This is a genomic window from Rhodanobacter glycinis (assembly GCF_006438785.1).
GTDB lineage: Bacteria > Pseudomonadota > Gammaproteobacteria > Xanthomonadales > Rhodanobacteraceae > Rhodanobacter > Rhodanobacter glycinis_A.
This window is the reverse complement of sequence record NZ_RCZB01000004.1, coordinates 227366-422917: the sequence shown is the minus strand read 5'-3', so window position 1 is coordinate 422917 and position 195552 is coordinate 227366. Positions and strand designations below refer to the sequence as shown.

Annotated in this window: 145 protein-coding genes, 1 tRNA gene, 1 pseudogene and 1 riboswitch (1 of these 148 running past the window's edge); of the genes and pseudogenes, 69 read left to right on the top strand and 78 right to left on the bottom strand. The window is 65.8% G+C overall.

Annotated elements, in window-relative coordinates; translation table 11 throughout:
- The 10 genes from EAH75_RS15730 to EAH75_RS15675 all read right to left on the bottom strand — a co-directional run.
- The coding region (locus tag EAH75_RS15730) for a DUF1153 domain-containing protein (protein ID WP_140651931.1) at positions 1–243 on the bottom strand (243 nt) is incomplete at its 3' end.
- A gap of 1164 nt (positions 244–1407) precedes the next feature.
- Positions 1408–2079 carry an FRG domain-containing protein gene (locus tag EAH75_RS15725; protein ID WP_140806123.1) on the bottom strand — a complete coding sequence of 224 codons (672 nt, stop codon included), beginning with the start codon at positions 2077–2079 and terminating at the stop codon, positions 1408–1410.
- Positions 2080–2602: 523 nt separating this feature from the next.
- On the bottom strand, positions 2603–3007 hold the full coding sequence (locus tag EAH75_RS15720; RefSeq protein WP_140806122.1) for a hypothetical protein: 405 nt from the start codon (positions 3005–3007) through the stop codon (positions 2603–2605).
- Positions 3008–3427: 420 nt separating this feature from the next.
- Complete coding sequence (locus tag EAH75_RS15710; protein ID WP_140806120.1) at positions 3428–4099, bottom strand: XAC0095 family protein; 672 nt, start codon at positions 4097–4099, stop codon at positions 3428–3430.
- Positions 4100–4739: 640 nt separating this feature from the next.
- A complete protein-coding gene (locus tag EAH75_RS15700) occupies positions 4740–5585 on the bottom strand; it encodes a sulfotransferase family protein (RefSeq protein WP_140806118.1) in 846 nt (281 codons plus the stop codon).
- A gap of 81 nt (positions 5586–5666) precedes the next feature.
- The gene (locus EAH75_RS15695; RefSeq protein WP_140806116.1) at positions 5667–6674 is read right to left on the bottom strand and encodes a LacI family DNA-binding transcriptional regulator; all 1008 of its coding nucleotides are present in this window, start codon (positions 6672–6674) and stop codon (positions 5667–5669) included.
- A gap of 16 nt (positions 6675–6690) precedes the next feature.
- Positions 6691–9429, bottom strand: coding sequence for a glycosyl hydrolase 2 galactose-binding domain-containing protein (locus EAH75_RS15690; RefSeq protein ID WP_140806114.1), 2739 nt, complete (start codon positions 9427–9429; stop codon positions 6691–6693).
- A gap of 4 nt (positions 9430–9433) precedes the next feature.
- Entirely contained in the window at positions 9434–10819 is a 1386-nt protein-coding gene (locus EAH75_RS15685; RefSeq protein ID WP_140806112.1) for an APC family permease, read from the bottom strand.
- Between the two features lie 197 nt (positions 10820–11016).
- Complete coding sequence (locus EAH75_RS15680) at positions 11017–14232, bottom strand: TonB-dependent receptor (RefSeq protein WP_140806110.1); 3216 nt, start codon at positions 14230–14232, stop codon at positions 11017–11019.
- A gap of 5 nt (positions 14233–14237) precedes the next feature.
- Positions 14238–15383 (bottom strand): glucokinase, encoded by a 1146-nt coding sequence (locus EAH75_RS15675; RefSeq protein ID WP_240046128.1) that lies wholly within the window; start codon positions 15381–15383, stop codon positions 14238–14240.
- A gap of 434 nt (positions 15384–15817) precedes the next feature.
- On the opposite strand from EAH75_RS15675, the gene EAH75_RS15670 reads away from it, so the two are divergent.
- Positions 15818–16843, top strand: coding sequence for an NAD-dependent epimerase/dehydratase family protein (locus EAH75_RS15670; protein ID WP_140648661.1), 1026 nt, complete (start codon positions 15818–15820; stop codon positions 16841–16843).
- Positions 16844–16873: 30 nt separating this feature from the next.
- Here the strand turns inward: EAH75_RS15670 and EAH75_RS15665 are convergent.
- Both EAH75_RS15665 and EAH75_RS15660 read right to left on the bottom strand, forming a co-directional pair.
- Positions 16874–17332 (bottom strand): annotated as a pseudogene (locus EAH75_RS15665) (NADP-dependent oxidoreductase); the annotation flags it as partial.
- 84 nt (positions 17333–17416) lie between these two features.
- A complete protein-coding gene (locus EAH75_RS15660) occupies positions 17417–18004 on the bottom strand; it encodes a DNA-3-methyladenine glycosylase I (RefSeq protein WP_140648660.1) in 588 nt (195 codons plus the stop codon).
- A 78-nt stretch (positions 18005–18082) separates the two neighbouring features.
- Between EAH75_RS15660 and EAH75_RS15655 the strand changes: the two genes are divergently transcribed.
- Complete coding sequence (locus EAH75_RS15655; protein WP_140806108.1) at positions 18083–18970, top strand: DMT family transporter; 888 nt, start codon at positions 18083–18085, stop codon at positions 18968–18970.
- A gap of 6 nt (positions 18971–18976) precedes the next feature.
- Here EAH75_RS15655 and EAH75_RS15650 read toward each other — a convergent pair whose 3' ends face one another.
- Together EAH75_RS15650 and EAH75_RS15645 are read right to left on the bottom strand one after the other, a co-directional pair.
- The gene (locus EAH75_RS15650; protein WP_140649620.1) at positions 18977–19924 is read right to left on the bottom strand and encodes a pyridoxal-phosphate dependent enzyme; all 948 of its coding nucleotides are present in this window, start codon (positions 19922–19924) and stop codon (positions 18977–18979) included.
- 38 nt (positions 19925–19962) lie between these two features.
- The gene (locus EAH75_RS15645) at positions 19963–20976 is read right to left on the bottom strand and encodes an aldose 1-epimerase (protein WP_140648658.1); all 1014 of its coding nucleotides are present in this window, start codon (positions 20974–20976) and stop codon (positions 19963–19965) included.
- Between the two features lie 65 nt (positions 20977–21041).
- Here EAH75_RS15645 and pepN point away from each other — a divergent pair, with 65 nt between their 5' ends.
- Positions 21042–23693: an aminopeptidase N gene (pepN, locus tag EAH75_RS15640; RefSeq protein ID WP_140648657.1), complete on the top strand. Its 2652-nt coding sequence runs from the start codon at positions 21042–21044 to the stop codon at positions 23691–23693.
- Between the two features lie 92 nt (positions 23694–23785).
- On the opposite strand, the gene EAH75_RS15635 is transcribed toward pepN, so the two are convergent.
- Positions 23786–23965 carry a hypothetical protein gene (locus tag EAH75_RS15635; RefSeq protein ID WP_241668965.1) on the bottom strand — a complete coding sequence of 60 codons (180 nt, stop codon included), beginning with the start codon at positions 23963–23965 and terminating at the stop codon, positions 23786–23788.
- A 605-nt stretch (positions 23966–24570) separates the two neighbouring features.
- Between EAH75_RS15635 and mnmG the strand changes: the two genes are divergently transcribed.
- From mnmG to EAH75_RS15615, 4 genes are all read left to right on the top strand, one after another.
- Entirely contained in the window at positions 24571–26448 is a 1878-nt protein-coding gene (mnmG, locus tag EAH75_RS15630; protein WP_140806106.1) for a tRNA uridine-5-carboxymethylaminomethyl(34) synthesis enzyme MnmG, read from the top strand.
- A gap of 85 nt (positions 26449–26533) precedes the next feature.
- Positions 26534–27301 (top strand): RDD family protein, encoded by a 768-nt coding sequence (locus EAH75_RS15625; RefSeq protein WP_140806104.1) that lies wholly within the window; start codon positions 26534–26536, stop codon positions 27299–27301.
- A 153-nt stretch (positions 27302–27454) separates the two neighbouring features.
- Positions 27455–29797, top strand: coding sequence for a Tex family protein (locus EAH75_RS15620; protein ID WP_140648653.1), 2343 nt, complete (start codon positions 27455–27457; stop codon positions 29795–29797).
- Positions 29798–29891: 94 nt separating this feature from the next.
- Positions 29892–31748, top strand: a complete 1857-nt coding sequence (locus tag EAH75_RS15615) for an autotransporter outer membrane beta-barrel domain-containing protein (protein WP_140648652.1) — start codon at positions 29892–29894, stop codon at positions 31746–31748.
- 71 nt (positions 31749–31819) lie between these two features.
- On the opposite strand, the gene EAH75_RS15610 is transcribed toward EAH75_RS15615, so the two are convergent.
- Positions 31820–32695, bottom strand: a complete 876-nt coding sequence (locus tag EAH75_RS15610) for a YbaY family lipoprotein (protein WP_140648651.1) — start codon at positions 32693–32695, stop codon at positions 31820–31822.
- A gap of 205 nt (positions 32696–32900) precedes the next feature.
- The gene (gene purD / locus EAH75_RS15605) at positions 32901–34184 is read right to left on the bottom strand and encodes a phosphoribosylamine--glycine ligase (protein ID WP_140648650.1); all 1284 of its coding nucleotides are present in this window, start codon (positions 34182–34184) and stop codon (positions 32901–32903) included.
- A 155-nt stretch (positions 34185–34339) separates the two neighbouring features.
- Between purD and blaOXA the strand changes: the two genes are divergently transcribed.
- Positions 34340–35176, top strand: a complete 837-nt coding sequence (gene blaOXA, locus EAH75_RS15600) for a class D beta-lactamase (RefSeq protein ID WP_140648649.1) — start codon at positions 34340–34342, stop codon at positions 35174–35176.
- Between the two features lie 37 nt (positions 35177–35213).
- Here the strand turns inward: blaOXA and EAH75_RS15595 are convergent, their stop codons facing one another.
- The 5 genes from EAH75_RS15595 to EAH75_RS15575 form a co-directional block, all read right to left on the bottom strand.
- On the bottom strand, positions 35214–36590 hold the full coding sequence (locus tag EAH75_RS15595) for an AMP-binding protein (protein ID WP_140648648.1): 1377 nt from the start codon (positions 36588–36590) through the stop codon (positions 35214–35216).
- A gap of 149 nt (positions 36591–36739) precedes the next feature.
- The gene (locus tag EAH75_RS15590; protein ID WP_140648647.1) at positions 36740–37312 is read right to left on the bottom strand and encodes an L-threonylcarbamoyladenylate synthase; all 573 of its coding nucleotides are present in this window, start codon (positions 37310–37312) and stop codon (positions 36740–36742) included.
- Entirely contained in the window at positions 37313–39808 is a 2496-nt protein-coding gene (locus EAH75_RS15585) for a DNA topoisomerase I (protein ID WP_140806102.1), read from the bottom strand.
- A 129-nt stretch (positions 39809–39937) separates the two neighbouring features.
- Positions 39938–41119 carry a DNA-processing protein DprA gene (dprA, locus tag EAH75_RS15580; RefSeq protein ID WP_140806100.1) on the bottom strand — a complete coding sequence of 394 codons (1182 nt, stop codon included), beginning with the start codon at positions 41117–41119 and terminating at the stop codon, positions 39938–39940.
- 92 nt (positions 41120–41211) lie between these two features.
- Positions 41212–42339: a LysM peptidoglycan-binding domain-containing protein gene (locus EAH75_RS15575; RefSeq protein ID WP_140648644.1), complete on the bottom strand. Its 1128-nt coding sequence runs from the start codon at positions 42337–42339 to the stop codon at positions 41212–41214.
- A 189-nt stretch (positions 42340–42528) separates the two neighbouring features.
- On the opposite strand from EAH75_RS15575, the gene def reads away from it, so the two are divergent.
- The 6 genes from def to EAH75_RS15545 all read left to right on the top strand — a co-directional run bounded on the left by def (position 42529) and on the right by EAH75_RS15545 (position 49552).
- Entirely contained in the window at positions 42529–43038 is a 510-nt protein-coding gene (def, locus tag EAH75_RS15570; RefSeq protein WP_140648643.1) for a peptide deformylase, read from the top strand.
- Positions 43035–43976: a methionyl-tRNA formyltransferase gene (gene fmt, locus EAH75_RS15565; RefSeq protein ID WP_140648642.1), complete on the top strand. Its 942-nt coding sequence runs from the start codon at positions 43035–43037 to the stop codon at positions 43974–43976. Before def ends, fmt begins: the two co-directional genes overlap by 4 nt.
- Before the next feature lie 11 nt (positions 43977–43987).
- Positions 43988–45304 carry a 16S rRNA (cytosine(967)-C(5))-methyltransferase RsmB gene (gene rsmB / locus EAH75_RS15560; RefSeq protein ID WP_140648641.1) on the top strand — a complete coding sequence of 439 codons (1317 nt, stop codon included), beginning with the start codon at positions 43988–43990 and terminating at the stop codon, positions 45302–45304.
- Between the two features lie 109 nt (positions 45305–45413).
- Complete coding sequence (locus EAH75_RS15555; RefSeq protein ID WP_140648640.1) at positions 45414–47135, top strand: ArnT family glycosyltransferase; 1722 nt, start codon at positions 45414–45416, stop codon at positions 47133–47135.
- 134 nt (positions 47136–47269) lie between these two features.
- The gene (locus EAH75_RS15550; RefSeq protein ID WP_240046127.1) at positions 47270–48538 is read left to right on the top strand and encodes an O-antigen ligase family protein; all 1269 of its coding nucleotides are present in this window, start codon (positions 47270–47272) and stop codon (positions 48536–48538) included.
- Positions 48539–48550: 12 nt separating this feature from the next.
- Positions 48551–49552, top strand: coding sequence for a glycosyltransferase family 4 protein (locus tag EAH75_RS15545; RefSeq protein WP_140648639.1), 1002 nt, complete (start codon positions 48551–48553; stop codon positions 49550–49552).
- Here the strand turns inward: EAH75_RS15545 and EAH75_RS15540 are convergent.
- A complete protein-coding gene (locus tag EAH75_RS15540; RefSeq protein ID WP_140806143.1) occupies positions 49540–50394 on the bottom strand; it encodes a glycosyltransferase family 2 protein in 855 nt (284 codons plus the stop codon). The two genes, EAH75_RS15545 and EAH75_RS15540, sit on opposite strands and share 13 nt — an antisense overlap.
- Positions 50395–50423: 29 nt before the next feature.
- Positions 50424–51437, bottom strand: a complete 1014-nt coding sequence (locus tag EAH75_RS15535) for a glycosyltransferase family 2 protein (RefSeq protein ID WP_240046126.1) — start codon at positions 51435–51437, stop codon at positions 50424–50426.
- A 164-nt stretch (positions 51438–51601) separates the two neighbouring features.
- Here EAH75_RS15535 and EAH75_RS15530 point away from each other — a divergent pair, with 164 nt between their 5' ends.
- From EAH75_RS15530 to EAH75_RS15515, 4 genes are all read left to right on the top strand, one after another.
- Complete coding sequence (locus EAH75_RS15530) at positions 51602–52417, top strand: glycosyltransferase family 2 protein (RefSeq protein ID WP_140648637.1); 816 nt, start codon at positions 51602–51604, stop codon at positions 52415–52417.
- Entirely contained in the window at positions 52417–53448 is a 1032-nt protein-coding gene (locus EAH75_RS15525; protein WP_140648636.1) for a CDP-glycerol glycerophosphotransferase family protein, read from the top strand. Before EAH75_RS15530 ends, EAH75_RS15525 begins: the two co-directional genes overlap by 1 nt.
- 84 nt (positions 53449–53532) lie before the next feature.
- Positions 53533–55260, top strand: coding sequence for an ArnT family glycosyltransferase (locus EAH75_RS15520; protein ID WP_140806098.1), 1728 nt, complete (start codon positions 53533–53535; stop codon positions 55258–55260).
- Positions 55257–55583, top strand: a complete 327-nt coding sequence (locus tag EAH75_RS15515; protein ID WP_140648634.1) for a tetratricopeptide repeat protein — start codon at positions 55257–55259, stop codon at positions 55581–55583. Before EAH75_RS15520 ends, EAH75_RS15515 begins: the two co-directional genes overlap by 4 nt.
- A gap of 12 nt (positions 55584–55595) precedes the next feature.
- On the opposite strand, the gene EAH75_RS15510 is transcribed toward EAH75_RS15515, so the two are convergent.
- Entirely contained in the window at positions 55596–56489 is an 894-nt protein-coding gene (locus EAH75_RS15510; RefSeq protein ID WP_140648633.1) for a lipid A biosynthesis acyltransferase, read from the bottom strand.
- 94 nt (positions 56490–56583) lie between these two features.
- On the opposite strand from EAH75_RS15510, the gene dtd reads away from it, so the two are divergent.
- Positions 56584–57024: a D-aminoacyl-tRNA deacylase gene (dtd, locus tag EAH75_RS15505; RefSeq protein WP_140648632.1), complete on the top strand. Its 441-nt coding sequence runs from the start codon at positions 56584–56586 to the stop codon at positions 57022–57024.
- Between the two features lie 168 nt (positions 57025–57192).
- On the top strand, positions 57193–59073 hold the full coding sequence (gene rpoD, locus EAH75_RS15500) for an RNA polymerase sigma factor RpoD (RefSeq protein ID WP_140806096.1): 1881 nt from the start codon (positions 57193–57195) through the stop codon (positions 59071–59073).
- 65 nt (positions 59074–59138) lie between these two features.
- On the opposite strand, the gene EAH75_RS15495 is transcribed toward rpoD, so the two are convergent.
- Positions 59139–59510: a SnoaL-like domain-containing protein gene (locus EAH75_RS15495; RefSeq protein WP_140648630.1), complete on the bottom strand. Its 372-nt coding sequence runs from the start codon at positions 59508–59510 to the stop codon at positions 59139–59141.
- Positions 59511–59632: 122 nt separating this feature from the next.
- Here EAH75_RS15495 and EAH75_RS15490 point away from each other — a divergent pair.
- A tRNA-Ile gene (locus EAH75_RS15490) sits at positions 59633–59708 on the top strand.
- Positions 59709–59769: 61 nt separating this feature from the next.
- Here EAH75_RS15490 and EAH75_RS15485 read toward each other — a convergent pair.
- Positions 59770–61503, bottom strand: coding sequence for an ATP-binding cassette domain-containing protein (locus EAH75_RS15485; RefSeq protein WP_140648629.1), 1734 nt, complete (start codon positions 61501–61503; stop codon positions 59770–59772).
- A 127-nt stretch (positions 61504–61630) separates the two neighbouring features.
- A complete protein-coding gene (locus EAH75_RS15480; protein ID WP_343182733.1) occupies positions 61631–62575 on the bottom strand; it encodes a serine kinase in 945 nt (314 codons plus the stop codon).
- A 365-nt stretch (positions 62576–62940) separates the two neighbouring features.
- Here EAH75_RS15480 and EAH75_RS15475 point away from each other — a divergent pair, with 365 nt between their 5' ends.
- The 6 genes from EAH75_RS15475 to EAH75_RS15450 all read left to right on the top strand — a co-directional run bounded on the left by EAH75_RS15475 (position 62941) and on the right by EAH75_RS15450 (position 69550).
- Positions 62941–64416, top strand: a complete 1476-nt coding sequence (locus EAH75_RS15475) for a B12-binding domain-containing radical SAM protein (RefSeq protein ID WP_140806094.1) — start codon at positions 62941–62943, stop codon at positions 64414–64416.
- Positions 64417–64423: 7 nt separating this feature from the next.
- A complete protein-coding gene (locus EAH75_RS15470) occupies positions 64424–65671 on the top strand; it encodes a nucleotidyltransferase family protein (protein WP_140648626.1) in 1248 nt (415 codons plus the stop codon).
- Between the two features lie 3 nt (positions 65672–65674).
- Positions 65675–66625 carry a class I SAM-dependent methyltransferase gene (locus EAH75_RS15465; RefSeq protein ID WP_140806092.1) on the top strand — a complete coding sequence of 317 codons (951 nt, stop codon included), beginning with the start codon at positions 65675–65677 and terminating at the stop codon, positions 66623–66625.
- Positions 66626–66668: 43 nt separating this feature from the next.
- Positions 66669–67298 (top strand): class I SAM-dependent methyltransferase, encoded by a 630-nt coding sequence (locus tag EAH75_RS15460; RefSeq protein ID WP_140649614.1) that lies wholly within the window; start codon positions 66669–66671, stop codon positions 67296–67298.
- A 1-nt stretch (position 67299) separates the two neighbouring features.
- On the top strand, positions 67300–68223 hold the full coding sequence (locus tag EAH75_RS15455; protein WP_140806090.1) for a flavin reductase: 924 nt from the start codon (positions 67300–67302) through the stop codon (positions 68221–68223).
- Positions 68224–68341: 118 nt separating this feature from the next.
- Positions 68342–69550, top strand: a complete 1209-nt coding sequence (locus EAH75_RS15450) for a sulfotransferase family protein (protein ID WP_161596309.1) — start codon at positions 68342–68344, stop codon at positions 69548–69550.
- A 20-nt stretch (positions 69551–69570) separates the two neighbouring features.
- Here EAH75_RS15450 and EAH75_RS15445 read toward each other — a convergent pair whose 3' ends face one another.
- The 15 genes from EAH75_RS15445 to EAH75_RS15375 all read right to left on the bottom strand — a co-directional run bounded on the left by EAH75_RS15445 (position 69571) and on the right by EAH75_RS15375 (position 84691).
- Positions 69571–70668, bottom strand: a complete 1098-nt coding sequence (locus EAH75_RS15445) for a glycosyltransferase family 4 protein (protein WP_140806086.1) — start codon at positions 70666–70668, stop codon at positions 69571–69573.
- Positions 70665–71801 carry a glycosyltransferase family 4 protein gene (locus tag EAH75_RS15440; RefSeq protein WP_140806084.1) on the bottom strand — a complete coding sequence of 379 codons (1137 nt, stop codon included), beginning with the start codon at positions 71799–71801 and terminating at the stop codon, positions 70665–70667. The genes EAH75_RS15445 and EAH75_RS15440 overlap by 4 nt, the downstream gene beginning before the upstream one ends.
- Positions 71802–71803: 2 nt before the next feature.
- Positions 71804–73330: a B12-binding domain-containing radical SAM protein gene (locus EAH75_RS15435; protein WP_241668964.1), complete on the bottom strand. Its 1527-nt coding sequence runs from the start codon at positions 73328–73330 to the stop codon at positions 71804–71806.
- 24 nt (positions 73331–73354) lie between these two features.
- Positions 73355–74053: a class I SAM-dependent methyltransferase gene (locus EAH75_RS15430; protein ID WP_140806082.1), complete on the bottom strand. Its 699-nt coding sequence runs from the start codon at positions 74051–74053 to the stop codon at positions 73355–73357.
- A complete protein-coding gene (locus EAH75_RS15425) occupies positions 74053–75261 on the bottom strand; it encodes an amidohydrolase family protein (protein ID WP_194150627.1) in 1209 nt (402 codons plus the stop codon). Before EAH75_RS15425 ends, EAH75_RS15430 begins: the two co-directional genes overlap by 1 nt.
- 25 nt (positions 75262–75286) lie before the next feature.
- The gene (locus EAH75_RS15420) at positions 75287–76165 is read right to left on the bottom strand and encodes a class I SAM-dependent methyltransferase (protein WP_140806078.1); all 879 of its coding nucleotides are present in this window, start codon (positions 76163–76165) and stop codon (positions 75287–75289) included.
- A 197-nt stretch (positions 76166–76362) separates the two neighbouring features.
- A complete protein-coding gene (locus EAH75_RS15415) occupies positions 76363–77202 on the bottom strand; it encodes a Wzz/FepE/Etk N-terminal domain-containing protein (protein WP_140806077.1) in 840 nt (279 codons plus the stop codon).
- A 10-nt stretch (positions 77203–77212) separates the two neighbouring features.
- Entirely contained in the window at positions 77213–78403 is a 1191-nt protein-coding gene (locus EAH75_RS15410; RefSeq protein WP_241668963.1) for a hypothetical protein, read from the bottom strand.
- Positions 78400–79335 carry a glycosyltransferase family 2 protein gene (locus EAH75_RS15405; RefSeq protein ID WP_140806075.1) on the bottom strand — a complete coding sequence of 312 codons (936 nt, stop codon included), beginning with the start codon at positions 79333–79335 and terminating at the stop codon, positions 78400–78402. The genes EAH75_RS15410 and EAH75_RS15405 overlap by 4 nt, the downstream gene beginning before the upstream one ends.
- 14 nt (positions 79336–79349) lie before the next feature.
- Positions 79350–80600, bottom strand: a complete 1251-nt coding sequence (locus EAH75_RS15400) for an O-antigen translocase (RefSeq protein ID WP_140648614.1) — start codon at positions 80598–80600, stop codon at positions 79350–79352.
- Positions 80597–81709 carry a DegT/DnrJ/EryC1/StrS family aminotransferase gene (locus tag EAH75_RS15395; RefSeq protein ID WP_140806139.1) on the bottom strand — a complete coding sequence of 371 codons (1113 nt, stop codon included), beginning with the start codon at positions 81707–81709 and terminating at the stop codon, positions 80597–80599. Before EAH75_RS15395 ends, EAH75_RS15400 begins: the two co-directional genes overlap by 4 nt.
- Before the next feature lie 14 nt (positions 81710–81723).
- Entirely contained in the window at positions 81724–82656 is a 933-nt protein-coding gene (locus EAH75_RS15390) for a GNAT family N-acetyltransferase (RefSeq protein WP_140649610.1), read from the bottom strand.
- On the bottom strand, positions 82643–83596 hold the full coding sequence (locus EAH75_RS15385) for a hypothetical protein (protein ID WP_140648613.1): 954 nt from the start codon (positions 83594–83596) through the stop codon (positions 82643–82645). The genes EAH75_RS15390 and EAH75_RS15385 overlap by 14 nt, the downstream gene beginning before the upstream one ends.
- Positions 83597–83603: 7 nt before the next feature.
- Positions 83604–84269 carry an acetyltransferase gene (locus EAH75_RS15380; protein WP_140806073.1) on the bottom strand — a complete coding sequence of 222 codons (666 nt, stop codon included), beginning with the start codon at positions 84267–84269 and terminating at the stop codon, positions 83604–83606.
- The gene (locus EAH75_RS15375; RefSeq protein ID WP_140648611.1) at positions 84254–84691 is read right to left on the bottom strand and encodes a sugar 3,4-ketoisomerase; all 438 of its coding nucleotides are present in this window, start codon (positions 84689–84691) and stop codon (positions 84254–84256) included. Before EAH75_RS15375 ends, EAH75_RS15380 begins: the two co-directional genes overlap by 16 nt.
- Before the next feature lie 431 nt (positions 84692–85122).
- On the opposite strand from EAH75_RS15375, the gene EAH75_RS15370 reads away from it, so the two are divergent.
- The 18 genes from EAH75_RS15370 to EAH75_RS15285 all read left to right on the top strand — a co-directional run bounded on the left by EAH75_RS15370 (position 85123) and on the right by EAH75_RS15285 (position 107792).
- Positions 85123–85632 (top strand): cytochrome b, encoded by a 510-nt coding sequence (locus EAH75_RS15370; protein WP_140806071.1) that lies wholly within the window; start codon positions 85123–85125, stop codon positions 85630–85632.
- A 53-nt stretch (positions 85633–85685) separates the two neighbouring features.
- A complete protein-coding gene (locus tag EAH75_RS15365; protein WP_140648609.1) occupies positions 85686–87059 on the top strand; it encodes a cytochrome C in 1374 nt (457 codons plus the stop codon).
- Between the two features lie 2 nt (positions 87060–87061).
- Positions 87062–87451: a c-type cytochrome gene (locus EAH75_RS15360; RefSeq protein WP_140648608.1), complete on the top strand. Its 390-nt coding sequence runs from the start codon at positions 87062–87064 to the stop codon at positions 87449–87451.
- Positions 87452–87546: 95 nt separating this feature from the next.
- Complete coding sequence (locus tag EAH75_RS15355; RefSeq protein WP_240046123.1) at positions 87547–88383, top strand: hypothetical protein; 837 nt, start codon at positions 87547–87549, stop codon at positions 88381–88383.
- A gap of 76 nt (positions 88384–88459) precedes the next feature.
- Positions 88460–89044 (top strand): RNA polymerase sigma factor, encoded by a 585-nt coding sequence (locus EAH75_RS15350; protein ID WP_140648607.1) that lies wholly within the window; start codon positions 88460–88462, stop codon positions 89042–89044.
- A complete protein-coding gene (locus tag EAH75_RS15345; protein ID WP_140648606.1) occupies positions 89041–89676 on the top strand; it encodes a zf-HC2 domain-containing protein in 636 nt (211 codons plus the stop codon). The genes EAH75_RS15350 and EAH75_RS15345 overlap by 4 nt, the downstream gene beginning before the upstream one ends.
- The gene (locus EAH75_RS15340) at positions 89673–90971 is read left to right on the top strand and encodes a S8 family serine peptidase (protein ID WP_140648605.1); all 1299 of its coding nucleotides are present in this window, start codon (positions 89673–89675) and stop codon (positions 90969–90971) included. Before EAH75_RS15345 ends, EAH75_RS15340 begins: the two co-directional genes overlap by 4 nt.
- Before the next feature lie 131 nt (positions 90972–91102).
- Positions 91103–91960: an HpcH/HpaI aldolase/citrate lyase family protein gene (locus EAH75_RS15335; RefSeq protein WP_140648604.1), complete on the top strand. Its 858-nt coding sequence runs from the start codon at positions 91103–91105 to the stop codon at positions 91958–91960.
- 53 nt (positions 91961–92013) lie between these two features.
- Entirely contained in the window at positions 92014–94419 is a 2406-nt protein-coding gene (locus tag EAH75_RS15330; RefSeq protein WP_241668962.1) for a sodium:solute symporter, read from the top strand.
- Positions 94420–94663: 244 nt separating this feature from the next.
- Complete coding sequence (locus EAH75_RS15325) at positions 94664–95545, top strand: LysR substrate-binding domain-containing protein (protein WP_140806067.1); 882 nt, start codon at positions 94664–94666, stop codon at positions 95543–95545.
- Positions 95546–95829: 284 nt separating this feature from the next.
- Positions 95830–98091 (top strand): TonB-dependent receptor, encoded by a 2262-nt coding sequence (locus EAH75_RS15320; RefSeq protein ID WP_140806066.1) that lies wholly within the window; start codon positions 95830–95832, stop codon positions 98089–98091.
- 71 nt (positions 98092–98162) lie between these two features.
- Positions 98163–99479, top strand: a complete 1317-nt coding sequence (locus EAH75_RS15315) for a serine hydrolase domain-containing protein (protein WP_161596308.1) — start codon at positions 98163–98165, stop codon at positions 99477–99479.
- A 31-nt stretch (positions 99480–99510) separates the two neighbouring features.
- Positions 99511–101688: a formylglycine-generating enzyme family protein gene (locus EAH75_RS15310; protein WP_140806062.1), complete on the top strand. Its 2178-nt coding sequence runs from the start codon at positions 99511–99513 to the stop codon at positions 101686–101688.
- Complete coding sequence (locus EAH75_RS15305) at positions 101688–103523, top strand: glycoside hydrolase family 127 protein (RefSeq protein ID WP_140806060.1); 1836 nt, start codon at positions 101688–101690, stop codon at positions 103521–103523. Before EAH75_RS15310 ends, EAH75_RS15305 begins: the two co-directional genes overlap by 1 nt.
- Before the next feature lie 138 nt (positions 103524–103661).
- Complete coding sequence (locus EAH75_RS15300) at positions 103662–104864, top strand: CaiB/BaiF CoA transferase family protein (protein ID WP_140806058.1); 1203 nt, start codon at positions 103662–103664, stop codon at positions 104862–104864.
- Between the two features lie 186 nt (positions 104865–105050).
- Complete coding sequence (locus EAH75_RS15295; RefSeq protein ID WP_140806056.1) at positions 105051–105686, top strand: sigma-70 family RNA polymerase sigma factor; 636 nt, start codon at positions 105051–105053, stop codon at positions 105684–105686.
- Entirely contained in the window at positions 105683–106345 is a 663-nt protein-coding gene (locus EAH75_RS15290; RefSeq protein ID WP_140806054.1) for a ChrR family anti-sigma-E factor, read from the top strand. The genes EAH75_RS15295 and EAH75_RS15290 overlap by 4 nt, the downstream gene beginning before the upstream one ends.
- Before the next feature lie 34 nt (positions 106346–106379).
- The gene (locus tag EAH75_RS15285) at positions 106380–107792 is read left to right on the top strand and encodes a cryptochrome/photolyase family protein (RefSeq protein WP_140649605.1); all 1413 of its coding nucleotides are present in this window, start codon (positions 106380–106382) and stop codon (positions 107790–107792) included.
- Positions 107793–108949: 1157 nt separating this feature from the next.
- Here the strand turns inward: EAH75_RS15285 and EAH75_RS15280 are convergent.
- The 4 genes from EAH75_RS15280 to EAH75_RS15265 form a co-directional block, all read right to left on the bottom strand.
- On the bottom strand, positions 108950–109906 hold the full coding sequence (locus tag EAH75_RS15280; RefSeq protein ID WP_140806052.1) for a GGDEF domain-containing protein: 957 nt from the start codon (positions 109904–109906) through the stop codon (positions 108950–108952).
- 332 nt (positions 109907–110238) lie between these two features.
- Complete coding sequence (locus tag EAH75_RS15275) at positions 110239–110796, bottom strand: c-type cytochrome (protein WP_140806050.1); 558 nt, start codon at positions 110794–110796, stop codon at positions 110239–110241.
- Between the two features lie 355 nt (positions 110797–111151).
- On the bottom strand, positions 111152–111673 hold the full coding sequence (locus tag EAH75_RS15270; RefSeq protein ID WP_140806048.1) for a GNAT family N-acetyltransferase: 522 nt from the start codon (positions 111671–111673) through the stop codon (positions 111152–111154).
- A 140-nt stretch (positions 111674–111813) separates the two neighbouring features.
- Entirely contained in the window at positions 111814–112302 is a 489-nt protein-coding gene (locus EAH75_RS15265; protein ID WP_140651925.1) for a TspO/MBR family protein, read from the bottom strand.
- A 167-nt stretch (positions 112303–112469) separates the two neighbouring features.
- Here EAH75_RS15265 and EAH75_RS15260 point away from each other — a divergent pair, with 167 nt between their 5' ends.
- Genes EAH75_RS15260 through EAH75_RS15225 form a run of 8 tightly spaced genes read left to right on the top strand, consistent with a single transcriptional unit; the run spans position 112470 to position 119879 of the window.
- A complete protein-coding gene (locus EAH75_RS15260) occupies positions 112470–113477 on the top strand; it encodes an acyl-CoA desaturase (protein WP_241668960.1) in 1008 nt (335 codons plus the stop codon).
- Positions 113478–113480: 3 nt separating this feature from the next.
- Positions 113481–114779, top strand: a complete 1299-nt coding sequence (locus EAH75_RS15255) for an NAD(P)/FAD-dependent oxidoreductase (RefSeq protein ID WP_140806046.1) — start codon at positions 113481–113483, stop codon at positions 114777–114779.
- Positions 114776–115576, top strand: a complete 801-nt coding sequence (locus EAH75_RS15250; protein WP_140806044.1) for a DUF1365 domain-containing protein — start codon at positions 114776–114778, stop codon at positions 115574–115576. The genes EAH75_RS15255 and EAH75_RS15250 overlap by 4 nt, the downstream gene beginning before the upstream one ends.
- Positions 115577–115596: 20 nt before the next feature.
- Positions 115597–116892 (top strand): SAM-dependent methyltransferase, encoded by a 1296-nt coding sequence (locus EAH75_RS15245; protein WP_140806042.1) that lies wholly within the window; start codon positions 115597–115599, stop codon positions 116890–116892.
- Complete coding sequence (locus tag EAH75_RS15240; protein WP_140651916.1) at positions 116889–117449, top strand: DUF2878 domain-containing protein; 561 nt, start codon at positions 116889–116891, stop codon at positions 117447–117449. The genes EAH75_RS15245 and EAH75_RS15240 overlap by 4 nt, the downstream gene beginning before the upstream one ends.
- A complete protein-coding gene (locus EAH75_RS15235) occupies positions 117446–118228 on the top strand; it encodes a DUF1295 domain-containing protein (protein ID WP_140651914.1) in 783 nt (260 codons plus the stop codon). The genes EAH75_RS15240 and EAH75_RS15235 overlap by 4 nt, the downstream gene beginning before the upstream one ends.
- Positions 118225–119301: an SAM-dependent methyltransferase gene (locus EAH75_RS15230; protein WP_140651911.1), complete on the top strand. Its 1077-nt coding sequence runs from the start codon at positions 118225–118227 to the stop codon at positions 119299–119301. The genes EAH75_RS15235 and EAH75_RS15230 overlap by 4 nt, the downstream gene beginning before the upstream one ends.
- A 35-nt stretch (positions 119302–119336) precedes the next feature.
- The gene (locus EAH75_RS15225; RefSeq protein WP_140651909.1) at positions 119337–119879 is read left to right on the top strand and encodes a lipocalin family protein; all 543 of its coding nucleotides are present in this window, start codon (positions 119337–119339) and stop codon (positions 119877–119879) included.
- 23 nt (positions 119880–119902) lie between these two features.
- Here the strand turns inward: EAH75_RS15225 and mnhG are convergent, their stop codons facing one another.
- The 6 genes from mnhG to EAH75_RS15195 are packed head-to-tail and all read right to left on the bottom strand — an operon-like array spanning position 119903 to position 125864.
- Positions 119903–120256: a monovalent cation/H(+) antiporter subunit G gene (gene mnhG / locus EAH75_RS15220; RefSeq protein ID WP_140651907.1), complete on the bottom strand. Its 354-nt coding sequence runs from the start codon at positions 120254–120256 to the stop codon at positions 119903–119905.
- The gene (locus EAH75_RS15215) at positions 120253–120531 is read right to left on the bottom strand and encodes a K+/H+ antiporter subunit F (protein WP_140806040.1); all 279 of its coding nucleotides are present in this window, start codon (positions 120529–120531) and stop codon (positions 120253–120255) included. The genes mnhG and EAH75_RS15215 overlap by 4 nt, the downstream gene beginning before the upstream one ends.
- On the bottom strand, positions 120528–121016 hold the full coding sequence (locus EAH75_RS15210; RefSeq protein ID WP_140651903.1) for a Na+/H+ antiporter subunit E: 489 nt from the start codon (positions 121014–121016) through the stop codon (positions 120528–120530). Before EAH75_RS15210 ends, EAH75_RS15215 begins: the two co-directional genes overlap by 4 nt.
- Positions 121013–122614 carry a monovalent cation/H+ antiporter subunit D gene (locus EAH75_RS15205; RefSeq protein ID WP_140806038.1) on the bottom strand — a complete coding sequence of 534 codons (1602 nt, stop codon included), beginning with the start codon at positions 122612–122614 and terminating at the stop codon, positions 121013–121015. Before EAH75_RS15205 ends, EAH75_RS15210 begins: the two co-directional genes overlap by 4 nt.
- Entirely contained in the window at positions 122611–122952 is a 342-nt protein-coding gene (locus tag EAH75_RS15200) for a Na+/H+ antiporter subunit C (protein WP_140651899.1), read from the bottom strand. Before EAH75_RS15200 ends, EAH75_RS15205 begins: the two co-directional genes overlap by 4 nt.
- Positions 122952–125864, bottom strand: coding sequence for a monovalent cation/H+ antiporter subunit A (locus tag EAH75_RS15195; protein WP_140651897.1), 2913 nt, complete (start codon positions 125862–125864; stop codon positions 122952–122954). The genes EAH75_RS15200 and EAH75_RS15195 overlap by 1 nt, the downstream gene beginning before the upstream one ends.
- A gap of 378 nt (positions 125865–126242) precedes the next feature.
- Between EAH75_RS15195 and EAH75_RS15190 the strand changes: the two genes are divergently transcribed.
- Both EAH75_RS15190 and EAH75_RS15185 read left to right on the top strand, forming a co-directional pair.
- Complete coding sequence (locus tag EAH75_RS15190; RefSeq protein ID WP_140651895.1) at positions 126243–126908, top strand: response regulator; 666 nt, start codon at positions 126243–126245, stop codon at positions 126906–126908.
- On the top strand, positions 126905–128296 hold the full coding sequence (locus EAH75_RS15185) for a sensor histidine kinase (RefSeq protein ID WP_140651893.1): 1392 nt from the start codon (positions 126905–126907) through the stop codon (positions 128294–128296). The genes EAH75_RS15190 and EAH75_RS15185 overlap by 4 nt, the downstream gene beginning before the upstream one ends.
- 15 nt (positions 128297–128311) lie before the next feature.
- Here the strand turns inward: EAH75_RS15185 and EAH75_RS15180 are convergent, their stop codons facing one another.
- From EAH75_RS15180 to EAH75_RS15145, 8 genes are all read right to left on the bottom strand, one after another.
- Positions 128312–129346: a YncE family protein gene (locus tag EAH75_RS15180; RefSeq protein WP_140651890.1), complete on the bottom strand. Its 1035-nt coding sequence runs from the start codon at positions 129344–129346 to the stop codon at positions 128312–128314.
- A 73-nt stretch (positions 129347–129419) separates the two neighbouring features.
- Positions 129420–132476, bottom strand: a complete 3057-nt coding sequence (locus EAH75_RS15175) for an efflux RND transporter permease subunit (RefSeq protein WP_140651888.1) — start codon at positions 132474–132476, stop codon at positions 129420–129422.
- Positions 132473–133588 (bottom strand): efflux RND transporter periplasmic adaptor subunit, encoded by a 1116-nt coding sequence (locus EAH75_RS15170; protein WP_140651886.1) that lies wholly within the window; start codon positions 133586–133588, stop codon positions 132473–132475. Before EAH75_RS15170 ends, EAH75_RS15175 begins: the two co-directional genes overlap by 4 nt.
- Positions 133585–135027 carry a TolC family protein gene (locus tag EAH75_RS15165; RefSeq protein ID WP_140651884.1) on the bottom strand — a complete coding sequence of 481 codons (1443 nt, stop codon included), beginning with the start codon at positions 135025–135027 and terminating at the stop codon, positions 133585–133587. The genes EAH75_RS15170 and EAH75_RS15165 overlap by 4 nt, the downstream gene beginning before the upstream one ends.
- A 104-nt stretch (positions 135028–135131) precedes the next feature.
- Positions 135132–137537: a penicillin-binding protein 1C gene (gene pbpC / locus EAH75_RS15160; protein WP_140651882.1), complete on the bottom strand. Its 2406-nt coding sequence runs from the start codon at positions 137535–137537 to the stop codon at positions 135132–135134.
- 82 nt (positions 137538–137619) lie between these two features.
- Positions 137620–142641 carry an alpha-2-macroglobulin family protein gene (locus tag EAH75_RS15155; RefSeq protein WP_140806036.1) on the bottom strand — a complete coding sequence of 1674 codons (5022 nt, stop codon included), beginning with the start codon at positions 142639–142641 and terminating at the stop codon, positions 137620–137622.
- A 129-nt stretch (positions 142642–142770) separates the two neighbouring features.
- Positions 142771–143580, bottom strand: a complete 810-nt coding sequence (locus EAH75_RS15150) for an alpha/beta hydrolase (RefSeq protein ID WP_140651988.1) — start codon at positions 143578–143580, stop codon at positions 142771–142773.
- A 120-nt stretch (positions 143581–143700) separates the two neighbouring features.
- A complete protein-coding gene (locus tag EAH75_RS15145; RefSeq protein ID WP_140651877.1) occupies positions 143701–145953 on the bottom strand; it encodes a TonB-dependent receptor in 2253 nt (750 codons plus the stop codon).
- Positions 145954–146106: 153 nt separating this feature from the next.
- On the opposite strand from EAH75_RS15145, the gene EAH75_RS15140 reads away from it, so the two are divergent.
- Positions 146107–150636 (top strand): DEAD/DEAH box helicase, encoded by a 4530-nt coding sequence (locus EAH75_RS15140; protein ID WP_140806034.1) that lies wholly within the window; start codon positions 146107–146109, stop codon positions 150634–150636.
- Between the two features lie 233 nt (positions 150637–150869).
- Here EAH75_RS15140 and EAH75_RS15130 read toward each other — a convergent pair whose 3' ends face one another.
- The 3 genes from EAH75_RS15130 to glk form a co-directional block, all read right to left on the bottom strand.
- Positions 150870–153161, bottom strand: a complete 2292-nt coding sequence (locus tag EAH75_RS15130) for a beta-N-acetylhexosaminidase (RefSeq protein ID WP_140806032.1) — start codon at positions 153159–153161, stop codon at positions 150870–150872.
- A gap of 146 nt (positions 153162–153307) precedes the next feature.
- The gene (locus EAH75_RS15125) at positions 153308–156046 is read right to left on the bottom strand and encodes a TonB-dependent receptor (protein WP_140651819.1); all 2739 of its coding nucleotides are present in this window, start codon (positions 156044–156046) and stop codon (positions 153308–153310) included.
- 104 nt (positions 156047–156150) lie between these two features.
- Complete coding sequence (gene glk / locus EAH75_RS15120; protein WP_140651817.1) at positions 156151–157239, bottom strand: glucokinase; 1089 nt, start codon at positions 157237–157239, stop codon at positions 156151–156153.
- A gap of 432 nt (positions 157240–157671) precedes the next feature.
- On the opposite strand from glk, the gene EAH75_RS15115 reads away from it, so the two are divergent.
- Together EAH75_RS15115 and EAH75_RS15110 are read left to right on the top strand one after the other, a co-directional pair.
- On the top strand, positions 157672–158964 hold the full coding sequence (locus EAH75_RS15115; protein WP_140651815.1) for a sugar MFS transporter: 1293 nt from the start codon (positions 157672–157674) through the stop codon (positions 158962–158964).
- Between the two features lie 124 nt (positions 158965–159088).
- Positions 159089–160138: a LacI family DNA-binding transcriptional regulator gene (locus EAH75_RS15110; protein WP_140651986.1), complete on the top strand. Its 1050-nt coding sequence runs from the start codon at positions 159089–159091 to the stop codon at positions 160136–160138.
- Between the two features lie 349 nt (positions 160139–160487).
- Here EAH75_RS15110 and EAH75_RS15105 read toward each other — a convergent pair whose 3' ends face one another.
- The 5 genes from EAH75_RS15105 to EAH75_RS15085 all read right to left on the bottom strand — a co-directional run bounded on the left by EAH75_RS15105 (position 160488) and on the right by EAH75_RS15085 (position 164238).
- Entirely contained in the window at positions 160488–160751 is a 264-nt protein-coding gene (locus tag EAH75_RS15105) for a YciI family protein (protein ID WP_140651812.1), read from the bottom strand.
- A 91-nt stretch (positions 160752–160842) separates the two neighbouring features.
- Positions 160843–161130, bottom strand: coding sequence for a hypothetical protein (locus EAH75_RS15100; RefSeq protein WP_205043204.1), 288 nt, complete (start codon positions 161128–161130; stop codon positions 160843–160845).
- Between the two features lie 325 nt (positions 161131–161455).
- Positions 161456–162313: an EamA/RhaT family transporter gene (locus EAH75_RS15095; protein ID WP_140651810.1), complete on the bottom strand. Its 858-nt coding sequence runs from the start codon at positions 162311–162313 to the stop codon at positions 161456–161458.
- Positions 162314–162365: 52 nt separating this feature from the next.
- Positions 162366–163232 carry an MBL fold metallo-hydrolase gene (locus EAH75_RS15090; RefSeq protein WP_140651982.1) on the bottom strand — a complete coding sequence of 289 codons (867 nt, stop codon included), beginning with the start codon at positions 163230–163232 and terminating at the stop codon, positions 162366–162368.
- 157 nt (positions 163233–163389) lie between these two features.
- Positions 163390–164238, bottom strand: coding sequence for a helix-turn-helix transcriptional regulator (locus EAH75_RS15085; RefSeq protein ID WP_140651808.1), 849 nt, complete (start codon positions 164236–164238; stop codon positions 163390–163392).
- A 251-nt stretch (positions 164239–164489) separates the two neighbouring features.
- Between EAH75_RS15085 and EAH75_RS15080 the strand changes: the two genes are divergently transcribed.
- The 5 genes from EAH75_RS15080 (at position 164490) to EAH75_RS15060 (ending at position 169612) form a co-directional block, all read left to right on the top strand.
- Positions 164490–164738 (top strand): hypothetical protein, encoded by a 249-nt coding sequence (locus EAH75_RS15080; protein ID WP_140651806.1) that lies wholly within the window; start codon positions 164490–164492, stop codon positions 164736–164738.
- Positions 164739–164813: 75 nt separating this feature from the next.
- Positions 164814–165272 (top strand): MarR family winged helix-turn-helix transcriptional regulator, encoded by a 459-nt coding sequence (locus EAH75_RS15075; protein WP_140651804.1) that lies wholly within the window; start codon positions 164814–164816, stop codon positions 165270–165272.
- A 22-nt stretch (positions 165273–165294) separates the two neighbouring features.
- Positions 165295–166746 (top strand): efflux transporter outer membrane subunit, encoded by a 1452-nt coding sequence (locus EAH75_RS15070; RefSeq protein WP_140806030.1) that lies wholly within the window; start codon positions 165295–165297, stop codon positions 166744–166746.
- 9 nt (positions 166747–166755) lie between these two features.
- Positions 166756–167961, top strand: coding sequence for an HlyD family efflux transporter periplasmic adaptor subunit (locus EAH75_RS15065; RefSeq protein WP_140806028.1), 1206 nt, complete (start codon positions 166756–166758; stop codon positions 167959–167961).
- 124 nt (positions 167962–168085) lie between these two features.
- Positions 168086–169612 (top strand): DHA2 family efflux MFS transporter permease subunit, encoded by a 1527-nt coding sequence (locus tag EAH75_RS15060; RefSeq protein ID WP_140806026.1) that lies wholly within the window; start codon positions 168086–168088, stop codon positions 169610–169612.
- A gap of 48 nt (positions 169613–169660) precedes the next feature.
- On the opposite strand, the gene EAH75_RS15055 is transcribed toward EAH75_RS15060, so the two are convergent.
- The 6 genes from EAH75_RS15055 to btuB form a co-directional block, all read right to left on the bottom strand.
- On the bottom strand, positions 169661–170080 hold the full coding sequence (locus EAH75_RS15055) for an acyloxyacyl hydrolase (RefSeq protein WP_140806024.1): 420 nt from the start codon (positions 170078–170080) through the stop codon (positions 169661–169663).
- Between the two features lie 286 nt (positions 170081–170366).
- Positions 170367–171866, bottom strand: coding sequence for a M16 family metallopeptidase (locus EAH75_RS15050; RefSeq protein ID WP_140806022.1), 1500 nt, complete (start codon positions 171864–171866; stop codon positions 170367–170369).
- Entirely contained in the window at positions 171863–173257 is a 1395-nt protein-coding gene (locus tag EAH75_RS15045; RefSeq protein ID WP_240046213.1) for a M16 family metallopeptidase, read from the bottom strand. The genes EAH75_RS15050 and EAH75_RS15045 overlap by 4 nt, the downstream gene beginning before the upstream one ends.
- A 104-nt stretch (positions 173258–173361) precedes the next feature.
- Positions 173362–176532 carry an efflux RND transporter permease subunit gene (locus tag EAH75_RS15040; RefSeq protein ID WP_140806020.1) on the bottom strand — a complete coding sequence of 1057 codons (3171 nt, stop codon included), beginning with the start codon at positions 176530–176532 and terminating at the stop codon, positions 173362–173364.
- A 204-nt stretch (positions 176533–176736) separates the two neighbouring features.
- Complete coding sequence (locus EAH75_RS15035) at positions 176737–179907, bottom strand: efflux RND transporter permease subunit (RefSeq protein ID WP_140806018.1); 3171 nt, start codon at positions 179905–179907, stop codon at positions 176737–176739.
- Positions 179908–180136: 229 nt separating this feature from the next.
- The gene (gene btuB / locus EAH75_RS15030; protein WP_140806016.1) at positions 180137–181987 is read right to left on the bottom strand and encodes a TonB-dependent vitamin B12 receptor; all 1851 of its coding nucleotides are present in this window, start codon (positions 181985–181987) and stop codon (positions 180137–180139) included.
- A 126-nt stretch (positions 181988–182113) separates the two neighbouring features.
- A riboswitch (cobalamin riboswitch) is annotated at positions 182114–182345 on the bottom strand.
- A gap of 488 nt (positions 182346–182833) precedes the next feature.
- On the opposite strand from btuB, the gene EAH75_RS15025 reads away from it, so the two are divergent.
- The 3 genes from EAH75_RS15025 to EAH75_RS15015 all read left to right on the top strand — a co-directional run bounded on the left by EAH75_RS15025 (position 182834) and on the right by EAH75_RS15015 (position 189275).
- Positions 182834–185842: a TonB-dependent receptor gene (locus EAH75_RS15025; RefSeq protein ID WP_428993516.1), complete on the top strand. Its 3009-nt coding sequence runs from the start codon at positions 182834–182836 to the stop codon at positions 185840–185842.
- Between the two features lie 183 nt (positions 185843–186025).
- Positions 186026–187606 carry a tetratricopeptide repeat-containing sulfotransferase family protein gene (locus EAH75_RS15020; protein ID WP_241668959.1) on the top strand — a complete coding sequence of 527 codons (1581 nt, stop codon included), beginning with the start codon at positions 186026–186028 and terminating at the stop codon, positions 187604–187606.
- Between the two features lie 49 nt (positions 187607–187655).
- Positions 187656–189275, top strand: coding sequence for a tetratricopeptide repeat-containing sulfotransferase family protein (locus EAH75_RS15015; RefSeq protein WP_140806011.1), 1620 nt, complete (start codon positions 187656–187658; stop codon positions 189273–189275).
- 107 nt (positions 189276–189382) lie between these two features.
- Here EAH75_RS15015 and nagA read toward each other — a convergent pair whose 3' ends face one another.
- Genes nagA through EAH75_RS15000 form a run of 3 tightly spaced genes read right to left on the bottom strand, consistent with a single transcriptional unit; the run spans position 189383 to position 192359 of the window.
- On the bottom strand, positions 189383–190525 hold the full coding sequence (nagA, locus tag EAH75_RS15010; protein WP_140806009.1) for an N-acetylglucosamine-6-phosphate deacetylase: 1143 nt from the start codon (positions 190523–190525) through the stop codon (positions 189383–189385).
- 40 nt (positions 190526–190565) lie between these two features.
- Positions 190566–191597, bottom strand: a complete 1032-nt coding sequence (locus tag EAH75_RS15005; RefSeq protein ID WP_140651777.1) for an SIS domain-containing protein — start codon at positions 191595–191597, stop codon at positions 190566–190568.
- Between the two features lie 9 nt (positions 191598–191606).
- Positions 191607–192359: a GntR family transcriptional regulator gene (locus EAH75_RS15000; protein ID WP_140651775.1), complete on the bottom strand. Its 753-nt coding sequence runs from the start codon at positions 192357–192359 to the stop codon at positions 191607–191609.
- A gap of 317 nt (positions 192360–192676) precedes the next feature.
- Here EAH75_RS15000 and zwf point away from each other — a divergent pair, with 317 nt between their 5' ends.
- The 3 genes from zwf to edd all read left to right on the top strand — a co-directional run.
- Positions 192677–194140, top strand: a complete 1464-nt coding sequence (zwf, locus tag EAH75_RS14995) for a glucose-6-phosphate dehydrogenase (RefSeq protein ID WP_140651773.1) — start codon at positions 192677–192679, stop codon at positions 194138–194140.
- 113 nt (positions 194141–194253) lie between these two features.
- Positions 194254–194967 (top strand): 6-phosphogluconolactonase, encoded by a 714-nt coding sequence (gene pgl, locus EAH75_RS14990; RefSeq protein ID WP_140651770.1) that lies wholly within the window; start codon positions 194254–194256, stop codon positions 194965–194967.
- Positions 194968–195040: 73 nt separating this feature from the next.
- Positions 195041–195552 carry the beginning of a phosphogluconate dehydratase gene (gene edd, locus EAH75_RS14985; RefSeq protein ID WP_140651768.1) on the top strand. 1306 nt of this gene lie beyond the right edge of the window, so only the first 512 of its 1818 coding nucleotides appear in the window; it begins with the start codon at positions 195041–195043; its stop codon lies beyond the right edge, outside the window.

Sequence of the window (195552 nt, the reverse complement as noted above, 5' to 3'; positions counted from 1 at the left end):
GGCTTCTTGCAGATCCTTCAGCTGCCGCTCGTACTGCTCGCGCACGTCCTCGGGCTTGGCACGAAGGGCGTTTTCCATGCCCCGCTTGCCATCCTCGACCCAGCTCTCGATCTCCGACGGCGGCAGGTCGAACTGACGACTCGCCTCCGATAGCGTGGTCTTGCCCTGGATAATTTCCAGCACCAGCGCCGACTTCCGTCGCGCTGTCCAGCGTTTGATCTCTTCGTCCATTACTGCGCTCATCTGTGTCTCCTCGGAAAGGTAACACCTGAGCAGGAATTCACTGGGTCATTACATTGATAGGTAAGAAATGTAGTCGGCAGCGGCTGGGTTTGCGGGGTCTTTGAATCCGTCCGCGACCTTGGCCCGGAATCCTGTCGAACGGGACTGAAAGAGCCGAGCGCGGCACGCCGCGAGCCAGACGCCACACTAAAAGAGCCGGCATTGGCACTCGGAGAGCCAAGCGCCTCAGGAAAAGAGCCAAGCCTGCCACTCGCGGCAGCCATGTTCCGCCGAAAAAGAGCCGCGCTCGGCTGGGAAATACCTGGCGTCGAGACTCGGCGAACCAGGCGCCGGTGGCAAAGAGTCGGGTTTGGTACTCGGAGAGTCGCGGGCGGGTCTTTTTTCCGGTGCGAAGAGCACCTCCAACTATCGGGCTAGGTTCACTTACTGCCGTGAGAAGGTGAACCTAGCCCCGATCTTGTCAAGCAAGCTCACAGCTTCAAGCGCCGACCGATGAACATCCCAATCAAGGCGCCGGCCGCGCAAAGGGCAAATGCAAAGTCACCCAGCCCCCATGCAGGCGCCACCTTCATCGAGAACTGGGAGGCGAGCAACCAAGGCAGAAAAAATACCAGCACTCCGGAGACCAGAAGGCCGACGTATGCACTCGCCCTGAGCACTCGCGGTCTCAGAGCCGATGCCCTTCTCGGTGTAGCTTCGTAAGCCATAAGCCCCGCGGAACGGTTGGAAACTATAGAGGCGGATCTTACGCCGTCGCGCGGCATTAGTTGTCCCATGTCCCGCTTTCGGCCAGGAGGGTCGCTCGAAAGTCCACTCTGACCCTAGCTTTGGACGTCCAAATGGTGCTTCGGCTGATCCCCGGGCACCGGACAGTCCGATGAACGAACGAGGTCTTCGGGTGCGGTTTATACACAGGTCCGAGCCAGTGGCATCGGTTCAACAAGACCGATTACGGAAATGCAGTCTGACATTCGTTGCAGCACGCATAGCACTGACGCGCACGACGCAGCAAAGAGGACAACACGATGACCAACAGTGGCCCGAAAGCTCAGGGCAAAAGACTCATGCGTCTGGGCTTGATCGGAAGTCTCTTACGGAATAGTTAGGCATTTGCATAGTAAATGTTCGACTAAAGTTTACGATCGAAAAACCAATTATTGCATGCTACCGTTCGGTGCTATAGCGCCACGCAATTTCTCCCGCTAGTCCGTCTAGTCCTGGGAAAAGCGAACCTAACGAGACACCGTAGCGGTACAGCTGCTCCCTCAATGCGTGGCGTTTGCTCGACGGGATGATTGCTTTCCGAATATTTTTCGAGACAAGTACAGAAGCGGGGTCAGGATGAACAGTAAACAGACCTTTTTGGACAACAATTCGTTGCGTAATGTGCGAAGGGCGGTAGCGTGATACACAATCCACGGTAAAAGGGTTTGGCGATTTTTTCTCGTCTACGGTTTGCGATGTCGTAAATGAGTAAATCGCGCTGTCATCATCAAAGTCACGTGCCACGGCAAAATAGGCGGCAACTAAAGGATTATGTGTCCAATCGAGCAGGCGCGTTGGGAGTCCGTGATGCTGCGCTAAAGCTAGCCATTCCCAATTGCTCTGTGGTAGCGAGCTCAGATAGGGTACTGCAGCTTCCTTGAAAACCTTGAACACTCGTTGTTCATAGCTTGAGATTGATACGCCTTTTCGTAACTGAACACGTCCTAGGGTGGGCATAAGAGTGTGATTCGTCGCATCACGAACCCCTCGAAAAATTGGATATACATTCTTCACGGGTCTCGAAAATTCATGTAGATCTTCGAAGGATTCAATGATGACGTCGCTGGACATTCGTCGTGGGTCCGTTGTTGTGAAGCCTAACGCTGGAGTTAAGCGGCGGCGTAGCCGTCCGCCTTGAACGAAATGTTAGGCCTTACGCCGGCGTGACTTGATTAGCAAGTAGCCGATGAGTAGCGCTGGAACAGCGGCAACGCCCATCGCGATGGTACGTTGCGCCCAAACAATGGGGAAGGTTGGAATGTACAGTGCCGCAAAGATGACGGCTGTTGCCAACGCTGGAACCATCTTTCGCTTGTGCACGAGCCACGCAGAGACGAGTGCTACACAGCCGGAAAGAAGGAACACAATGCGCCACGGCATTGCCGAATTGGCGAAGTAGACAAGTGCAGGCCAGCGGGTAGGGATCGCTCCCAGGAAGGTCAATGCGGAGCCAATGACTGGCCATAACGATAGCCACACGAGCAAGGTGATGACTACGGTCCCGAGGGATGAGGTTGGCGAGTTTCTATCCATGAGGCCTAACGCTAGAGTTAAGCGGCGGCGTAGCCGTCCGCCTTGAACGAAATGTTAGGCATCATGGCACTTCGACTGGGCATACAGCTGGGCTTGCAACATATATTTTTGAGTTAACGCGCATAACGCCGTCTCGGTAGGCTTGAATGTTGTCGACAGCACCAGCTTCGACAACGGTGAGCAAATTTGTCTCTTTGCAAAGCTCCAACTCTACGTAAGAACCAGCTGAACCGCTGCTACCTGCAAAAGTGACAAAGACCAGATGCCGGTCGTGAGCAGCGATAGCAGATGAGACCAGCCCATGAGCAGCGTCCGTGTAGCCACTTTGAGTTGGATGTTGCCGATTGAAAGCGCTTAAGTACGCACGAGAAAGATCGATTGCCAAGCGCTGATCGTAGTGAAATGCATCAGCTGCGTAAGCGCTGATACTGATGAAAACCATAAGGGCTGCAAGGAGTCTCTTCATGAGGCCTAACGCTAATTAGACCCCAAAAGTGGGGTGTTGCGCAGAGTATGCGGACGTCGATCAAGGCTGCACAAGGGAAACTTCCTATAGACCTTCAGGCCCTTGCGACGCTGCGTGGCGCGATGAGGGGAGGCAAGCTGCTGGTGTTATCCGACGATTCTTAGGGTGTATGAGTTACGCAGGCGAAAGTGTGGGTGTAACGGAGGCGAAAACGCCGCGACTGCTGGATCAGGTACGTGCCCGGTTGCAGCTGAAGCATTACAGCGTACGAACCGACCGGGCAACAAAGGGAACGGAAGTAATCAATCCAATTTAGCTACCTCCGTTCTCTTTGATCCCCTTTTATTCTTTCATTGCTTTCAGGGGACGGGATCCGCGCCAGCGAGCACGGCTGGTTCGCTGGCGCACGGTGCTGCGCCGCTACTGGTAGGTGGGCAACTGCCGCACGATGGGCGACACGCTGCCCATGGGTAAGCACGTCGGGAGTACGCCGTAAGTGGCCCACTCCTCGCGCACACCGGGTTTCGTAGCGTGCAGTGGCCCCAGCTTCTGCCCCTGCACGGCGCTCATGATGTCGCGCAGCTTCTCCACGTCGCGGACGATGGCATCGCCCATGATCGACAGCGTGACGTCGGATAACTCGGCGTGATCGCTGCAGGTCACCACATTGCCAAGGGCCCGCAGGCTGCTCAGCAGCAGGTTGATCTCGTCGATTTGATCCAGGGTGACGCCGACGAGGAGGCGGTTACCGGCCTCATCCATCACCGGCTCGGCGACCTCCGGTTGCGGGGCTTGAGTGCAAGCCTTCGCGTCTGCGTCGGCCTCGCCTGCTGCCGCCGTTTCACCACGCCTTGCCGGCCAGGAAAGTTCGCCCAGCACCTGAGCGACCTGCTCCTCCAGCAGCTCCATGCAGATCGCCACTTCGCCCGGGCGAATCTCCGCGAAACACTCCATTCCCTCGTCCGGCCTACGCGGTCGCGCCAGGTTGGCGAGAAACTCCACATACTCGCGCAGCTGCTTCAGCCGCAGCTGGCTGTCCTCCGGCAGGAAATACCCCATCGTTGCCAGATCATCCGATTCGATCGTCGACATGCTCGCCTCCTCGCACCATGAAGTACCCGTGCACGCCGCGACGGCGGACGGGAAGTCGGGAGGTTAGAAACCGCGAACAGACGGCGGGCGTATTCCCCTTGCGGGTGTTGTATTAGCCGCCCTCCCGACGCAGGCATCGCGTCGGTCTGTGCTCGCGATACACGAGCACAAAAAACCCACCGGTTTGACGGAGGTGGGGACCGCTGTTCGAGGAGTTTCTACGCTCCTTGTATTCGAGTCTGCTACCGCCGTGGAGGGGTGTCAAGACAGGTCTGTGGCTATCCGCGTCGTCCATGACACGGTCGAGAACCTCACCCGTTTTTGATTGCCGTTGCCGTTGCTGTTGCCTTTGATCTTCAATCCCTTGTGAGGCGGTGAGTCGTGGACGACAGGCCCGCAGGGGAGTCGACACGATGTCGACTCCTTTTCGCCAGCACAGGGATGTGCTGTCGAAAAGCCCGGCCGCGGCTCACGGACTTGCCGGGCGCAGCCCGGCAAGCGCCGAGGAGGGTGGCCTCTCTTTTGGTGACTTTTCTCTGGCCACGCAGAGAAAAGTTACTCGCCCTCCGCAGGAGGACGAAACGCTCTTGCTCCACATGGTTTTATCAATATCGGAAACCGCAAAACGGCAGCGCCCGTCCTACACGATCGGCACCTGACTAACATTGTTCTTCGGATCCATCCAGAACGACTCGTTGACGAAGCGGGCGAAGATTTCGCGCGGCAGGATCGAGGTGCGTTCGATAGGTTCCACCTTCGGGCGCACGGTATGCAGCCCGGGCATGCCGACGCGGGCGTCGAACTCGTCGGCCTGGAAGGCGATGTTGTCGAAGTCGTGTTCGAACCAGGGCTCGCCGATGAACTGGTAGACCGCGCGCATCGCCGCCGAGGGATTGCGCACCAGGCTTTCGTAGGTCAGCAGCAGCAGGTGGCCCGGGGCGTACTGGCCGTAGAACGCGTCCTTGGTCGCCTGGAAGGCAAACCCCACCATGCCGCGCGGATCGGTCAGCGCCTCGACGCGCGAGTACACCGTGGTGTTGGTGTCGAAGCGGAACACCTTGCTGACGTTGACCGGTTGCTTGCGCACCAGCCGCTCCATGCTGTCGAGCACCCAGGACAGCTGGCGCACGCACGCGATCACCTTCGCCCCCGGGAACAGCGTGTCGAGCAGCGGCATCCGGCTGCACCACAGGCGGCTGGTGTCGAACACCACGCCGGCGTCCGCCTGTTCGGCGTAGAAGTTTTCGACCAGGCCGCGCAGCATCGCGGCGCGCTGGTCGTCGGAAACGTCGAAGGAGAAATCGTTCTTGCTGCTCGCCTCGGCGATCACCACGCCCATGATGTCGGCCAGCGGGCTGGTCATGCCGGCACGGAAGCGCGGGTTCTGGTTGAGGATGGCGGCCAGCAGGGTGCTGCCCGAGCGTGGCAGCCCGGAAATGAAGTGGAATTTCCGGGCCGGCGTGGTGGCGTCGTGGGCGGCGGGCATGCGGGCACTCTCCTGTGGATCAGTGACGGATAGGGCAGCAGCATACCCGGGCGGAACCTCACGGATGCCAGGGCAAGCGGGCTACGGGGTGCGAGCCGTCGAGGCGCGGATGCGCATCTGGTAATCGACCTCGACCATCGTGGCCTCGCCCTTGTTCAGTACGCGCCGCAGCAGTTCCTCGGTCGCGCGACGACCCATCTCGCGCACCGGTTGATGGACGGTGGTGAGCGGCGGCCACACCTGGGTCGCGATCGTCGTGTCGTCGAAGCCGCAGATGGAGATGTCGCGCGGGATCGACACGCCCGCCTCCGCGGCCGCCCAGATCGCACCGACGGCCATGTCGTCGTCGCCGGCGAAGACGGCGGTCGGCCGCAGCGGCAAGGCCAGCAGCTGGTGCATGGCCGCCACGCCGGACTCGAAGGAGAACCGCCCCTGCACCATGTACGCCGGGTCTTCTTTCAGTCCGGCGCACGCGAGGCCGTCGCGGTAGCCGGCCAGGCGCCAGATGCCGGCGCCGTGTTCGGGGTCGCCAAGAATGTGCGCGATGCGCCGATGGCCCAGTGCCACCAGGTGATCCACCATCGCCGCGGCGGCTTCGCGCTCGCGCAGCATCACGCCGATGCAACCCTCGGGGTGACGCGGCGCGATCGAGGCGAACGGCACGCCGTTCCGGTGCAGGCAATCGAGCAGCTGCGGGTGATCGGTGAGCGGCGGGGTGAGGATCAGCCCGTCGGGCCGCTGGCGCGACAGGATGTCCTCGACCCGCTCGACGAAGTCCGCCGCGGTGGACACCAGCGGCTGCACCATCATGCTGTAGTGCTGCGCCTCGCACGCCTCCAGCACGCCGGCCTGCACTTCCATGATGTAGCTGGGCGAGCGGTTGTCGTACAGCAGGCCGATCATGAAGGAGCGATTGGTGGCCAGGCTGCGCGCCGAGGTGAGCGGCCGGTAGTTGAGCTCCGCGATCGCGGCCAGCACGCTCTGGCGCATGACGGCGCTCACGTTCGGATCGTTGTTTAGCACCCGCGAGATGGTCTTCTTCGAGGTGCCGACGGCACGGGCGACGTCGGTGATGGTCACGCGCGCCATGCGGGTCTGTCCTTGTTCAATGGCTCATTCCCTGCGAAACATCCCGGTCCGGCGAAGCCTGCTGGAGGGTCAGCGGAACGCTGCGGGCGGGCGCGTTCCATCCGCTCACTTCGATGACCGGCGTTGCGTTCGCCTGCCCCGCGTAGCGCGCGGTCAGGGTAATCGATTCGCCGGGCCACAGCGTCACGTCGTTGTCGCTCCACAGAATCGGCAGCACCGGCTTGCCATCGGTGGATTGCCTGATCGACACGTGCTGGAACAGCGCCACGGCCTTCGACGACGCGGGCACCGTCAGCGTCACGCTGACCGTGTCCTGCGCCCCCGCGTGCTGCAGCGTGGCGCGCACCTCGCTGGTCGCGGTCGGCAGGGACTGCAACGCGGTGAGGTCCGCGTAGTGCGTCACCGGCGTGAGGTACCAGTTCGAATGCGCCCAATCGAGCGTGTCCGCTTGGGTGGAGAGCCAGTACACGTTGCGGCTGAGCGGGCGGGCATCGGCGGAGGCAAGCTCCAGTTCGACGAAGTATGTCGGCGACAGGCCGGCCGGCGCCGGCAGTGTCGCCACTTGGCGCGTGCCGTTGCCGGCCAGGTCGATGTGCTGCACGCGCTGCTCGTAACGCACGCTGCCGTCCAGGTTGCGCACGCGGATGCGCGCCTGCAGGCCATGCTGGTCGGTGAGCGTCTGGTTGACCAGCACCACCGCGCGCGTGTCGTATGAGTACTGGATGTGCACCGGCTCGTTGGCCTTCTTCGCGCCGAAGTAGGCGCCGGCCGGATTCATGTAGTAGTCGTACAGATGCCAGTGCAGCGACGGCCAGGCGTTGTTGAGCATCCAGTAGATCACGCCGGTCGAGGGGTTGGCTGCATCCCGGTGCGCGTTGAACGCCTCGAACTGGGCGCGGGTGTTGTCGTAGTTGTCGAGCTGCGCCTTGGCCACGTAGTCGGCGAGGCTCTTCGGTGCGCCATAGCGCTTGGCCAGCGCCGTGGCGAATGGCGCGATGCTGGCGAAGGTCGACCAGTCCGCGGCGGCGTGGTACTGGCGCAGCTCGGGGTGCTTCCACAGCGCTTCCTGTTCCTGCGGCGACAGCATGCGGGTGAGGTCTTCCAGCCGCGGGATGTCGGCGCCCGCGCTGGTTTCGGAATTGAAGCCGAACGCACCGCCCAGCTGGTCGGCGTACCAGTAGGAAGGCGGCACCCAGGCGTAGGGCCCGGTCATCTTCATGCCGGAAAGACCGGTCTCGGCCGTGCCCTTGTCGGTGGCCACCGCGATGATCGGCGCCGGCCAGTCCTCGACGTGCAAGGTATCGACGTACATCTTGGCGATGGGCGGCGGCGGTGGGTTGTCGCTGCCGATCAGGAAGCCGATCACGGACGGATGGTTGCGCAGCAGGCGCGCTTCGCTGGCCATCGAAGCCTGCGCCACCTTCAGGTCATTGGCGTCCCACGGCGCGCCACCGGTCTTCGCCGCCGACTCCCATTTGTCGCAGCATTCCCAGCCGGCCAGGATCATGATGCCGTCGCGGTCGGCGAGCTCGTAGAAGCGTGCGTTCTCCAGCTTGCCTTCGCTGCGGATGGTGTTGAGCCCGAGGTTGCGGACGTAGCTGAACTCGGCCTCCATCCGTGCGGGATCGTCGCGCAGGAACATGTCCGGCGCCCAGCCGCCGCCGCGGATCAGGATCGGCATGCCGTTGACGAGGAACTGGCGATAGCCCTGCTTCGTCAGCTTCGAGCTGACGCTGCGGATGCCGAACGTGGCGCCGGCTTTGTCGGAGGTCGCGCCATCGACGCTGGCGGCCAGTTGCAGCGAGTACAGCGGGTGGGCGCCCATGCCGATGGGCCACCAGACGTTCGGATGGCTGAGCTCGAGAGCCGGATCGGTCTTCGGCGTGAACGCGACGGTCTGCGCTTTGCCGGCGGCGAGATGGATCGTCCGCTGCAACGAAACGCCGGCGACCTCGCCGGTGATGGTCGCCTCGTGCGCCACCGCATCGAGGTTGCGTGCCTCCACCTTCACGGTCAGCGCGGCGTGCGCGAGATCGGGCAACGACAGCGTCGGCGTCACGTGCGCAAAGCGCAGCTGCACCGGCCCGCTCTGCACGATGTCGACGCCACGCCACGGGCCCATGTTGTTGTCCGGCGGCGTGGGGTTCCAGTCGACCCAGCCGATCGACAGGCTGCGTCGCGGGTCGGCCGGGTGCACGCGCAGCGCGAGGATGTTGCTGCCCGCGTGCACCCACGGCGTCACGTCGAGCTCGTGCACGGGATAGGCGCCGGCAACCGTGGCGTGGTCGGCGACCAGGTGCCCGTTCACCCACACGTCGGCGCTGGCGATCATGCCGTTGGTGCGCAGCAAGGTGTGCAGTCCGTGCGCACTTTCGGCGAGGATGAACTCGGTTCGATACCACCAGGGGTTCACGAACAGGCTGCCGCTGGCATCGGGCGCCTGCACAGCGCGCAGGTTGTCGCTGTAGAACACGTCTTTGTACGCGCCGTTTTCCAGCAAGCCCGCCATCACCGTGGCGCGGCCGCTGACCGGGTACCAGCCTTGGGTGGAATAGCCGGAGCTGGAAATCTTGGCGCCGCTTTCCTGCGCCTTGTCGCTGGCCTGGATCTGCCAGCCGGCCACGGCGGTGGTGGCGCCGGCGCCACCGTCCACCCGCGTGGGCGCGAAGGCGGTGGCGGCGCGAGCGGGCGCAGCGACCGTCGCGGCCGCCAGCGCCGTCATGGTCACGAACAATGTTTTGGCCAGGATGCGCATGGCGTCAGTCCTTCTCAAGATAGGCTTCACGGATTTCCAGTGGCGCGAACGGCCAGGAGCGGTTGACCTTCGCCCAGATCGCGAACACCACCAGGCCGGCCACGATCCAGATGCCGGACAGGATCAGCGACAAGGTGGACGCCGAAACATAGACGTAGATCCAGCCCACCAGCGCGATCACGCACGGCACCGGATACAGCCATTGCCGGTACGGTCGATGCAGCCCGGGCTGGCGTTGGCGCAGCACCACCAGCGCGGCGATCTGCGCGATGAACTGCACGATGATGGTCGCGGCCAGCAGCATGTTGATGACTTCGGTCAGGTCGAAGAACGTGCCGACAGCCGTCAGCACGCCCATCGTGAGCAGCGCCACGTGCGGAAAGCCGTGCTTCGCATGCAGCTTGCCGAACACGGACAGGAACACCTTTTCGTGCGCCGCCTGGAACGGCACGCGCGAGCCGCCGAGCAGGCCGGCGAACACCGAGGCGAACGCGGTCACGATGATCAGGAGGGTCATCACCGCGGCCGCCGTGTGGCCCCAGCTGTGCTCCACCACCAGCGACGCCACCGAGGTGGAGTGGGCGATCTCCTGCCACGGCGCCACGCCGAGCACGCTGATGTTGAGGATGAGGTAGACGAACATCATCGCGACCACCGAGATGATGATCGAGCCGGGCATGGTGCGACCCGGGTCGCGCAGCTCGTCACCCATGTAGGCGGTGGTGAAGTAGCCGAGGTAGTCGTAGATGCCGATGATCAGGCCCGCGCCGAGGCCCACGAAGAAGTGACCGCCGAACACGCCGGCCGGATAGCTGAAGGCGTAGCTGGAATGGAAGTCCGAGAAGCCCGCCGCCGACACGCCGACGACCGAGAGCAGCATGATCACCCACAGCGCGATGGTGATCACGCGGATCGATTCGATCCGCCGGTACAGCAGCAAGGTGACGAGGGCCGTCGCCAGCAGGCTGATCAGATGCACCGGCCACCAGCCCAGGTGCGGGAAGAAGAAGCCCAGGTACTCGACCATGCCGATGATGCCGGTGGACATCAGCAAGGGGATCGTCAGCAGCACCGTCCAGATGAACAGGAACGGCATCAGCTTGCCGGTGCGGTATTGGAAGGCTTCGCGCAGGTAGACGTAGGTTCCGCCGGAGCCGGGCATGGCCGCGCCCAGTTCCGCCCAGACCATGCCGTCGGCGATCGCCAGGATGGCGCCCACGATCCAGCCGATCACCGCCTGCGGCCCGCCCATGGTGGCGACCATGATCGGGATGGTGATGAACGGCCCGATGCCGCACATCTGGGTCATGTTGATCGCGGTGCCGGTGAACAGGCCGATCGAGCGATGGAAGCTGCTGCCGCGCGTGGATGGTCGGGTTTGATCCTGCATGTCAGCCTTCGTCGTAGGACGCGGTCGGAACGAATGGGAGAAGTGCGTGGAGGCTAGTCTGCCTGCAGGCCGCTTGGCGTACGCGGCACGCATCAGCCTCGACCCGTGGCGGACTCGAAGCAACTGCGGAAGCGAAGGCGATCATCTGGAAGCCTGTCGCGCGTGTCGCACGCGACAGGCTTCCAAGCCCCTTTCCGTCACCACTGACCGCGGATGCCGACCATGAACATGCGTTCGGAGAAGTTCGAATGCGCCGGCTGGTCGGGCCACACCAGGTAATACCTCTGGTACTCGTTGGTGAGGTTGGTGCCGTCCACGAACACTTCGGCCCACTTGGCGATCTTGTACGAGACCGACGCGTCCAGGTACTTCTGCGGCGCCTCGTACATTTCCATGCCGCTGATCCCGCCCACGTCCTCCGACACGGCGCGCCGCGAGCGGTAGTTGTAGGCGACGCGGGCCTGGAAGCGGTCGTCCTGGTACCACAGGATGAAGTTGCCGGACTTGGTCGAATTGTCCTGGAACGGGATGTTGTGCCCGGCCAGATCGGTGGCTCCGGAGTCGCTCGGCGCGTAGGTGGCGTTGATCTCCATGCCGGTCTTGGACAGGATGCCGGGCAGGAAGGTGAAGCCCTGGCGGTAGTCGAACTCCATGCCGTGGATGCTGTTGCCGGTGCCCTGGATCGGCTCGCTGATGGTGACGCAATGATTGCGTACGACGCCATCCTCGTCCGGCAGCGTGCAGTCGATGACGCTGCCGCTCTTGATGAAGCTCTGCACGTTGATGCGGAACAGCGCGAGGCTGAGCATGCTGGTGGGGTTGATGTAGTACTCGAGCGAGGCGTTGTAGTTCTTGGAGCGCCACGGGTCGAGGCTGGGGTTGCCGCTGGAACTGCCGGCCGCCACGCGGAACAACGGGCCCTGCGGGGTCTCCACCAGCGAATAGTTCAGCTGCAGCCCGCCGCCCCAGGTGCTGAGGTCAAGCGGCATCATGTTCTTGGAGAAGCCGAGGCGAAACTTCAGGCTGTCGGTGAGATCCAGCGCGAAGTTGGCCGCCGGCAGATAGTCCTTGTAGCTGCGCTGGGTGACCTGGGCGCCGATATCGGCAGGCTCGGTGCCGTAGGCGCCCGGATCGCCGCTGAGGCGCTGGGTGACGCCAAGGTTGGTGCGGATCACGCGCAAGCCGACGTTGGCGCTGTACGGCATGCTGCCGAGGTTGCCGTCGAAGTTGGCCTGCACGTAGGCCGACGTCTCCTTGATGCCCACCGCCCAGGTGGTGCCTGGCTCGCCCTGCCGCTGGGTCTGGGGATAGAGCGATTTCCAGTAGGCTTCGGGGTTGTCCATGGCATGCGGATCGATCGCCCAGAAGGTGATCCCCGAGCCGAGCAGGTTGCTGTACTTCTTCCAGTTGTCGGCCAGCGGCCCCGGCGTGTTCGGAATCTGCAAGGCCGAGATCGGGCCGGCACGAAAATAGCCCTGATCGTTGCCTGCCGTACACGAACCGCTGTTGAGCACCACATCGGCACCGACGTAGCGAACCAGGCAACCGTTCGGGTCGCTGGCGCCCATGCCGGCGTACACCGGCGTGACCAGCGTGTAGCCGATGTTGTCGGCATGGCGGATGCTGTTGCGCGCGCCGAAATCCAGCTTGATGCCATTGCCGAAGTCGTAGTGCCCATCGAGCCGAAGCACGTTGAGGGCGACCTTGCGATCGTAGTCACCGGACGACTCCAGCGTCTTCATCGTCCAGCCGTTGGGGTCGGCGAACTGGTTGGCCAGCGACGAGGGCAAGCCGACCGTCAGGTAGCGGCCACGCAGGTCGGCGGTGACCGGAACCGTGTTCTGGGGCATGCCGTTGGCGTTGAAGACGCGGTTGCCGCCGAGCTGGTCGGGAAAGACGTAGGTGCCGGGCGGCACGGTGGAGTCGGGTACGCCGTCCATCAGCACGTTGGACCACAGGCCGCCATCGGAATTGGAGATGTTGATGTCGGTCTCCGCGTTCGACTGGCGCGCGGTGTCGTGAATGCCGCGAATGCTTGCCGTGAAGGGCCCGCCGTCGTCGAAATCCAGCTGGGCGTTGAAGTTCTTCGCGGTGGAATCCTTGCGGGTGATCTGCGAGAACGATTCCACGTCGCCCGGCCACTTTTGGTAGACCTGGGTGGTGTACAGGTGGCTGCCGTCCCAGCCCGGCTCGGGCGTGCCGTAGGAGCCGGCCACGGGACGGCCGGTATCGCGCGACTGCAGCGGCACGTAAGTCGCGCCCTGCCAGTTGGTGGAGTTGATCTGGATGCCGACGTTGCGGTCGAACTGCTTCTGTTGCGCGTAGAAGTAGTCGCTGGTGAAGGTGAATCCGCTGCCCAGGTCCATCTGGAACGAGGCGCTGCCCGACTTGCGTTTGCGCTGGGTGGTGATGTCGTACAGGCCGATGTTCTGGCTGCCCATGAACACGCCGTTGGATTTGCCGTCGCCATTGACGTCGACGCTGCCGTCGGGGTTCTGCACGATCTGCGAAGGAATCGGCGCACCGTTCCACGGCGTCAGGAAGCCGTTGTAGCCGCCCGCGCTGGCCGCGTTCTCACCGTTCAGCACCACGCCGTACTGGTCGAGGCCCTCGTTCGAGTTGGATCGCGTGGTGTCGGAGTAGTCGGCGGAAACCAGCAGCCCCCAGTGACCGTCGTCGTTGAACGAGATGAGGCCGTTTGCTTCGGGCCCCCATTTGCTGCTGGTCCGCCCGCGCTCTCCATTGGCGGAGTAGCTGTAGGTGAATCCGCTGGGCAGGTCCCACGGGCGATACGTATGCAGGTCGAGCGCACCACTGATGCCGCCGTCGGTAGTGCTGGCGGTGGGCGACTTGATCACGTCCACGCCGTGGAACAGCGTGGCTGGCAGCATGGTGAAGTCGGGCTGTTGCGAGTCGATCTGGTCCGCGGTGATGAACGCTTCGCCGTTCAGCATGGTGCCGACCTCGGGCAGGCCGCGCACGTCGACCGTGGTGCCCACGCCTGCGTCGCGGTTGATCTGCACGCCGGTGACGCGTTGCAACGCATCGGTGATGGTCACGTCGGGCAACTGGCCGATGCTCTCGGCGGTGATGCTGTCCTGGATGTTCGGCGCCTGGCGCTTCAGTTCGATCGCGCGCATCTGCGAGGCGCGCACGCCGACGACGTTGACGGCAGACAACGCAACCGCATTCTTCGCGTCCTTGTCTGCCGTGCCGCTCTTTTTCTTGGGCTCGACTTTGCTTGCATCGGGCGAGGACGTTGCCGACGCGTCTTGCGGCGCGGCGGTCTGCGGACCGGCGGCATCCACCGGCGTGCCCGTGCGCGGGGATGCCGCCGCCGATGTCGCCACCGCCGCCAACAAGGACATCGATACGGCCAATGACAAGGGGTGCCTGCGATGTAGGGTGGACATGTGCCTTACCTCTTGGTTGATGCCTGCCGCGCCCCCTGGGGCACGCCATGCCTGAGATACCACTGGGCCGCGCCGAGCACGCCGTGGCGCCCGTGTTCGGTGACCCACACCGGAACCTGCGAAAGGAATGCGCGCACGCTGCGTCCGTGCAGGAACCGCTCTTCGAACGCGCTGTGTTCGAGCAACGCGAACATGGAATGCAGGAAGCCACCGGCCAGATACACACCGCCGGTGGTCATGAAGGTCATCGCCAGGCTCCCGGCGAAACTTCCGAGCGACGCGCAAAAGATCTGCACGGCTTCCACGGCCTGCGCGTCACTGCATGCCGCGGCCGCGGCGGTGACTTCCTCGGGCGTTGCAAGCCTCGGCGTTTCCCCTCGCAAGGCGCACAGGGCCGCATACGAAGTCAGCAGGCCGGGACCTGAGACGATGCGTTCATACGCCACGTAGCCGCCGTGTGGCGCCAGGTAGGCGAGAAGCTCGCGTTCGCGGACCGAACCGGGTGCGAAATCCATCTGGCCGGCTTCGGTCGCCAGCACGTGGCCGCCTGCCGAGGCGGGCAAGCGCACGGCCGCGCCCAGGCCTGTTCCGGGGCCGATCACCAGCACCGAACCCTGGGTTCGCGCAGCCGGTCCGCACAGCAGCCGGGAGCCACTGGCCGGCCCGTTGCCGAGTGCGTATCCCAATGCCTCGAAGTCATTGAGGACGGCAACGTGGTCCAACGCCATCGACTGGCGCAGCTGCGACAGATGGATTGGCCAGGGCGAGTTGTCGTTCAACACCTCGTCGTCCTTTACGTGGCCGGCGCAGGCAAGCACGCAGTGCCGCACGCCGGTCTCCGCGTCGCTGTCCACGAACGATTGCAACAGCGCCGCCAGCCCGTCGAACTGCGCGCAGGCGAGCTTGCGATAGGCAAGCACTTCGGGCTCGCGTCCCTCGTCATGGGGCGCCTGCATCAACGCGACGCGGGCAAACGTGCCGCCCACGTCGGCCGCCAGAAATGGCAACGCCGCGACGCGCGCTGGTGGATCAGGATGGGTGATTGCCAAGTCCACTGTGCCTCCCCGCACCGGAACGGCATCAGATTGCGAGTCATTGTCACCGGTGTCAACTTGCAGAGCCGCATACAGAAAGTCGTCGGCCATATCCATGCAAGTTGCTGATAAAGAGCGTTATCTGCCTATTCCACGCAGCCATATCGGAGCCGACATGGTTGCGGCGCAGCATTTCGGTGTTCGAGGCCTGTGGACAGCGCGAGGATCGGAACAGCCGCCCCGCCCTCCTGCATGCCGCCAGCGGCCCATGACGCTCGAGGTCGGAAGTGGCGGTGGAGGCGGAGGCCGCGCTTGCCCTCGCCCATGGCGATGCATCGCCGTGTCGCCACGCCTCCGGCAAGATGCACGCGTCGGCCCGGCGCTTGCTGTTCCGGCACGGCGCGACGACGGCCGGATGACATGCCCGAGGTCGGCGGCGACTGCCATTTGCCGGTGCGATTGCGCGATGATTCAGCGGGCGCAGCAGGCCGGTGGCGGACGGCAGCGGCTCACCGTGATGGCGCTAACTTGCCTGGCTAACTGGAGAATCCATGTCTCGAATCATCGTCATCGGAGGCAGCGGACACATTGGCGCCTATCTGATCCCTGCACTGGTGGAACACGGACACGACGTGGTCAATATCAGCCGCGACCAATCCAGAAAATACCGCCCTCACCCGGCCTGGCGATCCGTGGAACAGGTCACGCTGGACCGGATGGCCGAAGAACGATCGGGAAGATTCGCCTCCTGCGTGGTCGAGCTCCGCCCCGACATCGTCGTCGACCTGATCTCGTTCGACCTGCCCAGCACGCAGAGCCTGGTGCATGCCCTGCGCGGGAAGGTCGAACATTTCCTGCATTGCGGAACCATCTGGGTGTACGGCCATAACGCGGCCATCCCGGCGGATGAAGACGACCCACCCAATCCGTTTGGCGAATACGGCATCAACAAGGCGGCCATCGAGGCGTGGTTGCTGCACGAGTCTCGCCGCACCGGTTTCCCGGCCACGGTGTTCCGGCCAGGTCACATCGTCGGGCCGGGCTGGACCCCGATTGGTCCCTGCGGCAACGTCGACATCGAGGTGTTCTCGCGCATGGCACGCGGCGAGGAAATCTCGCTGCCGAACTACGGGCTGGAAACCCTCCACCACGTGCACGCGGATGACATCGCGCAATTTGTCATGCGGGCGATTGCCAACCAGTCTGCGTCCGTCGGGGAGGCGTTCAATGTCGTCGCGGAGAAAGCATTGAACCTGCGTGGTTACGCCGAGGCCATGTTCCGCTGGTTCGGAGTGGAGCCGAAGATCCGCTTCCAGCCTTTCGACGAATGGAAGACCGGGCAGACCCCCGAGCAGGCGGATCAAGCCTGGGAACACATCGCGCGAAGCTCGTGCATGTCCATGGAGAAGGCGCGCCGTCGCCTCGGTTACCAGCCACGCTACACGAGCTTGGCCGCCATACAGGAAGCGGTCTTGGCATTGATTGCCGCCGGCGATGTTCAAGTTGGACCGATAACCGACGCGCACCTGTCGTTGACCATGCTTCCAGGAAGCAGACCGCTGCCACCGGCCGGTTAGGGTGGAGACGAACGCCTCTCTGACCCCATCCACCTCGCCGCCCACGTTCTCGAAGTTCACGTGCATGCCATCGGGCGTGGCCGCCCTGAGCTGGTGCTTGAAGTCCGCAGCCTTGTAATCGACGGCAGCATCGAAACCCAGTTCGTCGATCAGGTAACGGCACTTTCGGCGCCGCCGACCACCAGGGTTTCGCCGGCCTGCAGCGGGGCGATGTCGGTGAGGCCGTAGTGGACCGCGTTGAGCGCGACTGCACCAAGCGGCCCAGGCCGAGCGCACGCATCACCTCACCGATCGCCAGCGGTGGCAGGTATTGCGGGATGTCGCGCATCCACACGCGATTGGTCGGTCCATCGACATGTGCAGCACGCGCAGCAGTACTTCGCCGTCCTTAAGCTCGGACACGACCTCTTCCACCAGATCGAAATTCTCGCGCTGCACCAGGCCTTCGGGGCGGGTTTTCAGGCAGAGCTGGCGGTTGATGATGGACATGGGGAATCTCCGGGAACGGTGCATGGAGTAGCAACAATCACGCTCAGCAGCTGGGCCGACTCTTCGCGCGACGTTGACGGCACCCTATTTGCCCACGCAGACCTTGTGCCGGAAACATCCCACCAGATGATCATTGATCATCCCGGTCGCCTGCAGCAGCGAATAGCAGATCGTGGTGCCGACGAAGCGAAAGCCACGCTTCTTCAGCGTCTTGCTCATGCGGTCGGACAGCTCGGTGCTGGCCGGCACCTCGCTCTTGTCGCGCCAGCGATTGACCAGCGGGTTACCGTCGACAAATGACCACAGATAGACGTCCAGACTGCCAAACTCCTTGATCACATCGAGCGCGGCAATCGCGTTGTCGCGCGTGGCCGTCACCTTCAGCCGGTTGCGGATGATGCCGGGATCGAGCAGCAGCTTTTCCAGTTCGCGATCCTTCATCGCGGCGACGCGGGCGATCTCGAAGCGGTGGAAGGCCTTGCGATAGTTCTCGCGCTTGGCCAGCACGGTGCGCCACGACAGGCCCGCCTGCGCGCCTTCGAGGCAGAGGAATTCGAACAGCGCGCGGTCGTCGTGCAGCGGCGTGCCCCATTCGGTGTCGTGGTAGTCGCACATCAGGGCATCGCTGCCGGTGGCCCAGTGGCAGCGTTGCAGGTTGGTGGTCTTGGTCATCGCAGGGTCCGGTCATGCGGTGCCGCACACCGTAGCGGACACCGCTAGACTTGTCGCCTCACTCTCGTCCGGCCCGCCATGTCGCCTTCTTCCCAGCCATCGCGCGGCGCGCTGTTTGCGCTGCTCGCCACCATCCTGATCTGGGCCTACAGCTGGATCGTGATGAAGCAGGTGCTGGCGCATGCCGGGCCGTTCGATTTCGCCGCGCTGCGTTACCTGATCGGTGCGGCCGTGCTGTTTGCGGCGCTGCTGCTGTCGCGACAGTCGCTGCGGCCACCGCCGCTGCTGCCGACGATCCTGATCGGCCTGTGCCAGACCGCCGCGTTCCAGGGACTGGAGCAGTGGGCACTGCTCGATGGTGGGGCCGGCCATGTCGCATTGCTGGCGTACACCATGCCGTTCTGGGCGGTGCTGCTGGCGTGGCTGCTGCTGGGCGACCGGCCCACTGTGCAGCACTGGCTCGGGCTGGCGCTGGCCGCGATCGGACTGCTGTGCATCATCGAACCATGGCATGCCATGGGCAGCATGCTGAGCACCACGCTGGCGCTGGCCGGCGGTGTCGCGTGGGCGGCCGGCACCGTGCTCAGCAAGCGCATGTTTCGCCGGCATGCGCCGTCGGTGCTCAACCTCACCGCGTGGCAGATGCTGGCCGGTGGGATCGCGCTTGGCCTCGTCACGCTGGCGGTGCCGCAGCGTTCGATCGAGTGGGACTGGCCGTTCATCGGTGCACTGGCCTACAGCGCGGTGCTGGCGTCGAGCCTGGCGTGGTGGCTGTGGTCGATCGTGCTGCAGCGGCTGTCGACCACGGTGGCCAGCGTGTCCAGCCTCGGCGTGCCGATCGTCAGCGTGCTGCTGGCGTGGCTGATCCTGCATGAGCAGCCATCGATGATGGAGCTGCTCGGCATCGTGTTCGTGCTGCTGGGCCTGGCCGCGGTCAGCGGCGTCGGCGCGCGCCGCCGCGGCTGAATTTGTTCACCACGGCAGTGCCCGAAGATCCACGTTGCCGCCGGTCAGTACCACGCCGATGCGGCGGCCGGCGAAGCGTTCAGGTTGCTTGAGGATCGTCGCCAGCACGGTGGCGCTGGACACTTCGACTACCTGCTTCAGTTCCGACCAGAGCAGCTGCATCGCGGCAATGGTTTCTGCGTCGGTGACCGTGATCACTTCGACCCGATGCGTGCGCAGCGCGTCGAGATTGCGTTCGCCGACCAAGGCGCGCAGGCCGTCGCATACCGTGTCGGGCACCACCGTGGTGACTCGCACAGCCTGCGCCAGTGACCGCGCGGCATCGTCGGCGCCCTGCGGCTCGGCGCCGAACAGCGACAGCGCCGGATCGATCGCATGCGCGGCAATCGCCACGCCGCTGGCCAGGCCGCCGCCACCGACCGGGGTGATCAACGCTGTCAGGCCACTCACCTGCTGCAACAGTTCCAGTGCCAGCGTGCCCTGCCCGGCCATCACCCGGGTATCGGCGTACGGATGCACCATCACCGCACCGGTAGCGCGCTGCACCTCGGCGGCCATTGCCTCGCGGGCGGCCTGGGTCGGTGCGCAGCGGTGCAGGATCGCGCCGGCACGTTCGATCGCCTCGACCTTGGCGCGCACTGCGCCTTCGGGCACCACCACGTGCGCAGCGATACCGCGTGTCGCTGCAGCGAGTGCCAGCGCGTTGCCGTGGTTGCCGGAGGAATGTGTGACCACGCCGTGTGCGGCCTGTTCGTCAGTCAATGCCCACACTGCATTGCAGGCACCGCGAAACTTGAACGCGCCGCCGCGTTGCAGGTGTTCGCATTTGAAATACAGCTCGGCGCCGCTGAGCGTATCCAGTGCCGCACTGCGCAGCACCGGCGTCACCCGTGCATGCGGCGCGATGCGTGCGGCAGCATCGCGGATCTGTTCGAAATCCGGCAGGACATCCATCACGGCATTCATAGGTTGCGTACTCACAGGTTGTGTACTCATGACAACTCGACCTCCACACCACAACGGAAACGGCGTTCGGCACCCGGCTCCAGCCGGACCGCCTGGGCGCAATCGGGGCGGTTGAAGGCGTTCGCCATGCACTCCATCGGTTCCAGCGCGATCGCCCGGCGTGCGTTGCGACTCACCGTGTCGGCGGTGAACGCGTGCATCACGCCACGCTCCTGCCACACCGCGATGCCAAGACCGCTGGACGGATCGCGCAGGCGGGTGCGGATGCGGCCGTCCGCATCCGCCTCCAGGTCGGTGTAGCCCTGATCGAGGATGCTGTCGCCGAGCCGTCGCGATTCGCGAAAATCGAGTGCCGGCGCATCGTCCAGCGCCACATATGCAGCCGCGCCGGGTAGCGCGATCAGGTCGGCGCCGGTACGGATCAGCGTCTGCGCGGGAATCTGCAGTTGCCAGCCATCGACCAGACCGTCGGCCAGTCGGAAGTACGGATGCCAGCCGAAGAAGCACGGCGCGGCGCGGTCGCCGACATTGCGCATGCATGCTTCAAGGGTGAGGCCGGCGGCATCGAGGGTGAACGTCGCCTCGAGATCGATCGCATGCGGATAGCCCGCCTGCGGACGGATTTCCGTGGTGCCCAGCGTCACCTGCGCACGCCCCTCGTCGGCCACCAATGCGATGACGTCGAAATCCACGTCACGCACGAAGCCATGCCGGCTGGCGCGTTCGGCACCAGTGACGCCCGGTTGCAGATCCTGCACGTGACCATCGAAGTCATAGCGCGCGTCGGCGATGCGCCCGGCAAATGGCGCCATGATCGCGAAGCGTGAGCCCGCGCGACTGGTCACCTCGGCCGCATCGCGATAGCCGTCGGCAAGATCCTGCGTGGCCGCGCCCAGTGGCACCTCGAAACCGAGCAGGGCCGCGCCGTGCTGTGCAATGCGGACGCGCCGTTGGCCGGTGTGGTCGGTCAGCACCACGATGGCCTGATCGCCCAACCGGGCCCGTTCGGCGCCGTAGCGCGGAGCGCTCGATGTCGCCATGGGATTCTCCTGCCGTTGAATCGGCCCATGTTAACCTCATCAGTTCCCACCCCAATGCCGTCCCCATGCACGTCCTCCCAGAGCAAACCCCTGCGCTGATCCGTCTGCGTGATTACCGCGCACCCGCCTGGCGGGTCGAGACGGTCGAGCTCGATTTCGACCTCGGCATCGAGGCCACCGAACTATCCGCGCGCTTGCTGCTGCGGCGCGACGCTTCACAGAACCTGCCGCTGCGGCTGGACGGCGAAAACCTGCAGTTGCTGTCGATCGCGCTCGATGGCGTGCCACTGCCGGCCACCGCGTACCGCTACACCGGCAATGTGCTGGAGGTCGATGGCGCCCGCGATGGCAGCGTGCTGGAAACCCGCGTGCGGTTGCGCCCGGCGGCGAATACCGCGCTGGAAGGCTTGTACCTCTCCGGATCGCACGAGACGGGTTTTCTGCTGACCCAGTGCGAAGCCGAAGGTTTTCGCCACATCACGTTCTTTCCCGACCGGCCCGACGTGCAGTCGCGCTACAGCGTGACCCTGCGAGCCGATCGCGCGCGCTTTCCGGTGCTGCTGGCCGGCGGCAATCCCGATGGCAGCGGTGAACTGGAGGGCGGCCGGCACTGGGCGCGCTTCGTCGATCCACACCCGAAACCCAGCTATCTGTTCGCGCTGGTCGCCGGTCGGCTGGAAAAGATCGAGCGCGACTACGTCACCGCCGACGGCCGCGCCGTGCAACTGAAGATCTGGGCCGAAGCGGACGCCATCGGGCGCTGCGGCTACGCGATGGACGCACTGGAACGCTCGATGCGCTGGGACGAGCAGGCGTATGGCCGCAACTACGACCTAGACGTGTTCCACGTTGTTGCCACGCATGATTTCAACATGGGCGCAATGGAGAACAAGGGCCTCAACATCTTCAACGCGAAGTGTCTGCTGGCCGACCCGGACTCGACCACGGACGACGAATATCGTCATGTCGAGGCAGTGGTCGCGCACGAGTACTTCCACAACTGGAGCGGCAACCGGGTGACCTGCCGCGACTGGTTCCAGCTGTCACTGAAGGAAGGGCTCACGGTGTTCCGCGAGCAGAGCTTCTCGGCCGATATGAACTCTGCGCCGCTGAAACGCATCGAGGATGTTTCGCTGCTGCGCCGCGCGCAGTTCCCGGAAGACGCCGGCCCGCTGGCGCATCCGGTACGCCCGGCGCAGTACAGCGAGATCAACAACTTCTATACCGCTACGGTGTACGAGAAGGGTTCCGAGCTGGTGCGCATGCTGGCCGGCGCCCTGGGCCGGGCCGGCTTTCGCCGCGGCATGGATCTCTACTTCGAGCGCAACGACGGGCACGCCGCCACGCTGGAGGATTTTCTGGGGGCGCTGGGCGATGCCAATGGCACTGACCTGATGCCGTACCTGGCCTGGTACGGTCAGGCCGGCACGCCGCGGCTGAAGGCGCATGGCCGCTACGATGCGGTCCGGCAGGAATACACGCTGACGCTCGCGCAGCACGCGCCGGGCACAGCCGGAGCCGAGCCCCGGCCGGCACTGCCGATACCGGTCAAGCTGGCGTTGTTTGATCGCGATGGCGGCATGCTGCCGCTGCATCTGGATGGCCAGACGTCCGAAGGCATCACCGAACTCGTGGTGGTGCTGGCCCAGGTGGAGCAGCGATTCGTATTCGGCAACGTCGCATCGTCGCCGGTGCCGTCCCTGTTGCGAGGATTCTCCGCGCCGGTGATTCTGGAGTGCGATTACACGCCGGGCGAACTGGCGCTGCTGCTGGGTCACGATGTCGACGGCTTCAATCGCTGGGAAGCCGGCCAGCAACTGGCCGCTCGCGCCTACGAAGATCTGCGTGACGGTGCGTCCGCTGACGCCCTGCAGGCCTGGTGTGCTGCGCTGGCGCTGCTGTTCGATAGTCATGGCATCGACGACGCGCTGCTGGCCGATCTGCTGACCCCACCGGGCGAGGTCGAGCTGGCCGAGCGCGAAACGGCGATCGATCCGCAGCACATCCACCATTTGCGCCAGCGCCTGCAATTGCGGCTGGCCGAGCGCCTCGGCGCCGAGGCGCTGCACCAGCGCTATCTGGCGCTGGCCGCGCACACCACCATCGACATGGATGCCACCAGCCAGGCGCGCCGACGGCTCAAGCGCCGCGTGCTGGAGCTGCTGAATCTGCTCGACCGCGCCCGTGCAGGCGAACTGGCTGCCGCCCAGTACCACGACGCACCCGGCATGACCGACCGGCTCGCTGCACTGACCGTGCTGCTGCGCGGCCAGGCCCCGCAGGCCGCATCGGCACTGCTCGATTACCGCACGCGTTACGCGGATAACGCACTGGCGCTGGACAAGTGGTTTGCCGTGCAGGCGCAGATACCGGACGAGGATGCGCCGGAGCGCGTCCTGATGCTGGAGCGCGACCCCGGGTTCACGCTGAAGAATCCGAATCGGGTGCAGGCGCTGCTGGGTGCGTTCGTGCGCGGCAACCCGAGTGGGTTCCATCGGATCGATGGCGCCGGCTACCGGCTACTGGCCGAGCGGTTGATCGCCCTTGATGCGTTGAATCCACAAGTCGCGGCGCGACTGGCGACGGCGTTCAACGGCTGGCAGCGGCTGGAGTCGCAACGTCGTGGTGCCGCGCGTGCGGCTATTGCGGAACTGGCCGGGCATCACGGGCTTTCCCGCAACCTGGCCGAAATCATCGGCGGCGTACTCAATCACTGATCAGCGATGCAGCCGCTGACAGGGCGCGCGCGATGTCAAGCATCGTCCTTGCATGCGCGGGGTACCCCGCGCATGCAGACAGGATGTTTCATTCAGACGGCCAGATGATCGAGCGCTTCGAGCAGGCTCTGCATGCGCGACTCGAGACCCGGCTGCAGCGCGCCACGCTCGTTGTCTTCACGCTCGCTCAGGCCGTCGATGGCCATCTCGACCTGACCAAGTTCGATCAGCAGATCGTGGTGCGGATAAACCGGTTGGAAATCGAAGCTCATGTCCATGACGTACCCCATCGTGGTTGGTGATGAGGTAGATGCAACCGCCATGCCAATGTGTGATCCACATCACAGTGATTTTGGGGCCGACAGCACGCGACTGACGCAGCACGTCATCTGCTGCCGCGGCTCGACACAAAATCACCTTTCAGTCACCCCGTGTTCACGCAATTGCGGTGAATATCGATCCACGTCTACGGCAGCGGAAACGCTGTCTGCGTCAGGAGCTACCGGTTTCTGGCGCTCGGCAACACGGTCATCCTGGATTCCCCCTGTTCCTGAGACCGCCGAGCGCCAGATCTATACAACACAAGGCCCCGCGGCCGGAACGCCGCGGGGCCTTGTGTTTGCTGGCTTCCGAAGAATTGCGTAGCGCACAAAAGGCGACGGCACCCCGAGGGGTGCCGTCTTGCTTCCTTTCCTGGTACACGATCGAACCCCTGTCCGTCCGATCTCGGCGCGCGATGACCGCGCAGCGTCTGCCCCTGAAAGTGCCCGATAATTCAAGCAGGAAACATGCCAGTTTGCCGAATCGGCTCGCAAGGTATTGATGGCGCTACCATAGCGCCCTGTTTCGTCACTTTTTGCACGCTCAGGGCAGTTCCATGCGCCACCCGACCCACTACGACGTCATCGTGATCGGTGGTGGCCACGCCGGCACCGAAGCCGCGCTGGCTGCCGCGCGCGCCGGTGCGCGGACGTTGCTGCTCAGCCACAACATCGAGACGATCGGGCAAATGAGCTGCAACCCGGCCATCGGCGGCATCGGCAAGGGTCATCTGGTGAAGGAAATCGACGCGCTGGGGGGCGCGATGGCGCACGCGGCCGACCGCGCCGGTATCCAGTGGCGCACGTTGAACGCGTCGAAGGGTCCGGCCGTGCGTGCCACCCGCTGCCAGGCCGACCGCGCGCTGTACAAGGCGGCGATCCGCCACATCGTCGAGAACGAGCCGAACCTGCAGTTGTTCCAGCAGGCGGTGGATGACTTGATCGTCGAGAACGGTCGCGTCCGCGGCGTCGTAACCCAGATGGGTCTGTCGTTCGCAGCGAGCACCGTGGTGCTCACCGCCGGCACCTTCCTGGCCGGCAAGATCCACATTGGCCAGGCGCAATATGCCGGTGGCCGTGCCGGTGATCCGCCGGCCAGCACGCTTGCCGCAAAGCTGCGTGAACTGCCCGTCGCGGCTGACCGCCTGAAGACCGGCACGCCACCACGCATCGACCTGCGCAGCATTGATTTCAGCGGCCTGCAGGAGCAGCCCGGAGACTCGCCGGCGCCGGTGTTTTCCTATCTCGGCACGCGTGACGAACATCCGCGCCAGGTGAGCTGCTGGATCACGCATACGTCTGAACACACGCATGAGCTGATCCGCGGCGCACTGGACCGCTCGCCGCTGTACACCGGCCAGATCGAGGGTGTCGGGCCGCGCTACTGCCCGTCGATCGAGGACAAGGTGGTGCGCTTCGCCGAGAAGAGCTCGCACCAGATCTTCATCGAGCCGGAAGGGCTCGACACCTTCGAGATCTACCCGAACGGCATCTCCACCTCGCTGCCGTACGACGTACAGCTGGCGCTGGTACATTCGATCAAGGGTTTCGAGCATGCCCACATCACCCGCCCGGGCTACGCGATCGAGTACGACTACTTCGATCCGCGCGGACTCAATCCGTGGCTGGAGACCAAGGCCATCCCCGGCCTGTATTTCGCTGGCCAGATCAACGGCACCACCGGCTACGAGGAAGCCGCCGCACAGGGCCTCATCGCCGGCCTCAACGCCGCGCTCGCGGCGCAGGGCAAGCCGCCGTGGTTCCCGCGTCGCGACGAGGCCTACATCGGCGTGCTGATCGACGACCTCACCAGCAACGGCACGATCGAGCCGTATCGCATGTTCACCTCGCGCGCCGAATACCGGCTGCACCTGCGCGAGGACAATGCCGACCTGCGCCTCAGCGAAACCGGCCACGCGCTCGGCGTGGTGCCACAGGCGCGCTACGACGCGTTGCGCGCCAAGCGCGAGGCGGTCGAACGCGAGCTGCAGCGGCTGGCCGGCTTGTGGGCGACGCCAGCCAATGCGCTCGGAGCCGCGGTCGAGCGCCAGCTCGGCATCGCCGTCAGCCGCGAGACCAATGCGATGGACCTGCTGCGTCGCCCCGAACTCGATTACGCCCAGCTTGCCGCGGTGCCCGGATTCGGACCGGCAGTGGCGCGCGACGATGTCGCGGCTCAAGTCGAAGTGCAGGTCAAATACGCCGGCTATCTGCAACGCCAGCGCGAGGAGATCGAGCGTCAGCGCCGGCACGAGCACACTGCGATTCCCGCCAGCTTCGATTACGACAAGGTACGCGGGTTGTCCACCGAGGTGCTGCTGAAGCTCAAACGAACGCTGCCGGCCACGGTCGGTCAGGCGGCGCGCGTCAGCGGCGTCACCCCGGCGGCGATCTCGCTGCTGCTGGTGCATCTGAAGCGCCGCGACGCCGCCTGATACCGGCGCGGGCACGCCGGGACCTGCCCGCGCCAAAGTCCACTCATGGCATCATGCGCACTTTCACCGGCTAGGGAAGTGCGCAATGGAAATCTGGATCGGCCGCGATGGCGAACGGCATGGCCCGTACAAGGAAGACGACGTCCGCCAGTGGCTGCGCAGCGGCCAGGTCAGCCCGAAAGACCTGGCATGGTACGAGGGGCTCGCCGACTGGCGGCCGCTGTCCGTGCTGTTTCCCGATGAGGTGGTGCATGCGCCGGCGCCGGCCAACCCGTATGCCGCACCCACTGCGCCGCTGCTGCCGCAGGTCACTGCGGTCGTGCTGGAAGATCATGCGGGTTTCTGGAAGCGCGTGGCCGCCTATATCCTGGATGCGATCATCCTGTATATCCCGCAGCTGATCATCCAGAAGGTGTTCGGCGTGGATGTGGCGCAGGCCGCGCTGCAGCAGGCGGCCATCGACGCCGCCGGCAACATGCAACTGGTGATCGCGGCGCAGGAACGGTTCTATGCCGCAATGTGGCCGGCCATCCTGCTCAGCTTCGTGATCGGCTGGCTGTACTTTGCGGTGTGCGAGAGCTCGGCCTGGCAGGGCACGCTCGGCAAACTGGCGCTGGGTATCCGGGTTACCGACATGCAGGGCAAGCGGATCAGCTTTCCGCGGGCGCTGGGGCGTTATGCCGCCAAGCTGCTCAGCTTCATCATCCTTGGCGTCGGTTTCCTGATGGTTGCCTGGACCCAGCGCAAGCAGGGACTGCACGACATCATCGCCGGCACCCTGGTGCTGAACGGCCGTGCCAGTGAGTTCAAACCGAACCAGGCATCGTCTGACAACCACTCGTTCAGCGCCTGACCTCGCATTGTTCTTCAACGGCGCCGCGGTGCAACCGCGGCGCCGTTCTTGTTTGCGCAACTGCGCTGCCGGCGCCATCGAACCGCTTGTTATCATCAGCAGCTTGACCCCCTTCATGCGGCGCAGCGCGTCGCCAGGAACCGATTGCCACTCATGCTCAGCATCGAACAACGCATTGCCAACGATATCGCCGCCAAGACCGACCAGGTGCGGGCCGCCGTGGACCTGCTCGATGGCGGCGCCACCGTGCCGTTCATCGCGCGCTACCGCAAGGAAGTCACCGGCGGTCTCGACGATACCCAGTTGCGCCTGCTGGAGGAGCGCCTGCGTTATCTGCGCGAGCTGGAGGAGCGGCGCGCAGCGATCCTCGCCAGCGTCGAGGAACAGGGCAAGCTCAGCGATGCATTGAAGGCCGACTTGCTCGGCGCCGACACCAAGGCGCGGCTGGAGGATCTGTACCTGCCGTTCAAACCGAAGCGTCGGACCAAGGCGCAGATCGCCCGTGAGGCCGGACTGGAGCCGCTGGCGCTGGGTCTGCGCGAGGACCCCACGCGGTCGCCGGAAACCTTCGCCGAGGCGTTCGTCGATGCGGACAAGGGCATTGCCGACGTGCGCGCCGCGCTCGATGGCGCGCGCGCGATCCTGATGGAAACGATCGCCGAGGACGCGCATCTGGTTGGCGAGTTGCGCGACTGGCTGTGGGCGCAGGGACAGATCCGCGCCAAGGTGGTCGAGGGCAAGGAAAACGAGGGCGCGAAGTTCCGCGACTACTTCGACCACGTCGAGCCGATCGGCAAGATTCCGTCGCACCGTCTGCTCGCGTTGATGCGCGCGCGCAACGAAGGCGTGATCGAGCTGGAGCTCTGCCCCGCTGCCGATAGCGAGCAGGGTCATGCCGAAGGTGAGGGCCGCGTCGCCGCCCGCGCGGATATCCACCACCGTGGCCGCGCCGCCGATGCGTGGTTGCGCGAGACCGTGCGGCTGACATGGCGTGTGAAACTGCATCTGCACCTCACGCTCGACCTGTTCGGCCGCGTGCGCGAAGGCGCCGAGGACGAGGCGATCCGCGTGTTCGGCGACAACCTCAAGGACCTGATGCTGGCCGCACCGGCCGGCGCCAAGACCGTGATGGGACTGGACCCCGGCATCCGCACCGGCTGCAAGGTCGCGGTGGTCGACGCCACCGGCAAAGTGTTGGCCACGGACGTCATCTATCCGTTGGAACCCAAGCGGCAGTGGAACGAGTCGCTGGCGTCACTGGCGCGGCTGTGCAAGCAGCACCATGTCGACCTGATCTCGATCGGCAACGGCACCGGCTCGCGCGAAACCGACAAGCTGGCCGGCGAACTGATCAAGGGTCTGGCCAAGGCGGATGCTGCGCATATGATCGCCAAAGTCGTGGTGAGCGAAGCGGGCGCCTCGGTCTATTCGGCCTCCGAAACCGCCGCGAAGGAGTTCCCGAATCTGGACGTAACCCTGCGCGGCGCCGTCTCGATTGCGCGGCGCCTGCAGGATCCATTGGCCGAACTGGTGAAGATCGAGCCGAAGGCGATCGGCGTCGGCCAATACCAGCACGACGTCAACCAGATCAAGCTGGCGCGCGCACTCGACGCCCGCGTCGAGGATTGCGTCAACGCCGTCGGTGTGGACGTGAACACGGCCTCTGCCGCATTGCTGGCACGCGTGGCCGGCCTCAGCACCAGCGTGGCCGAAAACGTGGTGAAGCACCGCGACGCCAACGGCCCGTTCGCCAACCGCAAGGCACTGCTGAAAGTGCCGCGACTGGGCGACAAGGCGTTCGAGCAATGCGCCGGCTTCCTGCGTGTGTCCAGCGGCGACAACCCGCTGGATGCCAGCTCGGTGCATCCGGAAGCGTATCCGGTGGTCGAACGGATCATTGCGCAATGCGGTCGCGAGGTGCGCAACATCATCGGCGACAGCGGCTTCCTGCGTGGCCTGAAGCCCGAGCAGTTCACCGATGAAAAGTTCGGCGTGCCCACCGTGCGCGACATCCTGAAAGAGCTGGAGAAACCCGGCCGCGATCCGCGCCCGGAATTTGTGGCACCCAGCTTCGCCGAGGGTGTCGAGGACGTGAAGGATCTCAAGCCCGGCATGATCCTCGAGGGTCGCGTCACGAATGTGGCTGCGTTCGGCGCGTTCGTCGACATCGGCGTGCACCAGGATGGGCTGGTGCATGTCTCGGCGTTGTCGCACACCTTCGTCAAGGATCCGCGCGACGCGGTGAAGGCCGGCGACATCGTCAAGGTCAAGGTGATGGAGATCGACCTGCCGCGCCAGCGCATCGGCCTCAGCATGCGACTCGACGACGAGCCGGGGCAGGCGCGTGCGGGACGCCCTGCCGGCGGTGGTGGCGGCGACGGCGGCAAGCGCGATGGCCGACCCGGCGCACGCCCCGCTGGCAACACTCCGAAGGCGGCGTCGGCACCGGCCAACAGCGCTTTTGCCGATGCGCTGGCGCGGGCTGCCAAACGCTGAACCGCTGGCGCTGCGGCGCAGCATGCGGTTCCGTATGGAGTGCAATACCCTAACGATCAGTTAACACGGCCATTTCGGCCCAGGAGTAATTCCCATGCTTCGTACCCGCCAGCTCGCCAGCGCCATTGCTGCCACGTTGCTGTTCAGCAGTGCCGCCATTGCCACCGATTTCAGCAAGGTCGTTGTATTCGGCGACAGCCTCAGCGACAGCGGGAATCTCTCGCAGGTACTCCCCGGCCCGAGCATCCAGCCGCCGCTGCGTTTCACCACCAATCCAGGCACCGTGGCGATCGAGAATGTTGCCCATACCCTGGGCAACACGCTCAGCCCCTCGCTCAATGGGGGAACCGATTACGCGTGGGGCGGCGCAGGCGTGAACAACAATTCGCCGGGTACACCAGGGGCCGTGCCCACACTGACCGCGCAGGTGAATGCTTATCTGGGCGCAGGCAGCGCCGATCAGCATGCGCTGTATTCGATCTGGGGTGGCGCCAACGACATCTTCTACCATGCCACGCTGGCCGGCGGCGGGCTCGAAACCTCGGCGCAGGCACAGGGTGGCATCGCAGCGGCCGCGCAGCAGGAGGTCAAGCTGATCGGTCAGCTGCAGGCCGCCGGCGTCAAGAACATCCTGGTGTTCAACCTGCCCGACATCGGGTTGACTCCGTCAGCGGCTGCGCAGGGACCGGCCGCGGCTGCCTCGCTGACCGGGCTCAGCCTGATCTTCAACAATCAGCTCAATAGCGGCCTGGGCCAGCTCGGCACCGGCATCATCCCGATCAATGCCTATGGCTTGCTCTCCGAAGTGATTGCCAGCCCGCAGGCTTATGGTTTCAGCAATGCCACCACGGCAGCTTGCGGCATCACTTCCAGTTCGGTGCGCTGCGGCCCGCAGGGCTCCGGTCTGCCGTACACGTACGCCGCCGGCACCGACCAGAGCTACGTGTTTGCCGATGGCGCGCATCCCACCACCGGCGCACATGCCATGCTCGGTCAGTACGTGGTTTCGGTGATCCGCGCCCCGGAGCAGATCTCCCTGCTCGGAGAGGCACCGTTGGCAGCCAACGCCGCGCAGACCCGCGCCATCCGCAGCCAGATGCTGGTCGATGGAGCGAGTGGCGAGACCCGCACCTTCGTCAACATCGACTATGGCCGTCAGCGATTCGATGCCAGCAACGGCTCGCCGAAAACCAACAGCAACAACTTCAACCTCACGCTGGGTGCGGCCGTGCAGGCCACCGATCATCTGTCGGCGGGCGTCGCGCTGGGCGTGGGTCAGGCCAACGCCAGCTTCTCCGGCGGCGGCGGCTACAAGCTGCAGGACATCAGCGGGCTCGGCTACGTCACGTATCACGCCGGCGGTGGCTATATCGGCGGCTACGCCAATTTCGGCCAGTCCAACTTCAAGGACATCGAGCGCCGCATCGACCTCGGCGCCATGCAGCGCACCGAGAGCGGCAAGACCGACGGTTCGCACCTGGGCACCGGCTTCACCGGTGGCTGGTGGTTCGACTTCGACAACCTGCGCACCGGCCCGTTTGCTAATCTGGAATGGCAGACCGTCAAGATCAACGGTTACAGCGAGAGCGGCAACGACAGCACCGCGATGTGGTTCGGCAAGCAGCAGCGCGATGCACTGGTGGCCACACTTGGCTGGCGTCTGCAGGGCCACTGGGACGTCGGCAACACGGTGCTTTCGCCCTACGCCGAACTGGCGTGGAACCACGACGACAAGGCCGATCCGCGCACGGTCAGCGCCGGCCTCAACAGCATGAATGGAACGTTCGCGCTGACCGGCTTCACCCCGGACAAGAACTGGGGCACGGCCGAACTGGGCGTGTCCGCGAAGCTCACCCCGAGCATGACCAGCTGGTTCGGTTACAGCGGCCGCTTCAGCGACACCAGCCAGAAGTACAACAGCCTCAACATGGGCTTCAAAGTGATGTTCTGATCCAGGCAACCGGCAACAAAAAAGCCGCCGGTCACCCCGGCGGCTTTTTCGTGTGCGGACGTCTGGACGGCTTACTTGTTCTTGCCGCCGGTCGCCACGCTGAGGATTTCAACGGCCTGCTTCTTCAGCTTCTCCGCGGCGCCCGGATCGAGCGCCTGTACATCGCCACCGACCTGATGCTGTTTCAGCACCAGCGCGCCATCATCGGTCCAGCCGGCACGATCGATCGCACTCGGCTTCGCATCACGGCTGGACTTGGTCTCCTGCACGACGGCCCAAGGCTTGCCGCCCTTGTAGGCATAGTCGGTGCTGGTGTAGCCCTTGTCGCCGTAATCGACTTCCTCGCGAATGAACTTCACTTCACCCGCCTCGCGGAACAGCTGCCAGCCGCGCGAGTCATCCTTTTCGAGCTTGGTGCCATGGCTGATCTTCATGCCGCCAAGAAGCTTCTGCTCGGCGCCGAAATCGGCCAGCACCTTCTCGCCCGGGGTCTGCTCGGCCACCAGTTCGATCATCACGCCATCATTCTTGCTGCCCTTGGCCAGCACCGGTGCCTGCATCGGCATCGAATAGTGACGCTCGCCGTCGGTCAGGATCGCCTGCACGACGTACAGGTCATCCGGCTTCACCTCGGCCGGATTGAAAGTCAGCTTGAACGACTGCGGGAACGTGCCCGCCGGCGCCGTCTTGCTTGCCAGCGGCGCGGAGCCCACGGCATTGGCCGACACGTCGACCAGGTTCAGCACCAGCGTGGCATCAGCCGACGGCTGGACCGCCCCGCGCACGGAGATGGTGCCGCTCACTTCGTTGGCGACCTTGTTGGCCACAGCTGCCGTATCCGCAGATGCCGGCGCCTCGGTGCCCGCCTGCTGCGACGGATGGGGAGCATTGCAACCAGCCAGGCCCAGGGCCGCGACCGACATCAGCGACAAAACCGTCTTGCGCATGGGAAAACCTCATCAACGTGAAAACAAGCACGAAAGCTGTCGGGCGCCTGTGCGCCGCTGCTTTAACGCGGGGGAAGTTCCAAGCATAGCCCAAAAGTACCAGCGCGGAAAAGTCAAGCGAACCAGCGGCCCGACATGCGCACGCGTACGCAACTTCGACGATGCGACCGTTCACATGGCGCAGGTCCGTTGACGATCGAACAGCTCAGCACCGCCGCAACGCCCGATGCGCAATGTCACGCCGGCAGAAAGCGCCGTCGTAGCGGATGTGACTTGCTGCGGCATAGGCATGCTCTCGTGCCGCGGCGATGTCCTTGCCCAGCGCACACACGGTCAACACGCGGCCACCCGCGGTAACGGCACGACCCTCGGTGTCCAGTCGTGTGCCGGCGTGGAAAATCTTCACGTCGACATCGGCCGGCGCGTCGAGACCTTCGATCACGTCGCCACTGCGCACCCTGCCCGGATAGCCGCCGGCCGCCATCACCACGCCGATCGCCGGACGCGCATCCCAGCGTGCCCTGGCAAGTTCCAGCCGACCGTCCAGCGCGGCATCGATCAGTTCGACCAGATCGGATTTCAATCGCAGCATGATCGGCTGAGTTTCCGGATCGCCGAAGCGCACATTGAATTCGATCACCTTCGGCGCGCCGCCCTTGTCGATCATCAAGCCAGCGTAGAGAAACCCGATGAACGGCGCACCCTCGGCCGCCATCCCGCGCAGGGTCGGCTCGATCACTTCCCTGAGGATGCGCTGCTCGACTTCCGGGGTGACCACCGGCGCCGGCGAATACGCACCCATGCCGCCGGTGTTCGGGCCGAGATCGCCCTCGTCACGCCGCTTGTGGTCCTGGCTCGAGGCCATCGGCAACGCGTAACTGCCATCGCTCATCACGATGTAGCTGGCTTCCTCGCCGTCGAGGAACTCCTCGATCACCACCCGCGCCGAAGCATCGCCGAAGCTGTGGGCGCCGAGCATGTCGTGCAGCGCCAGCTCCGCGTCTGCCAGGGTCAAGGCGACCACCACGCCCTTGCCGGCGGCGAGGCCATCGGCCTTGATCACGATCGGTGCGCCGTGCTGACGCACATACGCCAGCGCCGGATTCAGCTCGCTGAACACCGCGTAGTACGCGGTGGGAATGTTGTGCCGCTGCAGGAAATCCTTGGCGAAGGCCTTGGAGCCTTCCAGCTGCGCGGCGACCGCGCGCGGCCCGAAGATGCGCAGGCCGGCGGCGCGAAACCGGTCGACCACGCCGGCCACCAGCGGCACTTCGGGGCCGACCACAGTCAGGCCGATCTTCTCGCGCTTCGCCAGCGCGAGCAGGCCATCGAGGTCATTCATCGCGACGTCGACATTGCGCACGCCCGGCTCGCGCGCCGTACCCGCATTGCCGGGTGCCACGATCACTTCGTCGACCTGCGACGACTGCCTGAGCTTCCACGCCAGCGCGTGTTCGCGACCGCCGCCGCCGATGACGAGAACCTTCATTTGGCTGCTCCGTGTGAGGCGCGCCGTCCGGCGCAGCGCGGCATTGTACCGGCTACGCTGCCCGCAGGCGGCCAGATTCGCGCCCTTCCGCCATCGGAGTGGGCATCTATCTTCATCCCACACCCGTGGCAGCCCGGCCGCGCAAGGAGATTCCGATGATCCGTCGTTCGCCATCCTGGCTGTTTTTCGCCCTCATCGCGTTCAGCTCGCTGGGGCATTCCACGTCCTGGCGCGACCACCCGCAATGGCAGTCGAGCTTTGCCCGGGCCGGGGTGAAGGGCACGCTGCTGGTGTATGACGAGAAGGCTGATGTCTGGCATGTATCCGATGCCGCGCGCTCGCGCCAGGCCTTTCTTCCGGCATCCACCTTCAAGCTGTTCAACGCACTGGTTGCGCTGGATAGCGGCGCGGTCAAGGACGAGTTCGAGGTGATCCGCTGGGATGGCAAGGTGCGTGGATTGAAAGACTCACCCGTCGCCGAATGGAATCGCGACAACAGTCTGGCCAGTGGCATGCGCTATTCGACCGTCTGGTTCTACCAGGAAGTCGCACGCCGTGCAGGCGAGCAGCGCATGCAGCAGTGGATCGACAAGGCCGGCTACGGCAACCGCGATATCAGCGGCGGCATCGACACGTTCTGGCTGAACGGCGCACTGCGCATCTCGGCCGAGCAGCAGATCGATTTCCTGCGCCGGCTGGCCGACGACAAGCTGCCGTTCTCGCCCCGTGCGCAGGAGATCGTGCGCCGCATCAGCATCACCGAGTCGGCGCCTGCCTATGTGCTGCATGCGAAGACCGGCTGGGGCACGCAGGCCGCGCAGAACAAGACGAACGACGATCTGGGCTGGTATGTCGGCTGGGTGGAGCACGCCGGCCGCCGCTGGTTCTTCGCGATGAATATCGACCTGCCTGCTCCGGACGACGCAGCCAAGCGGATGCCGCTGACGAAGCAGCTATTGACGCAGCTGGGCGCCTTGCCGCAGGGCAACTGAACAAACGCCGCCGCACCGAAAACGGCACGGCGGCGACTCACTCGTCATGCTGGTCGAGCAGAGCCAGCAGTGCCGCGCGTGGCAGCTTGCCCGTCTCGTTGCGCGGCAATGCCGTCACCAGCCGCAGCGGACGCGGCAGGAACAGCGGATCGATGGCGCGGCGCAGTGCGTCGAGAATCGTGTGTCCATCCAGCCCCGGGGCCACCGCCAGGGCGGCAATGCGATGCACACCGAGCGCATCGCCGTCATCGAGCTGGAACACCACGCCGTCATGCACGCCGGGTATCGCCAGCAGACGCCGACTCAGATCCGCGAGCGAGGCCCGCTTGCCCGCAATTTCCAGCATGTCCGCGTGCCGGCCGCGCAGACGAAAACGACGGCCACCATCGGACAGGCTGACGATATCTGCCAGAGTGATCGATGCGTCCAGTTGCGGCGCCTCGACCGCGGTGCCGTCCGGCTGCGGATGCAAGATCACGTCGTCATACAGCGACCAGTCCGCGTCCACGGCAGGGCGGCGGCTGGCGAACACGCAGGTTTCGGTGGAACCGAATACTTCCAGCAACGGCGCAGCGAAACGCTGTTCGGCCGCCTGCGCCAGCTCGACCGGAAGCGGCGCCGTCGCCGACAGCATCGCCGCGATCGGCGGCAACTCGATGCCCGATTCGACGAGCGCGCGCAGGTGCACCGGCGTGGTCACCAACAGCCGAGGCGCTGGCACCTCGGCCAGTGCGGCAGCCACATCGGCCGGAAAGAACGGCCGCCCGGCATGCACGCCGATTTCGCCCAGCAACGGCAGCAACACCGACATCTCCATGCCGTACATGTGTTGCGGCGGTACCGTGGCGACGATCTCGAACTGCGGTCCGATGGCCGCCTGCAGCATCGCCAGATTGCCGGCGTTGCTGGCGTGGAAACTGCCCCAGGTTTTCTTGTTGGCGCTCGGCGTGCCAGTGGAGCCGGAGGTATAGCCGATCGCCACCACCTGATCGGCCGGGATCAGGGGCCAGCCCGCGTCCGTGCCGATCGGCAGCGTGGCATCCAGCGATGGCAGCTGCCGGTAGCCATGCGGCGCCGGATCGAGCGCCTGCTCGCCCAGCGCATAACAGCCAGGATGCGCTGCCATCACCTCATCCACCGCCTGCGGCGCGCGCGATGACGGCAACAGGTTGGTCTGGCCGCGCAGCACGATCGCGCAGAATGCCACCAGGAATGCGTAACGATCCTCGCACAGGTTCACCGCGGCCGTGACGGCGGGCAGGCCAGCAGCCACCGCCTGCACATGTGCCAGGAACTGGGCTGCGGTCACCGCCTTGCCGTTGCGTCGGGCAAGCACCCGCGAAGGATCCGCTGAACCGAGCAGCGGCAATCGTTGCGGCGCTTCACGCTGGTAGGTGTCGTAGACGATGGCCAAGCCGCAATCTCCTGGATGCCTCAATTCGCCGCATTGTGAGAACAGCATCGCTCCGGCCGATTCACGCTGGCGTGAATGGCAAAGGCTGCTGCCCGCAGTACGTCACGGAGCCCGTGGGGAGCAACGTCCCGACGCGTCCCCGCTGCCGCTCAGGCGCGGATGATAGCGCCCGACAACGCATCGCGAATCACCGTGGGGTGGCTCTGGCCACCCAGTGGGGCATCCAGCAGGCCATCCAGCGCGTCGCCGAAATAATCCGCAACGATCTGTGCCTCGCGCGCCGGCGGCTGGCCGTGCGGGTTCGCACTCGTCGACACCAGCGCACCGCCGAACGCGCGACACAGGGCAGCGGCGGGTTCGTGGGCGGTAACCCGCAGCGCGATGCCGGCATGCGCGCCGGCGATCCACGCCGGCACCTCCGCCGAGCGCGGAAAAATCCAGGTGTACGGGCCAGGCCAGCTGGCGCGCACCTGCTGCAGGACTTCGCCGGGCACATCGGCAAGCTCGATATAACGCTCGACCTGGGCGAACTCGGCGGCGATCAACAGCACCCCCTGTGCCGGCGGACGCTGCTTGAGTGCGAACAGGCGCTCGAACGCTGCGTGGTCATGCGGATCACAACCCAGGCCGAACACGGCCTCGGTCGGATAGGCGAGTACACCGCCCGCGTGCATCAGCGCGGCGGCGGCGTCAGCCTCAGCGAGGGCAAAGCGTCGAAGCATTCAAGCCTCGACGTTCCTGCTTGCCGTTTTCTTCACCACCGGCTTTTTCGCGGCGGCCTTCTTCGTGGTTTTCTTCGCTGCAGTCTTCTTGACGGCACTCTTCTTGGTGGCGGTTTTCTTCACGGCCGCTTTCTTGGCCGGCGCCGCTTTCTTCGTGGCGGCCTTCTTGGTCGCTCCCTTCTTGCCGAAGCGACCCTTGCGCACCGGCGCCGCCGCAAGCAGTTCGAGGCACTGCTTTTCGGTCAGCTCCTTCGGCTCCTGCTCCTTCGGGATCCGCGCGTTCTTTTCGCCGTCGGTGATGTAGGCCCCGTAGCGGCCGTTGAGTACCTGCACGCCGTTGCCGAAATCGAGGATCAGCCGGTTCGCCAGCATCTCCAGTTTTTCGGCCACGATCTGCAGCGCGCGCGGCAGCTCGATCGTGTACGGGTCGTCCTCCGGTTTCAGCGAGGCATAGGTGCTGCCCTGCTTCACGAACGGCCCGAAGCGGCCGACACCGACGCTGACCTCATCGCCGTTCTCCGCCTGTCCGAGCTTGCGCGGCAGCTTGAACAGCTCCAGCGCGTCGGCCAGCGAGATCGTGTGCATGCTCTGGCCGGTGCGCAGACTGGCAAAGGCAGGCTTGTCCTCGTCTTCCTTGGTGCCTATCTGCGCGAACGGCCCGTAGCGGCCCAGTCGCACCGACACCGGCTTGCCGGTCTTCGGATCGATGCCCAGGTCGCGCGCGCCGGTGGCCTCGTTGCGATCGACCGATTCGGTCTTCTCGTCCACCTGCTGCTTGAACGGCAGCCAGAAGCGCTCCATCAACGGCACCCAGGCTTCCTCGCCACGGCTGACGGCATCGAGTTCGTCCTCCATCTTGGCGGTGAAGTCGTAGTCGACATAGCGGGTGAAATGCGCGGTGAGAAACTTGCTGACCGCGCGGCCGACATCGCTGGGCTTGAAGCGCCGGCTGTCGAGGAAGACGTACTCGCGGTTCTGCAGCACCTGGATGATGCTGGCGTAGGTCGACGGGCGGCCGATGCCGTGCTCTTCCAGCGCCTTGACCAGGCTCGCCTCGGAATAGCGCGGCGGTGGCTCGGTGAAGTGCTGGTCGGCGGCGATCTCGTGCAGCGGGATCTGCTCGCCCACGGCCATCCGCGGCAGGCGACGACCCTCGTCGTCATCGTCCGCCTTTTTCTGGTCGCTGCCTTCCTCATAGACGGCGAGGAAGCCCGGATCGATCACGGTGGTGCCGCTGGCACGGAACGAGGCGTCGCCACCGGCGACATCGCGCAGCGCGAATTCCACCGAGACGGTGTTCAGCGTGGCGTGGACCATCTGACAGGCGACCGTGCGCTTCCAGATCAGCTCGTAGAGTTTGCGCTGGTCGTCGTTGAGGTAGGCAGCGACCGATTTCGGCGTATACATCGCCGAGGTCGGGCGGACCGCCTCATGCGCTTCCTGCGCGTTCTTCGATTTGGTCTTGTAGACCTGCGGCGCGTCCGGCAGTGCATGGCCACCGAAGTCGCGGGCGATCAGCTGGCGCAACTCGGCCACGGCATCGTCGCCGAGCATGGTGGAATCGGTACGCATGTAGGTGATCAGGCCGACGTTGCCCTCGTCGCCGAGTGCCACGCCTTCGTACAAGCCCTGCGCCACCTTCATCGTGCGGCTGGTGGTGAAGCCCAGCTTGCGCGCGGCCTCCTGCTGCAAGGTGGAGGTGGTGAACGGCGCGGCCGGACGGCGCTTGCGCTCCTTCGAGCCGACGTCGCTGACAGTCAGGCGTCCGCGCGCAGCCTGTTTCAACGCCTCACGGGCGGCCTGCGCATCGGTCTCGTTGACGAGGTCGAACTGCTCGAATTTCTTGCCGTTGAGCTTGGAGAGACGCGCCGTGAAATCGCCATCGGCGTGCTTCATCTGGGCCTCGATGGTCCAGTATTCACGCGCCTTGAATGCCTCGATCTCGTCCTCGCGCTCGACGATCATGCGCAGTGCCGGCGATTGCACGCGGCCGGCGGACAGCCCGCGTTGCACCTTGCGCCACAGCACCGGCGACAGGTTGAAACCGACCAGATAATCCAGCGCACGGCGCGCCTGCTGCGCGTCGACCAGATCGTGCGACAGCTGGCGCGGGGCCGCCACTGCGGCCTTGATCGCCTTTGGCGTGATCTCGGAAAACACCACCCGATGCATGCGCTTGCCCTCGGTGAGGCCGCGCTCCTTCAGGATCTCGCTGATGTGCCAGCTGATCGCCTCGCCTTCGCGATCCAAATCGGTCGCGAGATAGATGTCGTCGGCCAACTTGGCGGCCTTGGCGATCGCGTCGACGTGCTTCTCGTTGCGCTCGATCACCTCGTAGGCCATGGTGAAACCGTGCTCGGTGTCGACCGCGCCCTCCTTCGGCTTCAGGTCACGCACGTGACCGTAGGAGGCGAGAACATGGAAGTCCTTGCCGAGGTATTTGTTGATCGTCTTGGCCTTGGCCGGTGATTCGACGATAAGCAGGTTTTTTGCCATGAAACTGGATTTCCGCGAGTGAACCACCGGCGCTTCCGTGCCGGACATATATATAGTTGAAACCATGCCACGCCAGCGGCTGTCAAGCCCGGGCCGGCAAATGGCGCGCGCCGATGGCAGCGCATCGGATCAGCGAGCGTCGGGCAATCGCTGATAGCGGTTGCCCGGCAAGCTCTCGATCCTGGCGTCCAGCTCCAGCATCAGCAGCGTCGAAGACAGCACGGCGGTCGACTGCCCGGTACGTCGCACAAGTTCGTCCAACGTCGCCGGCTCATGGCCAAGTTCGCTCAAAACCCGATCCTGTCTGGAATCTTCACGCCCGTCTGAATGAGCGAACGAACTGTCCGCGGCGCCGTCAGCAGGCGGCTGTCGAGTCGCCTCGATGCCGACCTCCCCGCGCAATCGGGCAGCCAGCTCACCACCAAGCATGCGCGCTGCCGGCGCCAATGTCTCGATAATCTCCGCCGCGCTCTCCACCAGTCGCGCACCATCACGGATCAGGCGATGGCAGCCGTGGGCCAACGGATTGTGGATGGAGCCGGGCAACGCGAATACTTCGCGGCCCTGTTCGCCAGCCAGCCGGGCAGTGATCAGTGAACCCGAGCGCAGGCCCGCCTCGATCACCAACGTGCCGAGCGCAAGGCCGGCGATGATCCGGTTGCGCCGCGGGAAATGGTCGGCGCGCGCGGCGGTGCCGGGCGGAAATTCGCTCACCAGCACGCCATGCGCGGCGATTCGCTGGGCCAACGCATGATGTTTGCGCGGATAGACCCGATCCGGACCGGTGCCGATCACCGCCAGGGTCGCAGCGCCGACATCCAGCGCCGCTGCATGGGCGGCACCGTCGATGCCATCGGCCAGGCCGCTGGTGATCGCGAAGCCTGCCTGCGCCAGTGCCCGCGCAAACGCGCGGGCATGCGCCAGCCCGCTCGCACTCGCGCCGCGCGCACCAACAATCGCCACCTGCGGGTACAGCAGCAGGCTGGGGTCGCCCACGGCAAACAGCACGGCGGGCGGCTGCGGGATGTGTTCCAGCTGCGGCGGAAAATCCGCCTCCGTACAACGCAGCAATCGGTGGTTCGGCTCGGCCAGCCATGCCAGGTCGGCGTCCAATTGCGCCTCGTCGGGCCGGGCCAGCCAGGCCTGCGCTGGCTCGCCCAGCGGCGCCGCATGTCGCTGCAATCGCCCCAGCACCCTTGCGATGTCGCCATTGGCCGCATCCAGCCGCTCGCGCAAGCCGCCGGGACCGAGGCCCGGCGTGCGCAGTGCGATCAACCATGCGCGCAGTTCATCGATGTCGTCCATGTGCATGGGTTGCAGTTTACGGAGCTAGCGCAAACAGAAACGGCGCGGTGATGGCCGCGCCGTACTGTAGGCAGATGCCGATATCGGCGGTGCCTGGTTTATTCCGGCATGCGCAGACGGCCGCCGATGTGTACCGGGCGCAAGCCATCCATGATCAGGCCGTAGCTGACCCGGTCGAAGGTACGGAACACCATCACGTGGCCGACGTATTCGTCCGGCAAGGTGACTGTCTTGCCCACGCCGCGCCGCCAGCTGTTGCTGGCCACGTCGTCATGAATGGTCTCGCCCGGCTCGTAGATCGTGAACGTCTGGCCGTTGTCGACCCCGTCCTTGGCGCCGATCGACAGCATCACCACCTGGCGCGAACCAGCCGCATCCATCGCATCGGCAAACCCGTTCACATGGGCATTGGCCGGCACCGCCTTCGGTGCATGCGGGTAATAGAACGCGTCGTACGGCGAGTCATCGACCGGCATGATGCGGTCGCCGCTGCGGATTTCCTGCGTCGAGTTGAGCAACAGCAACGTGGACGGATCGCCCATGCGCAGCGTCTCGGCAGTGCCAATCACGCTGACTTCGACACCCAGGTCGTCGCCCTTGCCGTAATGACCGTCGTTGCGGGAATTCTCGCTCCATGGCGCGTTGACCATGGCGGCATTGCTGTCCAGGTCGTGGGCGGCGATGTCGTTCTCAGCGTCGTTCGGATCCTGCTGTTCGAAGCCGCGAAACACGTGACTGGGCCGCACGATCGCCCAGCGCTGGCCTGGCGCGCCTTGCAGGCCGCGCACATAGATGTTCTGGCCGACCGCGCCGCGCAGACGCGCCTCTTCGAGGCCAACCACGTATGGCGCGGACCTCACCGCGTTCGAATCCATCACCCGCATGTCCTTGAGGAACATCTTCAGCTCGGACAACGGAATCGCAGTCACCGCATCGCCTTCGGGATGCACTTGCGGCTGCAGACGCAGGCGCGGGCCATTGATGAAGGACAGGTTGAGCACGTCGCCGGGGTAGATCAGGTGCGGGTTGCGTACCTGGGGATTGGCCTGCCAGATCTCCGGCCACAGCCACGGCTTGGACAGGAACTTGGCGGAGATGTCCCACAGGGTGTCACCCCGCCGCACGGTGTAGCTGTCGGGGTGATCGGCCCGCAGTTGTGCGCCGGCTGCATAGACAGCCACGGTGACCAGCATGCCGGCCAGCAACACGATAATTTTCTTGATCATTGGTGGGAATCCCCCTTCCCCAGATGCTCGGTCGAGTGTAACCGAATGGTTAATGCACGCAACAGGTGCGAGTTGGCAAAAATCGTCTGCGCTCGCGTGCTTGGCGACGTACAATGATGCACATTCTAGATCGCACCGGGGGTGGCTTTTTACCAAACCGCCCGCAGTTCCGGCGCCAAGGTGAACTTCATGTCCCTACTGCCCATCCTCGAATTTCCCGACCCCCGGCTGCGCACTCGCGCCGAGCCGGTTCGCACGTTTGACGCGCAGCTCAAGCAGTTCGTCGCCGACCTGTTCGAGACCATGTACGCCGCCAACGGCGTCGGTCTGGCCGCGACCCAGGTCAACGTGCACCAGCGCGTGCTGGTCGCCGACATGAGCGATGACCGCAAGCAGCCGCTGGCATTGATCAATGCGCAGATCCTCGAGAAGGAGGGCTCGCAGGTCTATCAGGAAGGCTGTCTGTCGTTCCCCGGTCTGTATGCCGACGTTACCCGGGCGCTGAGCGTGAAAGTGAGGGCGCAGGACGTCGACGGCAACGAGATCATCGTCGAGGCCGAAGGCCCGCTGGCCGTCTGCATCCAGCACGAGATGGATCATCTGGAAGGCAAGGTATTCGTCGACTACCTGTCGTCTCTGAAACGCGCGCTGCTGCTGAAGCGACTCGACAAGCAACGCAAGCAGGCGGCGAGTGCTTGAATAGCCCAGGCCTGCGGCTGGTTTTCGCCGGTACCCCGGAATTTGCCGTGCCCTGCCTGGAGGCCTGCCGTACCAGCGGCGCCGAGGTGGTGGCCGTCTACACCCAACCCGATCGCCCCGCCGGTCGCGGTCGCAAGCTCACGCCCAGCCCGGTCAAGCAGGCGGCGCTGGCGGCCGGCATCGCGGTCGAGCAACCCGAATCGCTGAAATCCGCCGAGGCTCAGCAGGCGCTCGCCGCGTACCGGCCGGACCTGCTGGTGGTGGTTGCCTACGGCTTGATCCTGCCGCGCAAGGTGCTCGCCGTTCCGCGGCTTGGCTGCTGGAACGTGCACGCCAGTCTGCTGCCGCGCTGGCGCGGCGCGGCGCCGATCCAGCGGGCCATTTTCGCAGGCGACAGTGAGAGCGGTGTCGACCTGATGCAGATGGAAGCGGGCCTGGACACCGGTCCGGTACTACTGCAGCGGCGCACGCCGATTGCCCGCGAAGACACCGGCGGCTCACTGCACGATCGCCTTGCCGCACTGGGCGCCGAGGTGCTGACCGAGGGCCTGCGCCGCACGCTGTCCGGCGAGCAGCTCGCCGCCACGCCTCAGCCGGAAGATGGCGTTACTTACGCGCACAAGCTGGACAAGGCCGAGGCGAAGCTCGATTTCAGCCGCCCCGCGTCAGAACTGGAACGCCAGGTGCGTGCGTTCGACCCGTGGCCGGTGGCCGAAGGCGAGATCGCCGGCGAACTCTTGCGGATCTGGGCGGCGCACGCCATCGCGATTGATCACCGCGCTGCACCCGGCAGCGTGCTGGCCACCGGCCGCGATGGCATCGACCTGGCCTGTGGCGACGGCGCACTGCGCGTTACTGCCTTGCAGCGGGCCGGCGGCAAGCGCATCGGTGCGGTCGATTACCTCAACGCCCGGCCCGAGCTGCGCCAGCTTCGATGAAGGCCGCTCCAATGAAGTCCGGTCCGACGAAAGCCGATGCCCGCGCACTCGCCGCCAAGGGACTCGCCGAAATCGCCCTGCGAGGCGCCTCGCTGCGCGATGTGATGGAGCGTTACGCGCCGCGCCTGTCCGATCCGCGCGACCGCGCCTTGCTGATGGCCCTGCTCAGCGAGGGTGCGCGCTGGTGGCTTCGCTTCGATGCCGCCATCGACGGGTTGCTGGAGAAATCCCTGCGGCACAAGGATCCAGCGATCCATGCATTGCTGGTGCTGGGGCTGGTGCAACTGGAAATTCTCGAGCTGCAGGACTACGCGGCCGTGGCCGCCACGGTCGAGGCGGTACGCGCTTTGCAGCGACCGCAGCTGGCCGGGCTGGTCAATGCCGTGCTGCGCCGCTGGCAGCGCGAACGCGAGACCCTGACCGCTCAACTCGATGCCAAGCCGCAGACCCGCCATGCGCATCCGGCATGGCTGGCCGCGGCGCTGCAGCGCGACTGGCCGGCACAAGCCGAGGGGGTGATGGCCGCCGACAATCACGAGCCGCCGTTGATGCTGCGCGTCAATCGCCAGCGCAGCGAACGTGCGGCGTTGACCGAACAACTGCAGGCCGCCGGCTATGCGGCGACGGCGCATCCGTGGCTGCGCGACGCCCTGGTGCTGCCGCACAGCAACGACATCACCCGCATGCCCGGCTTCGAAGACGGCTGGTTCGCCGTGCAGGATGGCTCCGCGCAGGTGGCCGCCGATCTGGCCGATCTCCACGATGGCCTGCGCGTGCTCGATGCCTGCGCCGCGCCCGGCGGCAAGGCCTGTCACCTGCTTGAACGCGCCGACATCGACCTGACTGCACTCGAGGTGGATGCCCCGCGTGCCGAACGCATCCGGCAGAACCTGATGCGCTTGCGACTGAACGCCAAGCTGGTGATCGGCGACGCCGGCGCGCCGGCCGGCTGGTGGAAGGGACAATCGTTCGACCGCATCCTGATCGACGCGCCCTGCTCGGCCACAGGCGTGCTGCGCCGACGGCCTGATGTGCGACTGCACCGGCGCGAAAGCGACATTGCCACCATGCAGCAGCAGCAACGACGCATCCTGTCCGCGCTGTGGCCGCTGCTGGCACCGGGCGGGCGACTGGTCTACATCACCTGCTCGGTGCTGCGCGCGGAGAATGAAGCCATCGTTGCGGAGCTGCTCGCGGCGCATGCCGACGCGCACGCCGTGGCCTTCACGCTGCCGGTCGGACAGGCTGCCGCGATCGGCTGGCAGATCCTGCCCGGCGACGGCGACCTTGACGGCATGTACTACGCGGTGGTGCAGAAGCAAACGTGATCTGTCCATCGCACGCGGCACCCGGTTCGCGGCGCCGACGCGCGGACCACGCTCACCCGTCGGGCTATGCTTGACCTCATCGACCACCGCTGACGGAAGTCCCCTGACCGTGAAGCCCTGCGCACCACTTTCCCACGCGCGCCCGTTGTGGCTGCGCAGCGCCCGCGCGGAACTGCTCCTGTTTGGCGTGTTTGCCTTGCTGCTGCTCGGGCTCGGCATCGGCCTGCGCGATCCGTGGCCGTCCGATGAACCGCGCTTCGCCCTGGTCGCGCGATGGATGGTCGAACACGGCCAGTGGTTGTTCCCGCATCGCGGCCACGAGTTGTACCCGGACAAACCGCCGGTGTTCATGTGGCTGCAGGCGCTGGCTTACCTGGTCACTGGCAGCTGGCGAGTGGCGTTCCTGCTGCCCTCGCTGGCCGCGGCGCTGACCGCACTGGCACTGGTCTACGACCTGGCGCGCCGGTTGTGGAACCACCGCAGCGCGCTGCTGGCCGCGGCCACTCTGCTGCTGACCATCCATTTCACCTACCAAATGCGCAACGCGCAGATCGATCCGTTGCTGCTGGGCTGGATCACGCTGGCCAACTACGGCCTGCTGCGCCATCTGCTGCAGGGCCCGTCGTGGCGCTGGTTCGCCGCGGGTTGCTTCTTTGCCGGCGTCGGCGTGGCGACCAAGGGCGTCGGCGTGCTGGCGCTGCTGATGCTGGTGCCTTACTTCGTGGCGCGCCGTGGCCACTGGCGCCAGCTGGCGCTGCCCAGCGGCGGCTGGCGCTGGGCCGGCGGACTGGCGCTGTTCTTCGTGCCGATCCTGGGCTGGCTGCTGCCGATGCTGCTGGTCGCCCATGCCGACGGTGACCCGCAGCACGCCGAATACGTGCAGAACATCCTGTTCGGGCAGACCGTGCACCGCTATGCCACACCGACCGGACACATCCACTCGCCGTTCTACTTCCTCGGCATCATCGTGGTCGACTGGCTGCCTTTGTCGCTGCTGTTGCCATGGGTCCTGCCGGCATGGTGGCGCCGCCTGAAAAGACATGACGCGCGGTTCCTGCTGCCGCTGGGCTGGATCGTGCTGGTGTTGCTGTTCTTCTCGTTCAGCCCGGGCAAGCGCGACGTCTACATCCTGCCGGCACTGCCGATGGCCGCGCTGGCACTGGCGCCGCTGCTGCCCGGTCTGCTGCGTCGGCGCGGCGTACGCATCGCGGTGTTTGCGTTGACCTTGCTGCTGGCTGGCACGCTGACCGTCACTGCCGCGCTGGCGCTGCATCGGCATCCGGCCTGGGCCATCCGCATCGAGCAAAGCCTGGACCCGCAGATCTGGTGGATACTGCTGAGCATCGGCGTGGCCGGCCTCATCGTCATCGCGTTGACCCGGGTACGTCGCGCACCGCTCGGCTGGCTGCTATTCGCCAGCGTGCTGTGGGGTCTGTATGGCCTGTGGGGCTATCCGATGCTCAACGGCGATCGCTCGGCGCGCGACGTGATGCTGCAGGCACGCGCCGTCGCCGGGCCGGACGCGACGATCGGCCTGCTTGCCTGGAAGGAGCAGAACCTGCTGATGGCGCAGGGACCGGTCGCCGAGTTCGGCTTCCTCAAGCCATGGCCGCAGCAATATGCCGATGCCGTCGCGTGGCAGCAGCAGGCCCCGGCGCAGCGCTGGATCTTCAGCCTCGACGAAGCGATGGGCCGCTGCGTGGATCGACATCACGCGACCTATGTCGGTCACGCCAATCGCCGGGAGTGGTGGATGTTCAAGGCCGATGCCGTGGTGCCCGGGTGTGTCCCCGACGGCAACGCGGACGAAACGGCCGACGACGCCTTATAGTCCAGTTGCGGCGAACGCGGAAGGCTTATATTCACACCGCCAATATGCGAACGAAATGAACGTCCACGTTACAATTGCGCCGCACGCAAGCCATGTCGACCATGATGGCCCGGTAGCATTCAAGAAGGGATTCCATGCCAGCTCGACAGGTACATGACGTGCGCGCACATCCGGTTTCATGGCAAGTCTGGGTTGTTTCGCTGCTGCTGGCGATCATGCCGCTGTGTTTTGCGGTGTCCTCCCGGCTCAAGGCTGCGCCGATGGCGGTGCTGTTCGTGATTGGCATCGTGATACTGGTCACCCGGGCGGAATCCAGGCTCAGCTATCGCCTGGCCTGGTCGGTGGCGGCGGCATGCGTGTTGCGGTTGGTGTACGACCTCGGCAACTTCCTGGGTCACCGGCTCGATGTTTCCACGCTCGACCTGCCCGTGCAGACCCTGCTGTTTCTGGCGATCGCCGCGGTATCCAGCCTGCCGCTGAAGCAGCGCGCCATCGCGACCGGGTTCAGCCTGACCACGATCGTGCTTGGCGCAACCAGTCTGTTCCAGCGCTACGTGCAGGGTGTCGATCGTCCCTACGGGCTCAATGGCGGCGACTGGGCCGCGGTCGAATTCGCGATGTATCTACTGGTGCTGGTGTTGCTGTCGATGCTGCAGGCGCTGCGCGCGGACACCGCCCGCAGCGACCGATGGTTGCACGTTGCGGCGGTGGTGATCGGCTTGTATGGTGCGGTGCTGACCCAGAGCCGCGGGCCGCTGCTGGCATTCGCCCCGGTCTATCTGGGCCTGATGCTGTGGTACGCCGTGCGCTCCCGTCAGTGGCGCCGCATGCTTTTGCTGTTCGCCATCACCGTCGTCGGCATGCTGGCGATCACCACCACCTTGCACCGGGAAATGGTCGATCGACTGACCGATGTATCCCACGAGATCGCCACCTACGGCCCGAATGACGCAACCGGCGCCGTGCGTGAGCGGCTGGAAATGTGGCACACGGCATGGAATGCCTTTGTCGAGCATCCGCTGGCCGGCATCGGTCTGGATCAGTTCGGCGTCTATGCGCGCGCCCAGGTCGCCGCCGGCCACGCCAGTCCGGCGATCGCCAGCTACGTGCATCCGCACAGCGAATACCTCGAATCATTGGCCGCCGGTGGGCTGCCGGCCCTGTTCGTGCTGCTGCTGTTCTTCGCTGCGCCGACGTACTTTTTCGCACGTCACCTCAACCACGCCAGCGAACCGGTGGCGACGGCCGCGATCGCCGGTTTGATGGTGATCAGCATGTACGGTCTATGCGCGTTCAGCGACAATGTGTTTTATCGAGCCATGCCACAATCGCTCTATCTCTTTCTCGTGCTGGGCCTGGCCGTAAGTATCGGTCGTCAGCTGCACAACGCCTCAACTCGCTGACGTCGATCTGCCATGGCTCGTATCAACCTCCTCGCGTGGGACAACCAACGCGGACTCACCCATGACATCCGGCTGCTGTCCAATGCGCTGGTCGTGCTTGGCCACGAGGTGCATGTGACCCGGCTCGGTCCACATCGGCAGGATGGCCGCTGGAAAGGCCACCTGTTGCGATTGCGCATGTGGTGGCTGCGGCTGCGGCGCGGCAATCGCCGGGCCACGCTGTACGACGCGAACATCGCGCTGGAACACGTGCGTCCCGCCTGGTTCGGGCTGGCCCGGCTGAACTTGCTGGTGCCCAATCCGGAGTGGCTGTCACCGCGCAGCCAGCAATACCTGAAGCGCTTCGACGCGATCCTGTGCAAGACGCAGTACGCCGGCGAAGTGTTCAGGGCACACGGTTGCCGCGCACTGTATATCGGTTTTCGCGGCACCGATTGTCTCGATCAGGACATCCCGCGCCAGCCGGCCTTCCTGCACCTGGCCGGCGCCAGCAAGATGAAGGGAACGCAGCGGCTGCTTGCGCTGTGGCGGCGCCATCCGGAGTGGCCGAAGCTGGTGGTGCTGCAGTCGCCCCGTACCGCAACTTCCCTGGCCGAACCGATCCCCGGCAATATCGAGCACCGGGTGGGCTATCTGAACGATATCCGCGAAATCCGGCGGCTGCAGAATTCGCATGTGTTCCATTTGTGCCTGTCCGAAACCGAAGGCTGGGGCCATTACCTGGCCGAGGGAATGAGCTGCAAGGCCGTCGTGGTCACCTGCGATGCGCCACCGATGAATGAGCTGGTCAGCCCGACGCGCGGCATGCTGGTCAAGGCCAGCGAGACCGGCCCGTTCAATCTGGCTACCCGGTATCGTTTCGACGATGCCGCGCTCGAAGCGACCATCGAGCGCCTGATGACGATGCCCGAAAACGAACGCACCTTGCTGGGCGAACAGGCGCGGGCATGGTTTGTATCCAACGAAGCGGCCTTCGCCAGCCGGCTGGACGCAGCATTGCGTCAGTTGCTGTAAGGCGGGCGCGGTTCGGGCGCGGCGAAGCGCAAATCGGCCGGGGCTGCCGCGAATTCGGGCAGATGCTGGTCGAGGCCAAGCTCGCAGCGGATCAACTGGCGTGCCCGCGTATCCTCGACGATCCGGTCGTTCGGATTGTCGACGACGTGCTTGCGGGTGCGATGGTAGAGATGCGTCGCCAGCGCGCTGAAGCGCAGGTCGCGCCGCAGCAGGCCCGCATGAAACGCCCGCGCCGCCAGCTCGGTATCCTCGCGGCCCCAGCCGGTCATCGCCTCATTGAAACCATTGACGCGTAGCAGGTCGTCGCGCCAGAACGCCATGTTGCAACTCTTGATGCCACGGCGGCGGACGTGCGGCCTGGCGTAGAGATTCGCCAGCAACGGCATGCGCAGCGTATGCCGGCGGCGCTCGATGCCGCGGCTGAAAAAACCCGGCACGAACGCCGCCTGTTCCAGCATGTGACGGGTCAGCCTGGCATCGGTCAGCACGCGTGAACCCTGCACGAAACAGCCGCGGCGCGCAAAGGCGCGATGGTCGGCGATGAAATGCCGTTCGGCCACCATGTCGCCATCGAGCAGGATGACGTAATCGCCTTGCGCGGCGGCGATCGCGCGATTGCGCGCCCGGCTCATGCGCGCACCATCGTCCGGCTGCCATAGATGCACCAGACGCACCGGATAGTCGGGCGCGATACGCTCAAGCAGCTCGCGTGTGGCCGCACCGGAGCCATCGTCAGTGACGATCACCTCGTGCGGCAGCTCGCTCTGCGCCGCCAGCGCCGCGAGCACGCGCTCCAGCGCCTCGGGCCAGTTGTAGGTGATCACGGCAACGCTGATGCGTATCGCCAATGCCGGGTCAGGCACGCCGGAACTCATCCACGCAGTTTCCAGCCGCGGCGGAAAACGGTCAGCGCGCGCTCCCAGTTCCGCCATGGCGACACTTTCCGCATCATCACCAGTCGCACGTAACGCTTGGTTTCCCTCCACGGCGGACGCGGTTTGGTCATAAATTCCAATTTGCTGAATTCGATGCACTCCGGTCCCAGTCCGATCCGTTGGGCGTAATGTCGGATCAACGCGCTGGACATCATCTTGTTGGTGTATTCGATCTTCGCCGACTGGTTTGACCACCAGCCGTTCTTGCCATGGATGCGATAGCCGACGCAGCCGGTCGGCAGATAGTATTTGTGCGCACCGAGCACGCTGCAGCCGAAAACCAGGCAATTGTCGGCTGACAGCCGCCAGATACGCTGGAACGATTCGGGCAGGTCCAGCGCCTGTTGCGCCCACGCCGCACGCATCGACAACGCGGAAGTAGGTGCGCCATACCATTGGGTCAGCACGTAGGTGCTGATCGCGGTGTAGCCGAGATCGACCGCATTGTGATGAAAACGCATCACCCGATCCTGCTGATCGAACAACTGCAGGTCGGAAAACACGAAGTCGACATCCGCCCGCGCGTCATACAGCGCGCCAAGTTGCGCCAGGTACTCCGGCTCCCAGCGGTCGTCGGAATCAAGGAAGCAGATCACCTCCGCATCAGCCGCGTTCACCCCTCGCTGGAACGCGCTGAGCTGACCGCCATTGACGCCGGTGATCAGAGTAATCCGCTCGTCCCCGCCGTAACGCTCATGCAGCAAGCGATCCGAGCCGTCAGTGGAACCGTCGTCGACCACGATGACCTGGGCCGGCCGACGACTCTGCGCCAGCGCGCTCTCCACCGCCTCGACCACGAAATCTCGATAGTTGTAGCTGGTGATGACGACCGCGAAGGCAGTGGTGTGGGCTTTGGCCGCACGTTTTTCGCCGACCGTGGTGCGACACACGGTTGTCGGCGGCGGCCGTTCGAGGACAGCCTCGCTGCCAATGTCGTTGCCTGTGCGCACGATCAACTCCCCCGACCTTTGCCGGATGCCAGCAGTATTTGCCATCAAGATGTTGAAGCTCCGCTGGCGAGAGCCCTGCATGCATCATACCCACGCGGCGAAACCACGGCGACCTTGGCTACGCGCGACCGCGGACGTGGGGAGGCTTCGGCTAGAATCCGCGCATGCCCACGCTCCCGCTGACCCTCGCCGTCATCACCCACAACGAGGCCGACAACATCGCGCGCTGCCTCGACAGCGTGCCATTCGCGGCCGAGAAGCTGGTGATCGACAGCGGCAGCGATGACGACACCGTGGCAATCGCGCAGGCGCATGGCGCCCGGGTGATGCGGCAAACATGGCTCGGCTTCGGCCCGCAGCGCAACTTCGCCACCACCCAGTGCAGCCATGACTGGATCCTGGTGCTGGATGCGGACGAATATCTCACCCCGGAGCTCGCCACGGAATTGCAGCAACGGTTGCCGGCCTTGATGGCCAGCAACACGCCGGCTGCCTACTTGCGCCGCAGCACGATCTACATGGGCGCGCCGATGCGCTGGTATCGCCCCGCCGTCGGCGAGCAGATGGCTCGGCTGTATCACCGCGGCCGCGCGAGGTGGAGCGATGCACGGGTGCACGAATCGCTGCACTTCGACGGCACCGCGCCGACGCTGGGCGCGCCGTTCAACCACACCAACAATCCCACGCTGGCGCACAAGCAGTTGAAGGTATTGCGCTATGCCGAGCTGAAATGCCGCGACTGGCTGGACAAGGGCAAGCCGGTGCGGATGTGGCAGGCGCCATTCGTGTTCGCGCTGGCCTTCCTCAAGGATTACCTGTTCCGGCTGGCGTTCATGGACGGCTGGCGCGGTTTCATGATTGCGCATACCGCCGCCAGCTACGCGATCTACAAGCGCATGCGCTATTACGAAATGGTCAAGAATCCGGAATCGGTAGCGCGCGCGGCACACATCCTGAGCCACCACGGCATCGATCGCTGATGAACAGCAAAAAGCACTACCTCCTGTACGGCTCCGAACGTTATGCGCTGGCCATCCTGCGCCCGCTGCAGGAAGCGATCCGTGCCCGTGGCGACGAGGCGGCGTGGTTTTTCGACGGCCCCGGCGCCGAGGACCTGGTCGAAGGCGAGCGCCTGCTCAGCGTGGCCGAGGTACGCGCCTGGAAGCCGATCGCGGTCATCACCTCCAGCAACGCGGTGCCGCATTTCTTCCCCGGCGTGAAGGTGGAAACCTTCCACGGCTTCGATGCCGGCAAGCCGCGGCACATCTACGTCCGCGGTTTCTTCGATCTGTACTGCACGACCGGGCCACGCGACACCACCAAGTTCAGGGAAATCGCGGACCGCGTCGGCCACTTCGCCGTGATCGAGACCGGCTTTCCCAAGCTCGATCCCTTCATGAAGGAAATCATCGGCCCGTTGCCGCCGGTGCACCGGCCACCGGTGATCCTCTATCACTCCACCTTCTCGCCCTCGTGGAGCGCCGCGGAGACGCTGTACGACGAGGTGAAGCGCCTCTCGCGCGACGGCCGCTGGCGCTGGATCGTGACGTTCCATCCGAAGATGCATCCGGACACGATCGCAAAGTTCAAGGCGCTGCAGAACGAACACCTCACGTTCGCCGAGAACGACAACATCCTCGAACTGTTCCCGCAGGTCGACCTGATGTGTTCGGACACGTCGTCCGCATTGAATGAGTTCCTGCTCACCGGCAAGCCCGTGGTGACGTTCAAGAACCGCCGACCGGGACCGCAGCTGATCGATATCGATGACCCGGCGCAGTTCGAGCCGGCGATCGAACGCGCACTGGCACGCCCGCCGGAGCTGCTCCAGGCGATCCGCGACTACGCCGAGGCCATCCATCCCTATCGCGACGGCCGTTCCAGCGAACGTGTGCTCGATGCGATCGACACCTTCATCGCTGCCGGCGCCCGCAATCGGCGCCGCAAACCACTGAACCTGTGGCGCAAGCTGAAGATCCGCCGCCGCATCGGTTACTGGGGCCCGGCCTGAGCATGCGGCGGATCATTCACCCAGTCGCCTTGCGCGCACATTGGGCAGGCTAGAATCACTCGTCTATCCGCCAAGAGTCCGCCCGTGTCATCGAGCCCCTATAGCCGTACCGAACAACTGCGCGCCGTGTGGCCGTGGCTGCCACTGTGGACGGTGGTGGCGTTGCTGGCGATCTTTTCGCACGGGCCGATGCCGCTGTATTCCACACGTACCCTGGCGGTAGCGTGGGAAATGTGGAACCAGGGCCACTGGCTGGTGCCGCACATCAACGGCCAGCCGTACAGTGAGAAGGCACCACTGCTGTTCTGGCTGATCCAGGCCGGCTGGTTCGCATTCGGCGTCAACGACATCTGGCCGCGCGTGCTCGAGGTGTTGATCGGTGGCACCCAGCTGGTGCTGGTGTCGATGTTGGCGCGGCGGCTGTTTCCGAGCCGGCCGTGGATGGCCAAGGCGGCGCCGTGGATGCTGCTGGCCTTCGGCTATGCGTTCCTGTTCGGCCTGCAGATCATGTACGACGTGTTGCTGGCCCTGTGGACGCTGGCCGCCCTGCTGTGCCTGACCCCGAAGACGCAACGGGCCGAACCGCGCTGGCTGCTGTTCGGGCTGTGCATCGGCCTGGGCCTGTTGACCAAGGGGCCGGTGATGCTGTTGCACGTGATCTTTCCGTGGCTGCTCGGCCCGCTGTGGAGTGACTGGGCACGCCAGCATCGTGCGCGCTGGTACGGTCGCGGCGTGCTGTCGCTGCTGCTCGGTGGCGCGATGCTGCTGGCCTGGGCATTGCCCGCCGGCTTCTCCGGCGGCGAGGCGTACCGGCAACGGCTGTTCTTCACCCAGACTGCCGGTCGCGTGCTCGACAAGCTGTCCCAAGGCAAGGATCTGCAGAACCATGCCGAGCCGATCTGGTTCTATCTGCAGTGGTTGCCGTTGCTGCTGTTTCCGTTCAGCGGCTGGCCGCGTGTATGGGTAGCCGTGGCCGGTTTGCGGCGCCCGCTGGAGCCGGGCCTGCGCTTTGCTCTGTGCTGGCTGGTGCCGGGCTTCATCGTGTTTTCGCTGATCAGCGGCAAGCAGCTGTATTACCCGCTGCCGGAAATGGGCGGCATCGCGCTGCTGATGGCCGGCGCCATCGCCGTGCTGCGCGAGCGCCGACCCGCGCTGGCCGGCAACGGCTGGCTCGGTACCTGGCCGCTGGGCGTGGGCGGCATCGCGTTTGCCATGGTGCTGTTCGCGTTGCCGCTGCTGGTCGCCGGCAATCATCTGCATGGCGAATGGCCGGATGCCGCCGCACCGTACAGCCGTTATTTCAGCGTGGTGTTCCTGCTGCTGGGCGGCTTGTTGCTGTTGCGTGGCCGTGGCGAGCTGCGCCGCCTGGCGGTGGCCGGACTGGTCGGCGCCCTCGCCCTCAATACACTGTTCACGCTGACCCTGTGGACACGCTGGGACCTGCGCCCGACCGCCCACCTGCTCGGCGCCGTCGAACAGGCCAATCGCCCGATCGCCTACCTGGGCAATTACGAAGGCCAGTTCCATTTCGAGGGCCGGCTGACTCACCCGATCGACGAGCTGTCCGGTGAGCAGGCCCTGCAGGACTATGCCCGCAGCCACCCCGATGGGGTGATCGTGACGCACCCGGAAAAGCTGGACGCCAACGACATGCGTTATGCGCTGCTGGTGCAGCCGTTTCGCTCCTCGTGGCTGGTGGTCTGGCCGGCCGTTTCGCTGGCCGACCTGCACGCCGGCCACACGCCGCCGGAGCCGGCCCAGCCCACCCGGGTCTACCCGACCAGCGACGGACGCTATCGCCCGCAGCCATGAATGCCGGACTGATCGCCAGCCTGCGCAAGCAGTGCGACGGGCCACGCGATGGTGCGCTGCTGCGCTTTTCGCTCGGCAATGCGCTGCTTGCCGATGGCGAATTTCAGGCAGCGGTCGACGAACTGCGCCGCGCGGTCGGTTTCGATCCGGCCTATTCGGCCGCCTGGAAACTGCTGGGCAAGGCCTGCCTCGACGCTGGCCAACCGCAGGCTGCCGCCGAAGCCTGGCAAAGCGGTATCGCCGCCGCCGCGCGACGCGGCGACAAGCAGGCCGAGAAGGAAATGACCGTATTCCTGCGTCGGCTGGAAAAGATCTCGCCGTAGCGGGATGCGTCGCTAACCCTGTTCGCGATCGTACGGGCTGACCAGACCATCGGCCGAATACCGTTTGTACTGCCACTGATATTGCGCAAAGGCCAGTTCCACGCAGTCCTGTACGCCGCGGTTGAGCGCAGCGCAGGCAAGCTCCAGATTGGCGTCGTCAATACCTTGCGGTGCCGACAACAGCTGGATCCGGTAACCGGCGCCGCGTGGCAGACGTTCGGCGAACGCAAACAGCACGGTCGCACCCGTGCGCGCAGCCAGCCGCGGCAGCAACACCATGGTCAGCGCCTCGCGGCCGAAGAACGGCGCGACCTGGCCCTCGCCCGCACGCGGCTTCTGATCCGGCAGGATGCCCACGGTGCCACCCGCGGCCAACCGTTTGTACAGCGTGCGCACGCCGGCGCCATCGGCACGCACCTGTGCCGGCGCCAGCGCGCCGCGCACCTTGCGCAGCAGCCCCTCGATCGCGGCGATCCGCGGCGGTCGGTACAGGATCGCCATCGGCGTCCTGCGGCACAGCCAGTAATTCAGCAATTCCCAGCAACCCAGGTGCGGTGCGGCGATGATCACGCCCTTGCCCGCCGCCAGCGCGGCATCGAGCAACGACTCGCCGCGCACCTCGCGCACCAGCTCCAGCGCGCGTTCGGCACCGGCGCCCCAGACCTTGACGATTTCGCTGGCCGACTTGCCGCTTTCCACCAGCACCTCACGCAGCAGCACCGACTGCGCCGCGTCGTCCAGCTCGGGACGCGCGATCCGCAGGTTCACCGCCGTGTTGCGCACCATGCGGCCGCGTCGCCACAGCAACAGATGGCCCAACCCGCCGCCGATACCGTGCAATGCACGCAGAGGCAGCAACGCCAGCAGGCGCAGCAGGAGATAGATGAGGTACATGTCGGCACGCATCCGCGCAGTTTACGGGAGCCGGTCGAAGCACGGTTCGAACGCCTCTCGGCGCGACGTGCTTCCGTCAGCCACGCGGCGGTTTTAAGCTGCGTCCATGATTGCCCTGATTCAGCGTGTCCTGTCCGCCAACGTCACCGTGGATGATGAAACCGTCGGTGCGATCGGCCCCGGCCTGCTGGCACTGGTGGCGGTGCAGCCGCGCGATGGCGAGGCACAGGCGCAGCGGATGCTGCAACGCCTGCTCGGTTATCGCGTGTTCGCCGACGACAACGGCAAGATGAACCGCTCGCTCACCGATACCGGTGGTGGCCTGCTGCTGGTCAGCCAGTTCACCCTGGCCGCCGACACCCGCTCCGGCATGCGGCCAAGTTTCACCAGTGCAGCGGAACCCGCGCACGGCCGACACTGGTTCGAGCGGCTGCTCGAACTCGCACGCACCGCGCATCCGGGGGTGGAAACCGGGCGCTTCGGCGCCCATATGGTGATCCAGCTGGTGAACGACGGCCCGGTGACTTTCTGGCTGGATACCGGTTGAATCGCGGCGCGACGCTCCACGCGCGGGCCGATATCGGCAAGGCGCGGCAACACCGCAATCTGGCTCGATTTTTGCGTACCACACAGCAAACCTTTCCACTTGAAAACTGGTTAAAAAAGCAGCACATCGCTATAATGTCCGGTTCTTGAACCCCGCGGCGGTCGGTTAATGAATAGCAAAGCTCCCCACGAGCAACAGTCTGAAATCAAGGCGCTCATCTCCAAAGGTCTGGAGCAGGGCTATTTGACGTACGCCGAAATCAACGATCACCTACCCGACGACGTCGTCGACCCGGAGCAGATCGAAGACATCATGGCGGTGCTCAAGGGCGTCGGCATCGAAGTGCATGACGCCGCTCCGGACACCGACACCATCGCCGACGGTGCCGCCCCCGGCAACACCTCCGGTGACGACGAAGCGGCGGCGGAAGAAGCCGTTGCCCTGCTGTCCGCGGTCGACGCCGAAGTGGGCCGCACCACCGACCCGGTGCGCATGTACATGCGCGAGATGGGCACGGTCGAGCTGCTCACTCGCGAGGGCGAGATCGCCATCGCCAAGCGCATCGAGGAAGGCCTCGGCCAGGTGCAGACCGCGCTGGCCAGCTTCCCGCTGACGATCGAGCTGCTGCTGGAAGAATACGACCAGCACCTGGACGGCAAGCGCCGCCTCAGCGAAATCCTGGCCGGCTTCCTCGATCTGGAAGAAGCCGCCGACCTCGCCCGCAAGGAGAAGGAAGCCGCGGCGCTGCTGCTGCCGGAGCCGGATCCGAACGACGAAACCGAAGCCGACGACGACGATGCCACCGAGGACGAGGAAGAGGCCGGCCCGACCGGTCCCGATCCCGAAGAGGTCAAGCGCCGCATGGAACTGCTGCGCGACTACTACGGCAAGTTCCAGAAGGCTGCGCCGAAAGCCGCCAGCATTCTCGACAAGAAGATCGTCAAGCTGCGCGACCAGATGGCCGAGGAATTCCTCAAGCTCAAGCTGCCGTCCGCGCTGATCGACGGCTTCGTGCGCAAGCTGCGCGAAGTGGTCAACGACATCCGTCACCACGAGCGTGTGCTGATGGACATCTTCGTCAAGCAGGTGAAGATGCCCAAGGCCGAGTTCATCAAGGCGTTCCCAAGCAACGAGGGCAACCTTGAGTGGGTGGCCGAGCTCAGCCGCAAGCGCCAGAAGTGGTCGCCGAACATCAAGACCCACCGCGAGGCGATCGACGCCGAGCAGGAGAAGCTCGCCACCATCGAGCGCAAGCTGTTCCTGCCGCTGATCGACATCAAGGACATCAACCGCGCCATGGCCAGTGGCGAGGCGAAAGCCCGTCGCGCCAAGAAGGAAATGGTCGAGGCCAACCTGCGCCTGGTGATCTCGATCGCCAAGAAGTACACCAACCGCGGCCTGCAGTTCCTCGACCTTATTCAAGAGGGCAACATCGGCCTGATGAAGGCGGTCGACAAGTTCGAATACCGCCGCGGCTACAAGTTCTCGACCTACGCCACCTGGTGGATCCGCCAGGCGATCACCCGCTCGATCGCCGACCAGGCACGCACCATCCGCATCCCGGTGCACATGATCGAGACGATCAACAAGTTGAACCGCATTTCCCGCCAGATGCTGCAGCAGTTCGGCCGCGAAGCGACGCCGGAAGAACTGGCCAAGGAAATGGAGATGCCCGAGGACAAGATCCGCAAGGTGCTGAAGATCGCCAAGGAACCGATCTCGATGGAAACCCCGATCGGCGACGACGAGGACTCCCACCTGGGCGACTTCATCGAGGACGGCAACGCCAGCTCGCCAGTCGATTCGGCCACCGAGACCGGCCTGATGGAAACCGTGCGCGATGTGCTGGCCGGCCTGACCCCGCGCGAGGCGAAAGTGCTGCGCATGCGCTTCGGCATCGACATGAACACCGATCACACGCTGGAAGAAGTCGGCAAGCAGTTCGATGTTACCCGCGAACGGATCCGCCAGATCGAAGCCAAGGCACTGCGCAAGCTGCGTCACCCGAGCCGCTCGGAACAGCTGCGCTCGTTCCTCGACGTCGAGTAACTCCGACGCCAGCGAAACGAAAAAGCCCCGCCGATGCGGGGCTTTTTCGTTTCGCGAGGACGGATTCAGCCCACGTCGTAGAAGAACTGCTCGTGCACGATCTTGCCATCGCGCACGCGGTACACGCAGATCTCGCTCATGTTCATCCGGCCGCGCCCTTTCATGGTCACGTCCATCGCCAGCGCGATGCTGAACCAGTTGTCCGCGATCACCGGCTCGCTCACGCTGCCGCCATGCACGGCCTCGACCATCGCGCTGAACTGCCGACCCTTCTCGTAGATCGCCGCCAGCCCCTGCGCATTGCCCAGCGCGCCCGGCGGCAGACCGTCCGGCTCGATGCTCACCGCATCGTCCGCATACAGCTCGCGCTGCGCATCCTCGTACTTGCCTTCACGGCACAGTTCAACCAACCGTTTCGCGATCGTTTCGGTGTTCATGCGCATGCTCCGGTTTGGGGGAGCGACCATCCTACGCCCCGGGCAATCGCGTCACTACGCGACTTACGGCACACCATCCTCGTGCGCAGACTGCGCGCTACGGTAAACTTCCACGCTTGCGCGGGCCTATAGCTCAATGGTTAGAGCAGAGGACTCATAATCCTTTGGTTCCAGGTTCGAGTCCTGGTGGGCCCACCAACCGCATCCACGTTTTTGCACTGATTGCGCATCAAGACATGGCTAGGCCAGAACCGGCCCTTCATGGCTGAAGCGCCGTGCGTCGCAGCACTGCTCTCCCGGCCACCGTTGTCACCAGGTCGTTGCCGATGGTCAGGCATTGGTCCGCGATCGCCGCCACGCCGGGCCGATGCGATACGACGATCAGGATCGTCTGCGGCAGACGACGCTTCAGCGTGGAAAGAACCACGATCTCGGACGCGGCATCGAGCGCGCTGGTGGCCTCGTCCAGCAAGGCCAGAAACGGTTGACGCAGGATGACCTGGGCGAGCAGCAGTCGCTGCAGCTCGCCGCCGGAAAGGCGGCTCGACGAGCTGTGCAGCGCGGTGTCGAGTCCGGCATGCGAGCCCGTCAGCCGCTTGTCGAGGCCGACATCGATCAGCGCACTGCGCAACATCTCGTCGGTGGCTTCGGGTGCGGCCCACAGCAGGCACTCGCGTACGGAATGCTGCCAGGGCCGGACGTTCTGGCTGACATAGGCGCCGTGCCGCACGAGTTCGCGGTACTCGTCGAAAGCAATGGATCGTTCGCCGGCGCGCGCGATGAAAATCTCGGGCCTCGTCATGCCGGCCAGCACGTCGACCAGGCTGCTCTTGCCGATGCCGGAGTCGCCGGAAATCAGCGTCAGTTCGCCGGGCGCCAGCGTCAGGCCTGCGACATCCAGACCGGTCGACGGCGGCGTCCACCGCATCCGCTCGACCTGCAGCGCAGCGCTGGAATACGGCGGCGTGCGCAACGGCGCAACCGGCGGGCGATCCGGACCGAGATGCATGTATCGCTGCCACAGTTCGAATGCCGGCGCGGCCGAGCGCAGCTGCTGGAAACTTTGCCGCGTCGTTACCAGATAAGGCAGCAGGCGTCCGAGCAGCAGACACACCGCGATGAGCGACGACTGGTCGATCCCGCGCCAGCGATGGGCGAGCACGAACAGCGCCGCAATACCGATCGCCGCCAGCAGTTCGAGCAGCAGCCGCCCGGACGCCGTCAGTTCCAGCTGACGCCGGTAGCCGTGGCACAGTCGCGCGGAAATCGCGCCGTAACTCGCTTTCTCCGTGTCCTCCCGCTCGAACGAGCGGACGTGACGCAGGCGCCGCGGAAAATCCTCGCTGTGCCAGAACAGTCGCGTCATGTCCGCGACGTATTGGCGGCTGACCAGCGATTGCTCGCGGCCATAGGCACGCGACGCCAGCAGGCCGAGACCCGCCAGCAGCGGCGCAGCCAGCATCAGCGGCGGCGATACCCAGAACGCGAAACCGAGACTGACGGCGGCGGTGACACCGGCGATCAACAATTGCTGCAGGGCGCTGAAAGCCTGCACGATGGCTTCGACGTTGTGGGTGAGCACATGGGCGATCTCCGCGGACGTCGAATCCGCCAGCGACGTCAACGGCGCATCGATCAGGCGCGCGTGCACTCGGCGCCGCAGGCTCATGCCGTAACGGCCCACCAGGCGCGCTCCCAGCCGCGCCGCCTGCCAACGCAACAGGGCGAAAACAACCATCGCGGCGGCAAAGATGGCCGCCTGCATGTCGACGCTGCGGCCTGCGGCGAACAGCGCACCGCCGAACGGCAGCGTGTGTCCCGGCTGGACCAGCGGCACCAGCAGCACCGCCGCGAGGCTGCCTGCGAATGCAGCGCCCAGCGACAACACGACATACGCCGCCGTTTCCACCAGCTCGATGCCGGTGAGCGTGCGCACCAGCGAACGCAGCAGATCGTGCGCCCGATCAGGTGCCGGCGACGGCGCGCCTGACATCTCTACGAGCTCGCGCTGGTGGACGGCAGCATCGGCCGCGGCTTCGATGACACGTCATTTCCCATGCCAGTAAGTGCGGCCCCCGCGAGAAAAGGTTGCGCCCGCACCGTCGCAGGCGATCCGGAAATCAGCCGAGAAGTTGCCGCAGTGCGTCGACGGAGTCGCGCGGGTGACGCCCGCGGCGCAGCTGATGGACACCCGCCTGCATCAGCCGCTGTCCGAAACGATGCCAGCCCGGCTGCGTCGCCGCATATGGCTGATCGGCGCACAGCCGTGCAGCGATTTCGTGCTCGGGGATCGGGCTCAACAGGACATCGGGATCCTCGGCCGATTGACTGGAAACGAATACCGCGCCAATCAGCTCCAGCGGCGCCGCCGCGAGCCGGCCATGGCCCTGGCGCAAATCGGCCTCGAACTTTTCGACGCCACTGCGGCGGCGGATGATGGGCGCCTGCCCGATCCAGCGCCGGACCTCACCGTCGTCGACGAAGCGCAGCGCATCGGCCTGCACGTGCAGGTAGTTGGCGACGCCAGCGGCGAGCAGGCTTTCCGGCTGCACGAAAACCGCGTCCTCGGCGAGAAAGTCCACTCCCTGCAGCAGACTGTGCAGGGCCAGCGTGGATTTGCCCGAACCGCTGGCACCCAGCAACAGGACGCCGCGCCCCCGCTTGCCGACACAGGCACCGTGCAACGGGATCAGACCCATGCCGCGCGCCGCCAGGGTGAAGACGGCGAATTCGATGAGCTCATAACGCAGATGGTAGGGGCGACTCAGCATGTCTTCCGAAGCCACCACCAGGCCCCGGCGCTGCCCGGGCGACAGCACCACGTAATTCGACGCATCCATCACGCCACAGAGCAGGCCCGCACCCGACTGCACCTGCACCGGCGGAGGGTCGGCATCGCCCGGCGGAGCTTGCCGCGGCAGGAGGCGCAACTCGATACGGAACTCCGGTCCGGCCATCGGCAGCTGGTGCGGCGGCAGGCCACCATAGGCGGATTCGACCAGATGCAGCAGCGCTTGGCTGGTGCTCTCGAATCGGAAACGTCCGCCCAATATCTGCTTGTGCACCGAGAAGTGGCGGCCGGACCGCTCGCAAAAAGGGTCGACGGCGGCATCTCGAACACTGTGGCCTGGCGTCAACACCATCGTCGCGGGCCAGAGGTGTCAGCCGTCTTGATGGCGTAGCGCAGCACGGCACGAATCCCGAATGGTCTGGCCGGTATGTGCGGCTTCAGCGCGAAAAGGTTGCGTCCCGCAACGTGCCGCGCAGCACCGCGGCGCACAAATTATTTTGCCGCGCAAGGCAACCGAAGATCCGCGCCGGGGCACTCACCTGCAGACACCCAGATTGAACGATGAAGCCGGCACGCCTGCCCGACGCTGATGCGTGCCGCGGCCTGCCCCACCACGGCTCCGATTGAGGCTGCTTCGAGATGCTAAAGATTCAGGTCGCCCACTCCTACTTCCTGAGATACGACCGGAAACAGTGGGAGCGCGGCAAACCGTATCCTCCGCTGGCCACGATCCAGATCGCCGCGCTGCTGCGGCAGATGGGGCATGAAGTCGCACTGTTCGACGCCATGCTCGCCGACGGCGTCGAGGACTACGAAGGATCTCTGCGAGTCACACGGCCAGATGTGGTGGTCATCTACGAGGACAACTTCAACTACCTGACCAAGATGTGCCTCGGCCGCATGCGCGAGGCGGCCTGCCAGATGATCGCCGAAGCACGCGCCAATGGCGCCCGGGTAATCGTTGCGGGCTCCGACGCTTCCGATCATCCGGACGCCTTTCTCGCGGCAGGCGCACATGCCGTGCTGATCGGCGAAGGCATCGCGGCGCTGGTCGAATTGATCGGGCGACTGGAGCGTGATCCGGCGGTCGACATCCATGCCTGGGTATCGGGCATGGCCGGCGTCGCCACGCTGGAAAACGGACAGACGCAACTGACCCGGATCGGCGCGATGCCGCCCGATCCGCGGGTGGTCGGCCACCCGGCCTGGGACCTGGTCGACATCGAAGCGTATCGCACGATGTGGCACGAACGGCACGGCTACTTCAGCCTCAACATGGCCGCCTCGCGCGGCTGTCCGTTCCGTTGCAACTGGTGCGCCAAGCCGATCTGGGGCAACCACTACAACCAGCGCAGCGCCCAGGACGTGGCCGCGGAGATGAGCTACCTGAAACAGACGTTCAAGCCGGATCACATCTGGCTGGCGGACGACATCTTCGGTTTTCGCGTCGACTGGGTGACTGAGTTCGCCGCACACCTGAGCGCCGCGGACGGGCCGGTGCCGTTCACCATCCAGACCCGCGCCGACCTGATCAGCGAGCGCATGGCCGCGGCGCTCGCGCAGGCCGGCTGCGCGGAGGCCTGGATCGGTGCAGAAAGCGGCAGCCAGCGCGTGCTGGACGCTATGAACAAAGGCACCACGGTCGCTGACCTCATCACCGCCCGCGCACGATTGGGCGAACACGGCATCCGTGTGGGTTTCTTCATTCAACTGGGCTATCTGGGCGAGCAGCTGGCCGACCTGCTGGCCACCCGCGAACTGCTCGCGCAGGCCGCGCCGGACGACATCGGCGTAAGCGTTTCTTATCCGCTGCCGGGCACGAAGTTCTACGAACAGGTCAAGGCCCAGCTGGGTCCGAAGACGCACTGGCAGGACAGCGGTGACCTCGCCATGATGTTCCGCGGCGCCTACGATTCGGACTTCTACCGCTGCGTGCGCGACTTGTTGCACGAGCAGGTCGCCATCCAGCAATCGGAGCCCGCCGGACGGACGGAGCGCCGCACCGCGCTCGACACGCAATGGGATGCGCTGATCGCCCGCGAGAATGCGCACCGCAACCGGGACGCCACGCCCGCACCCGCGTCCTCGCGACGCATCGCCCTGCAGTTGCGCTGATCACGCCATGCTGCCGCCGCTCAGGATCGTCAGGAACGGCTTGCGCCGTACCACCGAGGCACTCGCGGCGGAGCTGGCGCAGCCGGGCGGCGCGATGCCGGCGTGGAGCGAGCTCGAATGGCAGCTGGCCTCGGCCGTCGCCGTCGCGCACGGCGTGTCGCCGCTGCTTTGCCAATTTTCGGCATGGCAGCATTCACCGTGGCAACGGTTCCTGCAGAGCCAGCGCGAACACGTCGAGCTTCGCCATCGACGCATCGCGGCGCTGCTGCAGCGGATCGACACCGACGCCCGCGCCGCCGGGCTGGCCCTGGTGCCGCTGAAGGGTTCCGCGCTGCACGCCATCGGACTCTACGCACCGGGCGAACGGCCGATGGCCGATATCGATCTGCTGGTGCGTGAGGACGATGCCGCGCCGGCGATCCGGCTGTTGCTGCAACTCGGTTACGTGGAGTCGTTCGTGCAGTGGAAGCACCGGGTGTTCAAGCCGGCAACGGGCCGGCCTTTCGCCGGACTGGGCGAGCACCGCGACACCCCGATCAACATCGAGTTGCACACCCGCATCCAGGAGCGGCTGCCGATATCCACCGTCGACATCACCGGGTGGATCTATCCGCAAGCGCCGCGACCGGGCCTGAATCCCTATCCGTCGATCGGCGACCTGATGAGCCATCTGTTGCTGCACGCGGCGGGCAATATCTGCGGGCGCAGCCTGCGCCTGCTGCACCTGCACGATATCTCGCTGTTGGCCAAGCGCATGGTCGCCAGCGACTGGGACGCCTTGTGCGGCGAACGCGCTGCCGACGCTCCGTGGTGGGCGCTGCCGCCGCTGCGGCTGGTCGCACGCTACTACCGCCATGCGATCCCCGACGCCGTGTTCGCGCGGCTCGAACGCGCTTGCCCGCCACTGTTGCGAACGATCTCGCGTCGGCAGACGCTGACCCAGGTTTCGTGTTCGGCATTGTGGCTGCATGCGTTCGCTGGCATCGAATGGTCCCGCTCCGCCCGCGATGTCGGGCAGTACCTCAGGAATCGTGTCAGGCCGTCGGAAGAAGCCATCCGGGAACGTGCCGACATGGTCCGGACGCAACTATGGCTGCAGGGGCAGAGCTGGGTCACGTTGAACCACGCAAGGCGCATCCTGACCTGGCTCACCCGGCCGGTGCCGCGGATGGATACGCTGTATGTGGTGCGTGCGGCCTTGGAAACCCCGGCGTCCGCCGTGCAAATGACCCGGCACGCATCGGCCGAGGGATAAGCGATGGGCGCGCAACAAGCTTGCCTTGCCGCCGGGGATCTAGCGCTCTCCGGCATCCGGTTGCGATGTCCCCGGTGCGCAACCGGCATCGCCGCACTGGATTGCGCTGCATGCAATTTCTCCATCGCGATCAGGGACGGCATCGCGCACGCGCTGTCGCCCGAGTCGAACGCGCACCATGCCCGCTTCATGGAAGATTACGAGCGGATCCGGGAGTCCGAAGGCCGCGGCAGCGAAAGCGATGACTTCTACCTCGGCCTGCCCTATCGGGATACCAGCGGAAGGAACCGCGGACAGTGGCAGATCAGGGCCCGCAGCTACGACTATCTTGTCCGGCATCTGCTGGACGGCACTCCTCGCGGCAGCAGGATTCTCGACCTCGGTGCGGGCAATGGCTGGATGAGCTATCGCCTGGCACGGGCAGGGTATCGACCTTGTGCCGTCGATCTGATCACCAACGATCGCGACGGACTGGGAGCTGCCCGGCATTATCAAACGTGTCTTGCGAAACGCTTTCCCTGTTTCCAGGCCGAGATCAGCCGTCTTCCATTTGCGGACGAACAGTTCGAGGCCGCCGTGTTCAATGCCTCGTTTCACTACGCCGAAGATTACGAGGCCAGCCTGCGCGAAGCGATGCGCTGTGTGAAAGCGGGCGGCATGGTGATCATCAGCGATACGCCGTGGTACGCCCGCGAGGAAAGCGGCAGGCAGATGCTCGCCGAGCGTCGCGCGGCCTTCCTGCAAAGTCATGGCACGGCGGCCGATTCCATCGCCACGCTTGGATACCTTACCGACGAACGTCTGCGCAGGATGGAGGACGCGATGTCGATCCACTGGAACGTGCATCGTCCGTGGTATGGCCTGCGATGGGCCATGCGTCCCCTCGTGGCGAAACTTCGTGGCAGGAGGGAGCCTTCGAAGTTTCGACTTTACGTGGCCCGCAAAGTCGGATGATCGTCGCGAAGGCAGCGAATTTCTCAGCAAGGGAATCGATCACGTGCATACCGGAGAGCAGTACCACGAATTCATTCTCGCCTCGCAGCGGGACCGGATGGTGCGCGACAGGTTTCAGAAGATGGCGCGGGGTCTGCTTCCCGCCGGAGCGGACGTGCTCGATTTTGGTGCGGGAACCGGCATTGATGCAAAGGCGTTTGCCGCTGCCGGACACCGGACTTTCGTGTATGAACCTTCGGAAGCGATGTGCGAGTACCTGGCGCAATACTGCCGCGACGAAATCGCCCGCAAGAGCATCATCACGGTGGCGTCGCCACTCGCCTGCAAAGTGCAGGCAGTCACGGCGAACTTCGCTGTGCTCAACCATTTCGCGGATCACACCTCGCTTTTTGAAGAGTTGTCGCGCGTGGTCCACCCCGGCGGCTTTGTCCTGGCCAACATGCTCAACCCCTATTACCTCGGCGATGCGCGTTACGGCTGGTGGCGGGCGAACCTCATGAATCTTGTGCGCCATGGTCGTTACGCCATCGCCAGTGAAAGCCGCATCCATCGTTTTGCGCCACGCGTCATGGCGCAGGCAGCGGCGCCGCATTTCCGGCTGGAACGCCTGGTTCCGCGTGGCTTCGGATGGGCTACCGATCTCTACATGTTTTTACTATTTCGGCGGATCTGAAATGTGGAAGGACTGGATAAGGCCGTACGTGCGCCCCCTGCCGCAATGGTCCACGGTTGCCGTTGCCGCTCCGCAGCAGGTGGTCACTGCCACCTTGCGTTGGGACGGCAATTCGGCAGATGTCACGGCGGACCATACGGTGGCTTCGCTCGTGCCACTCGTGATCGCGACCAGTCTCGATGCCGGTCAGCATCCGCTGCTCGAATACCGCGATAGCGCTACTGGAAAGCTGCTTGGAGGTTTGCGCCTGGCACAGATGGCGTCAGTCGCTACCGACATGGCATCGCTCACGCTCTACCATGTCGCAGGTGGCGAACACCGCTGTCTCGGCTGGCCGCTGCGCTCGTGGAACGCATGGCTTCAGAACCGACTCATGCTGAAAAATCGCTCGCCACACCACTTCGCTCCGGAGCCTGCCGCGGTACAGCAGCTCATGATCGCCTATCTGTGTCCGCGGCCAGTCGTCCTTGTATCTGTCAGCGCGCCGGGCCACCAGAATATATTCCCGATGGATTTGATCGGCCCACTGGAGCGGAGCGGACTTTTTTCGCTCGCGCTACGCAATACCAACGTTTCCGTACCCGTCATGCGCGAAGTGCGCCAAGTTGCCCTGTCCAGTATCCCTGCGACGATGAAGGTGGCCGTTTACAAGCTCGCCGAGTATCACAAGCACCCCCTCCAAGACTGGAATGCGCTGCCGTTTCCTGCTCGACCGTCGCGGGAATTCGGCATTCCCGCAGTGGCTGCGGCGCTGCGCATTCAGGAGTTGAGCATCGTGCACAGTCAGGAGGTCGGCTCGCACACGTTGTTCCTTGGCCGCATCGTCTCCGACGAAAAACTGGCGGAAGGTATTCAGCTGCACCACACGGCGGGCTTTCATCAAGCGTACCGTCGCCGGCACGGCATGCAGCTTGTGGAGGTCTGACCGACAGCCCTCCACGGATCCCGGCGCCCTTGAGCGCTGCTGACAGGCAGCATGAGCGGTGCGCGAATAGCGTGGAATATCCGTATCAACCAGGCCACCGACCCTGAGACGCGATCCCTTGAATATTGTCGATCTTGAGACACGGCTCGATCAGCAGCTGCAAAGGCCGCGCGTCACGAATCTGGGTGCCGTGCGCCAGGCCGCCACGGCCTGGTCCCAGGCTGTGTGGTCCGTTACCGAGTCGGCCGGCCCGCCGACCCTCACGGCGAGCGAGATCGAGCACGCGTTCGCCATCGCACGCCGGCCCGTGTTCGTCTTCGGTGTTCACCGAAGCGGCACGACGCTGGTACGCGATCTTCTCGACCACCATCCTGCCCTCTCCGTGCTTCCCGCCGAAGGCACCATGCTCACGAATTTCGCGTGGCACCTGAAGCGACTGGAGCCGGATGGATGGCTGCGATTCCTCGGCTGCGAATGGTTGCGCAGGCTTGCCAACCCGATCAACCAGCACCCCTACTGGCTGCTTGGCCGCTCGTCGGCAGAAGGCTCGCCGTACGTTGAATTCGCACGTGCCCTGCTGGCCTGGTGGCCGCTGGTCGAAGCGCGGCTCGGACCGCGCACAACCTCCTGGCCGCTGGTCACGATCGCGCTTGCCTACGCGCATTGCACGACAGGGTTCCGCATCGCGCACCCTGTGGAGCGATGGGTCGAGAAAACACCCACGAACGAGCGCTTCCTGGCGCGCCTGATGGCCGAATTCCCCGAGGCAAGACTGCTCCACGTCGTCCGCCATCCTTTCGCGGTCTACGCATCAAGCCGTCAGGCCGTACGGAATTCCGGCCATCCATCGAGCGACGAGAGCCGGATCCTGCGTCAAATGCGTTTGTCGTACCGGGAGGCGGCCAGTCGTTCCGCTCGACCTGCGTCGGACTCGTACTTGCTCGTCCGCTATGAGGACCTGCTTGAGGACACGGCAGGCAGTGTCCGCCGGATGGCCTCCTTTCTCGGGATCCAGCCGCTGCCCGTCATGATGCAGCCCACCGCGAACGGCATTCCCACTCCGAGCAACAGCTCTTTCGACAGCAACAAGGTGGCAGGGAAATTGAACCGCCGGCCTGCGGATGGTGTGTTCAATGCGCTCACTCGACGCGATCACGAACGATTGAGCGCGATGTTGGCCGACGATGCCGAAAAGCTCGGCTATCCGTTGACGCCACTGTCCGCGTTGCGCCGACAACTGTCGCAGATCCGGATACACGCCGGCTGGATGGCCGATCGTTTCAGGACACGCTGGGTCCGGTTCTTCTCCCCGCACCAGAGGCCATGAAGAAGAACTGTGCTCTGCACTTAAATAAGTGCCATTCGATACAAAGCCTGAAACGCATGAGCGGTGTAATCGGCGTCCTCGCGGATTGCGCGACGCTGCGCTTCCCTGGCCAGTCGGAGCCGGAGTTCCTCATCGGCAAGCACCTGATGGACGGCGTTAGCCAATGCATTCCAGTCCTCGACGGGCACGGCCAGGGCCGCCGAAGGCGACCACTCCGCGAAATGCCCGACCGCCGTACCGACCGCAGGCACACCTGCCACCGCGGCTTCCAGCAGAGCCAGCGGGCCAGTCTCGTGCAACGACGACATCACCAGCAGATCGGCGGACTCCATCAGCGGGCGCAATTCGCGCTGCGTCTTGAAGCCAGGAAACCGCACGTGGTGTTCCAGTCCAAGCTGGCGAGCCAACTGCTGCATCTCACCCTGCAGCGTGTCCTCGCCGACGATGTCCATCTCGAATGCCAGCCCCCTCTCGACCAGTGCTGCCAATGCACGCAGCAGCGTCGGCTGATCCTTGACGCGATTGAGGCTGGCGACGTGGATCAGCCGCGCCGGCTTCGTGCTGCGCTCGCGCGGCGCGAGTGGCGGCCATGTCCGCAGGTCGACGCCGAGTGGCACGCGCTGCGCCTTGAGGCCGAGCGCCTGCAGCGAATCGATGATCGGCGCGCTGGCCGCCGTGATGACATCGGCGCCGCGCAACACCCACGCCTCACGCAACCGCCCTTTCCATTTCCGATGTCCACCGTAGTCGATCTCGCGCAGGGCGACGAGTTCGCCGCCAGCGATATGCACCAGGCTCGGCAGCCGCAGCAGCTTGGCCGCGGCCACGGCGACCAGGCTGCAGGAACCGGAGAAGATGGCATGGACCAGATCGAACGGCGCGCGGCGATGTTCGGTGCGGATCGCCGCGATCGCGCGCAGCCGGGTCCAGTCGTCACCGATGTTGTGCACGGTGGCGCCGGCGAGTTTCCAGCGGCCCGCGACCGCTTCCTGGTGCAATGCGAAGACATGCACGTCGTGCGTGCGCGCCAGCCGCTCGATCAGGGCCAGCAATGCCGGGATCACGCGAAACTCGCCGGTGCGGTCCACGCCACCGGGGACCACTAGCGCGAGCTTCACGCTGTCCTCCGGCGCCGGTCGTCGTGGATTTGCGCATACGCGTCGGCCCACCGACGGCCCACGGCCGCGAAGGACAGCGCGGCGTCGAAGTGCGCGCGCACCTGTTCGCGCGGCGGCCAGCTGGCTGCGGCATCGACCAGTGTCTCGGCCAGTTGCGCCGCGTCGCCGCAGGGCCACAGGTGACCGACGCGGCTGCCGCCGATCAGCGCGCGGAAGGCGGGAATATCCGTGACCACCGGCGTGACGCCGCAGGCCAGCGCTTCGAGCACGACATACCCGCAGCTCTCGGCGAGGCTGCCCGCGACGAACAGGTCCGCGGCGCGCATCAGTGTCTCGACATGCGCGTGCGTCACCTTGCCCAGCAGATGCACGCGCCCGGCGAGCCGCGGATCGCGTGCGATGCGAGCCTGCACCTCGTCGAGCAGCGGCGCGCTGCCGAAGGCGCACCACAGCTGCAGGCCGGGCAGCCGCATGGCGGCCCGGGCCACGCCGTCGAGTACGGTCAGCGGATCCTTGCCGGGGCTCAGATGCCCTACCCACAACACGCAGGGATCGCCGCGAAGGCCCGTCTGCGCGCGCGCATCGGCGCGGCTGCCCATGGTGAAGCGACTGCTGGATTCGGGAATCGCGAAGAGCCGCGTGTGCGGCCCGAACAAGCCGGCACGGGTGAACGGTCGCGCCAGTTCGGGTGCCGTGAAGGCGACTCCGGAAATGGCCGCGTACCAGCGCCGCCACTGCGGCCGTCGCCACCAGCGCGGCGGCCGATCGGCGTGGTCCTGGATGACGATGGGCAATTGCGGCAGGCGTTGCGACACGGCAGATGCATCCTCGACAAAACCGAGGCCGTGCGCATGCAGCACGTCGGCCTTGATGTCGGCGAGCAGGCTGGCGAAACGGCGACCCCGGTTTTTCGCCACTTCCAATCCGCGGATGTCGATGAAGTGGTAGTCGATGCCGTTGCGCGTGATCAGATCCTCGCGCGCTGCCGCCTGGATCACCGAAACCCGGGTTCCGGAACTGGCGACCACCTCGGCGATATCCACCAGCGAGTGCCATTGCTCGAGCACCTGGCTCGGCGCGAGATCCTCGGGCGCCGGCAGGAAGTTGAGCTGCGCGACGTGCAGGATCGCCATCGCTACGCGCCGGTGATCTGCGGTGTGCGCAGTTGCACGAAACGGTTGGCGATGTTGAGTTCCCACGGATGGTTGTAGCGCCGATGCCGATAGCGCCACGACGCCATCGCGCTCAGGCTGCGCTTGGCCCAATGCGGCGAACGCACGTCCTGCACGGTGGGATAGCGGCAGCGCAGCACGGTGACGAAGTCGTAGATGCGCTGGCGCAGCTTGTCCGTGAGCCAGGGCGCGTCGGCGTGGCAGGCGTAGTCCACCCATCGACGCTGCGTCCACTCGTCCGGCGTGGAGGGGAAGACCACCGGCTCGCCGTGAAGATCGAGCAAGGGTGCGGCAGGATGCTTGCCGCGCTCCTTTTCGTGCTTGCTGCCCTCCGGCAACGGCGTGTAGATGTAGGTGATGATTTCCGAAGCCGGGTTGATCCGCTTCAGTTCGCGGATGAACTCGAACGTCAGCTCGGTTTCTTCTTCGGGGTTCACCGGCGGCGCGAGCATGAAGGAGAACTCGGGGATGACACCATGGCGCTGGCACAACTCGGCCACCGCCAGTGTCTGATCCGGACGCGTGCCCTTGCGGATTTCCTTGAGCATTGCGCCGCTGGGCGACTCGGCGCCGATATAAGCCATGCGCAGTCTGCTTTTTCGCACGAGTTTCCACGTGCTTTCGGAAAGCTTGAGCAAGGCATCCGCGCGCGCGAAGCACCACCAGGGCATTTCGAGCCTGGCCATGATCTCGAGCATCGGGATCATGTCCTGTTCGCGGTCGAAGAAGTTGTGGTCGTAGAAAAGGATGGAATCGGCACCCAGTTCGTATTTGAGGTAGCTCAGCTCGCGCTCCAGCCGTTCAGTCGGCGGCAGCGATGTCGCTCCGCCGAACATGGCCGCCACGCCGCAGAACGTGCAGCGAAAGCGACACCCGATCGATGCCTGGTGCACAGCAGTACGGCGCCCGAGAAAGGTACTCGCCAGATACTTGTCCGGGTCGCCCAGCTTTTCATAAGGCAGCACCAGCGCGGGATCGCCACGCTGGAAGCTGCGATTGGGGTTGTGCACGATCTCGCCATCGCGGCGCCATGACAGACCGCCGATCCTGGCAAGCGCATCATCACCGCCACCGCGGCCCAGCGCTGAAACCAGCTCGACCAGGCTTTCCTCGCCCTGCCCGCGCACCGCGTAATCCACATAGGGCGCCGCCAGCGTGGTATCGGTATAAAGCGTAGGGAAGTAGCCGCCCCAGATGATCGGCATCGACGGATGATGCTCGCGAATCGCCTTGGACACAGCAATCGCCGGCGCTACCTGAGGGCCGCCCATGATGCCGATGCCGATGGCGTCGTAGTGCTGTTTCCCGGCGGCTGCCAGAGTTGCGTCCACGAGATCCCGATCGATGTTGCCGTCCACGATGTGGCTGTCGCCGAAGCGGTCCAGCGCCGCGGCCAGGCTCAGCAGCGACAGCGGAAAGCGCGGACGCGTGGTGACGGTCGGGTTGATCAGCAGCGTGCTGGGACGATGGGGCATGGGACGATGAGTCATGGGGCGTCTTCAGGTATTCGTTGATCAGGTCGGAAGCCGCAGCTGGAACACCAGCGCCACCGGAACCTCCAGCGCCGTGCGGTCGAAGTGCGCGCCGTCGGGAATGTCGGCCGGATCGAGCATCGGCTCCCGCACCTGCTCGATGCACAGTCCGAGCGTCGCGCAGGCCGCGTGCCATTGGCTGTACAGATGCTGCGTGTGCCGCACGGCGTAGTGCCGGTCGCCGGATTTGAAATCGCGCAGCCAGCCCAGCGCATGCCCGATCGGATGCACGTCGCTGCACAACAGCGTGCCGCCGGGCCGGGTCACCCGGCGCAGCTCGGCCAGCGACTGTTCCAGGTTCTCGAGATGGCCGACGACCAGGGCGCAGATCGTCAGGTTCGCCCGTGCATCCGGCACCGGCAGCGCGGCCAGGCTGCCCTGTACCAGGTCGACTTCGGCGTCGGCTTGACACGTGGCCAGCTCCGCGCCGGCGCGCTCGAGCATCGGCGGCGAAAGATCCACGCCGATCACGCGCGCCGCGCCACGCCGCAGCGCATGCAGCATGTAGCGTCCGCTGCCGCAGCCGACATCGAGCACGGCCTGTCCGTGCAACGTGGCCGGCATCAGCCCGAGCATGGCGCGCTCCTCGGCCCGCATGACCGGATTGTGGGCGCGCGCCGGGTAGCTGTGCGCCCATAACGCGTATGCCTCCGCGGGATTGAGAGTCGGCGGGCGCGACATCAGTAGCACCGCGCTTCGAGGCCGAGATCGCGCACGCGCTCGTTCCGATCGACGATCAGTTCGAGCCCGGGTTCGAGGGCGAGCAATGCCGGCTCGGCCAGCGGCCCGGCCAGCAATTTCGGCTTGCCGTCCAGCATCACCGGTACGGCTTCCATGCCGGTGGCCGCAAACCATTCGGCGAAATCGGGATCGGCGATGCGCGGCACGCCGTCGCGCACCACGGCGCGGATCTGGCTGCGCTCGATGTCCACCAGGCTGCGCGCCTCGCCGCCACGGTCTTCGACAATCACCAGGTCCGCCGGCATGCCTGGCGCGAGACTGCCGCGCGAGGGCAGACGCAGGATGCGCGCAGCCTGGGTCGTGACCAGCCCCAGCAGTTGCGTCGGACTCAGCTCGCCGCGAGCGGCGACGCCACGCATCTCCTCGAGCAGGTCGCGCGCACCGCTGAGCCGCGAGTCGCTGCCCAGCGCCAGCCGGCCGGCCGCGCACAGGCGCCGCGGATCCAGCGATCGCCCGAGCAGGCTGCGGTTGCTGGTCGGACACCAGACCACCGCCGCGTCGCTGGCGATCACCCGATCGACGTCCTGCTCGCGCAGGCCCACGCCATGCACCAGCACGCTGTTCGCCGCCAGGCAGCCCAGCTGGTCGAGCTGAGCCAGCTCCGCCTGCGCGATCGCATCGGTGCCCTCGGCCAGATGGATCAGCCAGGGTCGGTCGGTGGGCGTGGCGGCAAAGCTTTGCTGCGCCGGCGGGCCGTATCCGGGCCAGCCCAGCGCGTAGCTCCAGCCGTAGTCGCGCAGCAGTGCTACCGGAAAATTCGTCGCGTCGAGCGCCGGATGCCAGGGGTCGTGATGCACCACGAAGGTGGTACCGGCGAGCAGGTTTTTCAGCGCGCCGTGGCGCAGCCGCAACGCCTTGGGCACCTGCAGCGCGGCGGTAACGGCAGGCTCCTCGAAATGCGCCTGAAAGGCCGCTATCCAGGCGTAACTGTTGGGAAACGGCGCGCCGGTTTTCAGCGGCGGGACGGCGTTGACGTGCAGATGCTCGTGCGCATTGATCAGGCCGGGGAAGATCAGATGATCGCGCAGGTCGACCCGATACGCGCGAGCGGCCAGCGACGAGCCGATCCGCCCTGCCCGGATCGGCAGCGGCGCACGCGAGCTGGCTTCCGTCGTGATCGAGACCGCGCGGCACAAGCTGACGTCCATCGCTGCCTGGAGAATGTCCACGGCTTCAGCGCCTCCGCATCACGATCAGGAAGTGGTCGCCCATGTCGCGCAGCAGCGGCATCGCGCCGAGGCGATCGTCGAGCCGGCCCAGGCGCTCGCACCAGTGACGCCGACGCCGGTAGTAGTCCACCAGGTAAGGCGGTGGCATGAACAGGCTCAGTGCGCGATAGCTCTGCAGCGAAAAGTGTTCCGCAAAGGCGCGGTAGAACTCGCGCGGCAGGTAGTAATAAGTCCAGATCGTGTGGTGGTTCATCCCCACCGCCGTCGCACCCCGCGCGGCACGCACGCCGGCCCGCTTGAACCGCCCCCGCAGCGCGTAATGCCCCAGCTCCCACGGGCAGATCCGGCCGATCACCGAAAAGACCAGCGTGCCGCCCGGGCGCAGCAGGCGCGCGCATTCGGCAGCGACGGCAGCAAGATCCGGCGCGCAGTTCAGCGGGCCGAAGTTCGAATAGATGCCATCGAACTCACCCTCGAGCTGATCGAGCTGCTGCACGCCAAGATGCACGGCCGTCACTCGTGACTGCAGACCTGCGGCGACGGCGCGCGCGCGCGTGCGCTCGACCATCTGCGGCGACCAGTCGGTGGCGACGACATGGAAACCGCGCCGCACGAATTCGACCGCGTCGATGCCGGTACCGCATCCGAGATCGAGCAGGCGGGCACCCGCCGGCACCTCGCTGTGCACGGTGTCCCACAGGGTCAGCCGCATGCGCTGGATCAGCTCGTTGTTGCCCCGCGGGCCGTCATAGTCGGCGGCGACACTGTCGAAGGCGTGCTGCGTATCGAGCAACTGCGCGTCATTCAGCGTCGCACTGCGCTGGCGAACGCTGGCGGCGGACGCGGCCGGATGCGCGGTTTCGAACGTGTGTGGCCCACTCATTTCATCGATCTCCATTCACCGGGATGCAGCCATCCGTTCACCGGCGACAGCCACGGCCTGTCGCCGGGTAGCTCCGCGGTGCCAGCCCGATATTTTTCACTGGCCTGTTCGGTGAGTGCCGGTATGTGCCGCTTTGGTTGAATGGCGCCGACGAGTGGCTGCCGGACTCCGCCGGCATCTCCCCGGAATTCGCGCCGCTACTGCGCCGCCCGCCGCGCGACGCTTCTTGCGACGGCCGCCAATGCGCCCAGGAAGAGGCTCAGCAGCGCGCCGATGCCGTAGGTCAACGTCGGGTTGGGAAAGGCCTGTTGATCGGGAACATAGACCGGCCACATCATCGATGTTCCATAGGTATAGGTAGGACCGAGCCGGTCGATGAGGTCACTCCTTGCCTGCTGCAGGTTGCGGATCTCTTCGTTCTTCGTCGCCAGCAGCAAGCTGGCGAGCATCGGGTTCTGGACATCGCTGCTTCCCGCAGCGCCCTCGCTTTTGGGCGCGCCGGCCTGCTGGAGCCGCGAGCGGTCAGCCATGGTGGTCTGCAGATCGGCCTCGATCTGGTCGAGGCGTGCGCGCGCCGACTTCAGCGGCAAGGCTTCGAGGCGCCGGTGCAGAGCCTGCAGCTGAGTGACCGTCGCCGTGGCGAACTGACTGGCCTGTTGCCGCGAATAGGCCCGCACGTTCAGCCGGATGAGAGAGCCCGCGTAGAGCATGGGCTCAAGCTTCAGGCTGTTGCGGTAGAGCCGGGCCTCGGACGAGTTGGGCGAGAAGCCGGCGCTTGCCATGACCTCGTTCTCGAACGGCACCAGCCGCAACCGTTCCATCACGCGCTGCAGCGGTTCGACCTTCAGATCCTGGCCCGACGGCACCTGGCCGACCTGCGCGATCTGGATCCATGCGGTCGCTTCCCACTGGCGCTTCACCAGATGCGCAAAGGCATAGGTGCAGGCGAGGGTGAGAACCAGCACGGCCACGAACCATTTCCACTCGCGAGTGAAGATCCGCCAGAGATCGATCAGATAGATTTCGTCTTGTTCCATGGTTCTGTGCTCACTGGATGGAGGGTGGAGACAGGGTTCGCACGGCCGTCGCGGACGCGCTTCCCAGTCCGGCATGTAGCGAATCCCGCGGTCTTCGGCTCGGCAGCCATGCGGCGAAGACCTGCATGAAAAGACACAGGCCGATGAAGCCGGCGTTGGTCCAGGTGAAGGCCTGCGGCGCGAAGGGCGACATCACGCACACATAGGAAACGCGCAGGAAAATCAGCAAGGAAAACAGCGGCACCGTCGGGCGAAGCCGCTGCACGCTCCACAGCAACATGCCGTACAGCACGCAGACCGCGGCCACCGCGCCAAACGGACCCAGCGCCAGCAGAAACGGAAAGAACTCCGTACCCACGTTGATAGTCGGCGCGTCCAGCGGAATATCCGTCCCTGCCGTCGCGACGGAGCCGCTCATGGGAACCAGCTGATTGATGAGGAAACTGGCGTTGGTGTAATGCTTGGCCAGCATCGCGCTGAAGTTGTAGGGGCCTGCGCTGCCGTACAGCAGCAGCCACTTGATGCCCTGCGGCGCCGCCTGGTACATGGCGCTGAAAGGCAGCGTGATGTGCTCGAGCGGGCCGGATCGCAGGATGCCCAGGATCGAGAAAATGCTGGTGCCGGCGAGCGCGAGGAAACCGACGCTTTTCCACGGCATGGGTCTCGCTTCGTCCCGTCGCAGCACGATGACGAGCGCAAACGAAAACACGGTGGCAAACAGCCGGTTCCGGTCGATCACCAGCAAGGGAAACACAAAGCCGACGACGATGAGCGTGTTGCGCAGCCACCGGCTCCTGGCGCAGAGCAGCCCGATCGGCGGAAGCACCCAGCACATGTCGGAAACGTGCCGGACATGTTCGCGGCCGCCCGCCATCGAGGCATAGGACGATGGCTTGTCGAACAGCGGGATGGGAAACAGTGTGAGATCGAGCAGGCAGAACAGGACGATCCCGCCCGCAAACGCCAGCGCGACGAACCCGTCGCGGGTACCCGCGTAGTGGCGCGAGCGGAATCGCGCGGTCGGTGGAATCCTGATGCCGGCGTGCACGTCGAACAGCATGATCGCCGCTGCGACCACGGCGAGCAGCAGCAGACCTTGCAGGTAGTCGACCGAGAGATCGTAGGTGAGCAAGGTGAGCCCGCAGGCAAGCAGGATCGGAAGTGCGAGCCAGGTCGAGGGAAGGCGCAGCAACGGCTTCATGGCGCCTCCACATCAGGATGTGTCGATGGCGGCCGGGCCTTTGATACGACGATCAGCCACAGATACGCCACCAGGTGAAGCACCAGCGGGTACAGCCGCCGCTGCAGGAACGAGATCTTGGCGCCGATGTAATGGGACTGCGCGTGGAGCAGGGTTCGGTACGGCTCCCCGAACAGGCTTGCCCGGCGCAGCGCGACATGCTGCGACTCCACCAGATTGACGATGCGGGTCGCGGTATGCCGCGTCTTGCTCAGGTTGGTAGCGTGCAGGCGGTACGCGCAGACGCCGACGTCGATGAAGCCGAGCGCATCGCGGGCCGCCAGCCGCAGAAACAGATCCCAGTCTTCGATGCGCAGGCCCTCGCTCCAGCGGTCGACGGTGTCCAGCGCGCTCTTGCGGATCAAGGCGACCGGCCCGCCGATGGCCCACTGGCTGATGACGGCACGACGTATGCCGTCATCGGATCGATAGAGAGCCTTGTTGGCGCCGTGAAGATCGCACATGCCGCTGTCATGCACCTTGTTTCCGTCCTGGTCGACGACCACCGAATCACCGATCACCGCCCCTCGGCACGGATGCGCCAGCAGGTAGCGAACCTGCGCATCGAGGCCACCGGGCAGCAGATAGTCGTCGCTGGCGCCCGGCCGCAGAAATTCCCCGCTCGCACGCGCCACCAGTTCGTTCAAGGTGGCCGCGATACCCCGGTTTTCCCGCCGCACGTACTCGATCGGAAGCTCCATGCAATGCGTCGCCACCCAGTCGGCAATGCGCTCGCCGGTCCGGTCGGTCGAGCCGTCATCGATGATGATGAGTTCCTTGGACGGATAAGGATCTTCCAGCACGCTGTCCAGACAACGCTGCACGAAACGCTCGTGGTTGAACGCGGGTATCAGCACGGACACCAGCGGCATCGCCGCCGGATGCAGCGACATGTCGTCGGCCGTCGTCACAGCGCTGCCAGGTAGCGTCGCGCGACCAGCACGTTGAAGGCGAGATACAGCAGGTAGTTGACCGCGAACGCATACATCGCGCCGACCAGGCCGAAGTGCGCGGTGAACACGTAGACCAGCGCGAAATAGCTGGCCGCGAACACGCATTCGGATATCACGAACAGCCGCGTCATGGCCTTGGCCAGCATGAGGTAGGACAGCATGAAGGAGGCGATCTTGATGACATCGCCCACCAGCTGCGGGCCGTACAGTACATTGGCGGAGACGAAGTCGGGCGTGAACAGCAGACGTGTCACCCAGCCTCTCAGGACATACACGGTGGCCGCCAGGACCACGACCGCGGGCAGAATGTAGCGGTAGGCATGGCGCAGTTCATGCAACAGCGCCGCGCGTCCGTGGGTCGACGCCAGCTTGGGCAGGTAATAGATGTTGATGGCCGTGGTGAGGAACAACAGGTACGCGTCCGACACCTTGCTGACCGCCTGCCAGTAGCCAACCTGCTCCCAGCCGAACTGCAGCGCAAGGTGATCGCGCACCGCGATATTCACCAGCGGAGGCAGCACGGCGGAGCTGATCGTCATCACCGAAAACGTCGCCAGCCGCAAAGTCATTTCGCGGTCGTAGTGCAGCCGCAGCATGCTGCGCCGGAAGTACGAGCTTCGCCACCACGCCGGCAAGCCGACGGCAAGCCACAACACCTGGCTCACGACCAGCGCCAGCAGCGCACCGTACAGATGCAGCCAGCGCGACAGCCAGACCATCATCACGATGCCGACCACCGACCCGGTCACCTGGATGAAGGCCAGCCGGCGCACATCCATGAAGCCGTTGATCACCGCGAGGATGTAGTTCAGCAACGCGATACCGAGCTGGGCGACGGCAAGCACGCGGATCAGACCGGCGTAGTGCGCGTCACCCAGCAGCCAGAGCGCGAGCTGCCGGCTGAACAGCAGTGCCACGCCACCCATCAGGCACGATGCGCAGAACGCGTACCACAGCGCGGCCGAGAGCAGACGCGACAGTCGTTGCGGATCATCGCGGTATTCGGCGACGTACTTCACGATGGCCGCGCTGATGCCGCCGCCGGCCAGCACCGCCAGCAGCGACATGAGGCTCATGAACTGGCCGAGCTTGCCCACGCCCTCGGGTCCGGCGAACCACGCCACCAGCTTGATCGCCACCAGGCCGGCAAGCAGCCGCGCCGCGGTTGCGATGGCGGTGTAGAAGCCGGTGCGCACGATGTTCATGGCGGACACTCGAACGCTTGGCAGGCTTCGATCACCCGATCCACTTCGTCATCGCGCAAGGTCGGCCCCATCGGCAGGCTCAGCACTTCATCGTGCAATCGTTCCGTCAGCGGCAGATGGGCATGACGCAGGGTGGAATACACCGGTTGCCGATGCGGCGGCACCGGGTAATGCACCTGGGTCTGGATGCCGCACGACTGCAGATGCCGCTGCAGCGCATCGCGCTGCGCGCAGCGAACCACGAACAGATGCCACGCGTGCTGTTCTTCCCGCGCCACCTCCGGCAACCGGATCTGCGGATGACGGATACCGTCGCGATAGCGGCGCGCCACGCGGCGACGCCAGGCGATGTCGTCGTCGAGATAGCCCAGCTTCACCCGCAGCATCGCGGCCTGCATTTCGTCGAGGCGCGAGTTGGTCCCCTGGAACAGGTGGCGGTACTTCACCTCGGAACCGTAGTTGCGCAGTGCCGCGATCCGCTGCGCCAGCGCGGTGTCATCGGTCACCACCGCGCCGCCATCGCCCAGCGCGCCAAGATTCTTCGCCGGGAAAAAGCTGAAGGCCGCCGCGTCGCCGAACGCGCCGGCCTTGCGGCCGTCGCGCATCGCGCCGTGCGCCTGCGCCGCGTCTTCGATCAACAGCAGTTGGTGCCGCGTGGCCAGCGCCGCCAGCGCTGGCATGTCCGCCAGCTGGCCATACAGATGCACCGCCATGATCGCGCGGGTGCGCGGCCCGATGGCCGCTTCCACGCAAGCCGGATCCAGGTTGAAACTGGCCGGGTCGGGTTCCACCGGCACCGGCACCAGCCGGTTCTCGGTAATCGCCAGAAAGCTGGCGATGAAGGTATTGCCGGGCAGGATGACCTCGTCGCCTTCCTCGATGACGCCGAGCTCCCTGTAACCGCGCAGGATCAGCGACAACGCATCCAGCCCGGTGCCCACGCCCACGGCATGGCGCACACCGCACCAGGCGGCGAACTCGCGTTCGAAGGCCGCCAGTTCCTCGCCAAGCACATACCAGCCCGAGTCGATGACGCGCGCAGCCGCGGCCTTCAGCGCATCGGCGTAGCGCGCATTGACGTCCTTGAGGCTGAGGAACGGGACATCCATCAGGCCGGTGTCCATCACAGCCGCCACTCGTAGACATCGTGCACGACGGCGCGGGCGCCGAAATACTCTTTCTGCGCGATCAGCCCGCCGTTGAGTACGCGCCCTTCCTGTTCGGTCGAAATGCCGAAGCTGAAATGGAGCCGCGCCGCGTACGTATGTTCGATCAGCTCCGCCAGCAGGAAACTGAGCGCGTCCAGACGCCGCCCCTGTTCCGAGACGGCCATGTATTGCGTATGCACGATCCGACCGAAATCGTAGATGAGGACACCCGCCAGCAAGAGGTCCCCGATACGCGCCTCATGCAGCACGATGTGCCGCGGGAAGCGGGCCTGCAGCAGGCGCAACTCCGCCAGGCTGTGGGTGGGCACGGCGTTGTGCCTGCGAAGCACGTCGGAAAGTAGAGCGTGAAAATCTTCCAGGCCGGCATCAGCCTGCACGCGGATGCCGGCCTTCTTCGCCTTGTCGATGGCGTGCCGGCGCCCCGGCGTGAAGTGAAATGCTTCCTGCAGCGGAATCACCGAGGAAAGATCGCGGCGCTTCAGCTGCGCCCCCAGCCGATGCAAGGCATACAGATCCTCTTCGGCGGGATAGGCATGAAACACATGCGGCACCGCCTTGTAGATGAGGCGTTCCACGCCAAGCGCGCGATAGTGGTCACCGATCTGCCCGAACACCGCCAGCGTCGATTCGGCGCGCAGGGCGTCGCTCGTTATGAGGCCGGCATAGGTAAGGCCGCCATGGCTTGTCGCGGTGCGGTCGTGGATGTTCGCGGGAAAAACCGCCGCGACTTCGCCGTGGCGCTCGATCATCAACGACCGGTCGACGAAGCGGTCGGCGTGATAATCCATGTAGCCGCGCCGGTGCAGCAGGTTGCCGTTGCGGGAACGCTCGACCAGCGCATCCCAGGCACTCGAATCAGCCTGGGCATAGGGCCTAACCGTGAACATTTGCATCACCGTCGAAGCGGTCACAGTCGGCCTCGGCCAGGCCGAATCCATCCAGCCCCATGTCGTTGCCGTTGTAGAACATCAGCAGCTTGTCGCGCTGGCGGATCAGCGCGGGATAGCAGATGACCAGCGAATCCCAGCCGCTGGCGGACAACGTCATCCCAAGCGCCTCGTCGTGGCGCTCCCACCGGATGCCGTCGTCGCTGTACGCCACGCCGGGGAAATATTCCCTGCCGCGATTGCCGCGCGTGAAGTACATGACGTACCTGCCGCCGAGCCGGTACACGCGCGGCCGGCCGATCCGATACTCGCTGCCGCGCGGCAATAGGCAAACATGGTCTGCACGCGGCATGACACCGAGATCGTCCGTCTCCACGTAGCGAATGTGGTAGCGCGGAAAAGGCTGGCCACCGATGGTTTCCCAGTCGTCGCCAGCGGCATACCAGATGCGCCAGCGACCGTTTTCGTGGATGACCGAATGCACCGCGCCGATGGTGCTGCGGCCGGGCGCGCGACCCAGGATCGGCGTTTCCTGCACGCGCCGGAAATGATCGCCACCATCGGTGGAAACAGCCAGGCCGGTGAAGGCCAGGAACTTGGCCTTGGCCACGCACTGGAAACCGACATAGAACATGTGCAGGCCACCCGGCGCTTCGACGACATCACCGAGGATCACGCCATTGTCGTCGAAGCAGCCGTCCCGACCGATGTCGAGTACCGGTTCGGCACTGACCCGCACGATCGACGCAGGATCGTTCGCCTGCACGTCGACGTAGCCGATGCGGCTAACGCCATCGGCATCGCGAAAACCCGCATAGACCCGGATGGTGTCCTCGTCGATGCGCCAGGGCGTGGGCGTAAGCGCCGAGTTGAGCATCCAGCCGCCCACGCCATGGCGCGCGGTTTCGAACACCAGTCCCTTCTTGGCCCACTCGAACATGCGTTCTTCAAAGCCTCACGTCGAGGCTGGATTTGCCGGGCACCGCCTTGGCCGGCGAGCCGACGTAGATCCGGCCCGGCTCGGTGTCGCGCGTGACCAGCGCACCGGCGCCGATCACGTTGTCGGGCGCGACCTTCACGTGATCGTTGAAGGTGGAGTTCACGCCGATGAAGCTGCTCTGGCCGATCTCGCAATAGCCCGAAATCACCGCATGCGAGGAAACGAACACGTTGTCGTGCACGACCGTGCGATGACCCACGTGATTGCCGCTCCACAGAATGCAGTTGTTGCCGATGCGCACGAAGGGCTGGATGACATTGCCCTCGAAGATGAAGCTGTTCTCGCCCACCTCGGCATTGCGCCACACGAAGGCGCGCGTGCTGACGTAGGTGGCGAACCGGTAGCCCCTGCGCTTGGCATCCAGGTAGAAGCGCGTGCGCACGCGGTTGAGCTGGCTGGCCGGGATCGCGACGAATACATCGACATCCGCCGGCGGGTAGTGCGTCTCCAGGGTCTCGTAGGCCACCACCGGGCGATCCGCCAGCATCGGCTGCACGAGATAGTCGCGCTCGACGCTGAAAGCGACCACGTCACGGTCGCTGTCGTGTTCGAAGTATTCGCAGGCAATCTGCGCGAACTCGCCCGCGCCGACAAGGACTAGCGGCCTAGACATGCTGCCATGTCCTGCGGGTACAGGGTCCCGTTGACCTCGCGCAGGAAGTCGGCGTAGTCGGTGATGTAGTCGCTCTGGTCGTACAACTGATCGGCCAGCACCATCAGCACGCAATCCTCGCTGAAGTCGTACAGCTCGCGCCATACCATGCGGCCGAGCAACAGCCCCTGCGAAGGATCGTTGAGCACGACCGCCACCGGGCCGCTGCCGTCGTCCAGCAGAAAGGTGACGGAGCCGCGCACCGTCACCGCCAGTTGATTGAGCCGGCGATGTGCGTGCCGGCCTCGATGCACATCGCTCTTGGTGGCGAACAGGTAGTACACGCGCCGGATCTCGAAGGGCACGTTTCGATCCTGCTCCAAGGCGATGAGCATGCCGCGGCTATCGCCATGCTTCTGCAACTGGATTCGCTCGATTTCCATGTTCCAGGCCAGGCTGTGAATTTTGAAGATGACCACCCTTACCTAGCTGAGTGCCGCACGGCCGGCGAAAGGTTGCGTCGCCGGCGGGCAGCGCCAATGCGATGGACTAGTGCCGGATGAAGACCGGCTCTGCGAAGCGGGAGAGTGAGCCGGGTGAAGGCAACCTTTCATCGCGCAACCGGCACTCATCCGTACCAAGGTCACTCTCGGGCTGCACATGAGTCTCTCTTTCGGCGACCAGGCTGGTCGTGGGGCATGCGCGGGAATCGGTTCGACGACGACAACGCGCAGGGGCATCACCAGGTATGGGATTGGGGAACAAAACTCCGCCAGCAGGTGGCGGCAACGTCGTGCTCATGCCTCACATCGGCGATTTGCGTCGCCCGCCCGATCGGTCGGGTGAAAAAGCAGCGCCACTACGCTCCAGGAAGTTGGCGATCCTGCACTGGCTCACCGCGTTTTGCCTGGTGCTGGCGGCGGCGCTGATCCTGACCCGCGACCAGGTCGCCGGGCGAGCACTGCGCATGTGGCTGCTCGAGGGACATCGCCATTTCGGATTGTTCGTGCTCGTGCTTTTCTTCGCCCGCGTGGCCCTGCGCGTGCGGCTGGGCAGGCTGCGGGTCGACAGCGATTCGTCGCGCTTCATTCGACTGCTGGCGCTGCTAACTCACGTCGCCCTGTACGCGTTGCTGCTCGCGCAGCCGCTGCTCGGCTGGGCGCTCAGCGATGCGCAAGGCAAGCCGGTGCATCTGCTGGGTGCGACCCTGCCTGCGCTGGTGGGCGCCGACGAGGATCTCGCCGATGCCCTGCAGTTGTGGCACCAGGATGCCGCCTGGCTATTGCTCGGACTGATTTTGCTGCACATCGCGGCAGCGCTCTGGCATCACTTCGTCCGGCGCGACGGCGTGCTGCGGACGATGTTGCCGCGACGCCGTCGCTGACCTGCGCGTGGCCCTTACTTCACTGCCGCACCTGTCCCAACTAAGGAGACTTCATGTCGTCTTTTCCGCACCGATGGGCGAATCTCCGTTCCGGAATCGTGACGCTGTACTGCAGCCTTGCGGCGCTGCTGCTGTTCGCCAGCACCGCCGCTCACGCCATTCCGGTGTATGCCCGACAAACCGGATCCGCCTGTGCCGACTGTCACGCCGGCGCGTACGGCGGTGGCGGCAACGGACCGAATCTGACGCCCTATGGTATGCGCTTCAAGTTGAACGGCTACACCGATACGGACGGCAACGGCGGCAAGATTCCGGTGTCTGCCCAGTTGGTCGAAACGCATACCGCACCGGCCCGTGGCGAGAGCAGCATGAACCTCACCGAGGCCGACCTCTACCTGGCCGGCCGCCTGACCGATCAGGTCGGCGGTTACGTCAAGGTCGAGGCCGATCGTGTCGGACACAACACCTACAACACCAAACTCCGCAATGTCGATCTGCGCTTTGTCGCCAGGGAACTCAAGCTCGGCGGCAAGGACCTGACGCTGGGCGTAAGCGTCAACAACAGTCCGAGCTTCGACGATCCGATCGCCGTGCTGCCCGCCGCGACAAACCTCGGGCCACCCGGTGGCCAAGGACCCACTGGCACCTTCCTCAAACTGTCCAGCGCCAACGCACCCGCCTACCGTGTCATTGGCGCCACTGTCTACGGCCTATATGACTCGGACTGGTATGGCGAAGTGGGCACCTACAACTCGCTGCCGACTTCCACGCAGGATCACCTCGGTTATTCCATCTCGGGCGACCCGGGCAAGATCGGCGACACCGGCTATTTCCGCTTCGCGTACATGAAGGATCTCAAGCGCCAGTTCTTCTCGGTAGGCGTCGTGGGACTGACGACCAGGCGCCAGCTTCAGCGCAGGGGATCGTCGGACAAACTCACCGACCTGGGCTACGACCTGACTTACCAGTTTCTCGGTAACCGGGAAAACATCGTGCAGCTCAGCTATGTGAACATCCTCGAAAAACGCCGGTACGGCAGCACGCCGCCAGACCCGGGCACCCCTGGCTTCACCGCCCTGCCGCGCGGCGCGCTGCACGATGAAACCCTGAGCGTCACCTACACCTTCAGGCAGAGCTATGGCCTGCAGCTTGCGCACCTGGAGAGCAACGGCACGCGTGATGCGGTCCGCTTCGGGCCGTATGGCAACCCCGACACCACCGCCAATCTCCTCAGCGTGTTCTGGGCGCCGTTCGGCAAGGATGACTCGTTCACTTCCGTGGCCAACATGAAGATCGCCGCCACGTGGTTCCGCTTCACACGGTTCAACGGCGCGACGAACAACATCTTCGGCGCTCCGCCGGGCGTTTCGACAACCCGGCCGGCCGACCTCGATGCATTCCTGGTTTCGGCGAGCCTGGCGTTCTAGAAATGACGAAATTGCCTTTGGGGCTGTCCGCCGCTGTACTCGTTTTCGGCTGGGTGCTGGCTGCTCTTCCTGTCCATGCCGCCGAGGCCGCCGCCGGGTCGGATGTCTTCAAGTCGGAGTGCGCCGAGTGTCACAGCATCCGGGAGGGACGCAATAAAAAAGGCCCCAGCCTTTTCGGCATCGTGGGGCGCAAGGCGGCTACGTTGCCGGATTACTCGTATTCGGATGCCCTGCGCGGGCGAAACGACTGGGTCTGGACGCCGGAAAAGCTGCGCAGTTATTTGTCGCAGCCGGCAAGACAAGCCGATCCCGGCACCAAAATGAAATACGATGGCCTCACCGACGCCAAGGATCTGGACGATCTCATTTCGTACCTTGGCACGCTGCACTGATGATCTTCCTTGGCCTGCGCCGAATCGATCGGGAGTGGCATGGGCACTGGCCGCGCCAGCATGGATCGTTCAAGTAATGAACCGATGACTTGCTCATGACGGACTATCGCTTCCCGCGCGCGGCGATGTGTTTGCGCGATCGTCCCGTTCGTTCCCGCCGCCTCGATGGTGCGAACCGGGGCGAATTCATTACCCGTACGGCCCTTGGTTTCACCTTATGGGCCGTCGGCATCTGCCTTTCCCCGGCACTGCGTGCCCAATCGACCACCTTCAATGGCACCGTGGCACTGAGTTCGCAGCTGGTTGACCGGGGCCAGGCGATCACCGGCAACACGCCTATCGTGCAGGGGGCTGCGTCCTTGACTTTTCCGGCAGGCTGGTCGGTGGGCCTGTCGGGAGCTGCCGTGGTGCGTTCGCCGAGCCGTCTGGCCGAAGCGCTCGTCCAGGCGTCCCGCCACTGGTCGCTGTCCGATGACTGGCAGATGCAGGCGAGCCTGCTCTACTACCGGTATTCCACCGGCAACCGTTCCGGAACCTCCGATCGCACCGAAGCAGGGCTCAACTGGACCTATCGGGACGTGCTGACCCTGGGCGTCTCGGCCATCTACGTCCTGGGCGCGGAGGGCCACCGGCCGCGTGGTGCCGCCGACCTCAGCCTCCATTGGCCATTGGCGGAACATTTTTCCGTTTCCGCCGGGGCGGGCGTCGCCCAATCCCTTGCCGCGCCCTACCGGCCTTATCGCTACGCTCACTCGAGGCCTTACCGCCACGACAGCACTGGCCTGAGCAGGTACGGTCACGTGGGACTACTGTGGGCCAGCGGATCCTGGCGGATCGAGCTCGATCGCATCATGGCCGACCCGGCAACACGTCGACAATCGGGTTATCTGGGCGCTTCCCCCTGGGTCGCGACGATTTCGCGCTCCTTTTGAATGCAGAGGCAACCTTCTTGCGCTGATACGGTACTTACGTAACGGACCACCACGATCCGACGACCTGTCCGAACCCATGAACGACGCCGATATCGATGCGGATGCCACCGACCGCATGCTGCTCCAGCGCATGTCGGCGGGCGATCGCGCCGCGCTGGGTGTGCTGTACCGCAGCTATCACGGAAGGCTGTGCCGCTTCCTGTCCCGCCTGACGCGGCGCGGCGACGTCATTGAGGAAGTCATCAACGACTGTTTCTGGATCGCCTGGCAGAAAGCAGGCACCTTCCACGGCGATTCGCGCGTTTCCACCTGGCTCATGGGCATTGCCTATCGCTGCGGGCTGAAGGCGCTGCGGCAACACGGCGACGAGCCGGTCGAAGACGACACCCTGCCCGAGCAGCGCACGCCCGCCCATGACCTGGATGAAGATCGCGAGCTGCGCGACTGGCTGGGCAAGGGGCTCGATCGCCTGTCGGCGGATCAACGGGTGGTGATCGAACTGGTCTATGGCGTCGGTCATACCCTGGATGAAGTCGCTGTCATCATGCAGTGCCCCGTGGGCACCGTGAAGGCGCGTCTGTTCCATGCGCGGGTCAAGCTGCGCAACGTGCTCCCCGCCCTGGCGGGAGAGACATCCATCCACAGGGAGAAATTGCCATGACGTTCCCGTCGAATTCCGACCGGGACTGCGTCCGCGCCTGGGAGGCGATGCCCTGGGTGCTGCAGGGCAGCGCCACGCACGAGCAAGGCGAATGGCTGGAAAGTCATCTGGCGCAATGCGAGGCCTGCCGCAAGGAGTACGCACAACAAAGTCGCTTGCGGCAGGCGATGTCGCTGCCCTCGGATATTCCGGTCGACGCGAACATCGGATTGGGCCGCCTGCTCGCCCGTCTCGATACGCCGGAGCCCCAGGAAGTGCGCCTGCGCTCGCGATCGGGAAACTGGTTGAATCGGGCACTGGTCGCCGTGGTGTTGATCCAGGCGCTCGGCATCGGTGCCCTGGGCATGAAGCTGTGGTCGGCGGACGGAAGCCCGCTGTATCGCACGCTCAGCCAGGAGTCTCCGCCGGCGGCGCCGGGCGCGATCCGTGTCGTGCCTGACACGGCCATGACATTGGCCGATTGGAATGCCTTGCTGCATGCCCTTCGCTTGAAGGTGGTGGGCGGCCCAAACGATGTGGGCGCCTACACCGTCGCGCCAACGGATTCCGCTGCGGCGCCGCGGGCTGCCTTGCAGCAGCTGCGCGCGACTCGGGGCATCCGTCTGGCGGAGCCCGTCATCACCACACCATGAAACGCGGCCTCATCCTTCTCGTAGCCGTGGCTTTGAGCGCGTGCGCCTCCTCGCGGCCCAGGGCGCCGCAGGATGATCACGCGAGTCTCGGCCGCGCGCCGGTCGTTGACGCGTCCGCCATGGACAGTCAGCGCGACATCGTGCTGGCTGTCGCCAACCCGATCGATCCGCCCGCCACGCACGCTGGCTCCAGCCTGCTGGGTTATGCCCCGTCGAAGCATTACGGCGCCGGACAGCGCGCGGCAGCCACCCTGGCTGCGCTGAAGCAAAGTTACGGTTTGCATGAGATCACCGGCTGGCCGATCAAGGCCCTCGACGTGTACTGCGTGGTGGTGAAGACCCCTCCGGGCATGGCCCGCGACGCCTTGCTCAAGGCGCTCGCCAAGGACGATCGGGTGCAACTTGCACAGCCGCTGCACGACTATGCCGTTTACGCGGATAAACCGCAGGACGCACACCAGGACAACGATCCCTACGCCAGCCTCCAACGCGGCTTCGTCGAAACCGATGCCGCCCTCGCGCATGATTTCAGCGAAGGCAACGGGGTTCATGTGGCGATCGTCGATACCGGCGTCGACACGACGCACCCCGATCTCCTGGGGCGTATCCACGATATGCACAACATGGTCGATGACGATGCGGCGGCGTTCAACCGCGATGGTCATGGCACCGAAGTGGCAGGCGTTATCGCCGCCGATGGCGACAATCATCGCGGCATCGTGGGGATCGCGCCCAAGGCCACGCTCAGCATCTACAAGGCATGCTGGTATCCGGCCGCGCTCCATGCCGGCGCACGCTGCAACTCCTTTACGCTGGCCAAGGCGCTGGCGGCGATCATCGATACGGACACCCGCATCATCAATCTGAGCCTGGGCGGCCCCGCCGATCCGCTACTCAGCCAGCTGCTCGCGCGGATCCTCGAACAGGGCCGCATCGTGGTCGCTGCCATGCCGCCCGATGGGAACGCCGATGGCTTCCCCATCGACGCGCCGGGAGTCCTTGTCGTTCGCGTGGGCGGAACATCGGCCGCAGCTCCCGGCGTCCTGAGCGCTCCCGGCATCGATATCCTGACAACGCAACCCGATGGCGGATATGACTTCACCTCCGGATCATCCATGGCGGCCCCGCATGTGAGCGGCATCGTTGCCCTGCTGCTGGCTCTCTCGCCCCGACTGGATGCACGCACGGCCCATGATCTCCTGCTCCGCAGCAGCAAGGTCTCCAACGGAAAGCTGCAGGTAAACGCCGCGGCAGCGGTGGCGGCACTGCGCGAAACACAGAAAGCCGCTCCTTGAGCCCGCTCCCGCGCCGCCGGTCCAGTTAGATAGAAAAACTATCTTTTGAACATGCCGGGCCCGCTCGATTCGCGGAAGTCCTTGCCGCACACTGCCGCTCATGACGAGGATGGCGATCGGCAGGCAATCCCATGCGTAGCAAGCTGTTCGTACCCGGCTCCCGGCCGGAGCTGTTCGCCAAGGCGCTGGCCGGCGATGCCGATGCGCTGTCGTTCGACCTGGAAGATGCCGTCGCCGAGGCGCGCAAGGCCGAGGCGCGCCAGGCGGTGGCGGAGTTCGTGGTCGGCGACGCGGTCGCGCAGGCGGCCAAGCTCATCATCGTGCGAACCAACGCACCGGATTCACCGCATTTCATGGCGGACCTCGCCGCGATCGTGCGCAACGGCGTCACCCTGATCAATCTGCCCAAGATCGAATCGCCGGACGCCCTGCTCGCCGCGGTGGCCGCGATCGAGGCGGCGGAGCGGGCGAACGCAGTGGCACATCCGATCGGCCTGCTGGTGAATATCGAAACGCCATGCGCGCTGGCCGACGCCGCGCGTATCGCCGGCGCGCATCCGCGCGTCGCGGGATTGCAGCTGGGCCTGGGCGACCTGTTCGAGCCGTACGGCATCGACCGCACCGATCCGCGCAATGTGCACGCGGCGATGTTCGCCCTGCGCATGGCGGCGGCGCAGGCTGGGGTGTTCGCGATGGACGGCGCCTACGCCGCGCTGGACGACGACGAGGGTTATCGCGAGGAAGCCCGCATGGCGCGACGCCTGGGCATCGCCGGCAAGAGCTGCGTGCATCCGCGTCAGGTACCGCTGGCGAACGCGGCGTTCGCGCCGTCGGAGACGGAGCTCGCGGCGGCGCGGCGAATCGTCGAGGCCGCGCCGGCGGCCAGCGCGCAATCGCGCGGTGCCTTCGTGGTCGATGGCCGGATGATCGACCTGCCCTTTCTTAAACGCGCGCAGGCCTTGCTTGCCGCCGCGCGGCGGCCAGATTGATGCACATGCGCGGGGGCGTTGGAATCGCATCTGCTGCCAGCCAGGTGCCGCGCATGCTGCGCGTCTTGCTCGGCCTGCTGCTGCTCGCCGTGCTCGTGCCCGTGCAGGCGCAGAGCCTGGCATCGCTGCGCGGCGGGAAACTGCCGTCGCTGGAAACGAGCGCACCGCTACGCGACATCGCCGTCGTCGACGGCCAGCCGCTGGCGCTCTCCGACGGCGAAGCCTGGCGCCTCGACCGCACCGGCAAGACCTGGGTCCGGCTGGCATGGCCGACCGGCGCAGCGCCGGCCGCCGGCATCATTGACGACGGCACGCAGGCGTGGCTGCTTACTGCCGCCCCGGACAGCCCCGACGTGGCCGGCGTGGCCCGTCTGCGCGCCAGCGACGACCGCCTCCAACTGCAGCCGCTGGCGCCCTTGCCGATGCCATTGCGCGGCGCGCGTGGCGCGTGGTCGAACGACACCTTGTCGATCGCCGGCATCGGCGCAGATGGCAAGGCGCGGCTACTGCAGTTGCAGACGAACGCGGAACAGCCGCGCTGGAACACGCTCGCGGGATGGCCCGGCGACGGCATACCCAGCTCGGTGGTCGCCCGCGCCGCGACAGTGTTCGTCACGGTGCCCGATCCTTCCGGCACTACCGAACGGCTATGGCGCTGGACCGCCGACGCCGGCTGGAGCGAACGTGGCCAGGTGCCCGGCCGGCTGCTGCCGGGTTCCGGCCATGCGCTGGGCCAGGCGAATGCGCTCTACCTCGTTCGCGACGGTGCACATGCGGATGTCCCGGCCCGCTTGATGACCTTTCAGACCATCACCAGCGCCTGGGCCACCCTGCCCGGAGCCGCGCCCGCCGGCGTGATCGCCGTCGGCGCCTGGACCAACGGCATGTTCTGGGCACAGCACAGTGCCGATGGCAGGCACGCCGACTTCGGCTACGCGAGCGTGCAGTCCAGCAAGCCGCTGTTGCTGCGCTGGCTCGACTGGATCGTGATCGTGGTCTACCTCGCAGGAATGATCGGGATCGGACTGTTCTTCTATCTGCGCGAGAAGCGCAATTCCACGTCCAATTTCTTCGTCGGCGGACGCAGCATTCCGTATTGGGCCGCCGGTGTGAGCCTGTACGCTGCCAACACCAGTTCGATCAGCTTCATCGCGATCCCGGCCAAGGCTTTCGAAAGCAACTGGCAGTACCTCACCAACAACCTGATTGCGGTGTTCGGCCTGATGTTCGTCGCAGTGTGGATCGTGCCGCTGCTGCGCCGGCTGGACCTGATGTCGGTGTTCTCGTATCTCGAAACACGCTTCCATCCGGGCATACGCATGCTGGCCAGCGCGTTGTGCATCCTCACCCAGCTCGGCAGCCGCATGAGCGTGATCCTGTTCCTGCCGGCGCTGGCGATCGCCACCATCACCGGCATCAGCGTCACCTGGAGCGTGATCCTGATGGGCGGCTTCACCATCATCTACACCGCGATGGGCGGTATGAAGGCGGTGATCTGGACCGATTTCGTGCAGGTGATCGTGAAGATGGGCGGCGCCATCTTCGCCATCGGCTTCATCATCTGGGGCCTGCACGGCGGCATCGGCGAATTCATGTCCACGGCGATGGCCGAGCACAAGATGCACCTGTTCGACTTCAGTTTCGATCTCACCAAGGCCACCGTGTGGGGTTTCCTGTTCCTGGTGCTGTTCGACGTGGTGCTCACGTTTCCGAAGGACCAGGTGTTGATGCAGCGCACCTTGTCGACCAAGTCCGACAAGGAGGCCGGGCGTTCGATATGGATGTTCGCGGCAATCATGATTCCGGGCGGATTCGTGTTCTACATGATCGGCACCGCGATGTTCGTGTTCTACAAGGTGCATCCGGAGCGGATGAATCCGCTGCTGCCGATCGATGCCACGTTCCCGCTGTTCATCGCGGCGGAATTGCCGATGGGCGTGACCGGGCTGATCATCGCAGGCATCTTCGCCGCGGCGATGGCAACCCTGTCCGGCATCATGAACAGCGTGGCGACGCTGATCTCGGTGGATTTCTACGATCGCCTGGTGAAAGACCCCACGCAGAAGAAGAGCGTGTTCTTCGCCGAGCTGATGACGATCGCGGTGGGGCTGATCGGTATCGGCCTCGCCTTGCTGCTGTCACGCTTCGACGTGCACTCGCTGTTCGACGTGTCGATCGAACTGGCCGGGTTGCTCGGCGGCGGATTCGCCGGTGCCTACACGCTGGGCATGTTCACCCGCCGCGCCAACTCGCCGGGCGTCGCCATCGGCATCGGTGCGAGCATCTGCCTGACCCTGGTGGCGTGGTGGTTCAAGCTGGTGCATCCGTATTTCTATCTCGCGATCTCGATCCTGCTGTGCATCGTGATCGGCTACCTGGCGAGCCTGTTCTTCCCGGCACCCGCACGCTCGCTGAAGGGCCTGACCATCTACGCTGATCGCGCGGGCCGCGATGAATGAACCGGCATTCGCGCGTGCGGCTATCCGTCGCCGGGCTCTTTCGCTGCGGATGTCCGATCGCGGCGTCCCTGCATTGTTCGCCCGTCGCCACCGCGGGCAAAGCATCCGGCGCTATCTTCAAAACCGTCCGAAAGCGATGTTCGCGAAAACAATGTCCGTGAAACGGTCGCCATCGAGGCGTGCGATCACGACGGGAGGTTTTTGGCTCATCATGCAACCTGCCGCACATGCCTAGCGAGTCGCCGTGGACACCCAGTTCCTGCATACCTTCATCACCATCGTCGACCAGGGCTCGATGGCGGCCGCGGCGCGCGTGCTGAACATCACGCCGGCGGCGGTGGCGCAGCAGATCCGCACGCTGGAACGCGAGATCGGCACCCCGCTGATCGCCCGCGTCGGCCGCACGGTGAGCGTCACCGAGGAAGGCTCGCGCATCCTGCAGCGCTCGCGCGACCTGTTGCGCAACGTCGCCGACCTGCGCAGCGTGGCGAACGAGAACACCGTCTCCGGCGAGTTGCGCCTGGGTGCCTGCCCCACCGCCCTGGCCGGCATCCTGCCGGACGTGCTTGCCCGCATGGTCGACGCGTTTCCGCAGATCAATGTGTTTATCAAGCCGGGCTACTCGGCCGAACTCTACCGCGCGGTGGAGGCCGGCGACCTCGACGCGGCGGTGGTACTGCAGGCGCCGTTCGCGTTGCCCAAGACCTGCGAATGGCTGCTGTTGCGCGAGGAGCCGCTGATCGTGCTGGCACCGAAGAGCATGGCCGAGCGCGATCCGCACGAACTGCTGGCGACGCAACCGCTGATCCGCTACGACCGCAACCAGTGGGGTGGCCGCCAGGCCGACGAATACCTGCGCGCCCACGGCATCGTGCCGCACGAGCGTTTTGAATTGAACGCGCTCAACGCGATCGCCGTGATGGTCGACCGCGGCCTCGGCGTCTCGCTGGTGCCGGACTGGGCGCATCCGTGGCCGGAGGGCGTGCAGCTGGCGCGCATCCCGCTGCCCGCCCCGACGGTGCCGCGGCGCATCGGCATCGTGTGGTCGCGTTCCAGCGTGCGCGTGCGCCTGGTCACCGTGTTTCTGCAGGAAAGCCGCCAGGCGATACAGCCGCGCCCACGCTGAGTCCGCGCCGACACGCCGCCGATGACAGCGATGTTGCGTTGCGACACACATTTGCTTCGTTCGTAAGCAACAAAAACTAGCCTCTGAACATAGGTCGCGCTGGTTCCTTGCGGACGGCGAAGCGCATAGGCTCGCTCAAAATCAAGCACAGGGCTGTCGGGACGCCGGGGAGAGCGTCGCGAATGAAACACACTGCAGATCGTCCCTGGCGCATTGCACTGCGCTGCATCGCGGCCGCCATCCCGGCTGACCCGCGGCCACCCAACATCACCAAGAGACACGACATGATCAAGCCACTCACCGCAGCGATCAGCAGCATCCTGTTGCTCTCCGCGATCTCGGCCAGCGCACATGCGCAGGACGCCGCGCCCGCCGCCGGCACCAACACCGTGCAGGACACCGGCACGCAGGATGCGAAGAAGAAGGGCGACAAGGTCGTCGACCTGAATCGCGTCATCGTCACCGGCACACGCACTGCGAAGGCGGTCGACGAGATTCCCGGCGCGATCACGGTGATCTCGAAAGAGGAAATCCAGCACACCCTGCTGGTGACCGAGGACGCCACCGCGGTGCTGGCGCGGACCGTGCCGGGCTACGCCGAATCCTCGCAGGCGATGAGCAACACCGGTGAGACGCTGCGCGGGCGCATCCCGCTGCGCCTGTTCGACGGCATCCCGCAGGGCTCGCCGCTGCGCGAGGGCACCCGCAACGGCACCTTCACCGACATGGGCATCATCGGACGCGTCGAGGTGATCAACGGCCCGTCCGCTTCCGAAGGCATCGGCGCCGCCGGCGGCATCATCAACTACATCTCGAAGGTGCCGACCAAGCAAGGCACCGAGACCACCGTCACCACGCGCTACCAGACCCAGGGCAAGGGCGGCAGCGAGGGCTGGAAGACCGGCGTCACCTTCGCCGCCAAGCAGGATGCCTACGACCTGCTGGTGGCGGCCTCGTACATCGACCGCGGCATTTCCTACGACGGCAACGGCCGTCGCATCGGCATGAACACCAGCGGCTCGCTGGCCGATTCCACCTCGAAGAATTTGTTCCTCAAGGGCGGCTTCAACTTCGGCGAGGGCGGCACCCAGCGCCTGCAGGCGACCTACAGCCGCTTCAAGATCGAGGGCAAGGGCAACTACATCCAGGTGCTCGGCTGCCGCGGCCCGGACGACGATCCGCCGTGCGACGTGCCGCGCACCAATACCTCGGAGAAGGGACACATCTACGGTTCCAAGGATGCGTTCAACGACTTCAAGCAGTACAGCCTGGAGTACAGCCACAGCGATTTCTTCGGCGGCTCGCTGGACATCAACGTGTACAAGGCCGACCAGGCGATGCGTTACCTGCCCGAGCTCGACCCGGCCAAGCAGGACCCGCTGTTCGCGCCGCTGGGCACGCTGTGGGAGCAGTCGGAGATCGACTCGCACAAGAAAGGCATCCGCACCTCCTGGACGCGCTCGGACCTGTTCGACGTGACCGGCCTGGAGCTGCATACCGGCATCGATTTCGGCAAGGACCAGGCCCAGCAGCGGCTGGCGCTGACCAACCGGCTGTGGGTGCCGCCGATGAACTACAAGAGCACCGCGCCGTATGCCCAGCTATCGTGGGACATCGGCCCGGTCACCCTGAGCGGCGGCCTGCGTCGGGAGAACGACAAGCTCACCGTCGACAGCTACACCTCGACCTATTACAACAACCGCGTGTTCGTGCAGGGCGGCGGCGTGAAGTACACCGAGAGCCTGAAGAACCTGGGTGCGATCTGGCGCATCGGTAACGAATGGTCGGTCTACGCGGCGTACAGCGAAGGCTTCACCCTGCCCAACATCGGCATCCCGCTGCGCAACATCAACGTGCCGGGGCAGTCCGTCGACCGCATCAGCGACCTCGCCGCGATCATCTACAAGAACGACGAGATCGGCTTCAACTGGCGCGGCGAGCGCGCCTCGTTCGGCGCCACGCACTACATCTCCAAGTCGCCGTTCGGCGCTTCGCTGGCGATCAATCCGGACACCAACGACTTCATCCTGTCGCGCGCACCGGTACGCATCGAGGGCACTGAGGCCACGGCCGAATGGCGCTTCGACGAGCAGTGGAAGGTCACCGGGCTGTACTCGCACATCACCGGCAAGACCTCGTTCTGGTCCGCCGACGCCGCAGGCAGGTATCCGGCCGGGGGCCTCAACAAGCCGATGGGCGTGCTCGACATCAACCCGGACAAGTTCGCCGCCGCGCTGACCTGGAAGTTCCTGCCGAATGCCGATGCCACGCTGGGCTTCACCTCGCTGTTCGGTCGCCACCTCTCCGGCAGCGACACGCGTGCCTTTGACGGCAGGACCTACACCTACAACGAGCAGACCCACGGCTACACCTTGTTCGACCTGGGCGTGAACTACGACATGGCGCGCTACGGCAAGCTCTCGCTCGGCGTGGAGAACCTGTTCGACAAGCAGTACGTGCTGAGCTGGTCGCAGCTTGCCGGCTATCAGAACTATTGGGCCGGTCGTGGCCGCATGACTTCGCTGACGTATACGATCACGTTCTGATCCCGACGTGACGTATGCCGGTCGCGACGCCTCGCCTCCCCGCGGCGTCGCGACCCGGCGAGGACCTCCCGATGATCGAAGTACGCAGCACCCCTGTCCGCAGGAACACTGTCTGGTCCAGCCTGCTGGCGGCGGTGTTGCTGTGCGTGGCGCTGCCGTCGTGGGCAACCGACGCAACGCCGCTGCCGGATTCCCGCCCCGACGCGCAAGGCGTCTCCTCCGCGCGCCTGCAGTGGCTGCACGACTACATGCGCCGCGCCACCGGCGACGACGGCTACCTCGGCGGCGTCACCCTGGTGGCGCGCAACGGCCGCATCGTGGACTGGCAGGCCTATGGCCATGCCGATCTCGCACGCCGCGCACCGATGCGCAAGGACGCGATCTTCCGCATCTACTCGATGACCAAGACGGTGACTTCGGTCGCGGTGATGATGCTGGTGGAGGAAGGCAAGCTCACCCTGGACGACCCGCTCTCGCGCTACCTGCCGGGCTTCCAGGCTCCGCAGGTGATGATCGGCGGCACCGCCGATGCGCCGAAACTGCGCGCAGCGGACAAGCCGATCACGCTGCACGCGCTGCTTACCCATACCGCCGGTTATCCGGCCGGCCGCAAGGGCGACGAGCAGGCGGTCACGCTGATGGAACGCATCGACCCGCACGGCGCGGCCGACCTGCGCGGCTTTGCCGAACGCATGAGCCATGTGCCGCTGGCCGCCGACCCCGGCACGCGCTTCGGCTACGACGGCGCGTCGCTGGAATTGCTGGCGCGGGTGGTCGAAGTGGTCTCCGGGCAATCGTTCGACAGCTTCCTGCAGCAGCGCATCTTCGATCCGCTGGCGATGCACGACACCGGCTTCAGCGTGCCGCTGGCGCAGCGCACGCGCGTGGTCGACATCACCACGACCGGCAGCGACGGGCACTTGCGCATCGCCGACGGCCCCAGCGCCAGGCATCCCGGCGTGCCGCTCAACGATTACACCAGCGGCGCCGGCGGCCTGTATTCGACCGCAAGCGACTACGCCCGCTTCGCGCAGATGCTGCTCGATGGCGGCACGCTGGACGGACACGAGCTGCTCGGCCGCAAGACGGTGGAGCTGATGCTGCGCAACCACCTCACCATGCTCGACCCACCGGTCACCCAGTTCAGCGACGCCGAGGGTTTCGGCATCGGCGGCTACGTGGTGATCGATGCGGCCAAACGCGGCCAGCTTGGCTCGCCGGGGCAGTTCGGCTGGACCGGTGCGGCCTCGACCTACTACAGCATCGACCCGCACGAGCATCTGCTGGCGATCCTCATGCTGCAACACCTGCCGCGCGAGGATGGCGGCAAGGACCTGCCGCGGATCAGCCGCAACTTCTACGATCTGGTCTACCAGGCGCTGCAATGACCTCGCCCCACCCGGCTTTACCGAGCAACCGATGAGCACCGACCCCGATTCCCCCAGCCATGCCTCCACGCCTGCCGCGCGCGTGACGCACGAATACAAGTTCTCGCACGTCACCACCGGGCGCTACCTGCCCACGCCGGGCAAGGCGCCGGGCTGGCCGTTCGCCGAAATCGGCCACTGGAAGATGGATGTCGACGGCAGCGCCGACGACTGGGTCGCCGAGCTCACCGACTGGCGGCGCGAGCACCTCACCCGGATCGGCTACGACGACGCCAACTACCGCCGTCCCGAATTGCAGTGGGCGCAGCGCAACTTCGTGCATGCGCAGATGATGGTGGAGGATCGCTATTTCTTCGATCCCGTCGCCGGCCGCTACACCGTCGATCGCTACCTCGACGACCTGGAAGCGCGCTACGGCGGCATCGACAGCGTGCTGATCTGGTTCGTCTATCCGAACATCGGCATCGACGACCGCAACAAGACCGATCTCGCGCACGACCTGCCCGGCGGCCTCGACGGACTCAAGGGTGCGGTGGCCGATTTCCACCGCCGCGGCGTACGCGTGTTCCTGCCCACCATGCCGTGGGACAACGGCACGCGCGAGCCGGCGCAGAACGACTGGCAGGCGATGGCGCAACTGGTCATGGCGGTCGGCGCCGACGGCATCAACGGCGACACCTACAACGGCGTGCCGCGCGCGTTCTTCGACGCCTGCGACGCGCTCGGCTGTCCGGTGGTGCTGCAGCCGGAATCCACCATCAGCGCCGAGGAGCAGCTGATCTGGAACGTGCAGAGCTGGGGCAAGAAGGCACCGAACGAAGCGGTTCCGCCGGTGGCCAAGTGGAAGTGGCTGGAGCCGCGCCACATGATCAACTACGAGAACCGCTGGGGCCGCGACCGCAACCACGACCTGCAATACATCTTCTTCAACGGCATCGGTTACAACGCCTGGGAAAACATCTGGGGCATCTGGAACCAGCTCACGCCGCGCGACGCGGAAACGCTGCGCCGCATCGCCGCGATCGAGCGCCAGTTCGCGCCCGCGCTGGTCAGCATGGACTGGCGCCCGTACGAGCGCACACTGCAGGCCGGCGTATTCGCCAGCCGCTTTCCGACCGACGGCTACACGCTGTGGACCCTGGTCAATCGTCACGAATACGCGGTGGCCGGCGAGCAGATCGCGCTGCCGCATCACGACGGCACCCGGTACTACGACGCGTGGCACGGCGTGCCGCTGCAACCGCGCCTGGACGGCGATCGCGCGGTGTTCGACTTCGCGCTGGAGGGCTGCGGCTTCGGTGCGCTGCTGGCGTTGGCACCCGGCGCCGCGCTCGATGGCCTCGATGCCTTCCTCGCGCGCATGCGCGAACGCTCCGCGGTGCCGCTGGCGTCCTTGTCGAACCGGTGGCGTTCACTGCCGCAGCAACTGCTGCCGATCGCGCCCACGCGGCCAGCCGCCGAAGCACCGCCCGGCATGCTGGCGATTCCCGCCGGCACGTTCGACTTCGCGGTCGGCGGCGTCGAGATCGAGGGCCAGACCTGGGAGGGCAACGACGTGCAGTACCCGTGGGAGGACAGCGCGCGCCGCAGTCATCGCCATCGGATGCCGATGCCGGCACTCTTCATCGACCGCACGCCGGTGACCAACGCGCAGTACCGCGCGTTCCTCGGCGCCAGCGGCTGGCGCCCGCGCGATCCGCATAACTTCCTGCGCCACTGGCAGAACGGTGCACCGCCACCGGGCTGGGACAATAAGCCGGTGACCTGGGTATCGATCGAGGACGCGCGCGCCTATGCGCTGTGGGCCGGCAAGCGGCTGCCACGCGAGTGGGAATGGCAGTACGCCGCGCAGGGCGGCGACGGGCGCACGTATCCCTGGGGCAACGACTGGCGCGAAGCGATGGTGCCCGCAACGCAACGCGGACGGCGCCTGCATGCGCCCGACGACGTCGACGCGCATCCCGAGGCGGCCAGTCCGTTCGGCGTGCTCGATCTGGTCGGCAACGTGTGGCAATGGACCGACGAATACGTCGACGAGCATACGCGCGCAGCGATCCTGCGCGGTGGCAGTTCGTATCAGCCGCAGACTTCGCACTGGTATTTTCCACAGGCGCATCGGCTCGACCAGCACGGCAAATACCTGCTGATGGCGCCGAGCAAGGACCGCTCCGGCTGCGTCGGTTTCCGCTGTGTCGTGGACGCAGGCTGATGGCGCCGAAAACACGACTGCGCGGCCTGCTCGGCGCGGCGCTGGACGCCAACCTGCGCGGGCGTCTGTCGCACTTCATCGCCGACGAACACAGCCCCGCCATAGCCATTTTCGCGCCGGCGCATCGACAGCAGAACCGCGAAGGCGACTGGTACGGCGAGCACGCGGGCAAGTGGCTTTACGCCACTGCGAAAGCCGCCGCGCGCAGCGGCGACGCGGCATTGCTCGCACACCTGCGACGCGTCGCGGATTTTCTGGTATCCACCCAGGAAGCCGACGGCTACCTCGGCACCTACGCGCCGGATCGCCGCTTCATGCGGCCGCAACCGCCCAAGCCGGCGAGCTGGGACGGTGCGCCCAGCGTGCGCACGTGGGACATCTGGACGCATGCCTATCTGATCCTCGGCCTGCTCGAAGTGCATCGGCACTTCCCCGAGCCGCGTTACCTCGACGCGGCGCGCAGCATCGGCGACCTGTGCTGGCGCACGCTGTACGAAGGCGGCATCGACATCACCGAACTGGGCAACCATCACGGCATGTCGGCGACGGTGTTGATGGACCCGGCGGTCGAGCTGTATACCGTCACCGGCGAGCAGCGCTACCTCGATCTCGCGCAGTGCGTGCTGCAGCAGGCGAACGACCACCGCGAGCTCGCGCTGCTGCCGCGTGCACTGGCCGGGGTCGACGCGGCCGGCATCGCGACCGCCAAGGCGTATCAGCTCGAATGGAACCTGGTCGGGCTGGCCAAGCTGCACAAGGCGACCGGCAACGAGGACTGCCGACGCGCGGTGGATCACCTGTGGCGCAGCATCCGCGAGCATCACCTCACGCTCGGCGGCGGACCGTGGGGCGGCGTGGCGCATCGCTCGCGCGAGGTGTTCAATCCACCCGGCGTGTTCAGTCCGTACGGCTATGTCGAAACCTGTTCGACGCTGTCGTGGATCCAGTTGAATCGTGAGCTGCTCGCGATCACCGGCGAGGCGACCTATGCCGAGGAGATCGAGCGCAGCGCCTACAACGATCTGCTCGGCGCGCAGGCGCCGAATGGCGAGGACTGGTGCTACTACGTCTTCCCGAACGGTCGCCGCGTGCACACCACGTACTGGCGCTGCTGCAAGTCGAGCGGCGCGATGGCGCTGGAAGAGCTGCCTGCAATCGCCTTCGCGCAGTCCGCCGACGGCAGCATCGCGATCAATCTGTACGGTCCGGGCGAGGCACGCTTCACCCGCGCGGACGGCCGCGAGCTGCGCATCACCCAGCACACTGCCTACCCCTATCCCGGCGAAATCCGGCTGTGCATCGCCGGTGCGGGTGCGACGCGCTTCGCGCTGAAGCTGCGCATTCCGTCGTGGGCCGCCGGCGCCACGCTCGCGGTCAACGGCGTCGATGCCGGCGTGGTGGTGGTGCCGGGCGATTACGCCGTGATCGAACGCGAATGGTGCGATGGCGACGAGATCGTGGCGCGCTTCCCGATGCGGCCGATGCTGCATCGCGCAGTCAACCGCAACGTGCAGGAATCACGCGCGCCGGACGGCAGCGAGGTGCACCAGGAAGTGCTGCACTTCGAGTACGCCGCGATCACCTGCGGCCCGCTGGTCTATGCGACGGGGCTGATCGACGACTTCAAGATCGAGGAGACGCTGCGCTTGCCCGCGGCGCCGCCGGAGCAGTGGCTGACCCTGCTGCCCACGCCGGCCGATGGTGTGCCGCAGATCGCGCTGGACCCGGGCTATCGCGCACCGCTGCTGTTCACGCCGTACTTCATGACCGGTGGCCGCGTCGACGGCAGCTGGCGGCTGAGCTGGCTGCCGCTCGCTCCGGAGCCGCACGGTTGATTCGCCGACGGCGGCGGCCCGCGGTCGTCACACAAGAATTTGTGGCGCCAGAACATAGCCGCCTCGCCTGTTTCTTCGCGAAGGCATGGTGCAGAGTGGCCCGCAGCACACACATCGATCCCCATGGACGCGCCGCGCATGGAAACCTCCCCGCCTGAGTCGCAAGCCGCCCGCCACGGTCCGCTGGCGGGCGTGCGCGTGCTGGACCTGAGCGCCTATATCGCAGGGCCGTACGCCTGCTCGCTGCTCGCCGACCAGGGCGCGGACGTGATCAAGGTCGAGCCGCCCGACGGCGACAACCTGCGCCAGTACCCGTCCACGCTGCCCAGCGAAAGCCGCGCCTTCCTCGGCGTCAATCGCAGCAAGCGCGGCATCGTGCTCGACCTCAAGCGCGCGGACGACCATGCCGCGCTGCTCAAGCTGGTGCGCGACGCCGACGTGCTGGTGCACAACTTCCGCCCCGGCGTGCCCGAGCGCCTGCGCATCGGCCATGCACAACTGAACCTGATCAATCCGCGGCTGGTCTACTGCGCGATCACCGGCTACGGCGACAGCGGACCGCTGAAGGACAAGGCCGGCTACGACCAGGTGCTGCAGACCATGACCGGCATGTGCACGCTGCAGGGCAAGCGCGGCGGGCCGCCGGAGATCATCTACGGCTCGGTGGTCGACTACTACGCTGCGGCGCTGCTGGCTGCCGGCGTGTCGTCGGCGCTGTACGAGCGCGAGCGCAGCGGACTGGGCCAGTTCGTCGGTGTCTCGCTGCTGCGCAGCGCGCTGACCATGCAGTCCGCGCGAATGATCTGGGCCGAAGGCGAGTCGCTCGACATCGGCCGCGACATGCGCTCCGGCGGCGTCACCGGCATCCACCCCACGCGCGAAGGCTGGATCTACATCTCGGCCAACACGCCGCGCTTCTGGAAAGCGCTGTGCGCGAAGACCGGTCTCGACGCGCTGGCCGACGAGCCGCGCTACGACAGCGTGCGCAAGCGCGCGCAACACTTCGCCGAGATCCTGCCGAAGCTGCACGCGGCGCTGGCCACGCGCAGCGCACTGGAATGGGAGGACCTGTTCGGCGACGAGGTGCCCTGTGCCGCCGCGCGCCAGATCGAGGACATGTTCGACCACCCGCAGGTGCAGGCGCAGGGCATCATCGACACCTTCGAGCATCCGGTGGTCGGCCGTTATCGCGGCGTCGCCCAGTCGATCCGCTTCGGGCGCACCCCGGGCCCCGCACCGTTCGCCGCGCCCGTGCTCGGCCAGGACACCGCGGCGGTGATCGCCGCGATCGAAGCCGGCGCGCCGATCGCACCCAAACCGCGCGGTCGGCGCAAGGCCTGATCACCGGCTCCTCGCGCGGCCGTCGGCCGCCCCGCAGGAACACGCCACCCCGTCACGGCCGGGCCGGTCGCCTGCACCGGCCGCCGGGCCGGTGCATCCGATTTCCCTCGCCCGCCGTATGCCAGCGGCATGAAGCATGCGAAACGGCCGGATCGTCCGGCGGTCGTCGCAGGCGGGAAGTTGCGTATGATGGATTCCGACCAAGCCGTTGCCGAGGTAGCGCCCTTCCGGGCGAAACGAGTCGTGGCCCCTCCCGTGAGCAACGCCGCCCCCGATGCGCAGTACTGGTCGATCCAGATGTCGGCCGTGTCGGCGCAGCGCGACCGCGCCAGCTTCATGCGCATCTACGACCATTTCGCGCCGCGCCTGCAGCGTTACCTGCGCAATCTCGGCGTGCCCGAGTCGATGGCCGACGAGCTGGTGCAGGAGGCGCTGCTGACGCTATGGCGCAAGGCTGCCATGTTCGATCCGGCGCGCGCCAGCCTCGCCACTTGGCTGTACCGCGTGGCGCGCAATCTGTACATCGACCACGTGCGGCGCCAGCCGCACTGGTTGCCGATCCAGGAAGGACTGGACCGGATCGATCATGTCGAGTCCGCGCGGCTCGACTCACAACCGGAATCGTCCTTCGACCAGGACATCCTGAAACAGGCGATCGATCGCCTTCCCCCCGTACAGGCCAAGCTGGTACGCATGTGTTACCTCGAAAGCAAAAGCCACAGCGAGATCTCCGCTGAGCTGCAAATGCCGCTGGGCTCGGTCAAATCCTCGCTGCGGCGCGCCTTCGCGAAGCTGCAGGTCAGCATGAGGGCGCCGCGATGACGCCAAACCATCATCTCGACGATGCCACCGTGCTCAGCTATTCCGCCGGCGCGCTGCCGGCGGCGCTGGCGGTGGTTGCTTCGGTGCACCTGGAGCGCTGCGCCGCATGCCGCACGCGCCTGCTCGACGCCGACCAGATCGGCGGCGTGCTGCTGCAGCAGCAACGCGTCGACACGCCGGCCGAGGATGCGCGCGCCGCCATGCTGGTCTTGCTGGATGCCGAGCCGGCGGTCGAGCCGCCAGCGCCGCCGGCCGACATCGTGGAAGAACACGACCCCGATCGGCTGCCCAGTGCGCTGCATCCGTGGTTCGGCAACTCCATGCGCGCGTTGCGCTGGCGCCGCGTGGCGCCGGGCGTGCAGCGCATCCTGGCCAGCGGCATCGGCGGCGGCGACCTGATGCTGCTGCGCATCGCACCGGGTAGCAAGTTGCCGCTGCACAGTCATGGCGGCAACGAGCTGACCATGATCCTCGACGGTGCCTACGACGACATGCTCGGCCATTTCGGCCCCGGCGACGTGGCCGATCTGGATGGCGAGACCAATCACCAGCCGGTGACGTCGCCGGGCGTGCCGTGCATCTGCGTGGCGGCCACCGATGCGCCGCTGGTGTTCTCCGGCTGGGTCGCCCGCACGCTGCAGCCGCTGTTCGGTTTTTGAGCGTGCGCGTGCGGTGCCGACGGGGCGCATGGCGATGAGCACGGCGCTGGTGCTGTTCCGGCGCGACCTGCGCCTGGCCGACAACCCCGCGTGGAGCGCGGCCTGTGCCGCCCACGCACAGGTGCTGCCGGTGTTCATCCACCGCGACGACGATGGCCCGTGGCCGGACGGCGCCGCCAGTCGCTGGTGGCTGCACCACTCGCTGGCCGCCCTCGGGAAAAGCCTGCGTGACGCGGGCGCCGGCCTGCACCTGCGCCGCGGCGAGCCGCTGGAAATCCTGCGCGCGTTGATCACAAGCAGCGGCGCCAGCGCGGTGTACTGGAACCGCCTGTACGAACCCGCCACGATCGCCCGCGACAAACACATCAAGAGCGCGCTGCAGGGCGACGGCATCGCGGTGCACAGCCACAACGCCGCGCTGTGGTGCGAGCCGTGGCAGATCGCCACCCAGCAGGGACAGCCGTACAAGGTGTTCACGCCGTACTGGCGAAACCTGCGCCCGCAACTGCAGGCGACCGGACCGCTGCCCGCGCCACGCGTGCCGGGCTGGCGCGAGTTGCCCGGCAGCCTGCCGCTGGCGGCGCTCGAGCTGCTGCCGCGCATCGCCTGGGCCGATGGCCTGGCCGTCAGCTGGCGACCGGGCGAAGCCGGCGCGCAAGAGTTGCTGGAGATCTTCGCCGACGATGCCATCGGCGACTACGCGCACGCACGCGACCTGCCCGCGCGCCACGGCACCTCGCGGCTGTCGCCGCACCTGCATTTCGGCGAGATTTCGCCGCGGCAGATCCATGCCGAACTCGATCGTCGCGCCCGCTCCATCGACGCGAAACGCCGCCCCGACATCGAGCCCTATCTGCGCGAACTGGGCTGGCGCGAATTCGCCCATCACCTGCTGTATCACTTTCCGCGCACGCCGACCGACAACTTCAATCCGCGCTTCGACGATTTCCCGTGGGCGCCGGCGGATCAGGCCTTGCTGGAACGCTGGCAGCGCGGCCGCACCGGCATCCCGCTGGTCGACGCCGGCATGCGCGAGCTGTGGCACACCGGCTGGATGCACAACCGCGTGCGCATGATCGTGGGCAGCTTCCTGACCAAGAACCTGCGCCGGCACTGGCAGCACGGTGCGCGCTGGTTCTGGGACACCCTGGTCGATGCCGATCTGGCCAACAACACGCTGGGCTGGCAGTGGGTGGCCGGCTGCGGCGCCGATGCCGCGCCCTACTTCCGCGTGTTCAATCCGGTGACGCAGGCGAAGCGCTTCGATCCGGATGGCGTCTATCTGCGGCGATGGTTGCCGGAGCTGGCGGAGGCGCCGTTGGGGTTGCTGCATGAGCCGTGGAGGGATGCTGGTCTGCTCAGGCGCAGTGGGTATCCGGCGGCGATGGTGGAGTTGGGGGAGTCGCGGCAGCGGGCGTTGGAGGCTTATGGGGCGCTGGCGCGCTGAGTTTGTGTTGGCGGCGACGCCCCAACTTCCTCTCGTCACCGCGGCGGACGCCGGGGCCCAGCGCATTTGGCCGTCCATTTCGTGCGCGCTGCCGACCATGCGCTGGTTGTCCGACTGGGGTATGAATCAAGAGCGTTTCGTGCCGCTTCGCGACCCGAGTTACTTATCTCTTGCGTGGCCAAGAGATAAGTAACCAACAGAGAAGGCCACCCCGCTTGGCGCTTGCCGGGCATCCCTGCCCGGCAAGTACGTGAGCCGGGGCCGGGCTTTTCGAACGGGCATCGTGCCCGTGCGAAAAGGAGTCGACATCCCTGTCGACTCCCGCTGCGCGGCCTGTCGTCCCCGACTCACCGCCGCACAGGGGCCCCGGGCAGAGCAGCGCGCCATCCTGGCGCGCACTCGGTGCGCCACCGCATGGCGGTGGCAAGAGCTGAAGAGCCAGGAGCATGAGATCCCCGAACCGGTCGGACATTTCAAGACTCCGAACGTCCCAGTCCTTCCACCTGACTTCCATGCACCGCCGCAATAGCTCCGTTCGCAAAGGTTGCGACCTTGCGCGTAACCGAGAAACTCCGAAGCGCGGAGATCCCGACCCTTGCGCGCAACCGAAAAACTCCCGGGTGCAAGGCTCCCCAGCTCCGTGCGCAACCGTAAAACCCTTGCGCGCAAGGGTTGGAACCTCGGCATGGCGAAGTCCGCGGCACCACGCGCGAAGGTCTTCGGGTTGCACACGGAGGTCGGCAGGTTCGCGGTGCGAGGGTCTTACCCTTGCGCCCGGAAGTTTTTCGGTTGCCGGCGAGGGTTTTCCGGTTGCGCACGAGGCTTCTACCCTCGCGCGCGCACGCCTTTTGGCGAGAACGGGAGTGGATCTTGCGCGTGTGGCCTCAGCGGGTGCGCCGATGCAGTTGATGCATCTGCATCGCGGGCTCGCCACTTCGAGCGCGGCCGTCCGGGCCGATCCGCCGCGCCCGGTGCGGGCTCCGCCGGTGCACCACGCGAGCTTGCGGGGTGGGTTCGTTGACCTTGCCGCCGAACCCTTGGCTACCGATCGTCGACTTCCAGCCAGGAACGGACGGTCAACGTTGCGGTTGAGTGGTTCGAAGATTTTTGCGGTGTCGCTATGGACACGCGACACGGGCCGCGTCGTTGGCAGGCGACTATGGGGTCTCGGAACCACTCGCTTCGGGTGTGAAAAATGCAAATTGGCTCCTGCCGGCGCGTTTTGCTGTGTATAAGGCACTGTCTGCATGCCCAAGCAGTTCATGCACCGCCACGCCATCATCGGGACAAAAAGCAATGCCAATGCTGAAGGACAGTATGAACGACTGATTTTCCACCTCGAATGGCTCTCGCTGCATCATCGCAAGCAAATTGCTGGCAACGACGCTTGCTTGATCTCGGCCATTGACCTCAGGCAACAGGATAAGAAACTCGTCTCCACCCAATCGAGCCACGGTATCTACCTGTCTCAGCTCGTTGACCAGGCGCCTCGCCACCTCACGGAGCACGGTGTCTCCCGCCCCATGGCCAAGAACATCGTTGACGTTCTTGAATCCATCGAGATCGAGAAAGAGAACAGCACATCGACTGGAGAGCCGCTTCGAAGTCTCGATGACCCCCTGTAGACGATCTTCGAGGAGAGCGCGATTGGGTAGCCCTGTGAGAGAGTCATGCATAGCCATGGTGTTTGCTCGCTCCTGCGCCTCGCGGAGCTGAAGCTCAAGCTTCCTTCGGCTGCTTATGTCGGAGACCATAACGACAAACCCTTGTACGACGCCGTTGAGCACGTCGGGTATGTAGTGCGCTTGGCTGTACCTGGGAGGCCCACCCTGCGGGTCGGGGATCTCACGATCAAACAATTGCTCCTCTCCCTGCAGTGCCGCCAGTATGTGGGGGAGATTCATTTGGTAAATAGGCCCGAGCACCTCGCTCAGAGTCATTCCGATCAACTTTTCTGGCTTGATGCCGAACCACCGTTCATAGTCGGCGTTCGCAAACCTGCACCGCTGTTCGGTGTCCCAATAGGCGACCAGGCCCGGCAGCTTGTCGAAAATACGGATCAGAAGCGACCCCCGCTCAGACAGACATGTCAATTCATGGCGAGCGCTACTCATGGGCGTCAGTCCAGATGGTATTTGTGCCCGGCGGCAATGCTGTCCGCTTGGCAAGCAGCATCCGTGCAGTGGTGGCGTATGGCAACAGTCGGTCGTTCACCTCAGCCAACCGTTACCGCTGGCTACTGAGTACGACCGGTTGGAATGGGTCGACATCGGCCCTCCGCTGATTGCACAGGGACGAGACCATCGAGTGCCAACCAAACTGGAATACGCACGATAGATCGTCACGCCAGATGAGCCACGGTAGCGGCACAACATGGCCGCGCTTAAGACGCAGGCTAGTGCTGTAGCGGCCGATCCATGCCAGAAGGCATCAGGCGTCGAATCGACTAGTTCGGAGCCATCTGGGTAGCTGCTGGGGCCGGCCAATTCCGCACTTCTAGCCAGGACTTCCGAACTGCAGGTGGAAGCTTGTCCATGTGCTTCAGGAACAGTGCAAGTGTCCAGATCTGCTGGTCGGTCAGTGAGTACCTCCACGACGGCATGCCGGACAGTCGGATACCGTGTTTGATTTTCCAGAAGGAAACCCCTTCCGGATCGTCTTCAACTCCATCAGTGGCCAATTGTGGCGGCTTCGGATAAAGGCCTTTCGCTATGGGTGATGGCGATGCTGTTCCTTGCGCGGAGCCATGGCAAACCGCGCAGTTTTGCGCGAACAGATGAACTCCATCGAGGAGGTTCTGATCGTTCAGCGCCACCGGATTTGGCCCCTTTGGCGCCTCACGCTGCAATGATGCGTCCAGCGAAGTGCCGGCCATCCAGGTTTCCAGCCAACCGGGTTCTGCGTCCGCATTGGCCGGAATGAAGCCGCTTCGAACCAGCAAGAATGCCCCGAGCAGGGCAATGGTAAACGCCAGTATGACCCCCCAAACGATACCTTTCAGCATGACGACTCCTCAGCATGGCTTGATGGATGTTGGCCCCCTTTATGTATGCGATTTGTCTTTGATCATGCTCAGGCCCCAGCTCTTGTTTCACCGAATGCAATCCCGGTTGAGCTGATGTCGGTTAACACGGGTCGCGGTCACCAGCCTCGGTCCGGAAGCTCGGGGCAAAAGCATCAAGCGCACGGTGTTGGCGAAAAGCCTGCGATGGACTTCTGCGACCGGCTGCAATGAGCGGCGGTTTCTGCCTGCCGCACCTTGCGCTGTCGCCGTAGAGCCTGCAAGGGCTGTCATGGAACCCCTCGGGCACGGTGCGCTTCTTGAGAATTGGACACTGACCCCCGCTTCGGGCCTTCAATCATCTGGCGCCAAGCACTCGACTCATGATGATGTCGCGCTGCGGGTCGGTTCCCACGGGGAACACGTGCTCGCCCGCTTCGGCGAAACCCCACTTCCTGTAGAAGGCGATGGCGCGTGAATTGTGTTCCCACACGCCGAGCCAAACCTCATCGGCGTGGGAAGCTTGTGCCAGGGCGATGGATGCGGACATGAGATCCTGCGCCACGCCCTTGCCGTGCCACGCCTCGCGGACATACAGGCGCTGGATCTCGGCAGGCCGTTCGGCCTTGATGCAGTGGGGGGGACGGCCCCAGCGAAGCTGGGCGAATCCGACGAGTTGGCCATCGTGCTCACCGACCAGCGTTGCCATTTGCGGATCCGAGATCTCCCGCGCCTGGATGGCCTCGCTGTAATGAGTCGCACAATGAAGGCGCAGGTCTTCGGGCGTGTTGGCCGCTTCGAAGGTATGCCGAAATGTCAGCTCCGCCAGTTCGGCGAGACGTAGCGCGTCGGAAGGTTCGGCTCGGCGGATGACGGGCAAGGCTGACTCCAGGGCAACGCCTCGTTGCATGAGGCTGCTGATCTTGAAGCCTGCGGGCTGCCTGGCATAGAGCCAGTCGTGGGCGCCTGTTCGGTTCGGAACGCGGCAGCGACCGGCGTCCGCCGCGTTCTCGTCGCAACTCAGCCAAGAATCCCCGGATTCAGATGCCACACGGCGTAGTTCAGCGCCGCGGCAAAGCTCACCCAGCCCAGATACGGAAGCAGCAACGCACCGGCCAGGGGGCGCACGCGCCAGAAGCCGATCGTGGTGGCGACGATCAACAGCCACAGCAGCACGATGTCGGCGAACGCCAGCGCGCCGCGGTGCCAGCCGAAGAACAGCCAGCTCCACAGGGCGTTGACCGCCAGCTGGAGCACGAACAGCGCGAGCACGCCGCGCTGGCGGCGCCAGCCGCCTTCGCGCCAGACCAGCCAGGCGGCGATGCCCATCAGCGCGTACAGCAGCGACCACACCGGGCCGAACACCGACGAGGGTGGCGCCCAGGAAGGTTGCGCCAGCTGCTGGTAGAAGGCGGCGGCCTGTATCGAGGCGATCGAGCCGATCGCGGCGGCGGCGAAGCTGAGCAGCAGCCAGCCGATCAGTCCGATGATCTGTTTCGTGCCTGACATGATGTCTCCCGGTGATGTGCTCGGATACGCAAGCGGTGGCCGGCCGGATCCGTTTCTTCGCACGCGCCGGGGAGAGGCCACGTGAAGCCCGGCAATCTTGCCGGCGCATGCATCCGCCGCGGGGGTTCCTGCGTATCTGTCATTGAACCGCTGACAGGTATGTTTCCATGGCCAACCCAGATCCACTCGTGATTGCACCGCCTGACCGGGTCGATGCCTCGACTGTTGGCGGGTCCGGTCGCACCAGCCCCCGGCGGTCCTGGCCGGCGCGCACCGCAAGGCGCTGGTTCGATACCAGCGCGGTGGTGGAGGTGGACGAGGCGCGCGAGGACCGCATCGACTGGCTGCGCGCGGCGCCGTTCGTGGCGATGCACCTCGCTTGCCTCGGCGTGATCCGGGTCGGCGTGTCGCCGGTGGCGCTGGCCGTGGCGGCGGCGCTGTACGCGCTGCGCATGTTCGCGCTCACCGGCTTCTATCACCGCTACTTCTCGCATCGCACGTTCCAGACCTCGCGCGCGGTGCAGTTCGTGTTCGCCACCATCGGCGCCTCCTGCGTGCAACGCGGGCCGCTGTGGTGGGCGGCGCATCATCGCCATCATCATCGCGTCACCGACACGCCGGCCGACCCGCATTCGCCGGGCGTGCACGGTTTCATGTGGAGCCATGTCGGCTGGTTCCTGACCCCGCGCAATTTCCGCACCGACCTGGCGCGGGTGCCGGATCTGGCGAAGTATCCTGAGCTGCGCTGGCTGGACCGCTTCGACATCGCGATCCCGCTGCTGCTCGCCATCGGCATGTACGCGCTGGGCGCGCTGCTGCAGCACGTGGCGCCGCAGCTGGGCACCTCGGGCGGGCAGATGCTGGTGTGGGGGTTCTTCGTCTCCACCATCGTGCTGTTCCACGCCACCGTGACGATCAACTCGCTGGCGCACCGCTACGGCAGGCGCTGTTTCGATACCCGCGACGACAGCCGCAACAACCTGTGGCTGGCCCTGCTCACGTTCGGCGAGGGCTGGCACAACAACCATCACTTCTTCCCCGGCTCCAGCCGCCAGGGTTTCCGCTGGTGGGAAGTCGACCTGACCTGGTACGGCCTGAAGCTGATGGCGCTGCTCGGCCTGGTGCGCGGGCTGAAGCCGGTGCCCGCCTGGGTGCTGGCCAGGGCGAGGAGCTAGGCCATGCGCATCGCCGTGGTGGGATCGGGCATCGCGGGGCTGGCCTCCGCGTGGCTGCTGTCGCGCAAGCATGAGGTGACCCTGTTCGAGGCGAACGACTATCTCGGCGGGCACACGCATACGCATGAGGTGGAACAGGCCGGCCACAGCTATCGCATCGACAGTGGCTTCATCGTGCACAACCCGGCGCACTACCCGCTGCTGACGCGGATGTTCGCGCAGCTGGGCGTGGCCTCGCAGCCGACCACGATGAGCTTCTCGGTGCACAGCGAGGCGAGCGGGCTGGAGTACAATGCGGCCACGCTGGATACGCTTTTCTGCCAGCGCCGCAACCTGCTGTCGCCGCGCTTCCTGGGCATGGTGCGCGACCTCGCCCGCTTCTACCGCGAGGCGCCGGCGCTGCTGCTGCAGCGCGATGACATGACCACGCTGGGCGACTACCTGGAGCAGCATCGCTATGGCGCGGCGCTCCGCGACGAGCACCTGATCCCGATGGCCTCGGCGCTGTGGTCGTCGCCGGCCACGCAGATCCTCAAGTTCCCGGCACGCTACCTGGTGCAGTTCATGGCCAACCACCAGATGCTGCAGCTCGGCGACCGCCCGCAGTGGCGCGTGGTGCAAGGCGGCTCGTCGAGCTACGTGGCGGCGCTGCGCGCGCACTGGCCGGTGCACGAGCGGCTGAACTGCCCGGTGTTCTCGATCCGCCGCCACCACGACGGCGTCGAGGTGGAAAGCGCCGCTGGCAGCGAGCGTTTCGAGCAGATCGTGCTGGCCTGCCACAGCGACCAGGCGCTGGCCCTGCTCGCCGACGCGAACGAGCGCGAGCAAGCCATTCTCGGCGCGATGACCTACCAGGCCAACGAGACCGTGCTGCACACCGACGCCAGCGTGCTGCCGCGGCGGCGCAAGGCGTGGGCCGCCTGGAACGCGTGGCTGCCGCGCGATCCCGAGGCCGCCTGCACGGTCAGCTACTGCATGAACCTGCTGCAGGGCATCGACTCGCCCGAACCGTTCGTGGTCACGCTCAATCGCACCGACGCGATCGACCCGGACAAGGTGCTGGCGCGCATGCGCTATCACCACCCGGTCTATACGCAGGCCGCGGTCACCGCGCAGACGCGCAAGGCGGAGATCCAGGGCTGGCGCCGCACCTGGTTCGCCGGCGCGTACTGGGGCTGGGGTTTCCACGAGGACGGCATGCGCAGCGCGGTGGACGTCGCCGCGGCGCTGGGCGTGCACTGGCCGCTGGGTGGCGGCCCGCTCGAACCGCTCGAAATGCACAAGCAGGAGCTGGCGGCATGACCGTGAAGCCCGCCAGCACGAAACTGCAACTGGCCAGCGCGGTGTACGAGGGCGTGGTGCGCCATCGCCGGCATGCGCCGCACGCGCACGCGTTCGATTACCGCATCGCCCAGCTCTATCTGGACCTGGACGAAGTCGAGCAGGTGTTCGCGAACCGCTGGCTGTGGTCCAGCGAACATCGCAACCTGGCGCAATTCCGCCGCCGCGATTACCTCGGCCCGACCGACCTGCCGCTGGCCGAGGCGGTACGCCGGCGCGTCGAACAGGCCACCGGCCATCGCCCGCTCGGGCCGATCCGGCTGCTCACCCATCTGCGCTACGCCGGCCTGGTGTTCAACCCGGTCAGCTTCTACTACTGCTTCGCCGAAGACGGCGAAACCCTGGTGGCGATCGTGGCCGAGATCACCAACACGCCGTGGAAGGAGCGCCACGCGTACGTGCTTCCGATCGAGCATGCGCAGGTGCTCGGTCGCGCCCTGCACTGGAGCTTTCCCAAGACCTTCCACGTGTCGCCGTTCATGCCGATGGACTGCGAATACGACTGGCGCTTCACCGTACCGGGCGACGACCTGCGCGTGCACATGGACGTGAGCCGCGGCGGCCAGCACACGTTCGACGCCACCCTGACCCTGCAGCGCCGGCCGCTCACCGGCGCCTCGCTGGCGCGCGTGCTGTGGCGCTACCCTCTGATGACCGCGCAGGTGGTCGGCGCGATCCACTGGCAGGCGCTGCGGCTGTGGCTCAAACGCAACCCCGTCCACGATCACCCTGCGCGGCATTCCCATGATTCGGACTGAAGACGTCCCCGAGACCTGACATGAACGACATCGCCACCACCCTCACGGGCGAAAACGCCCCCTTCGGCGCCATCGACCGCTTCCTGCGCCAGCGGCTGCTCGACCGGATACGCGGCCTGCGCCACGGCCGGCTGGCGTTGCAGGACGCCTGCGGCACGGTCGAGCTGGGCGATCCGACCAGTGCGCATCCCGACCTGCAGATCCACCTGCAGGTGCTGGACCCCGAGTTCTATCGCGCGGTGGCGCGCAACGGCAGCGTCGGGGCCGGCGAGTCGTACATGGACGGCCACTGGCGCTGCGACGATCTGGTGGGGCTGATCCAGCTGCTGCTGCGCAACCGCGACCTGCTCGACGGGATGGAAAGCGGGCTGGCCCGCCTCGGCGGCATGGCGATGCGTGCCTGGCACGTCCTGCGCCGGAACACCCGCGATGGCAGCCGACGCAACATCGCGGCGCACTACGACCTCGGCAACGACTTCTTCGGCCTGTTCCTGTCGAGCGACCTGATGTATTCGTCGGCGATCTGGACCGATCCGGCCGACACGCTGGAGACCGCCTCGGCGCGCAAGCTGGAGCGGATCTGCCGCAAGCTGGACCTGAAGCCGACCGACCGGGTGATCGAGATCGGCACCGGCTGGGGCGGCTTCGCGCTGTACGCAGCCACGCATTACGGTTGCCATGTCACCACCACCACGATCTCGCGCGAGCAACATGCACTGGCCAGCGGGCGCATCGCGGCCGCGGGCCTGAGTGATCGCGTCACCCTGCTGCTCCAGGACTACCGCGACCTCGACGGCCAGTACGACAAGCTGGTCTCGATCGAGATGGTCGAGGCGATCGGCGCGCCCTACCTGGACGTCTATTTCGAAAAGCTGGGCAGTCTGCTGAAACCGGACGGCCTGGCCCTGGTGCAGGCGATCACCATCGAGGATCACCGCTACGCGCAGGCGTTGAAATCGGTCGACTTCATCAAGCGCCACGTGTTTCCCGGCAGCTTCATCCCGTCGATCAACGCGCTGCTGGCGGCGAAGACCCGCGCCAGCGACCTGGCACTGACCGGGCTGGAAGACTTCGGCAACTCCTACGCGCTGACCCTGAAAGCCTGGCACGAACGCTTCATGGCAAGGCTGCCGCAGGTGCGCGCGCAAGGCTTCGACGAGCGCTTCATCCGGATGTGGGCGTTCTACCTGGCGTATTGCGAAGGCGGTTTCCGCGAACGCTCGATCGGCGTGGCGCATTTGCTGATGGTCAAGCCCGGCCATCGCCGCACCGCCGGGCTGCCCGGGCCGGCCGCCGGCGTGGAGTTGCCGGCATGAGTTTCTGGCTCAGCCTGATCGGCTACCAGGCAGTGTGGTTTGCCGCGGTGATCGGTGCCGGCCACGGCGCGGCCTGGCCGGGCGTGCTCGCCATGCTGGTCTATGCGCTGGCCCAGTTGGCCCTGGCTCGAAATATCCGCGTCGATCTCGGCCTGATGGCGGCCGGACTGGTGCTCGGTTTCCTGCTCGACGGCGGGATGATCCGCCATGGTCTGGCCAGCTATACCGGCGGCTGGCCGGATCCGGAACTGGCGCCGGCGTGGATCCTGGCGCTGTGGATCACCTTCGCGCTGACCTTCAGCCAGTCGCTGCGCCATCTGCAGAATCACTTGTGGCTGGCCGCACTGCTGGGGCTGGTCGGCGGTCCGCTGGCGTATCTGGGCGCAGCGCGCGGCTGGCAGGTGGTGAGCTTCGCCGAGCCGGCCTGGCGCGGCCTGCTGGTGCTTGCCGCCGGCTGGGCGCTGGCGACCCCCGCGCTGGCCTGGCTGGCGAGGCGCGTCTCGACGTCGTCGCGCGCGACCGTTCCGTCGCATCCGGCACGAGGACAGGCCGCATGAATCCCTGCTGGCAATTGCTGATCGTGTGGACGCTTGCGGCGGCAATGATGAGCCTGGGCTGGCGCTGGCAGCGCACCCACGCCAATGCGGGCATCGTCGACGTGCTGTGGGCCGCGGGCGTGGGTGGCAGCGCCGTGCTGCTGGCGATCACCGGCAGCGGCACGCCGTGGACGCGACTGCTGCTGGCCGCGCTCGGTGGCCTGTGGGGCAGCCGTCTGGCCGTCCATTTGTGGCGACGGGTGCGCGGCGAACCGGAGGACGGCCGCTACCGGAACCTGCGCGCGCACTGGCGCGGTAGCCAGTGGAAGCTCTTCGCCTTCTTCCAGTTCCAGGCCTTGCTGGTCGTGCTGTTCGCGCTGCCGTTCGTGGCGGTGTCACGCAACCCGGAAGCGTCCGGCCTGTGGCTGCCCGTTGCCCTCGCGATCTGGCTGCTCGGCATGATCGGCGAGTCGATCGCCGACGCGCAGCTGGCACGCTTTCGCAACGACCCGGCCAACCGCGGCCGTACCTGCCGTGCGGGCCTGTGGCGCTGGTCGCGCCACCCGAACTACTTCTTCGAGTGGCTGCACTGGTTTGCCTACGTCTGCCTCGCCATCGGTTCGCCGATCGCCTGGCTGGCCTGGTCCGGTCCGCTGCTGATGTACGTGTTCCTGCGCTGGATCAGCGGCGTGCCGTACACCGAGGCGCAGGCCTTGCGCAGTCGCGGCGAGGACTACCGCGAATACCAGCGCACCACGCCAATGCTGATTCCATGGTTTCCGAAGAGGACCGAACGATGAACACCCCTGCTTCCAACGAGCTGGCCAGCGAGCGCCCGGCGCCCGGCCTGCTGGGCATGGCCGAACGCGGCCACCTTCCCGATGCGCTGCTGCGCCAGGGCATTCGCCGACTGTGCGCGCAACGCCTGCGCGAGGAACAGGCCGGCGGCCTCGACGCCGAGGCCGCGCGTTATGCCGAGCGCATCGCGATGCTGCGGCACAGCCCGGTGGCGATCCATGCTGACAAGGCCAACGCGCAACACTACGAACTGCCGCCGGCGTTCTTCGAGCTGTGCCTGGGCAAGCGGCTGAAATACTCCAGCTGTTACTACCCGCGCGGCGACGAGTCGCTGGAGCAGGCCGAGGAGGCGATGCTGCGGCTGTACGGCGAACGTGCCGAACTGGCCGATGGACAGACGATCCTGGAGCTGGGCTGCGGCTGGGGTTCGCTGACCCTGTGGATGGCCGAGCGCTATCCGAATGCGCGGATCAGGGCCGTCTCCAACTCCAACCAGCAGCGCGAACACATCGAGGCGCAGTGTCGCAGGCGCGGGCTGTTCAACGTGCGCGTGATCACCTGCGACGTGAACCGGCTGGAGCTGGAAGCAGCACAGTTCGATCGCTGCGTGTCGATCGAGATGTTCGAGCACATGCGCAACTACGAGACCCTGCTGGAACGCATCGCCGGCTGGCTGCGTCCCGGCGGCAAGCTGTTCGTGCACATCTTCGCGCACAAGACCGCGATGTACCCGTTCGAGACCACCGGCGACGACAACTGGATGGGCCGGCATTTCTTCACCGGCGGGCTGATGCCGGCCTCGGACACGCTGCTGTGGTTCCAGTCGACGCTGAACATCGAGCAGCGCTGGCTGGTCGACGGCACGCATTACCAGCGCACCGCCAACCACTGGCTGGCCAACCAGGACGCCCACCGCGAGCGGGTGATGAAAGTACTCGCCGAAGCCTACGGACGCCAGGCGGCGCCGCTGTGGTTCCAGCGCTGGCGCATGTTCTGGATGTCCTGCGCCGAACTGTTCGGCTACGCCGACGGCCAGGAGTGGCTGGTCGTGCACTACCGCTTCGCGCGGCCGTGACTCCACGCCCCTCACCACCTTCGTCCGGAGCGACCATGAAACTTTCGAAGACCCTGCTGATGGCCTGTGCCGTGCTGCTGAATGCCAACGCCTGTGCCAGCCAGCTGCCGCCGATCAAACCGGTGGCCCACGTCGACCTGCCCCGTTTCATGGGCAACTGGTACGTGATCGCCACCATCCCGACCCGCTTCGAAAAGAATGCGTACGACGCTGTCGAGGTCTACTCGCTCAAGCCCAATGGCGACGTCGCCACTTCGTTCCATTTCCGCGAAGGCAGCTTCGATGGCGAAAAAAAGGACATCCACTCCACCGGCATCGTCAGGCCCGGCAGCGGCAACGCGGTGTGGGGCGTGCAGGTGTTCTGGCCGCTGAAGGCGCAGTACGTCGTGGCCTGGCTCAAGGACGATTACAGCCAGGTCATCGTAGCCCGCGACGCGCGCGACTACACCTGGGTGATGGCGCGCACGCCGACCATTCCGCAGGCCGACTACGACGCGCTGCTGGCCCGGGTGCAGGCGCTGGGCTATCCGCTGGACAAGATCCGCAAGGTGCCGCAGCAGCCGGAGACGACGAAATGAGTCGCCGGATGCGCGGCGACGCGCTACTCGTGCGGCATCGCCTGCGGCACGTCCGCCGAGCCTTCCTCGCGATCACGGTACAGCGCGGCGCGCACCAGTAGCATCAGGGTGATCGGGGTAGTCAGGGTGAGAAACACGCCGATCAGGATCTCGTAGAAGATCGGCCGGCCGTGCAGCACCGAGAAGCAGGTGATCGAGGCGGCCAGCATGAAGAACGTGCCGAGCGTGGTGCCCAGGGTGGGTGCATGCACGCGCTTGTAGAAGTTCTTCAGGCGCAACAGCCCGAGCGAACCGACGAAGGCCAGCAGCGCGCCAAGCAGCACGAGGACCGCCACCAGGATCGCCGCCCATGGCGGCAGGTCGTCGAGGTGGTTCATTCGATCACCTGCCCGCGCATCAGGAATTTCGACAGCGCCACCGTACCGGCGAAGCCGAGCAGCGCGATGATCAGCCCGGCCTCGACGTAGAGCAGGCTGCCAGTGCGGATGCCGATGGTGAGCAGCAGCATCGCGTTGACGTACAGCGCGTCCAGCGCCAGCACGCGGTCTTGCGCGCGCGGCCCGCGCGCCATGCGGATGATCGAGAAACTCATCGCCAGCAGCAGCAGTACCTGCGCAACGATGACGGCAGCTCCGAGCAGGCTGTGGCTCATTGGAAGATCTCCAGCAGGGGGCGCTCATAGCGTTGCTTGATCGTGTCGATCCAGTCCGCCTCGTCGACCAGGTCCAGCACGTGGATCAGCAGGATGTTCGCGCCGGAGTCGTAGCTGACCCAGATCGTGCCCGGCGTGGAGGTGATGATGCACGCCAGCACGGCGAGGCCGTAGTGATCGGTGAGGGTCAGCGGAATCGCCGCGAAGCCGGACTGCATGCGGCTGTCGCGACGCAGGATGATCCGGGCCACGGCGATGTTCGAACGCACGATGTCGTAGACAACGCGCAGGAACAGCAGGCCGAGCAGCCGATAGTTGTGTACATGCGCCTTCGGCGGGCGCAGCAGGCCGAACACCTTCGCCAGCGCGATGCCCAGCAACGCGCCGAGCAGGATCGTGCCGGGCGCGACGCTCTGGTTCAGCAGCAGCCAGATCAACAGCAGCAGCGCGGACAGGATCGGATACGGCAGCCAGCGCCTGATCATGGCGATGGCTCCTGCGTTGGCGGCAACACTTCGTGGATATAGGCGGCCGGCGTGTGGATCTGGCGAGCGGTATCGCGCAGATAGCGCAGCGGCGCTTCGACCACCACGGTCAACAGCAGGCACAGGCCAAGTAGCAGCAGGATGGATGCGGTCTCGCTGACGCGGACTTTCGGGAACAACCGGTCAGGATCCGCCCAGAAGATCTGGATGCCGGCACGGCACATCGCGATCACGGTGCAGAAGCCGGCCACGATGATCAGCGTGAAAAGCACCATCGCGCCCACGCGCGGCCCGGTCTCGAGCATCGGCGCCAGCATGGCGAACTTGGCCAGGAAACCGGACAGCGGCGGCAGCCCCGCCAGCAACAGCGTGCAGGCGAAGAAACTGCCGCCCAACAGCGCGATCGGTGCGGATATCACCACGCGGCTCTCGTCCTCCTGCGCATACAGGCCCTCGCCCGCCGACGCTTCGTCCAGCTGCTCGTACGGTTCCAGGCTCAAGCTGTCGTCGGTGTTGTCGTCGTCGTCAGAGGCGAGCAGGCCGGCGACCAGGAAAAACGCCGCGATGGCCAGGGTGGAGATCACCAGATAGGCCAGCGCGCCGGTGGTCACCGCGCGCTGATGCAGGCCCACCGCGCCGAGCAAAGTGCCGGAGGAAATCACCACGTTGTAGCCGGCGAGCTTGGCCAGATCGCGTGCGCCCAGCATGCCCACGATGCCGGCGGCCACGGTCGCCACCCCGCCCCACAACATCCAGTCGCTGCCGAAATGGGTCGACGCCGGCCCCGCCCCGTCGCCGAACAGCAGCAGGCTCAGCCGCAGCAATACATAGATGCCGACCTTGGTCATCAGCGCGAACATCGCGGCCACCGCCGGCGACGCGGCCGCATACGTGCGCGGCAACCAGAAGCCCAGCGGCCACATCGCGGTCTTGATCAGAAACGCCACGCCGAGGATCGCCGCACCCGCATGCAGCAGCGCGCGGGTGCGCTCCGGCACGGTCGGGATCAGCTCGGCCAGTGCGGCCATGTTCAACGTGCCGGTGACGCCGAAGATCAGGCTCACCCCGATCAGGAACAGCATCGAGGCAGTCAGGTTGACCGCGATGTAGTGCAGGCCGGCACTGACCCGGCGCGCGCCCGAGCCATGCAGCACCAGGCCATACGACGCCGCCAGCAGTACCTCGAAGAACACGAACAGGTTGAACAGGTCGCCGGTCAGGAACCCGCCGTTCAAACCCATCAACAGGAACTGCAACAGAGACTGGAAGTGCCCGCCGCGATGCTGCCAGCGGCTCAGCGCGTACGGCAACAGCGCCAGACCCAGCACGCTGGTGAGCAGCACCATCAGCACCGACAGCCGGTCGGCCACCAGCACGATGCCGAAGCGCGCCGGCCAGTCGCCGATGCGGTAGACCGCGGTCAGTGCGCCCTCGTCGGACACCGACTGCAGCAGCGCCGCGGCCAGCAGCACCAGCGCGATGCACGAGGCGATGCTCAGCATCACCACCGTGCGCCGGCGCCGCTCCCCGACCAGCAACTGCAATGCGGCCACCAGCAGCGGTGTGATGATCGGCGCGATGATCAGGTGGTTGCTCACGGCGTGCCGTCCTCGCCGTCGACATGATCGTTGCCGGTCAACCCGCGCGAGGTCAGCAACACCACCAGGAATAGCGACGTGGTGGCGAAGCCGATCACGATTGCGGTGAGCACCAGCGCCTGCGGCAACGGATCGGCATATTGCGCGATGTCGCCAGCGACGTCGCGCAGCACCGGGTCGGCGCCCGTGCGCAGGCCGCCGATCGAGAAGATGAAGAGATTCACCGCGTAGGAAATCAGGGTCAGTCCGATGATCACCTGGAAGGTTCGCGGCCGCAGCAGCAGCCATACGCCGGACGCGGCCAGCACCCCGATCGCGGCGGCGAGGACCAGTTCCATCAGCCCTGCGCTCCCGTCTCGAGCGTCGCGTCATCCGCTGGCTGGCGCGGACGCCGCAGCGACTGGTGCGCCAGCGCGATCAGCATCAGCGTGGTGGCGCCAACCACAAGGCCGAACACGCCGAGGTCGAACCCGATCGCCGAGGCCAGCGGGAAACGGCCCAGCAGCGGCAGCTCGACGTACCGAAAATGCGAAGTGAGGAATGGACGGCCAAACACCAGCGAGCCCAGCCCGGTGCCCACCGCCAGCAACAGGCCCAGCCCGATCCAGCGCACCGGCAGCACGCGCAGGTGGGTCTCCACCCAGCGCGCGCCGCGTGCCATGTACAGCAGGATCAGCGCCACCGACACGGTGATGCCGGCGACGAAGCCGCCGCCAGGCAGGTCGTGGCCGCGCAGGAACAGGTGCAGGCCGAACAACAGGATCACCGGGAACATCAGCTGGATGATCAGGCCCGGGATCATCAGGTAATCGGTCAGCGAATGATCGACGGCGCGACTGGGCTGCGCCGCGTCGAGCGCGGTCTGCTGCTGTTGCTGCAGCGGCGCATGGATGCTCTCGGCGGCCGGACGGAAACGGCGCAGCAGGCCGAATACCGTCAGCGCCACGATCGCCAGCACGCTGATCTCGCCCAGCGTGTCGAAGCCGCGGAAGTCGACCAGGATCACGTTGACGACATTGCGGCCGCCGCCCTCCGTGTATGCCCGCTCGAGGAAGAAGCGCGAGATCGAATTGGCCACCGGATGCATCATCGCCGCATATGCCAGGCTGGCCATGCCCAGGCCCACCACCATAGCGAACAGCACGTCGCGGCCGCGCCGGAAGCTCTGCATGCGACTCTCCGTCGCCAGCCCCTCGATGCGCTTGGGCAACCAGCGCAGGCCCAGCAGGATCAGGATGGTGGTGACTACCTCGACCAGCAACTGGGTCGCCGCCAGATCCGGTGCCGACAGCCACACGAAGCTGACGCAGGAGACCAGTCCCGCGCCGCCGGTGAGGATCAAGGCGGCCAGCCGATGAAACTTGGCCTGGCTCGCCGCGCCGATCGCGCAGGCCGCGCCGAGCAGCCACAGCAACGCAAACGCCGGGTCGACGCTGGACCAGCGCGGATGGAAGCCGAACGGCGCGCTCGTCGCGGCCAGCCCGCCGGCCAGCAGCGCGATCAACACGATCAGCAGCAGCTGCGGCTGCAGTCGACGGCTCGGCAACGTGCGCTCGAGCAGCCGCGGGATATCCGAAGCCACCACGCCGAGCACGCGCTCGAACATGCGCTTGCCGCTGATCCGCCCGATCAGCGGCGCCACCTCGCGACCGGCGAAATAGCCGCGCATACGGGCGTACAGCAGACAGCCCATCACGAACGCGAAGAGGCTCATCAGCAACGGCGTGGTTACGCCATGCCATACGGCCAGGCTGTAGGCCGGCATGTGGCCAACCCCCAGCACCGCGCTTGCCGCGGCATGCAAGGATGGCCCGATCACCCGTCCCGGCAGCACGCCCACCAGCAGACAGATCAATGCCAGCAGGCCGATCGGGAGGCGCATCCACAATGGTGGCTCGTGCGGCACGCGCGGCAGGTCGGCGGGGACGCGGCCGAAGAACACGCCACGCACGAAGCGCAGCGAATAGGTCACGCCGAATGCGCTGGCCGCGATCGCGATCACCACCGGAACGATATCCAGCACGACGCCCTGCCGGGCGACCAGCGTCTCGGCGAAGAACATCTCCTTCGACAGGAAGCCATTCAGCAGCGGCACGCCGGCCATTGCCGCGCCGGCGATCAGTGCCAGCGTCGCGGTGATCGGCATGAAGCGACGCAACCCGCCGAGACGGCGCATGTCGCGTGTGCCGGCTTCGTGATCCACTGCGCCGGCAGCCATGAACAGCGAGGCCTTGAAGGTGGCATGGTTGACGATATGGAAGATCGCGGCGACCACGCCAAGCGTGCTGCCCAGGCCGATCAGCATGGTGATCAGGCCCAGATGGCTGATCGTCGAATAGGCCAGCACGCCTTTCAGGTCCTGCTGGAAGATCGCCGAGTACGCGCCCAGCAACAGCGTCACCAGACCCACCCCGCCGACGATCCAGAACCACTGCCCGGTTCCCGCCAGCACCGGCCAGAAACGTATCAGCAGGAACACGCCGGCCTTCACCATCGTCGCCGAATGCAGGTAGGCCGACACCGGGGTCGGTGCCGACATCGCCTGCGGCAGCCAGAAATGAAACGGGAATTGCGCGCTCTTGGTGAACGCGCCGAGCAGGATCAGGATCAAGGTGGGCGTGTACAGCGCATGCGCGCGAACCAGCGCGCCCGCGGCGAGGATCGCGTCCAGCTCGTAGCTACCGACGATATGCCCCAGCAGCAACACGCCGGCGAACAGGCACAAGCCGCCGCCCGAGGTGACGATCAGCGCCATCCGCGCACCGTCGCGGGCGGACGCGCCGCGGTACCAGTAGCCGATCAGCAGGAACGAGAACAGGCTGGTCATCTCCCAGAAGAACACCAGCTGGACCACGTTGCCGGACATCACGATGCCCAGCATCGAGCCCATGAAGGCGAGCAGCAGGGAGAAGAACCGTGCCAGCCGATCGTCCGGCGGCATGTAATAGCGGGCGTAGACACCGACCAGCGCGCCGATGCCGCAGATCAGCAGCATGAACAGCCAGCTGAAGCCATCCACGCGCAGGCTGATATCCAGCCCCAGTCCCGGCGCCCACGGCAACACCTGGCGCAACGCAGATCCGTCGGCAATCGCCGGATACAGCCATAGCGAAAGGATCAGGCCAAGCAGCGCCGTGCCAACCATCAGCCAGACGGCCAGATTGCGCCCGAGAGCGCGCAGCAGGAACACGGCGGCGCTGGCCGCAAAGGGCAGGCAGAGGATGACACTCAGTACGGCGTTATCCGGCATCGGTCACGAGCTCATTTGAAAATTGTCGATGTCTCGGCAAAAAGGCCGGGCAGCGACACCCCGGCACTTCATGAGCGTCCGCACACTTCAACGGATGAAACGCTTGCAGCGTGCAACATCATTGCGATGACCCGAATGACCTGCGCCACTGCGCTTGAGTCTATCGCCCGGCCAGACCGACCGGCAAATGCACCTTGTCGCCGCGGACCGCTGGTTGTGCGATGGTCACGGCGTTGGCGAACGACACCACGGACAACCCCGTCCGTCCCGGATACGCCCCTGCAGCCATCGACCTTAAGCACTTCGTAAGCGGATCAACGGATAATCTCCCGGCAAGCCCCAGTGCCGTGCTGCCCTTGCGGTCGTAGGAGTCTGTTCGTGCACATCATCCTGGTGGAAGACGATCCCCAGCTCGGCGCTGCGATCCAGCGCGCGCTGGAGCGCCTCGCGTATACGGTCAGCTGGTTGCGCGATGGCCGCGAGGCGTTGATTGCCCTGCGCGATCAGACCGCCGACCTGGTCCTGCTCGACCTGGGGCTGCCCGGCAAGGATGGCCTGGACGTGCTGATCGAGGCACGCCGCATCCACGTCAAGACACCGGTGATCGTGATGACGGCGCGCGACGGGCTGGATGCCCGCGTGCGCGGCCTCGATGCCGGCGCCGACGACTACCTGATCAAGCCCTTCCACCTGGAGGAGCTGGGTGCGCGCATACGTTCGCTGACCCGTCGCGCGCAGGGCCTGGCGGCCAATCGCATCGAGGCCGGCGCACTCAGCCTCGACCTCGGCACCTCCGAGGTGGCCTTTCGTGGCGAGCGGGTGGAACTGACCAAGCGCGAGTTCGCCCTGCTGCAGATCCTGATCGAGCGCGCGGGTCGGCTAGTGCGCCGCGAAAGCCTGGAGAATTCGCTGTACGGACTGGACAACATGGTCGGCAGCAGCGCGCTGGAAGTACTGATCCACACCCTGCGCCGCAAGCTGAGCTACGACACGATCCAGACCGTGCGCGGATTCGGCTACATGATTCCGCGGGAACCCGAATGAAGCTGGCCAGCCTGCACGCCCGCTTGCGCTGGCTGATCGTCGTGGTGCTCATCGCGGTACTGCTGCCGCTGGGCGTACTCAGTTTTCGGCGAACCATCACCGAAGTCGACGAGCTGTCCGACGGACGGCTGGCGCAGTCCGCCCGTACGCTGCAGGTGCTGGTCGAACACGCCGGCATGAACGCACTGCGCGGCCACGATGCCTACGGCGTGCAGGTACCGATCGAGGTCAGCCCGGCCAGCCCGCTGAAGATGCATGGCGACACGTTCGAATCCGAAGTGGGCTTTCAGATCATCGACCGCAGCGGACACGTGACCTTGGCGACCACCAACCTGTCGGCATTGCCACCGCCGGGAGCCAGCGACAAGGATTTCCAGAACGTGCGTCTGGGAGCCTACCGCTGGCGTGTATTCACCCTGCCCGATGCAGCCGATGGCGTGGTCATCCGCACCGGCGAGCGCTACGACAGTCGCCACGACATCACCCGCGCGGCATGGCTGGAACACAGCCTGCCGCTGCTGATCGGCCTGCCGCTGCTGGCCGTGCTGGTGGGCTGGGCAGTGCGGCGCGGCTTGCGACCGCTCGAATCGCTGACCCGGGCCCTGTCATCGAGGGAGCCGGGCAGTCACGAGCCGGTGGTGCTGCAGGACGCGCCGCTGGAATTGCAGCCCGTGCTGGCAGCACTCAACGGCCAGCTCGCACGCCTGGAGGACGCGCTCGAACGCGAGCGTCGCTTCAGCGCGGATGTGGCGCACGAACTGCGCACGCCGCTGGCCTCGGTCATGATCAACCTTGAAAGCGCGATGGCCACGATCGACCCGGCCGAGGCGAACGCCACCCTCGTAAGCGCCCAGCACGGCATCGCCGGACTGGCGCGTCGGATCGAGCAGCTGCTGGCCCTGGCCAGGCTGGAAGCGGGCGCGGCGTCGGGCCAGCGCAGCAGCATCGATCTGGTCGCGGTGGCGATGACCGTCATCGAGGAACTGGCGCCGGTGATCGCCGAGAGCGACGTGGAGCTCAGCTTTGCGCGACTGACGCCCGCAGTGATCGTGCAGGGTTACGAGGCGGCGCTCGCGGCGCTGCTGCGCAACCTGCTGGAAAACGCGCTGCGCCACCTGCCCGCCGGCGGGCAGGTGCAGCTGTCCATCGAACAGGTCGGACGGGCCGCCATTGTGGATGTCATCGACGATGGCCCCGGCATTCCGGCGGAACGCCGCGCGAGCGTGTTCGCACGCTTCCATCGCGAAGCCAGCAGCCGTGGCGACGGCTACGGCCTGGGCCTGTCGATCGTGCAACGCGCCGCGCAGCTGCATGACGCATCGATCGAGCTGCTGGACTCGCCGCACGGCAGCGGGTTGCGGGTGCGCGTGGCGATCCCGCTGCCGTAATTGACCGGCCTCGACTCAGTGCCGGCCGACGGTGAGGATGCTGAAGCTGTCCGGCTCGATCGTCGGGCGGCCATTGGCCTGTTTGGCGACGCCCAGGCGCGCGGCAGAGAGATACAGCCGATGCAGCTTCGGGTCGAGCGCCAGCGTGCGCGCGCTGGCCTGGGTCGGGATGGTTGCCGTCACCGTGAAATGATCCGGGTCGTCCTCGTGCACCGCGGTGATCGTGCCGCTCTCGCCATTGGAGCTGTAGACCATCGCTTCCGCCGCATCGAACACCACCCCGTCCGGGCCATCGCCGATCGCGACGGTGGCCACCTGATGACCGCTCGTGGCATCGGTGATCGCCATCGTGCGGTTGTCGCATACCGAGAACAGCCGATGATGCGCGGTATCGATGGCCAGGCCGCTGGGTGATTCGCACGGTGCCAGCGGCCACACGTTGAGCACTTTGTCGTGCAGCGAATCAAGCTGCACCAGTTCGGACTTGTCCTCGATGTTCACATACACATGGCCGGCGCCATCGGCCACCGCGAACTCCGGCTTGCCCGGCAAGGCGATGGTGGCGATCACCGCATGCTTCGCCGGGTCGATCACGCTGGCGCTGGCGCCGCGTCCGTTGAAGGTCAGCACGTGGTGAGAGACGCCGTCGTACAGGATCGCGTCGGGGTTCTGGCCCGTGCCCGCGATCGTGGCGACGGTTTTCAGCGAGTCCAGATCGAACACCGTCACCGACGCGCTCTTGCCGTTGCTGGTGAAGCCACGGTGCAGGTCTGGCGCGAGCGCGATGCCGTGCACGCCGGCGGTGCCGGCGATGGTGCCGACCTGCTTGTTCGCGTCGACGTCGATCACCAGCACGCGATCGCCGCGGCTGACGAAAAGGTGGCGGTGTGGCGCGTCGAAACTCAGGTAATCCCAGCCACCCGCACCACCCAGCGGCAGGTGCGACAGCACCTGTAGATTCGCGGGTGGCGCAGCGGCCGCGGCGCCCTGCGGCAGGCCGGCGAACAACAGCAGCGAGAACGGCAGCAGATTGCGAAACCATCGTTGCATGGCGACACCTTTGACGTGAGGGAGGATGGCAGGCGTGACCGGTCCAGCATGTGACCGCTGGCTTATGTCCGGCTTAGCCGACCGTCGGCTTGGCATCGCGGCGGCGCAGCAGCGAATACAGCACCGGCATCACCAGCAACACCAGCGGCAGCTGCACCAGCATGCCCGAGATGATCGCCACTGCCAGCGGCTGCTGCATCTGCGAGCCCTGGCCCAATGCCAGCGCCAGCGGCAGCAAGGTGAGGATCGCCGCCAGCGTGGACATCAGGATCGGCCGCGTGCGGTGCTGCCCGGCTTCATGCAACGCGTCGTGCAGCGCCATGTCTTGCTGCTCCGCATCCTGCAATTCGGAGAAGTAGAAGATCGCCACCTCGGTGACGATGCCGACAATCATCGTCATGCCCATCATCGCCGAGATGTTCAGCTCGATACCGGTCAGCCACAGCCCCGCAAACACCGCCGGAATCGCCAGCAGCGGCATCGCCAGAATGGTCAGCGCGACGCGGAAACTCTCGTACAGAAACAGCAGCAGGGTGAACACCAGCGCGATCGCCGCCAGCATCACGATGGTCAGTCCGCGAAAGGCCTGCTGCTGTTGCTGATAGAGCCCGCCGAGCTGGAAGAACATGCCCTTGGGCAGCAAGCCGGGTTGGGCCAGCACCTTCTTGACGTCGACGATGGTGGCGCCGAGGCTGCGCCCGCTGATCAGGCCGGTGACCGCGACCATCCGCTTGAGATTGTCGCGGGTGATCTCCGGCTGGCCCTGCACCTGCTTCAGCGTGGCCACCCGCGACAGCGGAAACAGATGGCCATCGGCGGCACGGATCGGCAGCGCGGCGATCTGTTCCAGCCGCTGATGGGCATGCTCCGGCAAGCGCACGCGCACGCCGACCACCTTGCTGCCTACAGGCAGCTGCGCGGCCACGGTGCCGTCGATCGCCGCCGCGACCTGGTCGGTGACGCTGACCGGGTCGAGCCCTTCGAGCGCGGCCCTGGCCGGATCCACCTGCACGGTCAGCGCGTCGCCGGCCGGGTTGATGCCGTTGCGTACGCCAACCACGCCGGTGATCTTGCCGATCGCGGCGGCCACCTTGCCGGCGGTGGCGTCGAGCTGGCCGGCGTCGTCGCTGTAAAGCTGGATCTCGATCGGCTGCGGCACTGCCACCAGGTCGCCGATCAGATCCTCCATCAGCTGCGACAGCTCGATGTCCAGCCCGGGCACCTTCTGTTCGACCTCGGTGCGCACCTGCGTCATCACCTCTTCGGTCGAAGGCCGCGCGCCGCTTTTCAGGCGCACGAAGAAGTCGCCCTGGTTCGCCTCGGTGAGACCGCCGCCGAGCTGCAGGCCGGTGCGCCGCGAGTAAGTGTCGACAGAAGGGTTGGCGCGAATGATCGCCTCGACCTGGTTGAGCAGCCGATCGGTTTCCTGCAGCGAGGTGCCAGGGCTGGACAGGTAGTCGAGGATGAAGCCGCCCTCGTCCATCTTCGGCATGAAGCCGGTGCCCACCCGCGTATACGCCACGCCGCCCAGCATGAGCAGCGGCACTACCAGCAGCAGCACCAGCAACGGCCGATGCAGCCAGCGCTGCAGCACGCCTTGATAGCGCTCCATCATCGCGCGGGTGAAACGACCCTGCGGCCGCTCGACCGTATGGTCCGCGTCGAGGAAACGTTCGGCCAATAGCGGTACCGCGATCCAGGTCAGCAGCCAGGAGATGATCAGCGCGCTGGCCATGGTCAGCGACAACGCCTTGAAAAACGCACCGGTGACGCCGGACAGGAACGCCAGCGGCAGGAAGATCACCACGGTGGCGGCGCTCGATCCGCTCAGCGGGCGGGTGAACTCGCGCGCCGCGCCGGCGATGCGTTCGTGCATCGCGCCTTCGCCCTGATGCAGCCGGCGCATGATGTGTTCGAGCATCACGATCACGTCGTCGATGATCAACCCGACGGCGGCGGCCATGCCGCCCAGCGTCATCATGTTGAAGCTCATGCCCAGCACGGACAGCAGCAGCACGGTGATCGCCAGCACCGCCGGCACCACGATCATCGCCACCAGGATCACCCGCGTGTTGCGCAGGAACACGAACAACACCAGCCCGGCCAGCACGATGCCGATCAGGATCGCATCGCGCACGCTGCTGGCGGCGCCGGTCACCAGCTGGGTCTGGTCGTACCAGTTGGCGATGCGCACGCCGGCGGGCATCTGTGGCGCGTAGTCGGCCAGCCGCTGCTTCACGTCGCCGGCGATCTGCACGCTGTTGCCGTCGGGCTGCTGATACACCTGCAGCAGCACCGCGTTCTGGCCGTCCGCATTGACCCGGACCCATTGCGGCACGTGATCGAGACTGACCGCGGCCACATCGCTCAGATGCACCACGCCAGCGGGGCTCGCGCGCACCACGATGTCACGCAGCGCGGCGACCGTGGTCGGCTGGTTGTCGGCCAGCAAGAGGTACAGCTTGTAGTGGTCCGACACGCGGCCCATCGCCTGGATCGTGGCGGCCTGGGTGACGGCCTTGGTGACGTCGTCCAGGCTCAGGTTCAGCGCGCGCAGCCGGCCGGGGTCGACATCGGCATGGAACTCGGCGACCTCACCGCCCTGCACGTCGACATGGGCGACGCCATTGATGCCGCTCAGCAACGGACGCAGCTGGTACTGCGCCAGATCCCGCAGCGCACCGGGCGACAGCGTGTGCGAACGCAGGCTGTAGGCCAGTACCGGGAAGGTGGTCGGGTCCATCCGGCGGGTGCTGAGCTGGGTGCCCGGTGGCAGCTGCGGCAGGATCTGCCCGGCCGCTGCGTTGACCTCCTGCAGCGCTGCGGCCATGTCCGCGCCCCAGTCGAACGTGATCGCGACATCGGCACTGCCGCGGCTGGTGGTCGAGCGCACGTCGCGCACGCCACGCACCCGACGCACCGCCGCCTCCACCGGCGTGGTCACCTCGACTGCCATCTGGTCGGCCGGCCGATCGCCCGCATCCAGCGTCAGCTGCACGCGTGGAAACGCCACGTTGGGAAACAGCGCCACCGGCATGAACAACGCGCTGGCAATGCCGCCGATGGTCAACATCAGGATGAGGAACAGCAGCGACCGGCGATGCCCCTGCATCCATTCGGTGACGCTCACCGCGGCGTACCGCGCGCGGCGGACGTCGACGTCGACGCCGCAGGTGCGGCACGCTGCGCCTGCACCGCGTCGCCATCATTGAGCTCGTACACGCCCAGCACGATCACCGGCACCCGCGCATCGAGCGCGCCCTGGACGCCGAGGGTGTCGCCATCGGGGCTGCGCAGTTTCACCTCGATGCGTTTCGCATGGCCCTGCCTGAGCTGGAACAGGTAATCGCCCTTCTCGTCATGCAGCACGGCCGCACGTGGCACCGCCCATGCGGTGAAATCGGCGGTGCGGATCTGCGCCTGCAGCGCCGCACCCGCCACCAGCGTCGCGCCGGCCTCGGCCGGCAGCTCGACCTGCGCACTCAACAGATGGGTTTGCGGATCGACCGCCTGGCCGATCATGCGCAGCGTGCCGACAAAAGCGGTTGCCGCGCCGTAGACGCTGTGCAGTTGCACCGGCATGCCCGGGCGCAGGCTGGCCCCCGCCTCCGGTTGCACGCCGAGTTGGGCGACCAGCGCCTGCGCAGGGGTAAAGCCCAGCAGCGGCGCGTTCGCGGCGAAGCGCTCGCCCAGGCTCACGTCGAGCGAGGTGACCACGCCGTCGGCCGGTGCATTGACGGTTTCTTCCGGCGCACTGCCACCCAGCGTGCGCTGCGCCTCGAGCGCCGCTTGCGCGTCGGCGAGCGCCTTGCGCGCGCTGGCCAGCTGCGATTGCGTGGCCAGCCGCTGCGTGGCCAGCTGCTCGGTGCGCCCGAGTTCGCCAGTCGCCAGAGTCAGTGCGCTCTGCGCCTGCTGCCAGGCACTGCGCGCGGCGGCATCGGCAGCGATCGTCAGCACCGGCTGGCCGCGCTTGACGGTCTGCCCGGCCGCCACGTTCACCGCCACCACCTGGCCGGCATGCGCGAGACTGATCGCGCGCGCGCGGCGAGGATCGCCCACGGCGCTGCCCCATGCTTCGACGGTGTCGTGAAAGGTCTGCTGCACCGGCATGGTCGTGGTCACGGCAACCTGGCCGCTGGGGCCGGCGGCGTCTTCCGCATCCGGTGCGGCGTGACTGCAGCCGGCCAGCACACCCAGCAGCAACAGTCCGCACAGGCTCGGCAAAAAAGACGAATGACTCATGGCGTGGACACTTCGGCAGGGGCGGGGTGGGCAACCACCAGATCGGTGTTGCCAAGCAGTGCCTGCAGCGCAATGGCCTGCGTGGCCTGTTGCTGCTGCACGGCCAGCAGATCGAGATCGGCGCTGAGTGCGTTGCCGCGTATCGCCAGATATGTCGGCCAATCCAGCAGATTCCGCTGCCACGCCTGCTCGGCGGCGCGGCGCGCATCGTCCAGTTGCGCGACATGCGCGATCAGCGCGGTGCGCTGGCGTTGCAGCGTGTCCAGATCGGCCAGCAAGCGCTGCATGTCGCTGCGCGTACCCAGCAGGCGCGCGGCGTAGTCGTCCCTGAGTTGCTGGCGGGTCGCCTGCTCGATCGCGATATTGCCGCGGTTGCGATCGAATAGCGGCAGCGTGATGCCGATGTTGAACCCGTTGCTGTAGACGGCGCTGGTATCGCGCGCGGTGTTGAAGCCGATGGTCAGCGCGGGGAACTGCGCCCGCACGGCGGCGCGCAGTTTCGCTTCCTGCGACTGATAGCCGGCCTGCAGCGCGAGCAGGTCCGGCCGCCGCGCCGGCAGGTCGATCAGCGCCTGCTGCAGCTGCGCCGGTGTCGGCGCAATTTGATATGGCACGCCGACCAGATCGAGCGGCGCCGTCGGTGCCAGGCCCAGCAGCACATGCAGATCGCTATCGGCCTGATGCAGGGCGATGGCGTTGTCGGCCAGTCGTTTGTGCACGTCCGCGCCGGCGTTCAGGCCGGCGCTGGCGCTGTCATAGGTGAGGTTGCCCGCGCGCAAGGCCGCGTCGATGTATTGGCCGACCGGCGCCAGCGCCGCCTGTTCGGTGTCCAGCAAGTTCTGCTGCGCACGCAGGCTCAGCACCTGATCGAACAGCAGCCGCGCCTGCGCCACGGACTGCCACTCGGCCCACAGCAGATCGAGATTCACCTGCGCGGCCTGGCTGCGCGCCACTGCCCTGCGCGACGAGCGCGTCAGCAACGCCGTGATGTCCTCGCTGAGGCCGAGGCTGTAGGCGGTGGTCAGGCCGCCGCCGGAATGGCGGGGGAAATCCTCGCCCAGGCTCAGTTGCGGATCGGGCAGCAGGCCGGCGGCGAATGCCTGCGCGCTGGCCACGCCCAGTGCATCACGCTTGAGTTTCAATGCCGGACTGTTGGCCAGCGTCAGCATCGCCACTTCGGTCACATCCAGCCCATCGGTGGGATCGAGGCGATGCGTGGCCAGCGTCGGCATCGGCATGTCGGCGGTCGGCGCGACCAGTTGCGCCACGCTGGCCGCGCCCTCCCCGCGACCCAGCGGCGACGGCGCATAGGTGGCGCAGCCGGACAACGCGAGCGCGGCGGCGACGGCCAGCGCCGGCCACGCGGCGACGCCGCGTGAAACAGGCGGACGGCGTGGCGTCGCAGCGGCGACGCATCGAGGGTGGGAAGCGGAAGGCATGGCCCATTCTGGCTTCCGCCCGCTTAGTTCTTTCTTAAGGATGCGCCGCAAGGCGCGCCATTGCGGTCTTCTCTGGCTCGGTGCATTCACCCGTTGCGTCACGCTCATGGGCGCGAGCTGACCACATGCAGTGTGATGGTGGCGAACGCGCCGTCGCCGGTGAGTGCGGTCACCCGGTAATCGCCCGCTTGCGCCAGGGTGAGCGGCAGCGGCGCGGCGCCTTCGCTGCTGCCTTGCAGGCGACCGTTGAGCAGCCACTGCACGCTGCCCTGCGCGCCGAGCGCACGCAGCGTGACGCGCAACGGCTGGTCGCTGTACGGTGCCTCGCGCAGGGTGACGCCGTCGCTCAGGCCGGCAATGCGGATCGGGCTGGCGACGTCGAGCGAGTCGGCGGAACAGCCAGGGGCGAGTGGCGGCAGCGCCGAATGGAGGCGATCGTCGATGCTCAACCATGGCGTGGCTAGCGCCGGCCAGCGCGCGATTTGCAGCGCGCGCTCATGCCGGGCGTGGCAGGCGCCGCTGAGGCGCTGGCCCTTATCGTTGACGCGCAGGCCGACCAGCCCGGACGTCCACGCGCCAAGGTCGCGTTCGGCAAACGTGGGCGGCATCGCGCCATCCAGCACCCACGCCGTGCGGCGCTGGCGACACTGACCCGTTGCGGTGAGATCGGCTGCGCCACCAAGCGGCCAGCAGATGTCGGTCGCACGCACGCTGGCCGGCTGCGCGGCATGCGCACGTCCGCCACGCGAGGGCAGCATGTCGTCGATCTGGAACAGCAGCGGCAGCGCCGTCACCGCGCCGTACTGGCCGGGTGACGGCGTGCCGTCCGGACGGCCGATCCACACACCGATGGTCCAGCGATCGGTGACGCCGATCGCCCACGCATCGCGGTAGCCGTAGCTGGTGCCGGTCTTCCAGGCCACCGCACCGTGGCGGTTAATGGCACCGGCCAGCGGGCCGCCTTCGACGTCGGCCGGGTTGCTGGCAAGGATGTCGCGGATGATCCACGCCGCGCCCGGCGACAGCAGCCGCCGCGGCTGCGCCGCCTGTGTCAGTGTGTAGCGCGGCGTGCCGGCGATGCCACCGTTGGCGAACGCGGTGTACGCACCGACCAGGTTTTCCAGCCGGGTGGACGCGCCGCCCAGGATGATCGACAGGTTCGGCCTGGCGCCGTCGGGCAGGCCCAGGTCGATGCCGCCGTTGGCCAGTCGTGCCACGAAACGGGTCGGCCCGACCCGGTCGAGCATGTCGACCGCCGGCACGTTGAGCGAACGCTGCAGCGCCTCGACCACGCTGACCGGGCCGCTGAACGCCTCGTCGAAATTGCCCGGCTTGTAGCCGCCGAAATCCTGCGGCGCATCGACCAGCAGGCTCTGCGAGTTGATCAGTCCATCGTCCAGCGCGAGGCCATACAGGAACGGCTTCAGCGTGGAGCCAGGCGAACGCGGCGCGCGCACCATGTCGACATGACCGAGCCGCACCGGATCGGCGAACTCGGCGGTGCCAACGTAGATGCGCGCCTCCAGCGTGGCGTTGTCGACCACCAGCAGCGCCGCCGAGGTGCGTGCCGGCAGTCGCGACAGATAGGCGCTGACGCGCTCCTCGGCGGCGCGCTGCAGATCCGCGTCGATCGTGCTGGTGATGCGCCGTGCCTGCGGTTGCTCCTGATGCAGCCGCTCGGCCAGCAGCGCGGCCGACAGCGGGGCGCGCAGCGAACGCGCCACCACCGGCTCGATCGCCGCATCGCGCACCTGGCTCGCACTCCACACGCGCAGATCGCGCATGCGTCCAAGCACCTTGTCGCGCGCCGCGCGCGCGGCCTCGGGGTGACGATCCGGCCGCAACCGGCTCGGTGCCTGCGGCAGCACCGTGAGCAGCGCGGCCTCGGCGCGCGACAGCTGGCTGGCGGGTTTGCCCAGGTACGCCCACGACGCGGCTTCGACGCCCTCGATCGGGCCGCCGAACGGCGCGTGATTGAGATACAGGTCGAGGATCTGCGGCTTGTCCAGATGCGCTTCCAGTTGCAGCGCGCGGAACATCTGCACCAGCTTGCCGCGGAACGTGTGCGGGCGGAACCAATGAGAGCCGGGTTCGATGATCCGCGCCACCTGCATGGTCAGCGTCGAACCACCGGACACGATATGTCCGTGCCGCAATCCGCCGGCGAAGCCACGCACCAGCGCATACGGGTTGATGCCCGGGTGGCGGTAAAACCAGCGGTCCTCGTAATTCAGCAGCGCCGTGAGATACAGCGGCGATACCCATTTCGCGGTGGTCGGGTAACGCCACACGCCGTCGCTGTCGGCGAATGCGCGCAGCGGCGTGCCGTCGCCCGCCAGCACCACCGTGCTGCCGGTGTCGGGCGCGGGCAGGTGCAGCGGGAACAGGCGGTCGAGCGCGAAGGCGACGAGCAGCAGCAGACCGAAGCCGATCAGGGCGGCGAGCAGGCAGCGACGCACGCGAGAGCGGCGTGTGACGGTGGGCGGCATGGCGGGAGTGTTCACAGTCATGGTCCGATCGGGCTCGACATGGGTGCCCGGCAGGGCGGCCTTGCTCCTTCCCCTGCGCAGCGGAAAGGAGCAAGGCCCCGGACTACGGCTCGACCACGGTGATTTTCGCCGGCGTGACGTTACCGATGCCCCGCACGGCCGGCCGGTACATATCTTCCACCAGCGGTGGCGGCACGGTGTAGGTGCCCGGCGTCACCGCGCGCACCAGGTAGAACACGTGGGCCTCGCTGCCGCGGCTCAGGTTGAGCGCGGCGGCGTAGCGGTCATCGCGGTATTCCTCGTGCTGGATTTCCGCCGCCGCGGCATGCTGGTCGAGATCGATGCCGTCGATCACCACGCCCGACCACTGCTGGGCGCCACCGAGGTTGAGGTTCTCCACTTCCAGTCCGCCCGGCAGCAGGTCGGTGACCAGCGCATCGCGGATATCCATGCGCGCCTCGATGCTCAACTCGACGATCAGCGTGTCGCCTTCCTTCAACTTGTCGCCGGTCCACGGCTTGCCGTCGGTGGTGAAGTAGCTGCGCCGCACATCGATCTGGCTGGGGTCGGCCGCCGGCGCCTTCTGCGGAATGCCGGCCACGTCGAGGGTGGCGAAGATCGCCGCCGCGCTGGTCGGCTGTACGGTGACACCCGCGTTGAGCTCGGCCACGCTGAGCTCGCGACTCCATACACGTTGATCCGGCGCCGACTCGGTCTTGCCGTTCACGGTGATCGAGGCAGCCAGCGGGGCGTTGCTCTTCGCATCGAACGCGCGCGCCACGCGGGCGATCGCCGCCTGCTCCTGCGTGCTGAGGTACGACCACGACCAGCGATAGTCGGCCATGTCCTTCTGCCGCTGGCGCACGTTGGCCGTGGCGTTGCGGGCCCAGTCGACCAGCCGGGTGTCGTACTCCGGCTTGTTCATGCCGTAGGTGTGGGTGAGCGCCACCATCAGGGCGAGGTCGCGCAGGTCCGAACCGTAATCGCCGATGTACCACGGCCGCTCCTTGCTCCACGCAAACGCCTCGGCGATCGCCTTCTGTGCGCGATCGTTGTCGCCCATCAGCTTCAGCGCGATGCCCAGGTGCACCAGCGGCAGCGGGCCGACCAGCTTGCTGCGGTCGTTGTCGAAGATCGCGCGCAGCGTGCCCAGCGGCGCACGGTTGACCCGTGCCAGCACGAAGCCGGAGTAGGCCTCGTCGGCGATCCGCAGGTGGTCGTGATGCTCGTAGCCGTAGTACGGGTGGCCGCCGGCGAGCAGGTCGTCGTTGAGCCGCTGCAGCGATTTCTGCAGCACCTCCTGCGGCACCGCGAAACCGGCGTCGCGCGCGTCGAGCATGAAGTCGACCACGTATGGCGTGGTGAACGTCTCGATCGGACTGGTGCCGCCCCAGAAACTGAAGTGGCCGTTGCTGGCCTGGAACGACGCGATCCGTGCCAGCGCGCCGTCCACCGCGGACTTGCGCGCCTCATCGCTCATCACCTCGGCGCCCAACGCTTTGGCCGTCTGGCCGTCCAGAATCAGCGCGGCGTAACCCTTGCTGGTGGTCTGCTCGATGCAGCCATACGGATAGCGCAGGATGTCGCGTAGCGCGGCGGCATACGGCAGCGGCGGCAGCGTGCTGAGGGTGACCTGCGCGCGCACCGTGGCCGGCAGCAGGCCGGCCACCGCGGCGGCGCCGAAGTGCTCGGGCTTGCCCGCTTCCAGTGCCAGCGGCGTGGTGGTGACGGTTTCCGGCCACGCCGGGCGCACCGCGAACTCGAAGTGGCGGTCGACCTTGTAGCTATCGGCGCCGCCGCCGCTGAGTTCGGCGTGGATGTCGACCGTGGCCACGGCCGCGCCGGCGCCGGCGGTGACCGGCATGCTGAGCGTGGTGCCGGCGCCGTCCTTCAGCGCCACGCTGAGACTGGCCTGGTCGATGCTGATCGGGCCACCACCCTTGACACTGACCCTGGCGGTGCCGTCCTTGCCGGACAGGTTTTTCAGATCCAGGCTGATCACCGCCTTGTCGCCCGCCGCCATCACCCGCGGCGTACTCGGCTCCACCACCAGCGGCGCGCGCACGGTGACCGCGCCATCGGCATTGCCGAAGCGGTTGTCGGTCCAGGCCAGTGCGGCCAGGCGCAGGCTGCCGTTGAAGTCGGGCACGTCGACATGCACGCTGGCCTTGCCCTGCGCGTCGAACGCGACCGGCCCGGCGAACAGGTCGACGATCTGCACCTTCGGATTGAGCCGGGTGGCCTTGGGCAGCGCCGCGGCACTCATGTCGCCGCCGTAGCGCAAACGGGCCTGCTCACCGTCCATCGCCTCGATGATGCGGCTGTAGAGATCGTACGCATCGACGCCGAGCGCGCGCCTGGCGAACATCCACGCCCACGCGTCCGGCACCGGATAGTCGGTGATGTTGAGCACGCCCTGGTCGACCGCCGACAGCGTGACGAACGCCTGCTGGCCGGCCAGCCCGCTGGCCTGCACGCTGACCTCGAGCGGATTGCCCGGACGCATCAGCGCCGGCGCAGCGAGCTTGAGCGGAATGCGCCGATCGTTGCGATCCATCGCCACGTATTCGATGCCCATCGCGCGCGCCGGCGTGGTGTGTTCGCTGGCTTCGCCACCGCGAAACACCATCGCCTCCACGTACACATCGTGCCGTTCCCAATCCTTGGTCACCGGGATCTCGAAGGTGGCGCCGGCCTTCGCTTCGATGTTCTTCGTGTAGAGCAGATGATCCGATTCGACCAGCAGCACGCCGGGGCCGTCGTGCGGCGGCGTCACGGTGACCTTCATGATGTCGCCGGCGCGGTAGCGCGCCTTGTCCAGTGCCAGCTTGACCTTGTCCGGACGCGCTTCCTTGCCCAGGTTCTCGTCGTCCCAGCTGTAACCGGCGAAGAACGGAAACACCGTGGTCAGTTTGGTCGCCGGGTCATAGACCTCGACCCGATAGCTGCCCCACTGCACCGGAAACTCGACGTGGGTCGACTTGCCCGCCGCCACGTCGATGTCTTTCTCCTCGATCAGCTGCAGCCGCTGGTTGGCGTTCGACTGCCAGCCGCCATTGCGCTCGTACAGCCAGTAGAAATCGCGCAGCTCGCGCTGCAGGCGCACCTTCGGATGCGCACCGGCGACCAGCTGGCCATCGGCATTGGCGCGCACGATCTCGAAGCCGACCGGACTCTCGCTTTCGGCACCTTGTTTCGGATCAAACAACGGGCGCACGCCGGCCAGCGTGTCCGCCGGCCAGTAGGTGCGCTTGAGCAACCGGGTGACCGCGCGGCCACCGCTCTCGTACACGCTGCCGGAAAGCGTCACCGCCAGCGGTGCCACCGGCTTGACGTCGTCGGGCAGCGCCACGTCCTGTTCCAGCGTTCCCTGCGCATCGAGCTTGGCATCGACCACGTCGTCGGCGCTCTTCGGCAGCTCGATCGTAGGGTCGCCGAAGAACGTATCCGCCAGCTTGGCCAGCGGATGCACTTCGGGCGCCACCAGCAACTTCGCGGTGAAGCGGTTGCCGTCGGCTGGCGCGCCGTACAGATAGCTGGAGGCTACCTTGAGCTTCAACGATTCGTCCGGTGCGAGCCGCTGCTGCGGGCTGGACAGTTCCACCTTCAACCGCTCCGGCAGGAACTCCTCGACGTGGAACGGGAACGCCTGCACGGTGTCCTTGCTGGCTGGATCGAGGCGGAATTCCAGCTGCCACAACCCGGTCGGCGCATCGGCCGGAATGGCCTGGGCCAGCTCGAAATAATTAAGCTGTTGCGGCTGCAGCTGCTTCTCCACCAGGGTGCGGCCATCCGGCTGCTTGACCCGCACGAACAGCGACTGCGCCTTCATCGGCTTGCCGTCGTAATCACGCAACAGCGCCGAGGCGCGCAGCGTTTCGCCGGGGCGATACAAATCGCGGCCGGACCAGGCGTACACCTCGAACGGCGCCTGCCTGCGACCGCTGATGTCGAAGTTGGAAACATCCAGCGCCGGCCGGTTGAACGGCAGCACCGAGACGTCCTTGCCGTGCCGCGCGATCAGCACGTCGGCGGACTTGATCTTGTACGCGATCAGCGCGTTGCCGTCCGCACCGGTGGTGGCCTTGAGCTTGCTGCGGCCCTGCTCGTCGCGGATCTCGACGTTCACCGCGTTGACCGGCGAGCCATCGCGCAGCGAGGCGACATGCAGCAGCACGTTGTCGCGATACACGCGCAGGTGCAGGCCGAGGTCGCTGACGAAGAACGTGGCGGTGTCGTAGCCGTCCTTGAACGTGCCGCCGGCCTTGACCACGGCCACGTACACACCCGGTTCGGACAGCTGCTGGACGTCCTGCACCGGCAGGTAGGTCACCGTGCGCTCGTTGGGTTCGCCGCCCAGCGTGTAGTGGTTGGCGTAGACCGAATCGGCCAGCTGGGTCAGCGGTATCCGGCTGCGGCGGGCGTCGCCTTCGCCGCAGTCGTTGTAGTCGTTGACGTCATGGTCCAGCTCGTAGTTGTCGCGATGGCCGTTGCGCGGATAGGCGCAGAACAGGTCCGACAACGCGTTGTCGCGCACGCGGAAAAACTCCACGTCGGCATCGTGGATGTTCATCGACACCAGCGGCAGGCCGCGGGTGCCACGCGCGGGCAGCACGCTGCCATGCGAGGCAAACCCGATCGCCGCCGGCAGGTTGCCGGAATACACGTCGTGCTTCACCTCGTGGCCCAGTGTGCGACCGTCCGCGGCCAGCACGCCGGCCTGCAGCTGCACCGCATAGTGGGTATTGGACTGCACGAACGGAAAGCTCAGGGTCTTGCCGTCGTCCTTGAGGCTCCAGCTGCCACTGACCACTTCACCGTTCGGGCCGGTGACCGCGATCAGCGTGTCGAACGCCTGCGCCGAGGCCAGCGTGGCGTTGAAGCGCAAGGTCAGCGCGGTGCGCGAGTCGCTGGTTTCCGAACTGGCCGAGACCAGCGCGAATGCGCTCTTCCCGTTTGCCGACGCCGGCTGCGTCGACGCACTGCTGGCGGGTGCGCCCTGCAGCGCCGGCTTGCCGCTGTCGTGGCTGCCGCTGCAGGCCGCCAGCAGCAGGCCGAGCAGCAACGGAAACAGCGCGCGCGGCCATGCGCGGCGCGAAAAGCACTCGAACGATCGACCTGACATGTGACCTCTCCCTAGGTTTGCATCAGAGTATCGCCGGAATTCATGGCGACTTGGTGGCGCCGATCTGGCGCGCCGGCTTCGCTGCCGGGGCGGCACCGCGACAGCGCCGTCGATGCCTCGCGCGCAAGCTCAGTCGCGCACTTGCCGGCCCAGCCAGTCCGCCAGCTGCATCAATACCTGGCTGCGTCCCGGCTCGGCTTCGTTGAACAGTTCGTGATACAGCGTGGAGAAGAAGCGCGTGGTCAGCTGCCCGCTCGGCGCGGCCTTCCTGGCGAACGCGCGGCTGCCGGACGGGTCGACCAACTCGTCGCTGTCGGCGACCAGCAACAGCGTGGGCTGAGCCAGCATCGCGGCATCGGCGATGCAGGTCGCACCACTGCGGAAGATGAAGTCGGCCAGCCGCGGCGTGATCCAGCCATGCCGCAACGAATCGCTGCGATAACCGGCCGCCACGTTCGGGTCATGCGAGAGCTTGTCGGAATCCAGCCCGTTGCGCAGCGGCAGATTCGGCGCGATGCGGCTCAGCACCCGCGCGAGTTTGATCAGCCACAACGATTCCCAGCTGCGCAGCGCCGGCGACGACAGCAGCAGTGCCGGCGGCGTGATGCGACCATCCAGCACGGTGCGCGCCGCCACCAGACCGCCCATGCTGTGGCCGAGCAACAGCGGTGCATGCGGCAGCCCGCTGCTGTAGTCGTTGTAGACGCTGGCCAGATCCTCCAGCAGGTCATCGCCATGGCGCAGCGCACCGCGCTGGCCCGGCGTCTGCCCGTGACCGCGCTGGTCGTAGCCGCGCACCGCATAGCCGCGCTGGTTGAACCATTGCGCCAGCCGCTGATAGCGGCCGCTGTGCTCGCCCAGCCCGTGCACGATCAACACCGCGCCGCGCGCCTGCGGCAACGGCCAGTCGCGCAGGAACAGCGGCTGACCATCGGCCATCGTCAACGTCAGGTGGGTTTCGACAGACTGACCAGGGTGATCCACATCGCGCTCGCTTGCGGGCAAAGAGACGATTCTGCCTCACCGCGCCAGGCGATGGCGCGGCGGGCCGACAGAGTCTTACAGCTCGACGCGAAACTCCACGCCGACGACGCGCGGATCGTTGACGAAGGCGGTGCGGTTGTTGAAGTCGATGGCACCGGTGATCGCCCGCTTGTCGGTGAGGTTGCGGGCGTACAGGGCGACCTCGCGGCGGCCATAGTCCCAGTTGTAGCCAAGCCGCAGGCCGCCTTCGAGCAGCGGCTTGCCCTTGAACTCGGCCGAGTCGTACAGGAAGAAGTTCACCTCGCTGCGGTAGTTCCAGTCGGTATAGACGAAGAACTCGCCGCTGTCGCCGTACGGAATGCCGTAGCGCGCGGTGAGCGTGCCGATCCACAGCGGCGCATTCGGCAGGGTGTTGCCGTAGACCAGCGCGTTGCCGCTGGCATTGAGCGGATCGAGGATGGTGCAACCGGAACCGCAGACCGCCACCGCCAGGTTCGGGTCCTTCAGCTCGGTGTGGTTGTAGCTGCCGCCGGCGGTGAGCACGAAGTTCGGCGTGAGGTACGCCTCCAGGTCGAACTCGGCACCATAGCCCTGGGTCTTGCTGGCATTCAGCAGGCGCGTCACGTTGATGTCGCCGCCCACCGCGGTGAGCTGCTGGTTGTGCATGTTGTAGGTATAGACGTCCGCGTTGAAGCGCACGTGGTTGTCCATGCCGGTGGTCTTGACGCCCAGCTCGTAGCTGGTGATCGTCTCCGGCTTCGCCTGCGAGATGAAGTCGGCGAACAGCACGCGGCCCTGCACGCTGGGCGCGCGGAAGCCGTTGGCGATGCGTGCGTAGACGTTGACGTTCGGGTTCAGCGTCCAGGTGCCGGTGAGGTCGCCGCTCCAGCGCGAGTCGTGCGGGCTCGCAGTCGCCAGCAGCGGGCCGCCGCCGATCGGCGACATCAGCCGATCCACCTTGAAATCGCGCGAATCGTGCGACCAGCGCGCGCCGGCACGCAGTTCGAAATCGTCGGCGAGCTGGTAGTTGGCCGAACCGAACACCGCCCATGCCTTGGTGCGCTGTGTCTGCACGGCATAGCCGTCCAGCGCGTGGTTGTCGAACGTGGCGTAGTCGAAGTTGCTGATCGCGATGTCTTCGTCGAAATAGTAAGTGCCGACCTGCCAGTTCAGCTTGTCATGCTGGTTGCTGGCGAGGCGGAATTCCTGGGTGATCTGGCGATCGTGCGGCAACGCGTCGGCGGTCTCCGACGGGAACGGGATGAAGCCCGGGCCCATCGGCGGATGGAAACTCGCGCCGTAGCCGCCGTCGACGTCGCCGTGGCTGTAGGTGGTGGCGCGTTCCAGGCCGGTGATCGAGGTGAACGTGTAATCACCCACGTTCCAGTTCAGGTGCAGGTTGCTGCCCCAGGCGAACAGATGCTGCTTGTTGAGTCCGTCCTGCGCCACCTTGTCGCGATCGAAGCCCGGCACGAATACATCGCCGCCCAACGAGATCGCGTTGGCGCGGTTGACCTCGGCGGTGCCGTCCAGCCAGCGCGCATGCGCGCTGATCAATGCGTTGAAGCCGCCGTTCTCGTATAGCGCCTGCAGACGCACGGCGCGGTCGTTATAGCCGCCCAGTGCATCCTTCTTGCCGGTATAGGTGTTGTCGATCCAGTTGTCGCGGTGCTGCGCCAGCGCCGAGACGCGGCCGGACCAGTGCTGGCCCATCGCGCCGCCGAGCGCGGCCTCGACGTTCGCGGTGCCGAGCGAACCGTACGAGACGCGGGCGTAGCCGCTGGTTTCCTGGCTCGGCTTGCGCGACTCGAACTTGATCACGCCCGCCGGCGAGTTTCGCCCGAACAGCGTGCCCTGCGGGCCGCGCAGCACTTCGACCTGCTCCAGGTCGAACAGCGGGAAGCCTTTGAGGATGGGATTTTCCTGCACGATGTCGTCGTACACCATCGACACCGGCTGCGAGGCGTTGAGATCGAAGTCGCTGTTGCCCAGGCCGCGTATATAGAAGCGCGGGAAAATGCGCCCGTACGAGGTCTCGGCATACACGCTGGGCGCACGCGAGGCCAGTTGCAGCACGCCGTCGCCGGCCTGACCGAACGCCTCCAGCTTGTCCGGCGTCAGCACGGTCAGCGCCATCGGCACCTTCTGCATGTTTTCCACCCGCTTCGAGGCGGTGACGTTCACCGTCTGCAACTCGGAGACCTTGGCTGCCTGCGGCTTGGCCGGTGTCGCCGCTTCCTGGGCCAGCACAGCGGAAATCGGCAGAGCAAGAGCGAGCGTGATCGACAAGGCAAGCACGGCGGAACGCGGCTGGCGGGCGACGGACATGGTTTTTCCCCAGTTGGAAAGGCAACGATACGTAGCCGTATTGTCATACAAGGGTAGCGGCGGCGAAAGCGCCAGCCTCCGATCCATTTGCAGCGGCGCGATCCGCCCCCATCTAAGATCTGTCCCCGCCCCTTGCCTTAGCGGGCCCAATACATGCCACTGCAAGACTTCCATCCCGCCGTCGCGAATTGGTTTCGCGCCGCGTTCCCTGCGCCCACCGCGGCGCAGGCCGCCGCGTGGCCGTCGATCCGCGCCGGCAATCACACGCTGGTTGCCGCGCCGACCGGCTCGGGCAAGACGCTGACCGCCTTCCTCGCCGCGATCGACGCACTGGTGCGCGAAGGCGTGGCGCACGGCGGCGTGCTGGCCGATGCCACCACGGTGGTCTATGTGTCGCCGCTGAAGGCGCTGTCGAACGACATCCACATCAATCTTGAAGCACCGCTGGAGGGCATCCGCGCCGAACTGGAGAAGCTCGGACTGCCCGACGTGGCGATCCGCACCGCGGTGCGCACCGGCGACACGCCGCAGGCCGAGCGCAACCTGCTGCGCAAGCATCCGCCGCACATCCTGGTGACCACACCGGAGTCGCTGTACGTGCTGCTCGGCTCGGACTCCGGACGCGCGATGCTGGCCGGCACGCGCACGGTGATCGTCGACGAGATCCACGCGATCGCCGGCAGCAAGCGCGGCTCGCATCTGGCGCTGTCGCTGGAGCGGCTGGAGTCGTTGTGCCAGCGGCGCTTGCTGCGGATCGGGTTGTCGGCGACGCAGAAGCCGATCGAAATGATCGCCGACTTTCTAGTCGGCGCTCCAGCTTCCCTTCTCCCTCCGGGAGACAAATCGGCAGGACTGCCGATTTGCACGGCGGATGCCGCCAGGAAGGTGAGGCACATGGATGTGCCGAATGAAGGTGCCCGCAGGGCGGATGAGGGTTCGATGGCCCCAGTGCTCCCCGCTTCGACCGAACCCTCTTCCCAACCCCTCTCCCAAGGAGAGAGGGGCCTGAGCCAGTGCACCATCATCGATGTCGGCCACACCCGTCCGCGCGACCTCGCGATCGAAGTGCCGCCGGTGCCGCTGGAAGCGGTGATGTCGAACGACTGCTGGGAGCTGGTCTACAACCGCCTCGCCCAGCTGGTGCAGGCGCATCGCACCACGCTGGTCTTCGTCAACACGCGGCGGATGGCTGAGCGCGCCGCGCGGCATTTGTCCGAGCGGCTGGGCAAGGAACACGTGGCGGCGCATCACGGCAGCCTGGCCAAGGAGCAGCGGCTGGATGCCGAGCAGCGGCTCAAGCGCGGCGAACTCAAGGTGCTGGTGGCAACCGCGTCGCTGGAGCTGGGCATCGACATCGGCGAGGTCGACCTGGTCTGCCAGCTCGGCTCGCCGCGCTCGATCGCCGCGTTCCTGCAGCGTGCCGGTCGTTCCGGCCACAGCATCGACGGCACGCCGAAGGCGCGGCTGTTCCCGGCCACCCGCGACGATCTGATCGAATGCACCGCCCTGCTAGACTGCGTGCGCCGCGGCGAGCTCGACGCGCTGATCATGCCGCCGCAGCCGCTGGACGTGCTGGCCCAGCAGATCGTCGCCGAGGTCGCCTGTCGGGAGTGGGACGAGGATGCGTTGTACGCGCTGGTGCGTCGTGCGCATCCGTATCGCGAACTGGCACGCACGGATTTCGATGCAGTGGTGCGCATGCTGGCCGAGGGTTTCACCACCCGCCGCGGCGCCCGCGCCGCGTACATCCACCGTGACGCGGTGCACGGCCAGTTGCGCGCACGTCGCAGCGCCCGGCTCACCGCGCTGACTTCCGGCGGCACCATTCCCGATACCGCCGATTACAAAGTGGTGCTGGAGCCGCAGGCGATCATCGTGGGCACGGTGAACGAGGATTTTGCGGTCGAGAGCATGGCCGGCGACATCTTCCAGCTCGGCAACACCAGCTACCGCATCCAGCGCGTCGAGCGCGACCGCCTGCGGGTGGAGGACGCGCACGGCGCGCCGCCGAGCATTCCGTTCTGGCTCGGTGAGGCGCCGGGACGCAGCAACGAGCTGTCGTTCGGCGTGTCGCGCCTGCGCGACGAAATTTCCGGGCAGCTGGATGCCGGCGGCGTACCCGCGGCCGTGGCGTGGCTGCGCGATCAACTCGGCCTAGGTGAAGCCGCCGCACAACAGCTGGCCGATTACCTGGCTCGCGCGAAGGCCGCGCTCGGCGCGTTGCCGAGCCAGCACACGCTGGTACTGGAGCGCTTCTTCGACGAATCCGGTGGCACCCAGCTGGTGATCCACACACCATGGGGCAGCCGCATCAACCGTGCCTGGGGACTGGCATTGCGCAAGCGCTTCTGCCGCCAGTTCAACTTCGAATTGCAGGCGGCGGCGACCGAGGATGCGATCGTGCTGTCGCTGTCGACCAGTCACAGCTTCCCGCTGGAGGAAGTCGCCCACTATCTGCATTCGAACACCGCCGAGCACGTGCTGGTGCAGGCCCTGCTCGATGCGCCGCTGTTCCCCGCGCGCTGGCGCTGGAATGCGGTGACCGCGCTGGCGCTGCCGCGCTTCACCGGTGGCAAGAAAACCCCGCCGCCGCTGCAGCGGATGAAGAGCGAGGACCTGCTCGCCGCGGTGTTCCCCGATCAGGTCGCCTGCCTGGAAAACATCGTGGGCGAGCGCGAGGTACCCGATCATCCGCTGGTCAACCAGACCATGCACGACTGCCTGCGCGAGGCGATGGACGTGGACGGCCTGCTGGCGATCCTGCGTTCGATCGAGAGCGGCGCCATCGCCATCGTGGCGCGCGACCTCACCGCGCCCAGCCCGCTCGCCGCCGAGGTATTGAACGCGGCGCCGTACGCGTTCCTCGACGATGCACCGCTGGAGGAACGGCGCACCCAGGCTGTGCAGACGCGCCGCTGGAACGAGGCCGACAACGCCGATGACCTGGGCCGGCTCGATCCCGACGCGATCGCCGCCGTACGTGAGGAGGCGTGGCCGCAGGTGCGCGACGCCGACGAGATGCATGAAGCGCTGACCCTGCTCGGTTTCGTCACCGACGACGAGGCCATCGGCAACCCCGGTTGGAACGAACGACTGCGCGCGCTGGCCGGCGCAAAGCGTGCCACCCGGATGGCCACGGATATGGCCGTCTGGACGTCCGCCGAAAAACTTCCGCTGTGGCGAGCGCTGCACCCCACCGCGCCGATGCATCCGGTCATCGCTGCGCCCACCGAGTACGCCGCGCAAACCTGGACGCGCGAAGATGCGTTGCTGGAGCTGGTGCGCCATCGCCTCGGCGGGCTCGGTCCGGTCACCGTGGCGGCGTTGGCCCGCTCGTTGTCGGTCGGGGCCGGCGAGATCGAAACCGCGCTGACCCGGCTGCAGTCCGAAGGCTACGTGATGCAGGGCCGCTTCACGGCCGATGCCGCCGATACCGAGTGGTGCGAGCGGCACCTGCTGGCACGCATCCATCGTTACACCATCGGCCGCCTGCGCCGCGAGATCGAACCGGTCAGTCGGCGCGCGCTGATGCGTTTCCTGTTCGACTGGCAGCACGTGTCCGCGGCGACCCGGCTGAGCGGACCGGATGCGCTGGTCGCCACGCTGGCACAGCTCGAAGGCTACGAAGCAGCGGCCGGCGCGTGGGAGTCGGAAGTCCTGCCGGCGCGCATCGACGACTACTCGATCAGCTGGCTGGACGAACTTTGCCGCGCTGGCCGGATCAGCTGGGCACGTCTGCGCACCGGCAGCGGCGGTGGTGGCGGACCGGTGAGAAGCACGCCGATCGTGCTGCTTCCGCGTCGCGATCTGGCCGTCTGGACATCCGTTGCTTCGGGTGACGATCCGCAGGAAATCCTGCTGTCCTCGCGCGCGCAGGCCGTGGCCGATGCGCTGCGCGAACGAGGCGCGCTGTTCTTCGACGAGCTGCTGGATGCCACCCGGTTGCTGCGCACCGAACTGGAGGATGCACTGGGCGAACTGGTCGCCGCCGGCCGGGTCAGCGCCGACAGCTTCGCCGGCCTGCGCGCGCTGCTGTTGCCAGCGGCGAAGCGCGACGGTGGCCGCCACCGACGCCTGCGTCGGCATCAGCTCAACGGTATCGAGGATGCGGGGCGCTGGTCGCTCGCGCGTGTCGCAACAAGGAGCGCTCCAACCGCTGCCGTCCCTGCAGTCAAAGGTGGAAACAAGGCAGACCCCGAGGTGATCGAGCACATCGCCCGCACCCTGCTGCGCCGTTACGGCGTGGTGTTCTGGAAGCTGCTGGAGCGCGAGGCGCCGTGGCTGCCATCGTGGCGCGAACTGCTGCGCGTCTATCACCGACTGGAGGCGCGCGGCGAGATCCGAGGCGGGCGCTTCGTCGAAGGGCTGGTCGGCGAGCAGTTCGCCCTGCCCGAGGCGATCGCGCCGCTGCGCGCGGTGCGCCAGCGTGCCGACGACGGTGAGCTGGTCTGCCTCAGTGGCAGCGATCCGCTGAACCTGGTCGGCACCGTACTGGTCGGCGACAAGGTGCCGGCGCTGGCCGGCTCGCACGTGCTGTATCGCGATGGCGCGGCCATCGCCGCGCTGATCGGCGGCAAGGCCGCGCCGTTGATCGAGTTGTCGCCTGCCGATGCCCAGGCGGCCCGGCATGCCCTGCTGCGCTATCCATCCTCGCTGCCGGACGCGCAGGCCGTGGCGCGCTGACGGGTTGAACAGATGGGTTGCCTGCCGCTGTTGCTGCTGTTTCCGGCGGGGTTCGGCGTCGGCTATCTGATCGGCGGCGACCTCGGTGGGCTGTGGGGCGCAGGCGCCGGTTTGCTGCTTGGCGTGCTGGCCATGGTCGGTTCGTCAAGGCGCTGCGCGGGCGCCGCTGACGCCCGGCGAAAAGGAGCGGACCCTCACCATCGCATCGAACGCGAAGTCCGCTCGCATGCCGTTCACGGCGTGAGCGTAGCCCGGCCAATCGCGTACAGCGGCCCGTCGATCGGCGCGGTGTAGATCAGGCACAACGCATGTTCGCCCTGTTGCGCCGGCAACGCGGCGGTCAGGGTGAAATTGAGCGCACTCTGCGCAGGATCGGGCAACGGCATGCTGGCGAGCACCGGCCCGTCGCATTGGTCCGCGTGCACCACCAGTTCGCCGAACGACGTGGCGTGCGGGCGCGACACCACCAGTTTCTGTTCGTGCGCCAGCGCGAAGTTGCGCGGCAGGCGCACCGCATCGACATGGATCGCGGCGACGCCATCCATCCACGTGGCGGGAAACTGCTGGCAGCTGTCGAACACGTTCACCGCATACACCGGCTGGGTGCTCTTCGCGTCGGGCATGGGTTGCATGCGCAGCCGGAAATCGCTGCCGGGGCAGTTCGGCAGGGTGTTGCCAGGCAGGCTGAGCAGCGCGGCGCGATCCAGCACCCGTTCGCGCGACGCGGCGAGCGGACTGCCGTCGGCGGCGAAGCTGGCGGCGCGCGCGGTGACCGGCAGGCTCACGTTGAACGGCGCGCCATAGCGCGGCGAGGCGGGCGTCGGTGCGCTGCCGTCCAGCGTGTAGTGGATGGCACCGGTGCCTACCTGGTTCGCCAGCGTCACGGTGGCCTTGCCGGTGGCCAGCGCCAGGTTGCGGTCGGCGCCGATGTCCACCGCGAAGGCGCTGTCGGCCACGTTGACGTGCTGCGTGCGGTAACGCTCGAGCTGCGCCGGCAGGCGGGCCAGGAAACCCGGCCAGCTGTTCGTGGCGGCTGGCGACCAGGCCACTTCGCTGAGCGCGTCCAGCCGTGGGAAGGCGGCGTGTTCCACGTGGGCGAAAGACGGCATGTGCTCGGTCCAGAGGTTGGCCTGCACGCCCAGCACATGCTTTGCCTGCGTCGCGCTCAGCACGCCCGGCACGGCCTGGAATCCGTACACGTCCTTCAGCGATTCCACGCCGAGGCGGCCGGCGTATTCGTCGGCGGGATCGCCTTGCACATGGTCGAAGTAGAGACTCGGCGAGGGCGACAGCACCACGTCGTGACCGAGCAGCGCGGCCTTGATTGCACCGTCGATGCCGCGCCAGGACATCACGGTGGCGTCGGCGGGCAGGTTGTCGCCCTGGAGGATCTCGTCCCAGCCGATCAGCTTGCGGCCGTGCTTGGCGAGGTACTGGCCGACTCGGCCGATGAACCAGCCTTGCAGCGCGTCTTCGTCCTTCAGGCCCAGCGCATGCATCTTCGCCTGCACCGCCGGCGAGGCCTGCCACTGGTCCTTGATCGCCTCGTCACCGCCGACGTGGATGTAGGTCGACGGGAACAGCGCCATCACCTCGTCGAGCACGTTGTCGATGAAGTCGAAGGTGGCATCGTCGACGTTGTACAGGTACGGATTGACGCCCCAGTCGACCGACACCGGCGGTCGCTGGCCGGTGACGCCGAACTGCGGATACGCCGCCACCACGGCCTGCGCATGGCCGGGCATGTCGATCTCCGGCACCACGGTGATGTGTCGCGCGGCGGCGTAGGCGACGACGCGGCGGATCTCGTCCTGCGTATAGAAACCGCCGTAGCGCGGCGGCTCGCCGTCGTGCCCGGCATCGGGCGGCGTGCGCCACGCGCCGATGCGGGTGAGTTCGGGATAGCGCTTGATCTGGATGCGCCAGCCCTGGTCGTCAGTGAGATGCCAGTGGAACACGTTGAGCTTGTGCTCGGCCATCTGGTTCAGCAGTTGCTCGATCTCGACGACCGACTGGAAGTGTCGCGCGGAATCCAGCATCAGGCCACGCCAGGTGAAACGTGGTTGGTCGCGGATCTGCACCGCCGGTACCTGCACCGCGCCATGTTGCGCATCCGGCGTGAGCAGTTGCCACAGCGTCACCGCGCCGTAGAACAGGCCGGCGTCATCGCGTGCGGTGATGCGGATGCCTTGCGGCGTGACATCCAGCGCGTAGCCTTCGCGGTTCGCCACCGGCGCGTGCGGGTCGCGTCGCAGCACGATGCCGCGCGCGCCGGGGCCGCCCTGGTTCACGGACAAACGCAGGCCGCGCGTGCGCGCGATCAGCTCGGACAGGTAGCGCGCGGTGCGCCGGGTCGACGCGTCATGATCGGCGACCACGACAGTCGTCTGCGCATCGACCATGAACATGCCGTCGGCAACGGTGAGCTGCGCCGGCAGCGGGATCAGTGAAATCGGCTCGGCATGCGCGGCGGACGTCACCAGCACAAGCAGGCCGCACAAAAGACCGGTCAGATGGCGTGTCATCAGGCTTCTCCACGTCGAGAGCTGCAGGATGCCATGCGCGATCGAAAGCATGACTCTCCAAAAAAAAAACGGACCCGTAAATGTGTGCACGGGCCCGTTTGGGGAGGGTGAGCCATTCCTGGCTCACGATGAAGCGGAGTGATGGATCAGATCTTGAAGCGCAGGCTCAGGTAGTACTGGCGACCATTGGTGTAGAACGCGCGCGGCTGCTTGCTGTAATCCTCGGACTTGACGTAGTACTTCAACGTGGGGTTGTTGAGGTTCAGGCCGTCGAGGGAGACCGACATCCAGTTGTTGATCTTGTAACCCAGCGAAGCCGACAGGTAGCCGGTGCCGGCAAGATAGAAGAAGCCCGCACGATCCGGACCGGCGTAGTAGGAGGAGCGGTAGGTGTAGGTCACCCGGGCGTTGAAGCGGTCGTTCTCGAAATAGCCCGAGAGATTGGCCGTATTCTTCGACGTGCCCTGCAACGGTTCGTTGTTGGAAGCGTGGCCGTTGGCGTAGGTGTAGTTCAACGCCATGCCCAGGTACTCGCCAAACGGCTGCTGATAGTTCAGCTCCACGCCCTTGACGCTGCCGCGGGTATTGCTCGGGATGCTCACCTGGTAATTGGCATAGACCGGCGCACCAGCGACGTTGCTGGCCTGCATGTCCAGGTACGAGCGGTTCTCCACCGCAAAATTGACGTAGTTCTTCAACGACATGTCATAGACGCCGGCCGACAACAGGCCGCGCGGCGCGAAGTACCACTCCAGCGACGCATCGAAGTTGCTCGACAGCAACGGCTCCAGATGCGGATTGCCGCCGCTGCCGGTGTGGCCCAGATCGTCCAGCGAAACCGTGCCGGCCAGCGCCGAGTAGTCCGGACGGGTCAGGGTCTGCGATGCGGCAACGCGCACCAGCAGGTCGTTCGTCAGGTCGAACTTCAGGTTCGCACTGGGCAGGATCTTGCCGTAGTCGTGCTTGTAGTTATTGAAGAAGTAGCCTGCCGGGAAGAAGGCCGAGCCGAGGATCGGACCCTGGGCGCCCGGTTCCTGGGGCGTGTTGCTGGTGTAGCCGATCGTCTCCTTGGTTTTTACGTAACGTGCACCGATGTTGCCGCTCCAGCCGTCGCCGCCGAAATTGGCCTGCAGGTAGAGCGCGCTGTCCTTCTCGTTGACCTTGTAGATGTCGTTCGGATACAGGCGCTCCGGTCCACGGTTGGCGTACTTGGCGTCATAGGCCGCCAGATCGGCCTGGCTGTAGTACCAGATATTCTGCGGGAACTGGCCGCCCAGACTGCTGTTGAAGTCCCCCGGGTAGCTCTGGAAGCCTTGCGGAAAGTTGGCCGGGTTGTCGAAGCCGGCGTTGGGGCCTTGAGCGAACGCATAGTCGTTTTGGCGGGTGTGCTCGGCGTAGCGGGCGCCGAATTGCAGCGACGCCAGCGAGCCGCTGTCGAAATCCAGCTCGCCATCGAACTGCCCCCACTTCTCCTTGTCCTCGACGCTGATGCCGCCTTCGCCGAAGATCCAGTTGGCGGTCGCACCCGACGCGGTCGGAGAGACGTTATTGCCGCCCAGCGCCCAGTTGGCCGGCGTGCCGGTGCCACGGAAATCCCAGGCCGCGCCGGTGCCAGGCGACGTATTGAGTTCGAGCACGTCCTGCTTCGGACTTTTGCCTTCGCCCTTGGTGGTGCCGACCTGAGCCTTGAAGCTGAGCATGTCGGTGACCTTCCAGTCGACGTCGGCGGTCGCGAATTTGGTCGAGGACGAGGCCTGGCGCGAGACCATGTCATAAATGCCGTAGTTCGTCGCATCCCCGGGAGCCGCCGTAAAGGATGCGTTCGTCAAGGTGTTGCCACTGACCGTGTAGCCCGGGTTGAGGTTGGTCGCCCCCGGCACGAAATGATTGCCCCACATCATGTAATTGCGATTGTAATTGTTGGCGTCCATCTTGCTGACAAACCCGTTGAGATTCACGGTGACATTGTCGGCAGGCTTGAACTGCACATCGATCGAGCCACCCTTGCGCGTGCGAACCTGGGTGAAGAGCGCGCTGCCGATAAGGCTTGGGTAATAGACCCCGTTCAGATCGGGATGCGCAGCGACGATCGCATCGGTGGACTGCAATTGATTGAGTCCGAGTATCTCCTGGCCGTTGCGCTGCAGGCTGCGCTTCTCGTAGAAGCCCTGGACCATGACGCCGAAGGTGCTGGCGTCGTTGCGGTAATTGAACAACCCGCTGAACTGTGGCTTCGTGCTGCTCGGCAGATCGGCATACACGCCGCCCACCGACGCCTGCGCCGTCACGGGCTGGGCGAACTCCAGCGGCTTGCGGGTGATGATGTTGACCGTGCCCGCCGCCCCACCCTCTACCAGGTTCGCCTCGGAGGTCTTGTGCACCACGACCTCGCTGACGATTTCCGCCGGTAGCAGGCTGTAGCTGACGCTGCGGCCCACCGTGGCGGTCTGGTTGAGCACAAACCAGTCGCCGGTGCCGATGTTGTGTCCGTCGATCAGGGTCTGAGTCATGCTCGGGTTGGTGCCGCGCAAGCTGACGCGGTCGTTCTCGTCAAAGCCGCCTTCGCCGGCGCTGGAGGTACCCACGCTGACGCCAGGCAGACGCTGCAGGGTATCGGCCACGTTCTTGGCAGGCAGCTTGCCGATATCCTCGGCGGTGACGATCTCGACATGCGAGTTCGCTTCCTTCTTGAGGTTCAGCGATTCCGCCTCGCTGTCGCGGATACCGGTGACCATGACCGTGCCAAGTTGCTTGGCATCTTTCCTGGCCGGCTGGTTGGTCTGGTCGGTCGAACTGGATTGCGTCGTGTCCTGCGCATACAGCGCGCCCGACATGCACAGACTGGTGATGATGCTGGCGGCTAATAGTGTCTTGCGGTAATTCATGATGTCCTCCCCTCAGAGGCTGGCTCGAATCAGGACCGTCATGGCGACGGCCGTGGATTTGTGTTGTGGCTGGCTTGGCGCCGTGTCACCGGATGGCAGTCATCTCACTCTCCCTGCCGCTCATCCAGAAACCAGCCTGCGGCGCCAATGACACCAAGCTGGCCGTGCTCGATCAGTCGTACCGGAACCTGTTGCAGATAGGCGCGCATCACGCCCTTGTTGAAGTAGCGTTCGGTGAAGCTGCTGGCCAGCAGGAACGGCTGGATCTGCGGCAGGATGCCGCCGGCCAGATAGGCGCCGCCGCGCGCGCCGTACAGCAGCACCAGATCGCCGACGAAGCTGCCGAGCAAACCGCAGAACACATGCAGCGCCTCGACGGCCGCCAGATCGCTGCCGGCCAGCGCGGCACCGGTGATCTCGGCTGGCGTCAGCAGTCGTGCCGGGCTGCCACGCAATTCGCACAGCGCGCCATAGAGCTTCAACAGGCCGGGCCCGGACAGCGCATCCTCGAACGACACGTGCGGGCGATCGCGGCGGAACAGGCGCAGGATCTCGATCTCGCGCTCGTTGCCCGGCGCCAGCGAAATCTGCCCGGCCTCGGTGGCCAGCACTTGCGCGCGCGGCTGTCCGGGCAACAACACCGCCGAACCCAGCCCGGTGCCCGGCCCCATCACCAGTACCGGCCCGGGCGCAGCCGGCGCGGTGGCTTCGATGATCGGGCGGGTCTCGTCGGTGTCGATGAACTGGGTCGCGTAGGCCACCGCTTCAAAATCGTTGATCACCGCCAGCCGCTGGATGCCGAGGCCGTCGCGAATGTCGCGAATCGACACCGGCCACGGCAGGTTCTCGTTGATGATCGCGTCGTCCAGCACGTAACCGGCGCAGGCCACCGCGCAATGGCGCAACTGACCCCGCATCGCCGCATACGGCGTATGCGCCAGTTGCTCGACGAAGTCCTGCAGCATCGCGGTAAGGCTGGACCAGTCGGCGCAACCGTAGCGGTGGTAGTGCAGCACGCTGACCGGACGCTTGCCGACGGCATTACCGATAACCAGCCCGATGCGCGCATGCGTGCCGCCCACGTCGGCGGCCAGGAACGGCTGATCCCGGGCCGGCCCGTTCGACGTCGGCGCACCGGCCAGGGCCATCGCCGACGGCTCCGCTGCATGACGCTGGTTGGCGACTTCCCCCACTCCGTTCTCCCGTGACCGGCATCACCCCGTGCCGCGCGGCATACGCTCGCCGCTGACCGGGTGGCCTGATTCGGGCGGAGTCTGCTGTCAGAATGACAACGTTGTCAATGGGGTTCGAGGCGATTCGTGGAAGTTTCGATACGGCGTCGCAACATAGCTGCCATGACATTCCAAGGAATTGCATGAAAAGCACCATTGGATGGCCAACTGCGTGGGTTTTCCGGCTTCATTCGCAAGCCATGCCGGGCTTGCCGCAATGCGACAAGAAGGCTTGCCGATGGCCGTCTGGACGGCCGCACAAGGGTCCGTCGCCGGGTCATCATGCGGGTCGGCAATTGACAACGTTGCACTTTCCAGCGAATAAAGAGACATTCCTGTCTGCCCCGGTCATTCGACCGGTGCGGTACGGTCGGACTCCGGGGAGAAGAGACCATGGCAACCACGCTGGCGGCGGCACCGTCCGAACGCACCAACCTTGGCCCGATGCTGATCATCGGCTTGCTGTTTTTCATCTTCGGCTTCGTCACCTGGCTCAACGGACCGCTGATCACGTTCGTCAAGCTGGCCTTCCAGGTGGGCGATGCCTATGCGTTCCTGGTGCCGTTCGCGTTCTACATTTCGTATCTGGTGTTCTCATTGCCGGCGGCGATGCTGCTGCGCCGCACCGGCATGAAGCTGGGCATGGCGCTGGGCCTGTTCGTGATGGCGATCGGCGCGGTGCTGTTCGGCCAGTTCGTCAGCACGCGGGTGTTTTCCGGCGCATTGACCGGCTTGTTCGTGATCGGCGCCGGCCTCTCGCTGCTGCAGACGGCTTCCAATCCGTACATCAGCATCCTCGGCCCGATCGACAGCGCCGCCCAGCGCATCGCCTTCATGGGCATCTGCAACAAGGTCGCCGGCATCCTGGCACCGCTGCTGATCGGCACACTGGTGCTGAACGGCATCGGCAATCTCGACGAGAAAGTGAAGGCGGCCGATCCGGCGACCCGCGAGCTGCTGCTCAACGAATTCGCCGCGAAGATCCACGCACCGTATCTGGTGATGGCCGGTATCCTGGCGCTGCTGGCGATCTGGATTGCGCGCTCGTCGCTGCCCGACATCGAGGCGACCACGGCCAACAGCACGCCCGTCCGCGCTGGCGGTTCCGCGGCGCGCACCGGCATCCTGCAGGTTCCACACCTGTGGCTGGGCGTGCTGTGCCTGTTCCTGTATGTGGGCGTCGAGGTGATGGCCGGCGATGCGATCGGTACGTATGGCGCCAGCTTCCACCTGCCGCTCGACGAGACCAAGTTCTTCACCGCATTCACCCTGACCGGAATGTTGATCGGCTATGTCGCCGGCCTGTTGCTGATCCCGCGGGTCGTATCGCAGCAACGTTATCTGGCGATCTCGGCGGTGCTCGGCGTACTGTTCTCGATCGGCGCCTACCTCACCCAGAGCTACGTCTCGGTCGGCTTCGTCGCCGCGCTCGGCTTCGCCAACGCGATGATGTGGCCGGCGATCTTTCCGCTGGCGATCAAGGGCCTGGGCAGCCTCACCGAGCGCGGCTCGGCGCTGCTGATCATGGCTATCGCCGGCGGCGCGGTGGTGCCGCAACTGTTCGTGCACCTGAAGCAGCACATCGATTTCCAGCTCGCGTTCATGCTGCTGATGGTGCCGTGCTACCTGTACATCCTGTACTACGGGCTGGCTGGCCATCGGGTCGGGCAGGAGCATGCCGGGTGAATTGCGCATTCGCTCAGGGCAGGGCCATAAGTTAGGATGCTCACGGCGCCGCACATCATCGTGCGGCGCCGTCGGCGCGATGGCGCTGCCGGCGCCATCCATCACGATGCATGAGGTTCAGCGGTTGCGCAGCGCCACCATCAAAGATGTTGCAGAACGGGCCGGCGTTTCGCTGAAGACCGTCTCGCGGGTGATCAACAACGAGCCTTCGGTGCATGCCCGCACGCGCGAGAAAGTGCAGCGCGAGATCGACGCGCTCGGCTACCAGCCCGATCCTTCCGCGCGCAGCCTGCGCAGCACCCGTGCCTACGCGATCGGCCTGGTCTACGACAATCCCAACGCGCACTACATCATCAACCTGCAACGCGGTGTGCTGTCGGTATGCCGCAGCAGCGGCTTCGGTCTGCAGATCCATCCGTGCGATTCGTCCTCGCCGAAACTGGCCGACGAGCTGTGCGAACTGGTCCGTCGTTCGCGCCTGGCCGGGCTGGTGCTGGCGCCGCCGATGTCCGAACAGCCGGCACTGATCCGTGCGCTGAGCGAGGCGAAGATCCCGTTCATACGGATCATCTCGGCGCGCAAGGATCCTCAGGATGGTTCCCCGTGCGTCTATGTGGACGATCGCGACGCCGCCTACGCGATCACCGAACACCTGATCCAGCTCGGCCACCAGCGCATCGGGTTCCTGTGGGGCGGGCGCGAGCATCGTTCCAGCCTGGAGCGCTATCAGGGTTACGAGGACGCGCTGAAGGATTACGGCATCGCCCTCGATCGCAAGCTGATCGTGCCCGGCGACTACACCTTCGACGACGGCTTCCGCGGCGCCCGCAAGTTGCTGGCGTTGAAAGATCGACCCAGCGCGATCTTCGGCTCGAACGACGAGATCGCTGCCGGCGTGCTGGCCGCCGCGCATTCGGACGGCATCAACGTACCGTACGAATTGTCGATCGCCGGCTTCGAGGACAGCCCGTTCTCCAAGCAGTCCTGGCCCGCACTGACCACCGCGCGCCAGGCCACCGAGGAAATCGCGCGGCATGCCGCACAGCGACTGATCGGCGACCTGCAGCGCGAAGCCAACGGCGAGCCGGTGAGCAGCAGCAACGAAGGCTTCAGCCCGGAATTGGTGGTGCGTGGCTCCACTGCGCCGCGGCATACCGCGCCAGCCAAGCGCTGATCGCTGCAGCGGCTTTCAGGCAGCGAGCCCGGCATGGTGTTGACCACACCGGAGGGCAGGATCCGTGCTCGGGAAGAACGCGGACAAATCCATACCTGGCCGGACCAAAAGATTGTACGGACTCAGTAACCTGCCCGACGTCCTCCACAAGCTACCAGCTCTGAGGGCCGCGGATTTGCCGTGATGCCGCGCAAAATGCTGCGGCGGCGAAGGACGGCAAGCCGGCGCGAGGCTGGGCGAAACACACGTAGCGAAACATCGGCAGAGCAAACGTCTAACGCAGAGGTAAGCGACGGCGGAACGCTGGCCGTTTGACCGCCGTGCTAGGGCCCCCCTTGGCGAAATCGTCTCATGTCGACATCGTGTCGTTCCAATCGCGAACGACATATGACTTCACCAGCCCCTCTAAGGCGAATGGATCTTGTCTGACAAATTCCTCAGCGGCTGCTCGCGTTCGAAAGATGGCCATGTTGCCGCGATCGGCGAATGGGCCAATTCCGATTACTTCCCCCCTCGCGACAAAGATATCGACGACTGCTTTGTGCCGCGGATACACAGCCATGATTTGCTCCATCGTGGCTCCGGAGGATTCCCCGATTACAACGGCCTTCATCTTGTATGCCTCCTTGGGGTCTAACGCTGGAGTTAAGCGGCGGCGAAGCCGCCCGCCTTGAACGAGATGTTAGACGTGACCAGCACGCTGCTCACTTTGTAACGCACCGGAAGGTGATGTCCACTCTGGGAAAATTGCCCAACGAGTATGGTGGGTTTGATTGATCGGTGTTGGCGACCTCAACAGACTTTCCGGTCTTGCTGCATTGTGAATAGGCGTCGCGCATGGCGTCGCCGCGCAAGCTGCCCAAACCAGTGAAGCCAGTTGCTGCTTGTTTGGAGATGAAGTACGTGTCGTTGCCCATCTGGACCACGCCAGAGTTGGATGCGCATCCGCTTAGGACAACGGCAACAAGTGCGATGACGATGGCGCTTTTCACGATGCATCCCCTGATAGCTTCCAAGAACGTCCAACGCTAAGTAGACCCCAAAAGTGGGATGTTGCACCGAGTATGCCGGTGGCCCGAAGAGCCGTACAGGCGGGAATTTTCTAGTTGGCTCATTAGCATTGCGCTGGAGCAGCGGAGTTCATCGAGCAACGCGATGCGTTGTTATGCGACGGATTTGGGGGTGTATCAGTTACGCAGGCATATATGCGGGTGTAACCGGTGCACGAAGTGGGTTTTCAATGTCGTCGCCGGAAATGACAATGCCCGTACACATCGCACTTCTGCGGCATGGCATGCCCGCATCGGGCCGCCATCGTCATCCCCACGCAATCACCCCGATCGCCAGCAATGCCAGCAGCACGCCGCCAAGATTGAGCCAACTCAACCGCTCGCGGAACAGCAGCAGGCCGACCAGCGCGCCCAGCGCGACCACGCCGATATTCATGCTGGCGAACACCAGCGCAGGATGCTGCGGCAGCGCGCGATGGCCACGCAGGTAGAACAGGATGTTGCCGAAGTTGGCCAGGCCCAGCAGCACGCCGGCCAGCGCACTGCGCGCGGTGAAACGGGTTTGGCCCTGCACGCGCCGCCACAACTGCAGTGCGAACGCCACCAGCAACGCCAGTGCGAACATCGCTTGCAGCGACGCGCCCAGCGGCATGCCGGCCAGCGCCACGCGCTTGAACAGGATGTCGATCATGCCGAAGCCGCCGAACACCAGCAGCGGATACAACCAGCTGGCACCGCCGCGCTCGGCCGCACCATGACCGCTGCGCCAGATCATGCACAGCAACGCGAGCAGGCCGAGCGTAATGCCGAGCGCCTTGAATCCGGTGAGCTGGTCGCCGAACAACGCGAACGCGGCCAGCAGCGAAAGCAGCAGCGACAACCGCTGTGCCGCATCGCTGCGCACGATGCCGGCATGGCGCACCGACGCGGCCAGCGCCAGGAAGATCGTCGGCAGCAGGATACCCAGCGCGACCAGCGCCAGCCACGGAGCGGCCGGCTCGCGCAACACCGTCAATGACGGTTGCAGCACTGCGGCAGTGAGTGCGCTGGCTACCACGTAGTTCCAGGCGATCGCCTGACCCACGTCGATGTCGAAGCGCCGCGCCAGCTTCAGCAGCACCGACACCAGCACGCTGCACACCACACTGAGCAAGACGTAGATCATCGGTCACTCCGCAGGCGGCAGGCTGTTATGCCGTCGCGGCGATGGGGCCCGCTCAAAACGCATCCAGCGGAATCTTCAGATAACGCACGCCGTTGTCCTCGACCGGCGGCAGCTGTCCCGCGCGCATGTTCACCTGCACCGCCGGCAGGATCAGCGCCGGCATTGCCAGGGTGGCGTCGCGCGCGTTGCGCATGCGCACGAACTCGTCCTCGCCGATACCGTCGTGCACGTGGATGTTGTCGCGGTGCTCGGCGCCGACCGTGGTCTCGTGCAGGAATTCGTGACGATCTCCCGTCTTGTAGTCGTGACAAAGGAACACGCGGGTTTCCTGCGGTAGCGCGAAGATGTGCTGGATCGAGCGGTACAGCGTGCGTGCGTCGCCACCGGGGAAATCGCAGCGCGCGGTGCCATAGTCGGGCATGAACAAGGTGTCGCCGACGAAGGCCGCGTCACCGATCAGGTGGCTCATGCACGCCGGCGTGTGGCCAGGCGTATGCATCGCCACGGCTTCGATGTCGCCGACCATGTAGCGTTCGCCGTCCTTGAACAGATGATCGAACTGGCTGCCGTCGCGGCGGAATTCGTCACCGGCGTTGAACAGCCGGCCGAACGTATCCTGCACGTCGCGGATGTGTTCGCCGATACCGAGCCGGCCGCCGACTTGCGCCTGCACGTACGGCGCCGCCGACAGGTGGTCGGCATGCACGTGGGTGTCGATGACCCATTCCACGCCAAGCTTCTGCGCGCGCACGAACCCGATCAGCGCATCGGCCGAGGTGTGGCGGGTGCGCCCGGAGGCGGCGTCATAATCGAGCACGCTGTCCAGCACCGCCGCCTTGCTGGTGGCCGGATCCCACACCACGTAGCTGAAGGTGTGGCTGGTCTCGTCGAAAAACGCCTGCACCTCGGGGTGTCGCATCGTCATGTTCCTCCGATGCTCAAGGAAAAACGCAGCCATTGCGCCGCCGAAATGCCGCTTGACCTGCCACCGCACGAAGCGCCTGCCCGGGAGCACATGATTTCGTTTCCTGCGTGTTCGAACGCGGAGATTATCGCCCCTGGCCCCGGCCTCCGCATCATGCCGACTGCGTGGCTGGCTTCGCGGCGAGGCGACGCGCGACGCGCGCGAAGCTTGCAGCGGTCGCGGCATTCGCCGGCGCGAAGAAGAACGCCGTGGCACGGTCGACATGGTCGCTGTCGCGGATCGGCAGGCGCATCGAATGGATGCTGAGGTCGCCGAATTCGGGGTGGAAGAAGGGCACCGTGATCGCACTCAGCGGCGCGGTATGGCAACGCTGCCACAGCTCGACGAACTCGGGACTGGCCGCGTTCAGTGCCTCGATCAGCTGAAGGAAGCGCGGGTCTTCCGGATGCGCCGCCTGGTTCATGCGAAATATGCCGAGCAGATTCAGCGCGCCGTTCTCGAAATCCGGATAGAGCTGCCGCCGCGCCGGGTTCATGAACGCGTTCCACAGGTGGTTGTCGGCGAACGGCCCGCCGAAATCGCCGAAGTCGTACAGGCATTCGGCCATGCGGTTCCAGGCCAGCACGTTGAACACCGTGTCCAGCACGAAGGCCGGCGCCTGGTACAGCTGCAGCACCTCGTGCATCACCGGCGGCAGATTGAAGTGCTGCTCCGGCACGTCGGTGCGGGTCAACCCCATCAAGGCGAACAGATAGGCTTCGTCGGTCGGCGACAGCGACAACGCGCGCGCGATCCGCGCCAGCGCCGCGGCCGACACGTTGATCGCGCGACCCTGCTCCAGCCACGTGTACCAGGTGACGCCGACCTGGGCCAGCGCCGCTACCTCCTCGCGACGCAGGCCCGGCGTCAGTCGGCGCGGTCCGCGCGGCAAGCCGGCCGCCTCAGGCGTGAGTGCGTCCCGGCGCGTGCGCAGAAAGGCCTTCAGCTCGGTGCGTTGCATGGATGTGCTCATGGGAACCCCGGGTAGTAGTGGGAGTACCAGCAGTGGGGACTGCCTTCCCATGCTAGCGGCACCGACCTATCGTCGCCTGTCCCCCAAGTCATGTGTCCGCGCGTGACCGTGACACCGGCCATACGGTCAAGCCCATCCGCGGCGCATTTCCCCCAGCCGCCCGCCCCGTGCCGCAACCGCCCTGTCACAACGCGCCGTGCGCAGACGTCCTTGTTCGTCAGTCCATGCAGGAGATCGACATGTCGTTACTCCCCATCCCCAGCCATGCGTCGCGCACCGACGCGCTCACCGATTTCGTGGCGCATGCCCAGCTGATGCTGGATCCGGCCACCCCGGAATCAGTGCGGCGCGAAGCCGAACCACGCCTGTTGGCGCAATTGCCGACCCTGCTGGCGCTGGGCGTGTTCGAACTCTTCACGATCCGCGACCCGGCGCTGCAGGCGCTGGTCCATGACGAGCTGCAGGCCCACCGGATGCGCGCCGCCTGACATTTTGTCAGAGCAAAGGTATATCAGCACATATTTGCCTTGACAAATATACTTTAGGCAATAGAATGCGCGGCCATGAATACCGAATCGATGGCCTTCGCCACCCCCAAAGAAAGCCTTGGCATCCTGCTCGGCCTGGTGCGCGCAGAGATTGTGCGGGCAATGGAAGCAGAGCTGGCGGCGCAAAACGTGGACCTGCGTTTCACCCAATTCCTGATACTCAAACGGCTGGCCCGGCTCGGTCCGATGTCAGCCAGCGAACTGGCCCGCTCGGTGGAACTGGACGGCGGCGCAATGACGCGCCAGCTCGATCAGCTGGAGCGCAAGGGCTACCTTCGCCGCTGCCCGCATGAGCAGGATCGCCGAGCCCTGCGCATCGAATTGACCGCCGCGGGCGACGCCATGTGGCAGCAGCTGACGGACTGCAACGAACGCGTGCTGGCTGCGGCGCAGCGCACGCTGGACGAGTCCGAACAGGCGCAACTGCACGATTACCTGGAGCGCGTGCTGCGCGCGCTTCGCGACAAGAACTGACCCCTTCCCTGGACTTCATCCCATGCGTCTGCATCTACTTGCGGCTGCCACCGCACTGACCCTCGCGCTGGCCGGCTGTGTCAGCAGCGGCGGCGTGCACCCGGACGGCACGCCGATCGATCCATCCTCGCTGAAGGCTGATCGCAGCCTGGCCAACCTGTCCGCCGCCGCGTGGCCGACCGCCGACTGGTGGACCGGGCTGGGCGACGCGCAACTCGATACCCTGGTCACCGAAGCACTGCGGAACAACCCGGGCCTCGGCGTAGCGGATGCCCGTGCCCGCGCGGCGCAGGCCGAGACGGGCATCGCCGATGCCGCGCGCGGCCCCAGCGTGAATGGCGGCGCCGCGGTCGCCGGCGCCCGTCCGCCGGCCGCGTTGCTCGGCGACAAGGCGCATTTCGCCGTGGCCAAGTACGGCTATGCGAGCTTCAAGTGGGACCTCGACCTGTGGGGCGGCAAGCGCGCCGCCTGGGAAGCTGCGGTGGGCCAGGCGCGCGCCGCCGAGGTCGATGCCCGCGCCGCGCGCATCGAACTTTCCGGCAACGTTGCCCGCGCCTACGCGCAGCTGGGCTACGCGTTCACCCAGCAGGATCTGGCCGCGGGCGAGCTGAAGCGCGCGGACCAGTCGCGCGAGCTGACCCGCCAGCGCGTCGCCGCCGGCATCGACAACCAGATCCAGCTGAAGCAGAGCGATGCCGAAGTGGCCAGCGCCGAGCAGGACACCGCGCTGGCCAGGCGCGCTGTCGACGCCGCGCGCTCGTCGCTGTCGGTGCTGCTGGGCAAGGGCCCGGATCGCGGGCTGGAGATCGCCCGGCCGCAGCCGTTGCAGCCGGCCGCGCTGGCGGTGCCGACCAACCTGCCGCTGGAGTTGCTCGGCCATCGTGCCGATCTGGTCGCCGCGCGCTGGCGCGTCGAGGCAGCGAGCAAGGACATCGAGGCGGCGAAGACCGAATTTCTGCCGAACATCAGCATCGGCGCAATGGCCGGCGTGATCAGCATGGGCGGCGGCAATCCACTCAGCCTGGCGGGGCGGTTCTACCAGTTCGGGCCGTCGCTCAGCCTGCCGATTTTCGACGGCGGCAAGCTGCGCGCCAACCTGTCCGGCAAGGATGCGCAGTACGACCTCGCCGTGGCGCAATACAACCAGACCCTGGTCGGCGCACTGAACCAGGTCGCCGATGAACTGTCCGCGCTGCAGTCGGTGCAGGAACAGCTCACCGCGCAACAGCGCGCGCAGGACGCGGCGCAGCAGGCCTGGCAGCTGGCGCTGCAGCGTTATCAGGCCGGCATCGGCAGCTATCTCGAAGCGCTCGTCGTGCGCCAGCAGTTGCTTGCCGCCAATCGCGGCATGGCCGCGCTGCAGGCGCAGCAGGTCGATCTTTCCGTGCAATTGATTCAGGCCCTTGGTGGCGGCTTCCAGCCGCAGGCCGAGGTGCCCATGCCCTCCCCGACTTCCCACTCTTCGCGTTCCTGAGGCAGCCCCATGTCCAGCCAGACTCCCACCACCGCCGAGAATACGGCCGGCGCATCACCGAACACCGCCGCACCCAAGAAGAACTCTCGCGGCCTGATGCTGCGTGTGCTCGCCATCGTAGTGCTGCTCGCCGTCATCGGCTGGGCGCTGTGGTACTTCCTTGACGGCCGCTGGTACGAGGGCACCGACGACGCCTACGTCAACGGCAACGTGGTGCAGATCACCCCGCAAGTGCCGGGCACCGTGGTCAGCATCGGCGCCGACGACGGCGACCTCGTGCACGCCGGCGACGTGTTGGTGCAGCTCGATCCCAGCGACGCCGAAGTGGCGCTGGCCGGGGCCCAGGCCAACCTCGCCAACACCGTGCGCAAGGTGCGTGGCCTGTACTCCAGCGTCAACGGTGCGCAGGCCGACGTGGCCGCGCGCAAGACCGCGGTGGACAAGGCGCGTGCCGATTACAACCGGCGCGTGGCGCTGGCGAAATCCGGTGCGATCTCGGCCGAGGAACTGGCCCACGCCAGCGATGCCCTGACCACCGCCGAGAGCGCGCTGATCACCGCGCAGCAGCAGTACCAGACCAGCAAGGTGCTGGTCGACGATACGGTGGTCGCCTCGCATCCCGACGTGCAGGCCGCGGCGGCAAAGTTGCGCGCCGCCTTTCTCGACGATGCGCGCGCCACCCTGGTCGCACCGGTAGACGGCTATGTGGCCAAACGTTCGGTGCAGGTCGGCCAGCGCGTGCAGCCCGGTGCCGCGCTGATGGCGGTGGTACCGCTGCATGGCGTGTGGGTGGATGCCAACTTCAAGGAAACCCAGCTCACCGACATGCGCATCGGCCAGCCGGTGACGATCGAGTCCGACGTCTACGGCGGCAAGGTGGAATACAAGGGCAAGGTGCAGAGCCTGGGCGTGGGTACCGGCAGCGCGTTCTCGCTGCTGCCTGCGCAGAACGCCACCGGCAACTGGATCAAGATCGTGCAGCGCATTCCGGTGCGCATCGTGTTCGACGACCCGAAGCAGCTGGACCAGCACCCGCTACGCCTGGGCATGTCGCTGACCGTAGACGTGAACCTGCACGACAAGAGCGGCCCCACGCTGGCGCAGAAATCGCCCACCCAGGCCGCCTTCAGCACCGACGTGTACAAGCAGCAGCTGGCCAAGGCCGACGCGGCGATCACCCGGATCATCCACGCCAACATGGCTGGCAGTAAATAACCAGTTCTCCACGACAACGCCACCCTGCGGGAGCGACTTCAGTCGCGATGTTTCCTGGCATCCATTGAAAGGCATCGCGACTGAAGTCGCTCCCACATAAGCGGTTTCCAACCGATCGGCTCTCATGACCACCCCATTCCGCCCACCCAATCTGGCACTCAGCACGATCGGCTTGTCACTGGCCACCTTCATGCAGGTGCTGGACACCACGATCGCCAACGTGTCGCTGCCGACGATTGCCGGCAACCTCGGCGTCAGCAACAACCAGAGCACCTGGGTGATCACCTCGTTCGCGGTGAGCATGGCGATCTCGCTGCCGCTGACCGGCTTCCTGACCCGCCGCTTCGGCGAGGTAAGGTTGTTCACCGCCTGCACGCTGTTGTTCGCGCTGACCTCGTTCCTGTGCGGCATCTCGCAAAGCATGGGCATGCTGATCGTGTTTCGCGCACTGCAAGGTGCGGTGGCCGGGCCGATGTATCCGATCACGCAGAGCCTGCTGATCGGCATCTACCCGCCGGCCAAGCGCGGCATGGCGCTGGCGCTGCTGGCGATGGTGACGGTGGTGGCGCCGATCGCCGGCCCGATCCTGGGCGGCCTGATCACCGACAACTATTCGTGGCCGTGGATCTTCTTCATCAACGTGCCGATCGGCATCTTCGCCAGCATGGTGGTGGCGAACCAGCTGCGCGGAAAAGTGGAGAAGACCGAGCGCCCCAAGATCGACTACGTCGGCCTGATCACCCTGATCATCGGCGTGGGCGCGCTGCAGATCGTGCTGGACAAGGGCAATGACGAGGACTGGTTCAACTCCACGTTCATCATCGTCACCAGCGTGATCTCGGCGATCAGCATCGCGATCTTCCTGATCTGGGAACTGACCGACAAGGATCCGATCGTCGACCTGAAGCTGTTCCGCCACCGCAATTTCGCCGCCGGCACGATTGCGCTGATCCTCGCCTACGCGGCGTTCTTCGCGATCGGCCTGCTGGTGCCGCTGTGGCTGCAGCGCAACCTCGGCTACACCTCCACCTGGGCCGGCTATGCCACGGCGCCGCTGGGCATCATTCCGGTGCTGCTGACGTTCTTCGTGGGCAAGTACGCCGCGCGCATCGACTTGCGCCTGCTGGCCTCGGTGGCGTTCATGGTGATGGGTGCGACCTGTTTCATGCGTGCGGATTTCTTCATCGGCATCGACTTCTATCACGTGGCGATGGTGCAGCTGATCCAGGGCCTCGGGGTGGCACTGTTCTTCATGCCGATCCTGACCATCCTGCTGTCCGACCTGCAGCAGAACGAGATTGCTTCAGGCTCCGGCCTGGCCACCTTCCTGCGCACGCTGGGCGGCAGTTTTTCCGCGTCGCTGACCACCTTGCTGTGGGAGCGCCGGGCAGTCAGCCATCACGAGCAGCTGGCCGAACACATCACGGCCTACAGCCCGACCGCACAGACCGCGATCAGCCAGATCGGGCACGGCGATACGCAGTCCGGCGCCAGCGTGATCAACGACATGATCACCCAGCAGGGTTACCAGATCTCGTTCAACGAGGTGTTCCACGCGCTGGGCTGGGTCTTCATCGCGCTGGTGTTCGTGATCTGGCTGGCCAAGCCGCCGTTCAGCGCCAAAGCCGGACCCGCTGCCGGCGGGCATTGACTCCGCCGGTGCACGCCCTGACGAATACGACGATGCTTCCGGTGCGGACTACGGATCGAAAGCCACACCCACCAGCGCCATGGTTTCGCCGCGATTGGGGTGATGCAGGTTGCCGTTGGAAATGTGCCGGACCTGCACGCTGAAACGCCGCCCCTGCCAGCCCAGTGTGCTGACGAATTCGTAGGGCGTGCTCAGCGCCTGCGTTCGCCCGGTTTGCAAGGCCGGCTGGAAACTGAAGAACAGCGACCGATACCAGTCGTCGGCGTCGCCATAGTGAAAGCGCGCCCCGCCCGCCAGCACCCAGACCTGGTCGCGTGTGGTGTAGCGGCTGCCATCGAAACGGGCAATGTCGCGGCCATCGAGCCAGCCCAGCGAGACATCCGGCGACCAGCTGAAGCGGCTGTTGCCGATGCGGTGTTCGTCGAACACGCCTTCGACGAACACGGCATTTACCGCATAGCTGTCCATGTAACTGCGGCCACCCTGGATTTCCAAGCGCGCGGCGGCGGCGGGAAAGGCAAGCGAGACAAGCGGCAGTGCGAGGAGAACGAGGGATCCAGGGGCAGGCAAACGCATGGGGAGACCTATTGGAGATAGGAACGCGGCTGGTTTATGTACCCCATAGTTTACTAAACGATGTCGTGCACCGGTGAAGTTGACTGGCCGCATGGCGAAACACTGCGTTTCGCCATGCGCACCGCCAAAAAAGCCCGGACATCTGTCGGGGCTTTCGGGTCGGTACGGTGATACCGACTTATCGTGCGCCGGCCTTCGCCGCGACAGCCGCCGGTTGCATGCTGGGACTGTCGAGATCGAGCGCGGTCGACTGCAGCAATTCGGCTTGTGGGTGCGCCTTGCGGATCGCCGGCGCGAACTGCGCGGCGTCGCCAACCACCACCACCTTGCTGCCATCGGCATCAAGATGCTTGGCCGCATACTTCTCGATCTGCTTCGGCGTCACCGCCTGCACCTGCGCGATGTATTTGCCGATCTGCTCCAGCTTCACGCCGTAGACCGCCAGATTGCCGACCTGCTCGGCGAGACCTGCGGTGGTTTCCAGGCTGTTGCCATAGCTGCCGATCAGGGTAGCCTTGCGCGCAGCCAGCTCGTCGGCGGAAACGCGCGCACTGCCGAGCCGTTTGAACTCGCCCAGCACCAGCTCCACCACTTGCGGTGCCGATGGGTTCTTGGTCTGTGCGGCGGCCAGCCACATCCCGGCATTCCCCAGTGACTGCAGCCGGCTGCTGGCGCCATAGGACAGCCCGCGCTTGATGCGGATCTCCTCGTTGAGTCGCGCCGAATACGAACCGCCAAGCACCGCGTTGGCAACGATGCCGACGTAGTAGTCGGCATCGTTGCGCGGTGGCGCCGCATGTGCGATGACCACGCCGGCCTGACCGGCGCCGTGCTGGTCGATCAGCAGGATCGCCGGCACGTGGCTGGTGGCCATGCCCGCCGGCTTGGCCGCCAGCGGCGTAGCCGGTTTCTGCCAGTCGCCGAAGCTGGTCTGCGCCAGTTGCTGCGCCTGCGCCGGCGTGATGTCGCCGGCGAGGATCAGGATCGCGTTGTCCGGCCGGTACAGCGCGTCATGCAGCTGCTGCACATCGGCGCGGCTGATCCGCGCGATCGACGCTGGCGTGCCGCTGCGGGAATGGCCATAGGCGCCATCGCCGAACACGCCACGGCCGACCGCCAGCGAAGCCAGCGCAGTGGGCCGGCTCAGCGACAGGTGCAGATCGTCGATCGCCTGCGCCTGCGCGCGTTTCAGTTCGGCCGCGCTGAAATCCGGCTGGCGCACCACTTCGGCCAGCAGGCCCAGTGCCTGCGGCAGTTTCGGCGTGGTCACGGTGACGCCCACCGCGCTTTCGTCCCAGCCGGCAGCCGCGCTCAGCGAACCACCCAGCGCTTCGACCGCTGCGGCGATCTGCGGCGCGGTCTTGCCGGCGGCACCCTTGCTCAGCAGGTTCGCGGTGAGGTCGGCCAGGCCGGCCAGCTGCGGCGGATCCATCTCGCCACCGCGGCGCAGTACCAGTTGCGCGGTGACCAGCGGCAGGCCGGCGCGGCGCACGCTGATCACCTGCAGACCGTTCGCCAACGTCTGTGCGGATGGCGTGGGCACGTTCAGTTTCACCGCCGGACCCGGCGCCGGCGGCGTAGCCGGGAAATCATTGACGGAAGCCGCCAGCACACCGCTGGCGACTACCATGGCAGCCGTAAAGACGGCTAAACGGGATGTCTTTACCTGACGATTCATTTCGCCACTCCCTTGCCGGCTGCCGGCGCAGCCGTGGCGGCCTGCGGCAGATAATCGATGGTGACGCTGTGCGCGCCGGTGATGTACTTCTGCATGACCCGTTGCACGTCCTGCGCGGTGACCTTCTGCAACGCGGCCAGATCGGTATTGACGCGCTCCGGGTTGCCGGCGATCAGGCTCGCCTGACCCAGCGAGAACGCGAGGCCCTGCGCGGTCTGGCGCTGCTTCAGCTCGCTGGTCAGCAGTTGGGTCTTCACCTTGTCCAGTTCCACCACGGGAATCGGCTGCGTCGCCAGCCAGATGATTTCCTCGTGCAGCAGCTTTTCCGCTTCGGCCGGCTGATGGCCGCTGGCGAGGATCGCGTAGGCGCTGAACAGACCCGGGCCGACGCGGCCATCGGCATCGGCACCAACCTGCTGGGCGACCTGATGACGATATACCAGCGACTGGTACAGCCGCGACGAATCACCCTGCGACAGCAACGCGGCGGCGACCTGGAGCGGGATGCTGTCGGCGCCGACCGAGGCGGGCGGAATCAGCCAGGTGATCGCCACCGCCGGCAGTGGCGCGGTTTCGCTGGTGACGGTGTAGCGCAGGTTCTTCTTGCGCACCGGCTCCTGCGCGATGACCTGTGGAATCGGTGCAGCCGGCTTCGCGATGCCGCCGAAATATTGGTCGACCCACGCATCGAGCTGCTTCGGATCGAAGTCGCCGGCGACAATCAGGGTGGCGTTGTCCGGCCTGTAAAAGGTGTCGTGAAACGCAATCACGTTCTGCAGCGAGGCCGCTTCCAGATCCTCGATGCTGCCGATGGTCGGGCGCTTGTACGGATGCACCGTGTACGAGTTCGGGTCGATCGCGTTGAACAGCTTGCCGTACGGATCGGCCAGCACGCTCTGGCGGTATTCCTCCTCCACCACCGCGCGCTCGGACTTGAAGTTGGCCTCGTCCACATTGAGGTTGGACAGCCGTTCGGCCTCGGCCCACAACAGGGTCTGCAGATGGTTGCCCGGCACCACCTCGAAATAGTTGGTGACGTCATCGCCGGTGGACGCATTGTTGGCGCCGCCGACATCCTCGGTCAGCCGGTCGAACTGCTCGGCGTGCATGTGCTTCGTGCTCTTGAACATCAGGTGCTCGAACAGATGCGCGAAACCGGAGCGACCCTGCGGATCGTCCTTCGAGCCGACGTGATACCACATCTGCACCGCCACGTTCGGGCTGGCGTGGTTCTCCACGCTCAACACCTGCAAGCCGTTCGGCAAAGTGCGCTGGTGGTACGGGATCGGCGGGATGGTCAGCTCGGCGGCCCGCAGCGACGACGCCGCAGCGGTGGCGACTAGCAAGGTCAACGAGGCCAGCAAGCTGGCCGGGCGCAGGTGCATGGTCATTCCCTTCCGTTCGGGTCGAAGGTTCAACCATAGCAAGCCGATGGCAGCGAAGTCAGTCGTTTGGTGCCCCGATGACGTGGCGGGCTCGACACCCCGTACGTCGCCTACCCAGCCGTCGGCTGAGCCTTGCCGAGTGCGCGCAGCCGTTTCTTCTCTGCCCGGCGCAGCTTGCGCGCGGCCTTGCGGATCTTGCGGTCGTAATTCCACAGGTAGATCGCCGGCGTGCTCAGCAAGGTCAGCAGCTGCGACACCAGCAGGCCGCCGACGATGGCGATGCCCAGTGGCTGGCGCATTTCCGAGCCGATGCCGAAGCCGATCGCCAATGGCAGTGCGGCGCCCATCGCGACCAGGGTGGTCATGGTGATCGGGCGGAAACGAACCAATGCGGCTTCGCGGATCGCTTCGGGTGCGGACAGGCCGCGCTCGCGTTCCGCGACGAGCGCGAAGTCGACCATCAGGATCGCATTCTTCTTGACGATGCCGATCAGCATCAGGATCGCGATGATCGCCATCATCGAGATCTGCGTCTGCGTCACCAGCATCGCCAGGAATGCCCCGGCACCGGCGGCCGGCAAGGTGGAGAGAATCGTCAGCGGATGGCCGAGGCTTTCGTAAAGAATGCCCAGCACGATGTACATCGCCAGGATCGAACCGAGCAGCAGGATCATGCCGTTGGACTGAGCCTGCTTCAGGCGCTGGTTGGCACCGGTGAAATCCACCTTCATGCCGGCCGGCAGGCCCACCGCGTACGCCGCCTGCTCGACCAGCTTGACGCCGAGATCCTGCGGCACGTCCTTGGCCAGGTTGTAGCTGATGGTGGCCGCTTCGAGCTGGTTGTGATGGCGTATCCGGATCGGGCTGATGTTCGGTTCGATACGCGCCAGCGCGGAGAGCGGGATCATCTGGCCACGCTCGTTGCGCACCCGCACATTCAACAGTGACTGCGGACTCACGGTCTGCGCCGCGCCGGAGGTGAGCACCACCGAATACTGGTTGATGTCGGAATAGATCTGCGACACCTGGCGCTGGCCGAACGAGTTGTACAGCGCCGAGTCGATGGTGCCCATGCCCACATGCAACTGCGCGGCGGCCTCGCGGTCGATCTTCAGCAACTGCTGCTTGCCGACCTGGTCGAAGTTGCTGCCGACGTCGCGGAACTCCTTGACCGTGCGCATCTGCCGCACCATCTTCAGCGCCCACGGCTGCAGGTCGTCGCCATTGGTGCTGAGCAGCTGGAATTCGTACTGGCCGCCACCATCGCCGCTGCCGCCGCCACCGAGGAACTGCGCCGCGCTGACCGAGACCTTCACGTCGGGCAGCAGGTCGTAGTGTTTCGACAGCCGCTCCACGACCTTCTTGATGCCCTCATTGCGCTGGCCCGGACCGCTGCCGCGCGGCTTGAGGTCGACGAACATCTGCGCGCTGTTGCCCACCGCGCCGCCGGCATTGTTGCCGCCGAGCATGGTCAACTGGTCGAGCACCGCCGGATCGGCTTGCATGATCTTCGCCACCGCGAGCGTGCGCGCAGTCATCTGGTCCGGCGAGATATTGGCGTCGGCCCTGATATCCACCTGCAACTGGCCGGTGTCCTCGTCGGGCATGAAGGTGCCGCCGGCGGTCTTGGCCACCGCAAAGCCCAGCACGAAGGTGAGGATCAGCAGGGTCAGCGGCTGCCAGCGCATGATGCGCCGATGATGCATCGCCCAGTCCAGCGAACGCTCGTAGATGCGCAGCAGGCCGCGATCGAAGTTTTCCACCGCGCGCTCGATCCGCCCGGCCGGCTTGCGCTCCTGCGTTTCGTGGGTCAGCAACCAGGCGCACAGCGCCGGGGTCAGCGTGAGCGAGACCAGCGCCGAGATCACCACCGCCGCGGTCAGCGTCACCGAAAACTCGCGCAGCAACATCACCAGCATGTTGTTGCCGAACAGCAGCGGTGCGAATACCGCCACCAGCGACAGCGTGATCGAGATCACGGTGAAGCCGATCTCGCGCACGCCGATCAGCGCGGCGTCCAGCGGCGGCGTGCCTTTTTCCATGTGCCGCACGATGTTCTCGATCACCACGATGGCGTCGTCCACCACGAAGCCGATGCACAGCACCAGCGCCACCAGCGACAGCGTATTGAGCGTATAGCCGAGCGTCCACATCACCACGAACGCGCCGGCCAGCGACAGCGGCACGCTGAGCATCGCGATCAGGGTTGGCCGCAACCGGCGCAGGAACACCAGCATCACCAGCACCACCATCGCGATCGAGATCAGCAGCGCCACCTGCACTTCATGCAGCGCCGACTTGGTGGTCTGGGTGAGGTCGAACACGGGCGTCATGGTGATGTTCGACGGCAGCGACGCGCGCAGCTGCGGCAGCCGCGCACGAATCGCTTCCACCGTAGCCACAGCGTTCGCTTCCGGTCGCTTGCTTATCTGCAAGCCCACGGTGTGCCGGTCGTTGAACCAGGCCGCCTGGTACTGGTCCTGCTGGCCGCTGTACACGCGCGCCACGTCGGACAGCCGCACCGGCGTGCCGTTCTTCACCGAGATCAGCAGGCGTGCAAACTCCGGTGCAGTCTGCAGGCCGTCCGTGGCGCTGACCGTCATCTGCGTGCGGCCATCGCTGAGGACGCCCTGCGGCGAGGTGACGTTGGCCGCGCGCAGCGCATTCGCCACGTCGTTGGCGGTGAGGTCCTTGGCCGCCAACGCATTGTTGTCCAGCTCGATGCGCACCGCATGCGGCGTGCCGCCGAACACCTGCACCTGCGCCACGCCGCTGATCTGCGCCACCGCCGGTTTCAGCAGCGTGTCGGCGAGGTCGAACAGCTGGTCCTGCGGCATGCCGTCGGAAGTCAGCGTGATGAACAGGATCGGGATTTGCGACGTATCGAATTTGAAATACTGCGGCGGCGAAGGCATGCCCGTGGGCAGGTCCACCGCGGCGGCATTGATCGCGGCCTGCACGTCGCGGGCGGCGCTGTCGGCCGTGCGGCTCATGGTGAAACGCACCATCACCGAAGCGGCACCTTCGCTGGCGTTGCCGTACATTTCGTCGACACCCGGAATGCGGCCCAGGTGCCGCTCCAGCGGCGCCAGCACGGTGTTGGCCATGGTCTGCGCGCTGGCGCCGGGCTGGTTGGCCACCACGTAGACGCCGGGGAAATCCAGCGACGGCAGCGCGGCCACGCCGAGCAGCAGATACGCCCACAGCCCGCCCAGCATCAGGCCGATGGCGAGCAGCGAGGTACCGACTGGGCGGCGGATCAGGGGTGCGAAAATATTCATGGCGTTTCCGTGGCCGACAAGTATGACGGCAGACACGGCACGCGCAGCACGCACGCATTCGACGCGCACGACACCGGCAGTGACAAGGACAGGGCGAGAGTTCCGTTCATGCCGACTTTATGCCAGCCGCCGCGCGCCGGTGTATGTGCCTGAAGTCCACACCGTGTCGGAAGACAGGGGTGGCTTGCCAGGCCGGAAGCGACGCTATTTTGGCAGCGCCGGCATCTGCTGCTGCAACGCCTGCTGGCGCCTGATCTCGGCGCGCAATAGCCGCCGCGCGGCCTTGCGCTGCTGGCGATCGTGCTGCCACAGGTAGATCGCCGGCGTGCTCAGCAAGGTCAGCAGTTGCGACACCAGCAGGCCGCCGAAGATCGCGATGCCGAGCGGCTGGCGCATTTCCGAACCGACTCCGAAACCGATCGCCAGCGGCAGCGCCGCGCCCATCGCCACCAAGGTGGTCATGGTGATCGGGCGGAAACGCACCAGCGCGGCCTCGCGAATGGCCGCTGGCGCGGACATGCCGCGCTCGCGCTCGGCGACCAGCGCAAAGTCCACCATCAGGATCGCGTTTTTCTTGACGATACCGATCAGCATCAGGATCGCGATGATCGACATCAAGGTGAGCTGGGTATGCGTCACCAGCATCGCCAGGTACGCGCCCATGCCGGCGGCAGGCAGGGTGGACAGGATGGTCAGCGGGTGGATCAGGCTCTCGTAGAGAACGCCAAGCACGATGTACATCACCAGGATCACCGCCAGCAACATCAGCCCGGCACCGGTGATCGCCTCCACCAGCTGCTGGTTGTTGCCGGCATATTTCTTCTGCACGCCGGCCGGCAGTTGCGCAGCGGCGATCACCTGATCGACCAGCTTCATGCCCTGCAACTGGGTCACGCCCTTGGCCAGGTTGTAGTTGATCGAGGCCGATTCGAGCTGATTGAAGTGGTCGATGCTGATCGGCGCGATGCTGGGCGCAATGCGCGCCACCGCCGACAGCGGAATCATCGTGCCGCGGCTGTTGCGCACATAGGTGTTCAGCAGCGTGGCCGGGCTCAGCGACCTGGCGCCGGACGAAGTCAGCACCACGCGGTACTGGTTGATGTCGGAGTAGATGGTGGACACCGGATGTTCGCCGAACGCATCGTTGAGCGCGGTATCGACCATCGCCATGCTCACGTGCAGACGTGCCGCCGTTTCCCGATCCACCGTCAGCAGCTGCTGCTTGCCGATGCTGTCGAAGCTGGTGCTGACGTCGCGAAACTCCTTCATGCCGCGCATCCGCTGCGCCAGCTTGAGGGTAGGTTGCTGCAGGCTGACGCTGGCACTGCTGGTGAGCTGGAACTGGTAGCGGCCCTGCCCGCCGCTGCCGCCACCGCCGCCGAAGAACTGCACCGGGGTCAGCGAGACGTCGATGTCGGGCAGCCGCTTGTACTGTTTGTCGAGCCGCTCGATCACCTGTTTGACGGTGTCGTGGCGGTCGTCCGGGCCGCTGCCGAACGGCTTGAGATCGATGAACATCTGCGCATTGTTGCCGACCGCGCCGCCGTTGCCGCCGAGCACGGTGGACACATCGAGCACGGCCGGGTCGGCCTGCATCACGTCGGCCACCTGCTGTGCGCGTGCGGCCAGCTGGGTTGGCGAGATGTTGGCCTCGGCGGTGATGTTCGCCTGCATCAGGCCGATGTCCTCGTCCGGCATGATGCCGCCGCCGGCGGTCAGCGCCACCGCTACCGCGAGCAGCGCGGTCAGCACCAGCAGGATGGCCGGCTGCCAACGCATCACGCGGCGATGGTGCATGGCCCAGTCCAGCGCCCGCTCGTAGCGCCGGCGCAGGCCACGGTCGAACCGCTCCAGCGCCCGCTGCAGGCGGTTCGGTTCGCGCTGCTCCGCACTATGTTCCAGCTTGAGATAGCGACCGCATAGCGCCGGGGTCAGGGTCAGCGAGACCAGCGCGGAGATCACCACTGCCGCGGTCAGCGTGATCGAGAACTCGCGCATCAGCATGGTGAACATGTTGTTGCCGAACAGCATCGGCGCAAACACCGCGATCAGCGACAGCGTGATCGAGATCACCGTGAAGCCGATCTCGCTGACGCCGGTCAGCGCTGCCTGCAGCGGCGGCGTGCCTTGCTCCATGTGGCGCACGATGTTCTCGATCACCACGATCGCGTCGTCCACCACGAAGCCGATGCACAGCACCAGCGCAATCAGCGACAAGGTGTTGAGCGAAAAGCCGAGCGACCACATCACCACGAACGCGCCGGCCAGCGACAGCGGCACGCTGAGCATCGCGATCAGCGTCGGCCGCAGCCGGCGCAGGAACACCAGCATCACCAGCGCCACCATCACGATGCTGAGCAGCAACGCCACTTCCACTTCGTGCAGGGCGGACTGGGTGGTCTGGGTCAGGTCGAAGATCGGCGTGATCTGTACGTCGGCCGGCAGCAGCGCGCGGAACTCCGGCAGCTTGGCGCGCACGGCATTGGCGGTGGCTACCGCGTTCGCCTCGGCGCGCTTGCTGATCTGCATGGTCACCGAGCGCCGGCCATTGAACCAGGCGGCCTGGTATTGATCCTCCTGCCCGCTGCTGACCGTGGCCACGTCGGACAGGCGCACCGGCGTGCCGTTCTTCATCGCGATCAGCAGCCGGCCGAACTCGGCCGGGTCGTGCAGGCTGTCGCTGGCGATCACCGCCATCTGCGTGTGACCGTCGCTGAGCGTGCCCTGCGGCGAGGTGACATTGGCCGCGCGCAGCGCGTTGGCCACATCGTTGGCGGTGATGCCCTTGGCAACCAGCGCGGCGGTATCCAGCTCGATCCGCACCGCATGCGGCGCACCGCCGAACACCTGCACGCGCGCCACGCCCGGGACCTGCGCCACGGCTGGTTTCAGCAAGGTGTCGGTAAGGTCGTACAGCCTGTCCGGCGGCAGGCTGGTGGAGGTCATCGCCACCAGCAGCACCGGAATCTGCGAGGTATCGAACTTGAAGTATTGCGGTGGGCTGGGCATGCCCGGTGGCAGGTCGGATGCGGCGGCATTGATCGCCGCCTGCACCTCGCGGGCAGCCGCGTCGGTGCTGACCCCGAAATTGAACATCACCATGACCTGCGCGTTGCCCTCGTTCGAGGTTCCCGACATCTGCCTGACGCCCGGAATGCGCCCGAGGTGACGCTCCAGCGGCGCCATCACCGTGCTGGCCATGGTCTGCGCGTTGGCGCCGGGCATCTGCGCGGCCACGAATACGCCGGGAAACTCCAGTGTGGGCAGTGCGGCCACACCGAGCAGCAGGTACGCCCAAAGTCCGGCCAGCATCAGGCCGATGGCAAGTAGCGAAGTGCCGGCGGGGCGGCGGATCAATGGCGCGAAAATGTTCAAGCGGTCTCCCTGACGCGCAAGCATAGCGGGAGAGTTTTCACGGCAGGCGGTCGCGACATGCGCGCGTGGTGTGCCGCTCTGATCGTGAGGTGATCCCCAGCCGCGACTTTATGCCAGCCGCCACCGCCGGGGATGTGCCTGAAGTCCCCCATGCCCGCATGCCGCGGCGCATGCGGCCACGCCATCACCCACAACGCCGGCTTCCCTGCCGGCGATGCGGCGCATCAACTCAGCGCATGGCCGGGTTGTAACGCAAGGTCAGGAACGCACTGCGGCCGGGCTGGTTGAAGTACCACACGGTTTCGTAGTGGCGATCGAATACATTCGCCAGCCGCGCCTCGACCTGCCAGTCCGGCGCGAACTGCCAGCTGGCGCGCAGGTCGGTGGTGGCGTAGCCGGCCAGCGGGTGCACGTTGGTCGCGTCATCGTAGGCACGACCGGCGGCATTGACGGTGACACCAACGCCGTATTCGCCGAAGCGGCGATCCAGGTCCACCCGCGCGGTATGCCCGGGCCGGCGCGGCAGCACGTTGCCATCATTCGGGCCACCATCCTGGTTGCGCGGCTGCAGCCAGGTCAGGTAACCCTGCAGCTGCCAGCCGGCGAGGTTGACGCCCAGCTGGCCTTCCACGCCGCGGATGCGCGCCTTGCTGATGTTGGACGGAAAGTAGTTGCTGTCCAGCGCGATCAGCTGGTCGATGCGGGTCTGATAGGCGTTCACCGCCCAGTTCCACACATCCAGCCGCTGGCTCAGGCCCAGCTCGGCGCTGCGCGACTCTTCCGGCTTCAGATCGGGGTTGCCGCTGCCATACGGATAGTACAGATCGTTGAAGGTCGGCGCGTGGAACGCGCTGCCGTAGCTGGCGGACAGCCGCAGGCCGCGATCGAAGTGATAACCCCACGCGACCGCGCCGGTGTTGTGGTTGCCAAACTGGCCGTTGTGATCGCGTCGCGCCGACAGCTGCAGCTCGTTGCGGCCGAACGTGCCCTGGTACTGCACATAGCCGCCGGTATTGTTGCGCCGCGTGCCGAGGAAACCGGTATCGCTGTCGATGTGCTCGCCCTGCCAATCGACGCCGAGGGTCAATAGCTGATTGTCGGCCACGCTGACGTCGTTCTGCCATGACGCCTGGTTGCGCCGCGAATAGATATAGCCGACGAAATCCCGGTTCTCGTAGTTGTCGTAGCGGTCCAGGTTCTGACCCACGCTGAGGGTGGTCTTCCACGCTTGCAACGGGTTGAGGCTGAAGCTGCTGCCGGCGACCTGCTGCACGGTGCGGCTGCGGTTCTGGTAGCTGCCGTCGAAATGGATCTCGCCGAGGCTGCGCAACCACGTGCCGCTCAATTCCGCGCCGTTGTCCCAGCGGTAGCCACCATTCGCACTGAGATTCTGGTTGCGGTAGGCATCGCGGTCGGGTTCATAGGTGAAGCAACCGGCGAACACCTCGCCCGCGCCGATGCGGCAGGCGTTGATGCCCCGAGTGTACTGCGCGCCGACACCGAGGTTGTACCAGGCGTGTTCGCTGCCGCCGGACAGGCCGACTTGTCCGCGCAGCAGATGGTTGCTGCCGGTGGTCAGGCTGAAGGAGGGTTGCAGGCCGCCGTCGCGCGACCCGTGGCGAGTGAAGATCTGGATCACCCCGCCGATCGCGTCGGCGCCGTACAGGCTCGAACGTGGCCCGCGCACGATCTCGATGCGCTCGATCTGTTCGACCGGCAACTGCTCGAACGCAGCCAGACCGTTGCCGACCGAGCCAATCCGCACGCCGTCGATCAACACCAGCGTGTGCGAGGAGTTGGTGCCGCGCATGAACAGCGAGGTCTGCTGGCCGTAGCCGCCGCTGTTGGCAAAGCTCACGCCGGGCAGGCCGGTCAGCAGATCGGATACCGACAGCGGTTGCAGCCGTTCGATATCTCCGCGGGTGATCACGCTGACCGACGACAGTGCCTCATCGGCGGTGATCGCGGTGCGCGTGGCGGTGACAATCACCGGGCTCAGGGATGACGCTTCGTTCTGATCGGCCGCATGGGCGGTGATTGCGCAACTCAGGAGTGCCGTTGCCAGCAAAGTCTTTTTCAATGTCGTTCCTCGGCCGCGCACCCGCGCACGGCACCATCGTTCAATGGGCTGGCGGCACGCAGGAGGAAGACGGAACGACGGGCAGGCGCGATCGCCCGAACGTGGTTCGGCCTCGCCCACCGCGAGCCACCAGGAATCGTTCGGGCCGGTCTCCGGGCTGGCGAGCGGCATGCGATGAATCGCATGCCTCGAACGGCGCCTTCCCGTGCTCAGCACAGTGGCGTTCGCCGCTCGTGAATCTCGCTTACCGTTGCGGGGGCAGCGCCGGCCTTGCAGTGTTGAAGAACACCACGCACCGGCTTCCCGTTTCATCCCTTGGGCAAGCTGCCGTCGGGACACCAGAACAGCGCGCACTCTAGCGCTGCCGGATAGGCCGCGCAACCGGGCGCCCTCCGTTAAGAGTCCGTTCCAAGTGATGGTTTCTACTGTTCCAAAAATATACGGATTTTATAAATTCATGCCGAAACAAGAGCGTCAAGTGAACAGTAATCGTAATTTCTTGCTGATTTAGGTGGCATAATCGCAAATTATTACTATTTGGTAAGAGGTACATAAATAATTTGTTGACGTCGACATTTATGTCGCCTTATGGTCGGGACGCAAGTTGTCATATGTCATGGGATACAAGGCGACGGCGTGGACTTTCTGCCTGACTGATATGGGAAATCGGCTGAAACCATGCATCCGGCTTGCTACTTGACGGACTTCCGAAGTTACGTCACTCGGCCTTTCGGCCTTAAATCTGGGGAGATTTTTATAATGAGCAATCACAGCAAAATCCGTACTCAAAGGTGGCGCCACACCGCGCTCGCCTTGGCGCTGAGCATGAGCCTTGGCAGTGTTGCCATGGCACAGTCCACCACGGGCTCCATATTCGGCCAGGCGCCAGCGGCCGCGGGCGAAACCGTCGTTGCCTCCAATAGCTCGGGCCTGACGCGCGAAGTTGCCGTCGACAGCTCGGGGCGTTTTCAGATAAGCAACGTGCCGGTCGGCGTCTACACGGTCTCGCTCAAGAAAGATGGCGCCATCGTCGATACGCGCAAAAACGTGGCGTTGTCGCCCGGTGCCGGTGCTTCGATCTCGTTCGAAGCCGCGTCCGGCGCGACCTCACTGGGTGCGGTGACCGTATCGGCTAATGCACTTCCGTCCATCGACGTCTCCAGCGTCAATTCGAGCACGGTAATCACCGCGGCTGATCTCCGGAAGCTTCCGGTCGGTCGCAGCGCGGAGTCCATCGCGCTGCTGGCTCCGGGTACCACCTCCGGCAGTGGCTTCTTCAACGGCCCGGGCAACCATGCTCTCGTCTCGTTCGGCGGTTCGAGCGTGACCGAGAACGCCTACTACGTGAACGGCTACAACACCGGCGAACCGTACAAGAACCTGGGCGGCTTCCAGCTGCCTTACGGTGCAATCGACCAGCAGGAAACACTGACCGGCGGCTACAACGCCAAGTACGGTCGTTCCGATGGCGGCGTGATCAACCAAATCGGCAAGCGCGGTACCAACGAATGGCATTTCGGCGGCCAGGTGTCTTGGCAGCCGCGGTTCCTCGAGGGGACCCCGGTCAATAACCGTTACGGTCATCCGACCGTTCCGGCGTCGACCAGTCAGGTCAATTACGCGTACGAAACCCCGAGTCTGCCGGGTACGCTGCACCAGTACCGCAACGACAACAAGCAGTGGGAAACGATCTATTCGGCTTACCTTGGCGGCCCGCTGATCCAGGACAAGCTGTTCATGTTCCTGGCGGCCGAGACCACCAAGACCCAGTCCAACAATGTGGAAGTCGCGGCCAATCAGGTCGTCCAGTACAACACCGACAAGAACACCAAGTTCTACGGCAAGTTGGACTGGAACATCACCGACAGCAATATCCTGGAGCTGACGGCGTTGAACAACCGGCAGTCCACCGGAGCGGGTTCGACCTATGACTTCGACTACTCCACGCTGAAGGCAGGCGCGTTCTCCACCGCGAATGACGTCACCAAGGACAATTCCCAGTTCTATCTGGCCCACTTCACCAGCTACATCACCGATGCCGCCACGCTGAGCATCCTGTACGGCAAGGGCAAGTTCCAGAACCCGACGATCTACGGCAATACCAGCCCGCTGCCGTTCATCTCCCGTCCGCAAAACGAGAATCCGGCCTACCTGCCGCCGGGCACGGGCCAGTTCGGCATCATCAACGCCCAGACCAACACCAGCTGGTCCTCGGACAATGCCACCAACGGCACGCATGGCCTGCGTGCCGACTTCGACTACAAGCTGAGCGACCACGACCTGGCCGTCGGTATCGACAACATGGCCTACGAGGCCCACAACCAGGGTCCGAATCAGCAGAACCCGTTCAATCCGGCGCTGAATTACTACTGGCGCTACATCTCCGGCTCCACCGTACAGAAGCGCGAGATCGGCTGGCAGACCAGCATGAGGACGACCCAGAAGGCCTACTATCTGCAGGACGACTGGCAGGCCACGCCCAACTTGCTGCTGAGCATCGGCGTCCGCAACGACCATTTCACCAACTACAACGACGTCGGCAAGGCGTTCGTCGACTTGAAGAACCAGTGGGAGCCGCGCATCGGTGCCAGCTGGGACGTCATGGGTGACTCGTCGTTCAAGGTCTATGGCAACGTGGGCCGCTACTACCTTGCGCTGCCGGACAATGCAGCCGAGCGTGCGGCAAATACCTCGACCTATCTCACCACCAACTACAATTACACCGGCGTCGACTCGAACGGTGTCCCGACCGGCCTGACGACGCAAGACGACCCAGCGACGACTTCGCCAGACGGCGAGAAAGGTCTGCCGAAGGATCCTCAGCAGGTCACCGCGCGCAACCTGAAGGCCGAGTACCTGGATGAATTCATCCTCGGCTTCGACAAGAAGCTCAACGACAGCTGGAACTACGGCGCCAAGGCGATGTGGCGCGACTTGAAGACCGCCATCGACGACGAATGCTCGCCGGGCCATATTGCCGACAAGATGACCAAAATGGGGTTGGACCCCAATGCCTACTACGACTCGCTCTACGGTGCGTCCTACTGCCGCCTGATCAACCCGGGCCAGACCAACACCATTCTGGTGAAGTCGGACGATGGCACCAAGAGTCAGCTGGTATCGATGACCCAGCAGGATTGGGGCTACACGCAGGGCGTCAAGCGCAAGGTCGGCTCGCTGAACCTGTACATGGAGCATCCGTTCGACGGCAAGTGGCAGGCGCGCGTGGATTACACCTATACCCGCGGCTTCGGTAATACCGAGGGACAGGTGCGCTCCGACTTCGGTCAGGCCGACGTTTCCAAGACCGAGGACTGGGATAACTGGCAGCTGATGGATGGCGCGAATGGCGAGCTGGCCAACGTCCGCAAGCATCAGCTCCGCATCCGCGGCGCTTACCAGATCACCCCGGAATGGCTGGTGTCCGGCACGCTGCTGGAACAGTCCGGCTATCCGAAGGAGTGCCTGGGCTACTTCGGCACGGGCGGCTCGGGCGCTGCCTATTACGGCCCGGGCAAGCCGGGCGATCCGGCCGGCTACAACAACTACGGCAGCGGCAACTACCATTGGTGCGGTGGCACGCGCATTTCGGCCGGAGACGTCGGCCACACGCCGTGGACCACGCAGCTCAATCTCGGCGTGCACTACACGCCGGCGTTTGCCGACAACAAGCTCGGGATCAACCTGGATATCTTCAACGCGCTGAACGGGCAGAAGGCCGTGCAGACCGATCCAGCCGGTTATAGCTCGTACGACAAAACGACGAACACCCTCAACATCAACAACAGCTACGGTGACGGCATCTACTACCAGCCACCGCGCACGGTGCGTTTGTCGGTGACCTACGACTACTGATAGCTTCGGTTGAGTTTCAACCTGTAAAGCCACCGGCCTTGGCCGGTGGCTTTTTTTCTGGGCGGCCCGTGTCATCAGTCCGTACTTGTGTGGCGTCACGCGATCGCCCCCAACCCGCCAGAGACGCGTCCCGCCTTCGGTTGCCCGGAGCTGGGTTAAGCTCAATGGATGAACCAGCGGAGCATGCCCACGGTGGAAGAAGACCTTCGCCAGAGCGTGCGGGCGCATATCGACGCGCAAGATTGGACCGCCGCACAGGCCGCTCTCGAATCCTTGCTGCAACACGTCCCGCAGGATGTGCCGGCACGCATGGAGCTGGCCCGGGTAATGTTGCGCCAGGGGCTGTTTCGCGCATCGGGAAACCATTTGCTGAAGGCCGCGATGGATCCCTCGGGGAATGCCCTCCTGGACACCCAGCTGGTGCAGCGGCTTTGTTTCAGCGGCGAGATGGTGGCCGCACGGACTTGCCTCGACCGTGCTGGGCAGCTTGCCAATGAATCGGTGCCGCTGCTGGTCGCACAGGCGCATTTGCGATGGACACTTGGGGAATTCAATGCGGCCAAGGAGCTCATGGATCGTGCAGCAGCGGCCGGGATCGATACCCCGGATCAGTTCCACCTATACGCAACCCTGCTCCAGGTGACCGGTGACATCGAGCGCGCCGGCCAGGTCCTGGAAACCTGCCTGCGCCGTTGGCCGGATTTCGGCGATGCCGCAGCAGCAAGATCGAACTTGCGCAGACAAACCGCGCCGTCGAACCATCTTGCTTTCCTGCACGGGCAACTCCGTCGTCTACCTGCAGACGACGGCACGCCTGGCGGGCGGTTCGTGCGTGCGGAGTTTGAGTCCGCTCTCTTCAAGGAGCTGGACGATCTGGGCCGTCACGACGAGGCATGGCCGGCGCTGGCCCGCAGCAACGCGTTGATGAGCTCGATCAACCCCTATGACGGCCTCGCCGAGGCAGCGATAGTCGAGGGGCTCATCGATGTGGCCGGATCCCTCGGCCAGCCGGAAGTTCAGGCAGCACGCATGCACGCTGATCCCACGCCCATTTTCATCGTCGGCATGCCGCGCTCTGGCACCACCTTGCTCGACCGCATGCTGTCGAGCCATTCGCAGGTGACGTCCGCCGGAGAGATCAACGACTTCCTGCGCCAGCTGCACTGGGTAGCCGACGTACCGCCTGTCGGCGTGTCCGGAATGCTGGGAACCCTGCGGCGTATCCCGAAGATAAACCTGGCAGAACTGGGCGAGCGCTATCTGGCTCAGACTCAGTGGCGTGCGCAGGGATGTCGCTTCTACATCGACAAGCTTCCGGTCAACATTCAGATGGTGCCCTTCATACGCCGGGCGCTGCCCCACGCACCCATTCTGCACATGGTCCGCGATCCGATGGACGTGTGCTTTTCCAACTTCAGGGCGATGTTCGGCAACGTTTCCGCCTACAGCTACGACATGCAGGCACTGGCCCACTACCATGGGCTGTATCGACGCCTGGCCAATGAATGGCACGTGTCCCTGCCGGATGCCATGCTCGATGTGCATTACGCGGACCTGGTTCGTGAGCCTGCCGCCGTGCTGCGCAGCGTCTTGAAGCATTGCGGGTTGAAGGAGGAGGATGCTTGCCTGCATCCGGAACGCAATGCAGCACCGGTTGCCACACCCAGCAGCATGCAGGTGCGTGAGCCGATTCACACACGGGGCCTCGGCACGTGGCAGCCCTACGCGCACCATCTCGAACCGCTACGGCGGTTGCTGGGCTGATCCGCATGATGTGCCACGTGCAATTCACGGCAGCAGGGGTAGCCGGTTGATGACTTCAGCAGACGCTCATACGGGGGAAGCTCGCCTGCGGCAGCAGGCCAGGCGGTTCCTCGAGGCCGGCCAATGGGACGCCGCGAAGGCTGCCTTCGAGGAGCTCGTGCAACGAGCGCCCCGCGATGTTCCCCTCCGCATGGAGCTGGCCGACCTGATGCTGCGTCGCGGCCAGATGCGGGCAGCGAGCAGTCAGCTCCTGCAGGCCGCGCCCTTGCTGCCCAACGATGTGCCGATGATTGCGGAACTCGCGTGGCGTCTGTCCATGACGGGCGAAACCCTGGCCATACGTGCATGCGCCGAGCGCCTGGAGCGCGCACCCGATCCACCGGGATGGGTGCTCGCCGAGCAGGCACACCTGCGCTGGATGTTGGGCGATATCCCCGCGGCCCGCGCCAGGATGGATCTGGCGGTTGCGGCCGGGATCGACTCGCAAACCGAGTACTACCTCAACGCCATGCTGCTGCAGTTTACGGGTCGGCTCGCCGAAGCCGAGGTGGCACTGCTGGAGACCCTGCGGCGCTGGCCCGACTATGGGGATGCGGCGGTCATCCTGGCGAACCTGCGCAGGCAGACCGCCGCCACGAATCACCTCGGCTTCCTGCGGGAACGACTTGGGAGGCTTCCAAGAGACAGCACCGACATGCGCGCCGGATTGACACGTGCAAAATTCGAATCGGCGATCTTCAAGGTATTTGATGATCTCGGACGCCACGACGAAGCCTGGCAGGCGCTGGAGCGAAGCAATGCGCTGATGCACTCCTTCCTGCCGTACGACGCTGACAGCGAAGCCGCGGTGACGGATGCACTGATCGAGGTTTCGGCGACTGCCCTGAGCGGGAAGACAGGATCAACGACGTTCGACGGCCCCATGCCCATTTTCATTGTCGGCATGCCACGGTCCGGCTCCACCTTGCTCGATCACATGTTGTCTGCCCATTCCGCAGTGACCTCTGCCGGCGAGATCAACGATTTCCAGCGTCAGCTGCATTGGATCGCCGACGTCGCGCCACGCGGCAACCCGAGCCTGCTGAAGATTCTCGAGCGCACCGGGCAGCTTGATTTCGATGAGCTTGGTGCGCGCTACCTGATGCAGACACAGTGGCGGGCACAGGGCCGCAAATACTTCATCGACAAGCTGCCGATCAATGTGCGGATGGTGCCTTTCATACGCCGCGCGCTGCCCCGCGCGCCGATCCTGCATCTGGCACGCGACCCGATGGACGTGTGCTACTCCAACCTCAAGATCATGTTCGGCAGCGCCTCGCCTTACTGCTACGACATGCAGGCGGTGAGCCACTACTACGGGCAGTACGCACGCTTGACGAACCATTGGCGCGAAGCGCTGCCCAACGCCATGCTCGATATTCCGTATGCCTCGCTGGTGCGCGATCCGGAAGCCACCATGCGTCAGGTGCTCGGGCACTGCGGGCTGGAGATCGAGGAAGCCTGCCTGCGACCGGAACTCAATACCTCGCCGGTCGCCACACCCAGCAGTGCGCAAGTGCGTGAATCGATCCACACCCGTGGCATCGCACAGTGGCGGCATTACGAGAAGCAGCTGGAACCGTTGCGGCAGGCGCTCGCCGCGGAGCTCGTGTCCAACACAACTCTTTGATGACGAGACCGCCCTGGCGGGCGATGTGGGAGCGACTGAAGTCGCTCCCACAAAAATATCGCTCCCGACTGGAGCGCCCTCGCACGCTGGGTGCACTCTTACAGCAATCAGCCAGCCACGCCGCCGATCCAGCTCTGCTGCACACGATAGTCGTCATCCAGCACGACCAAGTCGGCCTGATAGCCAGCCGCGATGCGGCCATGGCTGGCGCCGAGGCCAAGGAAGTCGGCGGGGTACGTGCTGGCCATGCGCACGGCTTCGTCCAGCGGCAGGTCGAGCAGCTGCACGCTATTGCGCACGGCGGCGGCCATGTCCAGCGCGGAGCCGGCCAGCACGCCTTGCGCGGTCTGGCAGATGCCGCCCTTCGCGGTGATGGTTTCGCCGTTGAGCACGAAGTCCGGGTGATCCGAGCCCACCGGCGGCATCGCGTCGGTGACCAGCAGCATCTTGCCGCGCGGCTTGGCGGCGATCGCCACGCGCAGGCTGGCCGGGTGCACATGGTGACCGTCCACGATGATGCCGCACCAGCTGTCGGCATCTTCCAGCGCCGCACCGACCACGCCAGGCTCGCGGCTGCCGAATGGCGTCATCGCGTTGAACAGATGGGTGAAGCCGCGCACGCCGGCAGCCAGCGCGGCACGTGCGGTCGCGTAGTCGGCCGCAGTATGTCCGGCGCAGACAATCACGCCGGCGGCGGCCAGTGTGACGATGCTTGCAAGCGGTACCTGGTCCGGCGCCAGCGTGAGCAGGCGCACGCCACGATGCGATGCGCACAGCATCGCCAGCTCGTCGCGGTCCGGTGCGTGAAAATATTTCGGATCGTGTACGCCCTTGCGCGCCGGCGCCAGGTACGGTCCTTCCAGATGGATGCCGAGCACGCCGGGCACGCCCTCGGTCAGGGCCTGCTCCACCGCGGCCAGCGCGGCGCCCATCACCGCCGCGTCGTCGCTGATCAGGGTCGGCAGGAAGCCGGTGGTGCCGTAGCGGCGATGCGCGGCGCCGATCCGGCGCAGGGCATCGACTGTGGGTGCCTCGTTGAACAGCACGCCGCCACCGCCGTTGACCTGCACGTCGATGAAGCCGGGCAACAGCATGGCGCCGCCCAAGTCGTGCTGGTGTGGTGCCTCACGCACGCGCGGATCGGCAGGCGGCAGCAGGTCGACGATGCGTTCGCCATCGAGCAGCACGGCAAGGTCGTTGCGCCAGCCGTCTGTTGCGAGAACACGGGCGTTGGTGAGGGCGACGGTCATGGCAGGTCCTGTGGGGTTTCGACGTTGGGCTACCTCATGCTCAAACCGTCTCGGTCACCTTGTTGAGATGTGGCGGTACATCGGGATTGAATCCGCGGCGCAGCGACAGCTCGCTGGCGGCGCGATAGAAGCTCTGGATGACCAGCAGCGGTGTGCACAACGCGGGCAGCCCGGCCAGCACCGGCAGCATGCCGCCGCCCTGCATGCCGGGCGCCGCCACGAAGACCTGTGCACCGCGACCGCGGAATTCCTCGGCCAGCGCCAGCGTGCCTTCCAGCGTGTCGTCGTCCTGCGCGAAGCACAGCACCGGAAAATCCGGGCCGACCAGCGCCATCGGCCCGTGCTTCACCTCGGCCGCGCTGAATGCCTCGGCGTGCAGTCCGCAGGTTTCCTTGAACTTCAGCGCCGCCTCCAGCGCGATGCCGAGGCCGAAGCCGCGACCGACCACGAACAGGTTGTGTGCACCGGCCAGGCCTTCGCTCAATGCCGACCAGTCCGCGTCCCAACCGGCACGCAAGGCATCCGGCAACGTCTGCAGCGCTGCGCCCAGTTCGGCATCGCCGCGCCAGCGCGCGCACAGATGCAATACCGCGGCCAGCGCGGCGATGTAACTCTTGGTCGCCGCCACGCTGCGCTCGGGCCCGGCGTGCAGCGGGATCACCGTATCGGCCAGCGCGGCCAGCGGCGAATCCTCGACATTCACCAGCGCCACCACGCGTGCACCCGCGATCTTCGCCGCCTGCGCATTGCGCAACAGATCAGGGCTCTTGCCCGATTGCGAGATCGCGATGAACAGCGCGCCCTGCCACTGCTGCTCGGCCGCATACACCGAGGTCACCGATGGCGAAGCTGACGCGGTGGCAATGCCGAGCTGGGTCTCGAACACGTACTTCGCATACGCCGCGGCGTGGTCGGAGCTGCCGCGCGCGCAGGTGACGATGAAGCGCGGCGGCTGCGCGCGCAGCGATTGCGCCAACGCGCTGACAACGGCCTCGTTCGCGGCGAACTGGCGCGCTACCACCGCAGCCGACTCGTGCGCCTCCTGGTACATCAAGGTGTCGCGGGCGTCCATATCGATCCTTCAGTCGGTCTGCAGTTCGGCAACGAAATCGTAGATGTCGCCGCGATACCAGGAGCAGGTGAACTCGACCACGCGGCCGTCGTCCAGAAAACTGCGCCGCTCGATGCTCAGTCCTGCGCTGCCCACGTTGACGTGCAGCAGCCGTGCCTGCTGCGCGTTCAACGACACCGCGCGCAACCTTTGCAGCGCGCGACGCGGACGGGCGTTGAGTTTTTCCAGTGCCTCGTACAACGAGTCATGCACCAGCAGCGGATCGGGCAGCACGCTGGCCGGCACCACGCTGCGTTCGATCGCCAGCGGTTCGTCCTGGCCATAACGCACGCGATGCAGGCGCACTACCAGCGAGCCGGGCGACAGGTTCAGTGCCATGGATTCTTCCGGCGTCACTTCGCCGATGCCGCGCTCGAAAAACTCGGAACGCGGCGACAGCCCGCGCTCGCGCAGGTCCTCGGTGAAGCTGGTCAGCCGCGACATCGGCTTGACGATGCGCTCGGCGATGAACGTGCCGGCGCCATGCCGCTGGGTCAGCAGACCTTCCTCGACCAGCCCGGCGATCGCCTTGCGCACGGTCACTCGCGACAGCTTCAGCGCCTGCGACAGGTCGCGTTCGCTGGGCAGCGCCTGACCCGGCTCGATGTCGCGATGCTCGACGATGTTGCGGATCGCCCGGCGCAGCCGCAGGTAGGCCAGCGGCTGATGCGTGGCCGGGTCCTGGCAGATGCGGTGGTATTCGTTGGCGAGGGCGGCTTCCATACCAGCAAAGATACCAATAGCAAACCACTAACCGCAAGCCCAGCCATCCCACCTGGTCGCACTGAGCGTAGCCCGCGCCAGCGGGCGAAGTCGAAGTGCATCGTCCGGAATCCTCCAACTTCAGCCTGCGACCTGCGCTCAGGGCGATCGGAGTTCCTGGCGGCGACCCGACTACTGCCAGCTGGCAACTGTTTTTATGAATTCGTATGCATACGGGTAGCTGATCTGGTATTTCACTGGTACGATCGCCAACACCCCGGGCAAGACGCGCCGCCAGGCCTTCTGCCCGCCATCCGGCATCGTGTCGAGGTGACTGCGTGACTGCTTCCTCCCAATCGGTCGAACCGTTCGACCTGGTGATCTTCGGTGGCACCGGCGACCTCGCCGTGCGCAAGCTGCTGCCGGCCCTGTTCCACCGTTTCCTCGACGGCCAGATCCCGGCCAGCAGCCGGATCGTCGGCATCGCCCGCGAGGCGCTGGACGACAACGGCTATCGCGCGCAACTGCGCGAGGCGCTGGTCGGCGTGTGCGCGGCGGCGCAGCTCGACGTGTTCCTGCAGCAGGTGTTCTACCTCCCGCTGGACGCGCGCAAGGACGAAGGCTGGGACGACTTCGCCGCCTTCATCGGCAACCAACCCGACCACATCCGTGTGTTCTATCTGTCCACCTCGCCGGAACTATTCGTCGATATCTGCAATCGGCTCGGCCAGTACAAACTCAACGAAGGCGCCTCGCGGGTGGTGCTGGAGAAACCCATCGGCCGCGACCTCGCCAGCGCGAACCAGATCAACGACGCGGTCGGCAAGGTGTTCAGCGAATCGCAGACCTTCCGCATCGATCACTACCTCGGCAAGGAGACCGTGCAGAACCTGCTGGTGCTGCGCTTCGGCAATGCCTTGTTCGAGCCGTTGTGGAATTCCGCGCACATCGACCACGTGCAGATCACCGTGGCCGAAACGCTCGGTGTCGGCCATCGCGGCACCTACTACGACCGCGCGGGTGCGCTGCGCGACATGGTGCAGAACCACATGCTGCAGCTGTTGTGCATGGTCGCGATGGAGCCGCCGTCATCGCTGGCGCCCGACGCGGTGCGCGACGAGAAACTGAAAGTGCTGCATTCGCTCAAGCCCATCGACGACAGCAACGCCGCCCAGCTCACCGTGCGCGGCCAATACCGCGCCGGCGTGGCCGAAGGTGCCAGCGTGCCGGGCTATCCGGAGGAACTGGGCAACAACAAGTCCAACACCGAAACGTTTGTGGCGCTGAAGGCGGAGATCGCCAACTGGCGCTGGGCCGGCGTGCCGTTCTACCTGCGCACCGGCAAACGGCTGCCGAGCCGGGTGTCCGAAATCGCGGTCACCTTCAAACCGGTGCCGCATTCGATCTTCAGTGCCGATGCCGGCACGCTGGCGCAAAACCGGCTGGTGCTCCGGTTGCAGCCGGACGAAGGTGTGAAGCTGTGGCTGACCATCAAGCACCCCGGCCCCGGTGGCTTGCGCCTGCGTCATGTGCCGCTGGACATGAGCTTCGCCGAGGCGTTCGGCGTACAGCAACCCGATGCGTACGAGCGCCTGCTGCTGGACGTGGTACGCGGCAATCCCACCCTGTTCATGCGCCGCGACGAAGTGGAAGCGGCATGGCGCTGGGCCGGCCCGATCCTGGCTGCCTGGACTGCCAGCGGCGAGGCGCCGCGTCCGTATACCGCCGGCAGCTGGGGGCCGAGCGCTGCGGTGGCGCTGATCGAACGCGATGGCCACACCTGGAACGAGGACAGTGAATAGCTCGCCATGTTTGGCGTCGCTTCACTCGAACATGCCGGTGTGTGCGACAGACTGGCTTCCCCCTTCCTACGATTCATGTGCAGGGCCTTGACCGTCGGCACACCATTTTCATCATGACCACCCCTCTGAACGTCACCACGCATAGCTTCAGCGATTGTCAGGCGCAGGCTCTGGCATTGGCCGAACGGGTCGCCACGCGCCTGCGCACGGCCCTGGCCGAGCGCGGTCGCGCCGTACTAGCGGTGTCCGGCGGCAGCACGCCGAAGGATTTCTTCGCCCGTCTGTCGCGCGAAACCCTGGACTGGGCGAACGTCCACGTCACCCTGGTCGACGAACGCTGGGTGCCGGAAACCGACAAGCGCTCGAACGCGCGGCTGGTCAGATCGCAACTGCTGCAGCATGCCGCCAGCGCCGCGCAATTCATCCCGCTGTATACCGGCGACCCCACGCCGGAAGCGGGGCTGGCCATCGCCAACGCACGCATCGACGCGCTGCCGCTACCGTTCGATGCGGTGGTGCTGGGCATGGGCGACGACGGTCACACAGCCTCGTTCTTTCCCGGCGGCGATCATCTGGCCGAGGCGCTGGATCTGGACGGCCGCGCCCGCGTACTGCCGATGCGCGCACCCGCTGCCGGTGAGCCGCGCATCACGCTCAGCCTGCCGACCGTGCTGGAAACCCGCGCGCTGTACCTGCTGGTCACCGGCGAAAAGAAACGTGACCTGCTCGCCGACGTGCGGCTCGGCCTCGACGCCGCCCAGAACTATCCGGTGCGTGCGGTGCTGGCCCAGTCGCGCGTGCCGGTGGCGGTGTACTGGTGCCCGTGATGCCGCATCGCCCGCCGTCAATCTGATATCCACACCGCGTCACGCGACGCGGCCGCTGTCCCGGAGTTTTCGCATGAGCACGCTGCACCCCGTTGTTGCCGAAGTCACCGAACGCCTGCGCCAGCGCAGCCGCGACACGCGCACGACCTACCTCAAGCGGATCGACGCGATCGACCGCAGCGGCCCGCAGCGCGAGCATCTGTCCTGCGGCAACCTCGCACACGGCTTCGCCGCCTGCGGCAGCGACGACAAGGCCGCCTTGCGCAGCGGCCGGCGCGCCAACCTCGCGATCGTCACCGCCTACAACGACATGCTCTCGGCACATCAACCGTACGAGCGCTATCCGGCGCTGATCCGCCAGATCGCGCGCGATGCCGGCTTCACCGCCCAGGTCGCCGGTGGCGTGCCGGCGATGTGCGATGGCATCACCCAGGGCCGGCCGGGCATGCAGCTGTCGCTGTTCTCGCGCGACCTGGTGGCGATGGCCACCGCAGTGGCGCTGTCGCACGACATGTTCGACGGCGCGCTGTACCTGGGCATCTGCGACAAGATCGTGCCGGGCCTGCTGATCGGCGCGCTGAGCTT

Bases quoted from the DNA above. Each gene is read 5' to 3' on its own strand.
- EAH75_RS15725 (WP_140806123.1), bottom strand. From the start codon at position 2,079: ATGTCCAGCGACGTCATCATTGAATCCTTCGAAGATCTACATGAATTT.
- EAH75_RS15720 (WP_140806122.1), bottom strand. From the start codon at position 3,007: ATGAAGAGACTCCTTGCAGCCCTTATGGTTTTCATCAGTATCAGCGCT.
- EAH75_RS15710 (WP_140806120.1), bottom strand. From the start codon at position 4,099: ATGTCGACGATCGAATCGGATGATCTGGCAACGATGGGGTATTTCCTG.
- EAH75_RS15700 (WP_140806118.1), bottom strand. From the start codon at position 5,585: ATGCCCGCCGCCCACGACGCCACCACGCCGGCCCGGAAATTCCACTTC.
- EAH75_RS15695 (WP_140806116.1), bottom strand. From the start codon at position 6,674: ATGGCGCGCGTGACCATCACCGACGTCGCCCGTGCCGTCGGCACCTCG.
- EAH75_RS15690 (WP_140806114.1), bottom strand. From the start codon at position 9,429: ATGCGCATCCTGGCCAAAACATTGTTCGTGACCATGACGGCGCTGGCG.
- EAH75_RS15685 (WP_140806112.1), bottom strand. From the start codon at position 10,819: ATGCAGGATCAAACCCGACCATCCACGCGCGGCAGCAGCTTCCATCGC.
- EAH75_RS15680 (WP_140806110.1), bottom strand. From the start codon at position 14,232: ATGTCCACCCTACATCGCAGGCACCCCTTGTCATTGGCCGTATCGATG.
- EAH75_RS15675 (WP_240046128.1), bottom strand. From the start codon at position 15,383: ATGGATATGGCCGACGACTTTCTGTATGCGGCTCTGCAAGTTGACACC.
- EAH75_RS15670 (WP_140648661.1), top strand. From the start codon at position 15,818: ATGTCTCGAATCATCGTCATCGGAGGCAGCGGACACATTGGCGCCTAT.
- EAH75_RS15660 (WP_140648660.1), bottom strand. From the start codon at position 18,004: ATGACCAAGACCACCAACCTGCAACGCTGCCACTGGGCCACCGGCAGC.
- EAH75_RS15655 (WP_140806108.1), top strand. From the start codon at position 18,083: ATGTCGCCTTCTTCCCAGCCATCGCGCGGCGCGCTGTTTGCGCTGCTC.
- EAH75_RS15650 (WP_140649620.1), bottom strand. From the start codon at position 19,924: ATGGATGTCCTGCCGGATTTCGAACAGATCCGCGATGCTGCCGCACGC.
- EAH75_RS15645 (WP_140648658.1), bottom strand. From the start codon at position 20,976: ATGGCGACATCGAGCGCTCCGCGCTACGGCGCCGAACGGGCCCGGTTG.
- pepN (WP_140648657.1), top strand. From the start codon at position 21,042: ATGCACGTCCTCCCAGAGCAAACCCCTGCGCTGATCCGTCTGCGTGAT.
- EAH75_RS15635 (WP_241668965.1), bottom strand. From the start codon at position 23,965: ATGAGCTTCGATTTCCAACCGGTTTATCCGCACCACGATCTGCTGATC.
- mnmG (WP_140806106.1), top strand. From the start codon at position 24,571: ATGCGCCACCCGACCCACTACGACGTCATCGTGATCGGTGGTGGCCAC.
- EAH75_RS15625 (WP_140806104.1), top strand. From the start codon at position 26,534: ATGGAAATCTGGATCGGCCGCGATGGCGAACGGCATGGCCCGTACAAG.
- EAH75_RS15620 (WP_140648653.1), top strand. From the start codon at position 27,455: ATGCTCAGCATCGAACAACGCATTGCCAACGATATCGCCGCCAAGACC.
- EAH75_RS15615 (WP_140648652.1), top strand. From the start codon at position 29,892: ATGCTTCGTACCCGCCAGCTCGCCAGCGCCATTGCTGCCACGTTGCTG.
- EAH75_RS15610 (WP_140648651.1), bottom strand. From the start codon at position 32,695: ATGCGCAAGACGGTTTTGTCGCTGATGTCGGTCGCGGCCCTGGGCCTG.
- purD (WP_140648650.1), bottom strand. From the start codon at position 34,184: ATGAAGGTTCTCGTCATCGGCGGCGGCGGTCGCGAACACGCGCTGGCG.
- blaOXA (WP_140648649.1), top strand. From the start codon at position 34,340: ATGATCCGTCGTTCGCCATCCTGGCTGTTTTTCGCCCTCATCGCGTTC.
- EAH75_RS15590 (WP_140648647.1), bottom strand. From the start codon at position 37,312: ATGCTTCGACGCTTTGCCCTCGCTGAGGCTGACGCCGCCGCCGCGCTG.
- EAH75_RS15585 (WP_140806102.1), bottom strand. From the start codon at position 39,808: ATGGCAAAAAACCTGCTTATCGTCGAATCACCGGCCAAGGCCAAGACG.
- dprA (WP_140806100.1), bottom strand. From the start codon at position 41,119: ATGCACATGGACGACATCGATGAACTGCGCGCATGGTTGATCGCACTG.
- EAH75_RS15575 (WP_140648644.1), bottom strand. From the start codon at position 42,339: ATGATCAAGAAAATTATCGTGTTGCTGGCCGGCATGCTGGTCACCGTG.
- def (WP_140648643.1), top strand. From the start codon at position 42,529: ATGTCCCTACTGCCCATCCTCGAATTTCCCGACCCCCGGCTGCGCACT.
- rsmB (WP_140648641.1), top strand. From the start codon at position 43,988: ATGAAGTCCGGTCCGACGAAAGCCGATGCCCGCGCACTCGCCGCCAAG.
- EAH75_RS15550 (WP_240046127.1), top strand. From the start codon at position 47,270: ATGCCAGCTCGACAGGTACATGACGTGCGCGCACATCCGGTTTCATGG.
- EAH75_RS15545 (WP_140648639.1), top strand. From the start codon at position 48,551: ATGGCTCGTATCAACCTCCTCGCGTGGGACAACCAACGCGGACTCACC.
- EAH75_RS15530 (WP_140648637.1), top strand. From the start codon at position 51,602: ATGCCCACGCTCCCGCTGACCCTCGCCGTCATCACCCACAACGAGGCC.
- EAH75_RS15525 (WP_140648636.1), top strand. From the start codon at position 52,417: ATGAACAGCAAAAAGCACTACCTCCTGTACGGCTCCGAACGTTATGCG.
- EAH75_RS15515 (WP_140648634.1), top strand. From the start codon at position 55,257: ATGAATGCCGGACTGATCGCCAGCCTGCGCAAGCAGTGCGACGGGCCA.
- EAH75_RS15510 (WP_140648633.1), bottom strand. From the start codon at position 56,489: ATGCGTGCCGACATGTACCTCATCTATCTCCTGCTGCGCCTGCTGGCG.
- dtd (WP_140648632.1), top strand. From the start codon at position 56,584: ATGATTGCCCTGATTCAGCGTGTCCTGTCCGCCAACGTCACCGTGGAT.
- rpoD (WP_140806096.1), top strand. From the start codon at position 57,193: ATGAATAGCAAAGCTCCCCACGAGCAACAGTCTGAAATCAAGGCGCTC.
- EAH75_RS15495 (WP_140648630.1), bottom strand. From the start codon at position 59,510: ATGAACACCGAAACGATCGCGAAACGGTTGGTTGAACTGTGCCGTGAA.
- EAH75_RS15485 (WP_140648629.1), bottom strand. From the start codon at position 61,503: ATGTCAGGCGCGCCGTCGCCGGCACCTGATCGGGCGCACGATCTGCTG.
- EAH75_RS15475 (WP_140806094.1), top strand. From the start codon at position 62,941: ATGCTAAAGATTCAGGTCGCCCACTCCTACTTCCTGAGATACGACCGG.
- EAH75_RS15470 (WP_140648626.1), top strand. From the start codon at position 64,424: ATGCTGCCGCCGCTCAGGATCGTCAGGAACGGCTTGCGCCGTACCACC.
- EAH75_RS15465 (WP_140806092.1), top strand. From the start codon at position 65,675: ATGGGCGCGCAACAAGCTTGCCTTGCCGCCGGGGATCTAGCGCTCTCC.
- EAH75_RS15455 (WP_140806090.1), top strand. From the start codon at position 67,300: ATGTGGAAGGACTGGATAAGGCCGTACGTGCGCCCCCTGCCGCAATGG.
- EAH75_RS15440 (WP_140806084.1), bottom strand. From the start codon at position 71,801: ATGGCGATCCTGCACGTCGCGCAGCTCAACTTCCTGCCGGCGCCCGAG.
- EAH75_RS15435 (WP_241668964.1), bottom strand. From the start codon at position 73,330: ATGACTCATCGTCCCATGCCCCATCGTCCCAGCACGCTGCTGATCAAC.
- EAH75_RS15430 (WP_140806082.1), bottom strand. From the start codon at position 74,053: ATGTCGCGCCCGCCGACTCTCAATCCCGCGGAGGCATACGCGTTATGG.
- EAH75_RS15425 (WP_194150627.1), bottom strand. From the start codon at position 75,261: ATGGACGTCAGCTTGTGCCGCGCGGTCTCGATCACGACGGAAGCCAGC.
- EAH75_RS15420 (WP_140806078.1), bottom strand. From the start codon at position 76,165: ATGAGTGGGCCACACACGTTCGAAACCGCGCATCCGGCCGCGTCCGCC.
- EAH75_RS15415 (WP_140806077.1), bottom strand. From the start codon at position 77,202: ATGGAACAAGACGAAATCTATCTGATCGATCTCTGGCGGATCTTCACT.
- EAH75_RS15410 (WP_241668963.1), bottom strand. From the start codon at position 78,403: ATGAAGCCGTTGCTGCGCCTTCCCTCGACCTGGCTCGCACTTCCGATC.
- EAH75_RS15405 (WP_140806075.1), bottom strand. From the start codon at position 79,335: ATGTCGCTGCATCCGGCGGCGATGCCGCTGGTGTCCGTGCTGATACCC.
- EAH75_RS15400 (WP_140648614.1), bottom strand. From the start codon at position 80,600: ATGAACATCGTGCGCACCGGCTTCTACACCGCCATCGCAACCGCGGCG.
- EAH75_RS15395 (WP_140806139.1), bottom strand. From the start codon at position 81,709: ATGGATGTCCCGTTCCTCAGCCTCAAGGACGTCAATGCGCGCTACGCC.
- EAH75_RS15390 (WP_140649610.1), bottom strand. From the start codon at position 82,656: ATGTTCACGGTTAGGCCCTATGCCCAGGCTGATTCGAGTGCCTGGGAT.
- EAH75_RS15385 (WP_140648613.1), bottom strand. From the start codon at position 83,596: ATGTTCGAGTGGGCCAAGAAGGGACTGGTGTTCGAAACCGCGCGCCAT.
- EAH75_RS15380 (WP_140806073.1), bottom strand. From the start codon at position 84,269: ATGTCTAGGCCGCTAGTCCTTGTCGGCGCGGGCGAGTTCGCGCAGATT.
- EAH75_RS15375 (WP_140648611.1), bottom strand. From the start codon at position 84,691: ATGGAAATCGAGCGAATCCAGTTGCAGAAGCATGGCGATAGCCGCGGC.
- EAH75_RS15365 (WP_140648609.1), top strand. From the start codon at position 85,686: ATGTCGTCTTTTCCGCACCGATGGGCGAATCTCCGTTCCGGAATCGTG.
- EAH75_RS15360 (WP_140648608.1), top strand. From the start codon at position 87,062: ATGACGAAATTGCCTTTGGGGCTGTCCGCCGCTGTACTCGTTTTCGGC.
- EAH75_RS15355 (WP_240046123.1), top strand. From the start codon at position 87,547: ATGACGGACTATCGCTTCCCGCGCGCGGCGATGTGTTTGCGCGATCGT.
- EAH75_RS15350 (WP_140648607.1), top strand. From the start codon at position 88,460: ATGAACGACGCCGATATCGATGCGGATGCCACCGACCGCATGCTGCTC.
- EAH75_RS15345 (WP_140648606.1), top strand. From the start codon at position 89,041: ATGACGTTCCCGTCGAATTCCGACCGGGACTGCGTCCGCGCCTGGGAG.
- EAH75_RS15340 (WP_140648605.1), top strand. From the start codon at position 89,673: ATGAAACGCGGCCTCATCCTTCTCGTAGCCGTGGCTTTGAGCGCGTGC.
- EAH75_RS15335 (WP_140648604.1), top strand. From the start codon at position 91,103: ATGCGTAGCAAGCTGTTCGTACCCGGCTCCCGGCCGGAGCTGTTCGCC.
- EAH75_RS15330 (WP_241668962.1), top strand. From the start codon at position 92,014: ATGCTGCGCGTCTTGCTCGGCCTGCTGCTGCTCGCCGTGCTCGTGCCC.
- EAH75_RS15320 (WP_140806066.1), top strand. From the start codon at position 95,830: ATGATCAAGCCACTCACCGCAGCGATCAGCAGCATCCTGTTGCTCTCC.
- EAH75_RS15315 (WP_161596308.1), top strand. From the start codon at position 98,163: ATGATCGAAGTACGCAGCACCCCTGTCCGCAGGAACACTGTCTGGTCC.
- EAH75_RS15310 (WP_140806062.1), top strand. From the start codon at position 99,511: ATGAGCACCGACCCCGATTCCCCCAGCCATGCCTCCACGCCTGCCGCG.
- EAH75_RS15305 (WP_140806060.1), top strand. From the start codon at position 101,688: ATGGCGCCGAAAACACGACTGCGCGGCCTGCTCGGCGCGGCGCTGGAC.
- EAH75_RS15300 (WP_140806058.1), top strand. From the start codon at position 103,662: ATGGAAACCTCCCCGCCTGAGTCGCAAGCCGCCCGCCACGGTCCGCTG.
- EAH75_RS15295 (WP_140806056.1), top strand. From the start codon at position 105,051: ATGATGGATTCCGACCAAGCCGTTGCCGAGGTAGCGCCCTTCCGGGCG.
- EAH75_RS15290 (WP_140806054.1), top strand. From the start codon at position 105,683: ATGACGCCAAACCATCATCTCGACGATGCCACCGTGCTCAGCTATTCC.
- EAH75_RS15285 (WP_140649605.1), top strand. From the start codon at position 106,380: ATGAGCACGGCGCTGGTGCTGTTCCGGCGCGACCTGCGCCTGGCCGAC.
- EAH75_RS15280 (WP_140806052.1), bottom strand. From the start codon at position 109,906: ATGAGTAGCGCTCGCCATGAATTGACATGTCTGTCTGAGCGGGGGTCG.
- EAH75_RS15275 (WP_140806050.1), bottom strand. From the start codon at position 110,796: ATGCTGAAAGGTATCGTTTGGGGGGTCATACTGGCGTTTACCATTGCC.
- EAH75_RS15265 (WP_140651925.1), bottom strand. From the start codon at position 112,302: ATGTCAGGCACGAAACAGATCATCGGACTGATCGGCTGGCTGCTGCTC.
- EAH75_RS15260 (WP_241668960.1), top strand. From the start codon at position 112,470: ATGGCCAACCCAGATCCACTCGTGATTGCACCGCCTGACCGGGTCGAT.
- EAH75_RS15255 (WP_140806046.1), top strand. From the start codon at position 113,481: ATGCGCATCGCCGTGGTGGGATCGGGCATCGCGGGGCTGGCCTCCGCG.
- EAH75_RS15250 (WP_140806044.1), top strand. From the start codon at position 114,776: ATGACCGTGAAGCCCGCCAGCACGAAACTGCAACTGGCCAGCGCGGTG.
- EAH75_RS15245 (WP_140806042.1), top strand. From the start codon at position 115,597: ATGAACGACATCGCCACCACCCTCACGGGCGAAAACGCCCCCTTCGGC.
- EAH75_RS15240 (WP_140651916.1), top strand. From the start codon at position 116,889: ATGAGTTTCTGGCTCAGCCTGATCGGCTACCAGGCAGTGTGGTTTGCC.
- EAH75_RS15235 (WP_140651914.1), top strand. From the start codon at position 117,446: ATGAATCCCTGCTGGCAATTGCTGATCGTGTGGACGCTTGCGGCGGCA.
- EAH75_RS15230 (WP_140651911.1), top strand. From the start codon at position 118,225: ATGAACACCCCTGCTTCCAACGAGCTGGCCAGCGAGCGCCCGGCGCCC.
- EAH75_RS15225 (WP_140651909.1), top strand. From the start codon at position 119,337: ATGAAACTTTCGAAGACCCTGCTGATGGCCTGTGCCGTGCTGCTGAAT.
- mnhG (WP_140651907.1), bottom strand. From the start codon at position 120,256: ATGAACCACCTCGACGACCTGCCGCCATGGGCGGCGATCCTGGTGGCG.
- EAH75_RS15215 (WP_140806040.1), bottom strand. From the start codon at position 120,531: ATGAGCCACAGCCTGCTCGGAGCTGCCGTCATCGTTGCGCAGGTACTG.
- EAH75_RS15210 (WP_140651903.1), bottom strand. From the start codon at position 121,016: ATGATCAGGCGCTGGCTGCCGTATCCGATCCTGTCCGCGCTGCTGCTG.
- EAH75_RS15200 (WP_140651899.1), bottom strand. From the start codon at position 122,952: ATGGAACTGGTCCTCGCCGCCGCGATCGGGGTGCTGGCCGCGTCCGGC.
- EAH75_RS15195 (WP_140651897.1), bottom strand. From the start codon at position 125,864: ATGCCGGATAACGCCGTACTGAGTGTCATCCTCTGCCTGCCCTTTGCG.
- EAH75_RS15185 (WP_140651893.1), top strand. From the start codon at position 126,905: ATGAAGCTGGCCAGCCTGCACGCCCGCTTGCGCTGGCTGATCGTCGTG.
- EAH75_RS15180 (WP_140651890.1), bottom strand. From the start codon at position 129,346: ATGCAACGATGGTTTCGCAATCTGCTGCCGTTCTCGCTGCTGTTGTTC.
- EAH75_RS15170 (WP_140651886.1), bottom strand. From the start codon at position 133,588: ATGAGTCATTCGTCTTTTTTGCCGAGCCTGTGCGGACTGTTGCTGCTG.
- EAH75_RS15165 (WP_140651884.1), bottom strand. From the start codon at position 135,027: ATGCCTTCCGCTTCCCACCCTCGATGCGTCGCCGCTGCGACGCCACGC.
- pbpC (WP_140651882.1), bottom strand. From the start codon at position 137,537: ATGACTGTGAACACTCCCGCCATGCCGCCCACCGTCACACGCCGCTCT.
- EAH75_RS15155 (WP_140806036.1), bottom strand. From the start codon at position 142,641: ATGTCAGGTCGATCGTTCGAGTGCTTTTCGCGCCGCGCATGGCCGCGC.
- EAH75_RS15150 (WP_140651988.1), bottom strand. From the start codon at position 143,580: ATGGCCGATGGTCAGCCGCTGTTCCTGCGCGACTGGCCGTTGCCGCAG.
- EAH75_RS15145 (WP_140651877.1), bottom strand. From the start codon at position 145,953: ATGTCCGTCGCCCGCCAGCCGCGTTCCGCCGTGCTTGCCTTGTCGATC.
- EAH75_RS15140 (WP_140806034.1), top strand. From the start codon at position 146,107: ATGCCACTGCAAGACTTCCATCCCGCCGTCGCGAATTGGTTTCGCGCC.
- EAH75_RS15130 (WP_140806032.1), bottom strand. From the start codon at position 153,161: ATGACACGCCATCTGACCGGTCTTTTGTGCGGCCTGCTTGTGCTGGTG.
- EAH75_RS15125 (WP_140651819.1), bottom strand. From the start codon at position 156,046: ATGAATTACCGCAAGACACTATTAGCCGCCAGCATCATCACCAGTCTG.
- EAH75_RS15115 (WP_140651815.1), top strand. From the start codon at position 157,672: ATGGCAACCACGCTGGCGGCGGCACCGTCCGAACGCACCAACCTTGGC.
- EAH75_RS15105 (WP_140651812.1), bottom strand. From the start codon at position 160,751: ATGAAGGCCGTTGTAATCGGGGAATCCTCCGGAGCCACGATGGAGCAA.
- EAH75_RS15095 (WP_140651810.1), bottom strand. From the start codon at position 162,313: ATGATCTACGTCTTGCTCAGTGTGGTGTGCAGCGTGCTGGTGTCGGTG.
- EAH75_RS15090 (WP_140651982.1), bottom strand. From the start codon at position 163,232: ATGCGACACCCCGAGGTGCAGGCGTTTTTCGACGAGACCAGCCACACC.
- EAH75_RS15085 (WP_140651808.1), bottom strand. From the start codon at position 164,238: ATGCAACGCACCGAGCTGAAGGCCTTTCTGCGCACGCGCCGGGACGCA.
- EAH75_RS15080 (WP_140651806.1), top strand. From the start codon at position 164,490: ATGTCGTTACTCCCCATCCCCAGCCATGCGTCGCGCACCGACGCGCTC.
- EAH75_RS15075 (WP_140651804.1), top strand. From the start codon at position 164,814: ATGAATACCGAATCGATGGCCTTCGCCACCCCCAAAGAAAGCCTTGGC.
- EAH75_RS15070 (WP_140806030.1), top strand. From the start codon at position 165,295: ATGCGTCTGCATCTACTTGCGGCTGCCACCGCACTGACCCTCGCGCTG.
- EAH75_RS15065 (WP_140806028.1), top strand. From the start codon at position 166,756: ATGTCCAGCCAGACTCCCACCACCGCCGAGAATACGGCCGGCGCATCA.
- EAH75_RS15060 (WP_140806026.1), top strand. From the start codon at position 168,086: ATGACCACCCCATTCCGCCCACCCAATCTGGCACTCAGCACGATCGGC.
- EAH75_RS15055 (WP_140806024.1), bottom strand. From the start codon at position 170,080: ATGGACAGCTATGCGGTAAATGCCGTGTTCGTCGAAGGCGTGTTCGAC.
- EAH75_RS15050 (WP_140806022.1), bottom strand. From the start codon at position 171,866: ATGAATCGTCAGGTAAAGACATCCCGTTTAGCCGTCTTTACGGCTGCC.
- EAH75_RS15045 (WP_240046213.1), bottom strand. From the start codon at position 173,257: ATGACCATGCACCTGCGCCCGGCCAGCTTGCTGGCCTCGTTGACCTTG.
- EAH75_RS15040 (WP_140806020.1), bottom strand. From the start codon at position 176,532: ATGAATATTTTCGCACCCCTGATCCGCCGCCCAGTCGGTACCTCGCTG.
- EAH75_RS15025 (WP_428993516.1), top strand. From the start codon at position 182,834: ATGGCACAGTCCACCACGGGCTCCATATTCGGCCAGGCGCCAGCGGCC.
- EAH75_RS15020 (WP_241668959.1), top strand. From the start codon at position 186,026: ATGCCCACGGTGGAAGAAGACCTTCGCCAGAGCGTGCGGGCGCATATC.
- EAH75_RS15015 (WP_140806011.1), top strand. From the start codon at position 187,656: ATGACTTCAGCAGACGCTCATACGGGGGAAGCTCGCCTGCGGCAGCAG.
- nagA (WP_140806009.1), bottom strand. From the start codon at position 190,525: ATGACCGTCGCCCTCACCAACGCCCGTGTTCTCGCAACAGACGGCTGG.
- EAH75_RS15005 (WP_140651777.1), bottom strand. From the start codon at position 191,597: ATGGACGCCCGCGACACCTTGATGTACCAGGAGGCGCACGAGTCGGCT.
- EAH75_RS15000 (WP_140651775.1), bottom strand. From the start codon at position 192,359: ATGGAAGCCGCCCTCGCCAACGAATACCACCGCATCTGCCAGGACCCG.
- pgl (WP_140651770.1), top strand. From the start codon at position 194,254: ATGACCACCCCTCTGAACGTCACCACGCATAGCTTCAGCGATTGTCAG.